This window comes from Pelorhabdus rhamnosifermentans (genome assembly GCF_018835585.1).
GTDB lineage: Bacteria > Bacillota > Negativicutes > UMGS1260 > UMGS1260 > Pelorhabdus > Pelorhabdus rhamnosifermentans.
On sequence record NZ_JAHGVE010000007.1, the window covers coordinates 1 to 228224 of the forward strand.

Consider the following 228224-nt stretch of genomic DNA (forward strand, 5'->3'; position numbering starts at 1 on the left):
CTGACGGTAGGAGTGCCGGAAATGCTGACAGTAGGAGTGCCGGAAATGCTGACGGTAGGAGTGCCGGAAATGCTGACAGTAGGAGTGCCGGAAATGCTGACGGTAGGAGTGCCGGAAATGCTGACGGTAGGAGTGCCGGAAATGCCTACGGATCCCCCAACAACGGAAACGCTTAGGTCACCTGAAGCATCCGTGTTTAATGGGTTTGTGAGATTTGACCCAAAAATCTGTATCTTCGCCTGTGCAGGCTGGTCCTGGATGATTTTAAAGTTTGGCAAAATATATTCCCTCCATTGAATTCATATTAGCGAAGGTTTTTCGCCTTTATAACATTATATTATGTATATCTGGTAAAGGTTACAGCTTAAAATTAACTGCCATAGTTAACTAGAAATATCGCCATTCTTGCAGCATAAATAATTGTTTGCAAGGTGGCGATATTTGATTTTCAAACATAATATATAGAAACTTTTTTAGTAAGAATGGAGATTTTTATGACTACCAAAATTAGTTTGTGTATGATTGCCAAGGACGAAGAACAAACGATCGGGCGCTGTTTACAAAGTGTAAGCGGAGTGGTTGATGAAATTATCGTTGTGGACACAGGCTCAAGTGATAAAACCTGCCAGATCGCCCAAGCCTTTGGGGCCAAGGTTCAGTCTTTTAATTGGAATAATAATTTTAGCGATGCCAGAAATGTTTCGCTGAATCTGGCAACCGGAGAATGGATTTTATTTCTCGATGCAGATGAGAAACTGGCAAAGGAAAGCCGGGAAATTTTACGTAAAGCCGTTCTGAATTCGGAAGTGGACGGCTATTTTATGAAGATAGTCAATCTTTCAGGTGATGACAGCACTCCTGAAACTAGTGCGGATATGGTATTTCGCTTGTTTCGCAATAAACCAAACTTTCGGTTTCGCGGGGTAGTTCATGAACAGATTTGTGATGTCATTATTGAACAGACGGGTCAATCCCAATTTCTATTTAGCGAGGAGTTAGTTATTTATCATGACGGCTATCTCAACAGCCATCTGAAGGCCAAAGATAAAAAAAGGCGCAACCTTATTTTGATTGAAAAGGAACTTCATGATAAACCGGATGATTGTTTAGTACAATTTTACCATGCGGTGGAGTTATATCGTATGGGGGAAAATTTGTCGGCGGCAGAGGAATTTGAAAAAGTGTCCACAATGATAAATCCGGCGGAAATACTATACGGTCCCAAACTGATGCGGTATATTGTTCAGACTTATTATGCGGCCAATAAAGTACCGGAAGCATTAAACGCTGTGCAGCGGGGATTGGCACTTTTCCCTTGTTATGCCGATCTTTATTTTTTAGGAGGGCAACTCTACTTTCAGTTAAAAGAATACGGGCTAGCCTATGAGTACTTTAAAAAGGCGTTACAGGCACCGGATTTGCCGGTGCATTATGCATCTTTTTCAGGGATAAAAGGGTTCCGTTCGTGTTATTATCTGGGCTTAATCGCGGAAAAATTCTGTAACGAGGAAGAGGCGCTGCGTTACTATATTGACAGCTTACGGGATAACGGGCGTTTTTTGACAGCGTTGGATAGCATTTTAGGTATTTTACAGCCCCGGATCAATCCGGATTATACCCAATATGCCATCGATAAGATCTGCGATATTTCTTTGCCGCAGGCTAAACTGATGGTAGGACAGCTATTGTTTAAACATGCGGCTTATGGTTTGGCTTTAGAATATTTTGAGAAGGTTCCTGATTCGTTTTTTACGTCGGAGCTATTGTTATGTAAGGCTATATGCCTGATCCATCAGCAGCGCAGTTTAGAAGCGATCAATATTTTGGAAGCAATTGATGGGGGCGAAAAATTTAATCCTTTTGCTAAGATGAATAAGCTATTATGTTTTTGGTTGGCAGGTAATAAGCAAAAGATTTTGGAAATGGGTGAAGAGTTACTTACTCTTGGCTTGACAAAAGACCATGCTGCCGTTGTAAAATTGCTGCAAAATACGGATGTCGGGCAACCCGTTTCGCTTGGCAGCGAAGGAATGGCGCTGGTGTTGGATATCTTAAAACGGGCATTTGATCTCGGCCAGTTAAACCTTTGTACTTTGCTGTTATCCAGTATAAGTCCGGAATCGTTACTTGATTATTATTTACCCTTGGGAGAACTGTTTTATCAGTACGGGCACACAGAACTTGCCGAGCAATACCTATGCCAGCATTTGCAAGAAAACAGCGATAGTACTACGGCGTACTTCCTGTTAGCTGAGATAAAGCAAGGCCAGGGAGGATATTTAGAGGCTATTGACTATTATCGGAAAGCCTTACAGTCTGATCCTAAAGAACCTAAATATTATATCAAACTAATGAAGTTGTACGAAAAGATAGGCTCGGAGGTGCTGAAGCAGGCAGCGGAAAGGTATCCTGAGTTGGGGGTGAAACATGATAACAACGATAAGTCTTGCGATGATTGTACGTGATGCAGAGGCTGATTTAGCTCTATGCCTTAACAGTATCCTAACGGAAGTGGATGAAATTGTCATTGTCGATACGGGGTCAAAGGATGGAACGTTCAACATTGCCAAGAGTTTTACCAATAAAACTTATTCCTATGAATGGAGTGGCGATTTTAGCGCTGCCCGTAATTTTGCTATCAGTAAATGTACTGGGCAATGGATATTTAGCTTGGATGCTGACGAAAAACTGGACTCAAAATTCGGAAGCCTGCGACAGTTAATTACGGACACGCCGGAGGCTGAAGCCTTTTTGCTACCCCTGCTAGTATGTGTGGGTGCGACTGACGAAAGATTTTCTGTTGTCCGCCTGTTCCGCAATACTGCCGAATATTGTTTTGCCGGTAAAATTCATGAGCAAGTGGTGATAACGAAATCAAATGTGGTGGCCATGGGGGATGCTCCTGTTATTCGGCATAAATTGGTTACTGGTAAAGAGCGGAATAAGAAGCGGCGCCGTAATCTTGAGATGCTGCGGCAGGCGGTAGCCTGTGAACCTGACAACGCTTATTTAAAATATTACCTGGGTGTTGAATGGTTAGGGTTTAGGCGATTTGAGCAAGCATTAACCTGTTTTCAGGAGGCAGTTGCTATCATTCGCCCAGACTGCCTGATGTTTAGAGGGCCAGCGGTAAGGTATTTGGTCGACTGTTTAAAATTTTTAGGTCGTCTTGATGATGCGCTTGCAGTTTGTCACAATGAGTGTGAGATAAATCCAGTCTATACGGATGTTTTTTTTGATGCTGGGGCTATTTTAGCGGAACAAGGGAAGTTTAAGCAGGCGATTGGGTATTTTCATAAAGCAATAGAATTAGGTGTGCCGCCTCTGGTGTTGTACCATTCTCAAGGCACGGAAAGTTTTTTTGCTTTTTATCAGATGGGGTTTTGTTATGAAAAAATAGGCTGTCACGAATTGGCTGAGCATTATTACTGGCAGGCGCTTGCTGCCAATCCTTATTATATTTGTCCGCTATATAGCCTATTCTTATTGAAAGTTACCCATTTACCAGCAACGGACGTGTATGATTACTTTAAAGATAAGCAAAGCTTTGTTTTTGACCCGTGGGTAGAGACTTTGGCAACGGTTTTCTTTGACATGGGATTTCCAGACTTGGCTGCGGCGTGTTATAAGCAATCCCCGGCATTCGCTGCGACAAGTGTTATGCGGATAAAAAGCCTTTTATACAGCGGGAGCGTAAAAGAAGCGTTGCAGATTTTAAGTAGTGATGAGAATGAAAAAAAATCACTCGATATTGTCACCGAGGAAATCATTGCTCATATTATAAATGGCGATTATCACACTGCCAAGCAGCGGGCGCTCAAATTATGGGCCGATTCACCGCTGCAGCGGAGTAAAGCGTGGGCTTTGCTGGCGATTATTGCCCGCTGCAGTTCCACTGGCGGATATAGTAAACCGGAAAAATCGCGCGAGTTAGAGGTTGTTCAAACCTGTCTGTCGATTTTGGAAAACTGTTTACGCTTTAACCCCAAAGATCCTGATATGCTCAGTGTCGGCCCGGTTTTCCAAAAGCTAGTGACAATACTTGTTACTATGCTAACCGAGTTATCCGCGTATAGTAATCTGTGTTTGGTTAATCTTTTCCGGCGTAAGGCAGGGAAAGTCCGTTCTCTGTTAGATTATAAATATGCATCGGCAAGGGGGTTATACGTATGAGTGCAGATATTCATGTGACCTTATGTATGATCACCAAGAATGAGGAGACAAATATTGCTTGCTGCATTCAAAGCGTCAAGCATTTAGTAGATGAGATCATTGTCGTTGACACAGGATCGGATGACAGTACAATGGATCAGGCGCTCCAAGCAGGAGCGAAAGTTTTTACTTTTGACTGGCAGTATGATTTTGCGGAGGCAAGAAATTTTGGTTTGGAACGTGCAACAGGTGACTGGATATTGGTGTTGGATGCGGATGAAACATTAGAATACATTGATATTGGTAAATTTAGCAATGTATTACGAGCGAATCCCCAGATAGAAGGGTATTTCATTCATATTGAAAGCTATATTGGTCAGGGTGAGGACAAAATAGATGACCAGGCAGTACGACTGTTTCGAAATCGGAAAGAGTATCACTTTCAGGGAGCTATTCATGAACAAGTGGCAGCAAGCATAAGAACGAATAATCAAGGCCAAGGATTGGCTGTAACAGATTTGAAGATTATTCACCGTGGTTATCTAAATGAAACCATCCAGGCAAAAGATAAGCATTTCCGCAATATGGAGGTGATTAATCGGGCATTAACGGATAATCCGGACAATCCCTTCTTGCGATACGGTCTTGCCATAGAATATATTCAGCAAGGGAAAGTAGGCAGTGGCAATCAAGAGTTAATAAAAGCCTTGCAGCACATGACAGGTGGGGAAGGATACTTCCAAAACGTGGTGTTGACGTTAGTGAACGGATTGCTGAAAGTCGGGGAAAGAGTGCAGGCGAAAAATTTACTCAATCATGTAGCTGTTATATTGCCACCGAAGGGGGAAGTAGGGCTACTTCAAGGAGAGATTGCTTTTTATGACGGGGACTATCAGGAGGCGGTCCAGTTTTTCCAGCAGGCACTTACTGGTATTGACGATATGAAACGGTTAGAAAGGGTTCATCAATTATGTGGGGATATTTATAATAGTTTAGCCGATTATGAGCAGGCAGAAAGGGAATACTTTGCTGCTTTAAAATTATTTCCGCAGCATTTATATCCACTTCTGCAAATTATCGGCATTAAACAAAAAGGAAAAAGTCAGCTTAGTTGGCGAGAAATTAGCAAATTTACTACAATGGAAAATAATAAAAAGTTGCAGTTAGCTTTGATTAAGCAGGGAGAAGTACAAATTGCTCTGATAGTAACGTTATTAAATATGATTAACGGCAATCAGGAGGATCAGGCGCGCCTGGGGCCTTGTGACGATTATTTACAGGCTGTCATCCATTATCAGCCTGTAGATGAACTGTCGCAAACAGTTGTGGATTATTTAATAATGAGTGCGGAATCAGCAAAGTTGTACGCAAGGGCAGGCCGCTTTCATTGTGAGTTGTTGTCAGTTGACGCTAGTATTGACCAGATTGTTTATGATAACCTGGAATTAATCATCAGAACGCTATGTCCTATCTGGGTTCCTTCACTAACATTAAAACGTTAAATGACAAACTAAAAGTGTTTATGGTGGGGTACAGGAGTATGAAAGTAAGCTTGTGTATGATTATCAAAAATGAAACAAGCAATTTGTATCGTTGTCTTCAAAGTGCAATGAAGGCAGTGGATGAGATCATTATAATGGATATAGCGGCCACCAGTGATATGTGTCAAATTGTCAGAGTGTTTGGTGCACAAGTAGTAGATTTTGTGTGGAACGATAATTGGAATGAGGCCTGCAATCAGTTATTGGAAAGGGCGAGGGGAGAATGGATTCTGTTTTTAGACGCTGATGAGGAGTTAACTCCGGAAAGTGCAGCGGTATTACGGCGGATTATTGAAGATGACAGCCTATGCGGTTATTTTATTCGGAGCGAAAACTACCTATACGATAGGATGGGGGAGGAAATAACTTCTGATATAGTATTTCGTTTGTTTAGAAATCGATCGGATTATCGGTTTGACGGGACAGTATCTGAACAAATGATGGATGTCATTATTGAAAAAAATCAGCAAGCGAAATATAGTATTGCAGAAGATGTTGTCATATTTCACTATGGATATTTTGACAATGAGCCGGGTGAAAAAAAACAGGAAAGCGGAAAATATTTAAACCTTATTAAAGAACAAATTGTAGAAAAACCGGATGATCAGCTACTTAGATATCATTATGGTTTAGAACTTTATCGGCTAGGGGATTATGAGCAGGCGGCAACGGAATTAATAAAGGCAGCGGATGAGTTAGATTGCCAAACCAGTTATTTGCCTCGATTGCTCCATTATATTGTTCTTGCTTATTATGTTGATAAAAACTATGTCAGTGCACTGAGCTGTATCAGGCAGGGATTAAACTTTTTTCCTGCGTATGCCAATCTTTATTACTACCAGGGACTTATTTATTATGCGCAACAGGAATATGGTCTAGCCTACGCGTCTTTTAATCATGCGCTAGCTACACCGGAGCCGGCTGTGAATGATGTTCAATTTAGTGGTGTCAGAAGTTTTCGCAGTTATTATTTTTTAGGTCAAATAGCAGAAATGTTTTATAATCTAGAGGAGGCTTTACGTAATTATATTTTAGCATTAAGAGAGAATCCATCTTTCGTTGTTGCACTCGGGGGCATCACCAGAATATTACAGCCGAAAAAGGATCCTGTTTACGCCAAAGCGGCGTTAGAAAAAATTTGTGAATTTCCATCTTCACGGGCTAATTATTGTATAGCACAACTGCTTTTTGAACAGGCTGCCTATCCGCTGGCCTATGATTATTTCGAGCTTGCTACACAATCAGTGACAGAATCTGTGGAAATTAAACTAAAAAAGGCAATTTGCTTAATACAACAGAGAAAGTTTTCGGCGGCGCTGCGTAAGCTGGATAGCATTAATCCGGAGCACTCTTTGTATAAAATAGCTAAATTCAATAAGCTGTTTTGTTTTTGGCTGCAGGGCGCTCAGGAAAAGGTGCGACAAGTGTCTGAAGAGATGCTCGCCTTGGACTTATCCCAGGATCTTTCTCGTATGATATTTCTCTTGAAAAATAATCTCGGGCGCCGAGATTTTCCCCCGCTTATCCTCGAAAAGGAGGGGATATTCTTATTATTCGATATTATAGAAAGAACCATTGCATTAGGTGAATGGGAACGGGCAATAACGCTTCTTGATGGGGTAAGGCCGGAGTCTTTCAATGATATGAATTTGGCTATTGGTGAGTTGTGCTTTTCTTATGGCAATATAGAATTAGCAGAACAATATTTAAACACCCATATCGATAGAAATTGTCAATCCGAGACGGCTTATTTTATTTTGGCACAAATCAAGGAACAGCAAGGTTTATATCTGGATGCTCACTGTTGTTACAGAAAGTCCATCAGTATAAATCCTAAGAACCCGAAGTATGATATCAAATTAATTCAGTTATATAAAAAAATGCGGCAAACTGTAATTGACCAGACAATAGAAAAATATCCGGAAATTTCAGATTTACGCACTTTGTTAGAGGCTGTTTCAGACAAATAGGAGAAGACTTTCTCAGCCTTTTTTTGTTCTGTCTGATGAGGTGTTCAGGGTGAGAACATTCTGGGCTGTTATGTCGTCAGTAATTAAAATATTAATATGTTTTCCCCGCAGCGCTCCTAAAATAGCTCGCGCTTTTTCTTTTCCGCTGGCCACTCCAATGACTTGTGGTGCCTTGTGTAATATATCTAATCCAGCGCCAACGATTCCCTGATGGAGATCAATATCCAATATTTGTCCCTCAATATTGTAGTGGTGAGCGCAAATGTGACCGACGGCGCCTTGTTCTTTTAAATGTTTGATGGTTGCCTGTGAAAGAAAACCCAGCCAGGTTTGACTTGGCGCGAGCGGGGATTCCAATGAGCCAATGCCTGTAAGAATGATTGTCGCCTGCTGTGCTAAGTCGAGGGTCTCTTTAATATGGGGGTTTTGCAACAGTGATTGCTTCACTTCGTTATTTTCGACAAAAAGCGGCGCGTGAATTGCATAATATTGCCCATTGTACTTACTCGCCAATTGATGGACTAATTCGAGCCCATCAATTTTGTTATTTGGGATGGCTGCGCCAAACAGCTGGACGACCTTAATGGCGAGAGCCCGTTCTGCCTTTACAAGTTGAACGGTATGATAGATCATTCTGCCCCAAGACATGCCTAAAATGGAATCCGCTTTAATGATAGAGGAAAGGTAACGGGCGGCCAGTAGGGCAACGCCAAGCAGTGTTTCGTCAGTAGAGCGGCCCCGAGTCTCTAATACTCGGATATCTTTTAGATCAAATTGCTGCTGTAAGTGTTCCTCCATAATGAGAGAACGATCCCAGGGATAATGAATATTAATTTCAACCACGCCTTTATCGCGCGCTTCCTGTAACAGCCGTGACACAGTCGAACGGGAAGTGTGAATGGTTTTTGCTATTTCATTTTGTGTTAAATTCTGCACATAGTACATTTTCGCTACTTCTGATAAAAGTTCAATTTCATCCATCTGTGATCATCCTTTGATTTATATCATCCGAATGTTTGTTCAAGTTCGTTTTTCAAAATTAATTTATTGGCATAATTTTTCGGGCTCTGCTAAGATAAATTTGAATAAATGTCTATTTCTTGCACCGATGTTCATACAAATATTAAAGCATAGTGCGAAAATTATGTCAAGTTAGCGGATTTTCATGGAAATTAAGAGCCCCAGCAGAAAGCAATCGAAGAAAATGGAGTCAGCGCAAGCTGACTTTTTTTTGAAAAAAAACGCACATTTGTGCAAATTTTGATTATTGAAAAAAATCGATTGACGCGTTTTACAACTTTTGATAAGATGAAATTGAACAAATGATAACAGATTGCACAAATGTTCAAAACGGGTATGCTTGTAAGAACATTTGCATGCTAAGACTGTCGGGGAATAAGTAAAGCAACAAGGGGGGAAAGCATGTTTAAACAATTAATTGAACAACAGCGGGTTACTTTTGCAGAAAAATTTGAGCGCTGGGAGGATGCTGTTGCAGCTGCGGCACAGCCGCTTGTGCGAGATGGTGCGATTGATACTTCTTATATTACGGCTATGATTGATTCGATTCATAAATTTGGACCTTATATTGTCATTGCGCCTAATTTAGCGATGCCACATGCTAAAGGGGGGAGCATAGGGGTTCATGAAACAGCTATTTCATTTATGAAAGTCCATCAACCCGTACATTTCGGTGACAGTAGTGAGCAGGATGCTCAACTGCTCTTTGTTGTGGCTTCTGTAGATGATGAAGCGCATCTGGGGATGTTGCAAGCCTTAGTTGAGGCAATTTCTGTGGAGAATTTTCTTGAAAGGTTAGGAGATATACAAAGTTTAGAGGACTTGCAGCAATTGATTAGCGAGTAAAGAATAGCAATCCAACCGTGATAATTATGAGAGGGGGAATCATCTAGTGGATCAGATTTTGCTCACGATTAATATGGTATCGCAAGGATTTGCCAACAATATCTTAGTTAAGCCGGAATTTTTTATTGGTATCTTAGTTTTTATTGGTTACATGTTATTAGGTAAGCCGATTTATGAGGCTTTTGGCGGCTTTATTAAAGCGGCCGTTGGCATGATGATTTGGAACGTTGGTTCTGGTGGACTTGTTACGACCTTTCGGCCTATCTTGTCGGGATTGAATGATCGCTTTGCTCTTCATGCCGCTGTGATTGATCCTTATTTTGGATTAAATGCTGCATCGGAAGCTATTAAATCGATCGGGATGTCACTGTCTTGGACCATGATATCGTTAATGGTTGGTTTTGCCTGGAATATTTTGCTTGTGCTGTTTCGCAAACAGACCAAGATTCGTACCTTGTTTTTGACGGGACATATTATGATTCAACAGGCTACAACCTGTACTTGGCTGGTTTTCTTCGCTATTCCGGCCTTGCGCAATATTCAGGGAGCTATGTGGATTGGTATTTTAGTCGGCACTTATTGGGCTGTGTTTTCGAATCTGACAGTGGAACCGACGCAGAAGCTTACGGATAATAGCGGTTTTGCTGTCGGGCATCAGCAGATGGGCTGGGTATGGCTCGCAAGCAAATTGGCACCGAAATTCGGTAGTCCGAAGCACACGGTAGAAAATGTTAAATTTCCTCGGTGGTTAACCATGTTCAATGACAATGTCATTGCTACAGGTACGCTTATGCTGGTATTCTTCGGGGTGATCATGAGTATTTTAGGCGAGCCCTATTTGCGCGGGATTGACAAGGCTGGTTTTCCACCAAACTTAGCTTTTGCCACTTATATTCTTTCCAAGTCGCTGCTGTTTGCCGTGTACCTGTTTATCTTGATTAGTGGAGTTCGGATGTTTGTGGCTGAACTGACGGAGTCTTTTCGTGGTATTTCTGAGAAAATCCTGCCTGGCTCCTTGCCTGCAGTTGATTGTGCAGCAACTTATGGCTTTTCTTCACCGAATACAGTTCTGTTTGGTTTCGTGTTTGGTTGTCTCGGTCAGTTTCTAGCCATTGCGGGCTTGTTTATCTTTAAAATTCCCATTCTCATTATTACTGGTTTCGTACCTGTCTTCTTTGATAATGCTACAACGGCTGTTTTTGCTAATAAATTTGGCGGCATCCGGGCGGCAGGCATTCTGGCTTTTTGCACAGGCATGATTCAAGTCGCCGGTGGTGCTTTTGCAGCTTGGTACTTCGAGCTCTATACCTATGGTGGTTGGCATGGCAATATTGATTGGGACACAATCTGGCCGCTCATTGGTGTTATTATGAAGAACTTTGCTATGCCGGGGATGATTCTGGTGATTGTAGCTATGCTGATGATTCCACAAATTCAGTATCGTAATAGCTCGGATAAGGAAAATTATTTTAAAATTGAGGCTGATTAAATAGGAGGGTTCGTTATGCTTAAAGTCGTTGCGGCTTGCGGAAATGGGATGGGTTCGAGTCAAATTATTAAAATGAAGATTGACAAGATTTTTAAGAAACTGAATATGCCAGTGGAGATTCATCATATGAGTGTGGGTGAGGCCAAAGCAGCCGCTTCTGGTTATGATGTTGTGTTTTGTTCCATAGCTTTTGTAGATATTTTTTCCGTTAAAAATAACCGGACAAAAGTAATTGGCTTAAAAAATTTGCTTTCTGAGACGGAAATTGAAACCAAGATTAGAGAAAATTTGACTGTATCTGATGAAGGGAGAGATTAGATGATGATTCCAAAGTTACAGATTGCACTGGATAATTTAACATTTACAGATGCCATTAACGCGCTCAAGGGTGTGGCTCAAGAGGTGGATATTATTGAAGTCGGTACTATTCTGCTTTGCGCCGAGGGAATACGTGCTGTTGAATATATTAAAAACATGTATCCTGATAAAATTGTTTTGGCTGACGCGAAAATTGCTGATGCTGGAAAAATTATTACACCCATGATGTTTGACGCTGGAGCTGACTGGACAACTATTATTTGCTGCGCCGATATTCCAACCGTTGCGAGTGCTTTGGAGATAGCGAAACAAAGAGGGCGCGATATTCAAATTGAATTGACTGGCCACTGGACAAAAGAATTGGCGCAAGAATGGCAGAAGATTGGTGTAAGGCAAGTTGTATATCATCGTTCGCGTGATTCACAGGCTGCAGGTGTAAACTGGGGACTCGCTGATCTTGAAAAAGTGGGCCAGTTATGCAAAATGGGCTTTCAAGTCACTGTTACTGGCGGTGTGAATGTCGAAGATATTCAATTTTTTAAAGAACTGCCGATTTATGTGTTTATTGCTGGTCGTGCCATTCGTGATGCTTCTTCACCGGTCTCTGCTGCTCGTGCGTTCAAGAACGAATTCGAAAAATATTGGTGAGGGCCGTGAAGAATTTATTAGGACTGTATGAAAAGGCCCTTCCTCACGAGATGGGCTGGTTGGAAAAATTGCAGATGGCGCAAAAACTCGGTTTTGATTTTATGGAAATATCGATTGATGAAAGTGATGAACGACTGGCGCGATTGACCTGGACGACAGCAGAAAAACAGCAGTTGTGTGAAGCGATGCGTACCACTGGTATTCCCCTTCTTTCCATGTGTTTTAGCGGTCATCGACGTTTTCCACTTGGAAGCCGTCAGATGGATATAAGGGCTAAGGCGCTCAGCATGATGTCGCAGGCCATTGATTTGGCTCGCGACCTTGGCATTCGTGTTATTCAGCTTGCAGGATATGATGTTTATTATGAGGCAGCAGGCGAGGATACGCGCGCTTATTTTCTCGAAGGGTTGAAACAATCTGTGGCTATGGCGGCCCGGAGTCAAGTCATGTTAGCCATTGAAATTATGGATACCCCTTTCCTTAACTCAATCACGAAGTATCTCTATTATGACGAACAAATTAAGTCGTCGTGGCTTACGGTATATCCGGATATCGGTAATTTAAGCGCGTGGGGCAATGATGTAGCGGCTGAACTGGAACTGGGCTTTTCGCGTATTGTTGCTGTGCATATTAAAGAAACGCGGAATGTGACTGCCACATTTCAGGGGGCGTTTCGTGATGTTCCCTTTGGAGAAGGAAATGTAGACTTTGTGCATATTTTCAAAAAACTTAAAAAATTGGGTTATAGCGGACCTTTTGTGATGGAAATGTGGGGAGACACATTTCCAGATTCGATTCAAGAAATTACTCGTTCTAAAAAATTTATCATGAATAAGCTTTGCGAAGGCGGATTTTAAACATTATTTTCGCAAGCAGGGCAGTCAGGCCTATTATGGACAGACAGGAAAACAAAATGAAGAAAACAGGTGAGAAATATGGGAAAAATTGATGAGATTACAAAAGAGTCTTGGATTCTTAGCACTTTTCCTCAATGGGGAACATGGTTAAATGAAGAAATTGAGGCAGAAGTCGTTGCACCCGGTACTTTTGCTATGTGGTGGTTGGGGTGTACAGGTATTTGGATGAAATCGGAAGGAGACGCCAATATTTGTATCGATTTTTGGTGCGGAAGTGGTAAAAAAACCAAAAAAAAGGCATTGATCGATCCCCACCATCAGATGGCAAGAATGACGGGCTGCAAAAAATTGCAGCCAAATCTTCGCGTAGCCCCGTTTGTTCTTGATCCATTTGCGATAAAAAAAGTTGATGCAATTGTGGCGACTCATGACCATAGTGATCATATTGATGTCAATGTGGCAGCAGCAGTTATGAAAAACTGTGATTCAACTGTACCTTTTATTGGACCAAAAGCGTGTGTGGATTTGTGGATGAGTTGGGGTGTACCAGTTGAGCGCTGCATGACTGTAAAACCGGGTGATAGAGTAAAGATTAAAGACACAGAGCTTATTGCGCTGGAGTCTTTTGATCGTACGGCTTTGATTACAGCTCCGCAAGAAGTGATTCTGTCGGGGTCGCTGCCGGGGAATATGGATGACAGAGCCGTTAACTATATTATCAAAACACCAGGGGGTTCTATTTATCATAGTGGTGATTCTCATTACTCGAATTATTATGCGAAACATGGCAATGATTTTGAAATTGATGTGGCATTGGGGTCTTACGGCGAGAATCCGCGCGGGATAACGGATAAGATGACAGCTTCGGATATTCTCCGTATGGCAGAAGCTTTGAAGACGAAAGTGATTATTCCGTTTCATCATGATATTTGGTCAAATTTTCAAGCTGATCCTGCTGAAATTAACGTTCTTTTTGAAATGAAGAGAAATCGTTTGCAATATCAGTTTCAGCCTTTTATTTGGCAAGTGGGTGGCAAATTCATTTATCCAGCTGATAAAAATAATCGTGAATATCATTATCCACGTGGTTTCGACGATTGTTTTGAAGGGGAGCCGGATCTTCCTTATCCGTCGTTTCTTTAATGATCAGTCATTTATTTACTCAACAGGTATGACAGGTATTATTTGAATCGCATCGTAGAGGCTTTACAGTTGTTTTAGACTGTAAGGCCTCTATGATTTTGTAAGATGTATCTACGCTATTATGCGGTCGTTTTCTTGGCATTCGTTTGCTGCTCGATGGTAAAGTGTGCTAAAATAGCGTTATTGGGTATTATCCTATTACAGTAAGAGGTGGACTTAATTGAAAGTTCTATTACATATTTGTTGTGGACCTTGTTCCATTTATCCCATTAAATTTTTACGGGAACTTGACGACCATATTGGTAAGCCGGCGGATGTTGTAGGCTATTTTTATAATCCCAATATTCATCCTTACAAGGAATTTAAGCGGCGCTTAACAACGGCCCGGGAGTATACGAAGCAAATTAAACTAGAATTTATTGTGGATGATGATTATGCTTTGCGCGAATTCCTCACAGGGGCGATGAATACGGAGCCCAGTCGGTGTCACTTTTGCTATGAAATGCGGTTGAGGAAAGCAGCGCAGAAGGCCAAAGAGCTTGGGTTTGACGCTTTTACAACGTCACTCCTTGTCAGTCCGTTTCAAAAGCATGAGTTAATTCATGAAATTGGTGAAAGAATTGCCAAGGAAGTCGGTATTGCTTTTTATTACATTGATTTTCGGCCTGGCTGGGATGAAGGCGTTGAGATTAGTAAGGAACTCGAACTATACCGTCAGCCTTACTGCGGCTGTATTTTTAGTGAGCAGGAACGTTATCAAAAGGTGCGGAAGGTGAAGAAAGCATGATTTCCGGCGATTTGGAATCCATCGGAAAAAGTCTGATGATTTTTGCGGTAGTGCTTTTCGTGATTGGCGCAGTGCTTGTGTTTGGCAGCAAGCTGCTGCCGCTCGGGCGTTTACCAGGGGATATTTTTGTGCAAAAAGCCCAGGGAAGTTTCTTTTTCCCAATTACAACCTGTATTGTGATTAGTATTGTCTTGACAGTGTTACTCAACTTATTTAATAGACGGTAATGGAGGTTTTTATGAATCGGTTTTATTCAAGTTTGCTGCGCATTAGTCTTATTGGCGTTCTGTTTTGTGGTATTCCCATGACTCTAGCGGCTCAGCCTGCTTTAGCTGATCGAGCGAATGTGGCAGCAGCGAGTCCGCTGATTCGCGTCGGTATTTGGTCCAATCAACCGAATCTTATTGTTGGTGCGGACGCTGATTTTCATGTTGTTGATGAAAACACGCATGAAATTATTGGAAATTATGGTGTCAAAGAAAAAGTTACTATTACGAGTCGATCCGGTAACATCTGGATCAATGGCGTGAAAACAGGAACTCAAAAAATTAATGTCATTTCTGCTGAAAATGGAAAAAAAGCGTTAATTGAAGTGAACAGGCAACATTACCGGGGAAATATTGAGATTCATCGGACAGTCGGTAAATCGGGACTCACAGTAGTAAATACGCTGCCTGTGGACGAATATCTCTATAGTGTTGTTGCCAAGGAAATGTCACCGGATTGGAATAAGGAAGCCCTTAAAGCACAAGCTGTGGCGGCGCGGACTTATGCGATGGCCAATCAAAATAAATATCATGGCGATGGCTATGGTATTGGTGCCACCCCAGACTGCCAGATCTATGTGGGAGCGGATAGTGAAGCCGCCCAGACTAATGCGGCTGTTGATGAAACAAGCGGTCTTGTTGTGACTTATCAAGATAAACTGATTGATGCAGCTTTTCATTCCAGCGGCGGTGGTTATACGGAAAATAGTGAAAATGTTTGGGGAGGCGTTCTCCCTTATTTACGCGGTGTCGTTGATTACGACCAGAAAATGCCGAATTATCGTTGGGAAAAGCAATTGACGCCCAGTCAAGTGGATGTTGCTTTGGCGAAGGGCGGGATTGCCATTGGTCCTATTCAGGCTTTTGAACTTTCCCATTTTACGGGCCAACCGGAAAATGAGCCTGACAGAGGCATTTCTGGTCGTGTAAAGACGCTGCGTCTTATTGGTTCTGCGGGTTCTGTTGAAATAACAGGAAGTAAACTCCGCTCACTTCTTGGGCTTCATAGTACCTTGTTTGATATTCAGATTATGTTGCCGAGCAAGCCCGAATTGGAATTTGATATTACCGATGGCTATGGTCGGACAGGCAGCAAGAAAGTTCCTAGTAAATTGCCACTCTTTCCCGTAAGAAAAACGCCTGGCGATGGGGATAATATTGAACGTCTGACAGGAGATTCTACTGAACTGATTGTCATGAGTGGTTATGGTTACGGTCATGGGCTGGGACTATCGCAGTGGGGAGCCAAAGTGATGGCAGATAAAGCACCCGCCGGGGATTCAAGTTATTTTAGACAAATTCTTAAGCATTACTATCGAGGTGTGGAAGTAACCAAGTTTTATTAAAAAGGAGTCTTATTGTGCAGTTGACTGATTTTGATTATCATTTACCGCCTGAGCGGATTGCTCAGCATCCGATTGAGCCGCGTGATCAGTCACGACTCATGGTTCTTAATCGTAAGACAGAGACGATTGAGCATCGTACGTTTTGTGATATTATCGATTATTTTGAACCGGGTGATACGCTGGTTTTTAATGACACGAAAGTGATACCTGCTCGTTTGATGGGCTGGAAGGAAACGACAGGTGCTCATATTGAAGTGCTTTTATTAAAGCGTTTGACTGGTGATGAATGGGAGGTTCTTGTCAAGCCAGGCAAAAAAGCGAAACCCGGAACAGTCATTAAGTTTGGTGATGAACTTGCTTGCGAGGTGCTTAGAGGCACGGATTTTGGCGGCAGAATCGTGCGATTTTCCTATGAAGGCATTTTTGAAGAAATTTTGGACAGGCTAGGAGAAATGCCACTTCCTCCTTATATTACAGAAAAACTGGCTGATAAGAATCGTTATCAAACGGTTTATGCCCGTGAAGAAGGTTCTGCAGCCGCACCAACGGCCGGGCTTCATTTTACAACAAAACTACTTGACACTCTGAGAGAAAAGGGCGTTCAATGTGTATTTATTACTCTTCATGTGGGGCTGGGCACTTTCAGGCCTGTTAATGTGGAAGAGATTACGGATCATCATATGCATAGTGAATATTATTCCATTTCATCTGAGGCAGCTGAGGTTATCAATTTGGCGAAGCAAGAAGGACGTCGGGTGATTGCTGTGGGAACAACGGCTGTGCGGACTTTAGAGACAGCAGCCAAGAATGGGAGAATTTCCAGTGGCTCTGGTTGGACAGATATCTTTATTTATCCTGGCTATGAATATCAAATCATTAATGCTTTGATTACGAATTTTCATCTGCCCAAGTCGACGCTGCTCATGCTTGTGAGTGCTCTGGCCAGTCGGGAATTTATTTTACGGGCCTATGAACTAGCGGTTGCTAAAGAGTATCGATTTTTCAGCTTTGGTGACGCCATGTTGATTTTATAATGATGAGGTGACAATCGTTTGGCAATAACCTATGAATTAGTAAAAGAATGTCCCGAAACAGGGGCTCGTGCCGGGAAGCTACATACGCCCCACGGCACGTTTGATACGCCGATCTTTATGCCAGTTGGGACTCAGGCAACAGTGAAAAGTATGTCGCCGGAGGAACTAAAGGACATGGGAGCAGGCATTATTTTGAGTAATACTTACCATTTGTTTTTACGGCCAGGTCATGATCTTGTGGCTGAAGCAGGTGGACTTCATCAGTTTATGAATTGGGATCGCGGAATCTTGACAGATAGCGGCGGATTTCAAGTGTTTAGTTTGGGTCCTTTGCGCAAAATTACGGAAGAAGGCGTGGAGTTTCGTTCTCATATTGACGGTTCTAAACAGTTTTTATCACCTGAAATTGCCACTCAGGTTCAAATGGCTCTTGGCGCCGATATTATTATGGCTTTTGATGAATGCGTTCCTTATCCAGCTGAGTTTGAATACGCCAGACTCTCGACGGAACGGACGACGCGCTGGGCTGAGCGTTGTAAAAAAGCTCATACGCGTCAGGACCAGGGACTGTTTGGGATTGTTCAAGGCGGGATGTATAAGGAATTGCGCGCCAAGAGTGCAAACGAATTAGTGGCACTTGATTTTCCGGGCTATGCTATTGGCGGTTTAAGTGTAGGCGAGCCCAAGTCCATGATGTATGAAATGCTTGAGCATACGACCCCGCTGTTGCCTAAAGGAAAACCACGTTATTTAATGGGGGTTGGCACACCGGATTGTCTTGTTGAAGGCGTTGTGCGAGGCATTGATATGTTTGACTGCGTATTCCCAACGCGTGTGGCGCGTAATGGCACGGCTATGACAAAATATGGGCGTCTTGTCGTGAAAAATGCCGAATATGCGCGAGATTTTCGGCCTATTGACGAAGAATGCGGCTGCTATGCCTGTAAGCATTATTCGCGTGCCTATATTCGTCATTTGTTAAAAACAGATGAAATTTTCGGATTACGGTTGACGACTACACATAATTTGTATTTTTTAATTGATTTTATGCGTAAAATGCGTCAAGCTATTATTGAAGAACGTTTTCCACGCTTTCGTGAACAATTTTGGCAAGAATATCAGGCTTAAATAGAGGAAAAGTCTGTTGCTTGTGGAATTTGTAAATAAAGTAATTAGAGGAGATGAATGGATTGTCAGAAGAAATTCAACAAATGGTTTTGCAATTTTGGCCAATCGTGCTCATGATTGTTATTTTTTACTTCTTGCTCTATCGCCCACAAAAAAATGAACAAAAGAAACGCGCTAACATGCTGGAGTCCTTGAAAAAAGGCGATCGTATTGTAACGAATGGCGGCCTTTTTGGTACCATTACGGGCTTTACAGATAAGAAAATAACTATCAAAGTGGCTGAAAAGGTAGAAGTGGATATTGCTCGTAATGCTGTAGGTTATATGCAAGGTGAAGATGCAAAATAAGGACCTATCTACAGGGAAACGGAGTCTAAGAAAAAGCTTACTTGCTCGTCGTCGGCAAATTTTGCCTGATGACTGGCAAAGACTCAGTGAATCTGTCGTTAAGTCATTGATAAACTGGCCAAACTTTCTTCAGGCTCAAACGATTATGGCCTATATGGCGATGAAAGATGAAGTTCTCTTGCAGTCTTTGATTGAAACTGCCTGGAAACTCGGTAAAAGGGTTGTTGTACCGAAAATGACGGGAGAGTTTGGTCAGATGAATGCTGTGGCTATTGATTCGTGTAGCTCTTGGACTGTTGCTGCTTTTGGCATTCAAGAACCTCTTGATGCGCCTGTAGTCAATCCTCATGCGATTGACCTGGTCCTTTTGTCTGGTGTGGCTTTTGACAGGCAAGGAAATCGGCTTGGCATGGGTGGGGGTTATTATGACCGCTTTCTGTCTGATACGCCCCAAGCACTTGTTGTGGGTGTTACAGTAAGCAAACAGCTTGTTGCGCACATTCCAATGGATACTTATGATCGTCCTGTTGATGTTGTCATAACTGAAAAGGGCTTTATTTATTGTAATAAGCGTAAACAGGATCTTGGGCATCCATGAAAAGCAATATTTTTGTGAAACAGGCAAAATATAGTACTAGACTATGTTTTGCTTTGTTTTATTTGGCTGGACACGTTTATGAGCGAAACAGATTGAAAGGAGGGGTTGGTGTGGAAGTTAGAATTGGCGTGGCCAGAACAAATAAATATGCCATGAGAGAATGCGGCGATAGCGTTGAGACAGTTGAGCGTCCGCGGGGCGGTGTTAGTGTCATTTTAGCGGATGGACAAGGAAGCGGGAAACCTGCGAAGCTTACAAGTAGTCTTGTTGTGAATAAGACGGTTGCGCTTATTGCCGATGGCGCGCGCGATGGAGCTGTCGCACGGAGTGTTCATGATTATTTATATAATATGAAGGACGGGAAAGTTTCTTCGACATTAACCATTATGTCCGTTGATTTGGATACACAAACAGTCGTTTTTTGTCGAAATTCAAATTGTCCCGTATTAGTCAAGCAAGATTATGGGATTGATTCCTATGATCAATCCATTTCTTCTATTGGTGTTCATAAGCGAATGAAGCCGCTTGTGTATGAAATGCCACTCAATGTGGGAATGATTTTACTATCCTATAGTGATGGCATTCAAGCAGCTGGCAGAAAACGCGGCAAAGAATTTGACTTACAGCATATTTATCGGATTTTAAACGAAAACAAGGCGGAAGACGTCAATTTTATTGCACAAAGTATTTTGGAATATGCCTTGGATTTGGATGACTATCGCCCCGGTGATGACATGACAGTGGCTGTAGTTGGAGTGTCCGATAAGGAGGCGGGTCATTTAGTTCGCCGATTAAATATGGTTTATCCTTATTAAGGGAAGTGTTTTTATGCGAGTGGCTATAACAGGAGTCTGCGCCTCAGGAAAGACCACGCTCGTTCAAAATCTGCGCCAACATCATGTAGAAGCTTATAATGTGGCACAGGAACATTCCTTTGTCAAAACTCTTTGGCAGAAAAAAAATCCCGATGTATTAATCATGCTTGATGCCACACTGCCTGTTATTAAAAAAAGGCGCAACGTGCCTTGGGGTGAAGAACGGCTCATTGCACAGCATGAGCGGCTGATCAACGCCAAAGAACACGCACAGCTTTTTATTCAGACGGATGCGCTAAGTATTGAAGAAGTAACGGGTCGGGCGCTAGCTTATATCAGGAGGTTTGAGCATGATTACAGTGGAAGACCTACAGCATGATTCGGAAATATCGGTATATTTGTCACGCAGCACAGAGTATCTGGGGAATATCGGATTTACTGAACATGGCAAACGCCACGCGACACTTGTTTCAAAATGGGCTTATCAAGTCTTAAAGAGCCTTGATTATGCTGAACGGGATTGTCAGCTTGCCGAAATGGCGGGGTATCTGCATGACTTAGCCAATATGATTAATCGGTTTAATCATGGCGGGTCGGGTGCACTTATGGCATTTCAAATATTATCAAGAATGAAAATGGAACCGGAAGAAATTGCACTGGTTATTTCAGCTATTGGCAATCATGAAGAAGAAAGCGGCAGTGTTGTCAATCATGTGGCGGCTGCTTTAATATTAGCTGATAAATCAGATGTCCATCGCTCACGTGTGACAAATAAGGATTTTGCTAAATTTGAAATTCATGACCGTGTTAATTATGCTGCAGAAAAAAGTACCTTAGTTGTCAACAAGGAACATAAGACGGTGACGCTAGATATTACAATTAATACAGAAATTTGCCCTGTTATGGAGTATTTTGAAATTTTTTTGGCCCGTATGATTATGTGTCGGCGGGCAGCCGAATTTCTAAAATGTTATTTTTCTATTGTTATTAATGAAAATCGTTTGTTATAAGGTGTCTGAGGGCACCTTTCATTGATTTTCCAACAGTTGACACTTGGAGGACAAGACGGATATAATTAAGATTATGTGAAAACAGTATGGATTGGGGGAAGTTTCCTTGCGTTGGAATAGTTTTACAAAGTTTTTTGTTGCAGTACTTGCCATTTTGTTGTGTTTTGCCTTTTTTGTGAAGCCCCTGGCTTTTTCAATCAAACAAGGTTTGGATTTACAAGGGGGAACGCATGTTGTTTTGGAGGCCGTCGATACACCTGAAGCGCAGGTGGATGATGATGCTGTCCAGCGTGTAGTGAAAATTATTGAACGGCGTGTCAATGAATTGGGGCTTACGGAGCCGATTATTCAGCGACAAGGTGACCGCAGGATTATTGTTGAACTTCCGGGTGTAAAAGATCCTGATGCGGCCATTGCCTTGATTGGTAAGACGGCACTCATGGAATTTCAGGATGAAAGCGGTGCAACTGTTCTGACAGGAAAAGATTTGAAAGATGCAAAAGCTGAGATTGACCAGTCGAAACGAAATTTAGTCAATCTTGAGTTTACTCCTGAAGGGGCTAAGGCATTTGGTGATTTGACCACGAAAAATGTGGGCAAACATATTTCGATTTTGTTAGATAAACAAGTTTTAACGAGCCCTGTTGTCAATGAGCCAATTACAGGTGGCAAGGCCATGATTACAGGCAATCGTACCATCGAAGAAGCCCAAAATTTGGCGATTTTACTTCGGTCAGGTTCTTTGCCTGTCAAGGTCGAAGTGATGGAATTACGTACGGTGGGGCCAACTCTTGGTCAAGATTCTAGAGATAAAAGTATTACAGCTTTCGGTATTGGTATTGCCGCCATTGTTCTTTTTATGTTACTTTATTATCGTTTATCAGGTCTGGTGGCCAATATTGCTCTGGCCATGTATGTGTTAATGCTGTTATTTGGACTCAAAATGCTCAATGCGACACTTACGCTACCGGGTATTGCCGGGATTATCTTATCCATTGGTATGGCAGTTGATGCTAATGTGCTTATTTTTGAACGGTTTAAAGAAGAAGTGCGCGCAGGAAAAACCTTGCGAGCTGCCATGGATGCCGGGTTCCACCGAGCTTTTGCCACGATTATTGACTCTCATGTCACAACCATCATTACTGCTGTGGTTTTGTTTCTGTTAGGAACAGGTTCGCTGAAAGGTTTCGCTATTACATTGGGCCTGGGAATTATTTTGAGTTTGTTTACGGCCATTACAGTGAGTCGCTTTTTGCTGCAATCCTTGATGAACTCAAACCTAATCAAAAATCACAAAGTATTTGGAGCATAGGGGTGATCATATGAAATTTGATATTATCGGGAAACGCTATTGGTGGTTTGCCTTGTCTGCACTTATCATGATTCCAGGGCTTATTTCCATGGCTGTGCAGGGTTTTAACTTTGGCATTGATTTTACCGGGGGTAATTTGATTGATGTAAAATTTGAACAGCCTGTAACGGTACAGCAAGTGAGAGAGGTTCTAAAAGACTATCAACTGGATGGCAGCACGATTCAGTTAGCCTCAGATAATCAAACGGATATGTCACAGAATGTATTTATCCGTACACGCGTGCTGCAAGAAGATGAACAAAAGGCAGTTATGGATGATTTTGGTCAAAAACTGGGTGCTTATGAGCTGCTCCGGACGGAAAAAGTCGGTGCTACAATTGGGTCGGAGTTAACACAACAAGCGGTTTTGGCACTTGTTGTTGCCTCGTTATTAATTATTGGCTATATTTCTTATCGGTTTGAATTTAAATTTGCCGTATCTGCTGTCGGGGCTATGTTACATGATGTTTTGATTGTTCTTGGTTTGTTTTCTCTCTTGCAACGCGAAGTGGATTCTACTTTTGTTGCTGCTATCTTGACGATTGTGGGTTATTCCATCAATGATACGATTGTTATTTTTGACCGTATTCGTGAAAATTTAAAAACGCATCGGAAATCAGAGAGTTTCCAAGAACTTGTGGATCGAAGTATTTGGCAAACAATGACACGTTCTATTTATACGGTACTTACTGTCTTGTTTGCTACGGCAGCACTGTTCTTCTTTGGTGGTGAGAGTACGAAGAATTTCTCACTTGCCCTTTTGATTGGGTTTACAAGCGGCGCTTATTCCTCTATTTTTAATGCCAGTCCTATCTGGGTTACTTGGAAGGAAATATCAGAGAAACATCACCATGCGTTGCGTGCATCAAAGTAGGTAGTATGGAGTATATTCCTAAGATCTCTATGGAGTTCTTAGGAATTTTTTTTTTATTGAACCAAGAGCGCTGTCTGATAATATCTTGTAGGATAAAGGTGGTGCAATTTGCATGTGGATGCTACTACCTGCATTACTGTTGGCGTCAATGAATATTGCCGGTAATAACTTAGCCCTTGTTCCTGATATGATTATTTTGTATGGTGCGCCCGTTTTTACCACCCTTGTTGTGGCTTATTTGCTTATTAGTAGTATGATCACGGCTCTATCAGCCTGGATGGGTATGACAGCCAAGGAAGAACTTTTTGTGATTATTAAACAATTGTTTGCTTTTGCTGGCAAGCGGTGGTTGGCATTGGCTATGCTGGCCATTTCTTTACCAGCCAGTGCTCTTACAGGTTGTGTTTTCTCTGGCTCTATTGTTTATACTGTGTTTGGCATTCCCAGTGAATGGGCCATGTTGTTTTCATTATTGTTTTTTTGGTTGTCCTCCTTATCCTTACATAATTGGATACTTGCTATTGCAAAGTATTTAACTGTTTGTTCTATTCCACTTTTTTTTATTGTGGGGATGATGCAGCTATCCCAGACTTTTTGGCAGCAAACCTTACTTTGGGGTCCTGTCAATTGGACACTCGTTTTCGCCTTCGTTGGTTATAATACAGGGGGGATTCGTCCCGCTCTGATGGTGGAAGCGAGTGCTTGCTTGTCTAAAAAGGGCTATCAAGTGATAGGGGCTGCTGTTTTATCTAAATTAATTGAAGGTTGCTTTACCTTTCTTATGGCTCTTGTCGTTTATTCAGCAGATATTATGGGGCCCAATTCATTATTAGGGCTGGCAGAAAAGATTTCCGGACCTCTGGGCAGGACGATTTTTGCATTCTTCCTTTATGGCTTATTTTTAAATACTATGGCACCTGCCATGAAAGTAAATATTAAAGAGGTAGGTACGCTCTTGGGGATTAGTAACGGCTGGAGTACACTTATTACACTGTTTGGTATTTACAGTATCAGTCAATGTAGTATCTATACCATTTTGCAGGGGATGAGTGTGAGCGGTTTACTGATGATTGTACTCAATATTTATACAGCCTATCGCTTATATTTTAAAATGTCGAGACGAAATTGAAGGATTATTGTAGACCATTCGAGAAATTTATACAATTGAGCAAGAGGAACTTACTGATGATGTAGAACGGATGAGAAACATGGGAAAGAACGAGAAAATATGGTATATACCACAGATTAATTGCCACATTCGGCAGGAATTGGCTCATCAACTGGATGTATCAGAAACGGTTGCTCAGGTGTTAATGAATCGTGGTTATACAGAAGAGCCTTTGGCTCGTGATTTTTTATATAATAATATTGAAAATTTGCTTGATCCCTATTTGCTAAATGATATGGAACAGGCTGTTGAACGAATTGAAAGAGCAATTAAAACAGGTGAATTAATTACGGTTTATGGAGATTATGACGTAGATGGAATCTCAGCTTGTTCACTATTATTGCTTGTGTTAAAAGAGTTTGGCGCCCATACGAATTTTCATATACCTGATAGACAAAAAGAAGGGTATGGACTCAATCGCGAGGCTCTTGAGGAAATTTATGAACAAGGTTGTCATCTTGTCATTACTGTTGATTGCGGTATTAATGCGTTAGCTGAAACAGAAGAGTTGCCTCATGATTTTGATATGATTATTACGGACCATCATCAGCCAGATGTAGAATTACCCAAAGTTGTGGCTGTCATTAATCCTAAACGGTTTGATTCAACCTATCCAGAACAAGTACTCTCCGGTGTGGGAGTGGCTTTTAAACTTTGTCAGGCCTTATGGCAGCGGCAGGTAAGCAATAATATGCAAAAATTACTGTCGTTTTGTGATTTAGTTGCCCTGGGTACTGTGGCAGATATTGTTCCTCTTACGGGGGAAAATCGTTTGCTTGTGAAACAGGGCTTGGCGCAAATGAATGATACAAAAAATTTGGGCCTTCAGGAGCTCATGAAGGTTTCTCAGGTAACGGCGCCTGTTAATACAGGCATGATTGGCTTTCGTTTGGCACCGCGTTTAAATGCTGCCGGGCGCATGGCCCATGCCAAGGCGGGTGTGGAGCTTCTTACAACAACAGAGGAAGCGGTTGCACAAGATTTGGCACAGGAGCTTGAGGTTGAAAATCGTACGCGACAGGAAGTAGAACAACAGATCCTCACTGCTGCTGAAGAAAAGCTGAGCACCCTTGATTTGACGAAGCAAAAAGTCATTGTTGTAGCTGGTGACAATTGGCATCCTGGTGTCATTGGTATTGTTGCTTCCAGGCTTGTTGAACGGTATTTTCGGCCTACCATTGTCATCAGTCTTAAAGATGGCGTTGGCAAGGGATCTTGCCGCAGTATCCCGGCTTTTGACATGCATAGTGCGTTAACTTTTGCCGCTGAGACGCTTGTCCAGTTCGGTGGACATCATCAGGCGGCAGGCCTTACGATTTTAGCTGAAAATATTATTCCTTTACAAGAAAAACTAAATGAATATGCTGCGAATACTTTATCAGAGCAAGATTATCTGCCTCAGCTTGGGATTGATGCCTATGTGGGACTTCCGGATATTACAGACCGTTTTATGGAAGAATTATCCTGCTTAGCTCCCTTTGGCGCAGGAAATTCTAAGCCGGTTTTTGCTTGTCGGAAAGTGTTACTAAGGGAAATCAAGCCGATTGGTCAGAAACAGCAGCATTTGCGGTTAAAAGTAGGGCAAAGGGATAGTATAAAACCGGTAATTGCCTTTGGTTTTGGTGATTTTGCCGACAGACTGGCCGGAAAGCAAGCCGTAGATTTGGCGTTTTTTCCTGAATATAATGTGTTTCGTAATACCAAGACCCTGCAGCTTCGAGCGCAAGATATTCGCCTTGACGAGCCTCATAGCGACATTGATGAACTTTTTTGCTGTCATGATGCGAGTGACCCTTATGAAAACATTGAACAGGCCGATTTTTTTCATACGAAAGTTGTTGGCGTGACATTTGAAGGGCGGCAGCAAGTCATTCGAACCTTGGAATCCGGGCAAAAGTTATGTGTGTGCCGGGAAAAAAACAATAGCTATGACAGAAACGCCATTGCTATTACGACGCTAGCAGGCAAGCAGATTGGCTATTTAAAGGCTCCCTTGGCTGAAAAATTGGCTCCAAGAATGGATGATGACGTTTGTTATGAAGCAGAGGTCCAAACTGTTACAGGTGAAAACAAGGACTTATTTGGTGTAAATATTGCTGTCTTTGTAAAAAATTCTGTTAGCGATAAGCAAAGCGGTGACGGTTTAAGACCACTGCCTTGTGATGCAAGCCAGTCCATTCGTAAGGTTCTTCTTGGCAAACATGAATATCATCACAGTCAGCAAGAAGCCTTGCGCGCTCTTGAAGGCGGACACAATACGTTGGTCGTTATGGGGACGGGACGGGGAAAATCAGCCATTTTTCAATCCTTTGCTGCATCACTAGCGCTTTGTAAGGGAAAAATGTCTATTATTGTCTATCCATTGCGCGCCCTGGTCAATGATCAATACCTTGGCGTTCAAACAAAATTATCATGCTTAGGTCTTACTGTATATAAGGGAACAGGAACTTTAACGTCAGAAGAGAAGCAGGACTTTTTTGCTGCATTACAGGCGGATAAGGTCGATTTATTATTGGCTACACCGGAATTTATTATGGCGAATTTACCCCTATTGAAAGAAAAAAGTGACACGATTGGTTTTTTTGTTGTCGATGAGTGTCATCATATTGTTTTGAGTGGGAAACGATTGCGGCCTGTTTATCAGAAACTGCACCAAGTGCAAGCTGAACTAGGGAATCCTGTCACATTAGCTGTAACGGCTACAGCAGATGATGAAACAGCCCAGCAGATTGCCCGCGTTCTTCAAATTGATCATCTGATTATCGATGATACAGTTCGCAATAATTTGACTATCACAGATTCACGTGAAAAAATCGATAAGGTAAGCTATTTAAAAGATTTACTTAAGGGCGGCACGAAGAATTTGATCTATGTCAATAGCCGCAAACAGGCTTTTGAGCTTGCCAGTCAGCTTAGGCAAGTTGTGCCTGAGCAAGATCAGCAGATTGGTTTCTATCACGCGGGTCTTACCACAGACTGGCGGACGAAGGTGGAAAATTGGTTTCGTCAAGGGCAGTTGACAACGATTGTTGCTACAAGTGCTTTTGGGGAAGGTATTGATTTGCCTGATATCCGGCATGTTGTGTTATATCATTCGCCTTTTCATCGGACGGCTTTTAATCAGCAATGTGGTCGAGCCGGTCGTGATGGAAGGGAAGGGGCTATTCATTTGCTCTTTGGCAGGCGTGATATTGAATTGAATCAGCTTATTCTTTCCAATCGGGCGCCTTCCCGTGATTTTGTTGCGGCAGTTTATCGCATTCTGCGGCATAAGGCCGATGAACATCATATCGTACGTTTAACAAACAGCGAATTAGCTCAGGCGATTGTTCAGGCTTTTGGTCAGGAGGTCCGTGAAGAGGGCGTATCTGTTTGTCTGAAGATTCTTGAAGAACTTAAGCTATTGTCAAGGGAACGTCAGGGGATTATGCGAGTCATTACGATTCTGACACCACCCGAGCATAAACTTGATATTGCTTGTTCCATGACTTATCTGGAAGGCATTCATGAACAAGCTTTATTTGATCAGTTCGCTCAGAATTTAATGCAGCAACCGAGTTCAGTGTTATTAGAATGGTTTAATCGTCCGGTATGTCCGAGGCATACTACGTTATGATAGAGAAACTAGGGAGGTTTAAACGATGAATTTTAAGGATAAGATCAGAGTAGTGGAAAATTTTCCTGAAGAGGGAATTAGTTTTAAGGATATTACGACGCTGATGAAAGATGGCCCGGCTTTTCATCAGGCCATTGATGAGCTTGCCAGTCAGTTTGCAAGTGAACATATTGAACTTGTAGTTGGGCCTGAGGCCCGCGGGTTTGCTGTGGGGGCACCCCTTGCCTATACACTTGGGGCGGGCTTTGTTCCGGTGCGTAAGCCTGGTAAATTGCCTGCACCGACGTATATTTATGACTATTCGCTCGAATATGGCAAGGATTGCTTGGAAATTCATCGGGATGCTATTCAGCCGGGACAAAAAGTATTGATTGCTGATGATCTGCTAGCGACAGGAGGTACAACTTTGGCTGCCATTCATCTTATTGAGAAACTCGGGGGCCAGGTTGTGGGTCTTGCCTATATGATCGAATTGGCCTTTTTAGAAGGGCGTAAAAAACTAAAAGATTATCGCATCGTGACGTTAACAGAGTATTAAGCAGGAAATGAAGCAAGCAAAGCGCAGGTAGGTGGAGTGTTACTATGGATAAAGATGTCAAACAAAAACTGCTGGAACTATTAAATCAAATGAAATCCAGTCAACCTGAACCACCTACTGACTTGGTTGAAAAAGCTTTTTATGTGGCTTATAATGCTCATCAAGGTCAAAAAAGGGCGTCAGGTGAAGAATATATTATTCATCCCTTATGTGTGGCTAAAATTCTAGCAGATCTTCAGATTGATGCTGTGACTATCTGTGCCTCTCTGCTTCATGATGTTGTGGAAGATACGGCCGTGACTTTGGATGAAATCGAAAGAGAATTTGGCAATGAAGTCGCTTTTTTAGTGGATGGCGTGACGAAATTAAGCCGTATGGAATATAAGTCGAAAGAAGAGCAGCAATTAGAAAATTATCGGAAAATGTTTTTGGCCATGGCTAAAGATATTCGTGTTGTTTTGATAAAATTAGCGGATCGATTGCATAATATGCGTACATTGAAACATGTTCCGCCTGAAAAACAGCAACGGATTGCCAGTGAGACCATGGAGATTTTCGCTCCGCTTGCTCATCGCTTGGGTATGTCCAATATTAAGTGGGAAATGGAAGATCTGGCTTTTCGTTATCTCGAAGAAGAAAAGTATTATGAACTGGTAGAAAAAGTGAAACAAAAGCGAAGAGAGCGCGAAGCTTATATTACACAGGCTGTGGAAATACTCAAGCAGCGTCTGGATTCTGTGGCAATAAAAGCGGAAATTCAGGGACGGCCCAAACATTTTTACAGTATTTATAAAAAAATGCAAAAAAGTCATAAAGATTTAAGTGAAATTTATGATCTGTCAGCTATTCGAGTGGTTGTGGATACTATTAAAGACTGTTATGGCGTTTTGGGAATGGTTCATACCCTTTGGAAACCGATTCCCAATCGGTTTAAAGACTATATTGCTATGCCCAAAAGTAATATGTATCAATCGCTTCATACAACGGTTATTGGCGTATCGGGTCAGCCTCTGGAAATTCAGATTCGTACGGCTGAGATGCATCGAACATCAGAGTATGGTATTGCGGCCCACTGGCGTTATAAAGAGGGTGGAAAAGCAGGTAGTAAGGATTTTGATCAGAAATTATCCTGGCTCAGGCAGCTCTTGGAGTGGCAACAGGAAATTCGCGATCCTCGTGAGTTTGTAGAAACGTTAAAACTCGATGTATTTGCTGATGAAGTGTTTGTCTTTACACCCAAAGGGGATGTCATTGATTTACCTGCCGGATCGGTGCCCATTGATTTTGCCTATCGCGTTCATACGGATGTGGGCCATCGTTGTATCGGTGCTAGGGTAAACGGAAAGATGGTACCTCTTGAATATCGGCTGAAAAACGGCGATATTGTGGAAGTGATAACAACGAAGCAGGGGAATGGCCCCAGTCGTGATTGGCTGAATATTGTCGGAGCATCGGAAACGCGTAATAAAATAAAGCAGTGGTTTAAAAAAGAAAAACGCGAAGAAAATATTGCCAAGGGCCATGAAATGCTTGAGAAAGAAACAAAGAAGCTTGGTTATGACTGGCGCGTATTAGGCAAGAGTGATCGAGTGCTTGAAGTGGCAAAAAAATTCAATTTGACTACAGATGAACTTTTAGCTTCGTTAGGTTATGGCGGGCATACACTTCATGCCGTAATGGCCAAGCTTGTTGATTCCTATAAAAAAGAACAAAAAAGTACGACACTGCCTGACTTAATGCAGCTCATGACGGAATTAAAGCCCAAGCGGACTCCAAGCAAAGCCAGTCATGGTGTGCTGGTAAAAGGCGAAAACGGACTGCTTGTGCGTTTGGCGCGGTGCTGTAATCCTGTACCAGGCGATGAAATTATCGGCTTTGTTACGCGGGGACGCGGCGTGTCTGTTCATCGTGCCGATTGCCTCAACATCTTAAATAATCAAGCCGAATTTGAGCGAATGATTGAAGTATCTTGGGATGTGTCGCTTGATCAGGTTTATCCTGTGACAGTAGAGGTGACAGGCACGGATCGAGCCGGTTTATTATCCGATATTATGGTACTTTCATCAGAAGAGAAGATTAATATTAGTACAATTAATGCGAAGGTGCATAAAAATAAGTCTGCTGTCATTACCTTGTCTTTCGAATTAAAAAATGTCAGTCAGTTAGAACTGGTTATGACGAAGATTCGCCGGATCAAAGACGTTTATACAGTGCAGCGGTCTGTTCGCGGAATAGGAGGGAGTGCATGAGAGCGCTTGTACAGCTTGTGGACAGTGCCTCAGTGAGTGTTGAGGAACAAGTAATCGGTCAAATCCAGGGGGGTTTACTTATTTTGCTTGGGGTTCATGACAGTGATACTCTAAAAGATGCCGACTATCTTGTTGATAAGATTACGAATCTACGTATTTTTGTTGATGAGTCAGGCAAAATGAATTTGTCTGTTAAAGATGTAGGTGGCGAGTTGCTTGTTGTCTCACAGTTTACCTTATATGGTGACTGCCGCAAAGGACGACGGCCCAGCTTCGATCATGCAGCATCTCCGGTTAAAGCTCAGGATTTTTATGAGTATTTTGTTTCCCAGTGCCGAAAGCAGCTTGTTACGGCGACAGGAAAATTCCAGGCTGAAATGCTTGTATCATCCGTTAATCATGGCCCGGTGAGTATTTTGCTTGACAGTACCAAATTATTTTAAGCATAATAGGTAATAAGGTTTATTCGGTAAAGGAGTTGTCGTGTGTGAAGATAATCAAACTGGAAGTTGGCAATTTAGGAACAAATTGTTACATCGTTTATTGCGAGAAATCCCTTGAAGCCGCTATTATTGATCCCGGCGGTAATGCTGATGAAATTATGCGGATGGTGCGCCGTGAGAATTTAACGGTGAAGTATCTTATTTTGACGCATGGTCATGCCGATCATATTATGGGATTGGCAGAAGTTAGGAAAGCTACCGGAGCACCCGTTTTAATTCATGAAGCCGATAATAAAATGCTGACAAATGCCTCGCTTAACCTATCAGGGTTTATGGGACCTGGCTTTACTACTCATCAGGCCGATCAAACGCTTTGTCAGGGCGATGTTATTCAATTTGGTACAGTGAAATTCATCGTCAGGCATACGCCAGGTCATACACCAGGCGGTATTAGTCTAGTAGGTGAAGGCCTTGTGATTAGCGGGGATACTCTATTTACTGAGTCTGTGGGGCGAACAGATTTTCCTGGCGGTTCGCATCAACAATTGATTCACAGCATTCAAGAACAGTTAATGACTCTTTCTGATGATACGAAGGTATTACCTGGTCATGGTCCTGAGACTACCATTGGCTGGGAGAGAAAAATGAATCCCTTTATTCAAGAGGAATTCTGAATAATGAATGGGGGGGCGTGGCCATGTCTTTAGCTCGTACGAACTTTTTACGCGGTCTTATTGTGGTCGTGAGTCTCTATGTTTCTTATCAAGCGTCTAGCGTGTTTCTTCCTTTGATTCTATCACTTGTGATTGCCTTCATTCTCAATCCCTTTGTGAATGGGTTAAGTACCTTTTTAAGTTCACGGCGCAGAAAATTTCCACGCAGTTTGGCCGTTATCATTACGATGGCTATTAGTTTTTTATTGTTTTTTAGTATTATATCTTTTATTTTTTTGCCCTTTGTGAATGAATTTAATAAGTTTGTTCAAAATTTGCCATTGATCTTTGAACAGCTTCATACACTGGCCCTTGTGGTTGGTGAAAGAGCAAATAATGTGGATATACCAAGCAATGTTCGAAATATTATCGATCAGGGATTATCCAGTGCAACGGCTTTTTCCATTGATTTTGCCAAGCGTACGGTTGTTACAGTATTTTCAATAGCTTCTCATGTCGTAGAGCTTGTTGTGATTCCTGTTCTTGTCTATTATTTTTTAAAAGATGGATGTGCCATGGAGCAGGCAATTATCCATTTATTCACACCTGGTTATCGCACCCTTGTTCAATCCATTTTGCAGGAAATGGCAGCTACAATTGGCGCTTATCTTCATGGTCAGGTACTCATCAGTGTGATTATGGGGATTACTGTATTTTGTGGACTTTATTGGCTTGATGTGGATTATCCCCTTGTGATTGCACTGCTTGCTTTTCTGACAGAAACAATTCCAATTATTGGTCCGATTATTGGTGCTGTACCAGCAGTGCTGCTGGCTTATTTGATTTCACCGGAACTGGCCATGAAAGTGACAATCTTTTATGTTGTTGTTCATCAGCTTGACAGTCATGTGATTGTACCCAATATTATGGGGCATACCATTGCTCTGCATCCCGTTGTTGTGATTATTAGTGTGTTAGTCGCGAGCCAACTGTTTGGTATTATCGGTATGATGATGGCTGTACCTGTTGCAGCGCTACTTAGGGTATTTATTCGGCATTTACAAATTGTGGGGTAGGGGGTGAAACAATGTCTATTACATTAGCAGAGTTAAAACAAAAGCTCTCTCAAAATCATAGTAAGCTGACGCCACAGCGACAAATGATATTACAGGCTTTTTTAAATCACCCGGAGGAGCATTTAAGCGCTGAAGATGTCCATCAGATTGTGAAACCTTTGGCGTCAGATATTGGTGTGGCGACGGTTTATCGTACCTTAGAACTTTTGAGTGAATTAAAGTTATTAAACAAGATGGATTTTGGTGATGGTCGTAGCCGTTATGAAATACAAAAGAATGATGAATCTCATTGCCATCATCATCTGATTTGCTTGTCTTGTGGCAAGGTGAAAGAGTTTGAAGATGATTTATTGGAATCATTGGAAACGGCCATTGCGAAAAAAAGTAATTTTACCATTGTCGATCATCAACTGAAGTTTTATGGTTATTGTCAGGAGTGCCGCAAACAGTGACTGAACAGTATTATTTGAGTGAAAATTCTTTTGGGCATCAGGCCACAGCCGATGTGATGAAGGTTTTTGGCTTTGAAGAAGGCAGTGAAGCAGAGTCCAAACTAATTATTGAGCATATTTCATATGAAGAGATTGTAAGTACAAAGTGTGCTTTTTGGGATCGTGGTCTTTGGGTGAGACGTGAAAAGAAAAGAAAAATTGATGGTAGTGATTGTCATTTTGGCAAAGAACATGTGGCGCGTCTCAATACGTTCCATTTGCTTACGGAATTCACGGGATGCTCACCGACTCCCTGGGGTATCTTGAAGGGGGTTCGCCCGACGAAGATTGCTCATAGACTACTTGATGAAGGTCGCCCGGAAGCGGATGTTTTACGTATTTTTTGCGATGAATATGCTGTCAGTGCTGCCAAGGCCCGGCTTGTTACGGACATTGCCTTGAGACAAAGATCGGTCTTAACTTACAATAACTCACAGAAAATTAGTGTTTACGTGGGGATTCCTTTTTGCCCTTCACGTTGTTTTTATTGCTCATTTCCTGGTATGGCTTTGCCACAGCCTGATGCAGTTAAGAACTTTCTTACGGCTCTCCATGCTGATATTTGTGATGCCAGTCAAAGTATTGTAAGGCATGGCTTTGAGGTTGAGAGTATTTATGTTGGCGGCGGCACACCGACAAGTCTGGCGACGGCTGATTTGGAGCAGGTGCTTGTTTGGATTGAACAGCATCTTAAGGGGCCTAAAACGAAGGAAATAACGGTGGAGGCCGGGCGCCCCGACAGTCTGAATCACGATAAAATTCGCCTCTTAGGTGCCCATGATGTGACACGTGTCAGTGTGAATCCGCAGTCAATGCAGCAAAAAACATTAAAACGCATTGGACGAAACCATACAATTCAGGATATAATAAACATATTCATGGAATTTCGCTCTGTAACAAAGTGCTTGATTAACATGGATGTCATTGCCGGTTTGCCTGGGGAAACCTTAGCCGATATGACGGATACACTAGAGAAAATTCGTCAATTAAATCCCGATAATCTGACGGTACATACGCTTTCTGTCAAGCGTGGTTCAAATTTGCAATCACTGCTTGTGACAGATCCGCTCTTTACTCTGGAAGATTTACCTGAGCCGAGTGTAGTGACACGAATGATAGACAAGGCCGCTTCTGTTGCGGCGAGTATGCACATGAAACCTTATTATTTGTACAGGCAGAAAAATATGGTAGGCAATCTGGAAAATGTGGGCTATGCTAAGGAGCCTCATTTGTCTTATTACAATATTCAAATGATGGAGGAACGGCAAACGGTCATTGGAATTGGCCCGGGTGCAACAACCAAGGCGGTTGTGGACAAGACCCACCGATTGAAAAGCTGTTATCATGCAAAAAATGTAGTATATTATCAAAAAGATCTGGACAGGTATCTTGCTAAGCGGCGAACATTGCTTGAGAGACTTTGCGCCGGAACCCTTTTTATGGAATAGAAGGAGGTTTTACCATGTTGACTACAGCGCCGCGAGGAACCAAAGATATTTTGCCTGTGAATAGCAGCCACTGGCAGTATGTAGAGCAGGTAGCGCGTGAAGTTTGTCGTACCTTTGCTTATGATGAAATCAGAACGCCTATTTTTGAGCATACGGAGCTATTTTTGCGGGGCATTGGTGAAACAACGGATATTGTAGAAAAAGAAATGTATACCTTTATGGATCGCGGTAAGCGCAGCATTACACTCAGGCCAGAAAATACGGCAGCTGTTGTGCGGTCATATCTGGAAAATAAACTGTATGCTGATTCTGTACCGAACAAACTTTACTATATTGGGCCGATGTTTCGTTATGACCGTCCCCAAGCGGGGCGGCTTCGTCAGTTTCATCAGTTTGGTATTGAAGCCATTGGTTCAGCAGGTCCATTAATTGATGCTGAAATTATTACCTTAGCGGTGGAATTTTTTCATAAGTTAGGTCTTACGGATCTTACTCTTTATATCAATTCCGTGGGGTGCCCCAAATGTCGTCCTGTTTACCGCGAAAAATTGCAGGCTTTTTTAAAAGACAAGGTATCTGAACTTTGTCCCGATTGTCAGTCGCGCTATGATCGCAATCCCATGCGTATATTGGACTGTAAGAATGAAAAATGTGCGGCCCTTACTGTAGGTGCGCCAGAAGTGTCAGAATGTCTTTGCCCAGAATGTCACGACCATTTTGAAGGGCTAAAACAACTGTTAAGTGCAGCCGGCATTTCTTATCTGCTGAATTCAAGGTTAGTGCGAGGTCTTGATTATTACACTAAGACAGCTTTTGAAATTCAGTATCCACCTCTTGGTGCGCAAAGCGCTGTATGTGGCGGTGGCCGTTATGACGGATTGATTGCTGAATGTGGCGGCTCGATGACGCCGGGCATTGGACTGGCTATTGGACTGGAGCGGGTTCTTTTAGCGCTGGAGAAACAAGATTTGCTTCCCACGGCGCAAGAAAAATTGGATGTTTATGTTGTCGCCCAAAATGAGGCCGCCATTGAGGAAGCCTTTCATTTAGCCCTACAGTTTAGAAATCGTGGATTGGCTACTGATTTAGATACCATGCAGCGCAGTTTGAAGGCGCAAATGAAACAGGCTAATAAGCGTCATGCGAAGTTTGTTGCGCTCTTAGGTGCTGAAGAAATTCAAAATGCCAAGGTGACAATGAAGAACATGAAATCCAGCGAGCAGCAACTTGTTGATTTGGCGAATGCTGCTCAATTCATAGAAGCTGAGATGGAGGATTGAAAATGGATACATTAATAGGATTAAAGCGAAGTCATTCGTGCACAGAAGTTACGACAGCCCACGAGGGACAGGAAGTTGTGTTATGTGGCTGGGTTTCACGCCGCCGTGATCATGGTGGGTTGATTTTTATTGATTTACGTGATCGTTCGGGTATTATGCAAGTCGTTTTTTCGCCTGATCATGACCTGGAAGCCTTTAAGAAGGCTGAAGGTGTTCGAAGTGAATATGTTCTAGCTGTAAAAGGGACAGTACAACTGAGGGATGCAGCGACAATCAATCCACATTTGCCGACAGGCAAGCTGGAAGTGTATGGAGCGGAGTTACGCATCTTAAATGCAGCAAACACACCGCCTTTTTATATTCAGGATAATATTGATGTCGATGAAAATGTTCGATTAAGATATCGCTATCTCGATTTACGCCGTCCGGAAATGCAGTACAATTTGATGTTACGTCACAAAGTAACTAAGATTATGCGGGATTTCTTTGATTCGAAGGGTTTTTGTGAGATTGAAACACCGATGCTTGCGAAAAGTTCACCAGAAGGCGCGCGAGACTATCTTGTTCCCAGTCGTGTGAATCCTGGTAAATTTTATGCTTTGCCACAGTCACCCCAGCTCTTTAAGCAGATGTTGATGGTTGCTGGTATGGAGAAATATTTCCAAATTGTCCGTTGTTTCCGTGATGAAGATCTCAGGGCAGATCGTCAGCCTGAGTTTACGCAGCTTGATGTTGAAATGTCATTTATTGACCGCGATGAGATTTTGAATATTATGGAAGGTCTTGTTAGTACGTTATTTGAAAAATGCGTAGATGCGAAAATTTCGACTCCACTTCTGCGGTTAAGCTATGATGATGCTATGGCTCGTTTTGGCAGTGATAAACCAGACATGCGTTTTGGTATGGAACTTATCGATATTTCTGATAATGTACGGGGTTCAAACTTTAAAGTCTTTGATAATATTTTAGCAGCAGGTGGACAGGTAAAAGCGATTAATGTCAAGGGTTATGCGGCTATTCCACGTCGTGAATTAGATGGTCTCGTAGATTATGTGGCAACTTATGGTGCCAAAGGTTTGGCTTGGATTTGTTACACTGAAGAGGGTATTAAATCACCTATTGCTAAATTTTTCGCGCCCGAAGTGCTTGATGCCATTGGTAAGACGGCTCAAGCCGAAACAGGTGACCTTCTATTAATGGTTGCGGACAAACCTGCTGTAGTTGCTGCTGCGCTTGGCCAATTGCGTCTCGAAATGGCGCGTCGCCGGGACTTGATTGATCCTAATAAACTGAGCTTTTTGTGGGTTGTTGATTTCCCCATGTTCGAATATAACGAAGAAGAAAAACGCTATGTTGCCATGCATCACCCCTTTACGTCGCCTCGTGATGAAGATATTCCTTACCTTACAACAGGTGAACTTGGCAAGATTAAAGCCAAAGCTTATGATATGGTCTTAAATGGTACGGAAATTGGTGGCGGCAGCCTTCGTATTTATAGTCGGGATTTGCAGGAAAAAATTTTTGGCGCTATCGGCTTAAGCAAAGAAGAAGCTGTTGAAAAGTTTGGCTACTTACTGGAAGCCTTTGAATTTGGTACACCGCCTCATGGCGGCATTGCTTTTGGATTAGACAGATTGGTCATGATTATGGCTAAGCGTTCTTCTATTCGTGACGTTATTGCCTTTCCGAAAACGCAGAGTGCTATTGATCCGATGACACAAGCACCTTCTACAGTTGCTGATAAGCAATTACGCGAACTTTCTATTCGCACAAGTCTGCTTGCTAAGAAAAAATAATTCGACAAAAATAGCAAAAATTGTCTAATGAGAGTACTTGCAAGTTGCCGGAAAATTTGATAACATGAACTTAGCAAATGAAATGCATTTCCTGCTGTGTACGTATAATGCTGATGTTTTGAGCCAACACTTTAACTACGGGAATAGCGCTCGAACTGCCGATTGTATGCCTGTTATGATAAGAGGACACAAAAAACAGTCCGGCCTTTACCCACCTGCCTGGGGCAGGTTCAAAACAGTGGCTTTGCGGCATGGCGGGGTTAGCTTGAAAAAAACAGCTGTCTTTCTGATCATTAGGATCGAGAAAAGATAGCTGCTTTTTTTATGCGCGTGAGATAGAGTCCGAAAAAGATAACGGCAGCACCGGAAAATTGTACGAGACTGAATGTCTCATTAAGGAGAACATATCCGGAAGCCACGGCAAATATGGGCGCAATATTGTTATATAGTGAGGCTTTTGTGCTGCCAATTTTGCCCGTACCCCAAATCCATAAGAAATTGCCAATGCATAAGGGGAATGCACCGGAAAACACCGTGCTTAACCATCCTGTCAGTGAGATGCGACTCCAGTTTAAATGAATCATTTCATAACAGGCTGGAATGAAAAATATTGTTGTAGTAATAGTAAAAATCCAGGCCGAGATGAGATAAGATGAATATTTATTCAAAAGATCTTTGGAAAAAATCGTGTAGTAGCCGTAAAAAGCCTGCGCTCCTAAAAGGTAAAGGGCACCTATCAGATGCTCACTTGATAAGCTGAGCTTTTTTCCAGAACCAACAATAATCAAGACTACGCCGAATAAGGAAAAGAGGATACCCAAACTCATCATGAATGAAATTTTTTCTAGTCGCAGTACCCAATTGATTAAGGCCACACTTACGGGGAGCAGTGCCAGTAATAGCGACGAGTTTCCGGCCGTTGTCAATTGTACGCCCATGGAGAAGAGATATTGGAATAAAAAGAAGCCCACAGCGCTCACCATAAAGAGCTTTTTATAGTCTTCTCTGTCAATAGGGTGATAGGTTTTACTTATTCCTACGGCGATCCAGGCGCCCATGACCGCTACAAGCAGCCGTGCGGCATTATAGGACAGGACAGGAATATCGGCCATACCTAATTTCATGACAGCTGGATTAACGCCCCAAAAAAAGGCGACAACAAATAAGATCAACTCAACGTAAAGGTTGCTTCGCGTTAACATGTATTCACGCTCCTAGGTTACTGACATAATTATTATATTAAATTATACTGAATTTTGGACGAAAAGTGAATGGACGGAAGGCTAGGCTTTCTTTTTTTTCGTCTTTGTCTCATAATGAAGGTATAGTTTAATGTGACGAAAAGGATGATTAAGATGGATCTATTTGAAGCCAGTCAAGAGAATAATAGCTTACATGCGCCGCTGGCCGAACGTATGAGGCCGCGGACGCTTGAGGAATTTTTTGGTCAGGCCGAAGTAGTGGGGCAAGGCAAGTTCTTACGCCGTGTCATTGCCAGCGACAAGGTACCCTCGTTGATTTTGTTTGGACCGCCTGGTACAGGTAAGACGACACTGGCCCGCATTATTGCTCAGGCGACGCGTTCACAATTTGAAAGCCTCAATGCCGTATCAGCAGGGGTCGGAGATATCCGAAAACTTATTGAAAAAGCCAAGGATCAGCATAAATTTTATGGACAGGCCACGGTTCTTTTTATTGATGAAATCCATCGCTTTAATAAAGGTCAGCAAGATGCGCTGCTTCCTCATGTAGAAAATGGCACGGTTACGCTTATTGGTGCTACAACGGAAAATCCTTATTTTGAAATTAATTCGCCCCTGTTGTCGCGTACGCGGATGATTCGCTTGCAGCCATTAACGTTGACTGATCTTACTCATATTTTGCGTCGTGCCCTTACCGATCACGAACGTGGACTAGGGAGTGCGGGACTCACATGTGATGAAGCGACATTTCAGTCGATTGCTGATTTTTCTGGCGGGGATGCCCGGGTGGCGCTCAATTTACTGGAACAGGCAGCCATGTTGCTTGAAGGGAGCTCGGAAAAAAGCATTACAACAGCCTTTATCGAAAATGCCGCAGGTATTAAGATGCATCGCTATGATAAAAAAGGTGACTATCATTATGATGTTATTTCAGCTTTTATTAAAAGTATTCGTGGCAGTGATGCTGATGCAGCTCTGCACTACTTGGCACGCATGATTGAAAGTGGCGAAGATGTGAAATTCATTGCCCGCCGCTTAGTTATTGCGTCATCTGAAGATATTGGCAATGCTGATCCCCAGGCCCTTGTGCTTGCCACCGCTTGTGCGAGTGCCGTGCAGTTTGTTGGACTGCCAGAAGCACGAATTATTTTGGGACAGGCTGTCTGCTATTTGGCGACAGCTCCCAAAAGCAATGCTGCCTATGTTGCCATTGATCAGGCTATTAGCGATGTGCGACAAGGCCAGGAAGTTTCTGTGCCGTCCCATTTACGTGATGCTCATTATGGTGGTGCGGCGAAATTGGGACATGGAAAAAATTACCGGTATCCTCATGACGATCCGTCTGGATTTGTTCATCAGCAATATTTGCCCGAGCAATTAAAAGACAAAGTGTATTATCATCCAAGCTTGCATGGTTATGAAGGGCGTCTTCGCCTGAGTGAATGGTATAAAATTATCGGGAAGCAAGAAAAATAGTATATAAGTTAATAAAAATGATTTGAAAATAAAGTCGTTATTTTTCAAAAAAACTTTTGACAAGACATTAAAGATTTGTTATATTATAGCCAAGAAAACCTATTGGTTTACTAGGAATTACCTAGGAGAGATATTTATGAAGATATCAACCAAAGGAAGATATGGTGTAGCAGCCATGTACGACCTTGCTCTTCATTATGGAGCGGGTCCGCAAGCCCTCAAAAGTGTTGCTGAACGTCAGGACATTTCAGAAAGTTACTTAGAGCAGCTTATCAGTGCATTACGCAAGGGTGGCTATGTAAAAAGTGTTCGTGGTGCCCAAGGGGGCTATGCTCTTTCGAAGAATCCCAAGGATATTTCCGTCGGAGATATTATCCGGTTGTTAGAAGGTCCCATTGCACCTGTTGATTGTGTATTGACTGATGTAAGTTCTTCGAAAAACGAGTATTGTTCCAAAGCAGGACGTTGTGTAACACGGGGTGTGTGGGCTAAAGTCAGAGACAGTATTACAAATGTAGTAGATTCTATCACTCTCGCTGATTTATGTCGAGACGAAAAGTTTGAGGAGATGGATAAAAAATGAGACGTATTTATTTTGATCATTCTGCAACAACGGCAGTAGACCCGGAGGTTGCCAAAATTGTTTTGGAATATATGTCGAATAAATTTGGTAATCCTTCCAGTGTGCATGGTTTTGGGCGCGAAGCGCATCAGGCTGTGGACATTGCGCGAGGACAAGTTGCGGCTCTTTTAAATGCTGAACCCAATGAAATATTTTTTACGAGTGGTGGAACAGAAAGCGACAATTTGGCGCTTAAGGGCATCGCCTATGCCAACCGTAAAAAAGGTAATCATATCATTACGACGCAAATTGAGCATCATGCTATTTTCCATACATGTGAATATTTGGAAAAGCAGGGATTTAAGGTAACTTATTTACCTGTTGATGAAAATGCGATGATCAGTTTAGATGACTTGAAAAAGGCTATTACGGATGATACTATTTTGATTAGTGTGATGTTTGCTAATAATGAAGTCGGAACGATTCAGCCTGTTAAGGAGATTGGAAAGATTGCCAGAGAAAAAGGCATTTATTTTCACACTGATGCGGTACAGGCTGTGGGCAGTATTCCCATTGATGTAAAGGAAATGAATATTGATTTATTAAGTCTGTCCGGTCATAAATTCTATGCTCCTAAGGGAACGGGTGCCATCTATATTCGTAAGGGTGTGCATATTGAACCTCAACAGCTTGGCGGTGCGCATGAACGCAACATGCGGGCAGGTACGGAAAATGTTCCAGGTATTGCCGGATTAGGTAAAGCAAGCGAATTAGCGAGACAGAATATGGATGAAAATATCAAGGTTCTTTCTGGAATGAGAGATCGTCTAATTGCAGGAATCACGAAAACCATTCCTTATGTGAAATTAAATGGCCATCCTACGCTGCGTTTGCCTGGTAATGTCAATGTTAGTTTTTCCTATGTTGAAGGCGAATCTCTTCTGTTAAACCTCGACCTCAAAGGCATTGGTGCTTCGAGTGGTTCGGCCTGCACATCGGGTTCACTTGATCCTTCTCATGTACTGCTTGCCATGGGATTAAAACATGAAACAGCTCATGGTTCACTGAGAATTTCGCTTGGCAAGGATAATACGGAAGAGGATATTGACTATGCACTACAGGTATTGCCGCCGATTATTGAAAAACTGCGCAGTATGTCTCCACTTTATGATCAGGCACTGAAAGAGAAAAAGCAGGCATAAAAAACCTTTAACTATGTGAATATCTCAAAAAGGGAGAGATAAATGATGTATTCAGAAAAAGTAATGGATCATTTTACGAATCCACGTAATGTTGGTGTGATTGATGATGCCAATGGTGTGGGTGAAGTAGGAAATGCCAAATGTGGCGATATTATGAAAATATATTTAAAAGTGGAAGACAGTATTATTAAAGATGTAAAATTTAAAACTTTTGGCTGCGGTGCCGCTATTGCGACAAGTAGTATGGTTACCGAGATGGTAAAGGGCAAAACGTTAGAAGAAGCATTGGAAATTTCCAATGCTGCTGTTGCTGAAGCTCTTGATGGATTGCCACCAATAAAAATGCACTGTTCGAACTTGGCTGCTGATGCATTGCATGCCGCTATTAAAGATTATATTGAGAAAAAAGGAAAGTGATTGAAGTCATGGGCAACAAACCACGTGTGGTTGTAGCCATGAGCGGAGGGGTGGACAGTTCTCTAACTGCCGCCCTTCTTTTGCATCAAGGCTATGACGTAATTGGTATGACAATGCAAATTTGGGAAAATGACGAACGGGAAGATAAACCGGACAGCCGTGGGTGCTGTTCTTTGTCTGCCATCGATGATGCGCGGCGTGTGGCAGATAAAATTGGTATTCCCTATTATGTTGTTAATTTTCGTAAACTTTTTCAGGAAACCGTCGTGAATTATTTTATTCGTGAATATGGTGAAGGCAAAACACCTAATCCGTGTATTGCCTGCAATCGTTTTGTCAAGTTTGAGGGACTACTCAGAAAAGCACAGGAAGTAGGGGCCAAGTTTTTGGCAACAGGCCATTATGCGCGCATTGCTTATGATGAACAGGCCGGACGTTTTCTGTTGCGCAAGGGCATTGATCCTTTAAAAGATCAGTCTTATGCTTTGTATCATCTCAATCAGCATACACTGGCGCATTTTCTCATGCCGTTAGGAGATTATACGAAGGTTCAAACGCGTCAAATGGCCAGGGAATTGGGTTTGGCTGTGGCAGATAAACCGGACAGTCAGGAAATTTGTTTTGTGCCGAATGATGACTATAAAGCTTTTTTGGAAGCAAAATCACCGAATGCGCTTAAATCCGGTGATTTTGTTGATCAAGATGGCAATGTTCTCGGCAAGCATCAGGGTCTTCCACTTTATACGGTGGGGCAGCGCAAAGGGCTTGGTTTGGCAGCAGGGAAGCCACTTTATGTCATTGCTCTTGATACGGAAAAGAATCAAGTCATTGTTGGCAGTAATGAGGAGGTTTTTGCGAGTTCTTGTATTGCTGACGATTTGAACTGGATTTTATTTGATAAGCTGGACAAGCTCCTTACGGTAAAGGCAAAAATTCGCTATGGTGCTAAAGAAAGTGAAGCTCTTCTTCAACCGCTTGAAGGCGGCAAGGTGTATGTGCAGTTTAGTCAGCCCCAAAGGGCTATTACTCCTGGTCAATCGGTGGTCTTTTATTCAGACGATATTGTCATTGGTGGCGGTGTTATTGAAAAAGTAAAAAAATCCTGAAATAAAGCCCCCTTTTTTGGTCATAATAAAGATATACCAGTTGGTAAAGGAGGCTTTCATCATAAAAATCAGTGATCTATTGGGATTACCGGTTTTGGAACAGTCCTCTTGTGAGCAACTTGGTGAGGTACAGGAAGTAATGATTTATCTCAGTCAAGCCTTGGTGAGGGCGCTCATTATTACGGCCACGGGCTGGTTTACAGGCAAGAAGATACTGCCTATCCATGATATTTCCCTTGTACGTGATACTGATTTATCTATTGATGAAAAGGAAAAACTGCAACCATTTGAAGCAGCAGCTTATGAAGGGTTTGCTGACATCCTAGATCGGCCGCTTATGACTGATTCAGGCATAAGAATTGGTGTAGTGGCTGATTTGTCCTTTGACCTTGCTACAGGGAGCATTGAAGACTATGTGATTTCTGACGGGATTGTTACGGATTTAGTGGAAGGACGGCGCAGGCTGCCTTTTCAGCTTAGCCGGATCTTCCAGGCTGATAAGATCATTGTTGCCGATGACGCAGCTGAACTTCTTTTACCTCAATAAAGAATTACTTGGGGTGATGTGTAGTGGATACTTGTCCAGTATGCGGGCGACGTGGCATTGGTAAAGTAGGTACTGATCAGTATTATTGCTGGGACTGCTGCGTTGAATTTATTGAGAAAAATGGCCAAGTGGAGGTTTTTACTATCGAAGATGATGGTACACTTGTCGAATGTGCGCAGGTTCCAGGCTGAGTACTGTAAATTTTAGTACACGAGGAGGGATATGATGCGTCGTAATTTCTGGCATGGCCTTGTTTTTGGCACACTTGCAGCAACAGCATTCAATGTACTCCTAGGTCCTTTACAAAAGATTTACAAAAAGCCTTTTGTTGAGCGCGGCGCTCAGGCAGCTTCCTTTACAGCACATGATTTTGCGAAAAAAGCGCGCCGGGTTAAGCGGCGGATGATGAAAAAATTTTGAAGGATATAAAGACCGGAGACCGTAAGGTCTCCCTTTTTTATAAGCATAGGAAGGATAATTATTCGAATTCTATGTCGAGGTGAACTTTTTTGCTGCTGACGAGAAAAGGGTTGGTCTATCTTTTGCTAATAATGATAGTAGGCAGCGCGGGGATCTTCTTGTGGCTTGTACGCCGAGCGTTGTACCCCTTTTTTTTAGCTTGTATCATTGCTTATTTGCTGCATCCTGTTACTCGGACTTTTCAGGCACGAGGCATGAAACGGTTGACGGCAATTTTGCTTGCCTATTTAGTGGCTTTCGGGTTCGTGGCTTTCTTCTGTTTGGAAATTTTACCGCTTATGCTTGCTGATTTGCAGGAATTTTCTCAAATGCTTCCAGCTATGATTCAAAAGAGCGAAAATATTATTGGGCAGATGGGAGATCATTACCAAAGCTTGTCACTTCCATTGCTTTTTAGGCAGCAAGTGGATGAAGCACTTTTGCTTTTTCAGTATGATTTAACGGCTGGACTGGCAGATTTGGCTAGTTTGGCTATTGGCATGTTTCGCTATGCCATTGGTATTCTCATCAGTCCCATATTGGCTTTTTATTTGTTATATGACTGGGATCATATCAAAGATGCGTTGGTACTTATTGTTCCACGGTCAGGTCGCAGACAGGTGATTACGCTGATAAAAGATTTGGACGATGTTCTTGGCGGTGTTGTGCGGGGGCAATTGCTTGTAGCTGTTTTTGTTGGCTTATGTGTGACAGGCTGTTTACTCTATCTTCATGTCCCCTATGCTTTGCTGATTGGTTTTGTGGCAGGCACTCTAGATATTATTCCTTATTTTGGGGCTATCTTAGGAGCTGTGCCTGCTGTGACTGTGGCTCTTTTAACGTCACCTGCCGTGGCGCTCAAAGTGGGCGTTTTGTTTTTTATTATTCATCAGTTAGAAGGAACGATCATTGGTCCTAAAATATTAGGCGACAGTGTGGGACTTCATCCTTTGCTAGTGATTTTTTGTCTCTTTGCGGGGGGAGAATTATTTGGTGTGAGCGGTATGCTTCTTGCTGTACCGATTGCAGCTATTTTAAAGGTTTGTTTACACCATCTCATTGGAGTTATTATTTAGGTACTAGCCGTTCTGAATGTTGTACATAGTCCTCCAATTATTGACATGGAAAGCTATATTATGTATAATTTTTAAGATAGGCCAAAGAATGTGGAGGTAGATAACGTTGACGGGGAATGAACTTCGGCGAAAATTTTTAGCCTTTTTTAAGAGCAAAGGGCATCTAATTTTAGATAGCCATTCTTTAATTCCAGAGAATGATCCAACTTTATTATTAATTGGTGCGGGCATGGCACCGTTTAAACCTTTTTTTACCGGGAAAATGCAGCCGCCTCATCGGCGTGTTTCGACGTGTCAAAAATGTGTTCGTACAGGTGATATAGAAAATGTCGGTCGTACAGCAAGGCATCAGACTTTTTTTGAGATGCTTGGCAATTTTTCTTTTGGTGATTATTTTAAAAAAGAAGCCATTACTTGGGCTTGGGAATTTCTCACTCAGGTAATTGAACTCCCGGCAGACAAGTTATGGGTAACCATCCATACGGAGGATGATGAAGCCTTTGCGATTTGGGTGAATGAAGTGGGTTTTCCTGCTGAACGAATTGTTCGGCTGGAAGATAATTTTTGGGAAATCGGGACAGGTCCCTGTGGTCCTTGTTCAGAGATTTATATTGATTTAGGTGAGGAACGCGGTTGCGGCAGTGATACGTGCGGTGTGGGCTGTGACTGTGATCGTTATCTGGAAATCTGGAATCTTGTTTTTACACAATTTAATCGTGATGAAGCGGGCAATTATACACCGCTTGCTCACAAAAATATTGATACAGGGGCAGGCCTGGAACGAATTGCTTCTGTTTTGCAGAATAAGCCAAGCAATTTTGAGACGGATTTGCTATTTCCTATTATTGAGTATACGATGAAACTTGGGCAGCTTACTTATGGACAGTCTGCTAATACGGATGTGTCACTGAAAGTGATTGCTGATCATGCTCGTAGTATGACTATTATGGTAGCGGACGGTATTTTGCCTTCTAATGAAGGTCGTGGTTATGTACTGCGCCGGATTTTACGCCGTGCTGTGCGGCATGCGAGACTACTTGGCATCCATCAGCCTTTTTTAGCTGGAGCAGTCGATACGGCGATAGAGATCTTTCATGAGGCCTATCCCGAACTTCAGGAACAAGCAGCTTATATTAAGCGTATCATTGAACTAGAAGAAAAACGGTTTGATGAGACACTTCAGCAAGGTACGGAATTATTAAATAAAGAGATTGTTGAACTGAGAAACGCCGGTAAGAAGGTGCTAGCAGGTGAAACGGCCTTTAAGCTGTACGATACATTTGGATTTCCTTGGGAACTTACGAATGAAATTCTTTCTGAAGCGGGTATCACTTTAGACAAAGAAGCTTTTGATGCTTCCATGCATCAGCAGCGTGACCGGGCGCGCAAGGCGCGACAGGAATCAAGTGAGCAAATGCTTATTCCTGATCTTTCGAGACTTGTTGACACCAAGCTTTCAGCCGATGCTACAGTAAAACAATCATCAAGTGTTTTGCTTTTGAAAGATGGTAAGGTTGTGACAGAAGCCCGCGATGGCGACGATGTGGCCATTATCTTAGCTGTTACGCCTTTTTATGCTGAAGGTGGCGGCCAAGTGGGCGATTCTGGTGTAATGATAGCTCAAACTGGCCGCGCTATCATTACAAATGCAAAAAAATTACCAGACGGTACGATTTATCATATGGGTCATATTGTCGAGGGCCAGATTGAAACGGGGCAATTAATGGAAGTGACTGTCGATGAGGAGCGGCATTTTGCTTGCGCACGCAATCACACAGCCACACATATTTTGCAATCCGTTTTACGCGAGGTACTCGGAACACATGTGAAGCAGTCGGGGTCTTTTGTTGGCCCTGATCGTTTGCGCTTCGATTTTTCCCATTTTTCCGCTGTTACAGTCGAGGAACTGGAACGAATTGAAACCCTTGTCAATGAGGCTGTTCTGGCCGATCATGTTGTTGATAAAATGGAAACAACCTTGGAAGAAGCCAAGAAACTAGGTGCCATTGCTTTGTTTGGTGAAAAATATGGTGACCGTGTTCGTGTCATTACTGTCGAGGGCGTTAGCCGTGAGTTTTGTGGTGGCAGTCATATTGATCATACGTCGCAAATCGGATTTTTTCGCATCATCGCTGAAACGGGTATCGGGTCAGGATTAAGAAGAATTGAAGCGGTTACAGGCAAAGCGGCACTGGAGCTTGCGGTCCAAGAAAGAAAGTCTTTACAAGAGGCTGCAGCACTACTGAAAGCTCGTCCAGAAGAAGTGAACAGTAAACTAGCGTCACTTCTTGAGCATGTGAAGGGTTTGGAGCATGAACTTGTGGCAGCACAGAAGAAATTAGCTGGTTCTGTTGTCGATGATTTACTTAAAAATATTCAACAAATTGGTACTGCTCAGGTTGTTGTTGAGGAAGTTGTTGCCAAGGATATGGATGAATTACGATCTATGGCTGATTTAGTACGGGATCATATAAGCTTTGGCGCAGTCGTTCTTGGTGCAGTGAATGGTGAGAAGGTAAATTTTGTGGCCATGACGACAGGTACGGCAGCTAAGAAGCTGTTGCATGCCGGTAACATTGTGAAAGAAGCTGCTAAGGTAGCAGGCGGTGGTGGCGGTGGCCGTCCGGATATGGCGCAGGCTGGCGGTAAAAATCCGGAGAAAATTGCCGCTGCTTTGGGAAAGGCGCAAGAAATGATTGTTTCACAGCTAGCCAAAGCATAAGGATTAGCTTTTTTGCTACGATAACAGGAAAAATTGCTTGATTATCGAATATAGTGAAATAGACAGGAAATAATATCTCGAGAGGAGGATGCTTCATGACAAAAGTATCTGATCAGACGATGATGTTTCAGGTGGATGCGGAAGAAAAAAATGCCGCAGCTGTCATACTTAACACGGTTTATCAAGCATTAAAAGAAAAGGGCTATAACCCGATTAATCAAATGGTTGGCTATCTTATTTCGGGGGATCCGACTTATATTACTAGTTACAATAATGCCAGAGGGCTGATTCGTCAGCTTGAACGAGATGAACTACTGGAAGAACTCGTTCGTTCTTATTTGAAAGCAGAGTAAGGGATTTTTTGAGCGATTATTGGTTATCTTAATGGAGGGTTTATGAGAATTATCGGGTTGGATGTGGGAGATCGGACCATCGGTGTTGCGGTGAGTGATCTATTAGGATGGACGGCGCAAGGCGTAGAGGTCATTCGCCGAAAAAATACGGATCTCGATTTTGAGCGCTTAGCCGAACTCATAGATCAATATGAGGTGGAAAACGTCCTCATTGGTTGGCCAAAAAATATGAATGGTACCATTGGACCGCGTTGCGAGAAGGTCCAGGCGTTTGCAGATGAATTCAAGCTTCGGTTTCCTGCTCAGAAAATAATTCTTTGGGATGAAAGGCTATCTACTGTTGCAGCGGCGAAATCGCTTATTGCTGCTGATGTGAGTCGAGCTAAGCGTAAAAAGGTGATTGATAAAATGGCAGCTGTGTTTATTTTGCAAGGCTATCTCGATAGTCATATGCGGTAATTCTTTCCTTGACAGGGGATTTTTTCTAGGATACACTAGCATTACATTTGAAATAAGAGGTGAATAGGATGTCTGATTTTGACAAGGAAGATATGGAAAATACCGAAGAAGAAGAACTCGTTGTCGTTATGACTGATGAAGAAGGCAACGAATTCTATTATCGTGAAGACATGATTATCCCGGTTGAAGATAAGCGTTATGCAATACTCGTGCCCATTAGTATCGATGAAGACTGTGATTGTGGTTGCGGCAATGAGGACTGTGATTGCAGCGATGAACCCGATGTTTTCATTGCACGTATTGACATGGATGAAAAAGGCGAAGAGGTTTATGTTGATCCTACTGACGAAGAATTTGAACAAGTCCGTGTTGCTTATGAAACGTTAATGGATGAAGAAGAAGCAGGCGAATAAACTGTAAAGTAAGAAAAAGGAAGTCTTATTAAGTAAGGCTTCTTTTTTTTTGCTTAAATTGCGTGTATAATAGAATCACATTGAGAGGTGATGAAATGACAAAAATACCTAAAATACCTAAAATATTGCAAATGCCAAAAATGCCAAACATAGCGCAAATAACATATTTTGGAAAATATTTACACTTAAGATGGTTATTGCCGCTTATAATAGGGATTTTTCTTGTCTTTTTTATGATTTATGAGTTTGCTGCTACGCCTGTAGCAGCAGTAGCAAATTCGGAAGTGAATGTAACGATTAAACAAGGTATGACAAGTGACGAGATCGGTCAGGTGCTTTATGACAAGGGCCTTTTTCCTAGTGCCATGATTTTTCGTTTATATGCACGAATGTACGGACTGGAACATTCGCTGCAAGCGGGTGATTATCTTTTTAACAAGGACATGACGATTCGTCATATGGTGGACATGATGGCTCGCGGCGAAACAGCGAGTCGGACGCTACTCGTTCCTGAAGGCTATACGATTGATCAAATCGCGCAGCTTGTGGAGAAGACCAAAATTGGGAAGGCCCAAATGTTTAAACAACTGGCGGTAAATTATGCTCCCTATGACGATATGGTGTCTTCTGCTGATGTGACTTATAAGGCAGAAGGCTATCTGTTTCCAGCGACTTATCAATTCTCCAGTGGTGTAACAGAACAGCAGGTACTGGATGCTATGACAACACAGTTCCATAATCGCTTTACATCGGAGATGGTCTCGCGTGCTGCTGAAGAGGGTCTCTCTGTCCGTCAAGTGGTGATACTCGCTTCTCTTGTTGAGAAGGAAGCGCAGAAAGAGGCGGATCGCTCGGTTATAGCTGGCGTATTTTTAAATCGATTAAGACAAGCTATGCCACTTCAATCTTGTGCGACCATTCAGTATATCTTAGGTTATCCGAAAGCGGAATTGTCTGTGCAGGATACAGAGCTTCCTTCACCTTATAATACGTATCAACATAACGGGTTGCCGCCTGGGCCGATTGCGAATCCCGGAATGGCATCCATTATGGCTGTGCTTTATCCAGCTCAAACGGATTATTTATATTTTGTAGCAGATAAGCAGGGAGCCCATCATTTTAGTAAAACATATGAGGAACATTTACTGGCAATTCAGCAGGTGACGCAATAATATGAGACAAGAACTATTAGAAAAGATGAAAGAATTTGCCTTATTACACAATGTGCCTATTTTGCGTGAACCCAGTACGGTTGTTTTGACGGAGGCTGCTCATAGCAAATGCCCTACAAGGGTGCTTGAAATTGGGACAGCCATTGGGTATTCCAGTTTGCTTATTGCAAGTGAGATGCAGCCACACGGGCAGATTATTAGCATTGATATTGACGAAGAAAGACAAAAAATTGCGCGGCAGTTTTTTACTCAATCTGAACTTACCGTGACTCTAGAACTTTTACTGGGAGATGCGAACGCATTGATTGGTGGGCTTACGGGTTGTTTTGATTTTGTGTTCATTGATGCTGCCAAGGGGCAATATGTTAATTATCTGAAGGCCTTGTTGCCCCATCTTGAAACAGGCGCAGTGATTGTGGCTGATAATGTATTATTTCGTGGCTGGGTTAAAGGGGGCGTAAAGCCGCCTCGGCGCTATCGGACGATTGTGAAGCGTCTCAGGGAATATTTGGCGATTGTGAATGGTACTGACCAATTTCAGACCAAGCTTTATGATGTTGGCGATGGGGTGGCTGTGTCTCGCTATTTAGGTTCTGCTCAGAAGGGAGCTGTTCGACAAGGTGATGACAATGAATAAACCGGAATTATTGGCTCCTGTAGGGAGCTTTGAAAAATTAGAGATGGCTCTTGCTTATGGTGCTGATGCCGTTTATTTTGGCGGCAAGGCTTTTGGCCTTAGGGCTTTTAGTGATAATTTTAATGATGAAGAAATGGTAAAAGCGTTGAATTATGTGCATAGTAAAGGGAAAAAAGCCTATGTGACTGTTAATATTTTTCCTCATAATGAAGATATAGATAGGTTGCCTGACTATCTCCGCTTTTTAGATCAGGCTCAGGCTGATGCCATTCTTTTATCAGATCTTGGCGTGTATCGTTTGGCCCGTGACGTTGCACCGAATTTGCCCATTCATATTAGTACACAGGCCAACAATACGAATTGGTCTTCTGTAAAGATGTGGGAAGAGCTGGGTGCATCTCGTGTTGTGCTTGCGCGTGAACTGTCGTTGGCTGAAATTAAAGGGATTCATTCGAAAGTTCATGTTGAACTGGAAACCTTTGTCCATGGGGCCATGTGCATTTCCTATTCAGGGCGTTGTTTATTAAGTAATTATTTGAGTGGTCGTGATTCTAATCGTGGTGCCTGCAGCCAGTCCTGTCGCTGGAAGTATTCATTAGTAGAAGAGAAACGGCCCAATGAATATTATCCTATTGTCGAAGATGAGCGGGGAACGTATCTATTTAACTCGAAGGATTTATGTTTACTGCCTTATTTACCTGAATTAATGCAAGCGGGGATTTCCAGTTTAAAAGTGGAAGGCCGCATGAAAAGTGTTCATTATGTAGCCACGGTCATTAAAGCTTATCGCGAGGCTATTGACAGTTATTACGAAAATCCGGCAGCTTTTACGGTGAAACAAGAATGGCTTGAAGAACTGAATAAAGTATCGCATCGGGCTTATACGACAGGATTTTACTTTAATAAAACAAGGGCGAGTGACCAGATATATGGTACAAGCAGTTATAGTCAAACGCATGATTTTGTTGGCCTCGTATTGTCTTATGATGCGAAGCGGCGCGTTGCTCTCATTGAACAGCGCAACAATATGAAGGTGGGTGAAACCATTGAAATTGCACAGCCGGGTCAGCTTCCTTTTACGCAGGTTATTGAAAGCATGACAAATGAAGCGGGCGAGAGTATTATCGTGGCACCTCATCCCCAGCAACAGATTACGATGCCTATGAAAAATCCTGTTGTACCTTATGCCATGCTGCGACGCAGGGGGGGCTAACCATGTTTGATGCTGTATTTGCTCTTGTTCATCCCCGGGATATTAATTTTTTGAATCGTATTATGGAAAGCTATGAATATCTGGGTGTTGTCACCAATGTGGGTAAAAAGGGGCTTGTGATGATTCGAACAACACCTGATACGTATCAGGAAGTTCTGGATATTTTGCTGACTCTACCGATTCAGGTAGACATCGTATAACAAAGTCCGTTTAGAAGCCATACTATCATGGAGGTGATGGTATGGCTTCTATTTTGGCGCGCCTAAGAAAGGTGTGTAGTTTATTTTTGTTTTTGACATTCTTATTAGTATGCAGACTGGTATTTTTACAGATCATTGACGGAGCGGATTTGGCGCGGGAAGGATTGAGTGGCCGAGTTCAGGAGGCTTCTGGAAAAGAAGAACGTGGATTGATTTTTGATCGAAATAATCAGTTACTGACAAATCGCGATTTTACTTATCATATTATGGTCTTTCCGTCACCCAGTTTGAAAGCTGAAGCAATAAAAGAGGAGCTTGAAAGCGTTCTTTCAGATAAGGAGTTGGCTGAGGTAGTGGCACTTACGCAGGCTAAGCAGCCAAGTAGGTCGTCTTTTGCTGTGACGGAAGATGTAATGCACTATATTAATGTTGAGGCTCATCAAACCGGTATTATGGTTGTCAAAGAAAGCATTCGTTATAGTCCGGAGAATCTGGCAACACATGTCATTGGCTATACCAATGCTGACAATCACGGTGTCAGTGGTGTTGAAGCGCTTTATGATGACTTTTTGAGTAGCCAGCGAGTGAAATATTTGGCAGCGCTTGTTGATGCGAGTGCCCAGGTTATTCCGGGGCTGGGTTATAAAGAATTGAATCGGGGCGTGGGCGGGGAACCAAGTAATCTCATTTTGACTCTTGATTTGGATAAACAGCGAAAAGTTGAGAAGCTGGCTGACAAGTATTTGAAGAAAGGTGCCGTCGTTGTCATGGAACCGACAACAGGTGAAATACTTGCCCTTGTATCACGGCCAAATTATGATAACAATCACGTGGCCGAAATATTGCATCAAGCAAGTTCGCCGCTCTTAAACCGTGCTGTAGCCGCTTTTCAGCCTGGATCAGTTTTTAAATTAGTTGTGGCTGCTGCAGCGCTTGAACAAGGGATTGTAAGACCTGAGCAGATGTTTTATGATCATGGATACATTGATATTAATCACGTGCGGTTTAACGGCTGGGATGTTGAACAAAGTCCTCGTGGCTGGATTACTTTTCAAGATGCCTTGGCGTATTCGAGTAATCCTGTTTTTATTGAAGTGGGGCAAAAATTGGGGGCTAAGTCGCTCTTGTCTTATGCTCATAAATTGGGATTTGGTGAGCTTACAAAATTGAATTTTGATGGTGAAGTGGCGGGAAATTTACCTGCTGCTGATCAGGTATTTCCAGCGGATTTGGCGAATTTATCCATCGGACAAGGTAGCTGTGAAACGACGCCTTTGCAAATGGCAGCACTTGTTGCCACGATTTGTAATGACGGCATCAAGGTCGAGCCAAGTCTTGTTAAAAAAATCGTATCAAGCCAAGGAACTGTTTTGAAACAAAATAATATACCTAAGGAAAATCGTGTTTTATCAAAAGCAACGTGTAAGCAACTGAAGAATATGATGACTTCAGTGACGCAGTATGGCACAGGTCAAGCTGCAAATATTCCGGACTTTGGTTCGGCAGGCAAGACAGGTTCGGCAGAGACAGGACGGCTGGACAGTCAAGGAAACAGTATTAATCATGCCTGGTTTGCTGGATATGCACCGCTTAATCATCCTCAGTATGTTGTGGTTGTCTTTGTGGAAGAAGGGCATTCTGGCAGTGACGTTGCCGCTCCCTTATTTCAAGACGTTACGGCAAGTTTGCTGGGTAAATCGTAATGAAGAGCAGTTTTACCGATGGAATGCAAAGAATATTCTGGTCAAATAGGCATATCTATGCTAGAATTAAACAGTTAATATGGTTAAAAGGGAGTTAATTAGTACTTGATCCAGCGAATAGCTGATTCAGGGGAGATGGTGAAATTGAAATCAAAATTAGCACGGTCTAAAGCCTTGCTTGACAAATATGACGTCCAGGCTGTTCTTGTTACGAAACCCGAAAACCGATTGTATTGGAGTGGCTTTTCAGGCTCGGCTGGTTCCCTTGTTTTATTAGCAGATCAAGGAGCTCTGTTTACTGATTTTCGTTATATTGAGCAGGCAACGAAGCAGGCACCTGATTTTGAAATTGTTCGTCAGGGTTCTGATTTCTGGGAGTCTCTAGCTCTTTGGCTAAAAAGTCACGGCATTCAACGGCTAGCCTTTGAAAAAGATTTTTTTACTGTAGAGTTATATGAGAAATTTCGGCAAGCAGCGCCCTTTCTTGTGCTGTGTCCCGTGAAGCTTGATGTGTGGCGTAGGGTGAAGGACGAAGCTGAGCTGGCTCTCATAACTAAGGCTGTTGAAATTGCGGATCGGGCTTTTGAGCAGATTTTGCCTGTCATTCGACCTGGTACGACGGAACTTTCTGTTGCAGTTGAACTTGAGCATGCCATGCGTAAGCTTGGCTCCATGAAGCCAGCATTTGATACCATTGTGGCGTCTGGTATACGCGGCTCGCTGCCTCATGCTCAGCCGACGAAGCGTGAGCTTCAATTGGGCGACTTTGTTACCATGGATTTTGGAGCTGTCTATGAAGGATATCATTCTGATATTACACGTACCGTCTGTGTGGGTAGGGCCACTGATAAACAAAAAGAGCTCTATGCGACAGTCCTGTCCGCTCAGCTTGCAGGTATTGCTGCAGTAAAGGCAGGTAGTGCCTGCGATGCAATCGATGGTGTAGCGAGAAGCATGATTGAGTCTGCCGGATATGGTGAATATTTTGGTCATGGTTTGGGCCATTCTGTCGGGCTTTTTATTCATGAAGAACCGCGTTTGTCGCCAACATGTAACACTATTTTGGCAGAAAATATGGTTGTTACAGTGGAACCAGGTATTTATGTGCCAGGTTTTGGTGGAGTACGTATTGAAGATCTTGTTGTCGTTTCTTGTGCCGGGTGTAAAATACTCACAGCCAGTCGCAAAGAACTCATAGAATTGGATTGTAATTAGGAGGAAAAGCCATGATTTCATCAAATGATTTTCGAACAGGTGTAACAATTGAATTGGATAATTCCGTATGGCAAGTCGTCGATTTTCAGCACGTTAAACCAGGTAAAGGGGCCGCTTTTGTGCGGGCTAAATTGAAGAACGTCAAAACAGGTGCTGTTGTTGAACGAACATTTAATGCAGGTGAAAAAGTTCCGAAAGCGCATATTGACCAGAGGGACATGCAGTATCTTTATGAAAGTGATGGCTATATTTTCATGGATAATGAAACGTATGATCAAGTTACTCTTACAGCGGAACAATTAGGCGACAGTAAAAATTTCTTAAAAGAAAATATGAACATTAGTGTTATGTTCTTCCAAGGTCTTGTTATTGGCGTTGACATGCCAAATGCAGTAGAATTGGCTGTTGTTGAAACAGACCCTGGCATCCGTGGTGATACGGCAACAGGTGGGAACAAACCAGCTACCCTAGAAACAGGCTATGTTGTAAAGGTTCCATTATTTATTAATATTGGCGATGTTTTGAGAATTGACACGCGTACGGGTAATTATATTGAACGCGCTTAATTAAACGAATTCTAGCCCCTTTTTACTTATTTTTTTGTGACAAACGGGAATAATAACCCTACGTTGCGAAGACAAGTAAAAGGGGGTTTTATTTTTGGGCTTTGTGAAAGAAAAGGTAGCTTATCTTCATGGCTTGACAAAAGGACTGGAAGTGAATGAACAATCATCAGAAGGCAAATTGCTTGTGAACATTATTGATGTCTTAGATGATTTTGCGGAAGAATTTGAAAGTATAACAGATGCGCATGAGGATTTGGAAGAGTATGTCACAACGATTGATGAGGACTTAACGGAATTGGAAGACGAGGTTTACGAAGATTCCAGTTGTCCTGACGATGACTATGTAGAAGTAGAGTGCCCCACGTGTCATGACCAAGTGGCATTTGAGGCAGATGTTCTTCATGACGACAAGGATTTAGAAATTACTTGTCCAAGTTGCGGTACTGTAGTTTATGAATCTGTTTATGAAGGTGATGATACGAGAGACAGGTATTATGATGATCCCGGTCTATAGCGTGAGCACGTAGAAATCTCGGCGAATAGCCGGGATTTTTTTTGTCATAAAGGAGTTGTCTTTTTCATAGCTATGTAAAGAAAGGGGAAAGGAGAAGGTGGACGAGATGTGTAAGCAGTTTCGACAGACTATTTTTCCTGTACTGACGCCGCGTCTTGTTCGTGCTTTGGCGATTCTGCCTCATTCTCTTCTTTTGGATATTACGGAAATACGACTGCGTGTTGGTCAAAAACCGCTCGTTGTTTGTGGAGAAAAAGATTTTTTTCTGGCAGATGTACAAGAAAAAAATCCTTCACCTGTAACAATGGAAGAAATTCAAGCCATACTCTGTCTTATGAGTCAAAATTCTTTATATGCTTTTTCAGAACAAGTAAAACGGGGGTTTCTTACGATCCAGGGCGGACATCGAATTGGTTTAACGGGACAAGCAATTGTTATGGATCAGGCTGTTTCGACATTAACCTCCATTAGTTCCCTCAACATTCGTATTGCCCGTGAAGTTCAAGGCTGTGCATCAGGTGTCCTTCCATATTTGTTTTATGAGCAGCGGCTCAATAATGCTTTGATTATCTCACCGCCTCGTTGCGGAAAAACGACACTACTTCGTGATATTGCCAGACAGCTAAGCACGGGTATAGATCAGCTAGGGCTACCGGGTAAACAAGTAGGACTTGTTGATGAACGGTCGGAAATTGCTGCTTGCGTGCAAGGTGTTCCAACTGTAGCTTTGGGACCTCGTCTCGATGTGCTTGATTGCTGCCCCAAGGCGATTGGTATGATGATGCTCATCCGGTCTATGGCACCCGATGTGATTATTACAGATGAACTGGGTCGTGAGGAAGATGCGGCAGCTATTGCTGAAGCCATTCATGCGGGCGTAGCCGTAATTACGAGTGTTCATGGAACAGGGCCGGATGATATCCTTTATCGTCCTCATATTGGTTCGTTACTTAAAAATCATTACTTTGATATTTATATTGTGCTTAGTGATCAGCCTGCGCCAGGTACAGTTATTCAGATTATTTCAGGTAAGACAGGAAAAATCTTCTTGTCAAAGGATGCTAGAGGGGTGAAAGTATGTGGCTGAAATGCGTAGGGTGCCTATTGATTATCGTGGCAGGTAGTGCCTTGGGTTTCCGTTATGCCAATCGGTATGAAGAGCGGCTGCAACAAATTAAGCTGCTAACGAGTTGTCTGACGACGCTTGAATCCTATATTGAGCATGTAGCCATGCCACTTACGCAGGCTTTTATACAGATTGTTCAGGGACTGGAAGGACCGATTGCGGAGTTATTTATGAAAACAGCATTAGCCATGGAGCACTCACGTCAGTTAAGTCCTGTGGACGCCTTGGAAGAAAATTTTGAGCGTCTTAAGAATGATATCAGGCTGGAACAGCCGGAACAGGAGCTTTTACTTTTGTTAGTGACAAAGCTTACTGTCATTAATCCGAAGGGACATTCGGCTTATTTTGCCATGACGCTGAAACAATTGCAAGATATTGAAGAACAGGCTAGGCAAAATCAAGCTGTGAATGTGAAAATGTTTCGTTACTTAGGCATTTGTGGCAGCCTCATACTTGTCATTTTGTTGTTGTAAGAAAGGAGAGAAACCTGTGGGACTAGAGATTCTGTTTAAAATTGCGGGTGTTGGTATCCTTGTCTCTGTTTTTCATACGGCGCTTAAACAGGCCGGTAAGGAAGATATGGCGCAAGTCTGTACTTTAGCAGGGTTTGCTCTTGTTCTGCTTTGGGTTGTACAGCTCTTAGGACGGTTATTTACGACTGTTCAAGATGTATTCAAGCTGTTCTAAAGAGGTGTCAGGCATGGATATTATTCAAGTTGTCGGGCTGGGTTTCGTTGTTACTTTGCTTAGTTTAATTATTAAAAGTCAGAAACCGGAATTGGCTGTGCAGTTAAGTCTTACCTTGGCTGTGGTGATTTTTCTCTTTGTTCTAACAAAAATTAGTCTTGTTATTACATTGTTTCAGGATTTGGCTGACAAAGCAAATGTGAGTCCTCTGTATTTCAATACGATTCTCAAAGTTATTGGTATTGCCTATGTCACTGAATTTGGTGCTCAGATTTGTCGTGATGCTGGCGAGGGGGCTGTGGCTGGAAAAATCGAATTTGCCGGGAAAGTACTTATTGTAGTGATGGCGGTGCCTGTGCTGGCGTTGGTCCTAGATACGATTGTCAAATTAATTCCTTGAGGTGAGCCGATGAAAATCTGGGCAGGTGTCCTCCTTGTACTGCTTTGGAGCACAGGTGTTGTGTGGGCGAACAATCCGGACGAGACTCTTGGTGCATCTAATCTTGTTCAGCCTTTATTTGACAAATTATCTGTCAATGAAGTCAATGAGTATATTCATCAAGTGAATGGGGAAATGGATGCAAATATTCCCGAATTAAATGGTAACACGGCCCTTCAGTTTGCGACGCAGGGATTTCCCCTGAATTTGCATGATTTTGGAAAAATGATTTATGTAAAATTTATGAAAGAGTGGCTGCAAACGGTTCATTTATTAGGAGAACTTCTAATACTTGCCGTATTATGTGCATTATTACAGAACCTGCAAAATTCTTTTGCAAAGTCAGAAATTGCGCTGCTTTCCTATGGGGTTTGTTTTGCTTTTATGACAGTCTTGGCACTTCATGCATTCTCAGTTGTCCTTGTTATTGCTAAAACAACAGTGGAAACGATGGTCAGCTTTATGGAAGCCCTCCTGCCTGTGCTGCTTTCTCTTTTAGCGGGTGTTGGCGCTTTTACATCAGCAGCTCTTTTTACGCCGCTTATGCTATTTATCGTCAATGTCGTTAGTTCTTTAACAAAAGATATTGTTCTGCCGTTGTTATTTTTGACGGCTGTGCTCGAATGTGTCAATTATCTGTCTGATCACTATCAATTAACCAATTTAGCAAGTCTTTTAAAACAGTCGGCTATGGTTGTTCTTGGATTCGTTTTTGTTGTTTTTGTCGGAATTGTTACTATTCAAGGCATAGCTGGCAGTGTGACAGACGGTGTAACGTTGCGTACAGCCAAGTTTGCCACAGCAACGTTTATTCCTGTTGTGGGGAAAATGTTTGCTGATACAGTGGAAGTGGTTATGGGAGCCTCCATGTTACTTAAAAATGGGATTGGCATTTTTGGAGTGTTTGTCATTATTACACTGTGCATTCTGCCGCTTGTTAAAATGTTATCGCTTATTATTACAATTAAACTGGCTGGTGCTCTTGTAGAACCACTTGGTGATGAAAAAATGGCCCAATGTTTAAATGGGATGGGTAATAATTTACTTCTTGTGTTTGGTGCCGTTCTTGTTGTTACGTTGATGTTTTTTCTGGTAATAACGATGATTATTAGCACAGGAAATATGACTTTAGCGCTTCCTTAGTTGGAATCATAACGATGGGAAGGAGAGGTTAGCAGTGATTGCGGCACTTACGGGGTGGATTAAAGGAATTATTTATATTGTTTTATTTGCAGCTTTTCTGGAATTTTTATTACCAAGCGGACAGATGCGAAAATTTATCCGTGTGATTATTGGGCTTTTTATAATGCTGGCTGTTTTAAATCCGATTGTTACGGTTTTAAGTCGTGGGCAACCAGACGAATTATTACCAACTTGGCGTGATTTGGGCAGAGAAGATAGGAAAAGTAAGGGGGCGTCAGCGGAGGAGTTAGTAACGATGGAGCAAGAAATGACAAGGAATGTATATAAAAAAGAACTGTCTAGGCAAATCCGCGCTGTTGTTATGACCATCGCTGGCGTAGGAGATGCCCAAGTTACGGTAGACCTTGAGCAAGCCAAATCAAATCAAAAGAACGGGGCCATTCGTGTTGTCACGATTACTCTTCAAAAACGCGGCCCGACAGACATTACGCCTGTGGTAATTGGTCATGCTGTGCCTGAAGATACAGGTCCTAGTGAAGAATTGAAAGCCAAGGTGGTGCGTACAGTAGGCGAAACAGTTCAGTTGTCACAGCAAAAAATTATTGTACAATAATTTTTTGCTGTCAAAGCAGATGAATGGAGGCGTTTTTATGCGTGCAGAGTTAACGGAAAAAATAAAAAGTAATACAATTCGGCGCTATCTTGATTATTTTCGGCAGAATGTCAAGCTTGTTGCCATTGGCATAGTAGGGATTTTACTTGTTATTGCAGGCGGATTTTTTGACGGAAAGACCCACGAAACTCTGCCTGCAATCCCCTTAACCGATGCGGCCAAGGTACCGGCGAATATGCCACAACGTAGTGTAGAGGAAGCACTAGAGGTTAAACTTGCCAATTTACTGGCACAAGTAAAAGGAGCGGGTTCTGTGGCTGTCAATGTAACGCTAGAAAGTAGTGCCGCAACTGATTTCGCTAAAAATGTCACAAAGGAGAACAAGACCATTCAAGAAAATGATAATGCAGGTGGCATTCGGACTACAACAGAAAGTAAGGAAAGTGAACAAATTTTAATGGGGAAGGAAAATGGTGTGGATAAACCCGTTATGGTGAGTGAAACCAAGCCTGTTATTAAAGGGGTACTTGTTATTGCCGAAGGCGCAACAGACTCAACTGTAAAAAGCAATTTGACTAAAGCTGTTGAAACAGGACTCGGAGTGGCGGCTTATAAAGTAACGGTTTTACCCCAGAGAAAGTGAGGAGAATGAAATGATTGTAACGGTGGCACGTGCTGTACGCACTCGAATACTACTATTTTTTGCAGCTTTTGTTGTTATGGTTTTATGTATTGGTGGATGGCTTTTTACGCAGCATTCAAGTACCATGGATCGCTCCAAGGCTCTTCAGGTTACAACGACGGCACCCCATGATGCCCTTGAGCTTGCAGCAAGTCCGGATTTTTTTATCGAATATCGTTTGGAACGCGATAAGGTGCGCAGTGAGCGTTCTGATGTACTGCGTGAGATTATTAAAAACTCCAAAAATTACAATGCCCGTCTTAAGGCTCAAGATACGGTATTAAAGATGGTTCAAGACAAACAGCGGGAACTAGAAATTGAAAATATGATTAAGTCCCGCGGTTTTAGCGATGCTCTTGTTTTTATTCGTGACGACTCGATTAGCGCTGTTGTAAAGGGGGCGACGCTTTCACGCGATGAAGTGCTCAAAGTAGCTGAGATTATTCATCAAGTCGCAGGGGTGAAAGTTGAGGATATTAATATTAGTGCCAAACCATAATGACAGTTCGGATTTTTTCCAGCCTTAGGCAGGCTGTTTTTTTTTATACCCCGCTAATGGCAGAAATTTAGATGAAGTTATTCGCTAAAGAATAGTAAAGTGGACAGGACTTTGGTATAATAGTAAAGTCATATATTATAAGTTCTTTACATACATACAAAGTAGTTCGGTATTTTGCCTAAATTGGAGGGATGAATTCCTTGGAAAAAAATGATAAAGTCTCAGCTGATGTTGGCACCATTCGGATTGCCGATGAAGTCGTTGGCATTGTTGCAGGTCTCGCAGCAACGGAAATACCTGGTGTGGCTGGCATGAGTGCGGGCCTTGTTGGCGGTATTGCTGAGATGCTAGGGAAGAAAAATCTGTCTAAAGGCGTAAAAGTCGAGGTCGGCGAGAAAGAAGCCGCTGTTGATTTGTATATCATCGTTGAGTACGGCGTTCGAATTCCTGATGTAGCCCTAAAAGTGCAAGAAAACGTGAAGAGGGCCATTGAATCCATGACAGGCCTTGATGTTGTTGAAGTGAATATTCATGTACAAGGTGTCGGTTTTGTAAATGAGAGTAAAGAAGAAGATATTCGCGTTCGCTAAAGAAAGGAGTCAATATGAAAATCATTGATCTTGTTATTTTGTCGATTTATACCTTTTTATTGACTTTCTTAGGACTTGGCGTTGTGCTTCTTGCCTTTAATCTCCTTCCTTTGGAATGGGTATGGACAAGTATAACCTATCTTGTCGGCCAGTGGGAAGTGGGGCTAATTGGCCTATTGTTTATGCTCATTAGTTTGCGATTATTCTTGGCAAGTCTTCGATTCCGGAAAAATCATGAGACAATTATTACCCATACGGACCAGGGAGATATTCATATTACCGTGACTGCCATAGAAAATTTTGTGGAAAAAACAGCCCGTTATACGCGTGGAGTTCGCGCGGTCAAGGTAAATGTGCAAAAAAAAGGCAATGTCTTAAAGGTTATTGTCAAAGCTGTAGTTAGTCCTGAAAGTCATGTGCCCACCGTTGGCAGTGAAATGCAAAAACGTATTGCTGAGATGATGAAAAATACAGTAGGTGTTGAGCTTTCTGATATTGAAATTCTTGTTGAGAATATTTCCAATGAATTTAAAGCCAAACAGCGCGTAGAATAAGAGGTGTGCGATGAATAATAAATTATTGGAGGAAATCTGGCAACAGCACAGCGGAAAGATTACGGGTGCGTTCATTGGATTTTTTTGTGGTGTTTTTATTCTGCTTTTTGGATTTCTTCACACCTTGTTTGTTGTTGTCTGTTCAATTGTTGGCTATGTTATTGGTAAACGTATGGATGAAAAAGAAGATATTATGGATATTTTGGATCGGTTATTGCCACCAGGATATCATCGGTAAAGAAAGAGGTAATGTATGAGTCGTAGAATTGCACGAGAACTTGCTTTACAGGCATTGTTCCAACTTGATTTTAATGAAATAACACCTGAAGAGGCCTTAATAAATGTTTGTAATGAACGAAAGAATGTTTCGGCTCAGTCGATGGACTATGCCCGCATTCTTCTAGTCGGTACATTAGACAAAAAAACAGTCATTGATGAAGTGATTACAACCCTTTCGAAAGATTGGAAAATTGATCGTATGCCTGGTGTGGATCGCAATATTGTCCGTATGGCTTTGTTCGAAATGGATTATGGGACAGAAGAATTGTCGCCAGGTGTCATTATCAACGAGGCTGTTGAACTTGCCAAGGCTTTTGCTACAGAGGAGTCAAGCAAATTTGTTAATGGAATACTGGGGTCTCTTGTAAAGCAGCGAGCTAAATGAAACTATTTCTGGGGATGGATACAAGCTGTTACACAACATCTGTAGCTGTTATGGATGAACAAGCCTGCCTGGTTGCGCAAAAACGGAAACTGCTCTGTGTTTCTCCGGGAAAACGGGGACTGGCTCAATCAGAAATGGTTTTCCAGCATACACGCAATCTGCCGCAGCTGTTTCATGAAGTTATTCAGAAAATACCGAGGCCCTTTTTTCAGTCCGTAGGGGTATCCACCTGTCCAAGACCTGTGGCTGATTCTTATATGCCAGCCTTTTTAGTTGGCAAGGGTTATGCTGAAGTGATTGCACTCAGTCAAGGTATTTCCTGTCATGGACTAAGTCATCAGGAAAATCATATTTATGCGGGGCTTTGGTCTGTCGGAAAAAGACTGGCTAATGAGTTTTTAGCGCTGCATGTCTCGGGTGGGACGACAGAGCTTGTCAAGGTGGAGCGCACAGGTCCGTTCTTGAAACTGACGCTGCTTGCTGCTACAACGGATATTTCTGCCGGTCAGCTGATTGATCGCATGGGCGTGAAACTTACCCTGCCTTTTCCAGCTGGACCTCAGTTGGAAAAACTTGCGGCTACTTCACAAATAACATTTAAAATTGGCGACCTACCTATCGCTTTTCATGATGGCAGGCTGAGTTTTTCAGGGCCTGAAACGCATCTTACTCAATTGATTGCCAAAGGTCAGGATTCTGCCGATATTGCTTGTCGTACGCAATGGATTGTTGCTGAAACATTAAGCAGGCTGCTTGATCGTGCTATGAAGGACACGGGGCTTACGGATGTTTTGCTTGTTGGGGGCGTCATGAGCAATCAATTTCTGCGGGCCTATTTAGTTCGTGCAGCAGCAAAGGTCCATTGGCATAGTCAGTTGTTTTTTGCTAAACAGGAATTTAGTTCGGATCATGCCGTAGGTGCAGCCTATTTTTCACTTTTACAGCACCACTCTTGATAGGCTAGCATAAAATGTAGCAAAAAGAGTGGGGGGCTTTTGATGTTACTCTATGTTTTGCTTGGTGCTGCTGCTGGCGTGCTTATTGGTCATTTGATTCCGCCTGGTTATTTCTTCTGGTTTATTGCCGGGGCAGTGGGGGGCTTTTTATTACAGAAGTATCATCGTTATTAATGTGCCTGTTCAGACATTATTTACGTCTGTTTTTTTTTGTTTTACTGTTATGTCATAGAGATATAGGGAAAAACGTCTTACAACGTTTGTGCGAGGTAACTCATGGGCATACTTTCTGTTGCTGAAGCAACACGATATATTAAACAGCTTTTTGACCAAGATCTAATTCTTAGCGCCTTACTTGTGCGCGGTGAAATATCGAATTTTAAGCATCCTGCATCAGGACATTGCTATTTTACACTGAAAGATGCGCAGGCCACCATTCGCTCTGTTATGTTTCGGAGTAAGGCGCAATATTTAAAATTCATGCCTCGTGACGGCATGAAGGTGATTGTACGTGGGCGTATCCAAGTCTTTGAACGCGACGGGCAGTATCAGCTTTATGCTGATCAAATTGTTCCGGAGGGTGTCGGTGAACTGAGCTTGGCTTATGAACAATTAAAAGAAAAACTCAGTCAAGAAGGCTTGTTTGATGAGAGCCGAAAAAAGCGACTGCCACTCTTGCCCAAGGCGGTCGGGATTATTACATCATCAACAGGAGCAGCTTTGCGTGATATTGTAACGGTTTCTAAACGACGTTATAAGGGCATTCCACTTGTGCTTTATCCAGTGGCAGTACAAGGCATCGAATCAGCGCCGCAACTTGTTCAGGCCATTCGTGATTTTAATCATTATGGCAAGGTGGATGTGTTAATTATGGGGCGAGGCGGGGGCTCATTAGAAGAATTATGGTCTTTTAATGATGAACGGGTTATTCGCGCCATGAGTGAATCGATCCTTCCTATTGTATCCGCTGTCGGACATCAAACAGATTTTACTCTTGCTGATTTTGCCTCTGATGTTCGGGCGGCGACTCCTTCCCAGGCTGCTGAAATTGTTGTGCCTGATGTCAATGAACTTTTGCGTCATATCCGTTCATTAGAAGACAGGCTGAAAGTGCAGATGTTTAATCAACTGCGTGTTCTTCGTTTACGGGTAGAAGCTTGCCAGAAAGCCCGGATTATGCGCGAACCTCAGGAGCTTTTTGTGAGGCAGCAGCAAATCCTCGATGACTACCAAGAAAAATTGGTGCAGGTTATTAAGCAAAAAATAGCTGATAACAGGCAGCGCCAGTTGTTACTGAGTGAAAAGCTTGCCATGCTGAGTCCCTTGGCTGTGTTAGGGCGTGGCTATAGTATTGTGCGCCGCAAAGATGGACAAGTTATAACAAGAGCGAATCAGGTAGCTCCTGGGGATGAACTCACGCTGTTATTAGCTGAAGGAAACTTGACGGTACAAGTAATTCAGAGGGGAAAGGAGCCCTACCATGAAAAATAATGTATCTTTTGAAGAGGCCCTTGATAAATTAGAATTGATCGTAAAAGAGTTGGAACGCGGTGAACTTTCCCTTGAAGAATCCTTAGAGGGGTTTGCCGAAGGCATGAAACTTTCCAAGGTCTGTTTAACTCAATTGGATCAAGCTGAAAAAAAGGTGGACAAAATTATTCAATCCCAGCAAGGGAAGATTGTGGAGAAACAGTTGACACTGTTGGAGGAAGATAAATGTTAAAACAATATATTGCTGAAAAGGCTGATTTAATTGATCAAGCCTTAGAAGAAGCTTTGCCTGCTAATACTGGCTGTGATGCTGTTCTTATTGAAGCCATGCGTTATAGCTTATTTGCTGGCGGAAAACGCCTGCGTCCGATTTTGCTTATGGCAGCAGCTGATGCTGTCGGAAGCAAGGGAGAGCGTTTTACTTCAGTGGCTTGTGCACTTGAGATGATTCATACCTATTCACTCATTCATGATGATTTGCCTGCTATGGATAATGATGATTACCGGCGGGGAAAACCAACGAATCATAAAGTGTATGGTGATGCGTTGGCTTTGCTTGCCGGTGATGGCCTTCTCACGCAGGCCTTTGTGACATTGCTGTCACAAAGGGGCGTTGATAAAGGGATTCTTTGCATAGTTGTTAAGGAGATTGCTGAAGCAGCAGGACCTTATGGCATGGTTAGTGGACAAGTCGTAGATCTCTTAAGTGAAAATAAACAGATTGACAGTGATACCCTAAAATATATGCATCAACAAAAGACAGGGGCCATGTTTCGGGCTGCTGTTCGTTCAGGCGCTTGGTTAGCTGGTGCTAGTGAACGGCAACTTACGGCTTTAACAGAGTATGCCAAACAGTTTGGCTTGGCTTTTCAAATTACGGATGATGTACTTGATGTCATTGGCAGCAGTGATAAAATCGGTAAGCCTATCGGCAGTGATGAACGCAATCATAAATCAACGTATGTATCACTTTATACTTTGGAAGGCGCGCAGAAATTAGCCCGGCACTCTGTTGAACAGGCTACTTGCGCTCTGGAAATTTTCGGAGAGGAAGCACAAATTTTGCGTCAGCTTGTACAGTATCTGTTAGCAAGAGAAAGTTGAGGGGACGACTGTGGGAAATCTCTTGGTGGACTTAATGCATAATGTGGTATTAATGACAGCACTTGTGGCTTGGCTTATTGCACAGGTGCTTAAGACCATTACATCGATGTGGAAAGACAAAGCATTTAATGCCAAAAGGTTAGTTGGTGCCGGTGGTATGCCCAGTTCTCATACGGCGCTCGTTGTTTCGCTGGCGTCTGCCGCTGGCTATCATGACGGATTTGATTCGCCGCTTTTTGCTGTCGCTGTTGTGCTAGCGTCCATTGTTATGTATGATGCGGCAGGAGTTAGGCAGGCTGCCGGAAAGCAGGCCAAGGTCATTAATGAACTTGTGAGAGAATTAACTGTTGAACATATTGTTAAAGATACGCGGCTGAAAGAATTATTGGGTCATACACCACTGGAAGTTTTAGCAGGGGCTGTACTGGGGATTACGATTGCTTATTCCTTCCATCATCTCTATCGATAAAAGGAAGACTTCCTGCCTGTTTGGCCTTTGTTGTATGATTTTAGTTTTTGGGAAAGAGGAGAATTTGTTTGAATAAGATATTAGATCAGATTGCTCAGCCGGGAGATTTAAATAAACTTTCATTACCACAGTTAACCAAGCTTGCTGGAGAAATTCGCGAACTTGTTGTTCAGACAATTTCTGAGACCGGTGGTCATTTAGCACCCAATTTGGGTGTCGTGGAGCTTACCCTTGCTCTCCATAAGGTATTTAACAGTCCCTATGATAAGATTGTTTGGGATGTAGGTCATCAGTGCTATATTCATAAAATTTTAACGGGTCGAAAAGATGCTTTTCGAACCATTCGTACCTTGGGCGGGATCAGTGGATTTCCGAAACGCTCAGAAAGTGAACATGATAGTTATGGCACGGGTCATTCCAGTACTTCCATTTCGGCGGCTTTAGGAATGGCTTTTGCCCGTGACATCAAAAAAGAAAAACATGCTGTTTTGGCGGTTATTGGTGACGGATCGCTTACAGGCGGAATGGCCTATGAGGCCCTCAATAATGCGGGAAATGCCAAGACATCGCTGACTGTGATTCTAAATGACAATGAAATGTCCATTGCAAAAAATGTAGGTGCTATGTCTGAGTATTTAGCGCAGGTCCGATCGACTCCAGCTTATACGAAAGTAAAACGAGATGTGGAATATTTGTTACGTTCCATTCCTTCTATTGGCGACAGATTAGCTGATACAGTGGAACGCGTCAAGGATAGTTTGAAATATCTTGTAGTTCCAGGCATGTTGTTTGAAGAACTTGGGTTTACCTATATGGGACCTATCGATGGTCATAATTTAAATTCTCTTATTGAAGTATTGCAACAGAGCAAAAATATTGCAGGCCCCGTATTGATTCACGTCATTACTCATAAAGGTAAAGGATATTTGCCAGCCGAACGTAGCGCTGCTAAATTTCACGGTGTCGGTCCCTTTTGTATCGAAACAGGTGAAATAAAAAGCTCTGGCGGGTCTAAAAGTTATACAAATGTTTTTGGCGACACCCTTGTGGAATTGGCGAAAAAAAATTCGGAAATTGTTGCGATTACAGCCGCTATGCCTGACGGTACAGGACTGAATAAATTTTCTAAAGCCTTTCCTAAACGTTTTTTTGACGTAGGCATTGCCGAACAACATGCCATTACGATGGCAGGCGGCATGGCGACGCAGGGTTTAAAGCCTGTTGTTGCCATTTATTCGACGTTTCTTCAACGCGGCTATGATCTCATACTTCATGATTTGTGTCTGCAAAAATTGCCTGTTGTCCTAGCCATTGACCGAGCAGGCCTTGTTGGTGAAGATGGTCCGACGCATCATGGCGTTTTTGATTTATCTTTCTTGCGACATATACCCAATTTGATGATTATGGCACCGAAAGATGAAAATGAACTTAGGCATATGCTCAAAACGGCGCTTGATTATAACAATGGACCTGTTGCCATTCGTTATCCGCGTGGCTGCGGTCTTGGCGTTCCCATGGAAGAACCTGTTCATGTGCTTGAAATTGGCTGTAGTGAAGAACTGAAAATTGGGAAGCAAGTGACCTTTTTGGCTGTGGGTACGATGGTTGATCCTTGCCGGGAGGCTACTGAACTATTAGCTGAGCAGGGAATTAGTGCCGGTGTGGTGAATATGCGTTTTATAAAGCCTCTTGATGGCCGAATGATTCGTAAGGCTGCTAAAGAGGTAGGAATCATTGTGACTGTGGAAGAAAATATTTTAGCAGGGGGATTTGGTTCAGCTGTGCTCGAATATATTGATGAGCAGCACTTGAATTGGGTCAAGGTTCTTCGGCTAGGTCTGCCTGATCAATTTATTGAACAGGGGGCACGGAATAAACTATTACAAAAATATCAATTAGACAGCAGGGGGATTGCAAGTCAAGTTATGACTTACCTGCAGAAATTTGGAGTAAAATGATGGCGAAAGAACGGCTTGATTTATTTTTAGTCAAAAACGAATTTTTTCCTAGTCGTGAGCGGGCCCGCAGTGCAATTATGGAGGGGCGCGTACTTGTGAATGGTCAAAAAATTGATAAAGCAGGTACTCTTGTCTCGTTAGATATTAAGGTAACACTTTGTGGACATGATTTAGAATTTGTCAGTCGCGGTGGGTTAAAATTGAAAAAGGCTCTGGCAACTTTTTCGATTGACCTTTCAAATAAAACGATGATTGATATAGGGGCATCGACAGGTGGTTTTACTGATTGCGCCCTTAAAAATGGGGCGGCGCGAGTTTTTGCCATTGATGTTGGCTATGGACAGCTGGCTTGGTCACTGCGAACAGATGACCGTGTTGTGAATATGGAGCGAACGAATATCCGTAAGGTTACTCTTAACGATATTGGCACTGCTGTCGATTTTATTTCTATTGATGTGGCTTTTATTTCACTTGATAAGGTATTGCCTGTGGCGACAACCTTATTAAAAACTGAGGGAGAACTAGTAGCGCTGATTAAACCGCAATTTGAAGCTGGACGAGAAAAAATCGGTAAAAAAGGCGTTGTAAAAGATGCGAAAGTTCACCAGGAGGTTATTCAAAAAGTCATGGATGATGCAACGGATGCAGGCTTTTTTTCTTGGGGACTAACCTTCTCTCCTGTGAAAGGTCCTGAGGGGAATATTGAATATTTGTTATATCTAAAAAAAATACCGCCTGCTGAGTCTTTGCTTATGGACAAACAAACGATTCATCAGTTAGTCGCTGCAGCACATGATCAGCTGACGAGGCGAGCGGAGGATATCTCGTGTTAACAGTGGGGTTATTTCCAAATTTAAAAAAGGCACAAGTTGACGCAGTGTTACATAAAATAGTAAGCTATCTTACGGAACGTGGTGTACAAGCTATTATTCCCTGTGAGACAGCAGAAATTATGCAATTTTCTAATATGGTTTGCAGCACTGTTCCTTTAGATAAGATTGATGTTGCGTTATCCCTTGGCGGTGATGGCACCTTTATGAATATTGCGCGGAACATTGCCGCTAAAAAGATTCCAGTTTGTGGTGTCAATCTGGGCAAATTGGGCTTTTTAACGGAAGTGGAGCTTAGTGAGATAGAGGATGCTCTTGATAGTCTCATTGCTGGGAAATATAACATTGAAGAGCGACTCATGCTTGAGACCACAGTCGAACGGTTAGATGACTCGATACCGAGTACACTCGCGCTTAATGATATGGTTATTACGAAAAATGGTTATTCACGCATGATTAGACTGAATCTTTTTGTCAATAATGTTTATACAGCTACTTATCCGGCCGATGGTCTGATTATTGCTACTCCTACAGGTGCAACGGCCTACTCGCTTTCGGCTGGCGGACCTTTTGTTGCACCAAGTGCTAAGGTTATGGTTGTGACATCTATTTGTTCCCATACACTTCATTCACGATCACTTGTTGTATCTGAGGAGGATATTATTACGATTACGATCGATGATACAAGTGCCGATGTTGTCCTTAGCGCCGATGGGCAAGCGGCTGTGAATCTTACGCCAAAAGATAAAATTATGATTCGTAAGGCGCCTGACAGTGCGCGGTTTATCCGATTTTACGGCAAAAGCTATTTTGATATTTTGCGCAATAAATTATATCGCGGCGATTTTTATAATCAGTGAAAGTTTGCCTAAGATATGAGATCAAAAAGATAAGGAGTGAGGGTTTTGAAGGGATTGCGCCACACTAAAATTAAAAATATCGTTGAAAGTCATGTTGTGGAGACCCAAGAAGATTTAGCTGATGCGCTGCGACAAGAAGGTATTGAAGTGACGCAAGCAACAGTTTCGCGTGATATTAAAGAACTCATGCTGATTAAGGTACCTACAGGCGATGGACACTATCGCTATGCTTTTCCAGCTGAGAAAAATACGCCTTTTTCACAATCACGCATGGAACGAACCTTTCAGGATTCCATTACTTCCATTGATTTCAGTGAAAATATTGTTGTACTGAGGACAATGCCGGGGACGGCGCAATCTGTAGCTTATAATATTGATTATGTGCGTTGGCCCGAGGTACTTGGCACCGTTGCGGGTGATGATACGATTTTTATCATTGTGAAGCCTATTGAAGCGGTGCCCAAAGTGATTGCTAAATTTAAGGCACTTATTCAGGCCTAGTTTCTGTACAACCATTGCATAGGTAGGGAGAGAGATTTGCAATGCTAAAGTCATTAACTGTTACGAATTTTGCATTAATTGAGCAGGCGTCCATTGAATTTACTGCGGGACTTAATGTGTTGACAGGTGAGACAGGTGCAGGTAAATCCATTTTAATTGACGCATTTACAATCGTGCTAGGGGCACGTGCTTCTAGTGAATCCATTCGCCATGGAACAGACTTTTATCGTGTAGAGGCGCTATTTAGTTTGGATGAGAACGAGCAGCAAATTTTTGATTTGCTTGAAGAACAGGGCATTGGTATCGAAGAGGGTGAACTGATTATTTGTCGTCGCCTAAACCGCAATGGAAAAAGTGTAATTGTCGTGAACAATTGCCATGTAACTTTGCAACTGCTACGGAAAATTGGCAGCTTGTTAGTGGATATGCATGGTCAACATGAAAATCAGGTACTATTAAACCCTGAGGCTTATTTAGGTATTGTCGATGATCGAAGTCCGGAGATTGCCTGTCAGCTTGATGAATATCGGCAGTGTTTTGATGAATGGCAACATCAGAAAAGGGAAATCGAAAAAATTCGTACTGCGGCTGCGCAGCGTGAACAACGGCTGGATATGCTAACATGGCAAACGCAAGAAATCAAAAATGCTGCGCTAGTCAGGGGGGAAGAAGAAGAACTGGAGAAAAAGATTTCCCGTCTGGCTAATAGTGAGAAAATATCGCAGTCTGTTATAGCAGCTTATGAATTTTTAAATCACCATAGCAAGGGCAATAATGGAATTTTAGCTGCTTTAGTTGAAGTCAAAAAAAGTCTGGAAACAATATCCCGTTATGATGAATCGCTGGCTGATAAAACGGCGGTTGTGACAGATGTAATTTATCAGTTAGAAGAAATTAGCACCTGCTTGCGTGATTATGGCGACGCACTTGAGTATGATCCCCAGTTGTTAAATAAGTTGCAGCAGCGTATGGATGTGATTTATAAATTAAGAAAAAAATATGGTTCATCGATTGAAGAAATTCTTGATTATTATGAACAAGCACAAAATGAGCTGTCAGTGCTTGAAAATGCGGATTTTCACCTTGAACAGCTCACGAAGAAACGAGTAGAGCAAGAACAGAAATTGACGGCTTTCGCTCATTCCCTTAGTGAACTTCGCCAGCAAGCTGCATGTAAGCTCGGGACAGAAGTGACAAGCCATCTCAAAGACTTAAGTATGCCGAATGCACAGTTTGTTGTTACATGTAAACAAGGTTCGCATTTTACAGCGCAGGGGCGTGATGAAGTGGCCTTTTTATTTTCTGCGAACAAGGGTGAAGTGAAGATGCCCTTAATGAAAGTTGCGTCAGGCGGAGAATTATCGCGCTTGGCGTTAGCTATTAAAACGGTTTGCTCCGATCATGATGCAGTAAGTACTTTGGTATTTGATGAAATCGATAGTGGCATTGGTGGGCAAACTGGACAGGCTGTGGCGGAGAAAATTGCGCAGATTGCAAGGTACAAACAGGTGCTTTGTATTACGCATTTGCCGCAAATTGCAGCTGTAGCGGATCGGCATATTTATATTGAAAAACATGCTAAGGAAGATCGAACAGTGACAACGATCACTTCGCTGGATGATGAAGAGCGAGTGATGGAATTAACGCGCATGATTGCCGGGTGTGATGTAACGGAGACGGCTGTCGAAAATGCTCGACAAATGATTCGTTTTGCAAAGATAAAAAAAGAAAAATGGTAAAATATCGCGTGAGCATGAGCTTGCGCGATATTTTTAACTAATTTAGTCTAATTTCAATTTCCAAGTGAATAAATGGGATTTATGGCGGAATAATCCCCTCCTTTTCAGGGAATGTTTTAAACAGAAGTGAATGTTTAAAAATGACCTTTTGGAAAGGATGTGATTTTATTTTTGAAAAATAGGCGACGAGCGATTACGGGAGTCATTCTGATTCTTTTCATATGCATATTTTGCTGTTCACCTCAGTTCCAAAGTGTTTATAAAATGCCACCCAATATGCGGGTCCTTGAAGGAGAACAAACGTCAATTGATGTTGACTTTCCCCTGGCTGTTGCAGTGAATCAAGACAATTCGGATGAAAGTGTCTTGAGAACTCATGAGCCTCTCTATTCTTGGTCCCATCCGGTAAATTTGCAAACGGTGAAGTTAGGTCAAGCAACGATTCAATTTTCTTTACTTGGACTGATTCCATTGCGTACCGTTCATGTGGATGTATTACCAACACTCAAGCTTGTTCCTGGTGGGCATTCCATTGGTGTTGTTCTACATTCGCAAGGCGTGATTGTTGTCGGTCATTCTCCTATTTTGACAGCGGAGGGAAAATATGAAACACCAGCTAAAGACAATGGCTTATTAGTAGGCGATGTCATTGTGAGTTTAAATGGCACGCCAGTCCAAAGTGATTCACAAGTTGCCGAGATGATTGATCAGAGTGGAAAGGACGGAAAGAGTGTCGATTTACTTGTTAAACGGGGCGATTCGAGGATTCATTTATCCGTACAACCTGTGCTCTGTACCGATACGAAACGATACCGCATTGGATTGTTTGTCAGGGATAGTGCGGCTGGAGTGGGTACGTTGACTTATTATGACCCTGTTTCAAAGAATTATGGCGCTTTAGGTCATATTATTACCGATAATGATACAAATCAACCGATTGACTGTGAACAAGGAAAAATTGTTGCAGCAACTGTTTCTGGTATTCAGCAGGGACGTCGCGGTCAACCGGGTGAGAAAATCGGCGTATTCATTGATGAAGATAAATTATTAGGCACCATTCAAAAAAATACAAATTTCGGTATTGACGGTACTTTGGCTGAAGATTTGGGCAACCCGCTTTATCCTGATGCAATACCTGTGGGGTCCATGAGTCAGGTTCAATTGGGGAGTGCGGAAATGCTGACCGTTGTTGATGGACAAAAGATTGAAAAATTCTCCATTGAAATTCAAAAAATTAACATTCAAGATGTTCCTGAAGGCAAAGGATTAGTGATAAAAGTAACGGATGACAGGTTGCTCGAAAAAACGGGGGGCATTGTTCAGGGGATGAGCGGCAGCCCGATTTTACAAAATGGGAAAATTATTGGTGCTGTCACGCATGTCTTTGTTCATGATCCTACAAAAGGTTATGGGTGTTTTATTGACTGGATGTTGATGGAAGGCGGATTGATTCCCAAGCGGGAACAGCAAACAGCCAGAAGACTCTTCACGGGAGTTTTTGACGAACCGCAGGAAAGTGACCTTGAAGCCTCATAAATGCTGTGTTCTTGACTTGTCAAGAACATGGCTCTTTTGTTTGGCCCAGCTTCCAACGATGCGATACGACGAATAAAATGCTATGTTAAGAGAATGTTAATTATTGGTTAAAACAAGTTGGGCACATTGATTTTTATTGGTTGATACTGTAAAATGAACTTGTGTCGTGGAGTGTACTACATCAATTTTTTTTGTAGAAAAAATATTTCTCATATGTAATATTTTTATACAGAAATAAAGGAGTGGTATTTTGAAGCTCACGAATATAAAATTTATGATTTTGCAGATTATCTGTGAACGATCGGAGGTTTCTGATTATGAAATCAAACAATTAGTAGCGCAACGAAATTCTTTGATAAGAAAACAGAATAGTGAAGAATGGTCTGACACTGCCTTCGTTGATGTTGATCTGAAAGAATTAAAGAAAAAAGAACTTGTCAAATCCGATCTTCTGCTCAGAAGATTTGCCATAACCGAGCAAGGCAAGAAATTATTGCAGCAGGAGATCCTGGCGGCGCTAACTTTTTCCAGGGAAAGGGATGACCGGTTTGATTTAGCTGTGGTAGCCATCCCCTTGGTGGCCTTAGAAAAAGTTGAAGTGGCACTGGAGAAAAGAAAAAAGCTTCTGGCGGAGGCTGCGGAACACATCCATACTTTGTTTGAATCTCAAAGCAGGACCGAACGGTTCTTTGATTTGCATTCAGTGTCTCGGCACCCGCTGTTAGTTATTAAACACGAAATTGAATTTATAGATGTTTTATTACAAGAATTATAAATTCTGATATAAGTACGGCAGCAAGTAGCGCTTTGCTCGTTGTGTTGCAAGATGAGAGAATTCTTACAACATCTTTTTTTTAGGTATAATATTACTCATATGTAATATTTCTTTTAAGCAATAAAGGAATGATGCTATGAATCTTAGTGAAGTTGAACTGTTGATTTTGCAAATCATTTGCGAAGGAGTAACAATCTCCGGTTATGAAATGGACCAATTGGTAAAAGATCGGGGTTACAAGGAATGTACTGCCAGCGAGACTGTTTTTGTGGGTGCTGCTCTGAATAAATTAATGAACAGGCAACTGGTAACTTTCGCGACGGACGCAGCAGGGACAACATGCGATCCGCTACTTAGAAAAGTTGCCATAACTCATGAGGGTAAGACAATATTGCGACAGGAGATCCTGGCGGCTCTCTCCTCTTCCAGGGAAAGAGATGTCCGGTTTGATTTAGCTGTGGCGGCCATTCCATTTCTGGCCAGGGAAGCGGTGATAGCTGCTCTGGAGCAAAGGAAAAAATTTTTGCTGGAGATTGCGGAACACATCCAGGTCCTATTTGAATCGCAAGGCGGGAAAAAGTTGCCCCTTCATTTACAGGCGTTATTCAATCATCCGCTATTATTCATTCAACACGAACTTGATTTTATGGATGTTTTGATACAGAAATTGTAAGGACTGCCCTGTATGGTAAGTTGTTCTACCAAGGTTGTTTTGCTGGTCCCGCCGACACGTGGCAAGGATGTCGACTGTTGGCGCTAATTTAAAGTATAGAGAGTGGAGGTGAACACCCATGAAATTATTGAGTAATAGCATCTATGGAAGATCGACCGTAACTGCCATACTTGTTCATAGTGCGTTGCTTGTAGCTGTTATTTTGATGCCGCTGTCTCCGCCCGTTAATTCGGCGCGGAATGTTACAACTGTCGAGATTGTTCCTGTCCCCGAACAGCAACAAGACGTTATTCCTCCCAAAGAAGAGATCCCGCCACTGCCGGATCAGACGCCGATCCCGCAAGATCAGCCGCAGACGCCTCAACAGGCAGCGGCACCGGCGCCGGCGGCCAATCAGTCTTCGCTGGCGCCGGTGCCGACCGCCCTGCCAGGAGAATCAGGCCCGAGTTCAGTGGCCTTGCAGTCCGGGACCGGAACAGCAATGCCAACATTCACCGGTATTCCGACCGGGCCGGCCGATAGTATCGGGACTGGTTATGGCAAGGGAACGGCACCGGAACCGCCGCGCCATGTATCATCCCCTGTCGCGGCAAAACTTCTTTCCGGTCCCAAGCCAAGTTATCCGATGGCTGCCAGGGAAGCAGGCTGGGAGGGAACTGTCATCGTGAGAATCCGCATTAATACCGACGGATCTTCCACAGTGCTATCCACACCTCATAGCGGTCGTGCTGATATTGACGAGGCTACGACGGCTGCTGCGGCTGCCCGGGAGTATTCACCGAGTTTAGACGCCGACGGTACGCCTGTTACAACAGAAAGAAATGTAAAAATCAAGTTCGATCTTTCGGAAGCCGATTAAAAATTTATAACTAAGAAAATAAGCGAGGATGATCAATTATGTTGGATATGATTAAAGGGGGATGGGTCATGCTTCCCTTGATGGCATGCTCACTCATTGCATTAACGATTGTTATTGAACGTTTTTTCTATTTTCGGCGCATCGGCAACAAAGTGGGGGTGGCCGAAGAGGTGCTGAAGTTAGTTGATAGCGGACGTATTAACGACGGACTGAAGCTGTCCAACAGCTCAGTTTTGCCGCTGGTGAAGGTGATGTCGGCTGGCATTGCCCACAGTTACGATCCGGCCAAAGCCATGGCGGCGGCGGGAATTAACGAGCTTTCTGTTATGAGGCGGGGAATGTCGGCGCTTGATACCATTATTACCATGGCCCCGCTCCTCGGATTGTTGGGAACCATCCTTGGGATGATGAACTCCTTCCAGGTTATGGCCATGGTTGACAGCGGTGGATCGCCTAACGCAGTAACAGGCGGTGTGGCGGAAGCACTTATCGCCACAGCTACAGGCATCACCATAGCAGTACTGACCTTGATACCTTACAATTACTTTTCGGCTCGCATTGAGCGGGAAAGTGAAACGATCGAACATTATGCGACTGAATTAGAGATGGCGCTAGTTAAACAAGATTAGGGGGCGATGACGATGACGATAACACGTAAACCCATGAAGAAGGCTCGTATCGAGATTATCCCAATGATTGATACCATGATGTTTCTCTTAGTATTTTTCATGATGTCCAGTCTTTCCATGATTCAACAGCATGGCATGCCAGTCAGTCTTCCCCATGCTGCCAGCGGACAGGACCAAGTAAAGAAAGTGGTCACAATGACTCTGACGCAGGATGGCCATTTGTTCTATGAGAAAGAGCAGATTTCTTCGGCGGCGGAAGTCACAGCACGACTGACTGAATTGGAGAATAAGGGCACAAAGCCGTCCGTAGTCATTAATGCCGACCGCAGTGTCGAGCATGGCCGGGTGGTTGAAGTATTGGATGCGGTCAGGCAAAGCGGGGTCATTGCGGTTGCTATCGCGGTACGGCCCACAGCCGGCGGTTAAGTTCTTGGATTGCGGTAAGAAAAAAATTCTTACCGCAATTTCCATAATTAGTAAAGGGGGGATAGAATGTTACTGGAAGTTCTCAAGGACTATATTTTGTTGACAACGGGAGCGATGATCGGAATACTATTCATTTCTTTATGCACTGTTGCAGGCCGGGGAGACCGCTGGCTTGACAAAGAATAAAGCGAGATTGCAAAGGAGAGAAAAGGATGAATCAGGAAATTTTTGCCGACGCGATTAGCGCCATTCATGTAACAGGACAGCTTGTCCGCATCGATTTGATGACGGTGCAGCCCCAACTCAAGAGTGACAATGGTCAGCCTGTAGTCGATATTAGCAAACGGATCATTATGCCCTTGGAGGGGTTCATCCAATCCCTCAACGTTCAGGACAACCTCGTTACGCAGCTTGTGGCGGCCGGCGTGTTGAAAAAGAAGACCGACTTGGAAAATGAAGTGGCCCAGCCCGACGATTCCCCAGCCGAGGCAACTGCCGCTTCAGTCGGTGCTGCGGAAGTTGCAGCGGCCCAGCCCGACGATTCCCAAGCCGAGGTAGCTGCCGCTTTAGCTTGTGCTGCGGAAAACGAAGCGGCTCCCGCAGTCGAAGCGGTTGGAATCTAAGTAGGATGAACGTTCTATTACTGATAGAGAAAGAAGGAAAATGTACATAATGGTTGATTTAGAACTAAAAAAGACGACGGGGATGCTGTGGGCGGTGCTGCTGTTATGGGGAATGCTGTGTTGTACGGCCTTCCCGGGACAAGCCCATGCCGCTGAGGCGGCCGGCATCGGGGTGGTTGATTACGGGTATCTGATCCACCAGCACCCGGACACGCAAAAAGCCAGCGACGCCTTAAAGGCCGAAAGCGAGCAGGTTAATAAAGAATTTGCTGCCAAAGCGGCCGGTCTCAGCGACAAGGAAAAGCAGGACTTAAGACTCCAGCTCGCCCAGCGGGTGGAATCAAAACGGCAGGAACTGCTGAAAGGGATTGCCGACAAGATCAATGCGGCCATCAACGAAGTGGCGGCGGAAAAACAACTGACTATTGTCATCAACAAGGACAGCGTATCCTACGGCGGGCTGGATATTACCCAGGATGTCCTGCAAAAGTTCCGGTAGCTCTTGCAACTAGCCAGACCGGATTGTCCGAAGCAAGAAAAAGGAAGGGATGATTTTTTTATGCCTAGAAAACATAGGACGTTATGCTGCGGCAAGGTCAGCCTGGGACTACTGCTGGCGCTGGCCATCGGCTGCGTCCCCCCGGCGCTGGCGGCCGAACCTCCTGCGGTCCAACGGCCTAACGTTGACGTTAACTCCGGCACCATTAAAAGCAGTTTGGACCAGCAAAAGATTATCGTGCCGCAACAAAACAACGTGGATATTGAAGTCAACCGGGAAGAAAAGCCGGCACAGGAACAAGCTCCGGGGCCCAAAGTCAGGGTCAGCGGCTTTCACATTACGGGCCAGACGATTTACACTCCGGAGCAGCTGCAGGAATTGATCAAGGCTGATGTCGGCCGGGAACTGAGCTTTTCCGAACTGCAGGCCGCGGCCCAATGTATTACCGATTACTTTAACAGACAGGGGTATATGGTGGCCAAAGCCTATCTGCCGGCACAAAGCATTCAAGACGGGCTGGTGGAAATCGTGGTTGTTCCCGGCCAATACGGCGGCATTGACATTCGCAACCAGTCCCGCCTGTCCCCCCAGACAGTGGCGAATTTGCTCAGCAGCCTCAAGACCGGCGATTATGTAAAAAAAGACGTACTTGAGCGTAATTTGCTGCTGTTGAGCGATATCCGCGGCGTCAGTGTGAAAGCCACTCTGGCCCCGGGTAAGGACACAGGCAAGACGAATCTGACTGTTGAACTTCATGACAATGACGAGGATGCGACAGGCACCTTTTCGCTGGACAATTACGGCAACCGCTACACCGGCCAGGGCGTCGGCAATGTTACGCTGACCATTAATAATCTGAGCGGTACAGGCGATGTGTTTAACCTGGGGAACAATTATTCCGGCAACGGGTTGAATAACTTCAGCGCCGGCTATACGAACCTGGTCGGCACGCAGGGCGCCCGCCTGGGTGTCAGTTATTCCACCATGCACTATCAGCTTGGCAAAGAATTTAAGTTGCTTGAAGATACGGGTAAATCCAGGACAGCGAGCATTTTCGGCATCTATCCGCTGGTGCGTTCCCGCGACCACAATCTGAACGTCCAACTCCAGTTTGATTATCGCAAGATTACCGACAATGGCTATCTTGGTCTTGAAACGTCGGACAAACATGCCGATGTGTGGAGTCTGGGGCTGAATGGCGATAGCCAGGACTCCTCCGGGGCCAACACTTATGACGTCAATGTTTCGTCAGGCCGGCTGGGCTTTGACGGCGGACGGACGCTGTACGGCAGTACGCCGCAAGACGATGACCAGTGGATCAGCCGGGCATATGGGATTCCCGGTCTGCGGACAGCCGGACGGTATACGAAAGTCAACTTTGACTTTAGCCGCTGGCAAAACCTCAATCCCCGCTTGAATTTCTTACTGGAATCCAGCGGCCAATGGGCCAACAAAAACCTGGATTCCTCGGAAAAACTGTATCTCGGCGGCGCCAAGGGCGTCAGGGCCTATCCGCAGGGCGAAGCCTCGGGTGATCAGGGCTATCTCGTCCGCGGCGAACTGCGCTGGAATATGCCGGACCCGGACTTACAGTTGGCGCTTTTTGTCGACAGCGGCCACGTTATGGTGAATAAAAATCCCTTGCCGAAGGCCGGGGATAATGGTTGCACGCTTTCCGGCGCGGGTCTGGGCGTGATTGCCAGCAGCACTAAAGATTATACTGTGCGCCTGGATTACGCCTGGAAACTCGGCGATCATGCCGTGACGTCGGAACATGACCGCCGGGGACGCTGGTGGTTGTACGGAATTCAATATTTTTAAAGGAGGACAAGGAATATGCAGAGAAAATGGCGGCGCGACTGGGATCGCATGAAAGAAACACACAGCGGATACGCAAAAGGAACATCCGCAACAATCGCCAAATATATTCTGCCGCCTTTAATGGCAGCGGGTCTGGTGTTCGGTTCGCTGGGACTCAGCCAGGCGGCCGGCCTGCCTGATGGCGGCAAAATTACGAGCGGCAGCGGCACGATGAATCAAAGCGGCAATACCCTGGACATTCACCAGACAAGCGGCCGGCTGGGCATTGACTGGCAGAGCTTTAGTATTGATAAAGGCAATACGGTCAACTTCTACCAGCCCGGGCGGGATTCCATCGCCCTCAACCGAGTGCTTGGCAACGATGCTTCCAATATTTACGGGAATCTTAACGCCAACGGCCAGGTATTTTTGTGCAATCCTAACGGCGTGCTGTTCGCCAAAGGGGCGCAGGTCAATGTCGGCGGATTAGTGGCCTCGACGCTGAATCTGTCTGACAGCGATTTCCAAAACGCTGCGAACAGCCAGTATACCTTTACAGGTAATGGCAGCGGTACAGGCACGGTCGTGAACGAAGGCGCTATCACGGCAGCGGACGGCGGCTATGTGGCCTTACTTGGCACCAATGTGGCCAATAATGGTGTCATCGTGGCGCAAAAAGGCACGACAGCTTTAGGTGCCGGACAGGCCGTGACCTTGAACTTTAACGGCGACGGCCTGCTGAATCTTGCCGTCAGCCAAGCGGCGCTCAACGCCAGCGCGGCCAACCATAACCTCATCCAGGCCGACGGCGGACAAGTTATCATGACGGCCAGGGCGGCCAACGCCCTGGCCGGGAGTGTGGTCAACAACAGCGGCATTATTGAAGCCCGCGGTCTGGAAAACAGGAACGGCGTCATTACCCTTGACGGCGGCACCAGCGGCACTGTGCCAGGCACAGTGACCAATAGCGGCACCCTCGACGCCTCAGGAAAAGCGGGCGGCCAGACCGGCGGCACAGTCAAGGTGCTGGGCGATAAAGTCGGTTTAACCGGCACAAGCACGATTGACGTCTCCGGCGACAAGGGCGGCGGCACGGCGCTTGTCGGCGGCAATTTTCAGGGGAAAGGCCCTGAGCCAAACGCGAGGACGACAACCGTAGCCGCAGGAGCCAGCATCAACGCCGACGCCATTACCAGCGGCAACGGCGGTAAGGTTGCCGTGTGGTCCGATGATAAAACGGTTTTTAGCGGCACCATTTCCGCCAGGGGCGGCAGCCAGTCGGGCGACGGCGGTCAGGTCGAAACGTCCGGCCATCACACCCTGACCCTGAGCAAAGACGCGAAAGTAGTCACGACGGCGCCGCAGGGCCAAGTCGGCAACTGGCTTCTGGATCCTACGGATTATACCATCGGCACGGGGGCTACGGGTGCCAATTACTGGAATAATGTGGATTTGGGCAACTCGCTGAACAGTACCGGTATTACTGTTCAAACCGCGACAACGGGCAGTGACGCCGGCGACATCACGGTGACGGCTTCTGTATCCTGGTCATCAGCCAACAGTCTGACGCTTTCCGCCTATCATGACGTCGACGTTTACGGCGATATCCAAAATAGCGGCGGCGCCGCCGTCAAGCTGCGGGCCGACAACACCGGCACAGGCAGCGGTACCGTTAATTTCACCGACGGCAGCAGCACGGGCCACGTTTTCACCGACGGCGCGGTCAATATCTATTACAACCCGGCAAGCTACGGCGACAGTGCGACCCAGACCACCTGGGATGCTGCCGCGGGGCTGCTGACAGGCCCCTACGGCGCCTATGTGAACAAGGCCGACGGCATCACCGCGAACAACAAGCTTCGGTCTTATATGCTTGTCAACGACGTGAATCAATTGCAGAATATCGGCAATAGTAGTACCTCCACTTATAATACTACAGGTGTTTATGCCCTGGGGCGGGACATTGACGCCAGCGTCACCCGCACCTGGAACAACGGCCAGGGCTTTGCACCCATCACCGACGGTACGCAAAACAAAGGTTTTACGGGGATTTTCGACGGCGACGGGCATACCATCGCCAACCTGTACATCAATAGCACCTTTACCAGCCTATCTACACCGCTCACGGTGGGACTTTTCGCGAAAATCGGCCAAGGCGGTACGGTTCGCAATCTGAGTCTGACCAATGTTGATATCACAGGCACTAACAAGTATCAGACTGACGAGTACAAGCCTATGGGCAGTAGCGATATCATCGGTTATTCATGTTATGTGGGCGGCCTGGCCGGGATGGCTGATTCGGCCACCGTCGATAACGTCTCTGTGACAGGCAAGGTGACAGGCAACCAGGCCAGTGCCGTGGGCGGCCTGGCCGGTCTGGTTTTGGAGAGCCGGATTGGCAGCCACGACAGCGTCGTCAATTCCTCCAGCACGGCGGCAGTCACCGCCAACGGCGTTGGCAACCAAACTGCGGTCACCGTCGACGAAGGCAAAGGTATCCGTTACCAATCTATGGCCGGCGGCCAAATTGCGGCCGGCGGCCTGATCGGCGAGCTTGATTACAATAGTCTCCTCAATGGCGGGTTCGATAATGTGCTAAACAGCAACGACAGCAACTTTGTGAGGAACAGCTACAGCAGCGGGCCGGTCACAGTCAATTACGCCGGTTTGGACGGCATCCAGCATGCCACGTTCTTCGCCGGCGGTTTGGTGGGGGTGAACCGGGGCGGCAGCATTGACCAATCCTACAGCACAGGCACGGTAACGGTGCATAACAGCGATGCCAAGTCCACTGTATACGCCGGCGGCCTGGTGGGGGCGAGCGGGGACAACGCGTACACTGAGCGCGGCTCGTATGACACCGTCTGGCTTGATTCCACTTACACAGGGGAAAAAATCTCCAATTCCTACAGCACAGGCAAGGTGAGCTACAGCGGCGATCAGACCCGTGTGGGCGGCTTTGTCGGCAGCAACAGCGGCGCCAGCACCATCAGCCAAAGCTTCTGGGACACCGATCGGTCCGGCCAGACCCAAGGCGTCGGCACCAATACCGGGAAAACACTCCAGCTGACCGGCCTGACAAGCGCCCAGGCGGCGGACCATAAGAGCTACAGCGGCTGGGACTTTGCCAGCACCTGGTTCATGCTCGACGGCTATACCACCCCGTTCCTGCGCTCCGAATACAGCACAATCATCAGCAATGCCCATCAGCTGCAGCTCATGGCCCTGGACCCGATGGCTAAGTACACGCTGGCGGCCGATCTCGACCTGCGCGGCTATAACATGGCGCCGGGTGTCGGCTTTGTGCCGATCACCGGCTTCACCGGCAGCTTGGACGGCGGGGGACATACCGTCAGCTACCTGACCATCCATGATTACGACGGTGGCGACGCCGTCGGTCTGTTCGGTCATATTGCCGGCGGCGCGGTCCATGACCTCGCTCTGGCCAACGCCACGGTCAGCGGCACGGCGGCCAATCAGTCGGCCGGCATCCTGGCCGGCGTCAATGACGGCAGCATCTACAACACCTACACAGGCGGCACGGTCAGCGGCAGCGGTAGCGTCGGCGGTATTGCCGGCAGCAACACGGGCACGCTTACCGCCTCCTTCAGCTCAGCCAAGGTAGCAGGTCCCGCCGCTGCGGCAGGCGGCCTGGTCGGCACCAATAGCGGCACAGTCAGCGCGAGTTACCTTGATGCTGACAGCAGTGTCAACGGCAGCGCCGGCGGCCCCGTGGCAGGCAGCAATACCGGCACTCTTACCGCACCCGACTACAGCGACGGCAATTGGGTCAGTTACGGCGGCAACAAGTATCTGGCCTGGACGGTGGCGCCCGACGGCACCGTCGGCCTCTATACGCCGTCTGAGCTGCAGGCTATCCAAAACTATTTAAGCGGCAGCTACCGGCTGCGGGCCGACCTCGATCTCGCCGGACGCAACTGGACGGCCGTCGGCACCGGCGCCAATGCTTTTACAGGCAGCCTGGACGGCAGCGGCTACGTCATCAATAACCTGACAATCAGCAATTCGCCTTTGACCGCCATCGGCCTGTTCGGCTACACCCAGGGCGCCACGCTCAGCAACCTGACGTTGACCAACGTCAACATCGCCGGGGCAGCAGGCAACACTTATGTCGGCGGTCTGGTAGGCTATAGCGAGGGCGGCACCGTCAGCAACGCAGCGGTGGACGGCACGGTGACGGCAACAGGCGACAACGCCTGCGTCGGCGGTCTGACCGGCGTGAACAGCGGCAGCGGCATTGCCGCCGCCCGCAGCGCCGTGACGGTCACCGCCGCAGGCACGGGCAGCTATGCCGGCGGCATCGCCGGTCTTAACGCTGCAGGCGGCAGCCTCAGCTCCTCGTACAATACCGGCGCGGTTACGGTTACGGGGGCGGGCAGCAATGTCGGCGGTCTGACCGGTCAAAACGACGGCACCATCAACGCCTCCTACAATACCGGCACTGTGGCTAGTCGCGGCACGAACAGCGCCGGCAGCTACGCCGGCGGCGTGGCCGGTCGTAACACCGGCGCCATTTCCAACGATTACAACCTCGTGTACAACAGCGGTGCGGTCATAACGGAAGGCGACAACAGCGTTGCCGGCGGCATCGTTGGACAAAATACCGGCACAGGCAGCATAGGCACGGATGCATGGGATCTGGGGCTTTACAATACAGGCCGGGTGACTGCTCAGGGAACGGGCAGCAGCGTGGGCGGCATTGCCGGCGACAACGCCGCGAACGGCGCGATTTTCTCGGCCTATAATGAGGCCGTTGTCACCGCCGCGGGCGCGAGCAGCAATGTCGGCGGCATCGCCGGCGTCAACAGCGGCACTATCCAGAGCGCCTACTTCGGCGCCACCGACAGCGGCCTTGTGGCGCAGGTCGTCAGCAGCGGCGCGAGCAGCAGCGTCGGCGGCATCGCCGGAGTCAACAACGGCAGCATTGCCGATACCAACAGCTTTGCTTGCATAAGCAGCACCGGCGCGCACAGCAATGTGGGCGGTCTGGTCGGCATGAACAACGGCAGCCTCGCCACCTCTTACGCCTTGGGCGCCGTGCAGGGCAGCGCGGACAGCAATGTCGGCGGCCTCATCGGCAGCAACACTGCCGGCACCACGGTCGACAGTCTTATTTGGAATCCGGACTCTGCTTTTGCTATCACCGATCCCCGCTATTCCTACAAAGTGGGGGTTGGGAGCGGCCCGGACACCGGCACGAAGGCGCTGAGCTACGCTGAGATGCTGGATCCGTCCAACTCCAACTGGTCGGCCTTCAGCAACTGGAACACAAAAGCAGGCTATTTTCCCGTCCTCTCCTGGCAGCCTTCCATGATGTACGGACGGGTAGAGGACGGCGGCTCCGGCGTAACGGTGAACAGATATACTAACGACCGTATCTCAGGCAGCATCGCCCGCTACCAGACTCAGACCTTCGGCGCCGATGGCCTGTACTTTATGAGTTCGGCGGGAACGGCTCCGCACAACGGCACCGACATCGCAATGTGTCCTTTTCAAGTTATGCTGCTTACGGTAGAGGGTCAGCCTTACAAGGCCAACTCCGTCTTTCCGGAAATGTCTGATGGAACGTTTTATGACCTGAAGAAAGATACCCTGCTGCTCAGTGTTCCCTTTTGGGATCCGAAAATGTCCGATGCAGCCATGACATTTGGTTTTGACTTCAAAAGACTGTTTGCCGACCCAGTCTCAAGCGGAGCAGTGGTGGCGGCACTTGCTGACAACTACTCCGACCTGCTGTTTACTGTGAAGCTTTACCCCGTCTTTTCAGGCCAGTGGAATGTCCCCGGTGGGTTCTTTCGGAATTTTTATCGGTACGATCTGGATGTAACAGGTAATTTCGCCGCCAAAAACATCCATTTGTCCAATGATTCTGGTGATGACGGACATGGCCTGTCCTGTACAGTCGGCGGCAGCATTACCACCCATCGGACGGATTATGCCCGCGGCGACATCAGTGTGGATAACAGCCAACTGCCGACGAGCATTGAGTCCTACGCCGGCAATAGTATAAATTACCGGACGGATAAGTTGTTGAGTCCAATCGGGGATGAAACGAAGTATAGCGCCGACGGCGACATCACCATCAACACGTCCGAAAATTTTGCTATCGGTGTCGGCAGCGGCCAGCCGATAATCATAGCCGGCGGTGACATCACCATCAACAGCGGCGGCTACTTTGTCAACTGGGATGGCCCAAACGCCATCAAGGCCGGCGGCCGCTACCTGATCTACGCCAAGGATATGCTGCTTCCCAACTGGCTATCACCGTCAGGTACCTCTGCAAAATACTATGCTACATCCAGCTATCTATCTCAGTTGTTCTATAACACCAAATACCTTGACAGTAACTATCAGGGCAACCTGAAGCTTGAATATCTAAATGACAAACTGGTCGCCGATACGCGCGGCGGTCTGCCCGGCTTTGTGCTGTGGGGCACGGCGTATGATCCCAATCCGACCTATTCCGGCAGCGGCTTTATCTACACGGCGGACGATCCGACGACGGATGCCGGTATCGCCGCGCGGCTCTGGATGACGCCCGATTACTTTGCGACGCAGCAGCGGCGGCAATGGGCCAACGGCGCGGCTCAGGCCGGCGGAAACAACCCCGGTCTGAGCGCGGCGTCTTCCCCGGCCGCCGGAGCGGTTTCTAACGATGCTCTGTCATTGACTGTCGTCGACGGCGGGGTGGCGCTGCCGCCGGCCGCCGGAAGGTCCGGAAAATAAGCCCGGTCACTTCTCACCGCACCATAGGGCGCTGAAGTGGCCCTATGGCGCGGGAAGGAAGTGTGCAACACTGCACCTATCTTGTACAAGACCAAAAGGAGGAAGCCATGAAACAAGCACGCAGAAAAAAATTGGCGGCAGTTATCGGCTGCATGCTGCTGTATGCCAGCTGGGCGCCAGCGGTAGTTGCCGCCGACGCGGCCGATGACGAGGTCGTCGAGGAAGTGGACGTCACCGACACCCGGCTCAAGGAGCGCCTGGCCATCAAAAAGACGGAGATCACCAGCGCGGACATCAAGGCCCAGGGGGCGGAAACTGCCACCCAGGTGCTTGAGAAACAGGCCGGCATTGTTGTCAGCGGCAATAACATACAGGGCAAAGCCACGGTCAGCATCCACGGCAGCGATGCCACCAATACCAAAGTCTTTGTCGACGGTGTGCCCCTGAGCTCGATGGACGGCATCGTCGATCTAAACAGCATCGCGGCGGACAGCATCGAAAAAATCGAGGTCTATAAAGGCGCGGCGCCTGTCCAGTACGGCAGCGACGCCGGCGGCGGCGTTATTTACATCACAACCAAAAAAGGCGGTAAACAAAGCGCAGATTTTTCCACCTCCGTCGGCAGTTGGAATACGCTGCGCCAGAGCGCTTCCCTGAGCGGCGGCAATCAAAAAGTCAATTACTATTTTGATGTTAAACATGAGACAAGCGACGGGTATACCGCCAATACTGCGAAAAGAGACAATTACTACGACGGTAAGCTGGATTTTGCCCTTAACGCCACATCTTCGCTTACCCTGTCAGGCAGCTACGCGAGAAAATACGAAGAGCTGCCTGACCGTTATGATCAAAACGGCGTGATTATCACCAATCCCGGCAGCGGCGGCCAGATTGGCAATGCACAAAACACCAGCAGTTTCTGGTACAATACAGCCAGGCTGCGTCTCGACCCGGCCAGCGAATGGCACAGCGGTCTGGCCTATAACCAGAAGCTGAGCGACAACAGCGATCTCAAACTGACTGTGTATAAATCCGGTGAAAATACATCCCTGGTCGCGACAAGATCGCCAACTTATACCAAAATATGGTATGGCGGCCAGAATTCGACTGCCAGTGCAAGCGGCTATCAACTGGAGCATACCATTAAAACCAGTTCGGTCAACACCGTTCTCTGGGGTTCTAATTGGGAAACACGGCGCTTTGACCAAGACACCAACTGGGGTAGTTATGATGTAAGTAATGGGTTTTTTGCCCCTGGGCCTAATTATGTTGTTCCAGTGCAGTACCATTACGACAGTCACAGCTACTTCTTCCAGGATACGCTGAAGCTGGGTAAACTGGTCGCCGCCGCAGGCTACCGGCAGAACTTCATCAAGGATCATCTGAACGTAAATCCCAATGCCGCAGCGCAGGATAAGCGCCCCACGGCACCTGGGTACGATCCGGACGATTCCTCCTCTTCCCATATCTTTAGGGATCCGATGGCCGGTTTCAGCTATGCCGTCAATGACCGGACCTCGCTGCACGCCTCCATCGGCAAAAGCTTCCGTTATCCCCTGCCGGTGGAAATCGCCAGCTTCTCGACGATCGGATCAGTAAAGAAGCGGGTCGGGCCGGAGCAAGCCCTGAACCGCGAGCTTGGCGTAACTTATACCGCCCCGGACGGACTGAGTCTGGATGTCACCGGCTTTTACAAGACAGTAACAGACAAGATTCGGAGCAGGCCCGTTGACGGCGCCACCGTGTATGACAATGCGGGTCAAACGGTGACGATGAAAGGCTTTGAAACCGAAGTAAGCAAAACACTCAACGACAGGCTGAAAGCCGTTGCCCAATACACCTATACCTTGGCCCAGGATCCCGAAGAGGGGCATCAGTTCAACGATCAACCCAAAAACAAGGGATCTTTAGGCCTGAACTACACCGGCGGCCGGGGCCTCAAGGCTTATCTGTCGCTCAACTATGTGGGCAGCCGGTTCAGCGATTTTTCCAACGGCTCCGCTGGTGCGTCCACCGATCCCAGTTCGCCGCCGCAATTTCAGTCCGTCACCCTGGCGCCTTATACTTCCGTCGACCTCATGATGACTAAAGAGTTGAAAAACCGCGAGTACTACGTCAAGTTCAACAACATGCTTGACAAGCAGTACTATTCCTCGGCCTATCTAATAGCCCCCGGCCGCTATGTGGAATACGGCGTGAAGATTAAATTCCAGTAATAAACAGCTGTCTAAATACCACCCGTCCTTCACAACAAACGAAGGGCGGGTATTTTGTGCGGAACTTATGCTCAAGCCCTGCGGTTGTTGTTGCAACCGTTTTGCCGTACGGCGGATATTGTGCATTTTTTCGCTTCCTTAAAGCAATAAAGGCCGGCATAGGCCGACCCTTATTGTGTGCTGCTTCTTCGATGCAGAGACTAATTGCTGCTTAGTGCCAGTTAGCGGTGAGCGCGTTGAGTGCGCTGCGTGTGATTAGCAGCGGAGACGCTTGTTGCATTGGGTATTTCTCCATCAGCGCTCACAAGGGCCTGTCCATGGGGGCCAAGAACCCAATTGAGGAAATCTCGCACATTTCCAGCAGGTGCGCCTTTGGTGATCATGTTGAAATTCCGCCCTGGGTAGGTTTTGTTATGGACGGTAGCTACGGAGGCTGTCACGCCGTTCAGCGAGCACCCCATGACTGAGGTGTTGTCAACATAGCCCAGGGAAATGAAGCCAATGGCGTTAGGCGTGTTGGCGACTGCGGTTTTCAGAGCCGGAGAGCCGTCATTCACTGTGACGATGCTCGATTTTATCGGGGTTGAACCCATGATCTGTTTAGTAAAGCAATCAAGGGTACCGGAACCAGCCTCGCGGGTTTCGACGACAATTTTGGTGTGAGGCAAGCCGGCCTGTACATCCGACCAGTAGACGTCCTTGCCGCTATAAATAGCCTGAATCTGCGCGGTAGTGAGATTTTTTACTTTGATACGGGGGTTCACGATCATCACAACTGCGTCCTGGCAGATTGCGGTAGACACCAGCCCGGCGGGGTCTGTCGAGTTTAGGTCGCGGGAAGCATTGCCAATGTCCAATGTGCCGTCGGCCACGCCGTTGATGCCATAGTCGGAATTTTTGTAAGTAACTCTGAATTGTACACCTTTCTCGGTACGAAACTGATCCGTCAGTTTCAGGGCCAAGGGATAGACGTCACTGGAGCCGCCCATTTGGATGTGGTCACTGGCCATGGCTGTTGCTCCCATCATCATGGTTGCCAAGGCACCAATCAATACTTTTTTCCACATGTGAATAACCTCCTGTTTTTTGGTTCTTAGACTTTCTTGCTGTTTCTTCCTTTCACTTTTAAAACAATAAGGGCCGGCAAACGCCGACCTTTATTGTTAGCTTCTTAGTTGTAGAGACTGAATAGTCGCTTAGTGCCAGTTAACGGTGAGCGCGTTGAGTGCGTTCAGTGCGCTGCGTGTGATTAGCAGCAGCGGAAACGCTTGTTGCATTGGGTATTTCTCCGTCAGCGCTCACAATGGCCTGTCCTTCGGAGCCGAGAACCCAGGTGATGAAGTTTTGCACATTGCTGCCAGTAGCAGGTGCGCCTTTGGTGATCATGTTGAAATTCCGCCAAGCTGAATAGGTTTTGTTATGGATGGTAGCTACGGAGGCTGTCACGCCGTTCAGCGAGCACCCCATGACTGTGCTGTTGTCAACATAGCCCAGGGAAATGAAGCCAATGGCGTTAGGAGTGGTGGCGACTGCGGTTTTCAGAGCCGGAGAGCCGTCATTCACTTTGGCGATGCTGCTTATCTGGGTTGTACCCATAATTTGTTTAGTAAAGCAATCAAGGGTACCGGAACCAGCTTCGCGGGTTTCGACAACAATCTTGGTGTGAGGCAGGCCGGCCTGTACATCCGACCAGTAGACGACGGCCTTGTTGTTGGCGTCCTTGCCGCTATAAATAGCCTGAACCTGCGCGGTAGTGAGATTTTTTACTTTGACATTGGGGTTCACGATCATCACAACTGCGTCCTGGCAGATGGTGGTAGACACCAGCCCGGCGGGGTCTGTCGAGTTTAGGTCGCGGGAAGCATTGCCAATGTCAAATGTACCGTCGGCCGCGCCTTTGATGCCGGCACCGGAATCTTTGTAAGTAACATGGAAGTCTACACCGGAATTTTCTTGCATATACTGACTCGTCAGTTTCTGGGCCAAGGGAAAAACGGAACTGGAGCCGCCCATTTGGATGTGGCTGTCACTGGCCATGGCTGTTGCTCCCATCATCATTGTTGCCATCATGGCACCCATCAATACTTTTTTCCACATGTGAATAACCTCCTGTTTTTTTGGTTTTTTGTTTTCTTAGAGTCTCTTGATTCTTAGGTTTGCTTGCTTATCACCTTGTTGGTAGAATGCTGTTCCCTCCTTTCACTTGTGCGCCTGACGTGTCCGCCTGCGGCAAAATGGCCAAGCTAACCCTAACCGGGATGGAGTTTTGCCCAGCGGGCGCTTCAAGCTTCAAGACTGTTATCTATTGGAATAAAAGCCCGTAGGGCTCATTCCCGATTGATGACGGAGCAGACGATGGGGACGTTCCTGCTGTCTTTTGACTATCATCGCCTGACCGGATTGCGGGGGCAGATAATTCTGGGTGACAATCGCCTGCCCGGCGGGGCTGAGAACCCAGTCAATGAAGGTTTTTACCAGGCCGGTGGGCTGGCCTTTGGTGACCATGCTGAAATTCTGGATGACGTTGTATTGGCCGGAGCGGGCGGCGTCCAGGCTGACTACCCGGCCGTCCAGGCTGGGTGCTTGAACGCTGTCGTCAAGAACGGCCAGCGAAAGGAAGCCGATGGCGTTTGGATCGGCGGCGACGGCCTGACGGAGCCTGTCGTCGGAGTCCCACTGACTGGCAGTTGCGACAACAGTGCCGCTGCTGCCGAAGAAATGTTTGCTGAAGCAATCAAGCGTATCGGACCCGGCAGAAGCCGTGTAGGAATTGACATTAATGGGGGCGTTATTGCCGCCGACTTGCGACCAGTTGGTGATAGTTCCGTTAAAAATGCCGGCAATCTGTCGGGTAGTAAGATTGCGCACTGGGTTGAAGGGGTTCACGACGACTGCGACGGCATCCCGGGCGATGGGGGTAGCCACCAGCCCATAGGCGACTTCACTCGGTTTGAGGTTGCGGGAGGCATTGCCGATGTCTACGATGCCTGTGGCCGCGTCCTGGATGCCAACATCGGAACCACCTTGTCCAATACGGAAGCTTGTCTTATCAGTATGCTGGGCATTATAGGCCTGCGCCAGATCTTGGGCCAACGGATAGACGGAAGTGGAACCGCTCATTGTCAGTCTGTCCGTGTTGCCGGCCATGGCGGTTGTTCCCAGCAACATCGTTACTATTACACCAACGGATATTTTTTTCCACATTCTAATAACCTCCTAAATTTAAGGTTAGTAAGTTTTGCAGCGTCATTATTTATTATTGACATGTAATATTACATAGGCGTAATATTATGATAAAAAAATAAGTTGTAAGAATTTTTCTGTTTGTTTTTTGAAATTGCGGCGGATGCTTGTCCAATTATAACTGCCAATGCGATATCGGTTGCTTAACACGTCTGCTTCAACCCCAAGTACCTTGCTGTACGATGGAATAAGAGCCTTTTTTTTCTATTATACTCGCAGTTCATGGGAATAGGTTAAAAAAATGTAAATTATAGGTAAAGGAATTGTTGATTAATGTAACTATGAGTCATAATGACACAACGAGTTATCACAGGAAAATATTCCATGTTATGTAAATATAAACGAGGCCGAGGGAGGACAGAAAACGAGGTTGGATAGGACATAGTCTGACGGTGCTTAAGATAGAATGTTAATCGAAACTTAACATGTTCATAAAAGGTATTTCACAAGGGTGGAAGAAAAAGGTTAGCAGAAGCGGAGGTGAGTGTATGCGTATAAGTCGTAGAAAAATGATCTCTGTCACTATTTTGGCAGTCCTGCTGCTGTTCAATATGTCCTTACTGGCCTTTGCCGAGGAAAGTAACGATGCTGTTCAAAATGCTTCGCCGTTCCCGCCGAATGCTGCAGTGCCGCAGGGAGGACAAGCTCCTGCTATTTCCGGCGCAAACCAAAACTTGCCGCAAAATACGGTTTTGCCCAATGCCAATAGCTATATATCTCTTGCTCATCCTTTAGTTATCCAACTGAAATATGTCAAACCGGATCAAGTCAAAACCCTCATCAGCTCATTGATCCCGGCTGACAGACTTAAAGTGGATTTCATCAATAACAAGCTGGTCGCCGTCGGCGATGAGGATGACTATGACACAGTCAAAGAGATTATATCGCAAATTGATATTCCGCCGCAGCAAATCATGTTTGAAGCCGAGGCTATTGAAATATCCCGCGACGACTATAAAGATCTGGGCGTTGATTGGGGGGCAACGACGGCGTTACCAAGCATTCCTCCCAATAACACTCTGGCAGCTGTCCCGCTAGAGGGTTCCCAATATAGGGTTGGTCTCGGGAAGTATGGGGTGAACTTTGCAGCTACGCTTAATCACCTTCTCGAAAACAAAAAAGCCCGTCTGCTGGCCAGCCCGCGTATCGCCGCCCTGGATGGGCAGACGGCCCAGATCCTCATTGGAGATAAGCTGGCCGTAGAAAGCCATCAGGTATCAAACGGCACTGAAAGTATATCTGTAACGTATGTCGATGTAGGTATCAAACTGGAAGTAACGCCGACGGTTAATGATGACGGTACCATTACGGCACATATCAAACCAGAGGTAAGTAACAAAACCAATGAGACCAAAAACGGCAATCCTAACATACGGACGCGGCAGGCCGAGACGACGCTGCGTGTAAAAGACGGTGAGACCATCGTTATTGGCGGACTCATTCAGCGTCAGGACACGTCGGATGTTGTCAAAACTCCGTTATTGGGTGATTTACCGATCATCGGCTCGTTATTTCGTTCCAGCGACCGAGAAAAGCATGAAACGGAACTGATCATTTTAATTACGCCTAAGAAGGTGGGGCCATGAGAGCAAGCCTGAAAAGACTGATGATGGCAACGATGGCCGCTAGTCTGTTTACGTTAGTAAATTTCGCGCCAACGGATGCAGCCGTTCCAATGGATGTCGTTTTACGGTGGGCGCCCGTTATGGAGCAGCAAAATTATTCAACCAGTCCGGTAGACCGGGTGAATGTCTTTACCAAGGTGAATTTCGACCAGGATTGGCGTACGAATAATAATTCAATGAACCTGCCGTTTGTCAGCGTGGTTGACCCGGAGGTCTACTATTCTTTAGTAGAAAGTACTACGCATTATTTTGTCGGTTATTATCTGTATTATCCGCGTTATGGGGGAGATGAGGAACATGAAAACGACATGATCGGTGTTCTGATGGCACTGCGTAAGCCTGGCTTAGAGGCTAAGAACGTGGACATGATCTTAGCCTACAGTAATGGGAAATGGAAACAATGGAAAAGCTTTAAAAACTTTTCCGTTAACAGCCGCTTCATGATATCCATGCAATCAGGGACTCATGAAATTGAAACGCTTGGTACTCTGCCCAAAGCGGGTTCGCTGTTCTTTTACCCACAAAGTAGTTTACATAAAGAACAGCCGTCTTATCGTTTGACGGATCTTGGCGAATTGTGGCAACACCGCAATGATATTGGGCCTGGTCATGTATTCAGCCGCTGGGGTTATTTCGACGGATATTACTACACGAATACGGCCCTGCCTTGGATATGGACTCATAATGGTATACAGTGGTTAAGCAACCCCGGGGAGTTGATGCAGGATATTTTGCACCTGCCCAAGACGGCAATTATTTATCAAAACAATGAATATCGCTGATTCGTTAGAGAAGCCAAGGATGGTGAGGGTTCAATCGGAAGTTTTGCGCAGCAAGGAGGCTCAACTAGTAGCAGATACTAGTTGAGCCTCCTTGCGTAAACGCAAAACTTTTGATGGCCCAAGAAGAAAGAAATCTAGAATCAATGGGACGGTTCTTTTGATTCAGTTAAAGGGATGCAAGTCCCCCATAATTTCTCCATTCCTTTTTCAAGGCGGTTGGATAGAGAGCCTAGCTGGCGATCCAGCCGCTTCATTTCTTTTAAGACTCTTTCTTAACTTGCATACAATATAACTTTAGTGTAATATTATATAGAATAACTATTATAAACACGGAGAAGGATATTTATGGAACTTGCGAATGGTGAATTTGTGCTTTTACAAATTATTTATGACAAAACATTGGTGTCCGGCTATGAAATTAACCAATTGATCAAAGAACGGGGCTACAAGGAGTGGGCTGATATGGGGACCACTTCTATTTATGTTGGACTGAATAAGTTAAGAAAAAAACAATTGGTTAATTCTTATATAGACACAGCCAAACGAGGGAGAGGTCCTATACCAAGAAAATTTGAAATAACAGCTGAGGGGAAAAAAGTTTTACAGCAAGAGATTATAGAGGCTTTGTCATCTACAAGGGAAAGAGAGTTCAGGTTCGATTTGGCTCTGGCAGCTATTTCGTTTGTGACCGAAGAAGAAGCTGTAGCTGCACTGAAGAAGAGAAAAGACTTCCTGACCGAGGTTGCGGACAATATCAATCATAAACTAGAATCTCAGGGTGGAAAAAAGCTGCCAATTAATTTACTAGCATTATATTGGCACCCACTTATATTAATTAAACAGGAACTTGAATTTATGGATGGTTTAATACAGGATTTATTAGAACAGTCCTATAAATGACTCATGATAAAAAACAACAAAAGGATCTTGAAGCTGCAATAAAGGCCATGCTCTTGACTTGTCAGGAACATGTTTTTTTTGTTTGATAAAGTTTTTGGAACATTTAGTGTGTAGTAATGAAAGGAATAGCGAGAGATGTTCAACCTGAGTGTGACAAGCTTACTATATTGAGTAGTTAGTAAATTAAAATTATTAAAAAAATTGATCATTGCAGGAAAAAGGTAGCGGCCATAGTATAGATGTATATATAAATGCTTTTGGGAATGCATTAAACATAATATTTCCAGTTGGCTGTCGGATTATCTTGAGAAGGGGAGATTCGTTATGCACATCCTACTTTTTGGCGGATTTCTAGGTTCGGGTAAGACCACTACTATTTTGCAGGTTGCCAGGCAGATAACAGAAGCTCGACAGGAGACAGTGGCCATTATTGAGAATGAAATTGGTGACGCCGGTGTGGACGACAAATTATTTCAGGGCAGTGGCATTCAAGTGCGTCCTCTCTTTGGTGGCTGCGTGTGCTGCCAAATAACAAGTGATTTGGTGACGGCGGTTAATGAAATTTATCAAACAATCAATCCTGATTGGCTGGTGGTTGAAATGACAGGCCTGGCCATTCCAGGCAATATTGTAGAACTGGTCAACAAATACTGTTCTGCCTTTGCAACCTTCAAGACGGTGACGATCGTGGATGGTGGACGGTGGACTGAACTAAAGGAAGTGCTTGAGCCGCTGGTCGTTGCTCAGGTGGAAAAAAGCGATTTAGTCATTGTCAACAAGTCTGACATCGCCGGTCCCGATCTTAAAACGACGGTTGCCGATATAAAGGCTCTTGTCGGTCAAGTACCAGTCTTGACGGCTAGCGCGACGGTCCCCTTATCGCTGACGCTGCTTAAGGAGGTATTTCAGATTGAGTGACGCAACTGTTTTTAGCCAGGTGCAACGAATTGAGTTTAACAGGCAGATTTCCAAATTAGAGGTTGAGCAGCTTCTTAAGAAATTTTTGGTTGGAATTGGGGAGCCCTTAGCCTATAATGGCGTCATATTGGGCCACATAAAAATGTTTGCTAGAACAACCATTGAAAATGATTTTCTGTTTCTGTCTCTAACACGTTTGAATCAGGTAGATGTAAAGTCGTCACCGAATTGGGGCAGCATGGGTGTTGAACCAATTATCGCCATGGAGTTGACCATTAATGTCCTAGTTTTTAACTATAGCAGAAGTATAGTTAAAAAAGTGGTAGCTATGGCTACTGAGCAGCTTGCGTCTGTTAGCCGAGTGAAGGTGAACACCGATAAGGCGGTTGTTAAGCTTCATGTGGGAGGAAAAAAGATTAGTCGGGTTAGAAAATAGTGGATCGCTAAAATAATATAAGGAATAGTACATATGAAACAGCTACATAAATAATGGGTAGCCGTTGGTAAAAATAATCTACAACTCCTGCCAGATTTATATAAATTTGGCAGGAGTATTGTATGTTTATGTAAAACAGATAAAATATTTAGAATTGACAAGCAAATGGATTGAAGGTTGAGCCAAAGAATTGCCACCTGATCTATTAGAAATTAAAAAGCTGTCGGAATTATTGATTCGATATTCTTTGGGTAGCAAAATCAATGATTGATGATCGATAAATTGGGGACAGAAGTGGGAGGGGGATTGAATGACGCATATTTCAAAAAAGACAGGAATAAACAATCCGTTTACGGAGCAGCATTTCCTCAAAATTTTTGAGAACCTGCCTGATGTAGTATTTGTAACTGATCGTTATGGGAACGTATTACTCTCAAATTCAACCACTGCTGTGACAATGGATATGTCTTTGGACCAATTGCTAAGATCCAACTTAAAAGATCTTGTCCGTGAAGGGTATTATAATAAATCATATGCAATGGAGGTCGTAGAGAAAAAGTGTGCTATAAGTGGCTTGTTAACAACTAGACTTAATTTGACACAAGTTTCGACTAGTACACCGGTATTTGACGAAGACGGTAATGTTACATTGGTCATAACGACTGGGCGACCCAAGAAATTGAACGATAAATATGTCTTTACCGAAGAAAGGGAATTCAATAATCAGCGGAAAAGGGAGGTTGAATACCTGCGTAGTTACGTCTTGGATACGGATAGCATTGTAGCTGAGAGTATGGCAATGCGAAAAGTGCTGCTCAAAGCACATAATGTGGCACAGACGGATAGTACGGTTTTGCTTTACGGAGAAACAGGGAGCGGTAAAGAAATTTTGGCTAAATACTTACATCGTCATAGCAAACGATCTAGTGAAGCCTTTATCGCAGTCAATTGTGCCAATTTGCCTGAGCATCTTGTTGAATCTGAATTGTTTGGTTATGATAAAGGGGCTTTTACCGGGGCAAGTGTGCATGGTAAGATGGGATTATTTGAAGCGGCGCATCGGGGCACATTATTTTTAGATGAAATCGCAGAACTTCCCTTAACGTTACAATCGAAACTTCTTAGAGTGTTGGAGAATTTCGAAGTTCGGCGTCTCGGCAGCTATGTGGAGAAAAAGATTGATTTTCGGCTGATTGCCGCAACACATAAAAATTTAAAAAAGATGATGGAGGAAGGCTCCTTTCGTAGCGATTTGTATTATCGTCTCGATGTTATATCTATCGTGATACCGCCACTAAGAGAACGGCCGGAAGACGTCGCAGCATTGAGCTTAAAATTTTTGAAAGAAATGAATAAAAAATATGGAACAAGAATTGAATTTGATGTGGATGAATTGGTATTATTCCAAAGCTATAACTGGCTGGGAAACGTGCGCGAGTTAAGAAATGCTGTAGAAAAAAAGGTAATTAACAGCTTGCAGGATGAGTCTTTTGGTGCGCTGTCTTCAGATGTCTTTACTGACAAGACGTTGTTTAACCAGGACATTTTTGGTTTGTTGGGATTAAGAGGTACGCTAAAAGAAGTAATGAATAAAGTTGAAGAACAATATATTCGGAAAGTACTGAAAGCATGTGGTGGACGAATCGGTGTGACCGCGGATCAATTGGGTATTTATCGTACTGTATTGTATCGCAAACTAAAGGCATTCGAAAAGATGAAAAACTCCCGGAATTAGTAAAATGATAAACAGATGTACCCTTGTTGGTACATCTGTTTTGATTTTCGGGAAGAAGATGAGTTTGACCATATTCAGTAATGTGTTTTAGAAATGGTGCAAATCAACAAAGTACAAGGGAGTAGAAAAAAGTTGGGATATTATGAGTCAATTGTAGATGTACCTACAATGGTACATCTACAATTGACTCATAATTCAAAATGTTGCAAATGAAATACTTTTTTATTGGTGCAATGGAATAGAGGAAAGTATTTGAAGTGGCTGTATTGCTTGGTTTATTGATTATAGCAGACTATTGGCATAAAAATTGCTTTATATAAAATGAAGAATATCCTAGTTATACAGATTACAATTTTATTCCATCAAATGGATAAGTCCGGCGATTTTAATAAAATTCATTTGGTGAACAGGCTTGACGAAGTTAAAACGATGGAAGAGGAGGAGTGTTAATGAAAGCTAAGTACGCAAATTTATTCGATGCAGTTTCGATTGGGAACTGCATGTTTAAAAATCGTTTTGCTATGGCTCCCATGGGACCGCTGGGGCTTGGCGATGCGGACGGCGGATTCAACCAGCGAGGTATTGATTACTATGTGGAGCGCGCCAAAGGAGGGACAGGATTGATTATTACCGGTGTCACCTTTGTGGATAACAAAGTAGAACAGCATGATATGCCAAACTGTCCTTGCTCCACGCACAATCCGGTGCACTTTATCCGTACGACCCGGGAGATGACTGAAAAAATACACGCCTACGGTGCTAAGGTGTTTCTTCAAATGTCCGGTGGGTTTGGCAGGGTTACCATTCCCACCAATTTGGGGGAACATCCACCAGTTGCGCCTTCGCCTATTCCACATCGCTGGCTGGATAGGACTTGCCGTGAATTGACAAAAAAAGAAATTAGAGAAATCGTTTCGCAGTTTGGAAAAGGGGCGCATAATGCCAAGCGTGCCGGATTTGACGGTGTACAAATTCATGCGGTGCATGAGGGGTATTTAATTGATCAGTTTGCTATAGCGTTGTTCAACAATCGTACGGATGAATATGGTGGCAGTCTGGAAAACCGACTCCGTTTTGCCCGCGAAATTTTGAATGAGATTAAAAAAACTTGCGGTGCGGATTTTCCAGTAACGCTCAGGTATAGTGTAAAAAGTTTCATCAAAGACTGGCGTGTCGGCGCACTGCCTAATGAAGAGTTTGCAGAAAAAGGCAAGGATACTGCGGAGGGCATTGAGGCCGCAAAATTACTTGTAAAATACGGTTATGACGCTTTGGATGTGGATGTGGGCTGTTACGATGCCTGGTGGTGGAACCATCCGCCGATGTACCAGGAAAAAGGTCTGTACATTTCTTATGCCAAAATGGTCAAAGAAGCCGTGAATGTTCCCGTTATCTGTGCAGGACGTATGGATAACCCGGAACTGGCGTCTCAAGCCGTAAAGGAGGGCGCTTGCGACATCATATCTATGGGACGCCCGTTGCTTGCCGACCCCGACTATGTCAACAAAATCAAAGCGGGCGATAGCCAGTCCATCCGTCCCTGCCTGTCTTGCCATGAAGGCTGCATGGGCCGCATACAGGAATATTCAGCGCTCAACTGTGCGGTGAATCCTCAAGCCTGCCGTGAACGGTCGGAACGGCTGGTGCCAGCATTACACAAAAAGAAAATTTTCATTGCGGGCGGTGGCCTAGCGGGCTGCGAAGCAGCGCGCGTTCTGGCGATGAGGGGGCATAATCCCCTGATATATGAAAAAAACGCTAGATTAGGCGGCAACCTGATTCCTGGCGGTGTTCCTTCATTTAAAGAGGATGACCATGCTCTTGCCACATGGTATGAGCATGAGCTAGAAAAATTGTGCGTCCCCATTTATTTGAATACGGAAGTTGATGTTCAGATGGTGCAAAATTCAGGCGCGGATGTCGTAATTGTGGCAACCGGTTCCAAGCCAAGAAAAATTTCGTTAGGTTCGGTTCCCCTTTATCCGGCTGCCGATATTCTGCTGGGTAAAAAAGAAGCGGGAAAAGAAATTGCAATCATCGGCGGCGGGCTGGTTGGCTGTGAAACGGCTTTGTGGCTGCGTGATCAGGGCAAACATGTGACGATTGTCGAGGCCCTTCCCAAAATCTTGGCGGTAAATGGTCCATTGTGTCATGCGAATAGCGAAATGCTGACGGCATTGATCCCGTTCAAAGGTATCGAAACAATTACTTCCGCAAAGGCCACAAACTACGACGGTAGTACCTTGCAAATAGAAACAGCAGAAGGCATTCGAACGATTAAAGTGGATACCGTTATTCTTGCCGTGGGGTATATATCGGAGAATTCGCTGTATGAGAAACTAGACAGGGAAATTTCGCCAACCTATTTGATCGGCGACTCTCGCAAGGTGGCCAATATCATGTATGCGATTTGGGATGCCTATGAAATAGCCAGTCATATCGACTAAAGTATCTTGCGGTTGCAAATTGTATCTAAATAGATTGAATTTGGCTGTGACAGCTTATCGGCGTTGAATAAGTACCTGGCGATTTCGTTGAAAGTGAGGGCTTGCTCGACGCCTTGTTTCACCGGTACTCATTTGTTCTGCTTTTCAAAGAAAAACGTATGTGCTTTCGCAGCTCCGGGAGGGATTGATAGGTGCCAAAACAGGTGCAATAGTGACTGGAGGTGGAGAAATAAGGCATTCCATGGGAATCTGTCGGCGTGGTGCGTTTGGAGTCTTCTTTTGAGAATGGAATGGTTCTAAAAACGAAACAAATGAGGAGGTTAAATGAATGGAGAAACCCAAAAAATTCTATGGCTGGAAACTGGTTGGGGTCCTATGGGTTCTGTACCTACTTAACATGGGATTTCCTTTATATGGCGGTGCCGTTATTAATTCTTTTTTACTTAAAGAAATCCCGATGGACCGTGCCACTTACGGATTAGGCTTTTCTTTGCTGAACCTTTGTGTCGGTCTTTCGGCTATTCTGGTGGGAATAACAATCACCAAATGGGGAATCAGAAAGACCTTCATGATCGGATCAGGGCTGCTGATTATCGGCGCGCTAATGTTGTCGCTGGTGGCGTCCCGGCCTTGGCATTATTTAGTCGGTTTTGGCGTTTTGATTGGAGCTGGTATTGGTTTTTGCACAATTGTTGCTTTGTCGACGGCGATTACGCGCTGGTTTGTTAAGTTTCGGGGTAGAGCGATGGCTGTGGCAATGACGGCTTCAGGCTTTGCTGGATTTATCGGTGCGCCAGCTATGAATCAGTTGATTGCGACTACTGGCGGGAATTGGCGTTCAGCATGGATAGTTGTTGCTGTTATTGCTCTTATATCCGGAGGTGTTGCTTATTTTTTCGTAAAAGAGCGTCCGCAGGACTTGGGACAGATTCCGGATGGCCAAGAGGCAGGCGTTGCTAGCAATGTAAATTCTTCGATTAATGCATTGATTACCCAATATCCCTGGACACCGGCGGAAGTATATAAATCGGTTACCTATTGGTTAGCAGTTATTGCGGCTGCCGCCAGTCAGTGGCCATTCTTCTTTTTTACTGCTCATTGGATTTTGCACTTGAGAGGGGCAGGTATTAATCCTGCTGATGCTGCTTTTGCCATGGGGCTGTTCACCATGGGTGGCATTTTTGGTCGACTGATTTCTGGTTGGTTGATGGATAGAATGGCGGCTCGTTATGTCATGATGTTGGGAATTTGCTGTTACTTCCTTGGTTCTTATCTTGCTATTCTCGCTAGCCCAAGTACTCTTGCCGCAGCCTATATCGCAGCAATCTGCTATGGAGCCGGTTTCGGCTGGGCGTTTGTGGCCCAAAACACTATGCTTGGGAATTTCTTTGGGCCTGCAGCCTTCCCGAAAGTAAATGGAACGTTACAAGCTATTTCGGCACTCGTTGTTTCCTGTTCTGGTGTTGTCGGCGGACAACTCTTTGACATGTACAAGAGTTATACTCCGGCGTTTCAGCTTAATTCCATCATTTGCGTAATTGGCATCATTGTGTTGGTTTTCGCTAAAATTCCACAGCCTAAGAATCTTAAGGAAATGCCGTCAATCAAAACCTGAGATTCCTTTCGAAACTAGGTTTTGATAATAGCTTTATTGCTGCTAGATTAGGCAGCAGTGAAGCCAGCAAGGAGGGAGAGCTTCGCGCCTAACCCCATCCTTTATCAAGCAATAATAATTTAATTTTAGGAGGACAGAAACATGCGGAAATGGTTAGTATTCATTCTCATCGTGCTATTTGTGGTCACGATAACAGGGACTACTTTTGCTGCAGCCGGGTCGTTCAGTGATGTGCCGGCCCAACACTGGGCATATGATGCTATAACCAAATTAGCTAAAGATGGCTTGATTGAAGGTAACAGCGATGGCACTTTCCGGGGTGACCGGGCTATGAGCCGTTATGAAGTGGCTATTGTTGTAAGTAGGGCTGTGGCCCGCTATGACAAAGCCGATGCAGCTGACAGGCAATTAATCGACAAACTGTCTGCTGAGTTTGCCAGCGAACTCAACCAGCTGGGTTTGCGCCTAGCCAAGGTTGAGGCCAAGACCAATACCTGGGTGGGGGGCGATACCCGGATGCGTATTTTAGGCGACAGTCCGAAAGCTCTTGGGACCACAAAGTTAAAGGGGTCAGACATGTACGACTTCCGGCAACGCATCAAATTCTGGGGAACTATTAACGAAAACGTTTCCTGGCAAGGACGGTTAAGCTCCAATTGGGGCAATAAATGGGGCAATACTGACAGTAGTTATGGTTCAACAGCTTACTTCGACATTATGAACATAACCGCCAAGAATGCGTTGGGACTTGATAGCATCCGGGCTGGTCGGTCAGCACTCGATATGGTAGGGTATGGCCTTATTGGTAAACCTTTAGCCGTTGACGGTGTACTCATCAAAAAGCAGTTTGATAATACAGCTTTCAGCGCTTATACCGGTAATATCAAGTCGGATAGTAGTTTGGGGACTGGTGTGCTGGATTCCGGAAAGTCTTACCAATTTACTAGTGCGCAATTGAACTACAAGATCGATAAAGACCTGAGTCTAGGAGCGGGTTATTATTGGGCCCATATTCCCGGCGTGAGTACTGCAACTGGGACAGGTACGCTTAATACTAACGTTGGCAAGTTCGATAGCTCCACAGGCTATGACGTATTTGTAAAATATCAATTTAGTGGCATGACTCTGTTAGGTGACTATATTGGTAGTAATCTGAAAAATGCGGTCGGCCTACCTAGTAGCCCGAAAGGCTGGGTTGTGCAACTGAGTAACGGCGACGGACCAGGAGCCACGGCTTGCTATTATTCGTGCGTACCGCTGGTTGATGTAAAGAAACAAGGTGACAATGCTTGGGCGGTGTCCTATCGCAGTATTGATGCTGGTGCGCTTCCTAGTGGCGGTGGCGGTTTTGACACCACTGCAGTGGCCTATGCTCCGCAGCCCTATAATGTTTTCACCCATGCCAGCGATAACGTAAATGTGCTGTACGTGTCCTATGAAAATGTGCTGATGCCTAACGTATTACTGTCGTTGGAATGGCAAGATTTCAAGATTAAGAATCAAGGGCTAACCAATCTGACTTCCAAAAATTTAGATAAGTGCTGGATGGTCAAATTCGAATTCTTCTATTAAAATGTGTGTGATTATCTCGTATAATGTTGTGGCTGGCGTAATGAATAGGATAAGGCTTTTCTAGTGCTAGCTAACTTCAAGCTACATTGTCGGCTGTCCTTATTAGCGACAATGTAGCCTGATTAGCAAAGCTTTAGTGGTACTGATAAAGTCTATTTTCAGTTGTCAAGAAAGATCAGAGGGGGATTGGTAGTTCCAATACAATTGATGTAATATTGCACATATTTGAGGGCGCCAATCAAGTGCACGCATTGTGATTGCGAATCAGTTATTAAAATAAAATTGTTTTGGTTAATTTGGTTGTTATGTAATCATCAAAAAATGTTAGTAAAGCAGATATTCTAGGAGGAGAGAGCATGGTAAAGATTGATCTAGCTAAGGTTATGGCGGAATTGGATGAGGATCTTGTAGTACAGGGAGTTACAGAGCAGCTGGCTGTCGGCATTCCGGCTATTGAAGTTCTGGGGCAACTCCAACAAGGTATGGAACAGGTCGGAAAGTTATATGAGGCAGGCGATTATTATTTATCTGAACTTATTATGTCAGCCGATGTATTTTCTACTGCAGCAGAACAGCTGGGAGCTGCTTTAACGACGGACGTGGAGTCGAAAATCCTCGGTACCATGGTACTTGGCACCGTTAAGGATGACATCCATGATATCGGTAAAAATATAGTTTCCACTATTTTGAACTGTAACGGGTTCAAGGTTATAGATTTGGGAGTGGATGTACCTATCGCTAACTTCGTAGAAGCAGTCAAAACCCATAAAGCGCAAGTAGTGGGCATGTGTTGTCTGCTGACTACGGCTTTCGATACCATGCGGGATACAGTTAGCGCAGTCCAAAAAGCCTATCCGGCAGCCAAAGTTTTGGTTGGCGGTGGTCCGGTGGATGAAAGTGTGTGCAAATATGTCCATGCCGATGGTTATTGCAAAAACGCTTACGATGCTGTGGGGATGATGAAGAAATATTTGGGGGTGAAATAAAATGGCAATAGACACAATGACTGCGGAAGAACGGATTATCGCTTCTATTAATCTCCAACAGGTAGATCGGGTCGTCTGTGCGCCAATAATTGAGCAGTATGCCGGGCAGTTTGCCGGACTTACCAACAAGGAATTCATGTGGGATTGGGATAAAGCGCAGGAGGCTATCAATAAAGTGTGGGAAGCTTATCCCGTCTGGGACAGTAACGCCTATATGATGCACGGTCGTTATGCTCCTGTTGGCCAAAAATGCGGCCCGGGGCGGATGCGCATGCCTGGCAAGGAACTGGATGATAACGCCCAGTACCAAATTGTAGAATTTGAAACTATGACCCGGGATGATTACGCTATTGTCCGTGAGAAAGGGTTTACGGAATATCGGCTGACCTTCCTGGAACGCGCCCATCAAGTGAATCGGGAAGAAGTGACTGCGGCCCAAAAAGAAATGGCCAAACTCCGACAGGACGAGATTGATCGTACGCTTGCTCGTGGACAGAGCTTGACTTGGGGTGCAATTATGGGCACCGTTCCGTTCGATAACTTTTCTATAATACGTTCGATCGACAAATTTTATAAGGACATGTATCAGATGGGTGACCAACTGCTTGAATTGCTCGAAATTGTAAATAACGCAACTATCGCTGGTTCGGAAATGGCCGCGAAAGCCACCGGCTGTAATCGGATATTTGTTGGTGCCGTCAGAGGTTCGGGCCAGTTTATCAATAAGAAGAATTTTGAACGGTTTGTCTGGCCGTATATGAAAGTTATGGTTGAGAAGATGGTGGAAAAGAATCTTGTTCCGATTCTCCACTGCGATTCGGACTGGACGAAAAATTTGGAGTATTTTCTTGATTTGCCCAAAGGCAAGTTTGTACTGGAACTTGACAGTGCGACTGATATCTTTAGGGCTCATGAAATCTTAAAAGGGCATTGCGCGATAAAAGGGGATGTAAGCCCAGCACTGTTGACTGTAGCCTTGCCTAGCGAGTTGGATGAATACGCGAAAAAACTACTCACAACTTTTAAAAATGGGGAAGGTCTGATTTACTCATCGGGGTGTAATATGCCGATGAATTCCAAACACGAAAATGTTAAGGCGTTTTTTGACGCCGTGGAAAAATACGGACGATATAATTAACCTTGGTATAGGGGAAAGTTCTATGGCTGCGACAGTCGATAATAGGAAAAGGTTATTGTCTAGTAATGGACAATAGCCTTTTTAGCGTTTGGCCTGACTGGATGCTGAAGCGGGGGTATAAGTTCGTAAGATAGGCGTGCTATCATACGGATATTTATAAAAAATTCGTAAACAATATCCCCATTGATGTATTTGTTACTACCGATTATTCTACAAATATAAGGGCGGTGTGTGCTGCTTAGATGCAGAAAAAATATGAGTGAAAACAAATTGGATAGTCAAAAATTACAAAAGCTTGAAGCCTATATTGATAGCATTGAAGAGAAGGAAGGCTGTCTTATCAACGTCCTGCATGAGGCTCAAGATATCTTCGGATACTTGCCTTCAGAAGTCCAACTGTTCATATCCAGAAAACTTGGACTTACGGCAGCGAAAGTATTTGGCGTTACTACTTTTTATTCATTCTATACAATGAAGTCGCGTGGAAAACACATTATTAACGTTTGTATGGGAACCGCCTGCTTTGTAAAAGGTGCCGAAAGCATTCTCGAAGAATTCAAAAATCAGCTCAAACTGAAGGACGGTAACACTACTGACGATGGCTTATTTACGATCGAAATCATCCGATGCATAGGTGCTTGCGGACTAGCTCCTGTTGTAACAGTAGATGGCAAAGTATATGGAAAAGTCAAAGTAGAAGATGTTAAAAATATTATTAGGGAATATATGGAGGAATCAATATGAACAGAGTAAATTCCCTTGAAGAATTAAGAATTTTAAAAAAAGAGTATAAAAAGTTAGTTAAAAATCGCTCCGTAGACAATGAAAATACTCGCTGTGAAAACACGCAAGGTACTTCTTCGATAGATATTCTTATTTGTGCCGGAACGGGTTGTCAAGCATCGAATAGCATGGATGTGGTTGAAACACTGAAAAAAGAAGTAGCGAATGCCGATCTTAGTGATAAAGTACGCGTCGAAATTACTGGCTGCTTCGGTTTTTGCGAAAAAGGCCCGATTGTAAAAATAATGCCAGATAACATTTTTTATATTGAAGTTACTCCTGAAAAAGCGAAATTAATTATCGAAGAACATATCGTGAAAGGCAATATAGTAGAAGAATGTATTTACCATGAACCTGAGACAGGAAATAGCTGTCCCAAACAAAGTGACATTCCTTTTTATAAGAAGCAAATGCGAATTGCACTTAGAAATTGTGGCCTGATAAACCCTGAAGATATCAGACAATACATAGCGTTTGATGGTTATGAAGCGCTTGGAAGAACGCTTACATCCATGACTCCTGAAGAAGTGATTGATGAAGTGAAGCGCAGCGGACTCCGTGGAAGAGGCGGCGGTGGTTTCCCTACCGGAATTAAGTGGGAAATGGCGAGAAAATCCCAATCTGAAACAAAATATATTATTTGTAATGCAGATGAAGGTGATCCTGGAGCATTTATGGACAGAAGTGTCCTTGAAGGAGATCCTCATTCCGTGTTAGAAGCCATGGCTATTGGTGGCTACTGCATTGGTGCAAGCAAAGGCTATATATATATTAGAGCTGAATACCCGCTTGCTATTCAGAGATTGAGAACCGCGATTAAGCAAGCTTACGCGATGGGTCTGCTCGGGAAAAATATATTAGACTCTAACTTTTCCTTTGATATAGATGTAAAATACGGTGCCGGAGCATTTATCTGTGGAGAAGAAACAGCACTGATAAATTCTATGGAAGGCGGACGTGGCGAACCAACAGTTAAGCCGCCCTATCCAGCTCAAATCGGCCTTTGGAAAAAGCCTACCAACATCAATAATGTGGAAACTTTCGCAAATATAAGTCCTGTCCTCCTAAGAGGTGCAGACTGGTTTAGTTCTATCGGAACTGAAAAAAGTAAAGGAACAAAGGTTTTTGCCTTAGCTGGAAAAATAAATAACGTGGGGCTTGTAGAAGTACCGATGGGCACTACTTTAAGAGAAATCATCTTCGATCTTGGTGAAGGAATAAAAAACAACAAGAAATTTAAGGCTGTCCAAACCGGCGGTCCCTCAGGAGGCTGTATTCCTTCAGACTATTTAGATACACCGATAGACTATGAGAGCTTAACTAAAATAGGTTCCATGATGGGTTCTGGCGGTATGATCGTCATGGACGAAGATAACTGCATGGTGAATATAGCAAAATTTTATCTGGAATTTAGCGTTGATGAATCCTGTGGAAGATGTACAGCTTGCAGGATTGGTAATAAACGTCTCTATGAAAATTTAACAGAAATAACAGAAGGTAAAGGAACGATGGAGCATCTTGAAGATCTCAAGGAACTTGGCAGCATCATTAAAGACGCTTCTCTTTGTGGTCTTGGTCAAACATCGCCTAACCCTATTTTAAGTACGATGAACTTTTTCTGGGATGAGTATGTAGCTCATGTTAAAGATAAAAACTGTCCGGCTGGTGTATGTACAGCACTTTTAAAATATCATATTCGTCCTGAAAAATGTGTTGGGTGTACGGCTTGTGCTAAGGTATGCCCTGTTCATGCTATTACAGGAACCGTAAAACAATCTCACACGATTAATAAGGAAAGCTGTATCAAATGTGGTGCCTGTGCAACTAAGTGTAAGTTTAATGCTATTACAAGAAAATAACAGGAAAGGAGGAATAAAAAGTTGAAGATGATTCATTTAACGATAAATGGGTTCAAAGTAACGGTACCTGAAGGCACTTCAATACTTGATGCAGCCAAATCTATTAATGTAAATATTCCTACACTGTGCTATCTTAATCTGCACGATATAAAAATGGTTAACAGAACGGCGTCCTGCCGGGTTTGCCTAGTGGAGGTTGAGGGGCGAAGAAATTTGGCACCTGCCTGCGTTACAGAAGCCGCTGAAGGAATGGCTGTCCAAACAAACACCCTTAGAGCAACCAAAGCAAGACGCAAAATGGTAGAATTGCTGTTATCCGATCATCCGACTGACTGCCTTGTATGCGAAAAAAATACTCAGTGCCAATTACAACTCTTAGCAGCTGAGCTAGGTATTCGAAAAATAAAATATAAGGGTTCAATGTCACATTATAAAAAGGATTCCTCTAGTGGTGCGATATATAGAAATCTCGATAAATGCATTATGTGCAGAAGATGCGAAACGATGTGTAATGAAGTTCAAACATGTGGCATACTTTCTGCCGTAGATAGAGGTTTTGAAACGGTAGTATCTCCTGCTTTCGGGCTACCTATGCTAGAGACGATGTGTACCTTCTGTGGTCAATGCGTAGCTGTTTGTCCTACTGCAGCCTTAACGCAAGTAAGCAATGTAGATGCTGTTTGGCAAGTATTATCAGATCCGGAAATACATGTATTCGTTCAAACAGCTCCAGCTATCAGAGTTGCACTGGGAGAAAAGTTTAATATGGAACCAGGCACTAGTGTTACAGGTAAAATGGTAGCGGCTCTTAGAAGATTAGGCTTTAATAAAGTATTTGATACAGACTTTGCAGCAGACGTAACAATAGTAGAAGAAGCGCATGAATTTATTGATCGGCTTAAAAACGGAGGGAGACTTCCAATATTAACAAGCTGCTGTCCTAGTTGGGTAAAATTTATCGAACATCAATTTCCTGATTTACTAGACATACCTTCCACATGTAAGTCGCCACATATGATGTTCGGAGCGATAGCTAAAACCTATCTTGCTGAAAAGCTTGATATAGATCCTGCTAAAATAGTGGTAGTTTCCATTATGCCTTGTATAGCCAAGAAATATGAAATAATTCGCCCTGATTTAGAAATGAGGGGTCAAAAAAGCGTGGACTTTGTGCTAACAACAAGAGAGCTGTCAGATATGATCATGGAATCGGGCCTTGATTTCAAGAATTTACCTGAAGAAGATTTTGATGATCCATTAGGTAAGTCCACAGGGGCTTCAGTAATTTTTGGTACTACAGGTGGCGTTATTGAGGCAACCCTTAGAACTGCGTATGAGTGGCTAACAGGTGAAACATTAAGCAACGTTGAGTTCCATGATGTAAGAGGACTAGAAGGTTTAAAAGAAGCTAGTGTCAATATCAATGGCAAGGAAATAAAAATTGGAGTAGCCCACGGCCTTGGCAATGCAAGAACCCTCTTAACGTCCATACAAACGGGTGAAGCAAATTATCACGCTATCGAGATTATGGCCTGCCCTGGCGGCTGCATAGATGGTGGTGGTCAGCCTTATCACTTTGGAAATATGGATATAGTAAAGAAGCGAATGGATGCTCTTTATCGAGAAGATAGAAATAAGGAAATACGAAAATCTCACGATAATCCCGCAGTTCAAACTCTTTATAAAGAATATATTGGTGAAATTGGCAGTGAAAAAGCTCACCAGCTTTTTCATACTCACTATACACCGAGAGAAAAAATATAAGTGTGAGGGTACCCATAACCATTCTATCCAAGAGTTTTCTGGTCTTGCTATTTTCTTAAAGCTTCAATGGGTGTACAATATATGTAGAAATTAGACAGGGCCTTCTACCCTGATAATTTTACATAAGTGTATATTTTTTCCATGACAGGAAGGATATGCCGATTCTTTGTCGAATTCGTCTAGCAGACCAAATTCAGGGAGGTTATGGCAATGACAAAAGAAAGTATTAAAGTAGCAATTGCCGATGATAATCGGGAATTTGCAGGGATCATGCAGGAATTTCTGCAAAATCAGGCTGACATGGAACTTGTTGGTGTCGCTTACGATGGAGAGCAAATTTTAACTATTATGGAACAAGAAAATCCAGATGTGGTTATTTTAGATATTATCATGCCCCATCTTGACGGAATTGGCGTATTAGAAAAAATGAATGTTCAGGGTGGAAAAAGGCCGAAAGTGATTATGCTCACGGCCTTTGGTCAAGAAGCGATTACTCAGCGTGTTGTAGAGCTTGGTGCTGATTATTATGTATTGAAGCCTTTTAATATGGATGTACTTGCCAGCCGCATTCGGCAACTCGCTACGACGATTACGTCTCAGCGGCCTATTGTTGCGCAGGCTATTAAAGCGCGTCCTGTCGATGTGGAGGTTACCAATATTATTAGAGAAATTGGCATACCCGCTCATATTAAAGGGTATCAGTATCTGCGTGATGCCATTATGATGATTATTTCTGAAATTGAACTCTTGGGGGCTGTGACGAAGGTACTTTATCCGATGATTGCAGAAAAATATCAAACAACGCCGTCAAGGGTAGAACGTGCGATTCGCCATGCTATTGAAGTAGCCTGGAGTCGCGGGAATATTGAGATGATTAATCGTCTGTTTGGTTATACAGTCAAACTTGAAAAAGGAAAACCAACGAATTCTGAATTCATGGCCATGATTGCCGATAAACTAAGAATGGAAATGCGGGCGTAAGGCTGCAACTCGGTGCGGCCTTTTCAATGAAAGGTGATACGATGGAGTTAAAAGAAACACTAATTGACAGTAAGAAAGTATTTCAAGGAAGCATTATTACAGTTAAGCAAGAGCGAGTTGTTCTAGTCAATGGCAAAGAAGCTGGGCGCGACGTTGTCGTCCATCCTGGAGCAGTAGCCGTTGTTGCTGTAACACCTGAGAACAAAATTGTTCTTGTCAGGCAATATCGTCATCCTGTTGGTGAAGCTTTGCTGGAAATTCCAGCTGGCAAGCTTGATAAAGGGGAAGATCCAGATCATTGTGCCAGACGAGAACTGGAAGAAGAAACAGGTTATTTGGCGGGGAGACTTAAGCAGTTGACAGCGATTTATACGACGCCAGGTTTTTGCAATGAAAAAATCACTATTTATTTAGCAACAGAGTTAGCTAAGACAGCACAGCATCTTGATGACGATGAATTTTTAAATAGGGAATATTGTACATTCCAAGAAGCACAGCAGATGATCGCTGACGGTCGTATTCATGATGCCAAGAGTATTGTCGGGCTGCTTATGGCAGCGAGTAGCTGCCGGTGAAATCTTATTATGCTGATCTTCATATTCATGTCGGAATGAGCGAGTGTGGCAGATGGGTAAAAATACCCACATCGGCCCGTCTGACTGTTCGTAACATTTTAGAAGAATCCCTTTATAAGGGATTACATCTCATTGGGATTATTGATGCTTTGTCGCCGCTTGTTCAAAACGATATTGAGCAGCTCATTGAAGAAGGCTTGCTCATCCCGGTTAGCGGGGGAGGATATCGTTATGCGACGGAGCAGGGTACACTGAATTTATTATTAGGTGCAGAGATTGAGACAACAGAGCCGCAAGGCGGTTCCTGTCATACGTTGGTTTACTTTCCAGATTTGTCTGCTATCAAGCCTTTTACGCTGCAAATGTCTAAGCATATTAAAAATGTCAATATGAGTTCGCAAAATGCCCATATGTCTTTTGCTGAGCTTGTTGATCTAGCTGTCGCTTACGACACACTTATTGTGCCTGCCCATGTTTTTACTCCTTTTAAAAGTCTTTTTGGTGCTGTGTCTGAATGCATAAGTCACATTTTATCGGATAAGCAGCTGAATTATGTGGCTGCCATGGAAATTGGTCTCAGTGCTGATAGCTTGCTTGCTGATCGTTTGGCTGAGCTTCAGACTGTTACGCTTCTTTCTAATTCGGATGCCCATTCGCTTGATAAGATTGGACGGGAATTCAACGTCTTTTCCATGGAAGAACCTACTTTTAGTGAGTTTAGCAAGGTATTAAAACGCTCAGGACAACGCAAAGTCATGGCCAATTACGGGTTAAATCCCCAGTTAGGCAAGTATCATGAAACAGTGTGTCTCGATTGTGGCAGTCATGGTCAATTTTTTAAACAGTCACTAAGGCAGTTTACTTGTAAGACTTGTGGCAGTTCACGTGTTGTGCGGGGCGTATTTGACCGGATTTTTGATATTGCCGATTTCGCTCTGCCTCAGCACCCAGCTTTTCGGCCGTCTTATATCTATCAAATTCCGCTGGCTTTTTTGCCAGGTATTGGTCCTAAAACGCGTCTTTGCTTACGTAATTGTCTGGCTTCGGAAATCTATATTTTGCATGAGGCTTCGTTTGAGGAACTTGAAGCGGCTACAAACGCGAAAATAGCCGATAAGATTATCAAGGGGCGGGCTGGAAATGTGCTGCTCAATGCGGGTGGCGGTGGTCTTTATGGTAAGGTCTTTCTTGAATAATCCGTTCTAGCGTTCTAATTCTTGTCTTCTTTGCATACCTTAAAGTAGTGAATTGCAAAGAGGTGAGTTAAGGACATGCTTTTAGGATTACGGCAAAATATCCAGCTGTTTTTACGAGCTCATTTAGTAGCTTTTTTCTTCATGGTTTTGTTTTTTATTATTGGTATTGTTGTCGGGGCGTTAGCTGTGAAAGTTTTGCCTGATGATCAAAAAGCGGAGCTTGTCAGTTACTTGCATTTGTTTTTTATGGGGCTGACTCAAGGGGGGGAGCTTACCGGTTCCGAGCTCATTTTTTCTGCTTTAGCCAATAATATAAAAATTATTTTACTTATGTGGATTTTAGGTTTTACCATTATTGGGATTCCCTTCGTTGTATTTTTGATTTTTACGCGTGGTTTTATTGTCGGTTTTACTGTTGGATTTTTAGTAAATGAGTATGTGTTGCGTGGCCTAGCTTTTGCTTTTGTTTCTGTATTGCCACATAGCATGTTTTCTGTTCCGGCTGTTATTATTACGGGTGTTGTTGCGACAAGCTTTTCTTGGATGCTTATGCGTCGTAAAGTGCGGGGCAGGCAACATATCATGGTAGAAGCTGTGAGTTACAGTTTTATTTGTTTTATTATGGCTCTTGTTATGGTTCTGGCTTCGTTGATTGAGGTTTATATATCCCCCGTTTTTATGAAACTTGTGGCGCGCTTTTTAGTGAATTCCTAAGCGCATAGTGGCTAACTGTCTTAATGAATCCTGCCGTATAGGAAAAATCGGCAGGATTTTTTATGTTTTCAAGCAGGTTTGTGCTTTGTTGTAATAAACGCAACATAGTATGAATAAATATAATAGCAAGTTTTAGGAAGGGGGCAGGGACATGGTAGTCATTTTTTCATTGCGAGAAGCTCTAGCGAAAGCACGGAAATATGGTAAGATATTGCTTATCTTAGCGGTTATTTTTTATCTGCTCTTCAAAATCATTTCTCTTTATTCGAATGTTTTGCATGGGCCGCCTGTTCCAAGTGAACCTGTTGTGGAAAAACCCTTGCGTGTTCTAGCTCCATTTAATAATGTTCCATGAAGGTTACAAAAATACATAAAAATAATCATGTTTTCGACAAGAATCGAAAGGGATCTACTTGATGCGCGTGGAATAAATAACCAAACAGTGTGTGTGTGGCTGCAAGAGTGAAATTCAGGGAGAAAAAAGGGTGATCATAGTGGAAAGTTATGTTAATCAGTTTATTCACTATCTTGCTGAAGAGCGAGGTTTAGCTCCCAATACTTTAGAATCCTATGGCCGAGATTTGCGCCAATTTCAAACTTATTTGCAATCGAGTGATATGGATGTCGTAAAAAATTCTGATCGTACGACCATCATTGGCTATCTGAACAATCTCCAGGTAAAAGGCCGTGCCGTATCAACCATTTCACGCAATTTGGCGGCAATCAAATCTTTTTACCAATTTCTAGTTCGGGAACGTTATGTTGAGAAGGATCCGGCAATGAATGTTGAGTCGCCAAAATTGGAAAAAAAGTTGCCTAAAATCCTATCTATTGCCGAAGTGGAAGAGTTATTGCGGCAACCTAGTACGACTTTACCGGCAGGCATGCGGGATAAAGCGATGCTGGAATTGTTATATGCCACGGGAATTCGTGTTTCTGAGCTGATTTCATTGAATATTTCCGATGTTAATCTTGATATGGGTTACATCAAGTGCCTTGGTAAAGGATCAAAAGAACGAATTGTGCCACTTGGCTCCATTGCAGTCAAATGTGTTTTAGAGTACACACAAAAAGCGCGTATGAAACTCGTTCGCACTTATGAAGAACCGGCTTTGTTTGTTAATCATCATGGAAATCGACTTACACGACAAGGATTTTGGAAGATTATCAAAAAGTATGCCCATGAAGCTAATATTACGAAGGATATTACGCCTCATACGCTAAGGCATTCTTTTGCAACACATCTTCTGGAAAATGGCGCAGATTTACGATCTGTTCAGGAAATGCTAGGGCATGCCGATATTTCTACGACACAGATTTATACGCATGTGACGAAGAATCATTTAAAAGAAGTCTATGATAAAACTCATCCGCGGGCCTAAAATATGTATAAATTAGTGATGATAACCGAACACTGTAATAATAAATTGAGTTAAAAGAAGGGATCTCACTCGTGTTTCACCGTATAATTTTAATTGTACTTGACAGCGTTGGTATCGGGGCTTTACCTGATGCAGCTGATTTTGGTGACGAAAATGTACATACATTAGGTCATATTGCCCGCTCGCAAGGTGGGCTTATTTTGCCGTCGTTAGAGTCCTTAGGATTGGGCTGTATTGAAAGTTTATGTGGCGTTTCTTGTCCCTTAGAACCTAGGGGATGTTATGGTAAATTAGCAGAAATATCACGTGGTAAAGATACGACAAGCGGCCATTGGGAAATGGCTGGCTGTCCTGTTTTTATTGCCTTCCCGGTCTATCCCAAAGGATTTCCACCGGACATTGTTGCTGCTTTTGAACAACTTACAGGCTATAAAATGTTGGGGAATCAGGTGGCTTCAGGAACGGAGATTATTGCCGAATTTGGAGAAGTGCATATGCGTACCGGCCAGCCGATTGTCTATACTTCGGCTGATAGTGTACTTCAGATTGCAGCTCATGAAGAAACATTTGGTCTTGATGAGCTTTATCGTATTTGTAAGATTACGCGCAAGGAGATTTGTATTGGTGACCATCAAGTAGGACGTATTATTGCCCGGCCATTTATTGGTACGCCTGGCAATTTTGTACGCACACCGAACCGACATGATTACAGTATTTTTCCGCCTGCGCCGACTGTCCTCGATTTATTAAAAAAGCAGGAATTTTCCGTCCTTGGTGTGGGGAAAATTGGTGACATTTTTGCGCAACGTGGTTTAACTCAGTCTGTTTCGACCCAGTCCAATCACGATGGCATGCAGCGGCTTAGTGCGCTCATGAAAACAGAGATTCAGCAGGGGCTGATTATGGCTAATTTAGTTGAATTTGACAGCCAGTATGGACATCGGCGCAACCCGGCGGGATATAAAGCCGCACTAGAAGAATTTGATCAGGATTTGGCTGTGCTTATAAGGCAGCTTGATTCTAATGATTTACTTATTATTACAGCCGATCATGGCTGCGATCCCACGGCAACAGGCTCAGATCATACGCGGGAGTATGTGCCTCTTATCGTGTATGCTGAGGGCCTTGAATCACATAATTTAGGCGTGCGATCGACTTTTGCCGATATTGGGGCTACCATTGCGGAAAACTTCTTGCCTGAATCCGATTTACCTTATGGGACGAGCTTTTTACAGCAGTTAGTGAAGGACAAGTCAGGTAATTTCTAGATCTATTATTGAAAAAACGCAATCATAAAATAAACGGAAATGGTTGGCATTTTTGCCAACCATTTTCTTTTGTTTCGTAGTGTAACCTTTTCGTTTATGGACAACCTAAAAAATGAGCGAAAGGAGTGTAAAGAAGCATGAGAAACTATCGAATCATGTGTATTGTTTTTGTTGTTGCCCTTGTTTTTTTACCTGGATTGAGTAGTTGGAATCAAGCATCTGCTGCAAGTAAAGGCAAAGTTGTTACAACTCAACTTATGACAACGGCTGAGTCGGCAGTGTTAATGGATTCAAACGGGATTGTCCTGTATGAAAAGAATTCTCACAAGCCGCTGCCACCCGCAAGTGTCACCAAGTCGATGACGTTGTTACTTGCTGTCGAAGCAGTGGAACAGGGGAAAGTTCAACTAACAGATGAAATTTACGCGAGTGAAAATGCCTGGAAGCAAGGTGGATCGCAAATTTGGCTTGAGCCAGGGGAGAAAATGTCTATTCATGATATGCTTGTAGCCATCGCTGTTGTGAGTGCCAATGATGCGGCTGTCGCTATGATGGAACATCTTTATGGTAATGAGCAAGATGCAGTTGCGGCTATGAATGAGCGTGCAGCTGAATTGGGACTGAAAGATACGCATTTTAGTAACGTTAACGGATTGCCTGTGGCGAATCATTACATGAGTGCATACGATACAGCCTTGATCGTTAAAGAAGCCGTTAAGCATCCCTTATATCTTGAACTTTGCGGAATAAAAGAATATTGGCTGAGAAATGGGAAGAATTGGCTAGTTAATACGAATAAGCTGCTTTGGTGGTATGAGGGGGCTGATGGTTTAAAGACGGGGTGGACGGAAGAAGCGAAATATTGTTTTGCTGGTACAGCAAAACGTGATGGGCTTCGTTTAATTTCGGTAGTCTTTGCAGCGCCAGAACCGCGCGCCCATTTGCGTGAGAGTATGAAACTTTTAGATTATGGTTTTGCCAACTATTCTGCTTTGTCTGTTGTAGAGCAAGGGGCAGTGGTGGACAGGGTGCGAGTCGCGAAGGGGGAAGAGCATGATGTGCAATTAGTAGCAGCATCTGATTTGAATTTGTTGCTTGTGAAGGGGCAGAATCGGAGTGTTCAGAAAAAAATTGTAACGGAGTCAAGTATTGTGGCGCCTATTCAGCAGGGGCAGAAGTATGGTGAACTCCTTGTGCTTAGAGATGGTAAAGAAATCGATAAAGTGGATTTAGTCGCCGAAAAATCCGTTGCCAAGGCTGGATTTGTTAAAATATTTCAAGAAATGATGGCCGATTTCTTCGCTCTTGCTCATTGATGGAAAAAAGTGGGGTTCTCCCACTTTTTTTTGTTGGGATTAATATATCCAAATTATTTTTAAAATGACTAGAAGGAAAAATTTTCCTTGTGGCGAAATAAGCTAATAATTAGTGAGAATGAAAGTAGTAGGAGGGGCTATATGAAACTTACGACAGATATGCAAAGTGGAATTTTTATTGTTCGCATTGAGGGAGAATTGGATTTGTCATCAGTCAATGAATTTCGGCAGGTTGTCGATGAGGTGCTTGATAAACATATAAGTAAATACCTGCTCATGAATTTGGCCGATTTGACATTTATTGATAGCTCTGGGCTCGGGGTGATTTTAGGCCGTTATAAAAAAGTAAATTTATTAGGCGGTAAAATTTTTGTGACAAATGTGAAACCGCAAATTGTTCGCATTTTCGAATTGTCTGGACTACATAAAATATTAGCTGTCTATCCGACGGAGAGTGAAGCAATGGAACAGGTATGAGGAGGTGACAACATGGCAGTGAAAAATGAAGTAAAAATGAATCTTTATAGTGTAAGTGAGAATGTGGCTATCGCTCGTGTTACATCAGCCGCTTTTGCGGCACAGGCTGAATTTACTGTAAATGAAATTGAAGATATTAAGGTTGCCATTTCGGAAGCCATCTCGAATGCTATTATTCATGGTTATCGAAGTAGTATGGGTACAATTGAGTTTGTCATGACTCTTTATGAGGATTGGGTGGAATTTATCATTACTGATTTCGGTCATGGGATTGAAGATATTTCCTTAGCCCGGCAGCCATCATTTTCTACTGACCCCGAAAGGATGGGGCTGGGATTTGTTTTTATGGAATCCTTTATGGATGAGCTTCATGTTGAATCTGCAGTTAATCAAGGGACCACCGTAAGAATGATTAAACGCTGTGAACAAAAGTCTGTACATTAGGTGGGACGGCTATGCTGCATGATGAAGAATTTAAAACATGGCTTATGAAAGCCCAACAGGGCGATGAAGCAGCCCGTGAATTTTTGTTAGAACAAAATTTCAATCTTGTGAGAAGCATTGTCCATCGTTTTAGCAACAGAGGATATGAATGGGATGATTTGTTTCAGATTGGCTGCATTGGTCTTATGAAAGCGATTGAACGGTTTGATTTGTCTTATAACACGAAATTTTCTACCTATGCTGTTCCCATGATTATCGGTGAAATTCGTCGGTTTATTCGGGATGATAATCCTGTAAAAGTGAGTCGGCCTGTAAAGGAGCTGGCTTACAAAATTCATCGTGCCCAAGAAAAATTACAAGGCATTAAGGGGCGTGAGCCAACGATTGCAGAAGTTGCACAGATGCTGAAACTTGATGCAGCAGATATTGTTGCTGCTCTTGAGGCAATTCAGCCTGTTGCGTCTATTTTTGAGCTTGCTTTTCATGATGACAATGATTCTGTTACGCTCCTTGATCAAATAAGACGGAGTGAGAATCAGGAAGGCCCCCTCTTGGACCATTTAGCGCTAACGGAAATACTCGCGAGATTGCCCAAAAAAGAGCGAACGATTATTGAACTAAGATTTTTTGAAGATAAGACGCAAGCTGAAATTGCATCTCTCATTGGTTTGTCGCAAGTTCAGGTTTCACGTTTGGAAAAAAGCACATTAAAGGCCATCCGCCAGTTTTTACAAACCTCATGATGAGGTTTTTTTTTGTTGAATATGAAGATTTTTTGGAATACTAATCATAAAAAAGAGGTGTCATAGATGAGAAAACGACGGCTGCATTATATTTTCTATACCACATTATTGATTCTTGGCGCAAGTCTGATGACTTATCTTTTGTTGTATGACGACTTTGTTCCTAAAGTTCCTGTTCGAGCCAAAGAAGTCTGGCAGCATTCTCAGGATTGTTCTTGTTTTTTGCTGTTGAACCTTGCGAATAAGGGGGATAAAAAAGTCACTTTATAAGCACAATAGAATTATTCTATTGTTGTAAAGGGGGTATAAAGATTGGTTGGAAAAGTCATTGAACTTGTGGGTGCTTCTCCTCATAATTGGACTGAAGCAGTAAATAATGCTGTTCACGAGGCGAGCAAAACACTGGATGAACTAACAGGTGTGGAAGTGTCAAACTTTACTGCGAGAATTCAAGACGGAGGAGTTACAGAATATAAAGCGGATGTTCGTATTGCTTTTCGCGTGAAGTAATTTTGGCTGTTTTAGCAGAGAGCCTAGGCTCTCTGCTTGTTTTTCAGGTTCTGTCCGTGTAAGGTATGATTTTTAAAACTGTGGTCAAGATAATGAATGAGGTGCCATTCATGGATAACCAAGCAAAAGAGCGTTATAAAAAACGGGTCGAACGCCTGAATCCTAAACCACCGCTTGTGAAGAATTGTTGTTGGGCCTTTGTTGTTGGCGGTTTTATTTGTGTATTGGGACAGTTTATTCAGAACTCATTTATGGATGGGGCGGGACTATCCAGATCCAACGCAACGGCGGCTACTTCGGCTGTTATGGTTTTTTTAGGTGCTTTTTTGACGGGCCTCGGAATTTACGATGAATTGGGCAAGCGAGCCGGGGCAGGATCGATTGTGCCAATTACGGGTTTTGCCAATTCAATTGTTGCATCTGCTATGGAATTTAAGCGGGAAGGTTTTGTTTTTGGTGTGGGAGCAAAAATGTTTACTATTGCCGGTCCGGTTATTGTCTATGGAACAATTACGGCTTTTATTGTCGGGTTGTTGCATTGGCTCATGAGTCTTGGTGGTTAGCCCAGCTTACAAAGAAGGTGAATCATGTATAAAAAAATTGGTCAGCAAAGTATGAGATTTTCCCTGCCACCCATAGTGAGAGAAACGGCGACAATTGTTGGGCCTAAGGAAGGAGACGGTCCTTTGGCGGATTGCTTTGATAAGGTGCTTTCAGATACGCTCAATGGGTGTGAAAGTTGGGAAAAATGTGAATCATCCATGCTTGAATGGAGCATTAAAAGTGTTGTGGATAAGGCTCAGTTATCTTTAAAACAAGTGGATTATATTTTAGCTGGTGACTTATTAAATCAATTAATGTCGACTCATTTTGCTGTGCGTGATCTTCATTGTCCCTTTATCGGACTGTATGGTGCCTGTTCGAGTATGGCATTAAGTATGATTATGGGGGCTATGGTGATTGATGGGGGATTTGCTCACAACGTCGTTGGAGCGGCTTCCAGTCATCATGATACGGCTGAGCGCCAATATCGCTATCCTACAGAACTAGGTGTGCAGCGCCCACTTATTGCGCAATGGACAGTCACAGGTTCTGGAGCTGTTTTGTTATCAGATGAGAAGACGTTAGAACTACCTAAAATCACGACTGCCACGGTCGGGAAAATTGTTGATATGGGTATTAGTGATCCTGATTCTATGGGCCCGGCCATGGCCCCGGCTGCCGTAGATACGATTGTGCAGCATTTTCACGACACAGGCCGGGATGCAAACTATTATGATGGCATCTATACTGGGGATTTAGGGAAAATCGGCAAGCAACTTGTTATCGAGTTGCTTGATGAAGCAGGTTACGCTGTTGGTGACCGTTATGAAGACTGTGGCTGTCTTATTTATCGGGACGATCAGGACGTTCATGCGGGTGCGAGCGGATGTGCCAGTTCTGCTGCTGTTTTTTGTGGACTGCTCTATAAAGAATTGTGTAAAAAAAATTTGAACAAAATATTATTTATTGGCACAGGATGTTTACACAGTACGACATCTTATCAACAAAATGAAACCATTCCTTGCATTGCTCATGCTGCGGCAATCGAGGTGTAAGAAGGGCGGATGTTTTATGCAGGGTTATATTGTGGCATTTATTATTGGCGGCATGATTTGTGTTATCGGTCAGCTGCTTATGGATCTGACTAAACTGACATCAGCCCATATTTTAGTGCTATTTGTCAGCTTGGGGGCAGTGTTAAGTGGAATCGGACTTTATCAACCCCTCGTTGATCTGGCTGGTGCTGGCGCAACTATTCCTCTGCCAGGCTTTGGCCATGCTCTGGTTGTCGGTGTTATTCAGGATGTGGATAAAAGTGGACTTTTAGGGCTATTTACAGGCGCTTTTCGTTCGGCTGCTGCCGGGCTGATGTCAGCTATTTTGTTTGGTTTTATTTTTTCCGTCATTTTTAATCCTAAGGGGTAAGCGTAATGATTGTAATCGATGCAATTGGCCTGTTTGTAACGATCTGTTTTATTGGTTTGCGCTATCCTCATTATGTATTGATTGCCTGTCTGATTAATCAGTTTGGACAGATCGTGGCGACTTTATTTTTGCATCTGCATATTGAAGGTATTCTAGCTTCTGGTGTTTTTACTAATATGCAAGTGACAGGGGCTACGGCAACACGCATTTTTTTGCTTGCTTTAAGCGGCACCTTTTTAAACTATGCTGTCGGAGCAGCTGTCACAGGTTTTGAATTTGAGCCTACCGCTCATTTAATAAAGCCTTTTGCCAGGCTTCGTTCCCCTTTCGCTGTGATTAATCTGCGATTTGCAGTTGTCATGCTGTGCGTGCAAATTTTTCATTATATCAGTCAGTAGGGAGGTTTTTATGTGACAAAAAGAATGGGAAGACATTTAGGGGAGAACTCAGATACTGATAGTGGCGTTGCTGGAAACGGCAGCAGTGATCAAGATGTTTTACTGCAATTAAAAAATATGGCCCAGGAAATATTAAATTTGCAGGCAACGGTTGCCGTTCGCCAAAAGCAGGAGGAGTCTAAGAAAAATCAGAATGATGAAAGTCAAGAGCAGCCGCCCAATGTTAAGCTACAAATGACTGAGTCGAGTAGCAGCAACTTGTCGAATACATCGACTAAGGAGGGACGTCTACTCAGGCGTTCTTCGGCAAAGCTTTCACAAACACAGCCACTACAAAGCATGGAACAAAAGGTTCAGCAGCTATCAGAGCTACGCTATGAGTTGTCCAATGAATTAGAAGTGAGTCTTAAAAATTTGCAAAAAGTCATGAAAAAAAGTCAGGATATTGTGAGTGAAATGAATGAATTGTTAAAACAGCAAGACAGTGGCAAGCAAACTTGAGGTGAAAAAAGGTGTTAGGAAAAATCCGCGTCATTTTGATTACAGACGGAGATAAAATTGCCAGACATGTTGTAGAAGATATTTCAAGATCCCTTGGACTCCGTTGTATTTCCGCATCAGGGGGGAATCCTACGCCAATTAGCGGTGCAAAGATTGTAAAATTGCTCAAAGAAGTTCCCCGTGATCCCGTTCTTGTCATGTTTGATGACAGAGGTGATCCTGAACAGGGGAATGGAGAGAGAGCCATAGAGTATGTGGCGTCTCATCCTGATATTGAAGTGCTTGGTGCTGTAGCTGTAGCTTCTAATACAACAGGTGGTATAGGTATTCCTGCGGATGTTTGTATTAGCGGAAAAGGGGAATTTGTTTATGATGCTGCAGTGGATAAAAAAGGCGACGTTGCTTCTGACACATTAGGTAAGCCCATTATTCACGGCGATACGGTGGATATTTTAAATGATGTAGTTGTGCCTGTTGTTGTGGGAGTGGGGGATGTCGGAAAAATGCATTACGCCGATGATCGTGACCGTGGGGCACCCATTACAAAGAAAGCCATTGAAGAGATTCTGAAACGGAGTGGTATTGATGTTAAACCGGAAAATAGACAAAGGAATCGATGAAAATATTCATTATGTGAAAGACTTATTAGGTGTCGGTGAATGTTATGATGTTATTTTCCGGGAATATCATGTTGGCCGTAAGCGAGCAGCATCTTTTTCGATAAATGGTATGACAAATGATGTGTTGCTTACCAATGTATTTCAGGACATGTTAGCACTCAATCCGGAAGATCTTTCAGTCAATACGATGCAAAAAGTTTTTTATTCGCGGGCGACTCATTCACAGGTTACATTAGTGGATAATATGGACGATGTCGTTACGAGTATATTATCGGGTCAACTAGCGTTTTTTATTGATGGTGAAGCGAAGGTTATTGTTTTTGATGCTCGGGCTTATCCTGCCCGCATGCCAGCTGAGTCGAATATTGAAAAGGTGACACGTGGATCCAAAGATTCTTTTGTCGAAACGCTTCCCTTTAATACGGCACTCATCCGGCGGAGACTGCGGGACCCTATGCTTCGTTTTACTATTGTGAAGGTTGGCAAACGGTCGAAGTGCGATATTGCTGTAGCCTATATTAAAGATATTACTAATCCAGACTTAGTCGATTCCGTAAAAGAACGGTTGGATAAGATTGTTATTGATGGGATACCTATGGCAGAAAAAGCTATTGAAGAATTTATTATGGGTGGCAGCAAGTGGAATATATTACCAAAAGTTCGGTATACTGAACGTCCGGATGTGGCTGCCGTACATTTGCTTGAGGGGCATGTCTGCCTTGTTGTGGATACTTCACCAAACATTATGATTCTGCCTACAACCTTGTGGCATCATTTGCAGCATGTAGAAGAGTATCATCAGAATGTTATTATTGGTTCTTATTTGCGGCTAGTCAGAATGCTGGGGGTGGCGCTGTCGCTACTGCTACCGCCACTTTGGCTGTCCCTTGTTTTGCAGCGGCATTTGCTTCCTGAGTATTTGGCTTTTTTAGGCCCGCGTGATCCAGGTATTATTCCACTCGGATTACAATTAATTTTAGCTGAATTTGGTATTGAATTGGTTCGTATGGCAACGGTTCACGTGCCTTCAGCTCAATCTACAGCTCTTGGTTTTATTGGCGCTTTTATGCTTGGCGATTTTGCTACCAAGGTGGGTTTGTTTGGTAATGAAATTATTTTTTATACAGCGGTTGCAGCTGTGGGAGCTTTTGCAACACCGAGTATGGAGCTTGCCATGGCTATGCGATTGCTACGTCTCATGCTTATCATAGCAGTTATGTTCTTTAGGCTGCCTGGTCTCATTGGTGGTATGATCGTAATTTGTATTTTGCTCATACGGACTCGCTCGTTTGGTATTCCTTATATGTGGCCTTTATGGCCAGTCGATTTAGCAGCGCTAAAGACGGTATTTTTTAGGCTGCCTATTCCGCAAAAATTACTTCGACCCGCTGTACTAAAACCACAAATGGAGAATCATACAGAATCATCCAAGAAGGCGGGGCAAGAACAAGACGCTGGAAAACCAAAAGAAGATAGCTCACATGATTCGTAGTAGAACAAAGCCAGAGACAAGTGGAGTCTCTGGTTTTGCGTCCATCATTGCTGCTTGTTCTTATAAAATTCACGAATGGCGCCTAGGCTTTCATTCAAAATTTTCAGTTGCCCCTCACTGGCTCCTTGATTTTCACTTGTTACAGCATCTCTTAAAGATTTGATTGTCCCATGAGCTTTGGTAATTTCACTGAGTATGCCGATTTGTTCCATGGAAGGTTTGGCTTGTTCCCATGTTCCTTCGAGTTCTTTGACTTTTGCGGCAGCCTTAGACCAGTCTTTATCATGTACGTAATAACTGACATTGCGGGCTGCATTCCCGACAAGTAAAATATCGGTGAGAGGAGAAAGCTTGTACGATTTTGCTATGTCACTGACGCCTACTAAAAATTGATTTAATGCTTCGTATGCGCCAGGCAGTTTTTGCTTTTCTACAGCATCAGCCAATTTCTGGATGGCTTCATTTGCTTCTTTTAGGCCTTTTTTATCGCCTACTTGTAGTTTCGATTCTTCCCAGGTCTGGCGAAGAGATTGCAATTGATTGGCGGCTTGCTCCCAGTTTTTGTTGCGCAGGCTTTCAAAAATGGTACCTGACAATGTTTCAAGATCGTAGAGTTTAGCAGGTGGTCGATCAAATTGCTGAAAAAAAGGCGGATTGCTTTTTGCTTCCTCGCCAGATCCGGTTGGACCAATTTCTGGTTTAAGTTGGGGTTGAAAGAGAGTACAGCCGAGCGGGGAAATCATCATTCCGAGTGCAAGTAAGACAGCAGCAGTTTGCCGCCAAGGTGACATGACCATCTAAATCGCTTCCCTTCTGTAGTTTGCGGATACTATTAGGCTGTTCTCATTGGGACGAACTTATTCCGCAAAAACAACAGCTTTCTTAGCGAAAGCTGTTGTCTTAAGCAACTTTTAAAAAAGCTGCTTGTTCGTAAACCAGTGTAATAAGCCTGCTGTGCTGTACTCGGCGAGGGGAAGGAGAAGACGTGTTGTTTCATGGTAATTTGTTAGATTTTTTTTGTTGACAAGGTGGATACATTCTGCCGATACAAGGGCATTGGAAAAAAATAGTTGAAAAGGTTTTTTAAAGTGTTTTTCTAGCGAGTCAGGCATGATAAAATAATTCATAAAATTTTGTTCAACCCAATTTTCATATTCCTTATGTCCGTTAAATAGCCATCCTGTACTATGATGAGGAACGCACATATCCTGTAATAAATGAGCGGCTGCACCAAGGTAAAAGATGGCATCCTCTATATTTCCCATTTTGTTTTTTTCTGTTGCCTTGTTTATATAATGAATAAAATCACAGGCGGCACTGGCAAAGCCGTAAATGCCTTTTTTTGTTGCGGGATTAAAAAAGTGGCTAATATTTTTATAACCGGAGTCAGCCCAAGAAACACCAGCTTGAAGACTGCGAAGATGAGGTGAAATGAAGCTTACCTCTTGATGATAGCCAAGCTGTGCGAGCATATTTAGAGCGGTTTCGTTAATAAACCAATGAGTCGGACAGAGCACTTTAGTAGATAAGGGACGAGCACATAGGAAGAGTATTTTTGCTCCATAGGCAAGTGGCGATTGTCGTTGTAAAGGTTTTATCATGACGGGTAGATCCCTCCTCGTAGGGCCATGCGCAATGCTTTATTCCCGTGCTGTTTCTTACATTATAAGACAAAATTTTGGGCCTTGTGAAAAATTCAGTTTAATAATTTGTTAAGAAATGACGCAGACTTCATGACAATATCATCAGAATTCTGGCGAAGTTGTTCCTGTTATGGAACTTCTGTGCTAAAATAGATGAGTAATCCATTTCTTTATTGCTTAAGGAGGACAATTTGTGTTTGGTTTTGATAGTGACATGATTTTTCGTATTCCGGCTTTACTTATTGCGCTGACAATTCATGAATATGCCCATGCGCGTGTGGCTGTAGCATTTGGTGATCCCACACCACGAATTTTGGGAAGGTTAACATTGAATCCGCTAGCTCATCTTGATCCACTGGGACTTATTATGCTGTGGATTTTTCGATTTGGCTGGGCCAAGCCTGTTCCAGTAAATCCGAATAATTTTACGAATCATAAAAACGGCATGATTGGTGTGTCACTTGCGGGACCTTTTGCCAATATCTTGGTGGCATTTACTGTTGCGATACTTTTTGCCGTATTGGTGAAGCTCGATTTACTCAACAATTTTACTGCTAAAATTCTTTCTTTTACTTATATGTATAATGTTGTTTTTGCAATTTTCAATTTGATACCATTGCCACCACTAGATGGATCCAAGGTGCTCATGGCTGTACTGCCTGGCCGTCAATCCGATTGGTTGGAACGTATTGAGCCTTATGCACCCTTTATTTTGATGGGTCTTATTTATATTGGCGCTATTGGTGTAATTATTAATCCGCTTGAACGGGGCTTGTCCTTTATTATTCAGGGAATAGTCTCGATTCTTATCTAACTTGGGAGGTTTTACAATGAGCAAAGGCCGTATTTTTAGCGGTATGCAGCCATCAGGCAAATTTCATCTTGGCAATTATTTAGGAGCATTAGAGAATTGGATCAAATTACAGCAAGAATATGAATGTTTTTTTAGCATCGTAGACTTACATGCATTGACTTCTTCTTATGAAGATACGAGTAAGTTGCCAGAAAACATTTATAATATGGCGTTAGACTGGTTAAGCGCCGGTTTGGACCCCGAAAAAAATGTTGTTTTCATTCAATCCCATGTGAAGGAGCATGCAGAGCTACATTTACTACTCTCCATGATGACCCCTCTTTCCTGGCTTGAGCGCGTTCCTATTTATAAGGATAAAATTCAGCAGGTAAGTCTGCAAGGTAAAGACCTGAATACTTATGGCTTCTTGGGTTATCCTGAGCTTATGACAGCAGACATTATTCTTTATAAGGCCGATACCGTTCCTGTGGGAGAGGATCAACTTCCCCATTTAGAGCTTAGTCGTGAGATTGTTCGGAGGTTTAATTATCTCTATCGTCCTATTTTCCCAGAGCCTGAGGCCAGTCTCACGAAGGCGTCTATTTTGCCTGGTATTGATGGTAGAAAAATGAGTAAATCCTATGGCAATGATATTAGCTTTTCTGCTACACCTGATGAAATTCGGTCTAGAGTCAAGTTAATGGTAACGGATCCTCAGCGCGTGAAACGGACGGACCCCGGACATCCTGAAGTATGTACAGCCTATAAATTTCATCAGTTTTTCTCGAAAAGTGAGTTGTCGGAAATTGAACAGAAGTGTCGTCAGGCTGAAATCGGTTGCGTTGACTGTAAAAAAAGGTTAGCCGAAAATCTTGTGACAGCTTTGTCTGAGGTTCATGCACGGCGGCAAACATTTGAAAGTTCACCGCAAAAAGTCAGAGACATTCTTGCCTTTGGTGCAGAACGAGCGAGAAAGGTTGCATCTGCAACAATGGAAGAAGTTCGCGATGCCATGCATTTGAGCTGAGCCGATGAGTTATAAGGTCAGATTGGAAGTTTTCGAAGGTCCACTGGCGCTTTTAATGCACTTAATCGAAAAAAACCAGATTGATATTTACGATATCCCCATTGCCGATATTACGCAGCAATATTTAACTTATATTGAGGCCTGGAATGAATTTAATATGGATATAGCCAGTGAGTTTCTCCTCATGGCTGCGACGCTGCTACAAATAAAATCGCGCATGTTGCTTCCAAAGCCGCCGCGGATTGAGGAAAATGAAGAAGAGGAAGACCCGAGGCTTGAACTTGTGAATCGACTGATTGAATATCGCCGATTTAAACAAATCACTGCTGTTTTGCAAGAAATGAGTCAAGTGCGTGAACTTTTTCATACCCGTGATCCGCAGGAATTTCCTGTTCGCTATCCATTGCTGAAAGGCCTTAACGCCGATCAATTGATACAAGCTTTTTTAGCTGTATGGGAAAGTAAGGTAGATAAGTTTACTCTGGTCAATCGCGATGAAGTCGATGTGAAAGATAAGATTCTTGATATTGTTCATCTATTGGCGCATAATCAGGGAAAAATTGAATTTACGTCAACTTTTATTCGGTCTGGCAGTAAGCAGGAAGTTGTGGCGGCTTTCTTAGCCATTCTGGAGCTACTTCGTTTAAAACGGCTTGTTATTGAGCAACAGGAGCCTTTTGGGCCAATATATCTCATGGCAAAGGAGTAAGAACGTGTTCTATGATCATCTGAAGGGACCCCTTGAGGCACTCTTATTTGCTAGTGGTGATCCTGTTCCGGCGAATAAGCTTGCTGAAATTCTTTGTGTTGATGAAGAAAATATTTTGCAATTGATTACACAAATGCGCGCTGCCATGGAACCTGTTCAGAGAGGGTTGACCATTGTTGAAGTGGCTGGCGGCTATCAGTTGTGTACGAAAGCTCAGTTTTCAGATGTTATTGACCAACTGGGCTGTGTTCAAGATGCAAAGCTTACTACGGCGGCGATGGAAACACTATCCATTATTGCTTTTCGCCAACCTGTAACTCGCCAGGAAATTGAACAGATCCGTGGTGTAAATGTCGATAAAATTGTCAATCAGCTTGTTGAACGTCGACTAGTGAAGGAAATGGGACGGAAGGAAACAGCAGGAAGACCGATCTTATATGGGACGACAGAAGAATTTTTACAGTGTTTTGGTTTAAATACCATCCAGGATCTACCAGACGTTTCTCAATTTGTCATAGAGTCACAGACTTAAAAAGCAGCATGCCTTTTGGCATGCTGCTTTTGTATAATTAGACATATTTTGGATATACTAGGCAATAAGTAGCGAGGTGTTGGCATGATCTTATTCCTTGCTTTCCTTGGCTTGTTTGTTAGTGTCGTGATTGCTGCGTCTTGCACGACCTTTTATATTGCTTTCGATTATCACTGGCAGGATGCTAATGACAAATTGACAGTGACTATTTACAGTAAAGGAAAGTTGTTTTTTTATCAACGCACCTTATCCGTCATTCAATGGGTGCAAAAAGAGTGGTTGAAGCGTGAAGCAAGCATGAAAAAAGCGGATAGTAGGCAATTTATAAAAGTCGAAAGAAAGTCATCAAGACATTTTTTTAGACGTCTTATCCGTCATCCTCGTTTAGGTTTAGCGGGGCTCCGTAAAACGCATCGTCTTTTTTATTATTACCGGCACGTCGTACAGTCATTTATGACAGCTTTCTGTTGTGAAAAATTTTATTGGAAGACGCAGTTTAGTACATCTGATGCGGCTATGACTGGAATTGCAAGTGGGCTGCTTTGGAGTGTCAAGGCCTGTTTATTATCTCAGCTCATGAAAAATGTTCGTTTTGCCGTTTGTCCGGCGATTCAAGTCAGCCCTACTTTTAGGCAACCGGAGTTTAAAACAGAATTTCAGTGTATATTCAGTTTTAAACTGGGTAATGTTATGAATGCTTTTTTATTTATTGTGAAAAATGTAAAGAAGGGGGTTACGATAGGTGGCTGAACATCCAATTCAAGGATTAATGAAAACAGCAATGGAGAGTATCAAGGAAATGGTTGATGTGAATACCATTGTGGGTGATGCTGTTGAAACGGTGGATGGTACGGTGATTATTCCGATTTCCAGAGTAACTTTTGGTTTTGCTGCAGGTGGTGGTGATTATGAGCCGGAAGAAAAGCTGCAAAGCGACGCACTTCATTCATTTGGCGGCGGCAGTGGTGCTGGTGTGAGTGTAAAACCAGTAGGTTTTTTAGTGTGCTCATCTACGAGCGGCATTCGTTTTTTGCAAGTCGATGGGAAAATGCTTTGCGATCGTGTTGTCGATCTTGTGCCGCAAGTGTTAGATAAAATACAAGAAATGTTGAGCCATAAAAAGCCTGCTTCTGCTGATTCGCATGAATCGATAGCAGATGACAGTGAATTTGAGTCGTATAAGTGAAGAGATTCCAGTAATCAAAAACATAAGGCCGCACATAATTGTGCGGCCTTACACATAGAATGTTCTAGAAGCTATTTGAGTTTATCTAGCTGTTCTTTAATGTCTGCTGCGGCATAACCTTCTTGTTCAGCAAAATCACGGTACATTTCAGAAACACTATGGTCTGTTATCTGCTTGGCGTAAGTTTGATAGTCTCGTACAAGTTCTTGTTTTTGTGTCAATGTCGTTCGAAGAGCTGTTTTAACATCTAATGTTTCCATTTTTTCACCTCCCTTATTATTATTTCCGTTGTCACTTCTAAACATGTATGATGACAAGAAATTTTTGACGTTTTTGCAAAATGTAGTTATAATATGAAAGTATGACACTGTTGCTAAGAGAAAGGATTTGAACAATGAGATCAAAAGCGATAACTTTTATTGCTGCGGTTTTATTTATAGTAACGCCAGCGGCGATGGGTGCTACAGCACCGCTCGATGTAACAGCAAAATCAGCTATTGTGATTGAAGCAGCTACAGGAAAAGTATTATATGAAAAGAATGCCAATGATAGACGTTATCCAGCGAGCACAACAAAGATTATGACTCTTATTACTGCGCTGGAAATGGGTAATATGAATGATGTAGTAACAGCAAGCAAAGCCGCATCGACAACAGAAGGATCCTCCTTATGGTTGACAGAGGGCGAATCTCTATCCATGCTTGATATGCTGTATGGCATTATGCTTGTTTCAGGTAACGATGCCACAGTTGCTGTTGCTGAACATCTTGCGGGTTCGGTACCCGCCTTTGCTCAGCTTATGACGGATAAGGCTCAGGCGATTGGCGCTAATCATACCCATTTTACAAATTCCAGTGGGCTTCCTGATGTTAACCATTATACTACAGCAGCAGATATGGCGAAGATTACTGCTTACGGTTATCAGCTGCCGCTCTTTGCTACGATTGTTTCTACGAAAGAAAAGATTATGCCTTGGCAAGGACAACAGCATCCTCGCGATTTATTTAATGAAAACCGAATGCTCTGGCTTTATGACGGGGCTAATGGCGCAAAAACAGGTTATACAGAAGATGCGGGGCGCTGTCTAGTCTCGGCTGCCAAGCGTGATGGTGTACAGCTTATTGCTGTTGTATTTGACAGTGAGCGTATGTGGGATGATTCTATTGCCATGCTCAACTATAGCTTTAAGCAGATCCATTCGCAGCCGATTATTCAGCAGGGGGATATTTTGAAAACTGTAAAAGTTGTAGATGGCAAAGACAAGGCTGTCCTGCCTCTTTATGCACAAGATGGCGTCGTCATTCCAGTATCAGGTGATGATGAAGGGGATTTTACAACTGTGGTGGATGTGCCTGACAAAGTCAATGCTCCGATTGAGGAAGGTCAAACAGTAGGACAGGTAAAAGTGCTTTACCAAAATAAAGAAGTAGGAAGTACTAATTTGGTTGCTCATGATTCTGTTGAAAAAAAATCTCTCTTTAAGTCGCTATGGAGTTCTGTACAGTCCCTTGTTTCCTATATGTTACGCAATTTTGCTTAGCTTTTAAGCTAGGCTTTTTTGTTCTAGTTTGAACGAGTCCTTCATAGTTTCATACAGAGGTGAAGGGCGTGATTAATGCCATTTGGTTTTTGTTAATTGCCTGCGGTATTTGTTATGCAGGGTGGCAGGGCAATATTGAAGTGGTTACGAGCAGCGCCATTAGTGGTGCTGAAGCGGCTGTTACGTTAGCTTTTAAACTGATCGGTGTTATGTGTTTATGGCTGGGCATGATGAAAGTGGCTGAGGCAGCTGGTATTGTACGTGCTTTTTCAAAAGCCTTGTCTCCCTTTATTTGTCGGCTCTTTCCGACAGTTCCGAAGAATCATCCGGCTTTAGGTGCTATTGTCATGATGATGAGTGCCAACATGTTTGGCTTGGGTAATGCTGTCACGCCTCTTGGGATCAAGGCCATGCAGGAATTACAGAAATTGAATCCTCATAAAAAAACGGCCTCTGCTGATATGTGTACGTTACTTGCCATTTGTACAACAGGCTTTACCATTGTTCCTGCTACGATTATTGCCATCCGTTCGGCCGCTGGTTCGGAAAGTCCGGCTGAAATTGTCGGCATTACTTTACTTGTCAGTTTGACGGCTACTGTAAGTACCTTGACGATTGACCGCCTTATTCGCCTGTTTGGGCAGAGTGGCTCGAGGAGGTAGCGTCATGGTGCGTATGCTTGAAATGCTTTCTGTTTGGATTATTCCGCTGCTATTATTTGCTATTCCACTCATTGGTCTATTGCGTCGAGTGAAAATCTATGAAGCCTTTGCCGAAGGGGCTGCCGAAGGATTTCAGACGGCTATTCGTATTATGCCCTACCTTGTAGCCATGATGGTTGCGATTAACATTTTTCGATCATCTGGTGCCATGGATGCTTTAGCAAATTTTTTATCGCCAGTCTGTGATCAGCTTGGCATTCCCCAGGACATTGTGCCTCTTGCCATAATGAGGCCGCTATCTGGCAGTGGTTCACTTGGGCTCACGACGGAAATTATTCATACCTTTGGACCGGATTCTTTTATTGGTAAATTGGCTTCAGTGATTATTGGGAGTACAGATACGACTTTTTATATTTTAACCGTTTATTTTGGGGCAGTGGGCATTGTAAACCCCAGGTATTCGCTTTTTGTAGGATTGTGTGGCGATTTAATTGGTTTGTTTGCGTCAATATATATATGTCAAAGCGTGTTTAATTAAATCAAAAGGCCAATGATAGCAACAGTTATCATTGGCCTTTTACATTTTGTAGCATACTAGCAATTGGTGAATACACTGTAATGTGCTAAGCGAAGAATGGAGGGGAGTCTATGATTAAAGTAGTTGTTATCGGTGGTGGCTGGGCAGGCTGCGCTGCTGCACTTGCGGCAGCAAAAGCAGGAGCCAATGTTGTTTTGCTGGAAAGAACGGACATGCTGCTTGGAACGGGCTTGGTTGGCGGTATTTTTCGTAATAACGGCAGGTATACAGCTGCTGAGGAAGCGATTGCCATGGGAGGCGGCGATTTATTTGCTACCATGGATGCAAATGCTCGTCATCACAATATTCGCTTTCCAGGCCATGAACATGCTTCACTTTATGATGTAGCCACCATTGAGCCGGCGATTAAAAAAGTTTTGCAGGACTATGGTATTGACATTCATAGCAAGGCGCGGGTGACAGATGTGCAAAAACACGGCAAGAAAATGATCAGTGTGACTGTGAATAACAAGGAAATATTTCTCGGCGATGTTTTTGTTGATGCCACCGGCTCTGCTGGTCCTATGGGAAATTGTTTAACTTATGGCAATGGTTGTGCCATGTGTATTTTGCGTTGTCCTACATTTGGTCCGCGTGTGAGTGTTACTCATAAATGTGAAATTAAAGAAATTTATCCAATCAAGGCAGATGGAACCTACGGTGCGATGAGTGGTTCTTGTAAGTTAAATAAGGAATCGCTGAGTTCAGCGCTTCGTGAGAAACTTGACAAGGAGGGTGTTGTTGTTCTTCCTTTACCTGAAAAAATCAGAAAAAAAGGCATACTGGGAAAAAAAGCCTGCTCACAATATGCCTTAGCTGCTTTTGCCGAAAATTTAGTGCTGCTTGATACGGGCCATGCTAAAATGATGACACCCTTTTTTCCGTTAGCTGATTTGCGGACTATTCCTGGCTTGGAACAAGCAAGATATGAAGACCCTTATGCAGGCGGTGAGGGAAATTCCATGCGTTATCTGGGAATTGCACCGAATAATAATATTTTGCAAGTTACAGGGATGGATAATTTGTTCTGTGCTGGTGAAAAAAGCGGTTTGCTTGTCGGTCATACTGAAGCGATTGTTACTGGACTTTTAAGCGGACATAATGCAGTAGGGTTATAAACAAAGTGATATGCACAGGGTCAAGAATCAATAAAATCTATTTCAATATGATTATCTTGGAAGATGCGGACCCTTTGAATAAGATTGTGTAAGATGCCTTGTTTTTCAATCGGTGTTGCTTCTTGCCAAATTTCAGGAAAAAATTTTATCATTTCCAGGATTTCTTTATTGGAAATACCTCTTTCTTGCGCTATTTTATCACATAATTGCGGTTTGAAACAAAATTGCAGGAGTGATTTTATAACATGATTTTCAATGATTGAGGCACGTTTATGCCCGCAGGGGCAATGGGCGACCTTTCTCATTTCCTTGTTGCCATCAACGGAATAACAAACATAGTAGGCATTTCGAGCCGACAAGTCTTGTCGGCTTTTGTTAATTTTTTTGTAACGGACTCTAGCTCCGCATTCACCGCAGTAAATGATGCCTGTTAACAAATTGTCACTTGTTTTGGGCCGTCTATTTGCAGTTACTATTTTTTTGTTGTTGCGCAATTGTTGGAGTACTTCCCATTGCTGAAGCGAAATAAGGGGCGGATGTTTTCCCTGATAGAAAATACCGCTATGTTCAATATAGCCAGCATAAAAGGCATTATTCAGTAGACAGCGGATGGTTCCTCGTTCCCATTGTGTCGCTGTTCGAGGCGGAGGAATTTTTTGTTCGTTTAATTCTGTTGCAATGACTTGATAACCTTTTAGTTCTTTCAAATAATCATTGAAAATTCTCCGGACAACAGTTGCTTCATCAGTCATGACAGCGATGGTTTTCTCAATGGGGTCATAGTGGTAGCCATAGGCAATGGGGCCGCCAAGATAACGGCCTTGTTTAGCTGCTTCCTGCTTGGCAATGCGGATGCGCTCAACAATTGTTTCGCGTTCTAATTGTGCAAATACAGCCATCATGCCGATGGCGGCCTTGCCAAAGGGGGTGGTAGTATCAAATGGCTCTGTGACAGATTTAAAACCAATCTTGTTTTTGTCTAGAACATCTTCAAGTAAATAAAGTACATCGCGTTGTTTGCGTGAGAGCCGATCAAGCTTTAAAACGACGACAGCTTGTAGTTTTTTGCCTTCACAATCGCTAATTAATCGTTGGATGGCGGGTCGATGTAGATTTTTGCCTGAATAGCCATCATCGGAATAAAAATCATAAATGTCCCAGTTTTGTGAGTGACAGTAAGCAAGAAGCCGAGATTTTTGCGCGGCAAGAGATAGACCGTGTTCGACTTGTTCTTCTGTGCTTACACGTAAATAAGCGCCTGCCAACATGACAAAGGCCCCCTTTGTTCCCTAAAGTTCGGATCCCTCATATACTATGTCAGTTGCTGCTAAATTATAGTAAAAAATGTACTTAGCAAGTGTACAATCTGATGATTCATATAGTGAAAGGGGGAGGGATGGGAAGTGAGCCAGGTAGGGGCACTTCGGATTATGTGGGATATTGCAGTTCGGATTGCCGAGCAACGTCGTAAAGCGATTCGGACGCAGGCGGGTTTAGATAAGCAGCAAAAAGTAAATCAGTAGGCACTGAGATTTCTATTTTAGTCCTAGCATACATAAAATGTTAAGTTTTCGATAAATAAAAAGGAATTTTAACCTGCTATACCGTATATGCTACTATATAATAAACAAAATATAGTATATACTACTATGCGCTTTAACTGGTACAGATTATGCTGTTATATAACTAACGTGTTATATTAACTAGCGAAAATTCTTCTCGTAATATACATACATTTGTCTGTTAGGTTCGAAATAATAACGGCAAAGGAGATGTTATGAGTGAGTGTTTCAGTAACACGTGGAAAGTTAGAAAGATTACGGAAGAAAATGCATGAAGAGGCGTTAAAAAAAGGAATTTCACACAAAGATGTTTTGCGAATGAGTCAGTTACTTGACAAAAAACTCAATGAATTACACAAGCTGGATTCGTTACAATAACAGAGCCGAAAGGCTCTGTTATTATTCTAATGAATGAGTTTAGGCTTTTTTTCTCGTTTCGTTTATCAAATGGTGTCATACGCAGTAAGGTATTGCCTTGATATGCAATATCTTGAATTATCGAGAGATACAGCTATAGGCGATTTTATTGCTTATATTCATGAACAAATGGCAACAGCAGAGGGTAGAACTTATCGTTATTCTTTTTCTGGTTCCCTCTTTTTTACACGTATGAAGGAAAGAAATCTTTATTCGACGAATAACCAGGAAATTATTGAGCGTATATCGCGATCGGGTTTGGCGGAAATTTATCATACGTGTTTAGTATAGGAGGGGAGTAAGGATATGAGCATGCGATTTACCTGTATTGATGTCAATACGCCCTATTGTCCCTGTTTGCTTGCAGAAACGAATCACTGCGTTCTTTGTAGTCAGTTGCAAGGAGAAAAATTTTGTGACTGTAATTGGACGGGTCTGTGCATACTAAATGAAAAAAAATGGCAGTCAAAGACGAATATAACGGAAGACATGATTTTTCGTCAGGAAGTAGAAAGCAGAATTATTGCCAAGGAGCCGATTAGTGAACATACTTATCTCATGCGTCTAGAAGTAAACGGTGATTTAGCAAAAAAACTACAGAAACTTGGTTCTTTTGTATTTTTGCGACGACTAGAAGATCCGGCATTTTTTCATTTTCCTGTGGGGGTTATGGAAATAGAAGATACTGAGATTACTGTTGTGATTGAAGCCTCAGGGCCAAAATCAACGCGCTTAGTAGAAGATAAAATGGAAAAAATTTTGGTTCGCGGCCCTTATTTTAACGGCATTTTCGGTCAGCCGTGGATTGACGAGATTTCTTGTGGTACAATACTAGTAATAGCAGGTGGGCTGGGTCAGTCGCCTGCATGGCCGATTATTAAAACTTTACGGACCCATAACAATCAAGTAGTTGCTATTTTGGCACCTGGTCATGTCGGTAAAATATTTGTTGGTCATGAATTTCAAGAATTAGGGGTGACAGTGAAGGAAGTTGCTTCGTTACGCAGTGAGGGGCTGCCTCTGATTGCAGATTGGTTTCTTAGTGAGACGCTGCGGCCTGATTTGGTCGTGAGTGCAGGTCCTGATGCTCAGCATAAGGCAATTATTCATATGATGGAGCGAACGGATGTGAATATTCCCATGGCAGCGACGAATAATGCTGCTATGTGCTGTGGTGAAGGCATTTGCGGCAGTTGTGAAAGAATGACAAAAGATAATAAAAAAATACGCACCTGTAAAGTTCAGACTGATTTTATCCATTTTATTGATGAATGACAGAATGACTTGCAGATAGGAGTAGTTATGGCAGAACGTTTGCAAAAAGTAATTAGTCAAGCTGGTGTGACGTCACGAAGGGATGCTGAAAAGATTATTACTGCGGGCCGAGTGAAGGTGAATGGTAAGACCGTCTCTGAGCTTGGTACGAAAGTTGAGCTAGAAGATGTAATCAAAATCGATGGCAAAGCGATTAATCGTGAGAAATTAGTCTATGTCTTGCTCAATAAACCTAAAGGGGTGGTGACGACACTCAAAGATCCCGAAGGACGTGAAACAGTAGCTTCTTTAGTGAAAGATATCTCTGAACGTATTTATCCTGTGGGACGGTTGGATTATCATACGGAAGGATTGTTGCTGATTACAAATGACGGCAACTTGACACAGGCCATTACGCATCCGAGGCATCATATTCCCAAGGTATACGAAGTGAAGGTACTGGGATTGCCGAGTGATGAACAATTGGATAAACTTCGTCAGGGGATAAAACTTGAAGATGGTCTTACACAGCCAGCGAAGGTCATTCTTTTAAACAGGGATCAAGTCAAAAATGTATCTGAGCTGGAAGTGACGATTTTTGAAGGAAAAAATCGTCAAATCCGTCGTATGTTTGAAGCTATTGGTCATCCTGTACGCGATTTAAAGCGGACAAAATTAGCATTTTTAACCTTAGTAGGTGTGAAGCGCGGAGCGTATCGCTTGCTTACGGCTGATGAGGTAAGAAGGTTAAAATCTTTGATTCAGCAAGTTTAAGGCGGCGGGCTCAATGTGGCCCGCTTTTCTTATATATCAGGAGGTTTTATATTTGAAAAAAATAGTTGTGATTGGCGGGGGGGCCGCTGGTCTGATGGCAGCCATTAGTGCAGCAGATCACGGTGGACAAGTTGTTTTGGTGGAAAAAATGGCGTCTATTGGTAGAAAATTGGCTATTACGGGTAAGGGACGCTGTAATATTACCAATAGTTGTGACGTAAAGACGATGATTGAGCATATTCCAGGGAATGGCTCTTTTTTGTATGGCGCGTTTTATGCCTTTTCTAATGAAGACATGATTCGTTTTGTGGAAAGTCTGGACGTACCAACAAAAGTTGAGCGTGGGGGACGTGTATTTCCTGTCTCAGATGAGGCAAAGGATGTTGTACAGGCGTTTTATTGTGCTTTACTGGAACGTAAGGTTAAGCTCATGACGAATTACAGAGTACAATCTATTGTTACGGAAGAGAGTCAAGTGAAGGCCGTAACAACCAATCACGGGGATGTGTTGGCTGATGCCGTTATTCTTGCAACAGGTGGAGCTTCTTATCCTGGCACAGGGTCTTCTGGTGATGGTTATGAAATGGCACGTAGCTTGGGACATACTATAGTAGAACTTAAGCCGTCACTCATTCCATTTGAAACCGATGAAGAATGGATCGGTGATCTACAAGGCTTGTCACTCAAAAATGTTCGGGCAACACTTATTGTAAACGGCAAAAAAATTGCTGAAGAATTTGGAGAAATGCTTTTTACTCATTTCGGTCTTTCTGGTCCTATTATTTTATCGTTAAGTCATGCTGCCGGAAAATGGCTTGATGTCAAGCAAAAGGTGACGGCGGAAGTTATTGTGGAAATTAATTTAAAACCTGCATTGACAGCTGAAGTGCTTGATAAACGGTTACAACGTGATTTTGAAAAGTTTTCGCGCAAACAACTCAAAAATGCATTGGGAGAGTTATTACCAGCAAAAATTATTCCGATCATAATTGATCTTTCTTATATTGACGGCGATAAATTTGTTCATCAATTGACAAAGGAAGAAAGACTGCGGTTGTTGGATCAAATCATGCACTTCACCTTAAATGTGAAGGGGACCCGGCCATTAGCTGAAGCTATTGTAACGGCAGGCGGGGTGGCAACGCGTGAAATTGATCCTAAAACCATGCAATCGAAGTTCATTTCTGGTCTGTTTTTTGCGGGCGAAGTCATTGATATTGATGGTTTTACAGGTGGCTACAATTTACAGGCAGCTTTTTCCACTGGATTCGTGGCGGGAAGGGCATCCGTAGAATAATCAAGGCTTTTTTTCGTGCATAATAACAGCCAAGAGGAGCTGTTATTATGTACTCAGACAATAAATTAGAAAAATATTTGTTTAAATTTACACTAATCTGTATTAGTGTGCTTATTGGTACACAACTGCTGATGTTTCAGGACACTTTTCGGCATTCATTTTCTCAACTGGATTATGTTGAAGGAACTTCTATCATTACTCAGGAGAATGTTAGTGCAGAACCGTCTTGGGTTGAAGTTGCTCAAAGTCGGCTTGCAGCGGTTTCTTTATTCATGAATCACCGGAAAAGTAAATCACTTGTTTTATGCATGATCGAGCCCCAAAATAGTGATGACATTTGGGTCATGGTAAATGGCGCAAAAATAGCAAATTTTCATGACGGTGAAGTAAGCTTTCTGGTGTATGAGGGCGATTATGTAGAAATTGACTGTAGCAGCTTACATAAAATAGCAAGATTTATTGTTAAGGTTCCTCATGACGATCTAATGACTCCGACGAATGGCATGACTTTTGATGGAGTAGGTAGCATTATTGCTGTAGGTAAGGTAAAATGAATTCATAAAAAAGGAAATTGACATTTTCATAGAGAATTCAGTGAATACTTAATAATTTAACCTGACTTCGTTGTTCTTCTGAAATTTCATTGTTTTAATAGCGCAGATGTTGTAATCCTATGAGGAGGAAATATGATGGAACAATATCAGGTGAAAGCAGCCAAGGGGCTTCAAGGAGTCATTGATGTGCCTGGAGATAAATCAATTTCTCACCGAGCCATTATGTTGTCATGTCTTGCAAATGAGCCTGTAGTCATTAAAAATTTTTTGTTTTCTAAAAATTGTCTTTCTACTATCGAGTGTTTTCGAAAATTAGGTATTGTCATTTCTTATTCAAAAGATTCAGGTACTGTATGGGTGGCTGGTAATGGTTTAAATGGACTTCAAGAGCCGGATGATATTTTAGAGGCGGGAAATTCAGGAACAACGATAAAATTAATGACGGGAATTTTGGCTTGTCAAGATTTTTTTAGTGTCATTACAGGTGCTAATGACATTAGACAACAGCCTGTCCCTCAGATTATTGATCCTCTAACCAAGATGGGGGCAAAACTTTATTGTCGTGCTAAAAATAGAAAAATTCCCATTGCTGTTTTGCCAGTGTCTCAGCTAAGAGGGGCCGATTTTATAACCGATGTGGACAGCGCACAAGTAAAATCAACTATTTTACTTGCTGGTTTATATGCTTTAGGTCCGACCCGTGTTACGGAGCTTCATCGTTCCCGTGATCATACAGAACGCATGCTAGAATCATTCGGTGTAGATATCGCTGTTAATGGTTTAACCGTTACCCTTTATCCGCCTGAAAAATTAATAGCTCCAGCGGAAATTTTTGTTCCTGGTGATATTAGTTCAGCTGCTTATTGGATTGTTGCCGCATCCATTATTCCCAACAGTTGTATTACACTTACAAATGTGGGAATTAATTCGACACGGACAGGCGTGATTGACGTTCTTCGCCAAATGGGGGCAAGAATTGAAATGAAAAATCAGCGCTTTTTTGGTCACGAAGAAGTGGCTGATATTACAGTATCTACTGCACCGCTTCATAGCGTTGTGATTCAAAAAGAACAAATTTCACAACTTATTGATGAAATTCCGGTTTTAGTTGTAGCTGCTTTATTTGCTGAAGGGACAACGTGTATTGATGGGGTTTATGAATTGCATGTTAAGGATCCCGATCGTTTATCAACTGTTGCAGGTGAGCTGACGAAATTGGGTGCAAAACTGATCGTAAATGAAGATAGCTTTATCATAGAGGGACCTCAGCAACTCGTATATGCTGTTTGTGATTCGAGGTATGATCATCGTATAGCTATGGCTATGGCTATTGCGGGATTGGCTAGCAAGGGAACGAAAATTCATGAAGCGGAATGTGTGCAAAACGCTTATCCGCTATTTTTTAATCATTTAGAAAAGTTATCTGTATAAGGGGTATTGAACATGAAACGATTGACGATTGCTATTGACGGCCCGGCGGGAGCAGGGAAAAGTACTGTTGCGAAAACGGTTGCGAGTCTACTTAACTATATCTATATTGATACAGGTGCTATGTATCGTGCTATTGCCTGGGAAGCACGAAAGAAAAACCTTGATTCTCGGGATGAAACGGCTTTAACAGCTGTTGCTCGTACTATTCAGATTGAACTTAAAAATGGGGGAGAAGGCTTGATAATATTTGCCAATGGGCAGGATGTTACACAACCCATTCGTTCGCCTGAAGTTACAGCTTTTGTTGCGAGTGTGGCCAAGGTGCCTGGTGTTCGCAAGGCACTGCTTGGTTTACAGCGCCAAATGGCTGTGAGTGGCGGTGTTGTTATGGATGGACGCGATATTGGTACAACTGTTCTTCCTCGGGCTGATGTGAAAATATTTCTTACGGCAACAGTGGAAGAACGTGCGAGTCGCAGGCACAAGGAACTGTTAACCAAAGGATATTCAGTGGAACTAGCTACACTAAAGCAGGAAATTGAGGAGCGGGACAGACTCGATTCTGAACGTGATTGTGCGCCGCTTATTCAGGCAACCGATGCTATTTTGGTGGATACGTCTGATTTGACAATTGAACAAGTTGTGCAGGACATTCTTACTATTTGCCGGAGGAAAGGGTAGAGTATCTTATGGGGATATTTTATGAATGTTTAAGGGCCATCTTTTCCGCCATTTTTTCCGTCTTTTTTCGTTACCGTGTAACAGGAAAGGAAAATTTACCGAAGCAGGGCGGTTATATTATTGCAGCCAATCATTTAAGTTTGTGGGATCCGCCGCTTGTGGCCACGCCGATTCCCGCCCATTTGCATTATATGGCTAAGCAGGAACTATTCCAAATTCCTGTTTTCTCAGCCATCATTCGTGGTCTTGGCACTTTCCCGGTTAAACGCGCCACAGCAGACAGACTAGCCATTCGCACGGCAATTAATTTGCTAAAAGCGGGTGAAGTTGTCGGTATTTTCCCGGAAGGTACACGGAGTAAAAATGGAAAATTGCAGAAACCTGAAGCTGGTTTAGAACTTATCGCAAGTAAGGCAGGTGTGCCTGTCATTCCTGTTGCAATTATGGGTACAAACTTACTGTTTCGTAACGGAAACATTTTTCCGCGGTTTGAAGTGCATTTTGGCAAAGCCATTTATCCGTCTGATAAGAATTCAGGGCCTGATCATATTAATCTTACTGCACAAGTGATGCAGTCTATTCAAAACATGCTGGACTTTTTTCACCGGCCGTAACATAAAGTAAAGGAGAACAATCAATTGATTGTTCTCCTTTACTTTATGTTACATGATAACAAAAACTACGTGTTGATATATTTTGAATATTAAGGTATTATATAAATATGAATAATTTGAAATTTAATCAAAAGGAGGAAAGGGCAATCTTATTTAACAATAAGAATGTGAGGTGGAAATTTTGAATTCAGTGATGTTATTAGTCGTCTCATTATGTGCCTTTATCTTGGCATATCGCTATTATTCAGCGTTTGTGGCAACAAAAGTGTTGATGTTGAATGACAAAAACATTACTCCAGCTTACCGTTGTAATGACGGTAGAGAATTTGTCCCGACAAATAAATATGTTTTGTTTGGTCATCATTTTGCAGCTATTGCTGGCGCGGGGCCGCTCATTGGGCCTGTGCTTGCCGCGCAGTATGGGTGGGGACCTGGTTTTATGTGGATTATGCTTGGTTCCATTTTTGCTGGTGGTATTCATGATTTCATTACTCTATTTGCTTCAACTCGGCATAATGGGCAATCACTTGCGGTTATTGCTCGTCGTGAAGTAGGGCCCATTACAGGCGTAGCTACTTCACTTGCAATTTTCTTTATTATTATTGTTGCACTGGCAGGTCTGGCTATCGTTGTTGTAAATGCTCTATTTAAGAATCCCTGGGGCGTTTATACGATTTTTATGACCATACCGATTGCCATTGTTATCGGTCTTTATATGTTTAAGGTTTCTCCAGGAGCTATTCGTTCTGCTTCTATTGTGGGATTTTTGCTTGTAATTGGTGCGGTTGTTACAGGTAGCTGGATTCCTGGCAGTGCTGTAGCTGATTATTTTACTTTTACTAAGGATCAGTTATCGGTTATTTTACCTTCTTATGGTTTTGTAGCAGCAGTACTTCCTGTTTGGTTACTGCTTGCTCCACGTGACTATTTGAGTTCTTATATGAAAATAGGTACAGTCGCTTTGTTAGCACTTGGTATTTTGATTGTTCAACCCGTCATGCAAATGGGGGTTACGACGAAATTTATGGATGGCGGTGGACCCATTATTCCTGGGCCGTGGTGGCCCTATGTATTTATTACGATTGCTTGCGGTGCTATTTCTGGCTTCCATTCACTCATTAGTTCAGGCACAACGCCTAAAATGATTGAGAAGGAATCGCAATCACGGTTTATCGCTTATGGCGGAATGCTTACAGAAGGATTTGTGGCTGTTATGGCCTTGATTTCGGCTGTTGTTCTTGCGCCTGGCGATTATTTTGCCATCAATACGCCTGCAGCTGTTTTTGCTAACTTAGGTATACCCCCTGTTGAACTTTCCCGCTTGTCGGAACTTGTGGGCATGGATGTGGCACATCGTCCTGGTGGTGCCGTATCACTTGCAGTGGGGATGGCTCATGTATTTTCAAGTATTGGTGGAATGAGTCACTTAATGAACTATTGGTATCAGTTTGCCATTATGTTTGAAGCCCTCTTTATCTTGACAACCATTGATGCCGGTACGCGTGTTGCTCGCTATATTTTGCAAGATATGCTTGGACATTATGCTTCACCAAAACTGGGTGAAACAAGTTGGTGGCCAGGAATCTTAGTAACAAGCGGTTTTGTAAGCTTTTTCTGGGGTTATCTTCTCTATAGTGGTGATGTAGCAACTATTTGGCCGCTGTTTGGTGTGGCCAATCAGTTGTTGTCTCTTGTAACACTGTCTTTAGGTACGACGATTATCTTAAAAATTGGGACTAAAAAAGCCTATGCCTGGATTACGGCAGCACCGCTAGCGTTTTTAACCGTTACTGTTGTGTGGGCTGGAATCCTGAATATTGAGACTTATAGTAAAACGGGTAAAACTCTGAATGAAATAATCAGTATCGTACTGATTATTCTTGTCGGTATTACACTGATTGATTCCTTACGTAAATGGGCTGAACTTTTAAAGACGGATCATCCAATTGGGATGAATACGGAAGTGGAACCTGTTTGCCAATTTGGCGATACGCCGCCAAATATTCCAAGTTAATTAATTGGTTATGTCAAAAAGTCTTGAGAGGAGCCGCGAGGCTCCTTTTGTTTTTTTCTTATAAATATTTCATCTTAATAACAGAAAAGATTGAAAGATTTTAGTAAAAGGACTTATAATAGAAAGGTATGTTGATTTAATTGCAGGAGGAATTATGAAAATTATTGTAGCACAGCATTGTGGCTTTTGCTATGGTGTGAAACGAGCTGTTGAAATGGTTGAGCAGGCCATTGGAACAGCTCAGAATATTTGTACACTTGGACCAATTATTCATAATCCGCAAGTTGTTGAAAAATTTTGTAATCAAGGGATTGGCGTGGCTGATGATCTTGCCGAAGTTTCCGAAGGCATTGTCATTATTCGTTCCCATGGCGTAGGGCCTGATATTTACAAAGAAGCAAAAAATAAACAGCTACAGATTATGGATGCTACTTGTCCACATGTAAAAAAAGCTCAACAGCAGGCAGCAGATTTTTATCATGCTGGTTATCAAGTGGTGATTATTGGTGAAAGAAATCATCCCGAAGTGCAAAGTATTGCCGCCTGGACCCAAGATACTGCACTAATTTTCGAAAGTGCTGTTGAAATTAGAGAAGCAATATTGCCAAATTTTGAAAAAGTGGGGATTGTCAGTCAAACTACTTTTTCTGCTGCAAGCTTTGAAGAGATGTTAGATGTACTGAAAGAAAGATATCCTTCGGCTATCGTCAACCGTACAATTTGTACAGCTACGGATCAGCGTCAAAGTGCGGCTATTCAGACGGCGCAGCAAGTGGAACGGATGATTGTTATTGGCGGGAAAAATAGTGCCAATACACGACGATTAGCTGATGTGTGCCAAGAGATTAATGAACTTGTTTATCATATCGAGACAGCTCAGGAATTAAGACCCGAGTGGTTTAAAGGTGTGAAGAGTATTGGAATTACAGCCGGAGCTTCAACTCCGGATTGGATTATAGAGGAGGTAGTTTATAAGGTGGAAGAGATGGAACAATTGGTTAACGAACAAAGTATGAAGCTTGAAGTAGAATCGGTGATTCCAGGAAAAGTGGTTGCTGTTCACAAAGATGAAGTGTTTGTGGATATTGGTTATAAAGCAGAAGGCGTTATTACTCGTCCGGATTTGGCTTTTCCGACTGTGGAGGATGCCCATGAAGTGGTAAAGATTGGCGATATGATTCAAGTGTATGTTGTTGCTCTTGATAATGATGACGTTCCTGTGAAACTCTCTAAATTGTTGGCTGACAGACAAATCGCATGGTCACAGCTTGTCCTTGCTGCTAGTCAAAGAACACCTGTAGAAGTTAAGGTAATTGAAGTGATAAAAGGCGGATTGGCTGCAGTATTTTCAGGTGTTCGCGTGTTTATTCCTGCATCACAAGTAGGTATGCATTTTGTAGAGGATTTGTCATCTTATGTAGGACAAACTTTACAGGTTGTGCCGATTGAGATTGATGAAGAAAAAAACAAGGCTGTTCTTTCGAGAAGATTGATTTTGCAGGAAGAAAGGCGTAAAAAAGAAGAAGAAGTGTATAGTCAACTTGTCGTGGGTTCGACCATTAATGGGACGGTGAGTCGGTTGGCAACATTTGGGGCCTTTGTCGATGTCGGTGGTGTCGATGGGTTAGTACACATATCGGATCTTTCTTGGGAAAGAGTAGCATCGCCAGAAGAAGTCGTAGCTGTTGGTGATGCTGTATCTGTCATGGTTATGAAGGTTGATAAGGCTGCTAAGCGAATCGCCCTTAGCCTTAAGCAAGTTCAGAAGGATCCTTGGTACGACAAGGTGGCTGAGTTTGTTCCTGGTAAAATTGTTGAAGGTACTGTAACAAAAATTACGGCTTTTGGGGCCTTTGTTGCCATCGGCAATGGTGTGGAAGGGCTTGTCCATTTATCAGAGCTTGCTGAGCAGCGTGTTGCTAAAGTGGAAGATGTTGTAAGTAAGGGACAAACTGTGAAAGTGAAGATTTTGAGTGTTGAGGAAGACACAAAGAAAATTGCTCTGAGTATCAAGGCGGCTCAAGCTGAAATAGAACGCAAAGAATTTCAACATTATTTAGGCAATGAAAATGGTCTCCATGTAACTCTGGGTGATAAATTTAAAGACCTACTTAAAGGGTTAAAATAGTATGTCTCGCCAGTCTCGTAAACTTGATCATATTCACTATACTTTAGAATTGACAGACGGTCCTACAAAAGCTGGCTTTGATGATCTTACGTTGATTCATAATGCCTTGCCTGAAATGGATTATCAAGCAATTGATCTTTGCGTTCCCTTCTTGGGATATCATCTAACCCATCCTGTTGTCATCAATGCGATGACAGGCGGCAGCGAAGATGTGACAGTAGTTAATGCTAATTTGGCTAAACTTGCAGCTGCTACGCATAGTGCTATGGCAGTAGGTTCTGTATTTTCCGCTCTTGAACGGCAAGCGTATCGTGAATCTTATCAGGTTATTCGCAAAATGAATCCACAGGGAATTATTTTTGCCAATTTAGGTGCTCATGCAACTTGCGGGCAAGCTCGCCAGGCAGTGGAACTTATTCAGGCCAATGCACTTCAAATCCATCTCAATCCGGCGCAAGAGATGATGATGGCTGAAGGAGATCGTACGTTTTGCGGTTATTTGCGTAACATTGAAAAAATTGTTACTGCCCTTGATGTTCCTGTTATTGTAAAAGAAGTTGGCACAGGCATGGCCCGTGAACAAGCTCGGCTACTCAGTAAGACAGGAATCCAGGGCATTGATGTTAGTGGCACGGGTGGTACAAATTTTATTGCGATTGAAGCGGCTCGTTCCAAACAGCAACCTGATGAAGAACTACTTTCATGGGGAATACCGACAGTGATTAGTGCCATTGAGGTTCAATCAGTTTTGCCTGACAACCTTGATTTGATGATTTCTGGTGGTGTACGGACGCCACTTGATGCAGTAAAATCCTTCGTTATTGGGGCGCAAGTGGTTGGGATGGCGGCTCCTTGGCTACGCGCTGTTACTGCTTATGATATGCAGGCAGTGATTGAACAGTTTCAATTTTTTTTAAATGCAATAAAAAAATATATGCTTCTTGTGGGGGCAACGAATTGTAGTCAGTTACATAAAAAACCCGTAGTTATTACGGGACGAACGCGTGAATGGCTCACTGAACGTAATATTTCTACTACTTTATTTGCAAATCGATAAAAGCATGGCTCATGAGCCATGCTTTTAGTATAGCTTGCAAGGGGGATTAAGAGCTTCTTTTATGAAAAAATATCATTCGCCTTTAAAATTACAAACCAAAATTATCTTGTTAGTTTGCGGTGTTGTTGCACTGTCTTTGTTGGTTACGAATATTTTGATCACACGCAGTATTGAGACAAATATTCGTGTTTCCTCGGGCGAGAGGGCTATGGATATTTCCCACATTGTGGCTCATGCACCCATTGTTATGGATGGGTTATTGACGGGAAAAGACGATGCGGCCATTCAATCTTACGCAGAAATGATTCGTAGCAGTGCCAATGTAGAATTTGTTGTTGTTTTTGATATGCAAGGTATGCGTAAATCTCATCCTGATGATACGCTGATTGGTCAGCATATTATGGGGGGCGATGAAGTTCAGGCCTTGCATGGTATGGAATATGTATCTTCTGCCACAGGTACACGTGGTATTTCCTTAAGAGCTTTTACGCCTGTTTTTGCAGGTGATGGTCACCAGATTGGTGCTGTCGTTGTAGGAATTTTACTTGATGATGTCGAAAGATCTGTCGGAGAAAGTCGTCGCATTATTTATTTTGCAACGATTTTGGGTTTGATTACAGGAACTGGATTTGCATTGTTATTATCAAAAAATATCAAAAAAACATTATTTGGTTTAGAGCCCTTTGCCATTGCCAAACTGGTGGAAGAGCGTAGCGCCATGTTGCAATCGGTGCGCGAAGGCGTCTTGGCAGTCGATCAAAATGGTATCGTAACCATTGCCAATGCTGAGACACTGAGAATTTTGGAAAGCTCCGGTATTTTGAGTAATCCAACAGGAAAGTTTGTTGATGATTGTATTCCTCATTCGCGCTTAATCGAAGTGCTTGCAAGTGGAAAGTCAGAATTGGACCAAGAACAAGACATGAATGGCGTCAATATCCTAACTAACCGGTTTCCTATTATTGTAAATAATGAAATCGTCGGTGCTATTGCAACTTTTCGTGATATGACGGAGATGCGTCAACTGGCGGAAGAATTGACGGGTGTGAGCAGTTACGTCGAAGCGTTGCGTTCTCAGGCTCATGAATTTATGAACAAGCTACATGTTATTTTGGGACTTGTGCGGCTACAAATGTATGAACAGCTTGCTGGTTATATTAATGAATTAGCCAATGCCCAAGAAGCGGAGATTCAGTTCGTTGGTCATTGTATTCGTGACCCTGTATTAGGGGGTTTTTTACTTAGTAAATTTAGTAGAGCCCGTGAAATGAAAATAAATATGGTACTCGCGAAAGATAGTTTTTTGCCTGAACCGGCCCATTCTGAGATGAGTCATGGACTTGTCACAATTGTGGGAAATCTTATTGACAATGCCTTTGATGCGGTAAAAGATCAAGTAATTAAACGTGTGGATTTATCGTTCGTTTATCAGGACCATTTATTAGTGATTGATGTCGTTGATAGCGGACCGGGTATTGATCAAGATATCAGTCAACAGATCTTTTTAAAAGGCTATTCAACAAAGGCGGAAAATCGTGGTTTTGGCTTGTTTTTGGTTAGGCGTGCTGTTGAAGAATTAAATGGTCAAATAAAATTATGTACCCATTCAGGGGAAGAAACACATTTTACAGTAAGCCTTCCTTACTATTGCAAGGGGGAGTTAGATTGATCCAGGTACTCATTGTGGAAGACGATCCCATGGTTGCCGAATTAAATAAGCGCTATTTGTCGCAAGTAGAGGGTTTTTGTTTAGCAGGTATCGCCGGAAATGGTGCTGAAGCTTTGACGTTTTTAGAAAATAATGTTGTAGATTTAATTTTATTGGATTTGTATATGCCTAATATTGATGGTATGAAATTATTGAATTCTGTTCGCTCAGCTTGTCATGAAGTGGATGTCATTATGGTTACGGCCGCTCGTGACACTCGCAGTATCCAACAGGCATTGCGCCAAGGGGTAGTGGATTATTTAATTAAACCGTTTGAATTTGAGAGATTTAGTGCAGCTCTCTCCGATTATAAAGAGCGTACACGTTTAATTGACGAAAGTGAAGTACTGGACCAAGTTGAAATTGATCGGCAAATTTTAGCGAAAAGTGAACGAGCTCAGGGGGAGTTACCGAAAGGGTTGGACCGAGAAACATTAGCTTTGATTTTTGAACATATTAAACAAAGTGCTGCTCCTTTTTCAACGGAAGAAATGGCGCAACAAGTCGGTGTATCGCGCGTATCACTAAGAAAATATCTGAAATTTTTGGCGAGTATTGGTATTTTAGAAGGAAAGTTGACTTATCGCGCCGTAGGGCGTCCGATTCATTTATATAAATATACGTTGAAGGAACTTGCTTTTTAAAAACCTCATTTTTAAGTATCTCCTAGATAGAAGAGTATTCTATTTAGGAGATTTTTTTGACTTACTTTAATTACATAATGTTTTTATAACTTTCGATAAATTGGCATTATTCATATAAGATCTTATAATTTTAGTAAGATTTAAAATAAATTGTAGGAGGAAAAATCATGAAAACAGAGCACTCCGATGTTTCACAGTCATCATTTAGTTTGGAACAATTAAAATCGTTGAAGGTAGGCCCGATTCCACTTCCCTTGTATTTAGTGTTGGCTGCTATTATTTATGCCGCTTCAGTGTATGGAAAACTTCCGGCTGATATGATTGGTGGTATTGCCATCTTGATGATCATGGGTATATTATTAGGCGATATTGGTCTGCGGGTACCCATTTTAAAAGATATTGGCGGTCCAGCAATTTTATCTATTTTTATTCCATCTATTATGGTTTTTTATCATTTATTAAATGATAGTTCATTGAAAGCCATGACGGCTTTTATGAAAGGGTCTAATTTCTTATATTTTTATATCGCCTGCTTAATTACAGGCAGTATTTTAGGTATGCTGCGCGTTATTTTGATTCAAGGGTTTTTACGAATGTTTATTCCCTTATTGGTTGGTTCGGCTGCTTGTGTCGTTGTTGGTACGGGTGTGGGAGCGTTACTCGGATTAGGAATAGAACATTCGTTTTTTTACGTCATTATGCCGATTTTATCAGGTGGTCTAGGCGAGGGAATTTTGCCTCTCTCTGTTGCTTATTCTGAAATTTTAAATTTGCCTTATGAGAATTTTATTCCCCAATTGGTTCCGGCAGCCATGCTTGGCAATGTAACAGCGATTATGCTGTCAGGTGCTTTACGCAAATTAGGTGAGAAGAAACCAGAGTTAACTGGCAACGGTTTACTTGTAAAAACAGGTGATGACACTGCCATGCGTTCGGCACAAAACACAGAAAAATCTGTTGACCTTTTACTTATGGGTTCTGGTCTATTAATTGCCTGTAGTTTTTATGTTTTCGGTCAGCTATTAAGTAAATTTATTCCTATTCCGGCTCCGATTATTATGATTTTTTCTGCTGCAATTGTGAAAGCCTTGGGGATTATGCCTGCTCGTATGGAACAAGGTGCTTATCAGATGTATCGTTTTGTCGCATCTAATTTGACTTGGGCTCTTCTTGTGGGTGTAGGCGTTTTGTATACTCCTTGGAAAGACGTTATTGCTGTCGTTAATCCCGCTTATATAATTACTGTGGTGATGACAGTTATTTCGATGGTTGCTTCTGGTTTTTATGTGGGTAAATTCATGAATATGTATCCGGTGGAATCAGCTATTGTCACGGCTTGTCATAGTGGACTCGGTGGAACAGGCGATGTTGCTATTCTTTCAGCGTCCAATCGTATGGAATTAATGCCTTTCGCCCAGGTGTCAACAAGGCTAGGCGGAGGATGTATGGTTGTTCTTGGAGCTATTTTGATGCGGCTTGTTAGCTAGTGATGTCATGAGATGAAAGATAAAGAAAGGATGATAGAACAGTGAGTCAAATGCTTACAGCAACTCAGTCTGGAACATTAGAATCAAATGATATTATGATTACTCTTGCGCCAAATTTCAAAGGCAGCGGAATTAAGCTTGAACTCGAAAGTGTTGTGCTTGCTCAATATGGTGAAGTTTTACGTCAAGTAATTTTGGATACTGTGACTAGTCAAGGCGTTACAGACGTTCTGATTAAGGCAGTCGATCGTGGAGCATTAGATTGTACGGTGCGTGCGCGCGTGCTAGTAGCTTTGGAACGGGCAGGTGTAAAAATTCGTTCACTTGCTGAGAAAACTTCGAACTAAGGGGATGTTGTCATGGATTTAAGAAGAACCATGTTGTTCATGCCAGGTAATAATCCGGGAATGCTGCAAAATGGCGGTGTTCTTGGTGCGGATTCAGTCATACTGGATTTAGAAGATGCTGTTTCACCACAAGAGAAAGATGCCGCTCGTTTTCTAGTTAGTCAGGCCTTGCGATTTGTAGATTATAGGGGCAGTGAACGCGTCGTTCGAATTAATTCACTCGATACCTTTGCTGCTCAGGATATTGAGGCCATTGTACCTTGTCAACCTGATGCGCTAATGGTTCCAAAAGTGCAATGTGCTGAAGAAATACATGAAGTAGAACAACTTATTGCTAAAACGGAATTTCCTGGACAAAGGCCCGTAAAAATCATTGCTTTAATTGAAACACCGCGTGGAATTGCCGAGTGCTATCCCATTGCTAGAGCAAGTAAGCGTTTGGTTGCCTTGGCTTTTGGTGCCGAAGATTACACAGCCACTTTGGGGGCAGAGCGGACCAAAGAAGGCCTGGAAATTGTGACGGCACGTTCGCTGCTTGTTAATGCGGCAGCAGCGGCGGCTATCCAATCCATTGATACACCTTTTACTGATGTCAATGATTTTGAAGGCCTTGCTCGTGATACGGCTTTTGCCAAACAAATTGGTTTCAAAGGTAAGTTAACGATTAATCCACGGCAGATTGATGTCATTCACGAACGCTTTAATCCCCGTCAGGACGAAATCGTCTGGGCGCAGCAAGTGATTGCAGCCATTGAACAAGCGAAAATACAAGGTTCAGGAGTTATTGCTCTGAATGGAAAAATGATTGACGCTCCTATTGTGAGTCGTGCTGAGCGTACTATTCAATTAGCCCGCAGGGTCGGACTTCTTACTGAGGGGAGAGAACAATGAAAAATTTATTAGGCCGTGAAATACCAGAATTTGCTGATGGTTATGGGAAAATTACGCCGTTTAATGGGGCCTTTTCTCATCAACCATCTATTACTAGGCAATCAACCAGGTTGAAAACCATTAAACCTCGTCAAAGCAAGCTACTCACAAATATTGAAGCAGTGTTTGATAAAGTTCCGATTCAAGATGGTATGACCTTATCTTTTCATCATCACTTGCGCAATGGCGATGGCCTCGTCAATCAGGTTTTAGCCATTGCCGAAAAGCGGGGAATGAAAGGATTAAAAATTGCCCTGAGTTCTATTTTTCCTGTTCATGCCCCAATTGTGGATTACATCAAACAAGGAATTGTTACTTCTTTGGACACAAACTATATTTCCGGTCCTGTTGCCGAAGCTGTGTCCTGTGGCATATTGGATACACCCGTTATTTTACGCACTCATGGTGGAAGAGCGCGTGCTATTGAATATGGTCAATTAAAAATTGATGTTGCGTTTATTGCGGCTCCCGCTGCTGACGATTATGGCAATATGAATGGTATCATGGGGCCTGCTGCCTGCGGCTCCTTGGGTTATGCCTTTCCTGATGCTGAATATGCCGACAATGTTGTGGCAGTAACAGATTATCTTGTTGACTATCCTTTGTCTCCTGTGTCGATTCCTCAGACTCGTGTCGACTATGTTGTAAAAGTGGCGAGCGTAGGTGATCCAACAGGCATTGTTTCTGGAACAACGCGGATTACGAAAGATCCGGTGGGATTGAAGATTGCGGCAACTGCAGCCAAGGTAATTGAAGCTGTTGGCATGATCAAAGAGGGTTTTTCTTTTCAGACCGGTGCTGGCGGTGCATCCTTAGCTACGGCTCATTTTGTTCGGCAAATGATGGAAAAGGCCGGTGTAACAGGGAGTTTTGCATTAGGCGGAATTACGGGATATATGGTAGAAATGTTGGAGCAGGGACTGTTTAAAAAAATTCTCGATGTGCAAGGCTTTGATTTAGATGCCATTCATTCTATTGCAACCAATCCGAATCATCTGGAAATTAGTGCCGGTTTCTATGCCAGCCCTTTTAATAATGGCTGTGCCGTGAATAAGCTGGATTGTGTTGTTTTGGGTGCAACGGAAATTGATACGTCTTTTAACGTCAATGTCGTCACAGGTTCAGATGGCATGATTATGGGCGGTTCAGGCGGGCATAGTGATGCCGCTGCCGGAGCGAATCTGACAATTATTGTAGCTAATTTACTTCGCGGACGGTTATCGACCATTGTCGATCGTGTGACAACGGCGGCTACACCTGGGGAGACTATTGATGTATTAGTTACGGAACGAGGCATTGCCGTCAATCCTCGTCGGCAAGAGCTGAAAGCTTGTTTAATTAAAGCCGGTCTTCCTATTAGGGAAATCAATGAATTAAAGGAAGTAGCTGAAAAAATTTCCGGTACGCCTAAGCCAATTAAAACAGGTGACAAGATTGTGGCCCTAGTTGAATATCGCGATGGTACGATGATCGATGTAGTTCATCAAATAAGGCATTAAGAATTTTATTCAATCATGGTATGTAAACAAGCCGTTGGAGATTCATCCAAGGGCTTGTTTTTTTTGTTATGCGTGCTAAATGGTTTCCTTTCGTATAGTTTTTTTATGACCGGAAAAGCTATCAATAATGGACTAGGATATTTAAAAACATAAGGGGTGGAGAATGATGGGGATGCCAATTGGCATGATTCTGTTGCTTATTGTGGGGGTTTTAATCTACTTTGGTTTGGCTCAACGCATTTTAGATAGAATGCGCCTTACAGACAAACAGGCATTACTATTTATTGCAGCCATGATTGCTGGTAGTTTTGTAGATTTTACAATCATGAGAACGCCTGTTGAGGTAAGTGTCAATGTGGGGGGGGCTTTACTGCCTGCTTTGCTTTGCCTGTGGCTTATTGTGAAGGCCGATGAAACTGGCGAACGTGTTCGGGCCATTCTTGCCGCACTGCTTGTGGCTGCTACGGTTACGCTAGGGGCGAATTATTTGCCAAGTGAACCGGAAACAATGTATCTCGATCCAAAACTAATCTATGGAATTGCCGCCGGCTTGATTGCCTATGCTGCGGGTCGTTCGCGCCGAAGCGCCTTTATTGGTGGTGTGCTTGGTATTATTTTGAGCGATATTTTGCATATGGTTAATTTAGTACGCAGTGGGTTAGCTGGTACAACCGCCATGGGAGGTGCTGGGGCTTTTGATGTGACGATCATCGCCGGTCTGGTGGGTGTAATGGTTGCTGAACTGATTGGTGAAACACGAGAAAAAATCCAAGGTGGGCCAGTTCTTGGCAGCCATCGTCCAGAGGGACTCTATGAATTTAGCAAAGAACTGTCACTGAAAGACAAACTAAAAAAACAAGAATCAGAGCACCTTACACATGATCAGTTAGAATCAGTAGAAAAGACTGAGAAGGATGTGGAAACAAAAAAAGACAATATGATTCGTTTTCCTGCCGGAGGTGATAAAGATGAATAAAAGGATTGTCTTTTTGGTTATTTGCTTACTTGTGTTCAGCACTTCCTGTGCTCAAGCTGCTGCGGAAGGTACGACCTGTTTTAATATGTTTGATGAGCAAGGCCAGCTTGTTTATCAAACGGGTTGGAAAGTAGGTGTGGGTGATCAGTTTTTAACGGCTGATAATAAACGCTATGAGGTGATGTCCATCACAGGCACAACAGTGCAGGCAAAATATTTGGAAACGATGAATTTAGCTGAGGCCTTTCCTGGGCATGCATCCATTTGGGCCTGGCTTCAGCCGAGCATCGTTCATGCTGCACAAGGTGGAAAAGTCGCCATTTATCATACTCATTCTGATGAATCCTATGTACCAACAGATGGCAAAGACAGTATTTATGGTGCTGGCGGTGTTTACAAGGTAGGCGATGCCTTTGCTCAGGCTCTACAAGCTGACGGAATGGAAGTTATTCATTCTGATGCACGCCATGATCCTCATGATGATATGGCTTATGAACGCTCCCGACGTACTGTCATTGATTTGTTAAAACAACAGCCAGATGCCGTATTTGATGTTCATCGTGATTCTGCACCGCCGGAAGTGTATAAAGCAACGATCGATGGTCAAGATGTTTCAAAAGTGCAACTTGTTGTTGGAAAATATGGTCCTACAGGTAAACAAATTGAAGATTATGCGCTACAGTTGAAATCAGTGGCTGATAATCAGCATCCAGGCTTGGTGAAGGGCATCTTTTTTGCCAAAGGCGGCGATTATAATCAAGATCTTCATCCTCGTTCCATGTTGGTAGAAGTGGGGTCGCAGGCTAATGACAGACCATCAGCAGAGCATGGTATTGCTTTATTCGCCGATGTTTTGCCGACAGTCCTTGGTAAAAGCGGCGCAAACGGCGTGAGTGGTGCCTCAGGCATGGGGACGGCGACAACAGGCATGTCAGGTTCCATGAAATCGATGGGTATCCTGATTGGGTTACTTGTTATGGGCGTTGTGGCTTTTCTGTTTATTAGCACAGGGAGCTTAAAAGAAGCGGGCGGCAAGCTGAAACAATTTACAACAACGGAGTTTACTAACCTCTTTGCGTCAAAATCAGACAGGGACAAGGATAAGAACAAGGAAAATAAAAATGGTGAATAACTAGCAAAAATATGGTATAATCGATGCGGGTATTCATCATAGTTCATAAAAAAGAGTGATGTTTTGTTCATCACTCTTTTCGTTTAGAATAAATATGCAGGAAAACTCTTCATAATGAGGAATGTTTTTTCAGGGAGTGAGAAAGTTGGCATTAAAAGCAGTTGTGGCCCAAGTGCAACAGGGGAGTATTGCTGAAGAGCTTGAGTTGGTGAGCGGTGATATTATTCTTAAAGTGAATGGTGAAGTTGTACAAGATATTATTGATTTAAGTTTTGCTCTCGCTGATGAAACAGTTACGCTGGATGTTGCCAAAAAGTCAGGCGAAATAGTTACCTTTGAGGTTGAAAAAGACTTTGATGAAACTTTAGGCATTGAATTTGAAAACGCTGTTTTTGATCAAGTGCGTTCTTGTGCGAATCAATGCATTTTCTGTTTCGTTGATCAAATGCCTCTTGGCATGCGTGAGAGTTTATATGTAAAAGATGATGATTATCGCTTGTCTTTTTTATATGGCAATTTTATTACGCTATCAAACTTGGGAACGAAAGATCATGATCGTATTCGTCGGCTTCATTTATCACCCCTTTATGTATCGATTCATACGACAAATGGCGCTCTGAGGGCGCAAATGTTAAACAATAAAAAGTCGGCTCATATTATGGAACAGCTTCAGGAACTGATTGCTTGTGGTGTTGATTTCCATGGGCAAATTGTTTTATGTCCTACATTTAATGATGGTGAGCAGCTCGAAAAAACCTTTGAAGATATTTACCGTTTGGTGCCTGCGGCGCTTTCTCTTGCGATTGTACCTGTGGGGCTAACAAAACATCGCGGTCATTGTTTTGATCTAAAGGGATTTGCCCCTATGGATTGTGCTGAAATTATTGATCAAGTGACTGTGTGGCAGCAGCGTTGTCGCAGTGAGCAAGGTAAAACCTTTGTTTATTTGGCTGATGAATTTTATGTTGCTGCAGGGCGCTCTTTGCCGCCTGCGGAGGAATATGATGGTTTTCCGCAACTGGAAAATGGCATTGGTCTTGTTCGTTGTTTTATCGATGAGTGGCAACAATGCCCAGTAAGTTCAGCGGGGTATACTGAGTCTATCCATCTTGATGTTGTTTGCGGTGTGTCATCAGCCAAGATTATTGCTCCCCTTGTAGCTAAATTAGTTGTTAAAAACCTTCATGTGCGGGTTGTGCCTGTTGAAAATACTTTTTTTGGTACACATATTACTGTCACCGGTTTATTAACTGGTCAGGATATTATCAATCAGCTTCAAAAATTAGACGGGCCGCGTGATGGCATTATTTTGCCTGGCATCGCTTTGCGCAAGGGTGAAAATGTTTTTCTTGATAATACTACGCCTACTGAGGTAGGCCAGAAGCTTGCCGTGAAGGTTCAAACGGCAGACTTTGCTAAAGACTTAGTTAGCTTATTACTTAACTGGAGGTAACCCATGAATGAATGTGGACTCATTCAGGTTTATACAGGAAATGGCAAAGGCAAGACTACAGCCAGTTTGGGCTTAATGCTCCGCGCTGTTGGACAAGGCTTCATGTCCAGTATGGTTCAGTTTATGAAAGATGAAGCAAGTTACGGTGAAACGGCTGTACATAAAATTTTACCGAATTTTGAAATTATTCCAGCTGGTCGTCCGGGTTTTGTGAATTTAAAAGATCCTGACCCCGTGGATAAAGAATTAGCTCAGCAAGGTTGGCTGCTTGCGAAAGAAAAGATTTCCTCAGGTCACTACGATCTTGTTATTCTAGATGAAATCAATCTTGCATTGGCTTTCGGATTGCTTTCGACAGTTGAAGTGGTAAACTTTTTAAAAAATAAAAATAGTTACTGTGAAGTGGTGCTTACTGGGCGCTATGCGCCGCAAGAAGTAGTGTCAATCGCTGATCTTGTGACAGAAATGAAAGACTTAAAAGAGTTGAAAGGTGATGGAATATGAGTAAACCCATTGTCGCAATTGTTGGTCGACCGAATGTGGGCAAGTCAACCCTATTTAATCGAATCGCGAAAAAACGTGTGGCCATTGTAGATGATTTTCCGGGCGTGACGCGTGACCGTTTGTATATGGATGCTGAATGGATTAGTCGTGAATTTACTATGATTGATACAGGTGGTATTGAGTTGGAAGGTCAGGATGTGATTGCAACAAATATTCGTATTCAGGCGCAGCTTGCTATTAATGAAGCCGATGTTATTTTGTTTATGGTCGATGCCAAGACAGGCATTACACAGGCTGATGAGGAGGTGGCTTCTATCCTCAGACGGGCGAAAAAACCAGTTGTAGTTGCTGTGAATAAGGTTGATAGTCCGAAAGACAGTCAGGGACTTTATGAATTTTATAATTTGGGTTTAGGCGATCCCATTGGCATTTCCGCGACAAATGCATTAAATACAGGTGATTTGCTTGACGCTATTGTTGAAGCTTTTCCAGAAGAAAAAGAGAATGACACAGAAGACGATGAAATCAAGGTGGCCTTTATTGGCCGTCCTAATGTAGGAAAATCTTCCATGGTTAATGCCGTTTTGGGTGAAGAGCGTGTTATTGTGAGTGATATTCCGGGGACAACACGTGATGCCATTGATACGCATTTTGTGAAAGACAGTCAAAAATATGTTCTCATTGACACGGCAGGCATGAGAAGAAAAGCCAAGGTAGATATTCCTGTAGAGAGATATAGCGTGATGCGTTCCCTCCGGGCTGTGGATCGTTGTGACGTTGTTCTGATGGTCATTGATGCTGTAGATGGCATTACAGATCAAGATAAAAAAATTGCCGGCTATGCTCATGAAGCTGGCAAAGGCATAGCCATTGTCGTTAATAAATGGGATCTTGTTGATAAAGATGATAAAACGACGTTGCGCTTTACAGACAATCTTCGAGCTGAATTGGCCTTTATGCAGTATGCTCCTATCCTGTTTATTTCAGCCTTAACAAAGCAGCGTGTACAGCGTATAACGGAAATTGTCAAATATGTGGCTGAACAGCATAATATGCGCGTTTCGACAAGCGTACTCAATCAAGTCATTGAAGATGCCGTTAATATTAGTCCGCCGCCTGTTGATAAAGGTCGTCGTTTAAAAATTTACTATACAACGCAGGTGAGTATTAAGCCGCCGACTTTTATATTCTTTGTCAATGAACCGGAAATTGTCCATTTTTCTTATCGGCGTTATTTGGAAAATAAATTAAGAGAAGCCTTTGGTTTTGAAGGAACACCACTGCATTTAATTATGCGGGGTAAAAAACAAGACGATTAAGAAGGGGATTTGATGATGTTCTATGCTCTCGTTGCTTTCCTTAGCTATCTTATCGGGTCTATCCCCAATGGATTAATTATTGGGAAGAATTTTTGTGGTGTTGATATTCGCCAGTTTGGCAGTAAAAATATTGGTGCTACCAATGCTTTTCGCGTACTCGGTGTGAAGCCGGCTATTGCCGTACTCATTACGGATGCTTTGAAGGGCATCGTGGGTGTCTATCTAGGCAGTTACCTTGTGGGAACAGCACAGGCTGAGCTTGTTGGTGGAATTTTTGCTATTGTGGGTCATAATTGGCCTATTTTCTTAAAGTTTAAAGGCGGGCGTGGTGTGGCTACGGGACTGGGTGTCATTGCTATTTTAGTACCTAAAGTGACGCTTATTGTTTTTGCCGTGTGGCTTGTCGTTGTGCTTATTACGCGGTATGTGTCGCTTGCTTCTATTACAGCTGCTTTTTTGGTACCGGTTAGCATGTGGTTGTTCAATACACAATGGGAATTTTTCTGTTTTGGCATTGTCGCCGCCTTGTTTGTTATTTTCCGTCATAAACCCAATATTGAGCGTCTTCTTAAAGGGAAAGAATTAAAAATTAAAGCAGGCAGTAAAAAAGACCTAATGAAAAAGGAGTGAGCCTGTTGAATATTGCTGTTATTGGCGCTGGTAGTTGGGGAACGGCTTTGTCCAAACTGCTAAGCGAAAAATATTCGTCTGTGACGCTTTGGGCTCGTAGTGCAGAATTTGTTCAGCAGTTATGTGAGACAAGAGAAAACAAAACCTATCTTCCTGGCATTTTTTTACCAAAGCGTCTCATTATTACAGATCAAATCAAGGAAGCCGTAAGTTCGGCTGATGTCATTTTTTTTGTGACACCTTCCCATATACTTCGTACTTTGGCAAAGAAGGCCGCTCCTTTTGTGCGGAAACAGGCCTTACTTGTTTCCGCCGCCAAAGGATTTGAGCTTAGTACATATAAACGCATGTCAGAAATATTAGCGGAAGAATTTCCACAGCATCATGACAAGATTGCGGCTCTGTCAGGCCCTAATCATGCGGAGGAAGTGGGACTCAATTATCCGGCTACAACCGTTATTGCTTCACCCCATCGTGCGATAGCGGAACAGATTCAGGATCTCTTAATGACCTGTTATTTTCGGGCCTATACCAATCCAGATATGATTGGGGTTGAATTAGGGGGAGCCCTGAAAAATATTATTGCCCTTGGCGCAGGCATTGCTGAAGGATTAGGTTTTGGCGACAATACCAAATCCGCATTGATGACACGGGGACTTACTGAAATTGCGCGACTCGGTGTGACACTAGGAGCTAACGCGTTTACGTTCTCTGGGTTGAGCGGTGTGGGTGACCTTATTGCTACTTGCACAAGCAAGCATAGCCGTAATCGTCGCGCGGGTCTGCTCATTGCAACCGGAAAGACAGCCCATGATATTCAGCAGAACAGTAAAATGGTTGTGGAAGGAATTCGCGCGACGCAAGCGGCTTATGAACTTTCCCAGCGTTATCATATTGAAATGCCGATTACAGAGCAGATTTACGCCGTCCTTTATCAAAATAAGAACTCCCGAGAAGCCGTGCTTGAGCTAATGACGCGTGGCAAAACACATGAATTAGAAGAAGTGGTACAACAAGAGTTGTTGTGGAAATAATCATGAAGGCTACAGTGAAATGGAATGATCACTGTAGTCTTTTTTTGTCATAAAACTCGTGGCCTGTCATATATTTGTAAGGATTAATTTGGATTTTATTGTATGTGTAGGACTATTCCTCTCGACGGGAGAGTACATATTAAGGGAGGGATCAGCGGTTTAAAAAAATTAGCTTGATTATGAGAATATAAATGTAAGTGACGGGAGGGAGATAAAAAGCATGGAAAGATTTGATTTGTTCCGCGATATTGCCGAACGTACTGGCGGCGATATTTATTTAGGGGTAGTCGGTCCGGTACGCACAGGAAAATCCACTTTTATTAAACGTTTTATGGAAAATATGGTGTTGCCGAATATTACGGACCCCTATGATAAAGAACGTGCCAAGGATGAGTTGCCGCAAAGCGCTGCTGGCAAAACGATTATGACGACAGAACCAAAATTTATTCCCAATGAAGCCGTAGAAATTACAATTAAAGATAATGTCAATGTTCGCGTCAGATTAGTCGACTGTGTAGGATATACGGTTGATGGGGCACTGGGCTATGAGGAGCAGGACGGGCCGCGCATGGTTTTGACGCCTTGGTTTGATGAAGAAGTTCCTTTCCAAGAGGCTGCTGAAGTGGGTACAAAAAAAGTCATTGCTGAGCATTCGACAATTGGTCTTGTTGTGACAACCGATGGCAGTGTTACAGAGATTTCGCGCGAAAAATATGTTCCGGCTGAAGAACGTGTTGTAAGTGAACTCAAAGAATTAGGCAAACCTTTTCTTGTGCTGTTTAATACAAATAAGCCAAATGCCAAGGAAACGCGTGAACTTGTCGCGAAGCTGGAAGGAAAATATGATGTACCTGTCATTCCTGTTAATTGTGCCGAGCTAACAAATGATGATATTTATGGGATCCTGCAAGAAGTATTGTACGAATTCCCTGTGAAAGAAGTCAATATTTCGTTGCCGAAATGGGTGGAAGAGCTTGAAAGTGATCACTGGCTGCGCACTAAATTTGATGGTGCTGTGCAGGAGGTTGTACAGTACATAAAAAGATTGCGTGATATTGATCGGGCCATTGATGATCTTTCGGGGTATGATTTTGTGGCCGATGTTATTTTGCATGATATGGATTTAGGCAGTGGTATTGCTGTGATTGAAATGACTGCTCGGCCAGATTTGTTTTATTCTGTTCTGGAAGAACTTACAGGATTCACTATTGCCGGGGAGCATCATTTGTTAAGGCTAATGAAAGATTTGTCTGTTGCCAAACGGGAATATGATAAGGTAGCTAGTGCGCTAGAAGAAGTGCGTCAAACAGGTTATGGAATTGTGACTCCTCAGCTTGATGAAATGGTTCTAGAAGAACCTGAAATCATTCGCACAGGTAACCGCTTTGGTGTCAAATTAAGGGCGTCTGCGCCGTCACTGCATATTATTAAGACAGATGTGCAAGCCGAAATTTCACCCATTATTGGCACGGAAAAACAAAGTGAGGAACTTATTCAATACTTGATGCGTGAATTTGAAGGAGAACCGGAAAAAATTTGGCGAACTAATTTATTTGGAAAGTCCTTAAATGCTCTTGTTCGTGAAGGCATTCAAAATAAATTGACAGGCATGCCGGAAAATGCTCAAGTCAAATTAAGAGAGACATTACAAAAAATAGTCAACGATGGCAGTGGCGGTTTAATATGCATTATTTTTTAAAGAAAGAAAGTCAGTCTGAAGGGACTGGCTTTTTGTTTTTACATTTATTATAAATGTATTGGAATTGATCTTGTATTATTCCGCATCATATTATATAATGTCTACTGTAAAGAGATAATGATCCATTTAAGATGCACTAAAAGGGGGCGGAATTGTGACGAGTCAAAAAGCAGTATTTTATCTTGTACGGGAAGAAATTTTGCCAGAGGCAATTAAAAAGACCATAAAGGTGAAAGAACTTTTAAAACGTGGTGAAGTCAAAACAATTAATGAAGCTGTGGAAAGAATGGAACTCAGTCGTAGCGCCTATTATAAATATAAGGACTACGTTTTTCCCTTTTATGAGGCTAGTCAAGAAAAAATTGTAACATTAGCATTATTACTTGAACATAAGCAAGGTGTACTTTCGCATGTTTTAAATACCATTGCGAGTGATCATGGCAGTGTGCTTACAATTAATCAAGGCATCCCATTACAGGGAGTAGCGAATGCGACTGTTTCGATTGAGACGGCTGATCTAGATGTTGATTTAGAGGCATTGTTAGATAAATTACGCATGATCGAGGGAGTAAAGCGCTTGGAAATCTTAGGCCAGGCTTAAATGAAATGGCTCGGAGGGGGGGAATCCTATGAAAGATAAGATCTGTATTGGTTTGCTTGGACTGGGTACTGTTGGTACAGGTGTGGTAAAAATTATTCAAGAAGATACATGTAACCTTGTTGAAAAGGTGGGTAGGCCCATTGTTGTAAAGAAAATCTTAGTTCGCAATCCGCACAAGGCACGTGGAGTGAACACAGATGCTGTCATTACAATGAATGTTGATGATATTTTAAACGATCCTGATATTGATATTATTGTGGAAGTTCTTGGCGGGGAAGAGCCAGCGCGTTCTTTTATTTTGAGGGCTCTTGATGCAGGCAAGCATGTTGTAACAGCAAATAAAAATGTTGTAGCTTTGTATGGCCGGGAGTTTTTTGAGGCTGCAGAAAGAAACCATGTGGACTTTTTATTTGAAGCCAGTGTGGGTGGTGGGATTCCTATTATTCGTCCACTTAAACAGTGTTTAGCAGCCAACCATATTACGGAGATCATGGGCATTGTCAATGGCACAACAAACTTTATTTTAACGAAGATGACCAATGAAAAACTGGATTTTGATGTGACACTTGCTGAAGCGCAAGCCAAAGGCTATGCTGAAGCGGATCCGACAGCCGATGTTGGCGGACTAGATGCGGCGCGTAAAATCGCGATTTTAGGATCGATTGCTTTTAATACACGTGTCAATTTAGAAGACGTTTCTGTAGAGGGAATTACGCATATTACGGCACAAGATGTGGATTATGCAGGGCAGCTTGGTTACATTATTAAATTGATTGCCATCGCAAAAGAAACGGCTGCTGGACTCAATGTAAGGGTACATCCGGCGTTTATTCCCAAAAATCATCCCTTAGCTTCTGTCAATGATGTATTTAATGCCATTTATGTCAAGGGAGATGCTATTGGTGAAGCGATGTTTTATGGTCGGGGTGCTGGTGAAATGCCGACAGCAAGTGCTGTAACAGCTGATATTATTGATGTGGCGCGTGATATTCATCATGGCGTGAGCAGTCGCATTTTATGTACGTGTTTTGATGATGCCCAGGTATGCGCTGTTGAAAAAACGGAATCGCCTTATTATATTCGTTTACTTGTGGAAGATAAGCCAGGCGTTTTGGCAGCTATTGCAGGTGTCTTTGGTGCGCAACAAGTGAGTTTGCATTCGGTTATTCAGAAACGCAAGGAAGAAGGTCATGCCGAAATTGTACTGATTACTTGGCGTGTGCCTGATGGCAATGTACGCACGGCTTTACGCATTCTTTCTGGTATGCCTATTGTTACGAAAGTACAAAGTGTGATTCGTGTAGAAGCAGAAGAGATTGATGGAATCTAAACGGAGGAAAATATGTTATCGAAAACCATACGTATACCAGGCACAACCGCTAATTGTGGTCCCGGATTTGATGCTGTTGGCATGGCTTGTACGATTTATAATTATTTGACTATCGAAGAAACAGGTAATCATGAAATTCATGTGGAGGTTGAAGGCGAAGGAATCGGACAAATTCCTGATTCTGAAGGTAATATTGCCGTGCAGGCGGCTTTAAGTGTATTTGATCGTGTACATTATGATCATACGGGTTTTGTTATGAAAATGAAAAATGCCGTCCCTCTTGCACGCGGATTGGGTAGTAGTGCTGCAGCTATTGTGGGTGGTCTTGTGGCAGCTAATTGTTTTACCGGTGAGCAGTTGTCAACAGCTGAGTTGCTTGATATGGCAACAGCTATTGAGGGACATCCTGATAATGTTGCACCGGCATTATTGGGGGGCGTAACTGTTAGCTTTATGGATGATGAGATGCATGCCAAGAGTCTGCGCTTTGTACCGCCAACACCACTGGCGATGGTTGTTGCTGTACCTGACTTTTCGCTTGCAACGAGCGCGGCAAGACAGGTTTTGCCGAAGCACGTAGCTTATCAAGATGCTGTGTTTAATGTAAGTCGCGTGGCCTTGCTTATTGGATCACTCTGCTCTGGCGATTATCGTTATTTGTCTAGTGGTCTTGAGGACAAGCTGCATCAGCCTTATCGTAAGCCCTTAATCAAGGGAATTGATAGTGTTTTTGTAGCTGCGCAGCAAGCAGGTGCCATTGGGACGGCCATTAGTGGTTCGGGTCCTTGCATTATTGCCTTTACGACGAAGAATGCCCAAAAGATCGGTAAGGCCATGGTCCTCGCGTTTCAAAGCCAGGATATAGGTGCTCGTTATTATGTATTAGAACTCGATACGCAGGGAGCGCAGGAAGTGCTTTAATAATATTGAGAAGCAATAGATAAGTAACTATTGACATCTAATGTTCTTATGCGGTATAATACTTTTTGTCAGTCGGGGCGTAGCGCAGCTCGGTAGCGCGCTTCCTTGGGGTGGAAGAGGTCGTGAGTTCAAATCTCGCCGCTCCGACCAACTAATAACATAGTAAAATCAAGGCTTCTGGACTTTTTGTTCAGAGGTCCTTTTTGTTTTATGCTGAGTTGGGTCTTGTTTTGGGCCCAAAAGGATTTGGAAAGGTGGTGCTACTTAAATGAAGGCAGAAGTAAGCTTGAAACATAGACACTTGAAGAAGCCCCAAAATGTGTATTTATCGGTACGTAACAGTAATCGGCGCAAGACCGACCACTTTTCTTGAACTGTTCAATAATAGACATTCATGATTTACTGGCACCACGGTAGTTTTTGTCATTTTTGTTTATTTATATAGTTGTCAATTAGATAAGCAAATATTTCCATTTTTCATTGCCCCCTTGACGGGGTGCACACCACATTTTTGCTATTTCCAAATATGACTTGGTTCAAAAATTTAGCCTCACTCAAGCGAGTGGGGCTTATTTTGATTGATGTAGTTTTGGCTAGTTTTATCTATTGTTTTTGAGATTTGATTAGGTCTACAATGCCTGTTTCTTGGATGGCTTTAGTTAATTTCTCGCTATCGGATATCCATTTGAGTTGTGATTCTTCAGGATCTAAATATTCAATTTGCATTCCTAAATTTTCCATGCCTTGTATGAATTCAGGGGAGTTGATCATTACTTTTAATCTTTCTGTCAAAGTAGTTTTTAAGCCAATAGGTAGTTCTTTAGGAACTGCTATGCCATACCATTGATCCAACACGATATTAAATCCTAGCTCTTTAAACGTTGGTATCTGTGCAAATACGGGGTCTTTTAGTCGTTTGTCACCTGTCACGGCTAGGGCTCTTACTGTGCCACTTTTAACTTGTTCTTTTATTACGGCTGGATTGGTAAAAATAATTTGAACATGCCCACCAAGTAAAGCGGAAGTAAATTCAGTAGCGCCACGAAAAGGAACTTGCTCGAGAGTAATGCCAGTAGCGTGAGCAAACATTTCACCAACTATATGATTCAGTGAACCTATACCGCTGTGACCAAATTTTAATTGCGTAGGGTGTGTCTTAGTATAGGTAACCAGGTCATCTACCGTTTGCCAGGGTTGGTCAGCTTGGATAGCCATTACAAACGGTATGACCGTAGTTTGTGCAAGTGGTTCGATTGCTGTTGGATAATTATATTTAGTTGGCCCGTACAATGAGGGTAATAGTATATCAGTCACAGTCATACCAATTGTATAACCATCAGGGGCTGACCCTGCCAACTCATTCCATCCAATGGTTCCTGCTCCGCCTGGCTTATTTATGATGGTTAGCGGTTGACCTAGATGTTTTACTGCTGTTTTCTCCAATATACGGGCTGTAATATCCAGCCCCCCACCGGCACTGTAGGGTACAATCAAAGTTATAGGTTTATCGGGATATTTTTCAACCTTAGGCGTAATAATAGTCTCGCTTTGCATGCTTGTACATCCTCCAACCATTATTGAAATAAGTGAAAAGGCCACTAATAAAAGTAAAGAATTTTTTCGCACATAACCATCTCCTTATTTCCAAAATACTACATTTAACAGGAAAATCCTGCAATTATCTACAACTAAATGTAAAATAATACAAAATTTGATTGATGTTAGCTGATTACCTACAATGATACTAAAAATAAGTTGATTGCCCAAAATAAATACACCTGACAACGTGGCCATATTAACAAAATTATTGCTTATTTAGAAAATTATCATGATTATCACAATCGCCCGAATAGGAGGCAGCTTTATTTAATATATTAAGAAGGATATTTTTAACAAATGTAGAATTAATATAATGTTATATATTGGCAGCAAATATCGAAGCAATCTCGAGGAAAAATCAAATTACCAAAACACCTACAGGAGGTGTACGAGTATGGGGTTTTGATTTTGAAATCTTACGAGATGTTGTTTCCTTAATTGCCACTATATTGGGAATCGCGAAAACATTAATTTGGTTTGAAAACTGGCGGAAAACTAAAAGTAGTTATCATGCACCCAAGCATATAAAACGATAGCGATTTTACCAGAGCGTCCTATGGACGCTTATTTTGTGTTTAAAACTGCACTGACTATTATCGATTGCCGTTCAACAGTTTTTGTTAGTCAGCAAGCAGGACAATGGTCCTTTTTATCGAACAGTATATGCAATTAGTAAACTGGAGCATTGGTAGATGGCCGATAATAGAGTGAAAATAAACCTTATATTCTCAGTGAGTAATGGGAAGGAATTTATAGCTTTAGGACATAATTATTTACTTGTTAATAAAAATGGCAGATTTAAAATTTTGGGTAAAAATCTTGACGAAGTTATTAAAAGTTTAGAGCTAATGGATAGAAAAGATATTATCAATGAATTTTCTAGTTTTGAATAAATATAGATTTTTTGTATTCAATCTGTTGACAGGAATATTTTTCTTCTAACGAAGCGTGCTAGAAAGTGGTCAAGGGAGATGTTAACGTTGATTTTCCTAAAGCGTATTAAGAAGGTAATAGCAATGGATAACTGTAATGTTAATAAAGATTGTTCATGCCTTAATACGACTTGTAAAAGGCATGGTAAGTGTTGCGAATGCATTAACTTTCATCGTAGTAAAAATGGTATAGTCTTTTGTATGCATGGTGAAAAGAGTAAGTAATCCAAAGTCTTATTATTAGGCCGTTCTAGGGCGGTCTTTCTTATTTAATTAAATAGCTCTTGTCCTATTTTAAATGCCTTAGCCATAAGTTTTTCATTCTGGATTGCCATTTTTGGGTCATTAGCATTAGAGGATATAATTGTATCAATAATATTTAGACCAAGGACTTTAAATATGTTGGCGTTAATCTCAAAAATTTGTTTAAATTTATCTGAATTAGATTCTCCGAATGAGTAGGCGAGTACACCGATTGCATATCGTCCTTTATAGCACAACCATCCTTCTTCTGGCAAAAGAAACAGCCTTGACAAGGTTTTATATTCATTTCGTTTAATGTGTAGACCTTAGCCTCAACTTCTTCTTTTGGAGATCCTCTAACAATTTCTTTGACTATGGATGATGTATTGCCATTTTTTCTGGGGCTCCTTGTAATCTATAATACAAGGTTATACTGACGGAGTTATTATTACAAGTACATACTTTTTAGTTGCATAGTTACAAAATATATACTGATCGGAGATGGTGTATGAAAATGGTATTGGGCATTAAAAGTGGAAAAACAGTTGAATGAATAAATAAAGACCATTCTGGTTGATTGATGGAATGGGCTTTATTGCCTATTTTTTTAAAATATATTGCATTTGATACTTTACTTTTTTATTGCGCAGCTGGAACTGCGCTTTTTTATTTGATTCGTATTCGGAAAAGGAATATTCTGCGGCAAAAACCTTCGGTTATTGTCAGCAAGGCAAATTGCCGGGCTGTTTGTAGGTAGTAATATCTCACTTGTGCGCCCTGTTACAGCCTAAAAACAGCAGATAAAGGGGACCTTAAGCATAATTAATAATGAGGATTAGGATTTATATTTCTGGTTAATATGTAATAGAGGTACTTTATGTTGAAAACAGTTAATCGCATTTGGGAAATTGACTTTTTACGAGGCGTTGCCATCCTACTTATGATTGCCTTACATATCATTGTTGACTTAAGTGATTTTTATAACTACCAAGTGAAATACTTATCTGGATTTTGGTATGTGGAAGGCAAAGTGTCGGCCATACTATTTATGTGTGTTGCCGGTATCAGCAGCACACTAAGTCAAAACAGTGACAGGCACGGTTGTAAGGTTTTCTTGTGGGGAATGATTTTAATGATTATCACTTTCAAATATGATACTCAGACTTACATCCGCTTTGGTATTCTTCATTTTTTGGGCATTAGCCTTCTGTCGGTTAGATGGATTAAGCGTTTACCATATTCATGGCTGGCAGTAATAGCTTTAGTCTCAATCATACTGGGACAAATATTCGCCTCTCGTTATACGTCACTTCCCTATTTACTTCCTATAGGTTTGGTTACACAGGATTTTTCATCCATGGACTACTATCCTCTTTTTCCTTGGTACGGTGTATTTATTGTCGGAGTAATGCTAGGTAAAAGATTATATCAAAAAGAAAAACGGAGCTACTTTTCTTTCACATTTGCGCATCCTTTTGTGGTTTTTGGACAACATTCCTTCATTATTTATTTAATCCATCAACCTATTCTGTTGGCACTTTTGTATGGAATTTATAAAGTTAAGATTTTTTCATGATCAAAGAAATAGATTTGTTAATCTGATCAACATATATGATTTAATTCAACTAACGTGAAATAGGTGAGGCGGAATACTTATCGATGGATAGGCGGCTCATTTTTGCTCGTGTTAGATATTGTTATAATTTAACTAAAGGTAAATTATGTATTTTACCGAATATTATAATAAAAGTGACGAAGGGGGAATCCGTTAGTGGATATAGAGAACAAGATATTGTTATCTATTTACTCGGCCCAGCAGAATCCTAAGATTCATTTGTCAGAAGTTTATCCAACACTTGAAGCAGAATTAGGTTTAAAATGTTTTGAACTGCTAAAAGTTATTATAAAGTTAGAAGCAAGTGGTATGCTTACTAGAACAGGGAAGAAAGGTTTTTTTTATTTGTATTAACCCCGGAAGGTCGGGCGTATGTTGAAAAGGTTAATAAGGACTGTGTCGAGAAAGTTAGCGATGCTGCAAAAAATGGATGGTCTTGTCTCTCATTAATGCTTATAGAAATATTTAAAGATAAGATAACTAGTATAACTCAATGAGCGTCCTCCGGGGCGCTTTTATTAAAGGCAGGAATAATATATCTCAAAGTTGAATATCTTTCGAAAATGAATTTAGGAGGAATATCACCATGGCTAATTGTAACGAAGATAATTGCACCTGTCCAAAAGTTGACTGCGAGAGGCATGGAAAGTGTTGTGAGTGTATAAATTTTCATTGTAACATAGAAGGTAAAGTATTTTGCATGCGTGATCAAGAAAGTAAATAATTCTGGCCGTCGAAAAAATTTTATCTAACTTTCTGGGCAATTCATAATGGGCGGTTGCAAGCCACTGCTCAATTCTGGGTGGTTTAAGACTGACTGCTGAAAATAAGCAATGGAGTTTCTGGCCTTTGGTTCAAGAATATAGCCTCACTCAACGAGTGGGGCTTCATTTTATTTCTGTCGCCATTAGTTTGCAAGTGAGAGATAAGTCATGTCACCCTGCGTAATCTTTTGTAGTGATATGGAGCCAAACACTTTTGTACAACTAGAGGTAGTAAAAGTTGTCATATGTTATAAGTACAATGAATAAAATATTGATTTAATGGGTATACTATTATGGGAGATGAATATGGAAAAAGCAAATAGTGACTTAAAGAGCTATAGTCTCAGTTCAGAAGAAATTGAAGCATTATTACAAGCTGATTATGGAGATAAAATAATACCAGTTAATCACGCAAAGTTACAGAAACAACAAAGGGATAAGCAACGCCTAGCTGCTATGCAGGATAGGTTTAAAGCCAGAAGTACTGAAATCGAAAATATAGAAGAGCTAGACATTTATGAAGAGCCTTAAGGGTTCTTTTTTTGAATTTGAGAAAAGGTTACTATGTTAAATAAGTATGTTCTTCATGAAAAGAGCAATCATAGTCTAGTCAAAGGCATCGATAAGTTTTTTATCACCACAAACTACGTTATACCAATACGTTGAACTTATTTCACTAACAACTATTCTATCGTTAGGTTGTAAAGATTTCAGTAGGTTATCACATAGAGTTTCGCAAGTATCTGATGATGATACTATCCAACAAGAGTCTGCTAATTTACAAGCTTTAGGAAGTATTTCAATTTCATGAGTTATTTTACTTTGGTTTACTGCGGACTTTTCATATAAGTCATATATTATTACTTGTGGCATTATGATTCTCTCCTTACAGTAGTAATTTTATAAGTTGTGTGTAACTATATAATGGTGAAAGTTATAGTTTCCGTATGAATTTTTTTGGAAGCACAGGATAGATTACTATATCTTGCATACACTATATTCCATACTGCGTATAGTGTATACAAAGTGTTACAACATGATTATATCTTATTAATGCCTACAAAGCTAGTAATATCAGGAGTTCATAGCGGCTCCTGGGTCAAAATAGGTAATATATAATAGGTATATTGTATGGTGAAAAGTAGGGTAAGAATTTATTTTAGTTAGCACGTTTTTTATTTTGGATTTATAGGGTAAGCTAACTAAAAGGAGGGTTTATATTGAGATACGAAGCTGAAGAAACCAGAGATGGCAAATGGATCGTTAAGGATATTTTATTAGGCGGAGCGCACGAATTTGATACATTTGAAGAGGCCAAGGAACAAACCGATGCTCTAAATCGAGACTATGAGCAAACGGCACGGGAATATGAACGCAAAAATAGAGTTTTAGAGCCTTACGAAGATTAATCAATACAGCACCTGCTCATTACGGGCGGGTTTTCTTATGATGAAAAGACAAATAATAGATAGTCCACAACGGATTATACAATTAGCTGCTTCCATCATCATGATGATGGAAGCAGCGAGCATGATGAAAGGCATAACAATGGAAGTGCAGCTGGTAATTGGCTACTTACTTGGTTCGGCAAATAAATAAAATAGTGCAGGGCCATCAATCGGTATATTCCGGTTGGGGGCTTTTTTATTATTTATCCGATACTTCCGGCAGCTTGGACCTGGTTGATTTCCAATAGTAATTTACCAAATTATATATGTGATTAGTATGCCAATGATGGGCGACTATGTTTGGGGTTGTATTTATATTTATGATTATTTATCTGGCTGTAGTGATTTATTTTTTTACATTGGTATCTAGATTAGCGTGATAACTAGTCGCCATAGAGTTAAGGCGTTTTATTCACCAACGGTCAAATGTAGAATATAATAAAACGAAAATTAGCCTAAGGGAGGTTTGAAACATGCTAAAACAATCTGTAGATCGTTTTGTTTCAGCGGGTAAGCACCGATTGGCACCATTGCCATATCCATATAATGCACTTGAACCAATTATTAGCGAGGATACAGTTAGATATCATCACGATCATCATCACAAATCTTATGTGGATAGTCTCAATAAAGCGGAATTAGCATTAGTAGAAGCTAGACGTAAGGGCGAGTTCTCATTGATCAAGTATTGGGAAAATGAATTGGCTTTTAATGGCTCTGGCCATATTTTGCATAGTATTTATTGGACAATTATGGCACCAATGGGATTTGAAAGTGAACCTGGACCCTGCATCAGAAGAGAAATCAATAAGTATTCTAGCAATTCCGATGCCTTTTTTGGACAATTTGTTAGTGCATCTACAAAAGTTGAAGGATCTGGTTGGGGGATTATTGCTTGGAATCCAGCCTGGAATCGCCTGGAAATTTTGACAGCGGAGAAACATCAAGACCTAACCCAATGGGGATCGATACCCATTCTAGTACTTGATGTATGGGAACATGCCTATTATCTTGATTATCAATATAATCGTGAAGAATATGTCCGCCGTTGGTTAAATTTGATTAATTGGCAAGAGGTAGAAAATCGTCTCTTGATGGCACAAGCAGGCAAGTTATCCTTGGTACTAATGGATCGGGTTTGGAAAGAAGATGTTAAAAATAAGAAGTGAGTAAAAGCATAGTTTGAACTACCGATGTCCTTCATATAAGAAAGCACCTGCCATCCTATGCATATCAATAGGTAGCAGGTGTTTCTTTATGCGGAATGCTTTTATTTATTTAAAATAACGTCAAAAACAAAACTATCTTCATTTGTTAAATGAACTTTTCCGCGGTATGTCTTATAGCCTTTCTTACCTATAGTTACCCAATAGGTTTTGTTTTTTAATGGTGCATTAACTATATAATTACCTCTATAGTTAGTAGTTATGCTTTGCATACTGTTTAATGCTCCATCCAGCTCGAATATTATTTTTGCTCCTTGAATCGGTTTTAAGTTTGAATCTGTTATTTTTCCTGATATAGAGCAGTTTGAGCTTGCATAAACAGTATTTAAATAAAATAGGCTTGTTAAAATAATAGAACAGAGAATAGCACTTAGCAAAATTTTTGCATTTTTCAACAATATATCGCTCCTTAGTATTTTTTAATATAATTTATACTTTTTAAGAAAATATACCAAATTTAAAAGATGTAGAATTTCGAGTTGCTTGCAACGATACGTTGACATAAGTAAGGCCCGCTCGGGAAGTATTACAACAATGTACAACTGTAGAAGAATCGTAATTAGCCATTGCTCTGAATAAACACAAAGCAGCATTAAACTTTTTTCAGATTATTCGAATAATTTAGAAGACGTACTTAGGCAACTTAACATAAGATAGACGAATATTAAATATTTGATAAGTGAATTGCATTTCATTTTTCTGCAGCATTACGTAAACAATACCATGAAATTATGACAAAATTATGACAAAATTGTGGCTTCGTAGTGAAATTTTTCCTTTTAGGGAGAAAGATTATTTTAGAGGTTGCTGGATCAAATTTAGAGGTTAGGTTTTCTGGTTAACGTTTTTTGATTTTGTCATAATTTCGTCACATTTGTATGCTATTTTATAGGTAAACTAACCCGGCCAATTTACGGCCGTTAAAATATATACAACTTTTCCAATTTTTCTCCGTTTGCTCTCTCGTGTATTAAGCGAGGGGGCCTTTTTTTTGCTGTGATATATTTATCTGGAAAAAGCCATAATATATTGTGTAAGGTGTTATTGGTTAGTCAATATTATTAAATATTTTTCGTGGAAAAAGTCGAAGGCAGGGAGTGGGTTGCTAAGAGAAAGGAAGCCCAAGTATATTACGAATCTATCGGATACTTTAAGGATATTGCCAAGAATTTAAAAATATCTGTAGACCATTACAAAAGAAAGTAAAATTGGTCATTAAAAATGGCGTTTATCAATTTTTTGCGAAAAATTTACTGTTTGTGTTTTAGTAGATTGCTGGATAGAATTGTTACATGTCCGCTCGAAGCGCAGAGAATTATTTGATAGATAATGAGCGTTAGATGAAAAAATATGATATGCTATTATTATGTTAATATAAAAGCTTAACAGTAACGTAGGGGGCGAAGCTGTCTGTAGAGATAAACAACGAAAAGAGGTAAAGACAATGAACCATCCATCAGTAGACGTATTGTTAAGTAAGGTTGATAGTAGATATACCCTTGCCGTTTTAGGGGGTAAACGTGCAAGGGAAATATTGAATGGTAGTGAACCGTTAGTAGCATGTAAGTCATTGAAGCCAACTACCATAGCTCTGGAGGAAATTGCTCAGGGAAAAATAACTTTTCAACGCACAAAGGAAGGTATTAAATAGAATGATTTTAGAAAACTGTCGCTCATCCTCCGGGGTGGGCGGCTTTTTTATTATAGTGACAAATTCCCCCATCATAGAAAAATATAATTATGATGGGGGAACGTTATGTCATAAATTTTTATTTTATAGGAACTTGCTATTTTTATTTAAGGTTTTTCTAATTTATAACGATAATATAGGAAATAAGTCCTGATAACCTGACGGCAGGTAGGATAAAAGGCTTGTTTTTGTTAGCTTATTAAAGGGATAGGAGTCGCTGTTTATGGGTACAAAAGTATGTAATAAGTGTGGAAAACTGTTTTTCAGTAATGGAAATGATATATGTTTGGAATGTCTTGAATTTTACCATAGTCAGGAAGATCGTGTTTTTGAGTACTTGAGTAAGAGGAAAGAAGAAGTTACTATAGAACAGCTGAATAAAGAAACTAAAGTTTCTTTAAATATTCTAATGGAGATGTTTTATCGCGGTCGGTTTATGGGTGATTATGCGGTGGCGTCGCACTGCGAGCTTTGTGGAGAACGAATTTACCAAGGAAAAATATGTAAAGGTTGTGCAGCGGAGTTTCGTGGTGATCTTGAGAAAAAGATAGCACGTAAAAAAAATCGAAGAGTAGCGCATTTGTGCACCGATCAAGGAAGAACTAAATTTTACAGTAACTATTAAAAATAAAGCTCGTACTTGATGTAATGTTATTTGGGCTTAATTAGTCAACCCTATTTTGCAGGGGCTCTTGATAAAATCCAATTTTAGGTTTCTCTTGTTCGGGATGTTGTCGTTGAATCGCAGTCATTAAAAAACTGATTTGATTTATATGTTGTATCAATTCTACATAGGAGCTATCTGGCAATAACCCTTCAAAACAAATGAGGCTAGGGTCCATGTAGCTAAGTTTTATAACGCTAAATTGAACTGATTGGCCGAAACTAACAAGTCTCATTCCGACTTCATGTTCTTGGTCTAAGGATGCTTCAAATTTTTGTATGCGACTTACTAGTTGATGGAAAATGTTTTTTGCAGTATAGGGCTGATTTACTTCAGTTATCTGTTTTTTAAAATTTGGATTTTTAGGAGTACGACTCGTTTCAGGTACTAAGTCTGTTTGATCCATTTTTATCACCACCTTTAGAAATCATATTCTAATAGAATTCAATAGATTCCAATAAAACGCAGTATAAATACAGCGGTGGATTATGGATTTCAGAAGATTTACTTGGTTATATTGTTAAAGAAGCAAAAGAGATTAATAGGAATGGTTAAAATATCAAACGTCCTCTGGGGCGTTTCTATTTATATCCGGCAGTGATCGCCATAGCACTGACTATTTTGATAGCCGTCCATTTGGGAGGCTAAAAAATAGCAGCCAGTTAAGGCTGCTATAGGCGGGCGTTACATATGATGTTTGTATCGGACCGAAATACGCGATAAACACGTTATTGGCAGGTCCGGCCAAAATGTCTGGGGCTTACCACATATAGATGCTAAACTTTTCTGACTACAGATAAGGCTTTTGTCTTATTTTTTTAGTGAATAGTTGAAATATTTAAAATATTATTGTATGTTATTTATAAGGAATATTTCATATTACACTAAGAAATAGTATAAGGTGGCGTACAGAATGGTTTTGGCATTAGTTTTAGCAATATTATTTGGAACTATAATAAGTTGGTTTTTTGTTAAACCCTATTATTATAAGGAATTTCGACAATGCTCTGAAAAAATTGATAATGATTAAATAACCATACTTGTGAATAAGAACATCCTTCAGCTAATTTGGTTGAAGGATGTTTTTTGTCTTCTTCTTTTGTAAACTTTTCCGCTCTTTCTTCTCCTCTTTGTTACAGAGTATATAGTACCTTCTTTTATCCTTCTAATCCGTTTAGGACATTTAGAGATTATACATAAGTAATCTACATGTAACCAGACTACTTTATACAAACATTTATATAACTATTTTTAAAATAATAGTATTTGAAAGGCGTTTAATAGCCTGTTTTGATCATATATTCAACGATATTACTCATTTCAGATATCTGAAAGGCTTGATTTTATCCTATTAATGATATTATTTTTTGTTTCCTGATTGAAATTTTCCCAATCTTTTTTTGTATATTTAAGTTCGGGATTATATTGCACAAGAATATTTAGAATTTCATCACGGCTTTTTCCAGAATGTGAAACAGCCTCGCCAATTTCACCTACAAGCTGAAACATAATTGCTTTATTAAACTCTAAAATCATTGTAAACACCCCTCTATGCAATTTTAACACAAAAAATGGAAAATGATAAGCCGAATTAAATTGAGCAGTGTTAGCCAAGAAAGATATATAAAAGACCGTCTAAAGACGACCACAGGGAGTTCTACTTCCTTTGATCGTACTTGATTTCGATCCCCCCTGTCGTATTGTTTGATGTTATACAACCAATTATTCTTAAGTGTTTTTAGATTATGCATTAAAAAAAATGCTTGCTATGTTACAATAAAATAAATAACAGATTAATTTCAAGAAGAAGGACTATGAGCAAGATGAGGAGGAAAGTAGATGCAGGCATTTTTTCATGGATTCATTTTATCAATAGGATTGATACTTCCATTAGGGGTACAAAATTTATTTGTGTTTAATCAAGGGGCAACACAAATAAGTTTTTTGAAAGCGCTACCAGTAGTAATTGCTGCATCACTTTGCGACACGTTACTTATTTTAGTGAGCGTTGAGGGTGTTTCTTTGTTGCTTTTAAAATTCGGGTTCTTTAAAATGATTTTAGTAGGAAGTGGAACTATATTTTTGTGTTATATGGGATGGCTTACTTGGAACAATACGAGAGTACAGAGTAATGATCAAACAAGTAAAAATTTTTCAATCAAGCAGCAAATTATTTTTGCAGCTACTGTATCTTTGCTGAACCCTCACGCGGTGCTTGACACGATTGGAGTGATTGGTACAAGCTCGGTTAATTATGAGGGCAAAGATAAGTTTTTATTTACAACAGCTTGTATTCTTGTGTCTTGGTTTTGGTTTTTTTTCTTGGCGGCTCTTGGACGAATATTGGGTAGCCAAAAGTGGTTTACACAAGGAGCTATAGTTATAAATAAGATCTCGGCAGTTTTTATGTGGGGATCAGCATGCTATATGTTATATCATGCTTTGTAGAAAATGTATAAACATAAGGTTAGTTTCTGAATGAGGGGTGCAATAAGAAAATTTTAAGCTTGGATATGATTTATTTAAATCTGGATAGAAGAGTTTCTTGAGTGAATTGTGGCTTGTTGAATTATCTGATAAACTAGATATAAGGCCTGCGTATTTCTCACGTTGAAATAACTTCATTTGTTATTGTAAGTATTTATTTGTAACGGATAAGACATTTTCTTTTATGCAGTATTCAGGAAGGAAGTGGAAAAAATCATGTTAGATAATTATGAAAGAAAAATTAATTATTTACGGATTTCTGTGACGGACCGCTGCAATTTGCGCTGTCGCTACTGTATGCCGGAAGAGGGAATAGAAAATCTTGGTCATTCGAATATTTTGTCACTGGAACAGATTGCACGATTTATTCGTGTAGCGGCGCAACATGGTATTCGTAAGGTTCGATTGACTGGCGGAGAACCGCTTGTACGGAAGAATATAACAAAGCTTATTCAAATGATTTCTCAAATTCATGAGATTGAAGATATTAGTATGACAACGAATGGTGTTCTGTTTCCGCCTATGGCTGAAGCATTGAAGGCAGCTGGTTTGACTCGCGTAAATTTTAGTTTGGACAGCTTGCAAGACGATCAATTTAATTATATTACTAGGCGGGGGCATTTGACGGACGTAGTCACGGCAATCGAAAAAGCATTGCAAATTGGCCTTTCGCCAGTAAAAATCAATATGGTTGTCATGCGGGGCATTAATGAGCAGGAAATTCTTGATTTTGTACAACTAGCTTATGACCGGCCGCTTCATGTACGGTTTATCGAATTTATGCCTATTGGTGAGTTGCCTTTTTTTCAACAACAACGGTTAATGAGTGTTAATGAAGTAAAGGACATTATTGACACTTCTTACGAATTGATCCCGGGGCAGGTTGTGCGGGGGAGTGGTCCGGCTAAATGTTATAACATCAAGAATGGCAAGGGTACGATTGGCTTTATTAGTCCCATGAGTCATTATTTTTGTGCGGAATGTAATCGCATTCGCCTGACTGCCGATGGAAAATTGCGGGGATGTTTGTTTAGCAACCATGAAATTGATCTAAAAGGAGCTTTTAACAGTCCGTCTAGTGAGGAAAAATTAGCTGAATTATTCAAACAGGCCATTTTTGAAAAGCCGCAACGTCATCATTTGTCTGAAGGTTGGGGAATGGATAATAAGCGGAAGATGTATCAGATCGGAGGATAATGATGGAATTTACCCATTTTAATGAAGCAGGCCATGCTCGGATGGTGGATGTCAGTGAGAAAGGGGATACCGTGCGTATCGCGATTGCCCAGGCAATTGTGCATATGAAGCAAACGACTTTAATGGCTATTAAGAGTGGCGGTATAAAAAAAGGTGATGTTCTGGGAGTTGCTCAAGTTGCCGGCATTATGGGCGCCAAGCAGACATCAACACTGATTCCCATGTGCCACCCTCTCATGTTGACGTCTGTAGATATTACCTTTGATATTGACGAAGAAAAGTCATGGATTGTTATTCGGTGTCAAGTGAAAACAACGGGGAAGACGGGTGTGGAAATGGAAGCCATGAGTGGGGTGAGTATTGCCGCACTGACCATTTATGATATGAGTAAAGCCGTAGACCGTTGGATGAGTATTACAGACATTCAACTATTAGAAAAAGCGGGCGGAAAAAGCGGTCATGTCATGAGAGACAAGAATCGGGAGGAGTGAAAAAATAATGGCGAAGGTAATAGCCGTGAATATCAGCGAAGAAAAGGGTGTGCCCAAACATCCTATTGCTAAGGGATATTTTTCAATTGATTGCGGTCTTGAGAGTGATGCACATGCTGGAAAGTGGCACAGGCAAGTTAGCTTATTGGGCAATGAAAGTATTCATAAAATGGAGCAATTAGGATTGGAAAAATTAGAGTCCGGTAGTTTTGCCGAAAATTTGACTACGGAAGGCATTACGTTATTTGAATTACCTGTTGGCACGAAACTCAAGGTTGGCAATGTGTTGATGGAAGTGACTCAGATTGGCAAAGAGTGTCATGCAGGTTGTGCCATACGCCAAAAAACAGGTGACTGTATTATGCCTCGCGAAGGAATTTTTGCGAAAATTCTCACAAATGGTTGGATTAAAGCAGGAGATCTGATCGAAGTGGTCCGTTAGTACTTAGAAGGAATAGTTGGGAAGGGCTGAGTTTAATATGGATATTGTCAAGGTTGAAGAGGCTGTAGGCCATGTCCTATGTCATGATATTACCAAGATTATACCGGGGGAATATAAGGGGAGAGCTTTTAAAAAGGGCCACATTATTACGCCAGATGATATTCCGGAGCTATTGAAATTAGGGAAAGAGCATCTTTATGTCTGGAAAGTGGAAGCCGGACGAATTCATGAAAATGAGGCGGGTCTGCGGTTGGCTCAGGCAGTAAGCGGACAAGGACTGAGATTAACGGAACCGAAAGAAGGCAAAGTGAATTTGGTTGCTGAATATGATGGTTTATCCCTGTCGTTCCTGAGGTCAATGGAAAATGGGAACCCTTGTGTGCCATCTATTCCCGGCGTTGCATTGAGCCCATTGAAGATTGTTTGCGTTCCAATATCAGACAAGTCGTTCAGCTATATCAAAGGGTTAGAGTATGTAAAATTTCAGGTGATAAACTAATCAAATTGGGTGATGTAAAGCAGCTGTTTTTTAATTTAAATACGCCAGAGGATATGGTTGTTGCCCAACAGAAGGTAAAATAAAAACAGGACAGCCAAGACTGTCCTGTTAAGAAAAAAAGTATGATATGACTGCTTTTTTGTAGAAGCTGCTGATTATTTACTATAAGTAGTCGTTGCATCCCAGCGCCATTGCCAATTTTTTATATATTCGGCAGCAAGGGCTTTGTTGCTATGAAGAATTAAGCAGTTTTCAGCATTATTATTTTCGGCACTGGCCGTAAAGTTAAATGATCCTGTAATGACATCTTGGCTATCGATAATCATGACTTTGCTGTGAGCAATCTGAAATTCTGAATCCACTTTCATGGTAATGCCGCTATCCACGAGAGAGTTCAGTAATTCTTTTTCATGCTGGCCGCGGGAGTCTGTTCCTTCAATATTGCTTTTATCGATAATAATGCGTACATCGACGCCGCGTTTTTTTGCATCCATCAGGGCGTTCATAATGGGCTGTGATGTAAAGCTATAAGCTTGAATTTGGATACTGTGCTTGGCCTTAGAAATTTCGTCTACGATCATCGCCGTAATGCCGCCGTGCGGTGAAAAGGCAACATCAATGGTTCCTGTAGCAGAGACGTTATGTACGCCTTTGACTTGCTCAGGCATGGAAGGGGGAGTTTGTTGGGCTGTTTTTGTCTGGGCTGATGTCAGCGGTTTTTGGCTGCAGCCAGCAAAAAAGCCAACTGAAAAGATGGCTAAAACGGCTATCGCTGTGATGAGATGTTTGTGAAAAGATTGCATGGTGTTCCTCCTTAAAATAAAAAATATACTAAATAAATACGATGAAAAGTCATTATACTCCTGCTAAAGGGAAAATTGTGCATCAGTGGTGTATGGAACATATGAAAATAAATGGTCAAAGGCTAAATATTGGAATTGACAAAAGCCTATGGATTGTGCTAAATTTATAACAAATGTTTATATTGTTAGTAGCTGATCAGAAAAACTGAAGGCTAATTATGTCTCTATCAAGGGATGTAGTTAGTCTTTTTTGTTATTTAAAGGAGAATTTATATGGAGATTGTGCAGCAGAAACTCATAAGGCTTAATGAATTACTGCAAAACTTTGAAAGTGTGGTAATTGGTTTTTCCGGCGGTGTGGACAGTACGTTCTTAGCTGCGGCTGCAGCCAAGATTTTAGGTGAGAAAGCCGTCGCTGTGACAGCCTATTCGCCTACATTGCCTGAAAGTGAAAAGCAAGAAACAGTGAAGTTTGCCAAACGAATAGGAATTCGTCATGTTCTTTTAGCTATTAATGAACTCGGTGATGAAAATTTTGTTGTAAATAATGCACAGCGCTGTTATTTTTGTAAAAAGACTCGTTTTAGTGAAATTGCTAGATGGGCGAACAACACGGGTTATGACTGGGTACTTGAAGGATCCAATGCTGATGATGCCGAGGATTTTCGGCCAGGAATGAAAGCTGTTGAAGAACTTAACAAAGTGGCTTCACCACTTCTTGAAGCGGGATTAACAAAAAACGAAATTCGTCAGTTGTCGAAAGAATGGGGACTTCCGACGTGGGATAAACCGAGTGCCGCTTGTTTATCATCCCGCGTAGCTTACGGAGAAAAAATAACGGCAGAACGACTGAGTCAAATTGAGCAGGCTGAGGAATTTATCAAAAGGATTTGTCCCGGTCAAGTCAGGGTCAGACATCATGGCAATTTGGCGCGGATTGAAGTAGATGCCAATCAGATTCACCAATTCAGTCAGATTGAAGTGCGACAAAAGGTTGTTGAACAGCTCAAAAACCTTGGTTTTACTTTTGTTACCTTAGATTTAACTGGTTATTATACAGGCAGCATGAATGCCGCACTCAAATAGTCCAGAGAAAATCGTTTATCCAGTTTAGTCAACTTTTATAGTAAGACTCTTATAAAGAGTGGTCGAGGGACTGGCCCGATGACACCCGGCAACCGGCGCTTGCGCAAGGTGCTAATTCCAACAGGATGATTCCTGGAAGATGAGAGAAGGTGGTTCTTACTAACCCTTTTTCTTATAAAAGGGTTATTTTTTTTACCTCTGTTTTTTTAAAATGATCGAGAGGGGAATGGAAATGTTGGCAAAAAAGCATTCAATTACGTCGGAGGCATTGGAGCAGATTATGGCTATTGTAAAAGATATTGGTCATGGCAATATTACGTTAATGACGCAGAATTTTCGTTTGATTCAAATTGAGCGAAATGAAAAGATCCGTCCGTGCGATTTGGAAACACTGGCCAAGCCGGAAAAAAATATCCGCAGAGGTTGCAATTATGCGGCTGCGAGGGCGGGTATTCTGGAGGCTTGTCAAGCCTTAGAGTTTGGTCAAGTGGTTATTGTCATTAAAGATGGGAAAATCGTCCAAATTGATCGCACGGAAAAACAACGATTTCCTTCACTTGTGGGTCTTAATGGTGATGGCATATAAGAGACAATGATTAATCATGAATTTGGTCCCCAGTTTAATGTGTCAAGCATTGCGCCGGTTTTGAATCAGGCAGTAAGGAACAATTGGAATCAGGTCACAGTATTGGCCTTTCGAAAAAACCAGAAAATTTTCTTGACGGAAAGATTGTAATGGTGTAAGATGATAAAAAAGCAAAAAGTTACTGACTTAGCTGATCAAAAAAATTGAAGGCTAAGCATGAGGATGGGATCCTATGCTTGGCCTTTTCTTTTACAATTGAATAGTCTTGATTTCTTATCTAGAGTGGTGGAGGGACTGGCCCGATGAAACCCGGCAACCGGTATTTATTTAAATATCACGGTGCCAATTCCTGCGATGTTCGCATTGAAAGATGAGAGAGGGTAGTAGTTCATAGAATAGCCTCTTTCAATTGAAAGAGGCTATTCTTTTTAAGAAGGGGTTGGAGCATATGCCAATAAACATACCAAATGATCTTCCGTCAACTGAAGTTTTGAACAATGAAAACATTTTTGTTATTAATGAGGAGCGGGCTTTTCATCAGGATATTCGGCCACTGAATATTATTATTTTAAACCTGATGCCTGACAAAATTACGACTGAAACGCAAATACTAAGGCTCTTAAGTAATTCGCCTTTACAAATCGACATTACATTGCTTTATCCAAAATCACATTCTTCCCGTAATACACCGAAGGCACATTTAGTCAAATATTATGAGCTATTCGAAGACATTCAAGACAAAAAATTCGATGGCATGATTATTACGGGTGCACCTGTTGAACAGATGAATTTTTCTGATGTCGATTATTGGCCAGAACTGATCCAGATTATGGAGTGGAGTCGACTGCATGTCTATTCGACTTTACATATCTGTTGGGCAGCTCAGGCCGGGCTATACTATCATTTTGGTATTCCGAAGTATTTGCTGCCAGAAAAAATATTTGGCGTTTTTCCTCATACAATCAACAAAAAAAATGTACGGTTGATGCGGGGATTTGATGATGTTTTCTTTGTTCCTCATTCGAGACATACAGAAGTTAAAAGGGAGGATATTGAAAAAGTTTCTGAACTAGAAATTTTGTCTGAGTCGAGTGAAGCAGGCGCTTATTTAGTGGCAACAAAAGGTGGCCGCCAAATTTTTGTGACAGGACATTCCGAATATGATCCTCTGACATTAAAAAGAGAGTATGACAGAGATGTATCTAACGGACTTCATATACATGTTCCGCAAAATTATTATCCTGGGGATGATCCTGCAAAACAACCGATTGTAAAGTGGAGGGGGCATGCGAACCTATTATTTTCAAACTGGCTTAATTATTACGTATATCAGGAAACACCATACAATTTAAATGAAATTGGCTAACAATTGAAAGGGAGAGAGTAAAATGAGTGAAAAAAAATTAAGTTTTGAAACATTACAAGTTCATGCCGGTCAGGTACCTGATCCAACAACAGGATCAAGAGCTGTTCCGATTTATCAGACAACATCTTATGTATTTAATGATGCTGAGCACGCTGCAAATCTCTTTCAGTTAAAAGAGAGTGGCAACGTTTATACACGCATTATGAACCCAACGACGGATGTGTTAGAAAAAAGAGTGGCCGAATTAGAGGGCGGCGTCGGTGCACTTGCCACAGCTTCTGGCTTATCTGCTATTTTGTATGCCATTTTGAATGTTGCCAATGCTGGTGATGAAATTGTTGCAGCAAGTACGTTATATGGCGGCACTTATGAATTGTTTACCGTAACCTTACAGAAAATCGGCATTCATGTTGTGCTAGTGAATCCTGATGATCCTGAAAACTTTAGAAAGGCCATTACGGAGAAAACTAAGGCCGTTTATGCCGAAACGATTGGCAATCCGCGTATCAATGTGCTTGATATTGAGGCTGTTGCGAACATTGCCCATGAAAATAAAATTCCTTTTATTATTGATAATACTTTTGGCACGCCCTACCTTGTAAGACCGATTGAATATGGTGCCGATATTGTTGTTCATTCGGCAACGAAATTTATTGGTGGACATGGTTCTACTTTAGGTGGCATTATTGTTGATTCAGGCAATTTTGATTGGATTGCAAGCGGAAAATTTCCTGATTTTACAACGCCAGATAAGAGTTACGGCGGACTAAGGTATGCACAGGATTTAGGTAAGCCCGCCTATATCTTAAAAGCCCGAGTTCAACTGCTCCGTAACATGGGGGCTACGCTGAGTCCGTTTAATGCATTTTTATTGATTCAAGGACTGGAAACGCTTTCTTTACGAATTGAAAGACATGTGGAGAATACACGGAAAATAGCTGAATTCTTAAATAATCATCCAAAGGTTTCTTGGGTGAATTATCCGGAATTAGCAGGCAATCCTTATCATGATCTGGCGAAAAAGTATTTGTCGAAAGGCGCTGGTTCGATCTTTACCTTTGGTATCAAAGGCGGTTTGGAAGCAGGAAAGAAATTTATTAATAGTGTAGAACTCTTTTCTTTACTTGCCAATGTTGGGGATGCAAAATCGCTTGTCATTCATCCGTCAAGCACAACGCATGCAGAGCTCGATGCAGAGGCACAAAAAGCAGCGGGTATTACGCCGGATCTGATTCGGCTGTCTATCGGCATTGAAGGTGTCGATGATTTAATTGCTGATTTAGACCAAGCTCTTGCAAAAGCATAATATTTGAAATAAGGTCAAGGAGACTGCCGGTCTAGTTTGGATGGGCAGTCTTCTTGATTTTTTTGTATCTTGATGGTATCGATACATTGGAATATACTATAGATAGTAGCTATAGTATATTCCAATTTTTTATTACATAGTTTTTGCAATAGCTTTTATGTGTGACATTTTTTTAGAGCTATCATAAGGGAACTTTATAAAAAAGCGAGGTGAGATTTATGAATATGAAAGTACATAGTTTTCAAACAAAGCTGTTACTTGTTTTGTTGCCATTTTTCATTCTATCTTTTGTTATATTATCTGGGAGCAGTTATTATCTTTCTAAAAATTCTCTTATGAAAAGTGCCAATGAGCTAGGCGTGGCTACTGGAACGGATTATGCAAACCAAACGCTGGCCGATATGAATGAAAAGATTGCACAGCTTGAGGACTTGGCGAGTATCCAACGTATCCGAAATGGGAATGATCCGAACCAAATTACACAAGCCATGGCAGAAACCCGGGCAAGGCTGCACGATTTTGATACGATCTTTTTTATCACCCCGGACGGTTCAGGATTTCGCAGTGATGGCAGTAAAGGTCAGTATCAAGATCGCGAGTATTTCCAGCAAGTACTCAAAACAAAAAAATCAACTGTTTCGGATCCTTTGATTTCGCGGACGACAGGAAAAATATCGGTTATTTTGGCTGTGCCTGTTACTTATAATAATCAAGTTACAGGCGTACTTGCTGCAACCTATTCGTTGGAAAAATTATCAGATACACTTAAACAGCTGACATTTAAAGATACGGGTTATGGTTTTATTGTTGATTCCTCAGGATTGCTATTAGCTCACCCTCAATTGCCTGAAACGGTAGGAAAATTGAATTTTATGGAGAAAAAACTGAATTCTGAGTTGAAACTTAAAGATACCGAACTTGACGACCGGCTGATGACTTTGTTCAAATCAACAGTATCTACAGGTAAATCACAGGTGGGAAAATATCAGTTTCAAAACGTCGATATGATTACTACTTTTACACCGATTGCTCTTCCTGGTGATAAACATTGGTTTATTGGTGTTAGCGCACCTGAGACAGAAGTAATGCAGGAAATGACGACATTAACACGGACTATGCTTACTATTTCTTTCTTATTTATTCTTCTCGCCGTTTTCTTTGTCATTATGATGAGCAAGCGTTTTACCAAACCACTGATTCTGATTCGCGACGAATGTCTGCTTTTAACGCAAGGCGATCTTCGTGAACGACAAGTGACAGTACAGTCTGAAGATGAAATTGGTCAGTTAGCCAAGGGATTTCGTGATATGCGTACCCATATTCGTGGCCTTGTGAAAAGTGTCCAATCGCAAGCTGAACAAGTGGCTGCATCAAGTGAGGAACTGACAGCAAGTGCGCAGCAATCAGCCGATGCTGCTAACCAAGTGGCGGGTTCCATTACGGAAATCGCCGCTGGCACGGACAAGCAGGCAGCGGCGGCAAACAATATTTCTTCTGTAGCTGAAGAATTGTCGGTAAGTACGGAGCAGATTGCAACAACAACGCGAGATGTGGCGAATATTGCCCAAAATACATCCCACGAAGCAGCCCAAGGTCGTCAGGCTGTAGAGCAAGCTTTGGCGCAAATGCAACAAATTGGTCAAGGGTCAAAAGCCGTACAAACAGCCATTGCCGAACTGGCAAAAGGTTCACGGGAGATTAGTGAAATCGTTACGCTCATATCTACAATTGCCGGACAGACTAATCTTTTGGCATTAAATGCTGCAATTGAAGCGGCGCGGGCGGGAGAACAGGGACGCGGATTTGCTGTTGTTGCGGAAGAAGTGCGAAAGTTAGCTGAAGAATCCAATGAAGCTGCGCAGCAGATTGGCGAACTCATTAAGCGGAATCAGGTCAATATGGATCAGGCCATTGCTGCAACAGAATTGGGAACAAACAATGTTCAAACAGGGGTGCATGTTGTCAATTTGGCTGGTGAGACATTTAATAAAATTGTGAGCTCTATTATTCAGCTTTCCAGTCAAATCCAGGGGATTTCCGAGTCCATTACTCAGATGGCTGTAGGCAGTCATCATTTAGTTGAATCTATTCATGAAATTGATACTATTGGTAAGCAAGCTTCTGTCGAAGCGCAGACCGTTTCAGCTGCAACAGAAGAACAATCAGCATCCATGCAGGAAATCGCATCCTCAAGTCACAGCTTAGCGCAACTGGCTAGTAATTTGCAAGAAGCCGTAGCGAAATTTAAGTCTTAGGTTTTGTTACAAGTTGAAAGCTTATTGATAATTGTTTCGCTGTTCATGATTTGTAAAAAATATTGACAATGTGATTTGATAAGAGTTACACTTTATAAAAAGTTTAATTTAAGGCAAAGTCGCTTATAAGTTGTCAAAGGCATCTTGATGCTTGGGCAGTAAGTGATTTTGCTTATATTTTTACGTAAAAATGGAACTTTGTACCGTTAGTGAAATAAGCCAAACTTTAAAGGAATGAGTATTACTTTGTGTCTGGGCAATATATTTATCGAAAGGATGGGAAAGAATGCAAACCGCAAAAGATCAACTGATTGTTGCATTAGATCTTCCCACATTAGAGCGTGCCATGAATATGGTAGATACTTTGGGAGATCTTGTAGAGTGTTATCAAGTGAGTATGGAAGCTTTCTATGGTATGGGACATATTTTGTTGGCACAACTTGCCGGACGTGGTAAAAAAATCTTTATGGATTTTAAATTGCATGATATTCCTACGACTGTTGCCAATACTGTTACCACGCTGTGCCAGTTTTCACCGGCCTTTCTTACTTTACATGCTGCTGGCGGGTCAAAGATGCTTGAAGCATCGATTAAAGCCGTAAATGAGTGGGAGGCTCTGTCCAAGCGGCCGCGGCCCAAATTACTAGCAATTACAGTACTCACGAGTATTGGTGAGCGTGATTGGATGGAAATTGGTCATCAAAGCCCAATTCGCGAATCTGTCTTACGTATGTCAGTTATGTGTAAGGAGGAGGGCTTGGATGGTGTTGTGTCATCTCCACGTGAAGCTGCAGCCATTCGTGCCTTATGTGGACCTGATTTTTTAATTGTTACACCAGGTATTCGATTGTCTCCTGAACAAAATGCCGATCAGATGAGAACGGCGACACCTGCACAGGCACTCAAGGTGGGAGCAAACTATTTAGTCGTGGGTCGGCCCATTGTATCAGCTTCTGATCCTTGTACAGTAACAACAGAAATATTACAGGATATGAAACAGTATATTGAAAAGAAATGATCGTTTTTATGTAAATTAGTCGTGATCAGGGAGGTGATGAAAATTGATCAAAGAATTTGGCAAAATCGGGGCCTCATCTTGGCTGCTGAAAAAGGGTAGAGTCATTGATCCGGCACAAAATAGGGATGAACAGGCGGATGTCTTGATTTCAGATGGTAAAATAATTGCAATTGGAGCGGGTTTGACTGATAGTCGGGCGCAAGTTGTGGATTGCAGGGAGTTATGGGTTGTTCCTGGACTCATTGATGTGCATTGTCATTTGCGTGATCCTGGTTTTGAACATAAAGAGACGATGGAATCAGGTACGAAAGCGGCTGCACGTGGTGGATTTACCACAATTGTGGCCATGGCAAATGTCAACCCTGTTCCAGATAATCTGAATACGTACTATAAGATACAAAAGCTAATTGAAAAAAAGGCAGTAATTCGTGTCATTCAAGCAGCAAGTGTGACAAAAGATTTAAAAGGCCGCGATTTGAGTGATATGGCTTCACTTGTTGCTGCAGGAGTTAAAATTTTTACTGATGATGGACAGTACATTGAACGTGCTTCTGTTTTATATCAAGCATTGCATTTAGCGAATAAGCTGGATGCAGTGGTTATGTTGCATGAGGAAGACACCTCTTTGAAGCTCTATTGGCCGACGGCCTATGAACCTGTTAATGAAACGGCCGCCATTGCCCGTGATCTTGAAATATTACGCGCTACTGGAGGCAAATTGCATTTTCAACACTTAAGTACGGCGAAAAGCGTCGAACTGATTCGTAGGGCGAAAAAAGCGGGACTTTGTGTGACTGCTGAAGTTTGTCCGCATCATTTAACCTTGTCAGTAGATGAGATCTCATGTTATGGAACAAATGCCAAAATGGCACCCCCGTTGCGGACGATCCTAGACCAGGAAGCGTTAATCCAAGGACTTAATGATGGAACGATTGATTTCATTGCGACCGATCATGCCCCCCATGCACTGGATGATAAGAATGTACCATTTGATTTGGCTGCTAACGGTATTGTTGGTTTGGAAACAGCCTTGCCTGTCTTATTGACGAAACTTGTTCATGGTAGGGGGTTATCACCAGCTTGGCTCATCAAACGCATGAGTTATTTGCCGGCTAAAATTTTTGGACTTCCAGGGGGTACCTTGACTGTCGGATCTGAGGCAGATATTTGCGTTATTGATCCTCGTGTGAAGTGGAAAATTGACAGCTCACGTTTTCTATCGAAAGGACGGAATACGCCTTATCATGGTACTAGGGTGCAAGGCGATGTGAGGTTTACTTTTGTTGGCGGTAGAAAGGTATATAGCGGCCTTGAATCGTTATCTTATTTATATTAGCAGGAGGAGAAGTCAATGATTGATGTACCAGACAGACAGAACCTATTTTCAGGAGACGATCCGGCAACATGGAAACGCCGAATGACCATTTTGTATGCTTCCGTAGCTGGTTATGCAATGGATGGATTGGACATGCTTATTTTGTCTTTCGTTATGACAGCCATTCTGAGTGAGTTCGGTATTTCCATGACAGAAGGTGGACTTATTGCTACTTATACGTTAGTTGGTGCTGTTATTGGCGGCTATATATTCGGCATTATGGCTGACTATAAAGGCCGCGTGAAGGTCTTTACCTTAACGATTCTCATTTTTTCTCTCTTTACAGGATTATGTGCCATTGCCACATCACTACAGGAATTGAACATTTTTCGGTTCTTAGCTGGTTTAGGTTTAGGTGGCGAATATGGTATTGGCATGACACTTGTAGCGGAAACGTGGCCATCCAATAAAAGAGCGAGGGCTTCGGCTGGAGTCGCCATTGGTTGGCAACTCGGCGCGGTTCTTGCTGCGCTTATGGCCGCTGCTGTTGTACCTTATTTTGGTTGGCGTGGTTTGTTTGCTGTTGGCGTATTCCCAGCACTATTTGCGGCTTGGTTCCGGAAGGGATTGGCTGAACCGGATATTTGGATTAATCGCAAGTTTATGAAGCAAAGCATTCATGAAAAAATTGCCACAGGTCAAGCTCTTACGGCAGATGAACGAGAATTTTGGAATACAACGAATAAATTTCCTTTAAAGCAACTCTTTACAGGAAAGAAAAAAATGATTATTACTTTTGCTTTGACTGTAATGACAAGTGTCCAGAACTTTGGTTACTACGGCATTATGATTTGGTTACCGACCTTATTAATGAAGAAACATAACTTAACATTAAACAAAACGACAACCTGGATGGTTGCCACTGTTATTGGTATGGTTATTGGTATTTATTTGTTTGGCTATTTTGCAGATCGTGTCGGAAGAAGACCTGCTTATATTACTTTTTATATTTGTTCAGCAGCAGCTGTTTGGTTTTATTCCAATTTAGATGATCCCATTGCGCTATTAATTGGTGGAGCCATTCTTGGCTTTTTTTGCAATGGTATGATGGCAGGCTACGGGGCGTTGCTTTCGGAAAATTATACAACTGACGCGCGGTCAACGGCCCAAAATTTTATCTTTAATTCAGGACGGGCTGTTGGTGGATTGGCACCGGTCATAATTGGTATGTTGGCAGAACGATACACTTTAAATGGTGCTCTTATTGTTCTAGCATTTATTTATCTTGCTGCAGCTGTGAATGTGTTTTTCTTAGTCCCGGAAACAAAGGGTTTACAGCTAGAATAGAAACATAGCGTACGATTAAAAATATAATAAAAAGCACGGCTTTTTGCTGACTAAAATAGCAAAAAGCCGTGCTTTCTTTCTATGGTAAAGAAAATCTAATGTATAAGGCAGGATTTTGGTCCCTGTCAGTAGTAAATAGAAATATATGTAAGCCATTCGAGCGCATTCAAGGAGGGATAGACATTGGAAACGGAGTGTGTTGATGAGACAATTTCAAATTATGAACAGTTTATTAATCCTGCATTAGTGAGATTATTTCGTCTTATGGGACTATCAACACTGGAATGGACGGCCTCAGGCAGCGTTATTACGGATAACAGTGGGAAAGAATATATTGATTGCTTAGGTGGTTATGGCGTGTTTAGTTTGGGGCATCGTCATCCTGCTGTGATCCAAGCTGTGAAAGAGCAACTTGAATTGATGCCCTTATCAAGTAAAGTGTTTTTTAGCAAACCCTTGTCTGATGCTGCTGCTGCTTTGGCACGGGTCACGCCAGGAAATTTACAGTATTCTTTTTTTGTTAATAGTGGTGCAGAGGCAGTTGAAGGTGCGTTGAAATTGGCACGCATTGCAACAGGTCGAAAAAAAATTATTGCAGCGAAGAATTCATTTCATGGTAAAAGTATGGGGGCTTTAAGTGCTACAGGTAGGGATTTATTTCGCAATCCTTTTTTACCCCTTTTGCAAGACTTTATTCATGTTCCGTTTGGTGATATAAGCGAGCTGCGTAACGTTTTAGATGAGAAAACAGCGGCTGTTATCTTAGAACCTCTCCAAGGCGAAGGGGGGATTATTGTTCCACCTGATGATTATTTGCCTGCCGTTCGAGCCCTGTGTGATCAAGTAGGCGCCCTCTTCATTTGTGATGAAGTACAAACAGGGTTTGGGCGGACGGGTGCCATGTTCGCTGTCGATCATTATGGTGTTGTTCCGGACATTATAACAACAGCAAAGGCTCTTGGTGGCGGTGTCATGCCTATCGGGGCCTTTACAGCTACAGCCAAGGTGTGGGAACCTTATATTGAAAGTCCCTTTTTACATACCTCAACATTTGGAGGCAATCCCCTTGCTACTGCTGCAGCTGTGGCGGCGATTAAGGTAGTTGAAGAGGAAGGACTTGTCGAACAAAGTTCAGTTAAAGGGGAAAAACTATTAGGAAAGCTTCGTTTTTTAGCTCAAGCTTATCCTGAAGTCATTCGCGAAGTGCGTGGCAAGGGCCTGATGATTGGCATTGAATTTACCAAAGAAGGTGTTGGCGGTTTTGTCATGGCGAAGCTCATTGAACAAGGAATTCTTGCCGCTTATACGTTGAATAATCCGAAGGTTCTGCGCATGGAACCGCCTCTTATTATTCAGGCAGATCAACTCGAACAAGTCATGGCTGCATTAACAACTTCAGTGGCTGAAGCGCAAAGTATGATCGAAGATTTATAAGGGAGTGAAATGATATGCCTTATGTGGAAGTAAGTACACAAGTTGCTGGTTCTTGTGCTGAAGTTTATCCGATTTTAAAAGCCATGGAGAAATATCCAGACTTTATGCAGGATCTTGTTAGCGTAACGGTGCTTGAACGCCAAGGACAGACGACAATTACTCATTGGATTTCTAAAGTAGATGGAAGAATGATAAAATGGACGGAACGCGATGTTTTTGATGATGAGCGTTATCATATTTCCTACAGCCAGATTGATGGCGATCTCAAAAAATTTGAAGGCGAATGGATTTTAACGCCTGCAGAACAAGGGACAGAAATCAAGCTGACCGTTGATTTTGAATTTGGTATTCCCATGATTGCCGGGCTGTTACATCCCTTACTGAAACGAAAAGTGAAAGAAAACAGTATGCATATGCTTGAAGCTATTCAAGAACGTTTAAAGCAGTTGTAGAACCTTAAAAGGTCAGTTGTTTTCCCTCTGATTTCAGTATATAATGATTGTTAGATAAAATTGTTTTTTTGATTTTTATATGCTGTTTCATTGTATTCAATCATTTAAAAATATTGGAGGAAAATCAACCATGAATAATCTCAAAACTGTAGTTTTACTTGCCACGCTTACGGGGTTGTTAATGGCCGTCGGGTCCCTGTTTGGTGGGCGATCAGGCATGACGATGATGTTTGTCATATCGATGTTAATGAATTTTGCCAGCTATTGGTATAGTGATAAGATTGTTCTTAGCATGTATGGTGCTCGTGAAGTGACAGTGAATGATGCGGCGGATTTAATTCGTATTGTTGCTGGTTTGGCGCAAAAAGCAAATTTGCCTATGCCGAAGGTATATATTATGGATACCGACGTTCCTAATGCATTTGCAACAGGCCGTGATCCGGAGCATTCAGCTGTTGCTGTTACAACAGGAATTATGCGTGCTTTGAGTTTGAGTGAACTTGAAGGGGTATTAGCGCATGAATTGGCTCATGTAAAGCATCGTGATACACTTATTAGCACGATCGTTGCGTCAGTAGCAGGCGTCATTACGATGATTGCCAATATTGCACAATGGACGGCTATGTTTGGATTTGGCCGCAGTGATGATGATAACAATGGAATTTCCGGTATTGTGGAGTTTGTGTTTTTAATTGTCCTGGCCCCATTGGCAGCTACGCTGATTCAACTGGGTATTTCACGCTCACGCGAGTATCTTGCTGACGAAACGGGTGGGACAATTTCAGGTAACCCCTTGGAACTTGCTAAAGCACTGGAAAAAATCGAGTATTTTGCGCATCAAAGTGTCCTACCTGAAGCAACGCCTGCCACTTCTCATATGTTTATTATTAATCCTTTGAGTGGAACTCGTGGTTTTATGATGAATTTGTTTAGTACCCATCCGTCCACAAAGCAGCGTATTGCCCGCCTGGAAGAACAGGCACGCCATATGAAATAGTATAGTAGATGTATTCTTCGATTATTTCAGGCTCAAACTATATTTAAATCCTATTAGCCTCAAAAGTTTAAAAAATGTCATAACGTAAAGGATGAGTACGATGGAAAAAACATTGGTGCTTGTGAAACCTGATGGAGTTGAACGGCATCTAATTGGGGAAATTATTGGTCGTATCGAAAGACGCGGTCTTAAGATTAAAGCACTGAAAATGCTTGTTCTAAGTGCCAAACAGGCTCAGGCGCATTATGCAGAACATGAAGGCAAGAGCTTTTTTGATGATCTTGTTGCTTTTATTACGTCTGGTCCAGTTGTAGCTATGATTGTTGAGGGGAATGAGGCTGTGAAGGTTGTCCGGTCTATGATGGGAACGACAAATCCTGTTGAAAGTGCACCAGGAACGATTCGCGGTGATTTTGCTACAAATATTGCGCATAATATCATTCACGGTTCTGATAGTGTGGCAAGCGCCGAACGTGAAATAGGCATTTATTTTACGGATCAGGAGAAATTCGGGTGACAGGGGGAGAAAGTTGAATGAAGGTCTATACGAAGACAGGTGATAAAGGTACAACGGGGCTTTATACAGGTGAGAGAATTGCGAAAGATAGCTTGCGCGTAGAAGCCTATGGCACAGTAGATGAAATTACATCTGTTTTGGGTTTGGCGCGTAGTCAATGCCAAAATTCTTCTGTCGTAAGCACTATTTATGATGTGCAAAAGCTGCTCATGTCTGTTATGGCACAACTAGCGAGCTTAGGTGAATGTCATTATATTACGAATGAGCACATTAAATTGTTAGAAAAGACAATCGATGATATTGATGCTAAACTGCCGCCGCTAACAGCGTTTCTCATTCCAGGTGATTCCATTGGATCAGCCTGTTTGGATCAAGCCCGGACGGTAACGCGACGTGCAGAACGGCAGGTACTGCGTTTATCACACGAAGAAGTTGTGGACGAATCGTTGCTAGTATTTTTAAACCGTTTATCTGATTTATGTTTTGTACTAAGTAGAATGGAAAATTTTCAAGAAGGATAAACAAAAGGCACAAAATCCCCCTGAACAACATAGAATGATTAAGAGCGACTGCTAAGGGGGAGATTGTCTTGAAACTTAGGGTCTATGTCATGACTGTGCCGAAAGCTTTGCGTAAATTTTTCCATCTTTTTCATTCGAAAACTTAATAACCTTTATGAATAAGACCGTCTTGTGATGGTCTTATTTTTAATTTAAAAAATAATCAAAATAAAGGGAAAAGTCTAATATACATAGAATTGATTTACAAATAAAGTCATTGTAATTGCTATGAAGTATTCATACCTATGGAGGAGGACTGTCAGATGAAGGAGTACAAAAGTGGCTTTCTGAGAAATGTTGGCATTGTATCTCATAGTGGGGCAGGGAAAACATCATTGGTTGAAGCTTGTTTGTATCAGTCGGGAACAGTAAATCGTTTAGGCAGAGTGGATGATGGAACAACAACGACTGATTTTGAACCGGAAGAATTAAAACGAAAAATTACGATTAGTACAGGGATAGCATTCTGTGAGTGGCTAGAGCATAAGGTGAATTTGCTTGATACACCAGGTTATGCTGATTTCATTGGCGAAGTACAAGGGGCTTTGCGTGCTGCTGACTCTGCCGTTTTAACGATTTGTGCTTCATCAGGTATTGAAGTAGAAACGGAAAAGTCTTGGGAGTTGATTCAGAACTTAGTTATGCCGCATCTGCTATTTATTAATAAATTAGATCGTGAGAATGCGGATTTTTTTACTGTCGTTGATGCTTGTCGCGAAAAATTTGGGAATTCGGCTGTGCCATTGCAGATACCTATTGGGCAAGCTGAAGAATTTCGGGGGATCGTAGATTTAGTTGAGCAAAAAGCTTATATTTATGATAAAAAAAGTTTGGGTAAAAAAGTGGAAGAAGTGCCTATTCCAGCAGAAATTTTAGAACAAATGGAGTTTTATCGTCAGATGATGATTGAATCGGTCATTGAAAATGATGATTATTTACTTGCAAAATACTTGGAAGGGGAAACAGTTACTGAGGAGGAAATTAAGCGTACGATTTCTCAAGGCGTAGTAACTGCACAAATTAGCCCGATCCTATGTGGATCGGCTCTCTGGAATATGGGGACACGCGAATTGCTAGATGCTTTAGTATCCTATTTTCCTTCACCTGATGAGCAAGCTGTGAAGGGGACCTCTTTAGATAAAGCGGTCGATCTTATGCGGAAAGTCAGCGATCCCTTCTCGGCGTTCATTTTTAAGACTACAGCGGATCCTTTTGTGGGGCGCTTGAGTTATGTACGTGTTTTTTCAGGGAATTTAAAACAAGATGCCGCCGTGCTTAATGCGACTAAAAACAAAGTGGAAAAGGTTGGACATGTCTTTTCATTGCGCGGCAAGCAGCAAAGTTCTTTGTCAAGTGTCATAGCAGGTGATATTGCCGTTATTTCGAAAATGGCAGAAGCTAGTACAGGAGATACGCTTTGTGATAAAGAACGGCCTATTGTGTATCCTTCTCTTGACTATCCTGTGCCGATGTATGCCATGCGTTTGGATATTAAAAAAGGCGAAGAAGACAAAGTCAATAATGCGTTATTACGCCTGCAAGATGAAGATCCAACTTTCCAGATGGTAAAAGATACGGAAAATCATCAGCTCATTGTTCGTGGATTAGGTGAAATTCATCTAGATATTATGATGGAAAAAATGCAGCGTAAATTTGGTGTTGCGGCGACATTAGAGTTACCTAAGGTTCCTTATCGTGAGACCATTCGTAGTCAAGTGAAGGTAGAAGGAAAACATAAGAAACAAAGTGGCGGTCATGGTCAGTATGGCCATGTGTGGCTACAAATTGATCCCTTGCCAGCGGGTGAAAAATTTGAATTCGTTGATGCCATTTTTGGGGGGGCTGTTCCTAAACAGTATATTCCAGCTGTTGAGAAAGGTGTCCGTGAAGCCTTGCAAACAGGCGTTTTAGCAGGGTACCCTCTTGTTGATGTAAAAGTTACTTTAACAGATGGTTCTTATCATGCCGTTGATTCTTCTGAAATGGCGTTTAAGACGGCCAGCAGTATAGCGTTGAGAAAAGGTGTTATGCAGGCTAATCCGATTTTGCTGGAACCAATCTATAAGGTTGAGGTAAAAGTTCCTGAATCTCTTATGGGGGATGTTGTGAGCACTTTAAATAGTAAACGAGGTAGAATTTTGGGTATGGCACCAACTGAAAAAGGTTGGGGCAAAGTGGCAGCTCATGTTCCTTTAGCTGAATTATTCCATTTTCCCGTTGATTTGCGTTCTCTATCGCAAGGTTGGGGGAGTTTTATACAAAAATTTGTTCGCTATGAAGAAGTTCCGGAAAAAGTAGCCGATGCTATTATTGCTAGTCATAAAGAGGCTAAAATTAATTGAGAGGCTAAAAAAAGAGCTCACACTCTGTGCAAGCTCTTTTTTTGTTACGATGGATTATTCATATAGTAGTTTAAAATGCCTTGTACGATGGCATCAGATAGTTCATATTGATAATGCGGGTCAAGAAGTAATTCTTTTTCTTTGGGATTGGTCAGATAGCCTAATTCAATCAGAGCGGTAGGCACCGTGTTTCGACGTAATACAAAATAATCGGCTTTAGTGGCTTTTCTCGTTGCTTTTTTTAATGCATTGAGGGCTTTTTGTAACTGGTCTGCAAGCAATTTGCTTTGCGACGATTGGGCTGCATAAAATACCTCAGCTCCCTGGCTTTTAGGCGATGGACTGACATTAGCGTGAATGCTAATAAAAAGATCAGCCTGATGTTCTTCCACAAGTTCGACGCGTGCGGCTAAATCGCGCCGCCACCGTCCTTGGATTAGCTGGTTATCGCAATCATCACTAAGGTCACTATCGACGGTACGCGATAGAATAACTTTGGCCTGATGATGTTCTAGATTGTTTTTAACTAAGATGGCAACAGCTAAATTTATATCCTTTTCCAAGATACCGGGTCGATTTGCCCCCGAATCAACACCGCCGTGTCCAGCATCTACGATGATAACTTTTCCTGACAACGTGTCGTCATTCATGGAATTTGATACAAGGAATGTCAGTAAAAATAGGGGGATAAAGGCCAGAAATAAGTTTTTTTTTGAAAGAAAAATCACTTTCAAGGTGCAGTCTCTCCTTTCCCTGATCATTTTTATGCAGAGAAAAGAGAAGTTAGAAGGTTATCAAACACGGGATTTGTGATATTAACTTGGAACAGGAGGACAGTGAAAGTTTTAAAGACCAAAATAAAAAAAGTTCTAAGCTAAAGCTTAGAACTTTTTTTGTTTTGGTCTTTGGTCGGGGCGACAGGATTCGAACCTGCGGCCTTACGGTCCCGAACCGTACGCGCTACCAAACTGCGCTACGCCCCGCAACGTATTTTAGTATACTGCTTTCTCTTTTTCTTGTCAACATAAATGATGATAAAAGGGTATTCATTCCATGAGAGAAAAGACAGGTTGAACTTTAATTTCGAAAGTGCGTTCCCAAGGAAGAGAACTATTTACTGCAAAAGAATTGATTTTATAAGTGCGTGTACCCAAGGGATCTGTAAGGTTTATGGTCTGGTTTTTCATAGTTTGCTGAAAGAGGGTCTTGCTTTTTGTTGTTAAAAAGAGTTGAATAATATCGGCCGTTTCTTGGTAATGGGAAGCAGGAAGATTGTAGGGATTGGCATTCATATTTTCTACACGCCGATTAATCCACGGCTGAATCTCTTTTTGATAGTAGTAGTCATCTAAAAAACGACTGAATAAAAAATTTAGTTGGGCTTCATCGTGTTGTTTGATCTGATCCGGTGGTTCAAACCCACTTGTTGCAAACATTCCTTGTGTGACAGCCGTACCGATGGAATTGCTTGTTGTATTCCAACCGGAATAGGCGGCAAGTTCATGGATAGGCACTTTTTCTTGAATAAGTGTTGGCAATAAACTTTGTTCAGCAAGAAAATTCTCGGATAGATCGACTATGGCTACGGCATAGCCACGCAACATAAAATCTTTGACTTCGAGGGCTGCTTTTGTTAAGCTTTGTTCAGTAGTGTATTTGTTACCAATATGTACATATAAGATGAAATTGGCCTCATCTGGGGATGATACTTCTTGTCCCCCAATCATGGCGATTTTTTCGTTGACAGTAGTGCGCACAGATTGAGCCATATAAGGCATAATAACAGCAGGTGCTGCATCGTTAGAATAGGTAACATATACGCAAGGGGGCCGATTAGTTGCACTTGTTGCAATACGCGATAAGAGATTGAGGGCAATTTCATCAGCGCCGCGTGTGATAATGACGCGACTTTCCAAGGCAGCTTTTTGATTTACGAGGTGTTGCAATTTTTCCTTAATGAGATTAGGTATACCAAATGAATGGCCGTCGTCTTGTCCGATGATTAAATTAGTTAAGGTGCCTTGTTCTGTTAACTTTATCAGTCTTTTACTGATATCCAGACTTTGCTCATATAGGGCTTCATATTCTTCAATGACATCATTAGGTACGCGGGAACGAATATCAAGGATTTTTTTATAATCCAGAGGATTTTCAAAGACTGCTACTTCGTTTTTTAAAATGGAATATTCTAACAAATCTTTTCTGTAAATGGCATTAGGACTGCTGTCAGCAATGAGTAATCGTGGGATAATATTAAAGGCGTAAAGTGGAACATGGGGATTCTCAGTATGAATCTTTTGTAAAAGGTCGAGCGTTTCCTGGATATCTTGTGATGTACCTTGAGCAAGACGTGAGGACAATAAGCCACCGTGAATCAGCATATCTACCGAGATGATGGCAGCATTGGCTTGGGAAATGTTTTCTTTGAGCCATAGACGAAGGGCCTGCTTGTCAGAAGGATTACGGAAATGGTCTAATAGTTCTTCAGGGGGTAAAAGGACTTGAATGTGAGCAATACGTCCCAATTCTTTAACAAATTGCGTGCAGGGAGGGCGGCTGTCAAGGGGCATGACAAGAATCGTTAGCCATGGTGATTGTAGTGGCGGCTCGGAGCTAATCACAGTAGGCGGAGCTTGCATAGGTTTAAAAAAGAGATAGAGAAAAATGAGTACGATAGCTATGATAAATAATCGGATACGTTGCTTCATAATTCACCTCAGGGAAGTTAGTTGCAGATTGTTACTATATATTTTACAATTATAAAAGGTATAAGGTCAATGATTAGGCAGAGCGAGTATCATGTAAATATTTTTTCAGAGCCTGTACTGCTTTTTTTGACGAATATGTTAAAATAATGATAATAAGAGGAAAATTATGCGAATTATTGCAGGTTTGGCCAGAGGGTTTCTCCTAAAAGCGCCGAAAGGATTAGATGTGCGACCAACATCGGATCGTGTCAAGGAAACAATTTTTAATATTTTACGTAACTCCGTGGCGGATGCTGCTGTATTGGATTTGTTTGCAGGCACAGGAAATTTAGGTTTAGAGGCTGTTAGCCGAGGTGCGGCTAGGGTAGTTTTTTTTGATGCTTCTTGGAAAAGTTTGTCTGTCGTAAAAGAAAATATGGTGCACACTCATTTAGAAGGCTATTGTGAAGTACGGAAAATAGATGCCTTAGTGGGGCTGGGTTTGTTAAAAAAAAATCAGCAGCAATTTGATTTAATTTTTTGTGACCCTCCTTATAATCGAGGACTTGTGGGGAAAGTTTTAAGATTTTTAGATGATTCCGATGAAATTTTATCTCCCACGGGTATTTTAATTATTGAGTACTCGTGTCATGAATTTTTGCCGAATGATCTGGGAAATCTCCAAGTTCAACGTACTGAAAAATTTGGTGAAACGCGAATTGGCTTTGTAACAAGGAAATCAATTTCAGAGTAGGAGAGGGTAAATTGTGCGAATTGGTGTCTGTGCAGGGAGTTTTGATCCAGTCACGAATGGTCATGTCGATATTTTCGAGCGTGCAAGTAAGATGTTCGATCAATTGATAGTGGCCGTGTTTCATAATCCAGGAAAAAAACCGTTATTTACCATGGAGGAAAGGGTAGATTTACTTCGCTTAGCAACTTCTCATATCGATAATGTCCGTGTAGATGGATTTTCCGGACTATTAACTGATTATGTGAAAAAGCAAAATGCTACGGTGATTGTACGGGGCTTGCGTGCGCTGAGTGATTTTGAATATGAATTTCAACGAGCTTTATTGATAAAAAAAATTGAACCCGAGCTTGAAACGGTGTTTATGATGACAAGCAGTGACTACTCCTTTGTTAGTTCAAGCGGGATTAAAGAGTTGGCGCGGTTTGATGGACCTATTACAGGATTAGTTCCAGCCTGTATTGAGCCTAGCATTATTCAGCGGATTCGGACGGAAAGGTAAAATCAGTAGGGAGAGATAGTATGAAGGTAGAAGAGATTTTAACAGCAATGGAAGGAATTCTTTTAGATTCACCGCGGGTACCTTTTACAAATAAGCGGGTACTTGAGGAAGACGATTTGGCAGGTATTATGGATGATTTACGTGATTCTATACCGAGTGAATTAGCTGATGCGAAACGCATCCTTGCGGATCGTCAGCGTATATTAGATGATGCGCAGCGGGAAGCACAAAATATGATTGAACAAGCAAAAACATATGTAGCGAAATTAACGGATGAGCATATGATAACCAAACAGGCTGAGGAACAGGCTAATGAACTTATGCTTCAGGCGCGTCATTCTGCTGATGAATTGCGTAGTAGTTCTATTCGTTATGCTGACGATATGTTTAAGCACATTGAGTCTAATCTGAGTTTTTTGATGGATGCCGTCAAAAAGTCTCACCAGTCACTGCAGGTTGATAAGAATAACCAAGAACATAAGCAGCAAAAATAGGAGCCTAGGCTCCTATTTTTTTATGCATTTTCCAAATTGTTTTATTAATTGAAAACTGAAGGATAGACAAAGTAGAATGCTTATGAAGAGGAATAGCAGATAGCTTGTTTGTTCTAGTTGTGCTAGCCAAAGGCCGGATTGTCCGTAGGAAGATTGTGTGACAGGCATGACAAACAAGGAGGTGACGATCTGTGATTTCATGAGAATGATACTAATGATAGCAGCGAGAACGGCATGGATGCAGCGTCCAATAACATAGGGCGTCATGCGAATACCTGATTCGATGACGATGCTTGCTACTTGACCGTGCACAGATAAGCCGCTCCAAGCAATAATCGCACTTGTTATGGCCACTTTTTCACTGAGTGGAGCATCTGTTTGGCTGGCTACGAGTGCGCCCAAATCAATTTCAAATAGACCGCTTACAAGAGATTGTGACAAACTGGCATGGTAGCCGATGAGTTCCAGTCCATACGCAAAAAAAATGTTTAAATAATTTGTCAATCCGACACTGGCTATAATGCGGAGAAAGACGGAAAAGATCATAATAAAACCGCCAATTAAGAAGATTGTATTCATGGATGTTTTGACGGAATCACCAAGTAATTGGCTAAAATCACGATGATCAGCGCGCTTAGCGGCGGCGAGAGCCTGAAAAGCGCGGACAATAATCGAATGATTATTTTTTAGTGGCGGTGGCGGTGGCTCATCACGGTCACGACCATAAAATCGAAAAATAATACCCACAAGAAAACTTGATAAGTAATGGGCTGCTGCAAGAATGGCACCGATTTCTGGCATGGCGAACATGCCAACGGCGACAGCGCCAAACATAAATAACGGGTCTGCTGTGTTTGTAAAAGATAATAACCGTTCTGCTTCTACAGCACTGCAAAGCTTATTTTTCCTGAACTTGCAAGTGATGACGGCATCCATGGGATAGCCTGAGGCGAGTCCCATCGAGAGGGCAAAAGCACTATCTACTATTTGGGTACACTAAAAACGTAGTTCAATTTCGATGTTATTATCCTTATAAACCTTAACTTTGCGGATTATTCTAGACAACAATGCGCGTCGTTCCGCTGGCGTTATAATGCTCCATGATTTTGATAGTTCAGGAAGCTGTTCTTTAATTGCTTGTGCTGAAATAATTCTTTGCTTCTTTATAGATTTGGCCTCTTCAACAATAGATATTTGTGTTTCTAATTCAGCCTGTCGATTTCGTAGTTTATGAATCCGGCCTGAAAGTTGCTCGCTGTCTATATCACCATTCTCATAAGCAACATACCAACGATCAATTTTTTTGTTTATGCTGGCTAATTCTTCTCTAAGCATTTCATTGTCATCCTGAGGATCGTCAATTTCAGAATTGATTTCTTTTATTTTATTTTCTATCTCAACAGGGTTTTCAGCTAGTGAAAATAAATACTCAATAACGGCTTGATTTACTTTTAAAACCTTTTTAAATCCACAATCGCAGCTATCTGCTGTACTCATGTGCTTATAACCGTACTGAGTATAGCAAATGTAATATTGCTGATTATATTTTTTCTTTGAGGTGTTCCAATTATGATTTTTATATCTCATCCTTGCACCGCATTCACCACAGTATATAAAGCCGGTCAAAAGATTATCATCCTCTTTAGCGCGAGGCTGTACATATCGGTTTTTGATCATTTCATTTACAGTAGCAAATTGCTCTTCAGATATTATAGGGTCATGTCTGCCATCATAAATTTGCCCTCTGTGCCTAAGTTTTCCTATATATGCCGGATTCCTTAACATTTGTTTAATCGTTGTTTTGTCCCAATACTTTCCATCGCGTGGAGTCGGAATCTTTTGCTCAGTAAGCTTTTCGGCTACAGCACCAAAACTATATTGACCTGTAAGATACATGTCAAACATAGAACGCACTGTATGCGCCGCAATTGGCTCTATAACGTACTTTTTTAAAGAATCGTTATAAAGATACCCATATGGAATAAAACCGCCTAAATAACGCCCTTGCTTCGCACATTCTTTTTTTGCTACTAATATACGATCAACAATCATTTCTCTTTCGAGTTGAGCAAATACCGACAGCATTCCTAATGAAGCCTTGCCAAAAGGAGTAGACGTATCAAATGATTCACTGATTGAGTGAAAGGCTATGTCTCTAGCATTAAATATATCTTCAATCAGATATAATGCATCTTTTTGACTGCGAGAGAGCCGATCTAATTTAATGACTGCTACATGACCGAACTTATTTTGTTTTGCGTCTTTAAGAAGTTGTTTCATTGCTGGTCGATCAAGGTCTTTGCCAGAATACCCATCATCCATATATACTTTAAATAAATCCCACCCTTGAGCCTTGATATAGGCCATAAGACGCGATTTTTGCGCAGGCAAACTTACACCATGGTCAGCTTGATTATCCGTTGATACGCGTAGATATAAAGCACACATGTTATTCATACTATTTTATCTCCTTTAGTCTGGAGGTGTTATTTTTACATAATTCTTTTTTAGTAAATCTCCCCAGGCTTCTTCTGCAAGCTTTGATATTGGTATCCTTGTTTCTTTGGATAATAATTTTATTTTCGCAATCATATCTTTAGGAATAGTTGTTGTAAAATATGCCCTATATTTTAATTCTCCCATTATATCACCCCAAAAAAACTATAGCATGCTAATTAGCTCGTGTAAGCTAACTAAAGCAGTACGTAGCTGTATATAGCTAAGGCCCAAAAAGCAAATAAAATGGGGTGAATATAAGGTTTTTATGCCTAATAAAATTATGTTATAATATTTTTTGTCGAATATTGTAATTATTTGTCTAAAAGTATTCTCGATAAATTGCAGGAATTATTAATTTTGTCCAGAAGGATAGGTAGCTCAAAAAATGGTGATTATTTATTTATCTTGCCGAATTAATTAAAAGACTTCGTAAAAAAAATGGTTGGACGCAAGCCGAATTAGCAAAACGGATAGGCATTTCCCGCACGGCTATTAGTGACTTAGAGAACGGCGTTAAAACTTCACTGAACAAAAATCAAAAAGCAGGATTAGAAAAGTTGCTTGGAATCGCCATTGAGGAATTACTTAATGATGGAGGCCAATAATATGACTTATGAATATTTTTATCCTTAGCGTACTCCTTGATGGGGTGTGCTATTTTTTATGTCGAAAAATGTAAATAACAGTCTAATTTTCACAGTTGATAGTTAATTGTGAAAGTGGTATGATAAGAATAACGAACATATGTTCTATACGGAAAAAGGACGCTGATAATTAAATGATAAGCACAAAAGAAGAACTTATCTTTAGAATTCTAAAAAGTAAGCCAAAACTAATTTCGTTAAGGGAAACAATAAATCATAAAATTAATATTGCTGAATTAAATAATAACGAGGTAAACGAGCTTATTAAATGTTTTTTACTCGCCTCTAGATAATTTTTCTAATATAGCTTTCCGTTCTTCGAGCGGAAGGCTTTTTATTTTGTCAAAAATTGATTGTTCTTTGTTAGTTAGTTTTTCGTTTCTAGAATTATATTCAGCAACAATAGCCTGAATTAATGTATTCATTGGTATGCCATTGTCATTAGCGTTCTGTCTTAACTTCTCATATTCGGCTGGTTCTAGCCTTAAATTGTATGCTTTTACTTCTTTCTTTACCCTGTTGTTTTTCGGCATTTTATTAACTCTCCTCAAATATCATATTGATGTGATTATAATATCATATCGTTTAATTATAATCAATATAAAATAATATAATTTATTACATTTTTGTAATTAAAATACAGTAAATTACAAAAATGTTGAAAAAAGTATCAAATTCATATTGACTTGTGGTTGATATTAGATTAGTATGAAGTTGACCCCAAGTTCATACTGAAATCAAAGGAGGCGAAAGTTTTGATAAATTCAAAGCCAAAAATTATAAATATGTCTTTACGCTTAAATGAAAAATTAAAAGCAGGAATTGAAAGGAAAGCTAACGATTTAGGCATATCTGCAAACGCGGCTATTTCATTGGCTGTTGATGAGTACATAAAATCACAACAGTTATTTCAAGCAAAAGATTAAAAAGGTAGCAATTAAATATAGAATATAAAAATGATATTTACACGAAAGTGTACATGCCTTGCCGGCATACCTTTTACAGAGGTGATGGAAATGCCAAAGAAAGAACAACCGTACAAAGTTATATCTAAACCACCAAAAGGATATAAACTACCAAATTGTTTCTGGGATATTATGATCCGTAAAACGATTGAACGCATCAATAATCAAATGGATCAAGCTGAACAAGCCGATTAATTTCGGCTGCAATAAAAGTGGACAAGCAGAAAGGAGCAAAAGTATGAACGATTTAATCAAGGTTGACGAATCAGGGAAACCGACTGCCAAGGAATTATATGAGTTTTTAAGTCCTAATGATAAATCTCATTATTCTAGGTGGGCAAAAACAAATATTGAAGACAATGAATTTTATCAAAAAGGCGTTGACTGGTGGGGGTTCGCCACTGTGGCGAACGGTAATGAAACCAAAGATTATAAACTAACTATTGAATTTTCAAAACATCTTTGTATGTTATCTAGAACGGAAAGAGGGAAACAAGCCAGAAACTATTTTATCGAAGTTGAAAAACGGTACAAAAAAATAGCTTCGCCTGAAACTGTATCTCTTCAAGCTAAAGCCAAAAATGCCGAGGCCCGTTTAATCAATGCCAGACGCAAGGATGCTGAATTTTTATTAGAAGTCGCTAAACAATCTAAAACACTTTCATCTGAATCACGTGAACTTCTTACTATTAATGCAGTTGAGCGTATCGCAGGCGAGGGCTTCTTACCACGGCCTAAAGTGGACAAGCTTTACAGCGCAACGGATATTGCTGAAGAGAATGGCCTTTCACCTAACATGGTTGGAAGAATTGCTACAAAAAACAATTTAAAGATTGATCAATACGGAATTACAGTTCTGGACCAATCAGCAAGTAGTGCCAAACAAATACCAAGCTTTAGATATAACGAAGCAGGAAGGCAAGCATTATTGAAAGCCATTGCAGATGCTTAATTTTTTATTAGCGCAAAAGGGCGAAACATTATAGCTTATGCGTATGTACTAGAAATTATGCAAAGGAGGTGAGATAAAAATTATGAAATTGTCACGTCAAGAAGAAATAGAATATTTGGTTCTACTGGAAGACAAGCAGAAAAGGAAAGGCAAAAATGCAGTAAATGATTTTATTTATGATTTCGCAAAATTGAATCTTGAAATTGTTAAAAACCTTCTGGTTAGCGGCGATTATACTCCAGAATTATTGAGAGAACTAAGAAAAAACGCCCAGGCATTACAAAAGTTAATTTAAATTATTTTTTGTGAAGTATATTCTCTAATTCGCCTATTCGTTCAGAGCGTTCTTTATCAGTCATGGATTCGAACGATTGAGTTTTGCAGCAAAGATATATTCGGCGATATATCTCGCTGTAAGCCTCCATTACTTCATTAATACATTCTTTAGCTCCTTCTACTCCAGTTCTTTTTGGTTGTTTGTTTATTTTATTGTTTTCAATTAAGGATACGACAATATCTTTTGTTGCACCAATAACTAATTCATTTAACTTTTCAGATTCCATATTTTCTCCTTCTGCTTGGGCGCAGTAAATGTATTCGACAAAAGGAAACAATTTCCTATGAAAGGAGGCAATCCCTATGAAGCTAAAGCAAACCGGCTTCATTGAAGCCTTGAAATTCAAACGATGGAAAGTTATTGGCAAGGTATTTCAGGAATATGGCCCTCCATTAGTCATCCTAGCTCACCGCCGGCAATGGGAAAAAACGCAAAACTCACGAAGTGCAAAGCGGTGTTCAAACAAAATTCTGCGTGTAGGGAGTTGATAGCATGCAAGCCTTATTGCAAGCGATAGACCAAGGCAAGTATGGTGTGGTGTTTTTGATTATCATTGTAATATTCCTTGGGGCGCAGGTAGTTGGCGAGGTGAAAAGATGGAAATGAATGAGGTCCGTAACGTTAGATTTAGCATGAAGGAGCAATTTAAAGAACAGCCTCACTACGAATTAGATATCTTGCTGATTGTGTTGGCGGCAACTTCTTTTGTTTTGGCATTAGCTGTAAAGCCATAGAAAGGCGGCGTTAAATTTGAGTCCATGTATAACACGACCTGCAACACCGCAGGAATTGGAGGCATTACCACCAAGACCGAAAAAGCCGTTACCCTGTTTTACGAGTCGTATAAATCGTAGGCGAGATTTAAGCAGGGGCTTGCATGTTCGCTGTGAAGGATGGAAGAGATAATGATAATTGAGCGCAAAAAAAGAATCACCTGTGCTACCAACACAGACGATTCAAAGGTAAAACCATCATTTTTATTATAGCACTTTAAGCCGGAAATTCACATTCTATGTTATGCAATCGGTGATTATTTTATTCATGAAAGGAGTCATGATGGGCAAAAAGTTGATTACACAAGTACGCATTACCTGCCCACAATGCGGAGGCCACGGTCAAGTAAAGTCGTTTCGGCGCACAGATGCCCGATTAGTCATGATATGTGAGCAGGCCCATGAATGGATTAGCGAGTGTTGCACATGCCCGAAATGTGGACAACCAAACGGATATTTAGCAGACGGTACTTGTCTGGAATGTTATACGGAAATTTACGAAGAGAGAGGAGCAATTGCAAATTGAAAATTAAAGCCATTAAAATTAATAATTTTTTAGGTATTGATGAATTTAATTATAATCCTGGCAATTTAAACGTTTTTGAAGGGCCTAAAGGTTCCGGCAAGTCTTCAATATTGGAAGGAATTGAAACCGCCGCAAGCAACAACAAGCGCCGGACTGAAATTATCAAACATGGCAATGATGAAGCTACCTTGTTTATTGAAACCGATACTGGCCTAGAAATTGACCGCCGCCTTCGTAATACAAAAGCCGATTACTTAAAATTGCGGCAACAAGGCGAAGGTATCAAGTCAACCGAGGCCGAGTTAAGAAAACTTATATCTGGCGATATATTTAGGCCACTTGACTTTATCAATCTTGATGCATCAAAACAGACTGCAATCATCTTAAGCATGATTAAGATGCAATATTCCGATGAAGAAATTAACGGCTGGTTTGGTCAAGATGTTTTAAGCAATATCAATACATCAAAGCATTTATTGCAAGTGCTGAAAGATATTGAGGTTGCCAAGTATAAAGAACGTGAAGAAGTTAACCGTGAAATTAAGTTGCTGGAAGGCCAAGTAAAAGGCATTGAATCCGAGTTACCGCCTAATTATGACGGTGAGGAATGGAAAGTTTTAAAGGTCCAGGATTATTACAATAAGGTTGCTGAGAAACAGAAGATCAATAATTATATTGAAGATGCAAAACGGTTGCAAGTCAGTATTGAAGAAAAAACTGAGGCTATAAAAGCGGCGGCTGAAGGTGCTAAGTCTAAAATCAAGATCAAGTTTACCGAACAGCGGCAGGATTTGAAAGATATTGTTGAACTTTCGAAAGGTAAAATTGAAAAGGCAAATAATGTTATTAATTCTTCTGCCGACAAATTAGAGATTGAGCAAAACAAATTAACCGCAGCTATGAATGAAGAAATCGCCGCAGTTAAAGCCAAGTATGCAAATAGCGGCAAATTGTTAGTACAAAAAATTAATAATGAAATAACCGAGCAAAAAGAAACTATCAACATTCAAAATCAAAAAATATCTGCAAAAGAACAGGAAATATTGTCATTGTCCGGCCTTGAAAAACAAGAATTAAAGGCTGAAGATATCGCAGCTGAATCTGAAATTGAAAAAGAAAAATTGCGAGTTGGTAAGGCCGCTGAATACTTGAAACAGCATGAAGTAACCGATATTGAACCATTACAGGCCGAAGCTGATAAAGTAGCTGATATGCAAAGCTATCTCCGTGAGTGGGACCGGATGCTTGATATTCGGGACGGTAAGTTGTTCACTAAGAAAGCGTATGCCGATAGTCTAACAAATATTATTGAAACAGCAAGAAATAAGCCTGCCGAACTGCTGAAACAGCACAAATTACCCATTGATGGTATTTCAGTTGATGAAAATTCAATGATTCGGATTAACGGTACTTTGCTTGATGGATTATCCGATGGTGAGAAATTAGAAGCCGCTTTCAAAATTGCTTTACAGCGCATTGGTGAACTAAGAGTGATGTGTTTGGATGGTTTTGAAAAGTTGAACGAGTCTGAGCAAGAAAAAATCATTAAGTTGTGTGCAGACAATGATTTACAGGTTTTTATAAACATTACAAAAGATACCGATAGCGGTAGTTATGAAATTAAGGAGTGCTTATAATGGGCGATATTGCAGAAATGATGTTAGATGGTACGTTATGCGAACGATGCGGCACTCTCATCGGTGAACCAGTAGGATATCCAAGATATTGTGAGGATTGTCAAAGCGAGGATGATGAGTAATGCCTAACAATCTGCAAATTTTAGCTTATGTTCAAGCAATGAAAGACCGTACAAAAGCAAATATTGAACATTGCGAAAGTATCGAACGTATCGGCGGTAAAGCACCAGGATTGTTTACTCTTAAAGCTTATTTAGTAGACATTAATAACCTAGAAAAATTTATAAAAGGTGGTAAATGAAAATGGCTGATAAACAATTAGTATTACAAGAAACTCATAAAAATTTGATGGCATTGCTCACAAGTAAGCAGGAAGCTATGCCAAAGGATTTTAACCAAACTCGCTTTTTACAGAACTGCATGACGGTATTGCAAGATACTAAGGACATTGAAAAATGTCAACCTATTTCAGTAGCCAGAACGTTGCTTAAAGGCGCGTTTCTTGGACTAGATTTTTTTCAAAAAGAATGCTATGCCATCCCTTATGGTTCTTCACTCCAATTTCAAACGGACTATAAGGGTGAAACAAAAATGGCTAAAAAATACAGTATCCGGCCCATTAAAGACATTTACGCCAAGGTGGTTCGTGAAGGAGATTTTTTCGAGGATGAAATTAAAGAAGGTCAGCAGATAGTTAACTTTAAACCATTACCATTTTCTAATAATCCGATCATAGGGGCTTTTGCCATTGTTCTGTATCAAGATGGTGGCATGGAGTACGAAACCATGAGTACGGAGCAAATAGAGGGTATTAGAAATAATTTCAGCAAGATGAAGAACGGTCTAATGTGGTCTAAAACTCCTGAAGAGGCTTATAAAAAAACAGTGCTTCGTCGGCTTACTAAAAAGATTGAAAAAGACTTCGAAAGTGCCGAACAAGCTACGGCTTATGAAGAATCTGCCGATGCTGATTTTAAGAAAAACGAAGAAAATGCTAAACGAAATGCTGTTCCTGATATTTTGTACAAGCAAGAGGAAGTTATTGACGCTGAATGTCGCGAGGTAACAGAAAAAGAATCGTCACCGTTTGATGTTAAGGACGGCGAAAAGTAAATGATTATGCCCGGAATAATTACTTGTAGACAAACCCACGAACGTTTTAGTTGTGATAATTGCAATAGATGGATGCCTTTTGGTTTGATTTATAGCTTTTTAGGCCGGAGTAGCAAAACTCCCTACGTGAACTTACTTTATGCGAAGATTGTTCAAATGCATTAGGAAACTTGCACCATAAGGTAATGGAAGAGGGAAAAGCACATCAATATTCTGAGGATGAAATAACGGAGGTAAAACCGGATGGAACTAAATAGAAAAAACTACTTTAGCCCCGAAGCAGAAAAATTGTATTTAGGCTCAACATCTTTTAAAAACTTTGATAAATACCACGCTGGTGGTTGCGAAGCTAGAGAGGTAGCCAAACGTGAGGGCGAATGGACCGACAAAGTTAATCCGGCGTTTCTATTAGGAAATTATTTGCATAGTTGGTCAAGCGGTGATTTGCAAGAATTTATTGCTAATACTCCTGAATTATTTAAAAAAGATGGTACATTACTTAAACAATATGCAGTAGGCGATACCATGATCAATGTTTTTAAAAACGATCTGGCAATGGCCCAAATGAGGGAAGGCCAGAAAGAACAAATATTCACAGGCGAGATTGCCAATGTTCCTTTCAAAATTCAAGTCGATATTCTAAATATCGAAAAAGGATACTTTGCCGATATTAAGACTACAAAAAATATTCATGAAATGTATTGGAATAACGAGACTAGAGAACGCGAAACGTTCATTGAGAAATACGATTATCCGTTACAATTTGCCATTTATGCTGAAATATTGCGGCAGAATTTAAAAATGGATAAGTACCTTGATTGCTACATTTTAGCCGTTGATAAGCAGGAAGTTCCTGATCACGAAATTATTTACATGGACGTTGACGGCTTTATCAAAGAAAAGCTGGAAGAAGTCGAATCTAAACTACCTCATATTGTAGCTGTTAGGAATGGTGAAATTGAGCCTGAACGGTGTGAGGAATGCGATTACTGCCGTAGCACTAAAAAGATTGTTAAGCCTATACATTGGCTTGATTTGGGGGCGTGAAATAAATGGAAAAGCGATTTTTAAAACTTCTTAATTCCATTAATCGTCCTGGAGTTGGTGAATTAGCCAACTGGTTACTTGACAGCGATTTTTTTAAGGCGCCGGCTAGTACAAAATATCATGGATCCGTAGAAGGTGGATTGTTGGAACACAGCTTAATTGTTTACGATAATTTGACTAAATTTAGCCCTTTGTTTTTGCTTGATTATAGCCGTGATACATTCATTATTTGTGGCTTACTTCATGATATATGCAAAGCGAATTTTTATAAGACAGAAATGCGCTGGCGCAAAGACGAAAACAATCAATGGGAGCAATACGCTACCTATGGCATTGATGATCAATTCCCTTTGGGACACGGTGAGAAATCGTTATATCTTATTCGAAAATTTATTAAATTGTCGGATGACGAGGCAATGGCAATCCGTTGGCACATGGGAGCATGGGGAACAGAGAACTACACGGAAAGACAGACTTTGTCGGCTGCAATGGATAAATACCCATTGATTCTGGCTTTACAGATGGCGGATCAAGCGGCAACGTATTGGGATCAGAAGTGAGGAGATAAGGCATGAACACAAATACAATCACAATTGTTGGTAGGGTTGTCGTGGACTTGCTGAAGAATGCGGGAATCAATTATCTAAAGGGAATGAGGTTGTTGTCATTGGACGGTTACAGAACAACAACTATGAAAAAGATGGCGTTAAACATTACGAAACGGAAATAGTTGCTGAATTTATTGGAATCAGTATTAAGGACAGCAAACAACAGCAGCAAACTCCTGCTAACGGAATTGAATCAAACATTCCCGATAAGTACGCGAAAGATGGAGGCGGAGCCTTCCCAACCGATGAAACAGGAACTTTGAAGCCGAATTAACAACGGTTAAATTTCCTTATGACTTATTAGTTAATAAATGTGTAAAAATTGATGTTAAAGTTTCTAAAGGATATGAGCATGGATATTTCTTCTTTACTTATAATCTTGAAAGCAAAAAGCCACGTTGCGACATATATGTTTTTTACGGGATTAGCGAAAGCAGAGGAAACAAGACGCTGATTATACCAGCAAATAAATTGTACGGAATAAGTCAATTATCTATTGGCTTAGATTCAAAATATGATAAGTATATTGACCGTTGGGACCTAATAAACAAGTTTTGTTCATTTTACCAAAATGTAAGTTAATCACAGGGGGCCTAATCGCCCCACTCAAATAACACTTTAGGAGGAAACGATATGAAATCAACAGGCATTGTTCGCAGAATAGATGATTTGGGCCGCGTAGTGATCCCCAAGGAGATCCGCCGGACCAACGGCATTAAAGAAGGCGATCCAATGGAAATTTACGTTGAGGATAACGGAATGATTGCTATAAGAAAGTATGAAGCTGGCTGCATGATATGCGGCAGTACGGATAACGTTATCGAATTTAAAGATAAGGATTTTTGCAGAAGTTGTATTGAAAAAATTAAAAAGCTGTAAATCGGAGTTGAAACAATGTCAAAGAAATTTAAAGATTATCTAAAAGTGTTAGCATGGGGCGTATTTGTAGCGGTATGTTTAACGGCACTAACAGGCTATACACGGGACGAAGTAAAGTATGTGACAGTAACTTATACCGTCACGAAGTCGGACACGCTACAAACGATTGCAGAGCGATTCATAGTTAAAAACACGGGAACTGTTAGGCAAATTGATGAGTTTCGCGAAGGAATACGGGAGCTAAACTTCGACGTGATCGGAAATGATGAAGTGAAACCTGGCCAAATTTTGAAAATAGGATGGTGGGAAAAGAAATGAGAAAAGAATTTGAAATGACCGAAGATGAGCTTAATAAAATATTGGATGCTTGTAAGCCGGTTCCATATATGATCGTTGGTAATTACGTTCCAACTTCGCCACAAGAAAATGCAAATCGAGCATGGCAAGCACTTGCAAAAGAAAGGGGATTTGTTTGGGATACGGTTCAACCGTGTGGGAAAGGTAATAGATTTTTTACTGCTGAAACGATCTAACCTAACTAAATATAATTGCCTGTATCATTATGAATTTTAATCTAATACAGGCAATAAATCCCCAATTTATTATATGTTAAAAATTAATATTCATGCAAGGAGATAAAAATTATGAAGATAATTGATGCTTTCGCAGATTGGTTTTCAAGCGTAATTGCAACTACAATTTCAAATATATTTTTTGGCTTTTCAGTTGGAATAGGAATGATAATCGCATTAAAAATATATAACCTGTTGTTTGTGAATTGAATAAGTATGCGTAATTTGGAGGTGCAAAAATGAAAATTGACATTCAAGAGATTGTTTCAAATACGATTAAGGAAATGGAAGAGTCAAAAAAAGTTGAAACTTTGCTCAAGGAAAATATTGAAAAGGTCATCAGCTCGGCTGTGAAAGATGCTGTTGACGGATACAAAATCAAACGGATGATCGAAGTTAAAATTGAAAAACAGGTCGGAGAAGCAATCAAAGATGTTGGGTTTTTGGCTTATAACACCTTCGTTGCCGATCAGGTTAACATTTTGTTGCATTCGGTAGTAAAAGAAGATTTGGCAAATAAATTGAGCGAACTGGTTGGAAGTATCTTGCTTAAAAAGCGCGAAACAATCAAGCTATCTGAGATCGTTGCTGAATACCGGAAAATGTATGAAGATATGGACTATGATGAATGGCAAAACTTAGATGACGGTCATTTTTTTGCTGAAATTAACAATGAAGATGATGGTTCTTTCCGGTGGATTACGATTGTTATGGCTCAAAAAGAACAGAAAAAATCCTACGGATATAGTTCATCGCGTGGCGATGATGAAAAGAAAATCAATATGCGGCTGATGGTATATAAGGATGAGCCAGCATCAATCGTTGGTGTTGAATTTGAAGGTGTAAAACTGGATGACATTTCAGCTATTAGAAAGATGAGCGATTTCGAAGCCCTGTTGCTTAACCTGTATTTGAACAAAACAAAGGTTGAAATTGATATTGATGAAGACGACATTGAAACTTATGTAGGAGGATATGAAGATTGATGAAACACTCAATCTCGTACATGAGCAATCATAGTCAAAGCAGGAGCATCAAAGCCGGATAAAAAAGTGCCAGAAAATTGAGCGGCGGGAAGTATGGGAGGATGAAACATGAAAATAGATTATGAAAAACTGCTTGTTGATTTGAAAAAGGCCAAGGTAGCGGCAATTGAAGCTGCAGGATTAGGCGACGATGGTGGGACCGCTAATCTTGATAGTCTTGTATTAAGACTTCCAGGGGCCCGTGAAAAGAAAGTCTTGGAAGTAATACGCACAGCAGGTCTATATTGCCGTGAAAAAGGGGAATGGTTAGGGCCTTGTTATTTCATTAGCCATGGATGCGGTGGTCAAGGTAATAGGAATACGAGGGCTGTTGAAGCAATGGACAAGAGCCTAGAAGCAGCCGGATGGCATACGGGGATTTATTACCGGATGGATTGAGTTAGCAGGCGATTAGAATGACAATTTTTACCGAGGTGGCGATATGCCAGGATGGATTAAGCTTTACAGAGTTTTAATTGAAAAAGCTATATGGACATGTTCAACACCAGAACATTGCAAAATATTAATTACTTTATTGATGATGGCTAATCATGAAGAAAAACAATGGATTTGGAAAGGCAAAAAGTTTGAAGCAAAACCAGGACAATTTGTTACAAGTTTGGAGTCAATTAGAAAGAAATGTGGCAAAGGTGTTTCTACCCAGAACGTCCGTTCGGCGTTAGAGAAATTTAAAAACCTTGAATTTCTAACATACGAAGCAACAAAGACAGGAAGACTCGTAACCATAGTAAATTGGCGGTCTTATCAGTCTAAAGAAGATGAGAGTAACAAAGATAGTAACAAACGAGTAACAAACGACCAACAAACGAGTAACAAAGAACCAACAACTAACAAGAATGTAATAAAGAAAGAATGTAAGAATGATAAGAAAAATACTTTAGGCGATTATACTACTAATCCTGATTTGATCGATTCAATTAATGGCTTTGTTTCAATGAGAAAATCAATCAAAAAGCCTATGACTGATCGTGCTATTAACTTAATGCTTAAAAAACTTACTAAACTGTCAGGCAATGACGATTTAAAAAAAGTTGAAATACTTAATCAAAGTATTATGGGTAGCTGGACAGATATTTACGAATTAAAGCAGCAAAAGTTATTCGAAAATAAATCATATAGCAAAAATCAATCAGTAGATACAATAAATGACTTTTTCACACGAAGGAGTGATAAAGCTGAACATAGAGGATTTGACACCGAGACAGCAGGAAACGGCGGAGATTTTGAAACCATTGATGTATGCCTATCAAGCAGCGAGGATAAGTAACGAAACTATTTGTACCTATGCGATAGCTTTGTCAGATGTTAATAGATCGGCACTGGCGGCCGGAGTTTTAAAATCAATGAAAGCCTGTATCTTTTTTCCCTCTATCGCTGAAATAACAAACAACTCGCAAATAATGGTTGAAGCAGCAACAGGCACGACGAACAAGGGGCCAGATGAGGCATGGAATGAAGTCTTACAGCAGATGAAAGAAGCATTCGTTTATAAAAAGCCTGTATTTAGTACAAAAGAAATTGAATCAGCGGCTTTAGCTATGGGATGGGTTGGAATGTGCGAAACATTAACAGAAGACATTGGAACAATCCGTTCACAGTTTCTGCGGCTTTATGAATCAGCTTGCAAACGCAAAAAAGAAACGCGAGTCAATAACGATGTGCTTAATTCGATGGGAAAGCAGGCAGTAAACAGTTTAATTGATTCAACAACAAAACAAATAGGCTGTAATGAAAAGCCATAAAATAGCCGTCATATTAGCAAAATTAGCTTGAATCGAACAAAAAGTACGTCACGAGTAAAGTTTATAGGCGGATGGTATTTAAAACCTTAAAAACGAATTTTGGAGGTCAATCATGAAAAGTGAAAATCGCGTAAAAGGTTATAGAAAAGGCACAGAAGACTGGAACGCTGAGTATAATATGCTTCTTGATGATGAAGTTACTTGTAAGCAATGTATTCATTGCGAACGTTGCTGCGGAATATTTGGGCAAGAAGAAACAGGAACGCGCTGCCAGTTTTATCCGAACAAATTCAGACAGAAAAATCATGAATAATGGCGTTGGTGAAAAAGTCATAGTTTACGAGCAACTTACAAAAGAAAATTGCGAAATGGAAAAAATAAAATTTTTCTTTAAAGCTTTGTCGGAACCAATACAGGATGAAATTTTGCTTTTAGGCGTAGCGAATTACTGCTTATCACATAAAGACGATAAGTTTTTAAAAGATGTTCACGAAACACTTTTTCCCGGTTCCAATAAAAAAATTTGTGCGGTATGAGTGAACGAAATGAAAGTGGACAAGTTATTTCCATGGAAATTTCAGGAACTTCATATTATCAAATAAGAATAAAAATTCATTTATATACAGATATGGAGGCGGAACAGGTGCTTGGAAATAAATACGAAGAGCCCAAATGCGGAATTTGCAAAAATCGCAAGTCTGGTATTTATCCTAACAAACTGGTCTGCTACGAAACGGAAGAGCACCCTGGCATGGCTGTAGAGGTCAAAGAAAGACAAAAGCCGTGCAGATCGTTTGGAAGGCGGCGAGATCATTGAAAGCTATAACGATATTGCAACCGTGGGCAAGTTTGATAGCCTGCGGCGAAAAGAAAATAGAAACACGGTCATGGGCCACGAAGTACAGGGGCCCGATTGCGATTCACGCGGGGAAGAGTTGGACGACGGACAGACGAGAGCTTACATATCGAGATCCATTTCATTCGGCATTATGGCCGAAAATGACTAAAGAAGAAATAATGCTAAACGGATACGGAAGAACACAGCTTTTGCCAGTCGGGGCCGTAATTGCCGTAGCTGATTTGGTAGATTGCCTCAAAGTTATCGGTAATGTTTCGCTAAAAATAGGTGACCAAAAACAAGTAGTAGCTGTTTTGGAAAATCAGATGAGGGTCACTGGTAATGAATATGAGTTCGGCGACTTCAGTGTTGGCCGCTATGCTTGGATACTTTCGGGTGTACGGTGGTGCATTGATCCGGTGCCAGCTAAAGGGCAGCAACGAATTTGGAATTGGAATGAAAAGTTATGAGTAAGTTGATTATTCCCGGCAGGCTAGCTACAAAGAAAAATTCAAGCCGGATTGTCGGGCTGGACAAGCAGAATCCGAGGCCTGAAATTGAAATCGAGGCGGTGTTAATGTGCCAAAAATAGACGAAGTTACTGCGCTGATTAATTTAATTGGCAAAAAAGATTATGTTAAAGCAAAACAAATTGTCGAAGTCATGATTGCAAATGAGCGACACAATGGCAGGGATATGTCGGCCAGAAAGCTTGCAATGGCCTTAAGAATGTGGGGAGACAACAATTCAAAATTAGTTGAGTTGCCAAGTCAGTTAAAGCCTCTTTTATTTGATTCTGCTAGGCAGCAAAGCTTATCAGAAATTTACTTAGACGATGCAATAAAGGCTGAAATAAAAAAGTTTATCAAAGAGCGCGATAAGTTAGAAGAACTGCGGATTGCAGGGCTTCCTATGCGGAATCGGATATTGTTGGCTGGTCCTCCTGGTAACGGAAAAACGAGTCTTGCCGGGGCGATTAGTAAAGAATTAAAGCTCCCATTCTACGCGGTTAAAGTGAGTGAAATAGTTGATTCTGCGTTAGGTGCAACGATTAAAAATATTGCAAGTGTGCTTGAATGTGCTTCCACTGATAATTGCGCAATTTTTTTGGACGAGTTAGATTCGATTGGATCTAGTAGGGTTGCTGGTGCTGATGGATGTGATCGTGAATACAACAATGCCTTAAATACAATTCTTACGAACTTAGATAGACTGCCTGACACAAGCATTATTATCGGGGCTACGAATTTGCCGGATGTAATTGATAGTGCGTTACTTAGACGGTTTAACTTGAAACTATGGCTTGATGCTCCATCCAATGAAGATGTTTTAAAATACGTGCTTTCTTATCAATGTGATCATGACGTTAATTTTTTTCTCTCAGATACGGACATTGTAAACTATCTTACTGGTCAGCCGTGGTCAAAGGTTGAAGAGTTTTGTTTAGATCATCACCGGACATTTGTTTTAGGAGAAGATAGCAGCGGCGGATCATCAAACGGCTGGATTGGAAAGGCGATGTGAACGATGGCTGAAAAATCTTACCTCGAACAGCAAAAGGAAATAGCTCGTAACGCTTCTGTAATCGCTAACGAGCCAAGAGCTATATATCAGTCACCTTTCGGCGGATATGCGATTAGTACGTTAAATCAAAATACTCATTGTGAATGCGTATGGACAACAGAAGACGAAGAAGAACCGCAAAAGACTCCTGCACAGATTGAAATGGCTGAACGAATCGCGAAGATGGAAAACGAACTGAATTTGTTAAAACAGGGGGCGCAATCATGATTCGTAAATGGACGGAAGAAGAGTTGGAGTTTCTAGATAAAAACAAGGATAAGCCTTCAGCGTATATAGCTAAATTCTTGAATAGATCAGCCAACTCAATAAACAGCAAACGCAATTATGAACCGATAACAAAACAAGTTATTGCGAGACATTCAGACACGCCAGAACGCCGCGATATGTTTAAAAGGCTAATGTACCTTATGAAGGTTAAGTCGTTAAAGATAAACGGAAAAGCGAACATAAATTGGGACAAGTTTAAAACTGCGTTTGGTCAAGTTGAAAATATGATGGGGGCAAGATAAGTGAATTGTCCATATTGCGATGAAGAATTAACCTATGACGATTATTTTGGCAGAATAGCAGCACACCAGGACGGTAAAGTGCTAGGTGATATTTATAAATGCAATAACGAGGATTGCGAAGCGTATCAGCAGAGCTTTTATACGTATCGGGATAGGCCAGATGATTTGCACGAAGGGTATCCATGCTAGATAGGAGTTGGGGACGTGACCGAATCAGATATTATTAAATACCTTTATGCTTGGCATTGCAAACGTGGAGAATTGTTTTTCCCTCATGTAAAAACAGGTTCAAGTTGGTTATATAAAGGCCGACAGCTAAGAATACTGGACGGTTTGGCTATAAAAATTAGTTGGACAAGTCCTGAATTTACGGGCTATGAAATAAAAATCAGTCGCAGTGACTTCTTGCGAGACAAAAAACATAATGAGTATTTGCCATATTGTACAGGATTTTCGTTTGTTTGCCCTGACAAGATGATAAAAAAGGATGAGATTGAGGAGAACATTGGACTGATATACGTAAAAGAAGACGGAAGCCTGCGAACGGCTAAGAAAGCGCCTAGGCTTACACCGGATGTAAACACTCAAAATTATTTACTACGGTATTTGGTATATTATCGTTCTGGTTCGAATCGAGAGCAGATTATGGCTGCTGCTAATCAAGTATCAAGAGAGCGGCGCCGTGCTTCTGAAAAGGAGCGTAAAGCAAGAGATTTTCAAGACAGATTTTACGAATTGCAAAACAATTACTATAACATTCCGCATGAAGTACGTAAACAATATGAAAAAGAATCGTAAAACTACTCAAACAAAGGAGGCGTGAAAGTTGGGTAAAAGTAAAATTGAGTGGTGCGACAGGGTTTGGAATCCGGTAACAGGCTGCACGAAGGTAAGCCCAGGTTGTGAGCATTGTTATGCTGAGCGAATGAGTAAAAGATTTGGTGAAAAGTGGGGACTCCCAGCAGATAATCCGTTTAAAGTTATGACACATTCTGATAGGCTGGATCAGCCGTTACATTGGACAAAGCCGAGCAAAGTATTTGTTTGCAGCATGTCAGATTTATTTCACGATGATGTGCCGGACAAATTTATAATTGATGTTTTATCAGTTATCGCAGAGGCACACACTCACACATTCTTAATACTGACTAAAAGGCCGGAACGAATGTTAGAAATGCTAAGTTATAAAAATGTTGCAAATGATGTTTGGTTACAAACTTCACGCGGCGTAGACGATGAAAAAAGTCCATGGCCTTTAGATAATCTTTGGTTGGGCGTGACAGCCGAGAACCAAGAACAGGCAAAGCAACGTATACCAATTCTATTGCAGATACCGGCAGCAAAGCGATTTGTGAGCGTGGAACCGATGCTAGGACCAGTAAAACTAAGTAGATATTTAAAATGGCCTATCTGCGAACATTGGCGTCCAGACGAAGGCGGCAATCCAAACGAGTACGGAAAATATCATTGGGAGAAGCAATCATTAGTTGCGCGTGGATGGGTTGGCCTTGATTGGGTAATATGTGGCGGTGAAAGTGGGCCAGGAGCGCGGCCAATGCATCCCGATTGGGTGCGGAGTTTACGGGACCAATGCAAAGCAGCGGGGACGCCGTTTCTATTTAAACAATGGGGAGAATGGGTACAGGTTGAAGGTTCTGGTGCATGCGAGCCAACGCCAATTTGTTACTGGAATGAAGAAATTGAAGATTGGAAATCTGGGCTTGCAACACATACACAAAATATGGTTCGCGTCGGTAAAAAGAAAGCTGGTCGATTGATAGACGACCAGCTATGGGATCAGTATCCAGTTCAGGAGGTGTGAACAAATTGATGATATGCGATTTATGCAAGGAAACTTTACACCCGTTAGATGCTCATATGGGATACATTGACGGTAAGTTGGTATGCACTCATATTGACTGCTGGAATGAACATTATGCAGAAGAAATTGAAATAGAAAAAGCCAAAGCGAGGTGATGCCCTATGTCAGAGAAGCTTAGAATGTTAAGTTTGTTCTCTGGTATTTGACCGGAGGTATAGACTTGGCAGCGCAATTGGCTGGAATTGAAACAGTGGCTTTTTGTGAGATAGAGCCATACGCCGTACAAGTATTGAAAAAACGGTTTCCGGGGGTGCCAATTTATGACGATGTGCGAACCGTTACTGCAGAGAGACTACGTAAGGACGGAATTGGAAGAATTGATATTGTCGGCGGGGGCTTCCCTTGTCAGGATGTGTCATGCGCTGGAAAACAAGCCGGATTCGTGGACTCCAAAGGTAGCGTTACTAGAAGCGGTCTCTGGTGGGAAATGCTTCGCATCGCTGTCGATTTGCAATCAAGGTGGATATTGGCGGAGAATGTACGGAACCTACTCAGCATTGCCGATGTTTCAGGACGAAGAGGAGGAACATTCGGACGAATACTCCGAGACTTGGCCGAGAATGGGTATGATGCTTCATGGTTTTGTTATGGAGCTGCCGACGTTGGGGCGCCACATCAAAGGGACAGGGTATTCATCGTGGCCCACGCCGGCAGCACAGGACGGTAAAAATAGTTCATTCCCGCCAAGTCAACTAAATAGAGATACACTTCCCGGTGCAATTATGAGAAATTGGCCAACACCACGAGCGAATGATGCTGAAAAGCGGGGCAACATTGCAAACAATATGCGAAATGGGTTACCCGCTGCGGTTAAATATTGGCCTACTCCGAGTGCTAGTTTACGCGGCGATTGTGCAAGCGAGAGAAATAGAAATACACCCGGGTTGGTATCCGCGGTTAAAATGTTTGCGACACCACAAGCACGAGATTATAGAACTGGGCAACAATCACGTTGGGATGATCCGAATCGATCAAGAAACTTAAACGACCAAATTGGTGGTCAACTTAACGCTGATTGGGTTGAATGTCTTATGAGCTTCCCAATCGGCTGGACTGACATTGATTGTGATGAACCGCAGGAATGGCCTGGGTGGCCTGCACCGCTGGGAGTTGGCAAAATGTGGCGAACTATGGATGCCTCAGATTATTGTGATCGCAAATTTCATTGTAATAGTCGTGGGGAACCGATGCTGTCGGGTCAAGTTAAAATAACCGGAGCAGGTCAATATCCATATGAACCATCGCGAGTAATAACCGGTCAGAAAAATCGAGCCAAGCGTCTAAAATGTATTGGAAATGCGGTGGCCCCAAAACAAATATTTCCGGTGCTTATGGCTATAGCCGAAATAGAAAAAGCCAGGACCTGCTAAGCCCTGGTTGGAGAGAGAAAAAATTTATGTTTATAGTATGCCTTGGAAAATGGCTTTTATACATGGAAAAGCCAGAGCCTACTTGGACAGGTGTAAACTCTGGCAATCCATTAGTCGGTTATGGCAACTGACCGTTTATAGGATACCCGGAGACAAAAGATTATATGCAAGGAGGGGTAGAAGGTGAATGTTAAAGAGCGCAAATTTGTATGTA

The 228224-nt window shown here is 42.3% G+C and carries 254 protein-coding genes, 2 tRNA genes, 1 other RNA gene and 2 riboswitches; of the genes, 233 read left to right on the forward strand and 24 right to left on the reverse strand.

Annotation, left to right across the window (positions count from 1 at the left end):
- The 5 genes from Ga0466249_RS09645 to Ga0466249_RS09665 form a co-directional block, all read left to right on the forward strand.
- Nucleotides 1–297, forward strand: a 297-nt coding sequence (locus Ga0466249_RS09645; protein ID WP_215829248.1) for a hypothetical protein, incomplete at its 5' end; no start/stop codon positions are given.
- A gap of 197 nt (nucleotides 298–494) precedes the next feature.
- Nucleotides 495–2465, forward strand: coding sequence for a TPR domain-containing glycosyltransferase (locus Ga0466249_RS09650; RefSeq protein WP_215829249.1), 1971 nt, complete (start codon nucleotides 495–497; stop codon nucleotides 2463–2465).
- Nucleotides 2428–4173, forward strand: coding sequence for a glycosyltransferase (locus Ga0466249_RS09655; protein WP_215829250.1), 1746 nt, complete (start codon nucleotides 2428–2430; stop codon nucleotides 4171–4173). Before Ga0466249_RS09650 ends, Ga0466249_RS09655 begins: the two co-directional genes overlap by 38 nt.
- Nucleotides 4170–5654, forward strand: coding sequence for a tetratricopeptide repeat-containing glycosyltransferase family 2 protein (locus Ga0466249_RS09660; protein WP_215829251.1), 1485 nt, complete (start codon nucleotides 4170–4172; stop codon nucleotides 5652–5654). The genes Ga0466249_RS09655 and Ga0466249_RS09660 overlap by 4 nt, the downstream gene beginning before the upstream one ends.
- 38 nt (nucleotides 5655–5692) lie before the next feature.
- Nucleotides 5693–7663, forward strand: a complete 1971-nt coding sequence (locus Ga0466249_RS09665; RefSeq protein ID WP_215829252.1) for a tetratricopeptide repeat-containing glycosyltransferase family 2 protein — start codon at nucleotides 5693–5695, stop codon at nucleotides 7661–7663.
- Between the two features lie 12 nt (nucleotides 7664–7675).
- Here Ga0466249_RS09665 and Ga0466249_RS09670 read toward each other — a convergent pair whose 3' ends face one another.
- Entirely contained in the window at nucleotides 7676–8644 is a 969-nt protein-coding gene (locus Ga0466249_RS09670; RefSeq protein ID WP_215829253.1) for a sugar-binding transcriptional regulator, read from the reverse strand.
- Nucleotides 8645–9085: 441 nt separating this feature from the next.
- Here Ga0466249_RS09670 and Ga0466249_RS09675 point away from each other — a divergent pair, with 441 nt between their 5' ends.
- The 30 genes from Ga0466249_RS09675 (at nucleotide 9086) to ssrS (ending at nucleotide 38563) form a co-directional block, all read left to right on the forward strand.
- Nucleotides 9086–9529, forward strand: coding sequence for a PTS sugar transporter subunit IIA (locus Ga0466249_RS09675; protein WP_215829254.1), 444 nt, complete (start codon nucleotides 9086–9088; stop codon nucleotides 9527–9529).
- Nucleotides 9530–9575: 46 nt separating this feature from the next.
- Nucleotides 9576–11018, forward strand: a complete 1443-nt coding sequence (locus Ga0466249_RS09680; protein ID WP_312889747.1) for a PTS sugar transporter subunit IIC — start codon at nucleotides 9576–9578, stop codon at nucleotides 11016–11018.
- Nucleotides 11019–11033: 15 nt separating this feature from the next.
- On the forward strand, nucleotides 11034–11336 hold the full coding sequence (locus Ga0466249_RS09685; protein ID WP_215829255.1) for a PTS sugar transporter subunit IIB: 303 nt from the start codon (nucleotides 11034–11036) through the stop codon (nucleotides 11334–11336).
- Entirely contained in the window at nucleotides 11337–11984 is a 648-nt protein-coding gene (locus tag Ga0466249_RS09690) for a 3-keto-L-gulonate-6-phosphate decarboxylase UlaD (RefSeq protein ID WP_215829256.1), read from the forward strand.
- 5 nt (nucleotides 11985–11989) lie between these two features.
- Nucleotides 11990–12841: an L-ribulose-5-phosphate 3-epimerase gene (locus Ga0466249_RS09695; protein ID WP_312889748.1), complete on the forward strand. Its 852-nt coding sequence runs from the start codon at nucleotides 11990–11992 to the stop codon at nucleotides 12839–12841.
- A 78-nt stretch (nucleotides 12842–12919) separates the two neighbouring features.
- Nucleotides 12920–13984 (forward strand): L-ascorbate 6-phosphate lactonase, encoded by a 1065-nt coding sequence (gene ulaG / locus Ga0466249_RS09700; protein ID WP_215829257.1) that lies wholly within the window; start codon nucleotides 12920–12922, stop codon nucleotides 13982–13984.
- 220 nt (nucleotides 13985–14204) lie between these two features.
- Nucleotides 14205–14771, forward strand: a complete 567-nt coding sequence (locus Ga0466249_RS09705) for an epoxyqueuosine reductase QueH (RefSeq protein WP_215829258.1) — start codon at nucleotides 14205–14207, stop codon at nucleotides 14769–14771.
- Nucleotides 14768–14998 (forward strand): DUF2905 domain-containing protein, encoded by a 231-nt coding sequence (locus tag Ga0466249_RS09710; RefSeq protein ID WP_215829259.1) that lies wholly within the window; start codon nucleotides 14768–14770, stop codon nucleotides 14996–14998. Before Ga0466249_RS09705 ends, Ga0466249_RS09710 begins: the two co-directional genes overlap by 4 nt.
- Before the next feature lie 11 nt (nucleotides 14999–15009).
- Nucleotides 15010–16383, forward strand: coding sequence for a SpoIID/LytB domain-containing protein (locus Ga0466249_RS09715; protein WP_215829260.1), 1374 nt, complete (start codon nucleotides 15010–15012; stop codon nucleotides 16381–16383).
- Nucleotides 16384–16397: 14 nt separating this feature from the next.
- Entirely contained in the window at nucleotides 16398–17417 is a 1020-nt protein-coding gene (queA, locus tag Ga0466249_RS09720; RefSeq protein ID WP_215829261.1) for a tRNA preQ1(34) S-adenosylmethionine ribosyltransferase-isomerase QueA, read from the forward strand.
- Between the two features lie 18 nt (nucleotides 17418–17435).
- The gene (gene tgt / locus Ga0466249_RS09725) at nucleotides 17436–18545 is read left to right on the forward strand and encodes a tRNA guanosine(34) transglycosylase Tgt (RefSeq protein ID WP_215829262.1); all 1110 of its coding nucleotides are present in this window, start codon (nucleotides 17436–17438) and stop codon (nucleotides 18543–18545) included.
- Nucleotides 18546–18598: 53 nt separating this feature from the next.
- Nucleotides 18599–18892, forward strand: coding sequence for a preprotein translocase subunit YajC (gene yajC, locus Ga0466249_RS09730; protein ID WP_215829263.1), 294 nt, complete (start codon nucleotides 18599–18601; stop codon nucleotides 18890–18892).
- A complete protein-coding gene (locus Ga0466249_RS09735) occupies nucleotides 18882–19490 on the forward strand; it encodes a 5-formyltetrahydrofolate cyclo-ligase (protein ID WP_246588628.1) in 609 nt (202 codons plus the stop codon). The genes yajC and Ga0466249_RS09735 overlap by 11 nt, the downstream gene beginning before the upstream one ends.
- Nucleotides 19491–19600: 110 nt before the next feature.
- Nucleotides 19601–20305 (forward strand): PP2C family protein-serine/threonine phosphatase, encoded by a 705-nt coding sequence (locus tag Ga0466249_RS09740; RefSeq protein ID WP_215829265.1) that lies wholly within the window; start codon nucleotides 19601–19603, stop codon nucleotides 20303–20305.
- A gap of 13 nt (nucleotides 20306–20318) precedes the next feature.
- On the forward strand, nucleotides 20319–20684 hold the full coding sequence (locus Ga0466249_RS09745; RefSeq protein WP_215829266.1) for a P-loop NTPase family protein: 366 nt from the start codon (nucleotides 20319–20321) through the stop codon (nucleotides 20682–20684).
- Nucleotides 20656–21315, forward strand: coding sequence for an HD domain-containing protein (locus Ga0466249_RS09750; RefSeq protein WP_246588612.1), 660 nt, complete (start codon nucleotides 20656–20658; stop codon nucleotides 21313–21315). The genes Ga0466249_RS09745 and Ga0466249_RS09750 overlap by 29 nt, the downstream gene beginning before the upstream one ends.
- Before the next feature lie 106 nt (nucleotides 21316–21421).
- Nucleotides 21422–22627, forward strand: coding sequence for a protein translocase subunit SecD (gene secD, locus Ga0466249_RS09755; RefSeq protein WP_215829268.1), 1206 nt, complete (start codon nucleotides 21422–21424; stop codon nucleotides 22625–22627).
- 10 nt (nucleotides 22628–22637) lie between these two features.
- Nucleotides 22638–23540: a protein translocase subunit SecF gene (secF, locus tag Ga0466249_RS09760; RefSeq protein ID WP_215829269.1), complete on the forward strand. Its 903-nt coding sequence runs from the start codon at nucleotides 22638–22640 to the stop codon at nucleotides 23538–23540.
- A 112-nt stretch (nucleotides 23541–23652) separates the two neighbouring features.
- On the forward strand, nucleotides 23653–24669 hold the full coding sequence (locus Ga0466249_RS09765) for a hypothetical protein (protein WP_215829270.1): 1017 nt from the start codon (nucleotides 23653–23655) through the stop codon (nucleotides 24667–24669).
- Nucleotides 24670–24748: 79 nt separating this feature from the next.
- Complete coding sequence (recJ, locus tag Ga0466249_RS09770) at nucleotides 24749–28324, forward strand: single-stranded-DNA-specific exonuclease RecJ (protein WP_215829271.1); 3576 nt, start codon at nucleotides 24749–24751, stop codon at nucleotides 28322–28324.
- A 25-nt stretch (nucleotides 28325–28349) separates the two neighbouring features.
- Nucleotides 28350–28862 (forward strand): adenine phosphoribosyltransferase, encoded by a 513-nt coding sequence (locus Ga0466249_RS09775; RefSeq protein ID WP_215829272.1) that lies wholly within the window; start codon nucleotides 28350–28352, stop codon nucleotides 28860–28862.
- A gap of 44 nt (nucleotides 28863–28906) precedes the next feature.
- Entirely contained in the window at nucleotides 28907–31111 is a 2205-nt protein-coding gene (locus Ga0466249_RS09780; RefSeq protein WP_215829273.1) for a RelA/SpoT family protein, read from the forward strand.
- Nucleotides 31108–31554 (forward strand): D-aminoacyl-tRNA deacylase, encoded by a 447-nt coding sequence (dtd, locus tag Ga0466249_RS09785; protein ID WP_215829274.1) that lies wholly within the window; start codon nucleotides 31108–31110, stop codon nucleotides 31552–31554. Before Ga0466249_RS09780 ends, dtd begins: the two co-directional genes overlap by 4 nt.
- Before the next feature lie 44 nt (nucleotides 31555–31598).
- Complete coding sequence (locus Ga0466249_RS09790) at nucleotides 31599–32228, forward strand: MBL fold metallo-hydrolase (RefSeq protein WP_215829275.1); 630 nt, start codon at nucleotides 31599–31601, stop codon at nucleotides 32226–32228.
- Between the two features lie 23 nt (nucleotides 32229–32251).
- Nucleotides 32252–33283, forward strand: a complete 1032-nt coding sequence (locus Ga0466249_RS09795) for an AI-2E family transporter (RefSeq protein WP_215829276.1) — start codon at nucleotides 32252–32254, stop codon at nucleotides 33281–33283.
- Nucleotides 33284–33294: 11 nt separating this feature from the next.
- Complete coding sequence (locus Ga0466249_RS09800) at nucleotides 33295–33735, forward strand: Fur family transcriptional regulator (protein WP_215829277.1); 441 nt, start codon at nucleotides 33295–33297, stop codon at nucleotides 33733–33735.
- On the forward strand, nucleotides 33732–35222 hold the full coding sequence (gene hemZ, locus Ga0466249_RS09805) for a coproporphyrinogen dehydrogenase HemZ (RefSeq protein ID WP_215829278.1): 1491 nt from the start codon (nucleotides 33732–33734) through the stop codon (nucleotides 35220–35222). Before Ga0466249_RS09800 ends, hemZ begins: the two co-directional genes overlap by 4 nt.
- A gap of 14 nt (nucleotides 35223–35236) precedes the next feature.
- On the forward strand, nucleotides 35237–36502 hold the full coding sequence (gene hisS / locus Ga0466249_RS09810) for a histidine--tRNA ligase (protein ID WP_215829279.1): 1266 nt from the start codon (nucleotides 35237–35239) through the stop codon (nucleotides 36500–36502).
- 2 nt (nucleotides 36503–36504) lie between these two features.
- Nucleotides 36505–38298 carry an aspartate--tRNA ligase gene (gene aspS, locus Ga0466249_RS09815; protein ID WP_215829280.1) on the forward strand — a complete coding sequence of 598 codons (1794 nt, stop codon included), beginning with the start codon at nucleotides 36505–36507 and terminating at the stop codon, nucleotides 38296–38298.
- 85 nt (nucleotides 38299–38383) lie between these two features.
- Nucleotides 38384–38563, forward strand: a non-coding RNA gene (gene ssrS, locus Ga0466249_RS09820) — 6S RNA.
- A 28-nt stretch (nucleotides 38564–38591) separates the two neighbouring features.
- Here ssrS and Ga0466249_RS09825 read toward each other — a convergent pair.
- On the reverse strand, nucleotides 38592–39500 hold the full coding sequence (locus Ga0466249_RS09825; RefSeq protein WP_215829281.1) for a DMT family transporter: 909 nt from the start codon (nucleotides 39498–39500) through the stop codon (nucleotides 38592–38594).
- Between the two features lie 153 nt (nucleotides 39501–39653).
- Between Ga0466249_RS09825 and Ga0466249_RS09830 the strand changes: the two genes are divergently transcribed.
- From Ga0466249_RS09830 to Ga0466249_RS10095, 55 genes are all read left to right on the forward strand, one after another.
- Complete coding sequence (locus tag Ga0466249_RS09830) at nucleotides 39654–40976, forward strand: replication-associated recombination protein A (RefSeq protein WP_215829282.1); 1323 nt, start codon at nucleotides 39654–39656, stop codon at nucleotides 40974–40976.
- A 136-nt stretch (nucleotides 40977–41112) separates the two neighbouring features.
- Complete coding sequence (locus Ga0466249_RS09835) at nucleotides 41113–41559, forward strand: RrF2 family transcriptional regulator (RefSeq protein WP_215829283.1); 447 nt, start codon at nucleotides 41113–41115, stop codon at nucleotides 41557–41559.
- Nucleotides 41556–42740, forward strand: a complete 1185-nt coding sequence (gene nifS, locus Ga0466249_RS09840; RefSeq protein ID WP_215829284.1) for a cysteine desulfurase NifS — start codon at nucleotides 41556–41558, stop codon at nucleotides 42738–42740. The genes Ga0466249_RS09835 and nifS overlap by 4 nt, the downstream gene beginning before the upstream one ends.
- 45 nt (nucleotides 42741–42785) lie before the next feature.
- The gene (nifU, locus tag Ga0466249_RS09845) at nucleotides 42786–43157 is read left to right on the forward strand and encodes a Fe-S cluster assembly scaffold protein NifU (RefSeq protein ID WP_215829479.1); all 372 of its coding nucleotides are present in this window, start codon (nucleotides 42786–42788) and stop codon (nucleotides 43155–43157) included.
- An 8-nt stretch (nucleotides 43158–43165) separates the two neighbouring features.
- Entirely contained in the window at nucleotides 43166–44263 is a 1098-nt protein-coding gene (gene mnmA, locus Ga0466249_RS09850) for a tRNA 2-thiouridine(34) synthase MnmA (RefSeq protein ID WP_215829478.1), read from the forward strand.
- A gap of 40 nt (nucleotides 44264–44303) precedes the next feature.
- Nucleotides 44304–44810, forward strand: a complete 507-nt coding sequence (locus tag Ga0466249_RS09855) for a PRC-barrel domain-containing protein (RefSeq protein ID WP_281422627.1) — start codon at nucleotides 44304–44306, stop codon at nucleotides 44808–44810.
- A 23-nt stretch (nucleotides 44811–44833) separates the two neighbouring features.
- Nucleotides 44834–45001: a YrzR-like zinc ribbon domain gene (locus Ga0466249_RS09860; RefSeq protein ID WP_215829286.1), complete on the forward strand. Its 168-nt coding sequence runs from the start codon at nucleotides 44834–44836 to the stop codon at nucleotides 44999–45001.
- 31 nt (nucleotides 45002–45032) lie between these two features.
- Nucleotides 45033–45230 carry a hypothetical protein gene (locus Ga0466249_RS09865; protein ID WP_215829287.1) on the forward strand — a complete coding sequence of 66 codons (198 nt, stop codon included), beginning with the start codon at nucleotides 45033–45035 and terminating at the stop codon, nucleotides 45228–45230.
- An 89-nt stretch (nucleotides 45231–45319) separates the two neighbouring features.
- Nucleotides 45320–46345, forward strand: a complete 1026-nt coding sequence (locus Ga0466249_RS09870) for an AI-2E family transporter (RefSeq protein WP_215829288.1) — start codon at nucleotides 45320–45322, stop codon at nucleotides 46343–46345.
- 106 nt (nucleotides 46346–46451) lie between these two features.
- Complete coding sequence (gene alaS / locus Ga0466249_RS09875; protein WP_215829289.1) at nucleotides 46452–49067, forward strand: alanine--tRNA ligase; 2616 nt, start codon at nucleotides 46452–46454, stop codon at nucleotides 49065–49067.
- A 95-nt stretch (nucleotides 49068–49162) separates the two neighbouring features.
- A complete protein-coding gene (locus tag Ga0466249_RS09880) occupies nucleotides 49163–49420 on the forward strand; it encodes an IreB family regulatory phosphoprotein (protein ID WP_215829290.1) in 258 nt (85 codons plus the stop codon).
- 42 nt (nucleotides 49421–49462) lie between these two features.
- Complete coding sequence (gene ruvX, locus Ga0466249_RS09885; protein WP_215829291.1) at nucleotides 49463–49879, forward strand: Holliday junction resolvase RuvX; 417 nt, start codon at nucleotides 49463–49465, stop codon at nucleotides 49877–49879.
- Nucleotides 49880–49947: 68 nt separating this feature from the next.
- The gene (locus Ga0466249_RS09890; protein WP_215829292.1) at nucleotides 49948–50292 is read left to right on the forward strand and encodes a DUF1292 domain-containing protein; all 345 of its coding nucleotides are present in this window, start codon (nucleotides 49948–49950) and stop codon (nucleotides 50290–50292) included.
- Nucleotides 50293–50387: 95 nt separating this feature from the next.
- Nucleotides 50388–51464, forward strand: coding sequence for an endolytic transglycosylase MltG (gene mltG, locus Ga0466249_RS09895; protein ID WP_246588614.1), 1077 nt, complete (start codon nucleotides 50388–50390; stop codon nucleotides 51462–51464).
- Between the two features lies 1 nt (nucleotide 51465).
- Complete coding sequence (locus Ga0466249_RS09900) at nucleotides 51466–52101, forward strand: O-methyltransferase (protein WP_215829293.1); 636 nt, start codon at nucleotides 51466–51468, stop codon at nucleotides 52099–52101.
- Entirely contained in the window at nucleotides 52094–53314 is a 1221-nt protein-coding gene (locus Ga0466249_RS09905) for a peptidase U32 family protein (protein ID WP_215829294.1), read from the forward strand. Before Ga0466249_RS09900 ends, Ga0466249_RS09905 begins: the two co-directional genes overlap by 8 nt.
- A gap of 2 nt (nucleotides 53315–53316) precedes the next feature.
- Complete coding sequence (locus Ga0466249_RS09910; RefSeq protein ID WP_215829295.1) at nucleotides 53317–53514, forward strand: DUF4911 domain-containing protein; 198 nt, start codon at nucleotides 53317–53319, stop codon at nucleotides 53512–53514.
- A gap of 41 nt (nucleotides 53515–53555) precedes the next feature.
- Nucleotides 53556–55217, forward strand: coding sequence for a peptidoglycan D,D-transpeptidase FtsI family protein (locus Ga0466249_RS09915; protein WP_215829296.1), 1662 nt, complete (start codon nucleotides 53556–53558; stop codon nucleotides 55215–55217).
- Between the two features lie 135 nt (nucleotides 55218–55352).
- The gene (locus tag Ga0466249_RS09920) at nucleotides 55353–56432 is read left to right on the forward strand and encodes a M24 family metallopeptidase (RefSeq protein WP_246588632.1); all 1080 of its coding nucleotides are present in this window, start codon (nucleotides 55353–55355) and stop codon (nucleotides 56430–56432) included.
- Nucleotides 56433–56443: 11 nt separating this feature from the next.
- Nucleotides 56444–56998: an elongation factor P gene (gene efp / locus Ga0466249_RS09925; RefSeq protein WP_215829298.1), complete on the forward strand. Its 555-nt coding sequence runs from the start codon at nucleotides 56444–56446 to the stop codon at nucleotides 56996–56998.
- A 103-nt stretch (nucleotides 56999–57101) separates the two neighbouring features.
- A complete protein-coding gene (locus Ga0466249_RS09930) occupies nucleotides 57102–57512 on the forward strand; it encodes a CD1247 N-terminal domain-containing protein (RefSeq protein ID WP_312889755.1) in 411 nt (136 codons plus the stop codon).
- A gap of 106 nt (nucleotides 57513–57618) precedes the next feature.
- The gene (gene spoIIIAA, locus Ga0466249_RS09935) at nucleotides 57619–58599 is read left to right on the forward strand and encodes a stage III sporulation protein AA (RefSeq protein WP_215829481.1); all 981 of its coding nucleotides are present in this window, start codon (nucleotides 57619–57621) and stop codon (nucleotides 58597–58599) included.
- Nucleotides 58590–59111 (forward strand): stage III sporulation protein SpoIIIAB, encoded by a 522-nt coding sequence (gene spoIIIAB / locus Ga0466249_RS09940; RefSeq protein WP_215829300.1) that lies wholly within the window; start codon nucleotides 58590–58592, stop codon nucleotides 59109–59111. The genes spoIIIAA and spoIIIAB overlap by 10 nt, the downstream gene beginning before the upstream one ends.
- Before the next feature lie 16 nt (nucleotides 59112–59127).
- On the forward strand, nucleotides 59128–59325 hold the full coding sequence (gene spoIIIAC, locus Ga0466249_RS09945) for a stage III sporulation protein AC (protein WP_215829301.1): 198 nt from the start codon (nucleotides 59128–59130) through the stop codon (nucleotides 59323–59325).
- 13 nt (nucleotides 59326–59338) lie between these two features.
- A complete protein-coding gene (spoIIIAD, locus tag Ga0466249_RS09950) occupies nucleotides 59339–59725 on the forward strand; it encodes a stage III sporulation protein AD (RefSeq protein ID WP_215829302.1) in 387 nt (128 codons plus the stop codon).
- Nucleotides 59726–59734: 9 nt separating this feature from the next.
- Nucleotides 59735–60907 (forward strand): stage III sporulation protein AE, encoded by a 1173-nt coding sequence (spoIIIAE, locus tag Ga0466249_RS09955; protein WP_215829303.1) that lies wholly within the window; start codon nucleotides 59735–59737, stop codon nucleotides 60905–60907.
- A gap of 34 nt (nucleotides 60908–60941) precedes the next feature.
- Nucleotides 60942–61520 (forward strand): stage III sporulation protein AF, encoded by a 579-nt coding sequence (gene spoIIIAF / locus Ga0466249_RS09960; RefSeq protein ID WP_215829304.1) that lies wholly within the window; start codon nucleotides 60942–60944, stop codon nucleotides 61518–61520.
- A gap of 37 nt (nucleotides 61521–61557) precedes the next feature.
- Nucleotides 61558–62163 (forward strand): SpoIIIAG-related protein, encoded by a 606-nt coding sequence (locus Ga0466249_RS09965; protein WP_215829305.1) that lies wholly within the window; start codon nucleotides 61558–61560, stop codon nucleotides 62161–62163.
- Nucleotides 62164–62173: 10 nt separating this feature from the next.
- On the forward strand, nucleotides 62174–62701 hold the full coding sequence (locus Ga0466249_RS09970; protein ID WP_246588616.1) for a SpoIIIAH-like family protein: 528 nt from the start codon (nucleotides 62174–62176) through the stop codon (nucleotides 62699–62701).
- A 191-nt stretch (nucleotides 62702–62892) separates the two neighbouring features.
- The gene (locus tag Ga0466249_RS09975; RefSeq protein WP_215829306.1) at nucleotides 62893–63291 is read left to right on the forward strand and encodes an Asp23/Gls24 family envelope stress response protein; all 399 of its coding nucleotides are present in this window, start codon (nucleotides 62893–62895) and stop codon (nucleotides 63289–63291) included.
- A 14-nt stretch (nucleotides 63292–63305) separates the two neighbouring features.
- Nucleotides 63306–63845, forward strand: coding sequence for an alkaline shock response membrane anchor protein AmaP (amaP, locus tag Ga0466249_RS09980; RefSeq protein WP_215829307.1), 540 nt, complete (start codon nucleotides 63306–63308; stop codon nucleotides 63843–63845).
- A gap of 10 nt (nucleotides 63846–63855) precedes the next feature.
- On the forward strand, nucleotides 63856–64083 hold the full coding sequence (locus Ga0466249_RS09985; protein ID WP_215829308.1) for a DUF2273 domain-containing protein: 228 nt from the start codon (nucleotides 63856–63858) through the stop codon (nucleotides 64081–64083).
- Between the two features lie 15 nt (nucleotides 64084–64098).
- Nucleotides 64099–64509: a transcription antitermination factor NusB gene (nusB, locus tag Ga0466249_RS09990; RefSeq protein WP_215829309.1), complete on the forward strand. Its 411-nt coding sequence runs from the start codon at nucleotides 64099–64101 to the stop codon at nucleotides 64507–64509.
- Nucleotides 64506–65465 (forward strand): Kae1-like domain-containing protein, encoded by a 960-nt coding sequence (locus tag Ga0466249_RS09995; protein WP_215829310.1) that lies wholly within the window; start codon nucleotides 64506–64508, stop codon nucleotides 65463–65465. The genes nusB and Ga0466249_RS09995 overlap by 4 nt, the downstream gene beginning before the upstream one ends.
- Nucleotides 65466–65507: 42 nt before the next feature.
- The gene (locus Ga0466249_RS27160; protein WP_281422628.1) at nucleotides 65508–65639 is read left to right on the forward strand and encodes a hypothetical protein; all 132 of its coding nucleotides are present in this window, start codon (nucleotides 65508–65510) and stop codon (nucleotides 65637–65639) included.
- Between the two features lie 102 nt (nucleotides 65640–65741).
- Nucleotides 65742–66956, forward strand: coding sequence for an exodeoxyribonuclease VII large subunit (xseA, locus tag Ga0466249_RS10000; protein WP_215829311.1), 1215 nt, complete (start codon nucleotides 65742–65744; stop codon nucleotides 66954–66956).
- On the forward strand, nucleotides 66946–67188 hold the full coding sequence (gene xseB / locus Ga0466249_RS10005) for an exodeoxyribonuclease VII small subunit (RefSeq protein ID WP_215829312.1): 243 nt from the start codon (nucleotides 66946–66948) through the stop codon (nucleotides 67186–67188). Before xseA ends, xseB begins: the two co-directional genes overlap by 11 nt.
- Nucleotides 67182–68060, forward strand: coding sequence for a polyprenyl synthetase family protein (locus tag Ga0466249_RS10010; RefSeq protein ID WP_215829313.1), 879 nt, complete (start codon nucleotides 67182–67184; stop codon nucleotides 68058–68060). Before xseB ends, Ga0466249_RS10010 begins: the two co-directional genes overlap by 7 nt.
- 10 nt (nucleotides 68061–68070) lie before the next feature.
- A complete protein-coding gene (locus tag Ga0466249_RS10015; RefSeq protein ID WP_215829314.1) occupies nucleotides 68071–68529 on the forward strand; it encodes a divergent PAP2 family protein in 459 nt (152 codons plus the stop codon).
- A 68-nt stretch (nucleotides 68530–68597) separates the two neighbouring features.
- Complete coding sequence (dxs, locus tag Ga0466249_RS10020; RefSeq protein ID WP_215829315.1) at nucleotides 68598–70487, forward strand: 1-deoxy-D-xylulose-5-phosphate synthase; 1890 nt, start codon at nucleotides 68598–68600, stop codon at nucleotides 70485–70487.
- Nucleotides 70487–71320: a TlyA family RNA methyltransferase gene (locus Ga0466249_RS10025; RefSeq protein ID WP_215829483.1), complete on the forward strand. Its 834-nt coding sequence runs from the start codon at nucleotides 70487–70489 to the stop codon at nucleotides 71318–71320. The genes dxs and Ga0466249_RS10025 overlap by 1 nt, the downstream gene beginning before the upstream one ends.
- A complete protein-coding gene (locus Ga0466249_RS10030; protein ID WP_215829316.1) occupies nucleotides 71314–72177 on the forward strand; it encodes an NAD(+)/NADH kinase in 864 nt (287 codons plus the stop codon). The genes Ga0466249_RS10025 and Ga0466249_RS10030 overlap by 7 nt, the downstream gene beginning before the upstream one ends.
- 45 nt (nucleotides 72178–72222) lie before the next feature.
- Nucleotides 72223–72678, forward strand: coding sequence for an arginine repressor (gene argR / locus Ga0466249_RS10035; RefSeq protein WP_215829317.1), 456 nt, complete (start codon nucleotides 72223–72225; stop codon nucleotides 72676–72678).
- A 41-nt stretch (nucleotides 72679–72719) separates the two neighbouring features.
- Nucleotides 72720–74417, forward strand: coding sequence for a DNA repair protein RecN (gene recN / locus Ga0466249_RS10040; protein WP_215829318.1), 1698 nt, complete (start codon nucleotides 72720–72722; stop codon nucleotides 74415–74417).
- 159 nt (nucleotides 74418–74576) lie between these two features.
- A complete protein-coding gene (gene spoIVB / locus Ga0466249_RS10045; protein WP_312889749.1) occupies nucleotides 74577–75953 on the forward strand; it encodes a SpoIVB peptidase in 1377 nt (458 codons plus the stop codon).
- A 250-nt stretch (nucleotides 75954–76203) separates the two neighbouring features.
- Nucleotides 76204–76728 carry a hypothetical protein gene (locus Ga0466249_RS10050; protein ID WP_215829320.1) on the forward strand — a complete coding sequence of 175 codons (525 nt, stop codon included), beginning with the start codon at nucleotides 76204–76206 and terminating at the stop codon, nucleotides 76726–76728.
- 136 nt (nucleotides 76729–76864) lie between these two features.
- Nucleotides 76865–77401, forward strand: a complete 537-nt coding sequence (locus tag Ga0466249_RS10055) for a hypothetical protein (protein ID WP_215829321.1) — start codon at nucleotides 76865–76867, stop codon at nucleotides 77399–77401.
- A 118-nt stretch (nucleotides 77402–77519) separates the two neighbouring features.
- Entirely contained in the window at nucleotides 77520–78260 is a 741-nt protein-coding gene (locus tag Ga0466249_RS10060) for a TonB family protein (protein ID WP_215829322.1), read from the forward strand.
- 38 nt (nucleotides 78261–78298) lie between these two features.
- Nucleotides 78299–78889, forward strand: a complete 591-nt coding sequence (locus tag Ga0466249_RS10065; protein ID WP_215829323.1) for a MotA/TolQ/ExbB proton channel family protein — start codon at nucleotides 78299–78301, stop codon at nucleotides 78887–78889.
- Nucleotides 78890–78901: 12 nt separating this feature from the next.
- Nucleotides 78902–79315, forward strand: coding sequence for an ExbD/TolR family protein (locus tag Ga0466249_RS10070; protein WP_215829324.1), 414 nt, complete (start codon nucleotides 78902–78904; stop codon nucleotides 79313–79315).
- A gap of 212 nt (nucleotides 79316–79527) precedes the next feature.
- Complete coding sequence (locus tag Ga0466249_RS10075; protein WP_215829325.1) at nucleotides 79528–79938, forward strand: hypothetical protein; 411 nt, start codon at nucleotides 79528–79530, stop codon at nucleotides 79936–79938.
- A 49-nt stretch (nucleotides 79939–79987) separates the two neighbouring features.
- Entirely contained in the window at nucleotides 79988–80437 is a 450-nt protein-coding gene (locus Ga0466249_RS10080; RefSeq protein WP_215829326.1) for an OmpH/Skp family outer membrane protein, read from the forward strand.
- Nucleotides 80438–80497: 60 nt separating this feature from the next.
- Nucleotides 80498–82258, forward strand: coding sequence for a ShlB/FhaC/HecB family hemolysin secretion/activation protein (locus Ga0466249_RS10085; protein ID WP_215829327.1), 1761 nt, complete (start codon nucleotides 80498–80500; stop codon nucleotides 82256–82258).
- Between the two features lie 15 nt (nucleotides 82259–82273).
- On the forward strand, nucleotides 82274–88984 hold the full coding sequence (locus Ga0466249_RS10090) for a two-partner secretion domain-containing protein (RefSeq protein WP_215829328.1): 6711 nt from the start codon (nucleotides 82274–82276) through the stop codon (nucleotides 88982–88984).
- Nucleotides 88985–89091: 107 nt separating this feature from the next.
- On the forward strand, nucleotides 89092–91200 hold the full coding sequence (locus Ga0466249_RS10095) for a TonB-dependent receptor (RefSeq protein WP_215829329.1): 2109 nt from the start codon (nucleotides 89092–89094) through the stop codon (nucleotides 91198–91200).
- A 221-nt stretch (nucleotides 91201–91421) separates the two neighbouring features.
- Here Ga0466249_RS10095 and Ga0466249_RS10100 read toward each other — a convergent pair whose 3' ends face one another.
- The 3 genes from Ga0466249_RS10100 to Ga0466249_RS10110 form a co-directional block, all read right to left on the reverse strand.
- On the reverse strand, nucleotides 91422–92267 hold the full coding sequence (locus Ga0466249_RS10100; RefSeq protein WP_215829330.1) for a phosphate ABC transporter substrate-binding protein: 846 nt from the start codon (nucleotides 92265–92267) through the stop codon (nucleotides 91422–91424).
- A 139-nt stretch (nucleotides 92268–92406) separates the two neighbouring features.
- On the reverse strand, nucleotides 92407–93297 hold the full coding sequence (locus Ga0466249_RS10105; protein ID WP_215829331.1) for a phosphate ABC transporter substrate-binding protein: 891 nt from the start codon (nucleotides 93295–93297) through the stop codon (nucleotides 92407–92409).
- A 201-nt stretch (nucleotides 93298–93498) separates the two neighbouring features.
- The gene (locus Ga0466249_RS10110) at nucleotides 93499–94404 is read right to left on the reverse strand and encodes a phosphate ABC transporter substrate-binding protein (protein ID WP_215829332.1); all 906 of its coding nucleotides are present in this window, start codon (nucleotides 94402–94404) and stop codon (nucleotides 93499–93501) included.
- A gap of 527 nt (nucleotides 94405–94931) precedes the next feature.
- Between Ga0466249_RS10110 and Ga0466249_RS10115 the strand changes: the two genes are divergently transcribed.
- The 34 genes from Ga0466249_RS10115 to Ga0466249_RS10280 all read left to right on the forward strand — a co-directional run bounded on the left by Ga0466249_RS10115 (nucleotide 94932) and on the right by Ga0466249_RS10280 (nucleotide 127588).
- Nucleotides 94932–96029, forward strand: coding sequence for a type II secretion system protein GspD (locus tag Ga0466249_RS10115; protein ID WP_215829333.1), 1098 nt, complete (start codon nucleotides 94932–94934; stop codon nucleotides 96027–96029).
- Nucleotides 96026–96850 carry a hypothetical protein gene (locus tag Ga0466249_RS10120; RefSeq protein WP_215829334.1) on the forward strand — a complete coding sequence of 275 codons (825 nt, stop codon included), beginning with the start codon at nucleotides 96026–96028 and terminating at the stop codon, nucleotides 96848–96850. Before Ga0466249_RS10115 ends, Ga0466249_RS10120 begins: the two co-directional genes overlap by 4 nt.
- A gap of 345 nt (nucleotides 96851–97195) precedes the next feature.
- The gene (locus Ga0466249_RS10125) at nucleotides 97196–97750 is read left to right on the forward strand and encodes a PadR family transcriptional regulator (RefSeq protein ID WP_215829335.1); all 555 of its coding nucleotides are present in this window, start codon (nucleotides 97196–97198) and stop codon (nucleotides 97748–97750) included.
- Nucleotides 97751–98074: 324 nt separating this feature from the next.
- The gene (locus tag Ga0466249_RS10130; protein WP_215829336.1) at nucleotides 98075–98668 is read left to right on the forward strand and encodes a GTP-binding protein; all 594 of its coding nucleotides are present in this window, start codon (nucleotides 98075–98077) and stop codon (nucleotides 98666–98668) included.
- Nucleotides 98661–99104: a hypothetical protein gene (locus Ga0466249_RS10135; protein ID WP_215829337.1), complete on the forward strand. Its 444-nt coding sequence runs from the start codon at nucleotides 98661–98663 to the stop codon at nucleotides 99102–99104. Before Ga0466249_RS10130 ends, Ga0466249_RS10135 begins: the two co-directional genes overlap by 8 nt.
- A 310-nt stretch (nucleotides 99105–99414) precedes the next feature.
- Nucleotides 99415–100839, forward strand: a complete 1425-nt coding sequence (locus Ga0466249_RS10140) for a sigma-54 interaction domain-containing protein (RefSeq protein WP_215829338.1) — start codon at nucleotides 99415–99417, stop codon at nucleotides 100837–100839.
- A gap of 449 nt (nucleotides 100840–101288) precedes the next feature.
- On the forward strand, nucleotides 101289–103286 hold the full coding sequence (locus Ga0466249_RS10145; protein WP_215829339.1) for an oxidoreductase: 1998 nt from the start codon (nucleotides 101289–101291) through the stop codon (nucleotides 103284–103286).
- Between the two features lie 328 nt (nucleotides 103287–103614).
- The gene (locus Ga0466249_RS10150; protein ID WP_215829340.1) at nucleotides 103615–104901 is read left to right on the forward strand and encodes an MFS transporter; all 1287 of its coding nucleotides are present in this window, start codon (nucleotides 103615–103617) and stop codon (nucleotides 104899–104901) included.
- Nucleotides 104902–105042: 141 nt separating this feature from the next.
- The gene (locus tag Ga0466249_RS10155; RefSeq protein WP_215829341.1) at nucleotides 105043–106473 is read left to right on the forward strand and encodes an S-layer homology domain-containing protein; all 1431 of its coding nucleotides are present in this window, start codon (nucleotides 105043–105045) and stop codon (nucleotides 106471–106473) included.
- Between the two features lie 356 nt (nucleotides 106474–106829).
- Entirely contained in the window at nucleotides 106830–107459 is a 630-nt protein-coding gene (locus tag Ga0466249_RS10160) for a cobalamin B12-binding domain-containing protein (RefSeq protein WP_215829342.1), read from the forward strand.
- A gap of 1 nt (nucleotide 107460) precedes the next feature.
- Nucleotides 107461–108597: a uroporphyrinogen decarboxylase family protein gene (locus tag Ga0466249_RS10165; RefSeq protein WP_215829343.1), complete on the forward strand. Its 1137-nt coding sequence runs from the start codon at nucleotides 107461–107463 to the stop codon at nucleotides 108595–108597.
- Nucleotides 108598–108852: 255 nt separating this feature from the next.
- Complete coding sequence (locus tag Ga0466249_RS10170; protein ID WP_215829344.1) at nucleotides 108853–109341, forward strand: NADH-quinone oxidoreductase subunit NuoE family protein; 489 nt, start codon at nucleotides 108853–108855, stop codon at nucleotides 109339–109341.
- Nucleotides 109338–111239, forward strand: coding sequence for an NADH-quinone oxidoreductase subunit NuoF (locus tag Ga0466249_RS10175; protein ID WP_215829345.1), 1902 nt, complete (start codon nucleotides 109338–109340; stop codon nucleotides 111237–111239). The genes Ga0466249_RS10170 and Ga0466249_RS10175 overlap by 4 nt, the downstream gene beginning before the upstream one ends.
- Nucleotides 111240–111266: 27 nt before the next feature.
- A complete protein-coding gene (locus Ga0466249_RS10180) occupies nucleotides 111267–113003 on the forward strand; it encodes an NADH-dependent [FeFe] hydrogenase, group A6 (protein WP_215829484.1) in 1737 nt (578 codons plus the stop codon).
- A 210-nt stretch (nucleotides 113004–113213) separates the two neighbouring features.
- Complete coding sequence (gene spo0A, locus Ga0466249_RS10185) at nucleotides 113214–113984, forward strand: sporulation transcription factor Spo0A (protein ID WP_215829346.1); 771 nt, start codon at nucleotides 113214–113216, stop codon at nucleotides 113982–113984.
- 41 nt (nucleotides 113985–114025) lie between these two features.
- On the forward strand, nucleotides 114026–114559 hold the full coding sequence (locus Ga0466249_RS10190) for an NUDIX hydrolase (protein WP_246588617.1): 534 nt from the start codon (nucleotides 114026–114028) through the stop codon (nucleotides 114557–114559).
- A complete protein-coding gene (locus Ga0466249_RS10195; protein WP_215829348.1) occupies nucleotides 114556–115755 on the forward strand; it encodes an endonuclease Q family protein in 1200 nt (399 codons plus the stop codon). The genes Ga0466249_RS10190 and Ga0466249_RS10195 overlap by 4 nt, the downstream gene beginning before the upstream one ends.
- 75 nt (nucleotides 115756–115830) lie before the next feature.
- Nucleotides 115831–116469 (forward strand): stage II sporulation protein M, encoded by a 639-nt coding sequence (gene spoIIM / locus Ga0466249_RS10200; protein ID WP_215829349.1) that lies wholly within the window; start codon nucleotides 115831–115833, stop codon nucleotides 116467–116469.
- Between the two features lie 151 nt (nucleotides 116470–116620).
- Nucleotides 116621–116824 (forward strand): hypothetical protein, encoded by a 204-nt coding sequence (locus tag Ga0466249_RS10205; protein WP_215829350.1) that lies wholly within the window; start codon nucleotides 116621–116623, stop codon nucleotides 116822–116824.
- A gap of 130 nt (nucleotides 116825–116954) precedes the next feature.
- Nucleotides 116955–117851 carry a site-specific tyrosine recombinase XerD gene (gene xerD / locus Ga0466249_RS10210; RefSeq protein WP_312889750.1) on the forward strand — a complete coding sequence of 299 codons (897 nt, stop codon included), beginning with the start codon at nucleotides 116955–116957 and terminating at the stop codon, nucleotides 117849–117851.
- 71 nt (nucleotides 117852–117922) lie between these two features.
- Nucleotides 117923–119119, forward strand: a complete 1197-nt coding sequence (locus tag Ga0466249_RS10215; RefSeq protein WP_215829351.1) for a phosphopentomutase — start codon at nucleotides 117923–117925, stop codon at nucleotides 119117–119119.
- 137 nt (nucleotides 119120–119256) lie between these two features.
- Entirely contained in the window at nucleotides 119257–120435 is a 1179-nt protein-coding gene (locus Ga0466249_RS10220) for a D-alanyl-D-alanine carboxypeptidase family protein (RefSeq protein WP_215829352.1), read from the forward strand.
- Nucleotides 120436–120576: 141 nt separating this feature from the next.
- Nucleotides 120577–120912: an anti-sigma F factor antagonist gene (spoIIAA, locus tag Ga0466249_RS10225; RefSeq protein ID WP_215829353.1), complete on the forward strand. Its 336-nt coding sequence runs from the start codon at nucleotides 120577–120579 to the stop codon at nucleotides 120910–120912.
- A 12-nt stretch (nucleotides 120913–120924) separates the two neighbouring features.
- Complete coding sequence (gene spoIIAB / locus Ga0466249_RS10230) at nucleotides 120925–121356, forward strand: anti-sigma F factor (RefSeq protein WP_215829354.1); 432 nt, start codon at nucleotides 120925–120927, stop codon at nucleotides 121354–121356.
- A gap of 11 nt (nucleotides 121357–121367) precedes the next feature.
- Nucleotides 121368–122099, forward strand: a complete 732-nt coding sequence (locus Ga0466249_RS10235; protein WP_215829355.1) for a SigF/SigG family RNA polymerase sporulation sigma factor — start codon at nucleotides 121368–121370, stop codon at nucleotides 122097–122099.
- 66 nt (nucleotides 122100–122165) lie between these two features.
- Nucleotides 122166–122369, forward strand: a complete 204-nt coding sequence (locus Ga0466249_RS10240) for a hypothetical protein (RefSeq protein ID WP_215829356.1) — start codon at nucleotides 122166–122168, stop codon at nucleotides 122367–122369.
- Nucleotides 122370–122411: 42 nt separating this feature from the next.
- The gene (locus tag Ga0466249_RS10245; RefSeq protein WP_215829357.1) at nucleotides 122412–122609 is read left to right on the forward strand and encodes a dodecin family protein; all 198 of its coding nucleotides are present in this window, start codon (nucleotides 122412–122414) and stop codon (nucleotides 122607–122609) included.
- Between the two features lie 110 nt (nucleotides 122610–122719).
- Nucleotides 122720–123172 carry a stage V sporulation protein AC gene (spoVAC, locus tag Ga0466249_RS10250; RefSeq protein ID WP_246588618.1) on the forward strand — a complete coding sequence of 151 codons (453 nt, stop codon included), beginning with the start codon at nucleotides 122720–122722 and terminating at the stop codon, nucleotides 123170–123172.
- A gap of 24 nt (nucleotides 123173–123196) precedes the next feature.
- The gene (gene spoVAD / locus Ga0466249_RS10255; protein WP_215829359.1) at nucleotides 123197–124207 is read left to right on the forward strand and encodes a stage V sporulation protein AD; all 1011 of its coding nucleotides are present in this window, start codon (nucleotides 123197–123199) and stop codon (nucleotides 124205–124207) included.
- A gap of 16 nt (nucleotides 124208–124223) precedes the next feature.
- A complete protein-coding gene (gene spoVAE / locus Ga0466249_RS10260) occupies nucleotides 124224–124577 on the forward strand; it encodes a stage V sporulation protein AE (protein WP_215829360.1) in 354 nt (117 codons plus the stop codon).
- A 5-nt stretch (nucleotides 124578–124582) separates the two neighbouring features.
- Nucleotides 124583–124975, forward strand: a complete 393-nt coding sequence (locus Ga0466249_RS10265; protein WP_215829361.1) for a hypothetical protein — start codon at nucleotides 124583–124585, stop codon at nucleotides 124973–124975.
- A 12-nt stretch (nucleotides 124976–124987) separates the two neighbouring features.
- Nucleotides 124988–125476, forward strand: coding sequence for a hypothetical protein (locus Ga0466249_RS10270; RefSeq protein ID WP_215829362.1), 489 nt, complete (start codon nucleotides 124988–124990; stop codon nucleotides 125474–125476).
- Nucleotides 125477–125487: 11 nt separating this feature from the next.
- The gene (locus tag Ga0466249_RS10275) at nucleotides 125488–126096 is read left to right on the forward strand and encodes a stage V sporulation protein AE (RefSeq protein WP_215829363.1); all 609 of its coding nucleotides are present in this window, start codon (nucleotides 125488–125490) and stop codon (nucleotides 126094–126096) included.
- Complete coding sequence (locus Ga0466249_RS10280) at nucleotides 126062–127588, forward strand: spore germination protein (protein ID WP_246588619.1); 1527 nt, start codon at nucleotides 126062–126064, stop codon at nucleotides 127586–127588. The genes Ga0466249_RS10275 and Ga0466249_RS10280 overlap by 35 nt, the downstream gene beginning before the upstream one ends.
- Before the next feature lie 44 nt (nucleotides 127589–127632).
- On the opposite strand, the gene Ga0466249_RS10285 is transcribed toward Ga0466249_RS10280, so the two are convergent.
- The gene (locus Ga0466249_RS10285; RefSeq protein ID WP_215829365.1) at nucleotides 127633–128385 is read right to left on the reverse strand and encodes a DUF4363 family protein; all 753 of its coding nucleotides are present in this window, start codon (nucleotides 128383–128385) and stop codon (nucleotides 127633–127635) included.
- A 114-nt stretch (nucleotides 128386–128499) separates the two neighbouring features.
- A complete protein-coding gene (locus tag Ga0466249_RS10290; protein ID WP_215829366.1) occupies nucleotides 128500–129189 on the reverse strand; it encodes a zinc dependent phospholipase C family protein in 690 nt (229 codons plus the stop codon).
- 235 nt (nucleotides 129190–129424) lie between these two features.
- Between Ga0466249_RS10290 and Ga0466249_RS10295 the strand changes: the two genes are divergently transcribed.
- From Ga0466249_RS10295 to ytfJ, 6 genes are all read left to right on the forward strand, one after another.
- The gene (locus tag Ga0466249_RS10295) at nucleotides 129425–130045 is read left to right on the forward strand and encodes a site-2 protease family protein (protein WP_215829367.1); all 621 of its coding nucleotides are present in this window, start codon (nucleotides 129425–129427) and stop codon (nucleotides 130043–130045) included.
- Nucleotides 130046–130061: 16 nt separating this feature from the next.
- Nucleotides 130062–131051, forward strand: a complete 990-nt coding sequence (trpS, locus tag Ga0466249_RS10300) for a tryptophan--tRNA ligase (RefSeq protein ID WP_215829368.1) — start codon at nucleotides 130062–130064, stop codon at nucleotides 131049–131051.
- A 4-nt stretch (nucleotides 131052–131055) separates the two neighbouring features.
- Nucleotides 131056–131760 carry a segregation and condensation protein A gene (locus Ga0466249_RS10305; protein ID WP_215829369.1) on the forward strand — a complete coding sequence of 235 codons (705 nt, stop codon included), beginning with the start codon at nucleotides 131056–131058 and terminating at the stop codon, nucleotides 131758–131760.
- A 4-nt stretch (nucleotides 131761–131764) separates the two neighbouring features.
- On the forward strand, nucleotides 131765–132292 hold the full coding sequence (scpB, locus tag Ga0466249_RS10310) for an SMC-Scp complex subunit ScpB (RefSeq protein WP_215829370.1): 528 nt from the start codon (nucleotides 131765–131767) through the stop codon (nucleotides 132290–132292).
- An 84-nt stretch (nucleotides 132293–132376) separates the two neighbouring features.
- On the forward strand, nucleotides 132377–133042 hold the full coding sequence (locus Ga0466249_RS10315; RefSeq protein WP_215829371.1) for a DUF2953 domain-containing protein: 666 nt from the start codon (nucleotides 132377–132379) through the stop codon (nucleotides 133040–133042).
- Complete coding sequence (gene ytfJ, locus Ga0466249_RS10320; RefSeq protein WP_215829372.1) at nucleotides 133035–133478, forward strand: GerW family sporulation protein; 444 nt, start codon at nucleotides 133035–133037, stop codon at nucleotides 133476–133478. Before Ga0466249_RS10315 ends, ytfJ begins: the two co-directional genes overlap by 8 nt.
- Before the next feature lie 71 nt (nucleotides 133479–133549).
- On the opposite strand, the gene Ga0466249_RS10325 is transcribed toward ytfJ, so the two are convergent.
- Nucleotides 133550–133738, reverse strand: a complete 189-nt coding sequence (locus tag Ga0466249_RS10325) for a rubrerythrin family protein (RefSeq protein WP_215829373.1) — start codon at nucleotides 133736–133738, stop codon at nucleotides 133550–133552.
- Nucleotides 133739–133872: 134 nt separating this feature from the next.
- Here Ga0466249_RS10325 and Ga0466249_RS10330 point away from each other — a divergent pair, with 134 nt between their 5' ends.
- The 4 genes from Ga0466249_RS10330 to Ga0466249_RS10345 all read left to right on the forward strand — a co-directional run bounded on the left by Ga0466249_RS10330 (nucleotide 133873) and on the right by Ga0466249_RS10345 (nucleotide 137375).
- Nucleotides 133873–135018 (forward strand): D-alanyl-D-alanine carboxypeptidase family protein, encoded by a 1146-nt coding sequence (locus Ga0466249_RS10330; RefSeq protein ID WP_215829374.1) that lies wholly within the window; start codon nucleotides 133873–133875, stop codon nucleotides 135016–135018.
- 68 nt (nucleotides 135019–135086) lie between these two features.
- Entirely contained in the window at nucleotides 135087–135680 is a 594-nt protein-coding gene (locus Ga0466249_RS10335; protein WP_215829375.1) for a nucleoside recognition domain-containing protein, read from the forward strand.
- A gap of 4 nt (nucleotides 135681–135684) precedes the next feature.
- Complete coding sequence (locus Ga0466249_RS10340; RefSeq protein ID WP_246588620.1) at nucleotides 135685–136218, forward strand: spore maturation protein; 534 nt, start codon at nucleotides 135685–135687, stop codon at nucleotides 136216–136218.
- A gap of 110 nt (nucleotides 136219–136328) precedes the next feature.
- Nucleotides 136329–137375 carry an FAD-dependent oxidoreductase gene (locus tag Ga0466249_RS10345; RefSeq protein WP_215829376.1) on the forward strand — a complete coding sequence of 349 codons (1047 nt, stop codon included), beginning with the start codon at nucleotides 136329–136331 and terminating at the stop codon, nucleotides 137373–137375.
- A gap of 20 nt (nucleotides 137376–137395) precedes the next feature.
- On the opposite strand, the gene Ga0466249_RS10350 is transcribed toward Ga0466249_RS10345, so the two are convergent.
- Nucleotides 137396–138643: a recombinase family protein gene (locus tag Ga0466249_RS10350; protein ID WP_215829377.1), complete on the reverse strand. Its 1248-nt coding sequence runs from the start codon at nucleotides 138641–138643 to the stop codon at nucleotides 137396–137398.
- Between the two features lie 513 nt (nucleotides 138644–139156).
- Here Ga0466249_RS10350 and Ga0466249_RS10355 point away from each other — a divergent pair.
- The 30 genes from Ga0466249_RS10355 to Ga0466249_RS10500 all read left to right on the forward strand — a co-directional run bounded on the left by Ga0466249_RS10355 (nucleotide 139157) and on the right by Ga0466249_RS10500 (nucleotide 169522).
- Nucleotides 139157–139315: an aspartyl-phosphate phosphatase Spo0E family protein gene (locus Ga0466249_RS10355; RefSeq protein WP_312889751.1), complete on the forward strand. Its 159-nt coding sequence runs from the start codon at nucleotides 139157–139159 to the stop codon at nucleotides 139313–139315.
- Nucleotides 139316–139417: 102 nt separating this feature from the next.
- A complete protein-coding gene (locus Ga0466249_RS10360) occupies nucleotides 139418–139645 on the forward strand; it encodes a hypothetical protein (RefSeq protein ID WP_215829378.1) in 228 nt (75 codons plus the stop codon).
- 15 nt (nucleotides 139646–139660) lie between these two features.
- Nucleotides 139661–140629, forward strand: coding sequence for a hypothetical protein (locus Ga0466249_RS10365; RefSeq protein ID WP_215829379.1), 969 nt, complete (start codon nucleotides 139661–139663; stop codon nucleotides 140627–140629).
- Between the two features lie 27 nt (nucleotides 140630–140656).
- Nucleotides 140657–141382 (forward strand): pseudouridine synthase, encoded by a 726-nt coding sequence (locus tag Ga0466249_RS10370; protein ID WP_215829380.1) that lies wholly within the window; start codon nucleotides 140657–140659, stop codon nucleotides 141380–141382.
- Between the two features lie 52 nt (nucleotides 141383–141434).
- Nucleotides 141435–142679, forward strand: coding sequence for a BaiN/RdsA family NAD(P)/FAD-dependent oxidoreductase (locus tag Ga0466249_RS10375; RefSeq protein ID WP_215829381.1), 1245 nt, complete (start codon nucleotides 141435–141437; stop codon nucleotides 142677–142679).
- Between the two features lie 47 nt (nucleotides 142680–142726).
- Entirely contained in the window at nucleotides 142727–143233 is a 507-nt protein-coding gene (locus tag Ga0466249_RS10380) for a hypothetical protein (RefSeq protein WP_215829382.1), read from the forward strand.
- A gap of 132 nt (nucleotides 143234–143365) precedes the next feature.
- Entirely contained in the window at nucleotides 143366–144664 is a 1299-nt protein-coding gene (gene aroA / locus Ga0466249_RS10385; RefSeq protein WP_312889752.1) for a 3-phosphoshikimate 1-carboxyvinyltransferase, read from the forward strand.
- A 12-nt stretch (nucleotides 144665–144676) separates the two neighbouring features.
- The gene (cmk, locus tag Ga0466249_RS10390; protein ID WP_215829383.1) at nucleotides 144677–145345 is read left to right on the forward strand and encodes a (d)CMP kinase; all 669 of its coding nucleotides are present in this window, start codon (nucleotides 144677–144679) and stop codon (nucleotides 145343–145345) included.
- An 8-nt stretch (nucleotides 145346–145353) separates the two neighbouring features.
- The gene (locus Ga0466249_RS10395) at nucleotides 145354–145959 is read left to right on the forward strand and encodes a lysophospholipid acyltransferase family protein (protein WP_215829384.1); all 606 of its coding nucleotides are present in this window, start codon (nucleotides 145354–145356) and stop codon (nucleotides 145957–145959) included.
- A gap of 190 nt (nucleotides 145960–146149) precedes the next feature.
- Nucleotides 146150–147973 (forward strand): carbon starvation CstA family protein, encoded by a 1824-nt coding sequence (locus Ga0466249_RS10400; protein ID WP_446686544.1) that lies wholly within the window; start codon nucleotides 146150–146152, stop codon nucleotides 147971–147973.
- 154 nt (nucleotides 147974–148127) lie between these two features.
- Nucleotides 148128–150101, forward strand: a complete 1974-nt coding sequence (locus Ga0466249_RS10405; RefSeq protein WP_215829386.1) for a bifunctional 4-hydroxy-3-methylbut-2-enyl diphosphate reductase/30S ribosomal protein S1 — start codon at nucleotides 148128–148130, stop codon at nucleotides 150099–150101.
- A gap of 1 nt (nucleotide 150102) precedes the next feature.
- Nucleotides 150103–151158 (forward strand): type 2 isopentenyl-diphosphate Delta-isomerase, encoded by a 1056-nt coding sequence (fni, locus tag Ga0466249_RS10410; protein WP_215829387.1) that lies wholly within the window; start codon nucleotides 150103–150105, stop codon nucleotides 151156–151158.
- Between the two features lie 61 nt (nucleotides 151159–151219).
- A complete protein-coding gene (gene dcuS / locus Ga0466249_RS10415; RefSeq protein ID WP_215829388.1) occupies nucleotides 151220–152827 on the forward strand; it encodes a DcuS/MalK family sensor histidine kinase in 1608 nt (535 codons plus the stop codon).
- Complete coding sequence (locus Ga0466249_RS10420) at nucleotides 152824–153510, forward strand: response regulator (protein ID WP_215829389.1); 687 nt, start codon at nucleotides 152824–152826, stop codon at nucleotides 153508–153510. The genes dcuS and Ga0466249_RS10420 overlap by 4 nt, the downstream gene beginning before the upstream one ends.
- Nucleotides 153511–153677: 167 nt before the next feature.
- The gene (locus Ga0466249_RS10425; RefSeq protein WP_215829390.1) at nucleotides 153678–154997 is read left to right on the forward strand and encodes a 2-hydroxycarboxylate transporter family protein; all 1320 of its coding nucleotides are present in this window, start codon (nucleotides 153678–153680) and stop codon (nucleotides 154995–154997) included.
- Between the two features lie 41 nt (nucleotides 154998–155038).
- Complete coding sequence (gene citD, locus Ga0466249_RS10430; protein WP_312889753.1) at nucleotides 155039–155344, forward strand: citrate lyase acyl carrier protein; 306 nt, start codon at nucleotides 155039–155041, stop codon at nucleotides 155342–155344.
- A gap of 12 nt (nucleotides 155345–155356) precedes the next feature.
- Entirely contained in the window at nucleotides 155357–156235 is an 879-nt protein-coding gene (locus Ga0466249_RS10435) for an HpcH/HpaI aldolase/citrate lyase family protein (RefSeq protein WP_215829391.1), read from the forward strand.
- Nucleotides 156232–157773, forward strand: coding sequence for a citrate lyase subunit alpha (gene citF / locus Ga0466249_RS10440; RefSeq protein WP_215829392.1), 1542 nt, complete (start codon nucleotides 156232–156234; stop codon nucleotides 157771–157773). The genes Ga0466249_RS10435 and citF overlap by 4 nt, the downstream gene beginning before the upstream one ends.
- 163 nt (nucleotides 157774–157936) lie before the next feature.
- Nucleotides 157937–158749: a DUF1614 domain-containing protein gene (locus Ga0466249_RS10445; RefSeq protein ID WP_246588621.1), complete on the forward strand. Its 813-nt coding sequence runs from the start codon at nucleotides 157937–157939 to the stop codon at nucleotides 158747–158749.
- The gene (gene spoIIP / locus Ga0466249_RS10450; protein WP_215829393.1) at nucleotides 158742–159881 is read left to right on the forward strand and encodes a stage II sporulation protein P; all 1140 of its coding nucleotides are present in this window, start codon (nucleotides 158742–158744) and stop codon (nucleotides 159879–159881) included. Before Ga0466249_RS10445 ends, spoIIP begins: the two co-directional genes overlap by 8 nt.
- Nucleotides 159882–160017: 136 nt before the next feature.
- On the forward strand, nucleotides 160018–161334 hold the full coding sequence (locus Ga0466249_RS10455) for a DUF512 domain-containing protein (protein ID WP_312889756.1): 1317 nt from the start codon (nucleotides 160018–160020) through the stop codon (nucleotides 161332–161334).
- A 3-nt stretch (nucleotides 161335–161337) separates the two neighbouring features.
- Nucleotides 161338–161838, forward strand: coding sequence for a cob(I)yrinic acid a,c-diamide adenosyltransferase (locus Ga0466249_RS10460; RefSeq protein WP_215829395.1), 501 nt, complete (start codon nucleotides 161338–161340; stop codon nucleotides 161836–161838).
- Nucleotides 161835–163157, forward strand: coding sequence for a ribosome biogenesis GTPase Der (gene der / locus Ga0466249_RS10465; RefSeq protein WP_215829396.1), 1323 nt, complete (start codon nucleotides 161835–161837; stop codon nucleotides 163155–163157). Before Ga0466249_RS10460 ends, der begins: the two co-directional genes overlap by 4 nt.
- Before the next feature lie 15 nt (nucleotides 163158–163172).
- The gene (plsY, locus tag Ga0466249_RS10470; RefSeq protein WP_215829491.1) at nucleotides 163173–163787 is read left to right on the forward strand and encodes a glycerol-3-phosphate 1-O-acyltransferase PlsY; all 615 of its coding nucleotides are present in this window, start codon (nucleotides 163173–163175) and stop codon (nucleotides 163785–163787) included.
- Complete coding sequence (locus Ga0466249_RS10475) at nucleotides 163784–164821, forward strand: NAD(P)H-dependent glycerol-3-phosphate dehydrogenase (RefSeq protein ID WP_312889754.1); 1038 nt, start codon at nucleotides 163784–163786, stop codon at nucleotides 164819–164821. The genes plsY and Ga0466249_RS10475 overlap by 4 nt, the downstream gene beginning before the upstream one ends.
- Before the next feature lie 220 nt (nucleotides 164822–165041).
- On the forward strand, nucleotides 165042–166520 hold the full coding sequence (gene spoIVA / locus Ga0466249_RS10480; RefSeq protein WP_215829397.1) for a stage IV sporulation protein A: 1479 nt from the start codon (nucleotides 165042–165044) through the stop codon (nucleotides 166518–166520).
- 154 nt (nucleotides 166521–166674) lie between these two features.
- Nucleotides 166675–167121, forward strand: coding sequence for an ACT domain-containing protein (locus Ga0466249_RS10485; RefSeq protein ID WP_215829398.1), 447 nt, complete (start codon nucleotides 166675–166677; stop codon nucleotides 167119–167121).
- Between the two features lie 28 nt (nucleotides 167122–167149).
- On the forward strand, nucleotides 167150–168451 hold the full coding sequence (locus Ga0466249_RS10490; protein ID WP_215829399.1) for a homoserine dehydrogenase: 1302 nt from the start codon (nucleotides 167150–167152) through the stop codon (nucleotides 168449–168451).
- A 12-nt stretch (nucleotides 168452–168463) separates the two neighbouring features.
- Nucleotides 168464–169372 carry a homoserine kinase gene (gene thrB / locus Ga0466249_RS10495; RefSeq protein WP_215829400.1) on the forward strand — a complete coding sequence of 303 codons (909 nt, stop codon included), beginning with the start codon at nucleotides 168464–168466 and terminating at the stop codon, nucleotides 169370–169372.
- Nucleotides 169373–169445: 73 nt separating this feature from the next.
- Nucleotides 169446–169522 (forward strand) — tRNA-Pro (locus tag Ga0466249_RS10500).
- A 453-nt stretch (nucleotides 169523–169975) separates the two neighbouring features.
- On the opposite strand, the gene Ga0466249_RS10505 is transcribed toward Ga0466249_RS10500, so the two are convergent.
- Entirely contained in the window at nucleotides 169976–170926 is a 951-nt protein-coding gene (locus tag Ga0466249_RS10505) for a Bug family tripartite tricarboxylate transporter substrate binding protein (RefSeq protein WP_215829401.1), read from the reverse strand.
- A 737-nt stretch (nucleotides 170927–171663) separates the two neighbouring features.
- Between Ga0466249_RS10505 and Ga0466249_RS10510 the strand changes: the two genes are divergently transcribed.
- Nucleotides 171664–171864, forward strand: coding sequence for a hypothetical protein (locus tag Ga0466249_RS10510; protein WP_215829402.1), 201 nt, complete (start codon nucleotides 171664–171666; stop codon nucleotides 171862–171864).
- Nucleotides 171865–172172: 308 nt separating this feature from the next.
- Here the strand turns inward: Ga0466249_RS10510 and Ga0466249_RS26575 are convergent, their stop codons facing one another.
- Complete coding sequence (locus Ga0466249_RS26575; RefSeq protein WP_246588623.1) at nucleotides 172173–172421, reverse strand: hypothetical protein; 249 nt, start codon at nucleotides 172419–172421, stop codon at nucleotides 172173–172175.
- 602 nt (nucleotides 172422–173023) lie between these two features.
- Between Ga0466249_RS26575 and Ga0466249_RS10520 the strand changes: the two genes are divergently transcribed.
- The 3 genes from Ga0466249_RS10520 (at nucleotide 173024) to Ga0466249_RS10530 (ending at nucleotide 175056) form a co-directional block, all read left to right on the forward strand.
- Nucleotides 173024–173722: a heparan-alpha-glucosaminide N-acetyltransferase gene (locus Ga0466249_RS10520; protein ID WP_215829403.1), complete on the forward strand. Its 699-nt coding sequence runs from the start codon at nucleotides 173024–173026 to the stop codon at nucleotides 173720–173722.
- Nucleotides 173723–173917: 195 nt separating this feature from the next.
- Nucleotides 173918–174115 carry a hypothetical protein gene (locus tag Ga0466249_RS10525; protein WP_215829404.1) on the forward strand — a complete coding sequence of 66 codons (198 nt, stop codon included), beginning with the start codon at nucleotides 173918–173920 and terminating at the stop codon, nucleotides 174113–174115.
- Nucleotides 174116–174831: 716 nt separating this feature from the next.
- Nucleotides 174832–175056: a hypothetical protein gene (locus tag Ga0466249_RS10530; protein WP_215829405.1), complete on the forward strand. Its 225-nt coding sequence runs from the start codon at nucleotides 174832–174834 to the stop codon at nucleotides 175054–175056.
- Between the two features lie 75 nt (nucleotides 175057–175131).
- Here the strand turns inward: Ga0466249_RS10530 and Ga0466249_RS10535 are convergent, their stop codons facing one another.
- Nucleotides 175132–175398, reverse strand: a complete 267-nt coding sequence (locus Ga0466249_RS10535; RefSeq protein WP_215829406.1) for a hypothetical protein — start codon at nucleotides 175396–175398, stop codon at nucleotides 175132–175134.
- Nucleotides 175399–175745: 347 nt separating this feature from the next.
- Between Ga0466249_RS10535 and Ga0466249_RS10540 the strand changes: the two genes are divergently transcribed.
- The 3 genes from Ga0466249_RS10540 (at nucleotide 175746) to Ga0466249_RS10550 (ending at nucleotide 177142) form a co-directional block, all read left to right on the forward strand.
- A complete protein-coding gene (locus Ga0466249_RS10540; protein ID WP_215829407.1) occupies nucleotides 175746–175934 on the forward strand; it encodes a hypothetical protein in 189 nt (62 codons plus the stop codon).
- Nucleotides 175935–175971: 37 nt separating this feature from the next.
- Entirely contained in the window at nucleotides 175972–176124 is a 153-nt protein-coding gene (locus Ga0466249_RS10545; protein ID WP_215829408.1) for a hypothetical protein, read from the forward strand.
- Between the two features lie 322 nt (nucleotides 176125–176446).
- Complete coding sequence (locus Ga0466249_RS10550; RefSeq protein ID WP_215829409.1) at nucleotides 176447–177142, forward strand: superoxide dismutase; 696 nt, start codon at nucleotides 176447–176449, stop codon at nucleotides 177140–177142.
- Between the two features lie 101 nt (nucleotides 177143–177243).
- Here the strand turns inward: Ga0466249_RS10550 and Ga0466249_RS10555 are convergent, their stop codons facing one another.
- Nucleotides 177244–177594, reverse strand: a complete 351-nt coding sequence (locus Ga0466249_RS10555) for a carboxypeptidase-like regulatory domain-containing protein (protein WP_215829410.1) — start codon at nucleotides 177592–177594, stop codon at nucleotides 177244–177246.
- Nucleotides 177595–178643: 1049 nt separating this feature from the next.
- Here Ga0466249_RS10555 and rpoZ point away from each other — a divergent pair.
- The gene (rpoZ, locus tag Ga0466249_RS10560) at nucleotides 178644–178850 is read left to right on the forward strand and encodes a DNA-directed RNA polymerase subunit omega (RefSeq protein WP_215829411.1); all 207 of its coding nucleotides are present in this window, start codon (nucleotides 178644–178646) and stop codon (nucleotides 178848–178850) included.
- Nucleotides 178851–179112: 262 nt separating this feature from the next.
- Complete coding sequence (locus Ga0466249_RS10565; protein ID WP_215829412.1) at nucleotides 179113–179514, forward strand: hypothetical protein; 402 nt, start codon at nucleotides 179113–179115, stop codon at nucleotides 179512–179514.
- A gap of 40 nt (nucleotides 179515–179554) precedes the next feature.
- On the opposite strand, the gene Ga0466249_RS10570 is transcribed toward Ga0466249_RS10565, so the two are convergent.
- Both Ga0466249_RS10570 and Ga0466249_RS10575 read right to left on the reverse strand, forming a co-directional pair.
- Complete coding sequence (locus tag Ga0466249_RS10570; RefSeq protein ID WP_215829413.1) at nucleotides 179555–179959, reverse strand: DUF6173 family protein; 405 nt, start codon at nucleotides 179957–179959, stop codon at nucleotides 179555–179557.
- Nucleotides 179960–180873: 914 nt separating this feature from the next.
- Nucleotides 180874–181089: a hypothetical protein gene (locus tag Ga0466249_RS10575; protein ID WP_215829414.1), complete on the reverse strand. Its 216-nt coding sequence runs from the start codon at nucleotides 181087–181089 to the stop codon at nucleotides 180874–180876.
- A 303-nt stretch (nucleotides 181090–181392) separates the two neighbouring features.
- On the opposite strand from Ga0466249_RS10575, the gene Ga0466249_RS10580 reads away from it, so the two are divergent.
- The 5 genes from Ga0466249_RS10580 to Ga0466249_RS10600 all read left to right on the forward strand — a co-directional run bounded on the left by Ga0466249_RS10580 (nucleotide 181393) and on the right by Ga0466249_RS10600 (nucleotide 184669).
- The gene (locus tag Ga0466249_RS10580; protein ID WP_215829415.1) at nucleotides 181393–182001 is read left to right on the forward strand and encodes a LysE/ArgO family amino acid transporter; all 609 of its coding nucleotides are present in this window, start codon (nucleotides 181393–181395) and stop codon (nucleotides 181999–182001) included.
- 255 nt (nucleotides 182002–182256) lie between these two features.
- Entirely contained in the window at nucleotides 182257–183237 is a 981-nt protein-coding gene (gene moaA / locus Ga0466249_RS10585; RefSeq protein ID WP_215829416.1) for a GTP 3',8-cyclase MoaA, read from the forward strand.
- On the forward strand, nucleotides 183237–183728 hold the full coding sequence (gene moaC / locus Ga0466249_RS10590; protein WP_215829417.1) for a cyclic pyranopterin monophosphate synthase MoaC: 492 nt from the start codon (nucleotides 183237–183239) through the stop codon (nucleotides 183726–183728). Before moaA ends, moaC begins: the two co-directional genes overlap by 1 nt.
- A gap of 7 nt (nucleotides 183729–183735) precedes the next feature.
- Nucleotides 183736–184170: an MOSC domain-containing protein gene (locus Ga0466249_RS10595; RefSeq protein WP_215829418.1), complete on the forward strand. Its 435-nt coding sequence runs from the start codon at nucleotides 183736–183738 to the stop codon at nucleotides 184168–184170.
- A 37-nt stretch (nucleotides 184171–184207) separates the two neighbouring features.
- Nucleotides 184208–184669, forward strand: a complete 462-nt coding sequence (locus Ga0466249_RS10600) for a DUF8806 domain-containing protein (protein WP_215829419.1) — start codon at nucleotides 184208–184210, stop codon at nucleotides 184667–184669.
- 155 nt (nucleotides 184670–184824) lie between these two features.
- Here the strand turns inward: Ga0466249_RS10600 and Ga0466249_RS10605 are convergent, their stop codons facing one another.
- The gene (locus Ga0466249_RS10605) at nucleotides 184825–185472 is read right to left on the reverse strand and encodes a phospholipase D family nuclease (RefSeq protein ID WP_215829420.1); all 648 of its coding nucleotides are present in this window, start codon (nucleotides 185470–185472) and stop codon (nucleotides 184825–184827) included.
- 273 nt (nucleotides 185473–185745) lie between these two features.
- Here Ga0466249_RS10605 and larE point away from each other — a divergent pair, with 273 nt between their 5' ends.
- From larE to fusA, 14 genes are all read left to right on the forward strand, one after another.
- Nucleotides 185746–186558, forward strand: coding sequence for an ATP-dependent sacrificial sulfur transferase LarE (gene larE / locus Ga0466249_RS10610; protein ID WP_215829421.1), 813 nt, complete (start codon nucleotides 185746–185748; stop codon nucleotides 186556–186558).
- Nucleotides 186559–186604: 46 nt separating this feature from the next.
- A riboswitch (SAM riboswitch) is annotated at nucleotides 186605–186704 on the forward strand.
- Between the two features lie 86 nt (nucleotides 186705–186790).
- Nucleotides 186791–187144, forward strand: coding sequence for a YezD family protein (locus tag Ga0466249_RS10615; protein WP_246588624.1), 354 nt, complete (start codon nucleotides 186791–186793; stop codon nucleotides 187142–187144).
- A gap of 270 nt (nucleotides 187145–187414) precedes the next feature.
- Nucleotides 187415–187521: riboswitch (SAM riboswitch) on the forward strand.
- Nucleotides 187522–187592: 71 nt separating this feature from the next.
- Nucleotides 187593–188510, forward strand: a complete 918-nt coding sequence (gene metA / locus Ga0466249_RS10620; protein WP_215829423.1) for a homoserine O-acetyltransferase MetA — start codon at nucleotides 187593–187595, stop codon at nucleotides 188508–188510.
- Nucleotides 188511–188532: 22 nt separating this feature from the next.
- Nucleotides 188533–189816 (forward strand): homocysteine synthase, encoded by a 1284-nt coding sequence (locus Ga0466249_RS10625; protein ID WP_215829424.1) that lies wholly within the window; start codon nucleotides 188533–188535, stop codon nucleotides 189814–189816.
- 218 nt (nucleotides 189817–190034) lie between these two features.
- Nucleotides 190035–192071, forward strand: a complete 2037-nt coding sequence (locus Ga0466249_RS10630) for a methyl-accepting chemotaxis protein (protein WP_246588625.1) — start codon at nucleotides 190035–190037, stop codon at nucleotides 192069–192071.
- Nucleotides 192072–192357: 286 nt separating this feature from the next.
- Complete coding sequence (pyrF, locus tag Ga0466249_RS10635) at nucleotides 192358–193089, forward strand: orotidine-5'-phosphate decarboxylase (RefSeq protein ID WP_215829425.1); 732 nt, start codon at nucleotides 192358–192360, stop codon at nucleotides 193087–193089.
- A gap of 43 nt (nucleotides 193090–193132) precedes the next feature.
- Nucleotides 193133–194425, forward strand: coding sequence for a dihydroorotase (locus tag Ga0466249_RS10640; RefSeq protein ID WP_215829426.1), 1293 nt, complete (start codon nucleotides 193133–193135; stop codon nucleotides 194423–194425).
- Nucleotides 194426–194440: 15 nt separating this feature from the next.
- Nucleotides 194441–195751 carry an MFS transporter gene (locus Ga0466249_RS10645; protein ID WP_215829427.1) on the forward strand — a complete coding sequence of 437 codons (1311 nt, stop codon included), beginning with the start codon at nucleotides 194441–194443 and terminating at the stop codon, nucleotides 195749–195751.
- Between the two features lie 183 nt (nucleotides 195752–195934).
- Nucleotides 195935–197185, forward strand: a complete 1251-nt coding sequence (locus tag Ga0466249_RS10650; RefSeq protein WP_215829428.1) for an aspartate aminotransferase family protein — start codon at nucleotides 195935–195937, stop codon at nucleotides 197183–197185.
- A gap of 14 nt (nucleotides 197186–197199) precedes the next feature.
- Nucleotides 197200–197637: a type II toxin-antitoxin system RatA family toxin gene (locus Ga0466249_RS10655; protein ID WP_215829429.1), complete on the forward strand. Its 438-nt coding sequence runs from the start codon at nucleotides 197200–197202 to the stop codon at nucleotides 197635–197637.
- Between the two features lie 130 nt (nucleotides 197638–197767).
- On the forward strand, nucleotides 197768–198634 hold the full coding sequence (gene htpX, locus Ga0466249_RS10660) for a zinc metalloprotease HtpX (RefSeq protein WP_215829430.1): 867 nt from the start codon (nucleotides 197768–197770) through the stop codon (nucleotides 198632–198634).
- 100 nt (nucleotides 198635–198734) lie between these two features.
- Nucleotides 198735–199151 carry a nucleoside-diphosphate kinase gene (gene ndk, locus Ga0466249_RS10665; RefSeq protein ID WP_376769295.1) on the forward strand — a complete coding sequence of 139 codons (417 nt, stop codon included), beginning with the start codon at nucleotides 198735–198737 and terminating at the stop codon, nucleotides 199149–199151.
- 17 nt (nucleotides 199152–199168) lie between these two features.
- Nucleotides 199169–199672: a cob(I)yrinic acid a,c-diamide adenosyltransferase gene (locus Ga0466249_RS10670; RefSeq protein ID WP_215829432.1), complete on the forward strand. Its 504-nt coding sequence runs from the start codon at nucleotides 199169–199171 to the stop codon at nucleotides 199670–199672.
- A gap of 302 nt (nucleotides 199673–199974) precedes the next feature.
- Nucleotides 199975–202053 carry an elongation factor G gene (gene fusA / locus Ga0466249_RS10675; RefSeq protein ID WP_215829433.1) on the forward strand — a complete coding sequence of 693 codons (2079 nt, stop codon included), beginning with the start codon at nucleotides 199975–199977 and terminating at the stop codon, nucleotides 202051–202053.
- A gap of 44 nt (nucleotides 202054–202097) precedes the next feature.
- Here the strand turns inward: fusA and Ga0466249_RS10680 are convergent, their stop codons facing one another.
- From Ga0466249_RS10680 to Ga0466249_RS10690, 3 genes are all read right to left on the reverse strand, one after another.
- Nucleotides 202098–202781 carry an N-acetylmuramoyl-L-alanine amidase family protein gene (locus Ga0466249_RS10680; RefSeq protein ID WP_312889757.1) on the reverse strand — a complete coding sequence of 228 codons (684 nt, stop codon included), beginning with the start codon at nucleotides 202779–202781 and terminating at the stop codon, nucleotides 202098–202100.
- A gap of 178 nt (nucleotides 202782–202959) precedes the next feature.
- Nucleotides 202960–203036: transfer RNA gene (locus Ga0466249_RS10685), tRNA-Pro, on the reverse strand.
- 63 nt (nucleotides 203037–203099) lie between these two features.
- The gene (locus Ga0466249_RS10690) at nucleotides 203100–204761 is read right to left on the reverse strand and encodes a DUF4127 family protein (RefSeq protein WP_215829435.1); all 1662 of its coding nucleotides are present in this window, start codon (nucleotides 204759–204761) and stop codon (nucleotides 203100–203102) included.
- Between the two features lie 166 nt (nucleotides 204762–204927).
- Between Ga0466249_RS10690 and rsmD the strand changes: the two genes are divergently transcribed.
- From rsmD to Ga0466249_RS10705, 3 genes are read left to right on the forward strand one after another with little or no spacing between them, the layout of a single operon-like run.
- Nucleotides 204928–205494, forward strand: coding sequence for a 16S rRNA (guanine(966)-N(2))-methyltransferase RsmD (gene rsmD / locus Ga0466249_RS10695; RefSeq protein ID WP_215829436.1), 567 nt, complete (start codon nucleotides 204928–204930; stop codon nucleotides 205492–205494).
- Between the two features lie 13 nt (nucleotides 205495–205507).
- The gene (gene coaD, locus Ga0466249_RS10700; RefSeq protein WP_215829437.1) at nucleotides 205508–205993 is read left to right on the forward strand and encodes a pantetheine-phosphate adenylyltransferase; all 486 of its coding nucleotides are present in this window, start codon (nucleotides 205508–205510) and stop codon (nucleotides 205991–205993) included.
- A 20-nt stretch (nucleotides 205994–206013) separates the two neighbouring features.
- Nucleotides 206014–206487 carry an ATP synthase subunit B family protein gene (locus Ga0466249_RS10705; RefSeq protein WP_215829438.1) on the forward strand — a complete coding sequence of 158 codons (474 nt, stop codon included), beginning with the start codon at nucleotides 206014–206016 and terminating at the stop codon, nucleotides 206485–206487.
- Between the two features lie 12 nt (nucleotides 206488–206499).
- Here the strand turns inward: Ga0466249_RS10705 and Ga0466249_RS10710 are convergent, their stop codons facing one another.
- Genes Ga0466249_RS10710 through Ga0466249_RS10720 form a run of 3 tightly spaced genes read right to left on the reverse strand, consistent with a single transcriptional unit; the run spans nucleotide 206500 to nucleotide 209130 of the window.
- Entirely contained in the window at nucleotides 206500–207447 is a 948-nt protein-coding gene (locus Ga0466249_RS10710) for a sporulation integral membrane protein YlbJ (RefSeq protein ID WP_215829439.1), read from the reverse strand.
- Between the two features lie 36 nt (nucleotides 207448–207483).
- Nucleotides 207484–208944, reverse strand: coding sequence for a recombinase family protein (locus Ga0466249_RS10715; RefSeq protein ID WP_215829440.1), 1461 nt, complete (start codon nucleotides 208942–208944; stop codon nucleotides 207484–207486).
- 15 nt (nucleotides 208945–208959) lie between these two features.
- The gene (locus Ga0466249_RS10720) at nucleotides 208960–209130 is read right to left on the reverse strand and encodes a ribbon-helix-helix domain-containing protein (RefSeq protein ID WP_215829441.1); all 171 of its coding nucleotides are present in this window, start codon (nucleotides 209128–209130) and stop codon (nucleotides 208960–208962) included.
- Between the two features lie 272 nt (nucleotides 209131–209402).
- Here Ga0466249_RS10720 and Ga0466249_RS27775 point away from each other — a divergent pair, with 272 nt between their 5' ends.
- Nucleotides 209403–209591 carry a helix-turn-helix transcriptional regulator gene (locus Ga0466249_RS27775; protein ID WP_376769296.1) on the forward strand — a complete coding sequence of 63 codons (189 nt, stop codon included), beginning with the start codon at nucleotides 209403–209405 and terminating at the stop codon, nucleotides 209589–209591.
- A 314-nt stretch (nucleotides 209592–209905) separates the two neighbouring features.
- On the opposite strand, the gene Ga0466249_RS10730 is transcribed toward Ga0466249_RS27775, so the two are convergent.
- Entirely contained in the window at nucleotides 209906–210163 is a 258-nt protein-coding gene (locus Ga0466249_RS10730; protein WP_215829442.1) for a hypothetical protein, read from the reverse strand.
- 222 nt (nucleotides 210164–210385) lie between these two features.
- Between Ga0466249_RS10730 and Ga0466249_RS10735 the strand changes: the two genes are divergently transcribed.
- The 4 genes from Ga0466249_RS10735 (at nucleotide 210386) to Ga0466249_RS10750 (ending at nucleotide 211842) form a co-directional block, all read left to right on the forward strand.
- Nucleotides 210386–210556, forward strand: a complete 171-nt coding sequence (locus Ga0466249_RS10735) for a hypothetical protein (protein ID WP_215829443.1) — start codon at nucleotides 210386–210388, stop codon at nucleotides 210554–210556.
- A 90-nt stretch (nucleotides 210557–210646) separates the two neighbouring features.
- Entirely contained in the window at nucleotides 210647–210790 is a 144-nt protein-coding gene (locus Ga0466249_RS10740) for a hypothetical protein (RefSeq protein ID WP_215829444.1), read from the forward strand.
- Between the two features lie 43 nt (nucleotides 210791–210833).
- Nucleotides 210834–211547 carry an antA/AntB antirepressor family protein gene (locus tag Ga0466249_RS10745; RefSeq protein ID WP_215829445.1) on the forward strand — a complete coding sequence of 238 codons (714 nt, stop codon included), beginning with the start codon at nucleotides 210834–210836 and terminating at the stop codon, nucleotides 211545–211547.
- An 82-nt stretch (nucleotides 211548–211629) separates the two neighbouring features.
- Nucleotides 211630–211842 carry a hypothetical protein gene (locus Ga0466249_RS10750; RefSeq protein WP_215829446.1) on the forward strand — a complete coding sequence of 71 codons (213 nt, stop codon included), beginning with the start codon at nucleotides 211630–211632 and terminating at the stop codon, nucleotides 211840–211842.
- A gap of 1 nt (nucleotide 211843) precedes the next feature.
- On the opposite strand, the gene Ga0466249_RS10755 is transcribed toward Ga0466249_RS10750, so the two are convergent.
- A complete protein-coding gene (locus Ga0466249_RS10755; protein ID WP_215829447.1) occupies nucleotides 211844–212110 on the reverse strand; it encodes a hypothetical protein in 267 nt (88 codons plus the stop codon).
- A 76-nt stretch (nucleotides 212111–212186) separates the two neighbouring features.
- Here Ga0466249_RS10755 and Ga0466249_RS10760 point away from each other — a divergent pair, with 76 nt between their 5' ends.
- From Ga0466249_RS10760 to Ga0466249_RS10900, 33 genes are all read left to right on the forward strand, one after another.
- Complete coding sequence (locus Ga0466249_RS10760; RefSeq protein WP_215829448.1) at nucleotides 212187–212372, forward strand: hypothetical protein; 186 nt, start codon at nucleotides 212187–212189, stop codon at nucleotides 212370–212372.
- Nucleotides 212373–212486: 114 nt separating this feature from the next.
- On the forward strand, nucleotides 212487–212618 hold the full coding sequence (locus Ga0466249_RS27165) for a hypothetical protein (RefSeq protein ID WP_281422629.1): 132 nt from the start codon (nucleotides 212487–212489) through the stop codon (nucleotides 212616–212618).
- 319 nt (nucleotides 212619–212937) lie between these two features.
- Complete coding sequence (locus Ga0466249_RS10765; RefSeq protein ID WP_215829449.1) at nucleotides 212938–213183, forward strand: hypothetical protein; 246 nt, start codon at nucleotides 212938–212940, stop codon at nucleotides 213181–213183.
- A complete protein-coding gene (locus Ga0466249_RS10770) occupies nucleotides 213180–214820 on the forward strand; it encodes an AAA family ATPase (RefSeq protein ID WP_215829450.1) in 1641 nt (546 codons plus the stop codon). The genes Ga0466249_RS10765 and Ga0466249_RS10770 overlap by 4 nt, the downstream gene beginning before the upstream one ends.
- Entirely contained in the window at nucleotides 214820–214942 is a 123-nt protein-coding gene (locus Ga0466249_RS27170) for a hypothetical protein (protein WP_281422630.1), read from the forward strand. Before Ga0466249_RS10770 ends, Ga0466249_RS27170 begins: the two co-directional genes overlap by 1 nt.
- On the forward strand, nucleotides 214942–215121 hold the full coding sequence (locus Ga0466249_RS10775) for a hypothetical protein (RefSeq protein WP_215829451.1): 180 nt from the start codon (nucleotides 214942–214944) through the stop codon (nucleotides 215119–215121). The genes Ga0466249_RS27170 and Ga0466249_RS10775 overlap by 1 nt, the downstream gene beginning before the upstream one ends.
- 2 nt (nucleotides 215122–215123) lie before the next feature.
- Nucleotides 215124–215933 (forward strand): RecT family recombinase, encoded by an 810-nt coding sequence (locus Ga0466249_RS10780; protein WP_215829452.1) that lies wholly within the window; start codon nucleotides 215124–215126, stop codon nucleotides 215931–215933.
- Nucleotides 215934–216176: 243 nt separating this feature from the next.
- Entirely contained in the window at nucleotides 216177–216980 is an 804-nt protein-coding gene (locus Ga0466249_RS10785) for a PD-(D/E)XK nuclease-like domain-containing protein (RefSeq protein WP_215829453.1), read from the forward strand.
- Between the two features lie 5 nt (nucleotides 216981–216985).
- The gene (locus Ga0466249_RS10790) at nucleotides 216986–217540 is read left to right on the forward strand and encodes an HD domain-containing protein (protein WP_215829454.1); all 555 of its coding nucleotides are present in this window, start codon (nucleotides 216986–216988) and stop codon (nucleotides 217538–217540) included.
- Nucleotides 217541–217551: 11 nt separating this feature from the next.
- Entirely contained in the window at nucleotides 217552–217710 is a 159-nt protein-coding gene (locus Ga0466249_RS26580; protein ID WP_246588626.1) for a hypothetical protein, read from the forward strand.
- A complete protein-coding gene (locus Ga0466249_RS10795) occupies nucleotides 217647–217862 on the forward strand; it encodes a hypothetical protein (protein ID WP_312889758.1) in 216 nt (71 codons plus the stop codon). The genes Ga0466249_RS26580 and Ga0466249_RS10795 overlap by 64 nt, the downstream gene beginning before the upstream one ends.
- Nucleotides 217863–218221: 359 nt before the next feature.
- On the forward strand, nucleotides 218222–218467 hold the full coding sequence (locus Ga0466249_RS10800) for an AbrB/MazE/SpoVT family DNA-binding domain-containing protein (RefSeq protein ID WP_215829455.1): 246 nt from the start codon (nucleotides 218222–218224) through the stop codon (nucleotides 218465–218467).
- 15 nt (nucleotides 218468–218482) lie between these two features.
- Nucleotides 218483–218785: a LysM peptidoglycan-binding domain-containing protein gene (locus Ga0466249_RS10805; RefSeq protein WP_215829456.1), complete on the forward strand. Its 303-nt coding sequence runs from the start codon at nucleotides 218483–218485 to the stop codon at nucleotides 218783–218785.
- Nucleotides 218782–219000, forward strand: coding sequence for a hypothetical protein (locus Ga0466249_RS10810; RefSeq protein WP_215829457.1), 219 nt, complete (start codon nucleotides 218782–218784; stop codon nucleotides 218998–219000). The genes Ga0466249_RS10805 and Ga0466249_RS10810 overlap by 4 nt, the downstream gene beginning before the upstream one ends.
- A gap of 111 nt (nucleotides 219001–219111) precedes the next feature.
- Nucleotides 219112–219249: a hypothetical protein gene (locus Ga0466249_RS10815; RefSeq protein ID WP_215829458.1), complete on the forward strand. Its 138-nt coding sequence runs from the start codon at nucleotides 219112–219114 to the stop codon at nucleotides 219247–219249.
- A 29-nt stretch (nucleotides 219250–219278) separates the two neighbouring features.
- Nucleotides 219279–220025 (forward strand): hypothetical protein, encoded by a 747-nt coding sequence (locus Ga0466249_RS10820; RefSeq protein ID WP_215829459.1) that lies wholly within the window; start codon nucleotides 219279–219281, stop codon nucleotides 220023–220025.
- A gap of 108 nt (nucleotides 220026–220133) precedes the next feature.
- Nucleotides 220134–220463 (forward strand): hypothetical protein, encoded by a 330-nt coding sequence (locus Ga0466249_RS10825; RefSeq protein ID WP_215829460.1) that lies wholly within the window; start codon nucleotides 220134–220136, stop codon nucleotides 220461–220463.
- 43 nt (nucleotides 220464–220506) lie between these two features.
- A complete protein-coding gene (locus Ga0466249_RS10830) occupies nucleotides 220507–221352 on the forward strand; it encodes a phage replication initiator YdaU family protein (protein ID WP_215829461.1) in 846 nt (281 codons plus the stop codon).
- The gene (locus Ga0466249_RS10835) at nucleotides 221309–221827 is read left to right on the forward strand and encodes a hypothetical protein (RefSeq protein WP_215829462.1); all 519 of its coding nucleotides are present in this window, start codon (nucleotides 221309–221311) and stop codon (nucleotides 221825–221827) included. The genes Ga0466249_RS10830 and Ga0466249_RS10835 overlap by 44 nt, the downstream gene beginning before the upstream one ends.
- A 112-nt stretch (nucleotides 221828–221939) precedes the next feature.
- Nucleotides 221940–222140 carry a hypothetical protein gene (locus Ga0466249_RS10840; RefSeq protein ID WP_215829463.1) on the forward strand — a complete coding sequence of 67 codons (201 nt, stop codon included), beginning with the start codon at nucleotides 221940–221942 and terminating at the stop codon, nucleotides 222138–222140.
- Entirely contained in the window at nucleotides 222133–222363 is a 231-nt protein-coding gene (locus Ga0466249_RS10845) for a hypothetical protein (RefSeq protein WP_215829464.1), read from the forward strand. Before Ga0466249_RS10840 ends, Ga0466249_RS10845 begins: the two co-directional genes overlap by 8 nt.
- On the forward strand, nucleotides 222360–222644 hold the full coding sequence (locus tag Ga0466249_RS10850; protein WP_215829465.1) for a hypothetical protein: 285 nt from the start codon (nucleotides 222360–222362) through the stop codon (nucleotides 222642–222644). Before Ga0466249_RS10845 ends, Ga0466249_RS10850 begins: the two co-directional genes overlap by 4 nt.
- On the forward strand, nucleotides 222641–223135 hold the full coding sequence (locus Ga0466249_RS10855) for an ASCH domain-containing protein (protein ID WP_215829466.1): 495 nt from the start codon (nucleotides 222641–222643) through the stop codon (nucleotides 223133–223135). The genes Ga0466249_RS10850 and Ga0466249_RS10855 overlap by 4 nt, the downstream gene beginning before the upstream one ends.
- A complete protein-coding gene (locus tag Ga0466249_RS27175; protein WP_281422631.1) occupies nucleotides 223132–223257 on the forward strand; it encodes a hypothetical protein in 126 nt (41 codons plus the stop codon). Before Ga0466249_RS10855 ends, Ga0466249_RS27175 begins: the two co-directional genes overlap by 4 nt.
- Nucleotides 223245–224189, forward strand: a complete 945-nt coding sequence (locus tag Ga0466249_RS27535; protein WP_215829467.1) for an AAA family ATPase — start codon at nucleotides 223245–223247, stop codon at nucleotides 224187–224189. Before Ga0466249_RS27175 ends, Ga0466249_RS27535 begins: the two co-directional genes overlap by 13 nt.
- A 3-nt stretch (nucleotides 224190–224192) precedes the next feature.
- Nucleotides 224193–224456 (forward strand): hypothetical protein, encoded by a 264-nt coding sequence (locus Ga0466249_RS10865; RefSeq protein ID WP_215829468.1) that lies wholly within the window; start codon nucleotides 224193–224195, stop codon nucleotides 224454–224456.
- The gene (locus Ga0466249_RS10870) at nucleotides 224453–224758 is read left to right on the forward strand and encodes a hypothetical protein (RefSeq protein WP_215829469.1); all 306 of its coding nucleotides are present in this window, start codon (nucleotides 224453–224455) and stop codon (nucleotides 224756–224758) included. Before Ga0466249_RS10865 ends, Ga0466249_RS10870 begins: the two co-directional genes overlap by 4 nt.
- A complete protein-coding gene (locus Ga0466249_RS10875; protein ID WP_215829470.1) occupies nucleotides 224759–224947 on the forward strand; it encodes a hypothetical protein in 189 nt (62 codons plus the stop codon).
- 15 nt (nucleotides 224948–224962) lie between these two features.
- A complete protein-coding gene (locus Ga0466249_RS10880) occupies nucleotides 224963–225556 on the forward strand; it encodes a hypothetical protein (RefSeq protein ID WP_215829471.1) in 594 nt (197 codons plus the stop codon).
- Between the two features lie 28 nt (nucleotides 225557–225584).
- Entirely contained in the window at nucleotides 225585–226580 is a 996-nt protein-coding gene (locus Ga0466249_RS10885) for a DUF5131 family protein (protein WP_215829472.1), read from the forward strand.
- Between the two features lie 5 nt (nucleotides 226581–226585).
- Complete coding sequence (locus Ga0466249_RS10890) at nucleotides 226586–226735, forward strand: hypothetical protein (RefSeq protein WP_215829473.1); 150 nt, start codon at nucleotides 226586–226588, stop codon at nucleotides 226733–226735.
- Between the two features lie 65 nt (nucleotides 226736–226800).
- On the forward strand, nucleotides 226801–227307 hold the full coding sequence (locus tag Ga0466249_RS10895; protein WP_215829474.1) for a DNA cytosine methyltransferase: 507 nt from the start codon (nucleotides 226801–226803) through the stop codon (nucleotides 227305–227307).
- The gene (locus tag Ga0466249_RS10900; RefSeq protein WP_215829475.1) at nucleotides 227207–228010 is read left to right on the forward strand and encodes a hypothetical protein; all 804 of its coding nucleotides are present in this window, start codon (nucleotides 227207–227209) and stop codon (nucleotides 228008–228010) included. The genes Ga0466249_RS10895 and Ga0466249_RS10900 overlap by 101 nt, the downstream gene beginning before the upstream one ends.
- The last annotated feature ends 214 nt before the right edge of the window (nucleotides 228011–228224 follow it).

Coding starts and splice junctions, on each gene's coding strand:
- Ga0466249_RS09650 (WP_215829249.1), top strand. CDS start 495: ATGACTACCAAAATTAGTTTGTGTATGATTGCCAAGGACGAAGAACAA.
- Ga0466249_RS09655 (WP_215829250.1), top strand. CDS start 2,428: ATGATAACAACGATAAGTCTTGCGATGATTGTACGTGATGCAGAGGCT.
- Ga0466249_RS09660 (WP_215829251.1), top strand. CDS start 4,170: ATGAGTGCAGATATTCATGTGACCTTATGTATGATCACCAAGAATGAG.
- Ga0466249_RS09665 (WP_215829252.1), top strand. CDS start 5,693: ATGAAAGTAAGCTTGTGTATGATTATCAAAAATGAAACAAGCAATTTG.
- Ga0466249_RS09670 (WP_215829253.1), bottom strand. CDS start 8,644: ATGGATGAAATTGAACTTTTATCAGAAGTAGCGAAAATGTACTATGTG.
- Ga0466249_RS09675 (WP_215829254.1), top strand. CDS start 9,086: ATGTTTAAACAATTAATTGAACAACAGCGGGTTACTTTTGCAGAAAAA.
- Ga0466249_RS09685 (WP_215829255.1), top strand. CDS start 11,034: ATGCTTAAAGTCGTTGCGGCTTGCGGAAATGGGATGGGTTCGAGTCAA.
- Ga0466249_RS09690 (WP_215829256.1), top strand. CDS start 11,337: ATGATGATTCCAAAGTTACAGATTGCACTGGATAATTTAACATTTACA.
- ulaG (WP_215829257.1), top strand. CDS start 12,920: ATGGGAAAAATTGATGAGATTACAAAAGAGTCTTGGATTCTTAGCACT.
- Ga0466249_RS09710 (WP_215829259.1), top strand. CDS start 14,768: ATGATTTCCGGCGATTTGGAATCCATCGGAAAAAGTCTGATGATTTTT.
- Ga0466249_RS09715 (WP_215829260.1), top strand. CDS start 15,010: ATGAATCGGTTTTATTCAAGTTTGCTGCGCATTAGTCTTATTGGCGTT.
- yajC (WP_215829263.1), top strand. CDS start 18,599: ATGAATGGATTGTCAGAAGAAATTCAACAAATGGTTTTGCAATTTTGG.
- Ga0466249_RS09735 (WP_246588628.1), top strand. CDS start 18,882: ATGCAAAATAAGGACCTATCTACAGGGAAACGGAGTCTAAGAAAAAGC.
- Ga0466249_RS09745 (WP_215829266.1), top strand. CDS start 20,319: ATGCGAGTGGCTATAACAGGAGTCTGCGCCTCAGGAAAGACCACGCTC.
- Ga0466249_RS09750 (WP_246588612.1), top strand. CDS start 20,656: ATGATTACAGTGGAAGACCTACAGCATGATTCGGAAATATCGGTATAT.
- secF (WP_215829269.1), top strand. CDS start 22,638: ATGAAATTTGATATTATCGGGAAACGCTATTGGTGGTTTGCCTTGTCT.
- Ga0466249_RS09765 (WP_215829270.1), top strand. CDS start 23,653: ATGTGGATGCTACTACCTGCATTACTGTTGGCGTCAATGAATATTGCC.
- recJ (WP_215829271.1), top strand. CDS start 24,749: ATGGGAAAGAACGAGAAAATATGGTATATACCACAGATTAATTGCCAC.
- Ga0466249_RS09775 (WP_215829272.1), top strand. CDS start 28,350: ATGAATTTTAAGGATAAGATCAGAGTAGTGGAAAATTTTCCTGAAGAG.
- Ga0466249_RS09780 (WP_215829273.1), top strand. CDS start 28,907: ATGGATAAAGATGTCAAACAAAAACTGCTGGAACTATTAAATCAAATG.
- dtd (WP_215829274.1), top strand. CDS start 31,108: ATGAGAGCGCTTGTACAGCTTGTGGACAGTGCCTCAGTGAGTGTTGAG.
- Ga0466249_RS09795 (WP_215829276.1), top strand. CDS start 32,252: ATGTCTTTAGCTCGTACGAACTTTTTACGCGGTCTTATTGTGGTCGTG.
- Ga0466249_RS09800 (WP_215829277.1), top strand. CDS start 33,295: ATGTCTATTACATTAGCAGAGTTAAAACAAAAGCTCTCTCAAAATCAT.
- hisS (WP_215829279.1), top strand. CDS start 35,237: ATGTTGACTACAGCGCCGCGAGGAACCAAAGATATTTTGCCTGTGAAT.
- aspS (WP_215829280.1), top strand. CDS start 36,505: ATGGATACATTAATAGGATTAAAGCGAAGTCATTCGTGCACAGAAGTT.
- Ga0466249_RS09825 (WP_215829281.1), bottom strand. CDS start 39,500: ATGTTAACGCGAAGCAACCTTTACGTTGAGTTGATCTTATTTGTTGTC.
- Ga0466249_RS09830 (WP_215829282.1), top strand. CDS start 39,654: ATGGATCTATTTGAAGCCAGTCAAGAGAATAATAGCTTACATGCGCCG.
- Ga0466249_RS09835 (WP_215829283.1), top strand. CDS start 41,113: ATGAAGATATCAACCAAAGGAAGATATGGTGTAGCAGCCATGTACGAC.
- nifS (WP_215829284.1), top strand. CDS start 41,556: ATGAGACGTATTTATTTTGATCATTCTGCAACAACGGCAGTAGACCCG.
- nifU (WP_215829479.1), top strand. CDS start 42,786: ATGTATTCAGAAAAAGTAATGGATCATTTTACGAATCCACGTAATGTT.
- mnmA (WP_215829478.1), top strand. CDS start 43,166: ATGGGCAACAAACCACGTGTGGTTGTAGCCATGAGCGGAGGGGTGGAC.
- Ga0466249_RS09865 (WP_215829287.1), top strand. CDS start 45,033: ATGATGCGTCGTAATTTCTGGCATGGCCTTGTTTTTGGCACACTTGCA.
- Ga0466249_RS09880 (WP_215829290.1), top strand. CDS start 49,163: ATGACAAAAGTATCTGATCAGACGATGATGTTTCAGGTGGATGCGGAA.
- ruvX (WP_215829291.1), top strand. CDS start 49,463: ATGAGAATTATCGGGTTGGATGTGGGAGATCGGACCATCGGTGTTGCG.
- Ga0466249_RS09890 (WP_215829292.1), top strand. CDS start 49,948: ATGTCTGATTTTGACAAGGAAGATATGGAAAATACCGAAGAAGAAGAA.
- mltG (WP_246588614.1), top strand. CDS start 50,388: ATGACAAAAATACCTAAAATACCTAAAATATTGCAAATGCCAAAAATG.
- Ga0466249_RS09900 (WP_215829293.1), top strand. CDS start 51,466: ATGAGACAAGAACTATTAGAAAAGATGAAAGAATTTGCCTTATTACAC.
- Ga0466249_RS09905 (WP_215829294.1), top strand. CDS start 52,094: ATGAATAAACCGGAATTATTGGCTCCTGTAGGGAGCTTTGAAAAATTA.
- Ga0466249_RS09910 (WP_215829295.1), top strand. CDS start 53,317: ATGTTTGATGCTGTATTTGCTCTTGTTCATCCCCGGGATATTAATTTT.
- Ga0466249_RS09915 (WP_215829296.1), top strand. CDS start 53,556: ATGGCTTCTATTTTGGCGCGCCTAAGAAAGGTGTGTAGTTTATTTTTG.
- Ga0466249_RS09920 (WP_246588632.1), top strand. CDS start 55,353: ATGGTGAAATTGAAATCAAAATTAGCACGGTCTAAAGCCTTGCTTGAC.
- efp (WP_215829298.1), top strand. CDS start 56,444: ATGATTTCATCAAATGATTTTCGAACAGGTGTAACAATTGAATTGGAT.
- spoIIIAA (WP_215829481.1), top strand. CDS start 57,619: ATGTGTAAGCAGTTTCGACAGACTATTTTTCCTGTACTGACGCCGCGT.
- spoIIIAB (WP_215829300.1), top strand. CDS start 58,590: ATGTGGCTGAAATGCGTAGGGTGCCTATTGATTATCGTGGCAGGTAGT.
- spoIIIAD (WP_215829302.1), top strand. CDS start 59,339: ATGGATATTATTCAAGTTGTCGGGCTGGGTTTCGTTGTTACTTTGCTT.
- spoIIIAE (WP_215829303.1), top strand. CDS start 59,735: ATGAAAATCTGGGCAGGTGTCCTCCTTGTACTGCTTTGGAGCACAGGT.
- Ga0466249_RS09965 (WP_215829305.1), top strand. CDS start 61,558: ATGCGTGCAGAGTTAACGGAAAAAATAAAAAGTAATACAATTCGGCGC.
- Ga0466249_RS09970 (WP_246588616.1), top strand. CDS start 62,174: ATGATTGTAACGGTGGCACGTGCTGTACGCACTCGAATACTACTATTT.
- Ga0466249_RS09975 (WP_215829306.1), top strand. CDS start 62,893: ATGAATTCCTTGGAAAAAAATGATAAAGTCTCAGCTGATGTTGGCACC.
- amaP (WP_215829307.1), top strand. CDS start 63,306: ATGAAAATCATTGATCTTGTTATTTTGTCGATTTATACCTTTTTATTG.
- Ga0466249_RS09985 (WP_215829308.1), top strand. CDS start 63,856: ATGAATAATAAATTATTGGAGGAAATCTGGCAACAGCACAGCGGAAAG.
- nusB (WP_215829309.1), top strand. CDS start 64,099: ATGAGTCGTAGAATTGCACGAGAACTTGCTTTACAGGCATTGTTCCAA.
- Ga0466249_RS09995 (WP_215829310.1), top strand. CDS start 64,506: ATGAAACTATTTCTGGGGATGGATACAAGCTGTTACACAACATCTGTA.
- Ga0466249_RS27160 (WP_281422628.1), top strand. CDS start 65,508: ATGTTACTCTATGTTTTGCTTGGTGCTGCTGCTGGCGTGCTTATTGGT.
- xseA (WP_215829311.1), top strand. CDS start 65,742: ATGGGCATACTTTCTGTTGCTGAAGCAACACGATATATTAAACAGCTT.
- xseB (WP_215829312.1), top strand. CDS start 66,946: ATGAAAAATAATGTATCTTTTGAAGAGGCCCTTGATAAATTAGAATTG.
- Ga0466249_RS10010 (WP_215829313.1), top strand. CDS start 67,182: ATGTTAAAACAATATATTGCTGAAAAGGCTGATTTAATTGATCAAGCC.
- Ga0466249_RS10025 (WP_215829483.1), top strand. CDS start 70,487: ATGGCGAAAGAACGGCTTGATTTATTTTTAGTCAAAAACGAATTTTTT.
- recN (WP_215829318.1), top strand. CDS start 72,720: ATGCTAAAGTCATTAACTGTTACGAATTTTGCATTAATTGAGCAGGCG.
- Ga0466249_RS10055 (WP_215829321.1), top strand. CDS start 76,865: ATGAATCTTAGTGAAGTTGAACTGTTGATTTTGCAAATCATTTGCGAA.
- Ga0466249_RS10060 (WP_215829322.1), top strand. CDS start 77,520: ATGAAATTATTGAGTAATAGCATCTATGGAAGATCGACCGTAACTGCC.
- Ga0466249_RS10065 (WP_215829323.1), top strand. CDS start 78,299: ATGTTGGATATGATTAAAGGGGGATGGGTCATGCTTCCCTTGATGGCA.
- Ga0466249_RS10070 (WP_215829324.1), top strand. CDS start 78,902: ATGACGATAACACGTAAACCCATGAAGAAGGCTCGTATCGAGATTATC.
- Ga0466249_RS10075 (WP_215829325.1), top strand. CDS start 79,528: ATGAATCAGGAAATTTTTGCCGACGCGATTAGCGCCATTCATGTAACA.
- Ga0466249_RS10080 (WP_215829326.1), top strand. CDS start 79,988: ATGGTTGATTTAGAACTAAAAAAGACGACGGGGATGCTGTGGGCGGTG.
- Ga0466249_RS10085 (WP_215829327.1), top strand. CDS start 80,498: ATGCCTAGAAAACATAGGACGTTATGCTGCGGCAAGGTCAGCCTGGGA.
- Ga0466249_RS10090 (WP_215829328.1), top strand. CDS start 82,274: ATGCAGAGAAAATGGCGGCGCGACTGGGATCGCATGAAAGAAACACAC.
- Ga0466249_RS10095 (WP_215829329.1), top strand. CDS start 89,092: ATGAAACAAGCACGCAGAAAAAAATTGGCGGCAGTTATCGGCTGCATG.
- Ga0466249_RS10100 (WP_215829330.1), bottom strand. CDS start 92,267: ATGTGGAAAAAAGTATTGATTGGTGCCTTGGCAACCATGATGATGGGA.
- Ga0466249_RS10105 (WP_215829331.1), bottom strand. CDS start 93,297: ATGTGGAAAAAAGTATTGATGGGTGCCATGATGGCAACAATGATGATG.
- Ga0466249_RS10110 (WP_215829332.1), bottom strand. CDS start 94,404: ATGTGGAAAAAAATATCCGTTGGTGTAATAGTAACGATGTTGCTGGGA.
- Ga0466249_RS10115 (WP_215829333.1), top strand. CDS start 94,932: ATGCGTATAAGTCGTAGAAAAATGATCTCTGTCACTATTTTGGCAGTC.
- Ga0466249_RS10120 (WP_215829334.1), top strand. CDS start 96,026: ATGAGAGCAAGCCTGAAAAGACTGATGATGGCAACGATGGCCGCTAGT.
- Ga0466249_RS10125 (WP_215829335.1), top strand. CDS start 97,196: ATGGAACTTGCGAATGGTGAATTTGTGCTTTTACAAATTATTTATGAC.
- Ga0466249_RS10130 (WP_215829336.1), top strand. CDS start 98,075: ATGCACATCCTACTTTTTGGCGGATTTCTAGGTTCGGGTAAGACCACT.
- Ga0466249_RS10140 (WP_215829338.1), top strand. CDS start 99,415: ATGACGCATATTTCAAAAAAGACAGGAATAAACAATCCGTTTACGGAG.
- Ga0466249_RS10145 (WP_215829339.1), top strand. CDS start 101,289: ATGAAAGCTAAGTACGCAAATTTATTCGATGCAGTTTCGATTGGGAAC.
- Ga0466249_RS10150 (WP_215829340.1), top strand. CDS start 103,615: ATGGAGAAACCCAAAAAATTCTATGGCTGGAAACTGGTTGGGGTCCTA.
- Ga0466249_RS10155 (WP_215829341.1), top strand. CDS start 105,043: ATGCGGAAATGGTTAGTATTCATTCTCATCGTGCTATTTGTGGTCACG.
- Ga0466249_RS10160 (WP_215829342.1), top strand. CDS start 106,830: ATGGTAAAGATTGATCTAGCTAAGGTTATGGCGGAATTGGATGAGGAT.
- Ga0466249_RS10165 (WP_215829343.1), top strand. CDS start 107,461: ATGGCAATAGACACAATGACTGCGGAAGAACGGATTATCGCTTCTATT.
- Ga0466249_RS10170 (WP_215829344.1), top strand. CDS start 108,853: ATGAGTGAAAACAAATTGGATAGTCAAAAATTACAAAAGCTTGAAGCC.
- Ga0466249_RS10175 (WP_215829345.1), top strand. CDS start 109,338: ATGAACAGAGTAAATTCCCTTGAAGAATTAAGAATTTTAAAAAAAGAG.
- Ga0466249_RS10180 (WP_215829484.1), top strand. CDS start 111,267: ATGATTCATTTAACGATAAATGGGTTCAAAGTAACGGTACCTGAAGGC.
- spo0A (WP_215829346.1), top strand. CDS start 113,214: ATGACAAAAGAAAGTATTAAAGTAGCAATTGCCGATGATAATCGGGAA.
- Ga0466249_RS10190 (WP_246588617.1), top strand. CDS start 114,026: ATGGAGTTAAAAGAAACACTAATTGACAGTAAGAAAGTATTTCAAGGA.
- spoIIM (WP_215829349.1), top strand. CDS start 115,831: ATGCTTTTAGGATTACGGCAAAATATCCAGCTGTTTTTACGAGCTCAT.
- Ga0466249_RS10205 (WP_215829350.1), top strand. CDS start 116,621: ATGGTAGTCATTTTTTCATTGCGAGAAGCTCTAGCGAAAGCACGGAAA.
- Ga0466249_RS10220 (WP_215829352.1), top strand. CDS start 119,257: ATGAGAAACTATCGAATCATGTGTATTGTTTTTGTTGTTGCCCTTGTT.
- spoIIAA (WP_215829353.1), top strand. CDS start 120,577: ATGAAACTTACGACAGATATGCAAAGTGGAATTTTTATTGTTCGCATT.
- spoIIAB (WP_215829354.1), top strand. CDS start 120,925: ATGGCAGTGAAAAATGAAGTAAAAATGAATCTTTATAGTGTAAGTGAG.
- Ga0466249_RS10235 (WP_215829355.1), top strand. CDS start 121,368: ATGCTGCATGATGAAGAATTTAAAACATGGCTTATGAAAGCCCAACAG.
- Ga0466249_RS10240 (WP_215829356.1), top strand. CDS start 122,166: ATGAGAAAACGACGGCTGCATTATATTTTCTATACCACATTATTGATT.
- spoVAC (WP_246588618.1), top strand. CDS start 122,720: ATGGATAACCAAGCAAAAGAGCGTTATAAAAAACGGGTCGAACGCCTG.
- spoVAD (WP_215829359.1), top strand. CDS start 123,197: ATGTATAAAAAAATTGGTCAGCAAAGTATGAGATTTTCCCTGCCACCC.
- spoVAE (WP_215829360.1), top strand. CDS start 124,224: ATGCAGGGTTATATTGTGGCATTTATTATTGGCGGCATGATTTGTGTT.
- Ga0466249_RS10265 (WP_215829361.1), top strand. CDS start 124,583: ATGATTGTAATCGATGCAATTGGCCTGTTTGTAACGATCTGTTTTATT.
- Ga0466249_RS10280 (WP_246588619.1), top strand. CDS start 126,062: ATGTTAAACCGGAAAATAGACAAAGGAATCGATGAAAATATTCATTAT.
- Ga0466249_RS10285 (WP_215829365.1), bottom strand. CDS start 128,385: ATGGTCATGTCACCTTGGCGGCAAACTGCTGCTGTCTTACTTGCACTC.
- Ga0466249_RS10290 (WP_215829366.1), bottom strand. CDS start 129,189: ATGATAAAACCTTTACAACGACAATCGCCACTTGCCTATGGAGCAAAA.
- trpS (WP_215829368.1), top strand. CDS start 130,062: ATGAGCAAAGGCCGTATTTTTAGCGGTATGCAGCCATCAGGCAAATTT.
- Ga0466249_RS10305 (WP_215829369.1), top strand. CDS start 131,056: ATGAGTTATAAGGTCAGATTGGAAGTTTTCGAAGGTCCACTGGCGCTT.
- Ga0466249_RS10315 (WP_215829371.1), top strand. CDS start 132,377: ATGATCTTATTCCTTGCTTTCCTTGGCTTGTTTGTTAGTGTCGTGATT.
- Ga0466249_RS10325 (WP_215829373.1), bottom strand. CDS start 133,738: ATGGAAACATTAGATGTTAAAACAGCTCTTCGAACGACATTGACACAA.
- Ga0466249_RS10330 (WP_215829374.1), top strand. CDS start 133,873: ATGAGATCAAAAGCGATAACTTTTATTGCTGCGGTTTTATTTATAGTA.
- Ga0466249_RS10340 (WP_246588620.1), top strand. CDS start 135,685: ATGGTGCGTATGCTTGAAATGCTTTCTGTTTGGATTATTCCGCTGCTA.
- Ga0466249_RS10345 (WP_215829376.1), top strand. CDS start 136,329: ATGATTAAAGTAGTTGTTATCGGTGGTGGCTGGGCAGGCTGCGCTGCT.
- Ga0466249_RS10350 (WP_215829377.1), bottom strand. CDS start 138,643: ATGTTGGCAGGCGCTTATTTACGTGTAAGCACAGAAGAACAAGTCGAA.
- Ga0466249_RS10360 (WP_215829378.1), top strand. CDS start 139,418: ATGCAATATCTTGAATTATCGAGAGATACAGCTATAGGCGATTTTATT.
- Ga0466249_RS10365 (WP_215829379.1), top strand. CDS start 139,661: ATGAGCATGCGATTTACCTGTATTGATGTCAATACGCCCTATTGTCCC.
- Ga0466249_RS10370 (WP_215829380.1), top strand. CDS start 140,657: ATGGCAGAACGTTTGCAAAAAGTAATTAGTCAAGCTGGTGTGACGTCA.
- Ga0466249_RS10380 (WP_215829382.1), top strand. CDS start 142,727: ATGTACTCAGACAATAAATTAGAAAAATATTTGTTTAAATTTACACTA.
- aroA (WP_312889752.1), top strand. CDS start 143,366: ATGATGGAACAATATCAGGTGAAAGCAGCCAAGGGGCTTCAAGGAGTC.
- cmk (WP_215829383.1), top strand. CDS start 144,677: ATGAAACGATTGACGATTGCTATTGACGGCCCGGCGGGAGCAGGGAAA.
- Ga0466249_RS10395 (WP_215829384.1), top strand. CDS start 145,354: ATGGGGATATTTTATGAATGTTTAAGGGCCATCTTTTCCGCCATTTTT.
- Ga0466249_RS10405 (WP_215829386.1), top strand. CDS start 148,128: ATGAAAATTATTGTAGCACAGCATTGTGGCTTTTGCTATGGTGTGAAA.
- fni (WP_215829387.1), top strand. CDS start 150,103: ATGTCTCGCCAGTCTCGTAAACTTGATCATATTCACTATACTTTAGAA.
- dcuS (WP_215829388.1), top strand. CDS start 151,220: ATGAAAAAATATCATTCGCCTTTAAAATTACAAACCAAAATTATCTTG.
- Ga0466249_RS10425 (WP_215829390.1), top strand. CDS start 153,678: ATGAAAACAGAGCACTCCGATGTTTCACAGTCATCATTTAGTTTGGAA.
- Ga0466249_RS10435 (WP_215829391.1), top strand. CDS start 155,357: ATGGATTTAAGAAGAACCATGTTGTTCATGCCAGGTAATAATCCGGGA.
- citF (WP_215829392.1), top strand. CDS start 156,232: ATGAAAAATTTATTAGGCCGTGAAATACCAGAATTTGCTGATGGTTAT.
- Ga0466249_RS10445 (WP_246588621.1), top strand. CDS start 157,937: ATGATGGGGATGCCAATTGGCATGATTCTGTTGCTTATTGTGGGGGTT.
- spoIIP (WP_215829393.1), top strand. CDS start 158,742: ATGAATAAAAGGATTGTCTTTTTGGTTATTTGCTTACTTGTGTTCAGC.
- Ga0466249_RS10460 (WP_215829395.1), top strand. CDS start 161,338: ATGAATGAATGTGGACTCATTCAGGTTTATACAGGAAATGGCAAAGGC.
- der (WP_215829396.1), top strand. CDS start 161,835: ATGAGTAAACCCATTGTCGCAATTGTTGGTCGACCGAATGTGGGCAAG.
- plsY (WP_215829491.1), top strand. CDS start 163,173: ATGTTCTATGCTCTCGTTGCTTTCCTTAGCTATCTTATCGGGTCTATC.
- spoIVA (WP_215829397.1), top strand. CDS start 165,042: ATGGAAAGATTTGATTTGTTCCGCGATATTGCCGAACGTACTGGCGGC.
- Ga0466249_RS10490 (WP_215829399.1), top strand. CDS start 167,150: ATGAAAGATAAGATCTGTATTGGTTTGCTTGGACTGGGTACTGTTGGT.
- thrB (WP_215829400.1), top strand. CDS start 168,464: ATGTTATCGAAAACCATACGTATACCAGGCACAACCGCTAATTGTGGT.
- Ga0466249_RS10505 (WP_215829401.1), bottom strand. CDS start 170,926: ATGCAAAGCGAGACTATTATTACGCCTAAGGTTGAAAAATATCCCGAT.
- Ga0466249_RS10510 (WP_215829402.1), top strand. CDS start 171,664: ATGGCCGATAATAGAGTGAAAATAAACCTTATATTCTCAGTGAGTAAT.
- Ga0466249_RS10520 (WP_215829403.1), top strand. CDS start 173,024: ATGTTGAAAACAGTTAATCGCATTTGGGAAATTGACTTTTTACGAGGC.
- Ga0466249_RS10530 (WP_215829405.1), top strand. CDS start 174,832: ATGGAAAAAGCAAATAGTGACTTAAAGAGCTATAGTCTCAGTTCAGAA.
- Ga0466249_RS10535 (WP_215829406.1), bottom strand. CDS start 175,398: ATGCCACAAGTAATAATATATGACTTATATGAAAAGTCCGCAGTAAAC.
- Ga0466249_RS10545 (WP_215829408.1), top strand. CDS start 175,972: ATGATGAAAAGACAAATAATAGATAGTCCACAACGGATTATACAATTA.
- Ga0466249_RS10550 (WP_215829409.1), top strand. CDS start 176,447: ATGCTAAAACAATCTGTAGATCGTTTTGTTTCAGCGGGTAAGCACCGA.
- rpoZ (WP_215829411.1), top strand. CDS start 178,644: ATGAACCATCCATCAGTAGACGTATTGTTAAGTAAGGTTGATAGTAGA.
- Ga0466249_RS10565 (WP_215829412.1), top strand. CDS start 179,113: ATGGGTACAAAAGTATGTAATAAGTGTGGAAAACTGTTTTTCAGTAAT.
- Ga0466249_RS10570 (WP_215829413.1), bottom strand. CDS start 179,959: ATGGATCAAACAGACTTAGTACCTGAAACGAGTCGTACTCCTAAAAAT.
- Ga0466249_RS10575 (WP_215829414.1), bottom strand. CDS start 181,089: ATGATTTTAGAGTTTAATAAAGCAATTATGTTTCAGCTTGTAGGTGAA.
- Ga0466249_RS10580 (WP_215829415.1), top strand. CDS start 181,393: ATGCAGGCATTTTTTCATGGATTCATTTTATCAATAGGATTGATACTT.
- moaA (WP_215829416.1), top strand. CDS start 182,257: ATGTTAGATAATTATGAAAGAAAAATTAATTATTTACGGATTTCTGTG.
- moaC (WP_215829417.1), top strand. CDS start 183,237: ATGATGGAATTTACCCATTTTAATGAAGCAGGCCATGCTCGGATGGTG.
- Ga0466249_RS10595 (WP_215829418.1), top strand. CDS start 183,736: ATGGCGAAGGTAATAGCCGTGAATATCAGCGAAGAAAAGGGTGTGCCC.
- Ga0466249_RS10600 (WP_215829419.1), top strand. CDS start 184,208: ATGGATATTGTCAAGGTTGAAGAGGCTGTAGGCCATGTCCTATGTCAT.
- Ga0466249_RS10605 (WP_215829420.1), bottom strand. CDS start 185,472: ATGCAATCTTTTCACAAACATCTCATCACAGCGATAGCCGTTTTAGCC.
- larE (WP_215829421.1), top strand. CDS start 185,746: ATGGAGATTGTGCAGCAGAAACTCATAAGGCTTAATGAATTACTGCAA.
- Ga0466249_RS10615 (WP_246588624.1), top strand. CDS start 186,791: ATGTTGGCAAAAAAGCATTCAATTACGTCGGAGGCATTGGAGCAGATT.
- metA (WP_215829423.1), top strand. CDS start 187,593: ATGCCAATAAACATACCAAATGATCTTCCGTCAACTGAAGTTTTGAAC.
- Ga0466249_RS10625 (WP_215829424.1), top strand. CDS start 188,533: ATGAGTGAAAAAAAATTAAGTTTTGAAACATTACAAGTTCATGCCGGT.
- Ga0466249_RS10630 (WP_246588625.1), top strand. CDS start 190,035: ATGAATATGAAAGTACATAGTTTTCAAACAAAGCTGTTACTTGTTTTG.
- pyrF (WP_215829425.1), top strand. CDS start 192,358: ATGCAAACCGCAAAAGATCAACTGATTGTTGCATTAGATCTTCCCACA.
- Ga0466249_RS10645 (WP_215829427.1), top strand. CDS start 194,441: ATGATTGATGTACCAGACAGACAGAACCTATTTTCAGGAGACGATCCG.
- Ga0466249_RS10655 (WP_215829429.1), top strand. CDS start 197,200: ATGCCTTATGTGGAAGTAAGTACACAAGTTGCTGGTTCTTGTGCTGAA.
- htpX (WP_215829430.1), top strand. CDS start 197,768: ATGAATAATCTCAAAACTGTAGTTTTACTTGCCACGCTTACGGGGTTG.
- ndk (WP_376769295.1), top strand. CDS start 198,735: ATGGAAAAAACATTGGTGCTTGTGAAACCTGATGGAGTTGAACGGCAT.
- Ga0466249_RS10670 (WP_215829432.1), top strand. CDS start 199,169: ATGAAGGTCTATACGAAGACAGGTGATAAAGGTACAACGGGGCTTTAT.
- fusA (WP_215829433.1), top strand. CDS start 199,975: ATGAAGGAGTACAAAAGTGGCTTTCTGAGAAATGTTGGCATTGTATCT.
- Ga0466249_RS10690 (WP_215829435.1), bottom strand. CDS start 204,761: ATGAAGCAACGTATCCGATTATTTATCATAGCTATCGTACTCATTTTT.
- rsmD (WP_215829436.1), top strand. CDS start 204,928: ATGCGAATTATTGCAGGTTTGGCCAGAGGGTTTCTCCTAAAAGCGCCG.
- Ga0466249_RS10705 (WP_215829438.1), top strand. CDS start 206,014: ATGAAGGTAGAAGAGATTTTAACAGCAATGGAAGGAATTCTTTTAGAT.
- Ga0466249_RS10710 (WP_215829439.1), bottom strand. CDS start 207,447: ATGGGACTCGCCTCAGGCTATCCCATGGATGCCGTCATCACTTGCAAG.
- Ga0466249_RS10715 (WP_215829440.1), bottom strand. CDS start 208,944: ATGAATAACATGTGTGCTTTATATCTACGCGTATCAACGGATAATCAA.
- Ga0466249_RS10720 (WP_215829441.1), bottom strand. CDS start 209,130: ATGGGAGAATTAAAATATAGGGCATATTTTACAACAACTATTCCTAAA.
- Ga0466249_RS10730 (WP_215829442.1), bottom strand. CDS start 210,163: ATGCCGAAAAACAACAGGGTAAAGAAAGAAGTAAAAGCATACAATTTA.
- Ga0466249_RS10740 (WP_215829444.1), top strand. CDS start 210,647: ATGCCAAAGAAAGAACAACCGTACAAAGTTATATCTAAACCACCAAAA.
- Ga0466249_RS10745 (WP_215829445.1), top strand. CDS start 210,834: ATGAACGATTTAATCAAGGTTGACGAATCAGGGAAACCGACTGCCAAG.
- Ga0466249_RS10750 (WP_215829446.1), top strand. CDS start 211,630: ATGAAATTGTCACGTCAAGAAGAAATAGAATATTTGGTTCTACTGGAA.
- Ga0466249_RS10755 (WP_215829447.1), bottom strand. CDS start 212,110: ATGGAATCTGAAAAGTTAAATGAATTAGTTATTGGTGCAACAAAAGAT.
- Ga0466249_RS10760 (WP_215829448.1), top strand. CDS start 212,187: ATGAAGCTAAAGCAAACCGGCTTCATTGAAGCCTTGAAATTCAAACGA.
- Ga0466249_RS27165 (WP_281422629.1), top strand. CDS start 212,487: ATGAATGAGGTCCGTAACGTTAGATTTAGCATGAAGGAGCAATTTAAA.
- Ga0466249_RS10765 (WP_215829449.1), top strand. CDS start 212,938: ATGATGGGCAAAAAGTTGATTACACAAGTACGCATTACCTGCCCACAA.
- Ga0466249_RS27170 (WP_281422630.1), top strand. CDS start 214,820: ATGGGCGATATTGCAGAAATGATGTTAGATGGTACGTTATGCGAACGA.
- Ga0466249_RS10775 (WP_215829451.1), top strand. CDS start 214,942: ATGCCTAACAATCTGCAAATTTTAGCTTATGTTCAAGCAATGAAAGAC.
- Ga0466249_RS10780 (WP_215829452.1), top strand. CDS start 215,124: ATGGCTGATAAACAATTAGTATTACAAGAAACTCATAAAAATTTGATG.
- Ga0466249_RS10785 (WP_215829453.1), top strand. CDS start 216,177: ATGGAACTAAATAGAAAAAACTACTTTAGCCCCGAAGCAGAAAAATTG.
- Ga0466249_RS10790 (WP_215829454.1), top strand. CDS start 216,986: ATGGAAAAGCGATTTTTAAAACTTCTTAATTCCATTAATCGTCCTGGA.
- Ga0466249_RS26580 (WP_246588626.1), top strand. CDS start 217,552: ATGAACACAAATACAATCACAATTGTTGGTAGGGTTGTCGTGGACTTG.
- Ga0466249_RS10800 (WP_215829455.1), top strand. CDS start 218,222: ATGAAATCAACAGGCATTGTTCGCAGAATAGATGATTTGGGCCGCGTA.
- Ga0466249_RS10805 (WP_215829456.1), top strand. CDS start 218,483: ATGTCAAAGAAATTTAAAGATTATCTAAAAGTGTTAGCATGGGGCGTA.
- Ga0466249_RS10810 (WP_215829457.1), top strand. CDS start 218,782: ATGAGAAAAGAATTTGAAATGACCGAAGATGAGCTTAATAAAATATTG.
- Ga0466249_RS10815 (WP_215829458.1), top strand. CDS start 219,112: ATGAAGATAATTGATGCTTTCGCAGATTGGTTTTCAAGCGTAATTGCA.
- Ga0466249_RS10820 (WP_215829459.1), top strand. CDS start 219,279: ATGAAAATTGACATTCAAGAGATTGTTTCAAATACGATTAAGGAAATG.
- Ga0466249_RS10825 (WP_215829460.1), top strand. CDS start 220,134: ATGAAAATAGATTATGAAAAACTGCTTGTTGATTTGAAAAAGGCCAAG.
- Ga0466249_RS10830 (WP_215829461.1), top strand. CDS start 220,507: ATGCCAGGATGGATTAAGCTTTACAGAGTTTTAATTGAAAAAGCTATA.
- Ga0466249_RS10840 (WP_215829463.1), top strand. CDS start 221,940: ATGAAAAGTGAAAATCGCGTAAAAGGTTATAGAAAAGGCACAGAAGAC.
- Ga0466249_RS10845 (WP_215829464.1), top strand. CDS start 222,133: ATGAATAATGGCGTTGGTGAAAAAGTCATAGTTTACGAGCAACTTACA.
- Ga0466249_RS10850 (WP_215829465.1), top strand. CDS start 222,360: ATGAGTGAACGAAATGAAAGTGGACAAGTTATTTCCATGGAAATTTCA.
- Ga0466249_RS27175 (WP_281422631.1), top strand. CDS start 223,132: ATGAGTAAGTTGATTATTCCCGGCAGGCTAGCTACAAAGAAAAATTCA.
- Ga0466249_RS10865 (WP_215829468.1), top strand. CDS start 224,193: ATGGCTGAAAAATCTTACCTCGAACAGCAAAAGGAAATAGCTCGTAAC.
- Ga0466249_RS10870 (WP_215829469.1), top strand. CDS start 224,453: ATGATTCGTAAATGGACGGAAGAAGAGTTGGAGTTTCTAGATAAAAAC.
- Ga0466249_RS10900 (WP_215829475.1), top strand. CDS start 227,207: ATGATGCTTCATGGTTTTGTTATGGAGCTGCCGACGTTGGGGCGCCAC.